This window comes from Bradyrhizobium lupini (genome assembly GCF_040939785.1).
Lineage (GTDB): Bacteria > Pseudomonadota > Alphaproteobacteria > Rhizobiales > Xanthobacteraceae > Bradyrhizobium > Bradyrhizobium canariense_D.
This window is the reverse complement of the sequence record NZ_CP162553.1, coordinates 5,678,720-5,909,405: the sequence shown is the minus strand read 5'-3', so window position 1 is coordinate 5,909,405 and position 230,686 is coordinate 5,678,720. Positions and strand designations below refer to the sequence as shown.

Sequence of the window (230,686 nt, the reverse complement as noted above, 5' to 3'; positions counted from 1 at the left end):
CCGATGGTACCAGCCGATTCTCCTACAAAGGCAAGCCGATCTACCACTACATGGGCTGCTCGACCTTCTCGAACTTCACCGTGCTGCCGGAGATCGCGGTCGCCAAGATCCGCGAGGACGCGCCGTTCGACAAGAGCTGCTACATCGGCTGCGGCGTCACCACGGGCGTCGGCGCCGTCGTTAACACCGCCAAGGTCGAGCCGGGCTCCAACGTGGTCGTGTTCGGCCTCGGCGGCATCGGCCTGAACGTGATCCAGGGCGCCAAGATGGCTGGCGCGGACAAGATCATCGGCGTCGACATCAACGACTCCAAGGAGGAATGGGGACGCCGGTTCGGCATGACCGACTTCGTCAATCCCAAGAAGATCACCGGCGACATCGTCCCGCATCTCGTGACCCTGACCGACGGCGGCGCCGACTATACCTTCGACTGCACCGGCAACACCACGGTGATGCGCCAGGCGCTGGAAGCCTGCCATCGCGGCTGGGGCACCTCGATCATCATCGGCGTTGCCGAATCCGGCAAGGAGATCGCGACCCGCCCGTTCCAGCTCGTCACCGGGCGAAACTGGCGCGGCACCGCCTTCGGCGGCGCGCGGGGCCGCACCGACGTGCCGAAGATCGTCGACTGGTACATGAACGGAAAGATCCAGATCGACCCGATGATTACCCACACGCTCAAGCTCGAAGACATCAACAAAGGCTTCGACCTGATGCATGAGGGCAAGTCCATCCGTTCAGTCGTCGTGTTCTAGTTCGAAAAGCGTCACCCCAAGGAGGATCGACCCATGACTGTTGCACTCCATCCCTCGATCGATAACGGCATCAAACAGGGCAGCGGCAGCTTCGCCGGCGGCACGCTCGCATGCAAATGCAAGGACCATCAGGTCAAGGTCGCCGTCAAGGGCGACGTCGCGCATAATCACGCCTGTGGCTGCACCAAGTGCTGGAAACCGCAGGGGGCGAATTTCTCCGTCGTCGCCGTGGTACCCCGCCAGAACGTCACCGTGCTCGAGAACGGCGACAAGCTCCAGATCGTCGATCCATCGGCGACGATCCAGCGCTACGCCTGCAAGGCCTGCGGCACGCACATGTACGGCCGCATCGAGAACAAGGATCACCCGTTCTACGGCCTCGACTTCATCCACCCCGAACTGTTCCAGGAGCAGGGTTCGCAGGCGCCGCAATTCGCCGCCTTCGTCTCGTCGGTGATCGAATCGGGCGTGAAGCCGGAGCAGATGGGCGGAATACGGGCTCGGTTCAAGGAGCTTGGACTTGAGCCCTATGACTGCCTGTCACCGGCGCTGATGGACGCGATCGCGACCCACGTGGCGAAAGCCAAGGCCGCTTAAGCAAAGGCCGCCTGAGCAAAGGTCGCCTGACGTTTGCTGCGCCCCGTCCGCTCGCGTTCCACCACACCCAGCGAGCGGACGGAGCCGGCCCGGGACAATCGCGGCGATGCCGCCGCTTTTCAACTGCACTTGTGTGGGGACCGTCAACTCCCTCAGTCCTGGTCTCTGAATGACTGCGCAGGGCCGCCGGCTTCCGGCTTGAAGTCCGCGGCCTGCGTTTCTCCCTCCCTCGACTGAGGCATCCTGCTTCGTCCGCACAGGTCTTCTGGCGGACGAAGCTCTTTTTTAGTGCGCCCATCTCGAGAGGCGCGCGGCGCGATGGGGCGCCCTGCTTTTGACAAACCTTCGTTGCAATCTTTTCCCGTCGAGAACAGCTGATTGGAAAACACTTGGCTGTGAACGCCAGACCGAAGCGATCCTGCTACGATCGCGTCGTGACGATGCCGCGCGAAATTCAATAATCAAGAACACGACGGGAGGTATCGAGCACATCCGGACATGACATTGGCATTCCTCTGAGTCCTGCCGGGATCTGCCCGCGCGGGAGGACGGCTGGAACGCGACGCCGCGCAGCGGGCGTTCCATCGACCGGCATCTGGAAAATCTGAAATCGGCAAGCTTATGAAGAGCGAGGAACGATCATGATCAAGGTGAAGATCAATGGCCAGGAACAGAGCTGGGACGGCGACCCGGATCTCCCGCTACTCTGGTTCCTGCGCGACGAGGCCGGGCTGACCGGCACCAAGTTCGGCTGTGGCCAGGCCCTGTGCGGCGCCTGCACCGTTATCGTCGACAAGGAAGCCGTGCGCGCCTGCATCACGTCGATCAACGACGTCGCCGGCCGCGAGATCACGACGATCGAGGGACTGCATCCGAACGGCGATCACCCGGTGCAGAAGGCCTGGCGTCAGGTCAACGTACCCCAGTGCGGCTTCTGCCAGGCGGGCCAGATCATGCAGGCGGCTGCGCTGCTGATGGACAACCCGAAGCCGTCGCACGACCAGATCCGCGAGGCGATGTCCGGCAACATCTGCCGCTGCGGCTGCTACCAGCGCATCGAGAATGCGGTCCATCTCGCATCGACGGGAGTGTGACATGAATTTCATCGACAACCCGAAGAAGCTTCGTGGCTTCGAGAAGAACATCAAGGTCGAGAAGGTTTCGCGCCGCAGCATCCTGAAGGGGCTCGGCATCACCGGCGGCTTTGTGCTCGCGGCGCCCGTGATGTCGCGCCAGGCGTTCGCCTACGAGACCGGCGCCGGCAAGATGCCGCACGGCGTCGTGGTCGATCCGCGCGTATTCGTCGCGGTCGCGCCCGACGGCACCGTCACCATCCTCGCCCACCGCGCCGAGATGGGAACGGGCGTGCGCACCAGCCTGCCGCTGATCGTGGCCGAGGAGATGGAAGCCGACTGGTCACGGGTCAAGGTGGAACAGGCCCATGGCGACGAGGTCAAGTTCGGCAACCAGGACACCGACGGCTCGCGCAGCACGCGGCATTATCTGATGCCGATGCGCCAGATCGGTGCCTCCGCCCGTACCATGCTTGAGCAGGCCGCCGCGAAACGCTGGGGTGTGCCGGCAACCGAGGTCAAGGCCGTCAATCACGAAGTCGTCCACAGCGCGACGAGCCGCAAGCTCGGGTTCGGCGAGCTCGCAGCCGACGCTGCCAAGGAGTCGGTCCCGAGCATCGAAGGGCTCAAGCTGAAGGACCCCAAGGACTTCCGCTATCTCGGCAAGGGCCAGATCGGCATCGTCGATCTCCATGACATCACCACCGGCAAAGCGCGTTACGGCGCCGACGTGCGGCTGCCTGGCATGAAGTATGCCGTGATCGCGCGCCCGCCGGTGACCGGCGGCAAGTTGGTCTCGTTCGATCCGGACGCGGCGTTGAAGGTCCCGGGCGTGGAGAAGGTGATGGAGGTGCGCGGCTGGCCGTGGCCGTCGAAATTCCAGCCGCTCGGCGGCGTTGCCGTGATCGCGCGCAATACCGGCGCGGCGATCAAGGGTCGCGACGCGCTGAAGCTGACCTGGGACGATGGCGCCAACGGCAAATACGATTCCGTCGCCTACCGCAAGGAGCTCGAGGAGGCCTCGCGCAAGCCGGGCCTTGTGGTGCGCCAGGAAGGCGATGCCGAGGCTGCTCTGAAGGGCGCCGACAAGGTCGTCGTCGGCGAATATTATCTGCCGCATCTTGCTCATGTCAGCATGGAGCCGCCGGTGGCGGTCGCCGACGTCAAGGGTGACAAGGCGGAGATCTGGGCGCCGGTGCAAAGCCCGGGCGGTACGCGCGAGGACGTCGCGAAGACGCTCGGCATTCCCGAGGGCAATGTCACGGTCAACGTCACGCTGCTCGGCGGCGGTTTCGGCCGCAAGTCGAAATGCGACTTTGCGCTCGAGGCCGCGTTGCTGTCGAAGGAGCTCGGCGTACCCGTCAAGGTGCAGTGGACGCGCGAGGACGACGTCCGCCACGATTTCCTGCACACGGTCTCCGTGGAACGGATCGAGGCGGGGCTCGACAAGAGCGGCAAGGTGATCGCTTGGCGCCATCGCAGCGTGGCCCCGAGCATCGCCTCGACGTTCGCGGCGGGTGCAAAGCATGAGGCGCCCTTCGAGCTCGGCATGGGCCTCGTCGACATGCCGTTCGAGATCGCTAACATCTCCTGCGAGAACCCGGAAGCCGCGGCGTTCACCCGCATCGGCTGGTTCCGCTCGGTCTCGAACATCCCGCGCGCCTTCGCGGTCCAGTCGATGGTGGGCGAGATCGCCCATGCGACCGGCCGCGACCAGAAGGAGACGCTGCTCGCGCTGATCGGGAGCCCGCGCATCGTCAAGCCCGCCGTGAAGGACATGTGGAACTACGGCGAGCCCTTGGACAGCTATCCGATCGACACCGCGCGCCTGCGCAAGGTGGTCGAGCTGGTCGCCGAGAAGGGCGAATGGGGCCGTCAAGTGCCGAAGGGCCATGGCCTCGGCATCGCCGTGCACCGCAGCTTCGTCAGCTATATCGCGACCATCGTCGAGGTGGCCGTCGACGACAAGGGCAAGCTGGCGGTGCCGCGGGTGGACACCGCCATCGACTGCGGCACCTATGTCAACCCCGAGCGCATCGCCTCCCAGATCGAGGGCGCGGCGATCATGGGGCTCAGTCTCGCCAAATACGGCGAGATCACCTTCAAGGACGGCAAGGTGCAGCAGAAGAACTTCGACGACTTCCAGGTCCTCAGGATCGACGAATCCCCTGCGGTGACCAACGTCTACATCGTGCCGCCAGGACCCGACACGCCGCCGAGCGGCGTGGGCGAGCCTGGCGTCCCGCCATTCGCGCCGGCGCTGATGAACGCCATCTTCGCCGCGACCGGAAAGCGCATCCGCAGCCTTCCGCTCGGCAAGCAATTGGAAGCGTAAAGGCGGGAACACAAGGCGGCCTCGCGCCGTTTGCATCGATCTGACAGGAGCAGATCGATGACCCATATCCCAAAGGCGCTCGCAGTCTCGTTGCTGTCGAGCGCCTTTCTTTTGACGGCCACTGGCGCATACGCCCAGAGCAACACCACGCCGCCGACAACGGCGACGCGCCCCAGCACGCCGGACCAGAACTCGCTGCCCAACGCCAATGCCACGCCGCCCTCGACCACCCAGACTACCGGACAGCACAATCCCGATCCCAAGGTTCGCGAGATGAACCAGAAGGAAAAGGACAAGGTCGAGCGCGAGGGGAAGTAGCGATCTGAGCATCGGCGTTTTGACATCGCGAATATCGGCTCTACTTCTTCGCCGAAGCGCATCGATGTGCCCTCTTTCCTTGCGGGAGAGGGCAGCGACGCCAGTTGCCACGATCACGCGTGGGTGGGGGGTATGCCTGCGCGGGTCCGCACATTGAGACGCGCGGATAGAACCCCTCATCCGGCGCTTCGCGCCACCTTCTCCCGAAGGGGAAGAAGGGACAACGCCCACGCAAAATGCGGCGGACGTTACCGTCCGCCGCATTTGCCCCCTGACACTCTGCTTCTTTCGATCCGCCAGCGGGGCCTATTTCTTCAGCGCGAACACCCAGATCACGCCGCCCTGCGGCACGTTGGCTTCGATGCCGATATTGTTGGTCACGAGGGCATCCTGGATGCGCTGCGCATCCACGCCCCATCCCGACTGGATCGCGATGTATTGCGTACCGTCGATCTCATAGGACACCGGCATGCCCATGATACCGGAGTTGGTCTTCTGCTCCCACAGCAGCTCGCCACTCTTGGCGTTGAAGGCGCGGAAGTTGCGGTCGTTGGTGCCGCCCACGAAGACGAGATCGCCCGCGGTCGCCGTCACCGATCCGAACAGCTGCGATTTCGGGAAGTTGTGTTGCCACATCTTCTTGCCCGTAACGGGGTCCCAGGCCTGGAGCTCGCCGAAATGATCCGCCCCGGGCTTCGTCTTCAGCCCGATGTCCTCCGGCTTGGTGCCGAGCCAGAGTTCGCCGGGCTTGAGCGGAACCTTCTCGCCGGTGAACCCGCCGCAGAAATTCTCGTTGGCGGGCACGTAGACGAGGCCGGTCTTCTGGCTGTAGGCCGCCGAGGGCCAATCCTTGCCGCCCCACAGCGACGGACAGAACTCCACGCGCTTGCCGACCATCGGCTTGTGCGCGGGATCGACGATCGGCCTGCCACTCTCGGCGTCGATGCCCTTCCAGACGTCGGTGGAGACGAACGGCCAACCGGCGACGTAGTTGATCTTGGTCGGCGTGCGCTCGAGTATCCAGAAGATCGCATCGCGTCCCGGATGGACCAGACTCTTGATGTTGCGACCGTCGCGTTGCAGGTCGATCAACATCGGCGCTTCGACCTCATCCCAATCCCAGGAATCGTTCTGGTGATACTGATGATAGGTCTTGATCTTGCCGGTGTTCGGATCGAGCGCGAGCACCGACGAGGTATAGAGATTGTCGCCCGGATGCATCTCGCCGGGCCAGGGCGCGGCGTTGCCTACGCCCCAATAGATCGTCTTGGTGTCCTTGTCGTAATTGCCGGTCATCCAGGCCGAGCCGCCGCCGTTCTTCCAGTCCTCGCCCTGCCAGGTGTCGTGGCCGGGTTCGCCTTCGCCCGGAATCGTATAGGTCCGCCAGAGCTCCTTGCCGTCCTTGGCGTCATAGGCGGCGACATAGCCGCGCACGCCGAACTCGCCGCCGGAGCCGCCCACGATGACCTTGCCGTCGACGATCAGCGGCATCAGGGTCATGTACTGGCCCTTCTTGTAATCCTGAACCTTGGTGTCCCACACCACCTTGCCGGTCTTGGCGTCGAGCGCGACGACATGGTCGTCGGTAGTGGCCAGATAGAGCCTGTCCTCCCAGAGGCCGACGCCGCGACTGGTCGGATGCAACTGGAACAGGTCGTCGGGGAGCTGCCGCTTGTAGCGCCAATATTCGTCGCCGGTCTTGGCGTTCAGCGCGATCACCTGGCCCATCGGGGTCGCCACGAACATCACGCCGTTGTTGACGATCGGCGGCGCCTCGTGACCTTCGACCACGCCGGTCGCGAAAGTCCAGACCGGGGTGAGGTTCTTCACATTCGAGGTGTTGATCTGGTCGAGTGGGCTGTAGCCCTGCCCGTCATAGGTCCGCCGGTAAAGCATCCAGTTGGCGGGCTCCGGGTTTTCCAACCGCTGCGCGGTAACCGGCGCGTAGTTCTCGATCGGGCCTGACATGGCGGCGGTCGATGCAAGACACGTGAAGGCGACAAAGCCGGACAGTAACCATTGCTTCCTGGTCATGGACGTTCCCCTTTTATATCCGTTTGAATTCTTGTTTTGAATTCTTGTCGTTCGTCCCGTCGTCCGCCCATCGGCGGATGCGGCCTCTCGTGACGCGGGCACAACCCGCACGCCCATCATCCCGGCTGCGCGCCACCTACCTTTCCGATGAAGTTTCCGGCGACGCTGAGCGAGCCGTCAGCCAGCGCCAGCGGCAGCGCAGCGAGCCGTCGCGGCGCCGGCCCGAACACGACCTGCGCGCCCGCGCGAGGATCGTATTCGGAGTTGTGGCACATGCATTTGAGCACTTCCTTGTCGCCGACATCGCTCTTCACCCAGGCCGTGACAGGACAGCCGGCATGCGAGCAGATTGCCGAATAGGCGAGGATGCCGTCGACAGCGCGCGCTTTCGTCTGCTCGTCGAGCTCGGTGGGGTCAAGGCGGATGATCAGAATCTCATTGAGGCGCGAGGCGCTGCGCACGACCGATGTCTTCGGATCTTTCGGCCAGGCATGCACCGGCGGTCCGCCGGCCGACAGAGCGGCCGCGGTGACGGGCTTTCCCTCCTGATCGCCTTCGGAGAACACGAGCAGATCGCCCTTCTGAGGCCGTTCGTCGGAGCCGGGCGCATCCTCGCCCGCGTGGACCTGCGTGGAACAGGCGAGGCACGCCGTGGTGGCCAGCGCATTCATCAACAGCGCCCGCCGGGTTTGCTCCGTGCAGGCGTCAGCGTCGGATTCCGCTGTGTTGTCGGAGGATGAAGAGGATGTGTTGAACGATGCACGCGACATGCCCGCAAGCAGGCGCTGGAACTCTGCCGAAAAAAGGCAAAGATTTTTTCCCGCAGTGCATCACATGGTTATGCTCGCACTGATTGAACGCGAACACGCGCATTTACGCGCATTTTTCTAATTGCAACGTCACGCTACGCGACCGGCATGATGATTTTGCAGATCAGATCAATGCTGCCGGTATTGGTGCAATGCGCCGACGCTCGGCGCCATCGTAGCGCCATCAGCGCGGCTGCGCATTTCTCAGGCAGCGTTTTGTGTTCTAGGAGCGGAGCACGTGACGCGGCGCAGCGATACGTCCGGCCAACGTTGCCGACGCCATCTCAAAACTGTCGGCGATGCGGCGCGCCCTGTCGATGAAGAGCGCGGCTGCCGGCGGCGGGCAGACCTCGCGCGCCGTCTGTTCGAACAAATCGAGCCAGCGGTCGAAATGATCCCCGATCAGGTTCAGTGGCATATGCGCCCGCATCGGTGAACCATGGTAGCGGCCGCTCATCAGCACGACCGACGACCAGAAATCCCGGAGCTTGGCCAGGTGCTCGTCCCAATTCTGCACGATCGCGAACACCGGCCCCAGCAGCTCATCCTCGCGCACGCGCCCGTAGAAGCGGGTGACGAGTTCCCCGATCATCTCTTCGGTGATCCCCGTGCGCTCGATTGCATCCTGGGTCAGCAAATTCCGCCGCGCGGTCGCAGCCTCGCGCTCGGCCTTCAGTCGATCCGACATGTCCCTTGTTATCCGTTCCGTTGTTCCCGCAGGCCGCCCGTTCGACATTGTCGGGCCGATTGCGCGCGGCGTCTTTGTCGCAGCGCAAATCGCGGGGTCTGGCGGCGAGCACACTCAACGCCCGCCGCCCGCGCCGTTGTCAGGCGCTGTAGGTATAAAAGCCCTGCCCCGCCTTGCGGCCGAGATGGCCGGCATCGACCATTTCCTTGAGCAAGGGGGCCGGACGGTATTTGGGGTCGTTGAAGCCTTTGTAAAGACCTCCATCACCGACAACATGGTGTCGAGCCCGACGAGATCGGCGAGCGCCAACGGGCCGATCGGATGGTTGCAGCCGAGCTTCATGCCGGCATCGATCTCTTCCGCCGTCGCAATCCCCTCCTGCAGCGCGAAGATCGCCTCGTTGATCATCGGACAAAGGATGCGGTTGACGGCAAAGCCCGGGCTGTTCTTGGCCGTGATCGCCACCTTGCCGACGCGCTTGGCGAAATCGAGCGCCTTGGCGTGGGTGTCGTCGGAGGTCTGCAAGCCGCGGATGAGCTCCAGCAGCGCCATGACTGGAACCGGATTGAAGAAGTGCATGCCGATGAATCGGTCGGGACGGTCGGTCGCCGCGGCGAGCTTCGTGATCGAGATCGAGGAGGTGTTCGTGGCGAGCAGCGTGCGCGGCGACAGCGTCGCACAGAGATCCTTCAGGATCTTGACCTTGAGTTCCTCGTTCTCGGTCGCGGCCTCGATGACGAGATCGCAATCGACGAGCTTGGCGCGGTCGGTGGTGCCGGTGATGCGCTTGAGCGTGGCGTCGCGATCGCCCGCCGACATCTTCTCCTTCTTGACCAGGCGCTCGAGACTGCCGCCGACCGTCGAAATCCCGCGGTTCACTGCCGCATCGGAAATGTCGACCATCACGACCGAAAGCCCGGCCGCGGCACAAATCTGCGCGATGCCGTTCCCCATGGTCCCTGCCCCGATGATGCCAACGGTTTGAATCATTGCCTCAATCCTTCATCCTTGCGGACGTGCCATGCCGGCCCGCCCCTTTGTTCCTGCATCAGGGTCTAGCACCGCCCCCGGGCGGGTGCGACCAGATCCTGTCCCTTCCTTAAAGCATCCAAGGCGGGAATAAAGCCGCCTTTCGGCCGCCACACGGCATGATTTGACGCCCCCGGCTGTTTGGCCCGGCCTATCCGCGGCATCCGTCTCCGTGAGCGCCAAGCGTTCGGGAGCACCGGACTTGAGGTGGGCACAGCTCAACCGAGACGAAGCACCTTGCCCGGATTCATGATGTTCTTGGGATCGAGCGCCCGCTTGATCGTGCGCATGATGTCGAGCTCGGTCCGAGAGCGATAGTGCTGGAGCTCGTCGAGCTTCTCAATGCCGATGCCATGTTCCGCCGAGATCGAGCCGCCCATGGAGGTGACGAGGTCGTTGACGGCCCGTGTGATGGCCGCAGAATATTGGGACAGTGTACCGAGATCCATGCCCTTCGGACCCATGAAGGAGAAGTGCACATTGCCGTCTCCGATGTGGCCGAGCGGATAGGGGCGGATCGCCGGCAGGATTGCGAGTACGGCCTCGAAACCGCTGGCGATAAACTCGGGAATCCTGGAGACCGCCACCGACACGTCGTAGCTCAAGCCCGGACCTTCGGTGCGCGATGCCTCGGCCACGCTCTCGCGAATCCGCCACATGTTGCGCGACTGCGCTTCGGTTTGCGCGATCACCGCATCCAGCACCCGGCCCGCCTCGAGTTGGTCGGCCAGGAACTGCTCCATCCTGTCCGACATGCCCGTGCCTCCGTCCTGTCGTGGCCGGGCCGATGACCATTCGAGAAGGAGATACCATTCGGTCTCAGCCTTGAGGGGATCCTGGGTGCCGGGAATGTGGCGCAGCACCATGTCGGTGCACGCGCGGCTGATGAGCTCACAGGAGCCGACATTGTCATCGGAAGCGGCATGCGCCTCCGACAGAAGGTCGATGGCTGCCTTGGGATCGCGAATTGCGAGCCATGCCGTGCACACGTCTTTCGGCGCCGGCCAGAGTTTCAGCACCGCCTTGGTGATGATGCCGAGCGTCCCTTCGGCGCCCATGAACAGATGCTTGAGGTCATAGCCGGTGTTGTCCTTCTTGAGTGCCCGCAGGCCGTCCCAGATATCGCCGTTAGCCAGCACGACCTCGAGACCCAACACCAGATTTCGCGCATTGCCATAACGCAGCACCTGCACGCCGCCGGCATTGGTGGACAGATTACCTCCGATCATGCACGAGCCCTGAGCACCGAGGCTGAGCGGAAAGAGGCGGTCGTGGCGCGCGGCTGTGTCCTGAAGCGTCTCGAGGATGCAGCCCGCCTCCACAGTCATAGCATAGCCGACGGGATCGATATTCAGCACCTGGTTCATGCGACCAAGCGACAGCACGATGCCGCGGTGCATGGGCCACGGCGTGGCACCGCCCATCAGGCCGGTGTTGCCACCTTGCGGAACGATGGCAATGCCGTTGTCGTAGCAGAGCTTGACGACAGCGGAGACTTCCGCGGTGATGGCCGGACGCACGATCGCCGCGGCCTGCCCCGCCAGCGTGCCGCGCCAGTCGGTCACGAAGGGCAGCTTGTCCTGCTCGTCCACGATCAGGCCTTTGTCGCCGACGATGGCCCGCAAGCGGTCGAGAACGGCTGACGTCACCGGCGCGCTCGGAATCGAGGGGGCGGTGGGAAGGGCTGCACCCGGCATGTGTTCCTCTCTTTTCGGCCGTTGCGCGCCTTGGGGCGCGCCGGCCTTCGTTCTTTTTCATTCTGGGCGGTGGTGCAATGACCCTAGCATAGGGGTCGCGCTTGCGAGAACGTCTCCGGCAGTAAGCCTCGTGCGGATTTGCCTGCAATGCTGAACGCAGGCGCACTTCCACCGGGCTCCCGCATACCCTACTGTGCCCCGATCAAATTCGGATTGGAGCTCATGAGCCGTTTCTGGAGTCCAGTCGTCCACACGCTTTCGCCCTATGTCCCCGGCGAGCAGCCCAAGCAGGACGGCATCGTCAAGCTCAATACCAACGAGAATCCCTACCCGCCCTCGCCGCGCGTGCTGGCGGCGATCGCATCGGCCGCAGAGCGGCTGCGCCTTTATCCCGATCCGCGCGCAACGCGCCTGCGCGAGGCGATCGCGGCCCATTGCGATGTGGCGCCCGAGCAGGTGTTCGTCGGCAACGGCTCCGACGAGGTGCTGGCCCACACCTTCCAGGCACTTCTGAAGCACGAACCACCGCTTCTATTCCCCGACGTCACCTACAGCTTCTACCCTGTCTATTGCGGCCTCTATGGAATAACGCATGACGAGGTGCCGCTCGATGCTGCGATGAGGATCGATATCTCCAACTACATGCGACCATCGAGTGCCATCCTCCTCTGCAATCCGAACGCTCCTACCGGCATCGCCCTTCAGCGCGACGCAATCGCATCGCTGCTGGCCGAACAGCCGGACCGGCTGGTGGTGGTGGACGAGGCCTATGTCGATTTCGGCGCCGAGAGCGCCGTGCCGCTGGTTGCGCGCCACGACAATCTGCTGGTCATCCAGACCTTCTCGAAGTCGCGCTCGCTCGCTGGCCTGCGGGTTGGTTTTGCCATCGGCCAACGACCGCTGATCGAAGCGCTGGAACGGGTGAAGGACAGCTTCAACTCCTATCCGCTCGATTGCCTCGCGATCGCCGGCGCCGTCGCCGCGATCGAGGACGACGGCTGGTTCCGAGACACCCGTGCCCGTATCATCGCAAGCCGCGAAACCTTGGCCCGCGATCTCAGACAACTCGGCTTCGATGTGCTGCCGTCGCTCGCCAACTTCGTTTTCGCGCGCCATCGAAGCCGGAGCGGAGCAGATCTCGCGGCAGCGCTTCGCCAGCGTGGCGTTCTGGTCCGGCATTTCGGAAAGCCGCGCATCGAGGACTTTCTGCGCATCACGATCGGAACGGAGGCCGAGTGTGCCCGGCTCGTTGAAGTGCTGCGCGGCTTGATCTGAGCCCCGACCGTCCCCGCATCGGGCAAAAGATGAGGCCGAACGCCACCTCGTACCCATGCCGCGCAAGGCTTTGATTTCCGGTCAAATTCGGGTTACCAAACCGCTCCGCCGCTGCCTTGCACGACGCTGCCCTCAGGGAAATATACGTGAATCACCCCCGCAGTCCCGAAATCGGCGCACCCGAGGCATCGTGGCGGGCGCCGAAGCTCGGGCACGGATGAACGACTTCGCGCGATCCATCGGCGCCGCATTCACACTGATCGGCGAGGCCGACGCAGAGCTTTTGGGCATCGTCGGGCTGTCGGTGCGCGTCAGCCTGACTGCCAGCATCCTCGCGCTTCTGATCGGGGCGCCGTTCGGGGCGCTGCTTGCGATCACCCGGTTCCGTGGGCGGCAGGTCATCATCGTCCTGACCAATGCCTTGCTTGGCCTTCCGCCGGTCGTGGTCGGGCTCGCGCTCTATCTTCTGCTGTCGCGCTCGGGCCCGCTCGGGGCCGCCGGCCTGTTGTTCACGCCGGCGGCCATGGTGGTCGCGCAGACGCTGCTCGCCACACCGATCGTGGTCGCACTGGTGCACCGGCCGGCGAGCCTGCTGTGGGCGGAGTATGGCGACCTCGCACGGATCGACGGGCTGTCAACGCTACGCAGCATCGGCTTGCTGTTCGCGCTGGGCCGGACCTCGCTGCTGACGGCCTTTCTCGCAGCCTTCGGGCGCGCGATCGCCGAGGTCGGCGCCATCCTCATCGTCGGTGGCAATATTCGCGGTTTCACGCGCACGATGACGACCGCGATCGCGCTGGAGACCAGCAAGGGCGACCTGCCGCTGGCGCTCGGGCTCGGGCTGATCCTGCTCGCACTCAGCGTCGCAGTGTCGACCGTCGCCTTCCTGCTAGTGGGACGCGTTGGGGAAAAATAGCTGCTCGCCCCCGACCTTGTAGCCCGCGATGGCCTCCTGCCCCCCAGGAGAGATCAGCCAGTCGACGAAGGCCTGCCCGTCCCGCGCCTTCACGTTCGAATGCTTGGCCGGATTGACCAGCATGACGCCGTACTGGTTGAACAGCCGCTTGTCGCCTTCGGTGAGGACGGCAAGGTCGCCGCGGTTCTTGAATGACAACCAGGTGCCGCGGTCCGACAGCAGATAGGCGTTCGACGACGACGCCATGTTCAGTGCTGGACCCATGCCCTGGCCAATCTCGCGATACCAGCCGTCCTTGGCGGCACCGAGGTCGATGCCTGCCTCCTTCCACAGCCGCAGTTCGGCCGCGTGCGTGCCGGACTTGTCGCCGCGCGAGATGAACGGCGCCTTCACGGCCGCGATCTTGCGCAGCGCCTCGGCCACATCCTTGCCGCCGGCGATCTTGGCGGGATCGCTCTTCGGCCCGACAATGACGAAGTCGTTGTACATGACGTCGAAGCGCTTCACGCCCTCGCCTTCGGACATGAACTTGTCTTCGGCAGGCCTGTCATGGACGAACACGACATCTGCATCGCCGCGCCGCCCGATGTCGAGCGCCTGACCCGTACCGACGGCAACGACCTTCACGTCAACGTCTCTGGCCTTCGAGAACAGCGGCAGCAAGTAACCGAACAGCCCCGACTGTTCCGTCGACGTCGTCGAGGCCACAGTAATGGTGCGCTCCTGTGCGAACGCGATGGTGGACCAGAGCAGAACCGCTCCGAGAGTCATTATCCTTTTCATGCCTCGTCCTTACACAAGATGCTCGATGTTCCAAACTTTACCGTCGATAGAGCTGTACAGGGAACCTCGACAGCGCCGCAATGCGCTTGGTCATGAGCCTCGCGGCGCTCCTAAGTGAGGAACGTCCGCTCCGCGCGCAAGTTGTCGTCAAGGCAACCCAGGAGGAAACCAGATGAAGAAGATCATTTTGGCATCCGCGTGCATCATGGCGCTGGCGACCGGCGGCGCCTTTGCGCAGACACAACCCGCCCCAGGCGCATCCGGCCAGGGCGACGTTGGTCCTTCGTCGCGGGGCCCCGCGACCAAGGGCATGACAACCGGCGCGTCGTCGAACATGCAGAACGAGGCCGCCGACAGCAAGGGCAAGCAGACCCCGTCGGCCGGCGGCAGCAACACCAATAACATGGGCAGCCAGGCCGGCGGCGGCGCTGGCTCCGGCTCCGGCGCCGGAAAGTAGGCCGGTATCGATCGAAAATCCTGGAGAGGGGCGATCGTCCCCTCTCCAGAACCTTTGTGCCGTCAAAGCTTGTCGATGTCATGTGCGAAGGTGTTGGTGTCGAACGAAGCGTATTGGCGGGGCTGCACCTTGGTTACAGTCACGCCGGCTAAATCGCAGCCGCGCGCCCTGAAGGCGTGGATGTTCTGCAATTGGTCCTACCTACATTGACATCAGTGTGACAGCCGGGGATTTTTACATTGCTGGCGAATCAGCGATGGCCTCAAGCCGAGTACCTCTTGGACAACTCCCAGTGCTTTCGAGACTGATATCGTTGCTGCGCCGCATCGCCGCGGTGAAATGGGCGTTCACCCGGCTTCGCCCCGCGCCGCACGGTGGCAGCATCGACGTCACGCCTGACGCAGTAGACGCCTCACCCGCCATTGTTGCAGAAATTGCAGATACGGCTCCGGCTCTCGACACCAGCATCAACGCGGATACGTCGCACTGCGACGTCCCGGTCGCGGCTTCAGCCGCCGAAGACAACACCTCCAGCCCTGTCATCGCGGAGAGCCCGTCGGAAACGCCAGCCGATGTCAGCGGCAGCGACGATTCATCCCAGGAAACGCCGACGGAAGTCGAGCCGATCGTCGTGGAAGTTTCGGTCGCGACTATCGACGTCGTGCGCGAAGCGGTCGACGTCCCCGAACTCATCATCAACAGCGATCCAACTTCCGAACTTTCGGCCGACGTTGAGCCCGTTGTGGCGGAGAAGGCCTCTTCTGTCGATGTCGAGGTCGTCACGGTTGACGCCATCGCTCTGGTCGTCGACGTGGATACTTCCTCGACTCTCGACGACACGTGTGTCGCGTTCGCCGATCGCGACATCTCGCCGGAGCATGTCCCTGAGGATAGCACCGAGAGCGATCCTTCCCCCGGCGCCGCGGAAGACTCCACCGAGACGCTCGGCGTCGTCACAACTATCGAGCCAGCTCCGGCCCTCGTGTCTCCGGCTCCGGAGATCCCGTATGCACCGAAAGCTCGCGTGAGAGCCGCAGAGCCCGCCGACCGCGCCGCGCTGATCCGGCAGCGCTGGGCGGAGACCGGGATCAGGATGTGGAATCCCCGCCTCCACGGCGCCGATGATGCCACGCTGAACATCCAGGGCAGCGTCGGGCTGCTGCCGCCCGCGCCCGGCGAGACGATGCCGCGCTACGACAAGCTGGAATTCCGGATGCTCGGCGGACAGATCGTCTGCGAAGGCGTGATTGTCGAAGCCCCCGCGCATGCAAGCCAGCGCAGTTTTACACGGCTCGCCGAGCCGGGGAAACCCGATCCGGTCCGCGAATTAATGCGGGAACGCCAGGCCGCTCTCGCCTGACCCTTTATTCCAGTGACGAGCAGCCCATATGCTAGGCTAACGCCCTGAATTTGGGAGATCGCATGCCCGCAAGATCGTTGCGACTGGTCGTGATTGTCGTCCTCTGCGTCTCGCAAGGAGCCTTCGCCGCATCCAGTAAACGCCATGCGCCCACGACCGATCAGGCCTCACCCTACAAGGCCGACCGCCTCTCCTTTTCGCGCGGAGAGACGATCCTCAACACGCCCGGCCAGACCACCGTGCTGACGCGAGAGGTCCTCGACGACAAGAACGCGACGAGCCTCAAGGACGCCATGCGCTCGACCGCCGGCGTGACGATCGGGCGCTAGGCTACTTTCGCTCAGGGGATAGGATAGCCCTTCCAGACCCACTCCAGCGCCGACGGCAGCGTCTGCGCGATCGTGGGACGGTCGACGTGCTTGGCGTTGCGGACGAACAGAAACTGATAGTGGTAGCCCTTCTCCGCGAGCACCTTGGCCATCAGCGCGTTGGAGAGGGTCCAGTCGTGCATGCCATCGGGAATGGTGGGGTTCGGATAGAACAGGTCCTGGTCGCCGCCGAAGAACCAGAACCGGATCGGCTTGGTCGGCGCGGCGACGATCAGCGGCAGGCCGGGCGGCTCGGCCGGCGTGAGCACGCCCGCCTTGGAGATGAGATGGGGTGTGGCTGGCCCCGTCCATGCGCTGTGATACTCCCAGGCACCGCCGCGCAGCGACGGGTCGTGCGGCCATTGCTGGTTGACCATGGTCGGCGAGAACGCCAGCACGCGGTGATAGAGATCCGGATAGAACCACGCCATGGTGAAGGCGGCCACACCGCTCGAACTCAGCCCCATGGTCGCACGCCCATCGGGATTTCTGGTCAGCTTGACATCGGCGTTCTTTTCGACCAGCGGCAGCACTTCACGCTCGACGAACTGCGCGTAGGCACCTGACACCGCGTCATATTCGCGGCCACGCTGACTGCCCTGCGCGTCCTGCCCGCCATTGCCGATCTGAATCGCGATCATCGGCGGCACGCGGCGCTGCGCGATCAGATTGTCGAGCGTGACGGCGAGGTCCTTGTAGGCGTTGGAGCCGCCGTCGCCGACCACGATGAACGGCGCCTCGCTGCCGCGCACATATTGCGCCGGCACATAGACGTCGATGGTGCGCGACCAGACGCCGGGATGGCTGGTGGTGACGATCATGTGCGACTTGTCGTCCGGCGCCGTGACGGTCGTCATGATCGAGGAATTGGTGCAGCCGGCGGCGTCATCGCGGATCAGGCCAGGATTGTAGATGGTGCTCTCCTTCGACGACAGCGTGAAGGACTTTGTCGTCCCACGCGGCACGCCCTCCTTCGCGATCGTCTCCGGCGCAGGATTGTGGGTGGGACCGATGATGAAATTGCCCTCGGCACCCGGTGGCGGCAGCGTTCCGTCAGGAAGCTCTGTGGCGCGTGGATAATTGGGATTGGATGGATCGCGCGTCGGAGGCGCCGTCTTGAAGTCAAGACCCGTCGTATCAATGAAGAACGGGCCCGCCTTGTCGGTGGTGTTGGCCCCAGGCGGCACGGCCATGTTCTGGGTGACGCAGGCCGGCTGCGAGAAGGCAATCGAAGTGAAGGAGACGACGGAAATCAGCGTCCCCGCAAGGACGGAGAATGATTTGGTCATTTCAGCTCCCGATACCGACGAGTCTTTCTGGCTCGCCTTGGCGCAAAGTATGACGAGCCGACTGTGCGCGGTCAAACCTCAGCCGGCCGCGTTGCGGCTATGGCCGCCATGCTCAAAACGGGCAGGCACGGTTACTCCAGGCCGGCTGGGATGCGACTTCATCCAGGGCTACTACTTCGCAAAGCCCATGCACGGCGACGCGATCGACGAGTATCTCGCAAAGGAACGCCAGCGCCTCGGCAGCGCCGAAGCCAGGGTCGTGGCCTAAGTCGCGCCTAGCGCAGGCTCGGCAGGTCGAGCCCTTTGTCGCGGGCGCAGTCGATCGCGGTGTCGTAGCCCGCGTCGGCGTGGCGCATGACGCCGCTGGCAGGGTCGTTCCAGAGCACGCGCGCGATCCGCTTCGCCGCTTCCGGCGTACCGTCGGCGACGATCACCATGCCGGCATGCTGGGAATAGCCGATGCCGACGCCGCCACCGTGATGCAGCGACACCCAGGTCGCGCCGCTGGCGCAATTGAGCAGGGCGTTGAGCAAGGGCCAGTCGGACACAGCGTCCGACCCGTCCTTCATCGCTTCGGTTTCGCGGTTGGGGCTCGCCACTGAACCGCTGTCGAGATGATCGCGGCCAATCACGATGGGTGCCTTCAATTCGCCGCGCGCCACCATCTCATTGAAGGCAAGGCCCAGGCGATCGCGATCGCCGAGCCCGACCCAGCAGATCCGCGCCGGCAGGCCCTGGAACTTGATGCGCTCCCTGGCCATGTCGAGCCAATTGTGCAGATGCTTGTCGTCAGGCATCAGCTCCTTGACCTTGGCGTCGGTCTTGAAGATGTCCTCGGGATCGCCCGACAGCGCGGCCCAGCGGAACGGCCCGACGCCGCGGCAGAACAAGGGACGGATATAGGCGGGAACGAAGCCGGGAAAATCGAAGGCATTCTTCAGGCCCATGTCCTGCGCCATCTGGCGAATATTGTTGCCATAGTCGAGGGTCGGAATGCCCAGTGCATGGAAATCCAGCATGGCCTGGACGTGCTCAACCATCGAGGTCTTCGAGGCGCGCTCCACGGCCTTGGGGTCGGCAGCGCGCTTGGCTTCCCACTCGGCGAGCGTCCAGCCCTTCGGCAAATAGCCGTTGATCGGATCGTGCGCGCTGGTCTGATCGGTGACGATGTCGGGCCTGACGCCACGGCGGACCAGCTCGGGAAAAATCTCCGCGGCATTGCCGAGCAGGCCGACCGAGACCGCCTTCTTCGTCTTCGCTGCGTCGGCCATGATCGCAAGCGCCTCGTCCAGCGTTGCGGCCTGGCGATCGAGATACCCGGTGCGCAGACGCATCTCGATGCGGCTCGGCTGGCATTCGACCGCCAGCATCGAGGCCCCGGCCATGGTCGCAGCCAGCGGCTGCGCGCCGCCCATGCCGCCGAGACCGGCCGTCAGAATCCATTTGCCGGCGAGGCTGCCGCCATAGTGGCGGCGGCCAACTTCAACGAAGGTTTCGTAGGTGCCCTGCACGATGCCCTGGCTGCCGATATAGATCCAGGAACCCGCCGTCATCTGGCCGTACATCATCAGGCCCTTGCGATCGAGCTCGTTGAAATGATCGAGCGTCGCCCAGTGCGGCACGATGTTGGAATTCGCGATCAGGACGCGCGGCGCGTCGGCATGAGTGCGGAACACGCCAACCGGCTTGCCGGACTGGACCAGCAGCGTCTGGTCGTCCTCGAGCTCGCGCAGCGAAGCAACGATCCGGTCAAAGCTCTCCCAGTCGCGCGCGGCGCGGCCGATGCCGCCATAGACGACGAGCTCGCTCGGACGTTCTGCAACGTCGGGATCGAGATTGTTCATGAGCATGCGCAAGGGAGCTTCGGTCAACCAGCTCTTGGCGCTGATTTCGCTGCCGCGGGGCGCGCGGATGGTGCGGTCGTTGTCCAGTCGGCGGTTCATGCGGAACACCTCGTCAGGCAAGTGTCGGAAACGGGTCAGTTGACAGTACGGCGAGCGCCGCAGCCGGCAGCGCGTCGGCTTCGACCAGCGCTGCAGCCCTGGCGAGATCGCCGGCCATGTAGCGGTCGGCGCCGAGCTGCGGCACCTGCTCGCGCAGTGCGGCGATGACGGCGGCGAGCGGCGCGCTGGTCGCATGCGGCGCGCGCAGCGTGATGCCTTGGGCGGCGACCAGCAGCTCAATGCCCAGGATGGTGGCGAGATTGTCCGCCATGTCAGACAGGCGCCGTGCAGCATGCGCGGCCATCGAGACATGGTCTTCCTGGTTGGCGCTGGTCGGCGTCGAATCGATCGAGCACACGGCCGCGCGCTGCTTGTTCTCGGCATAGAGTGCGGCCGCCGTCACCTCGGCGATCATGAAGCCGGAATTGATACCGGGATCGGGAGTGAGGAACGGCGGCAGGCCGAAATTGAGCGCGGGATCGACCAGCGTCGCGATGCGCCGCTCGCTGATCGCACCGATTTCCGACAGCGCCAGCGCGATGGTATCCGCGGCAAAAGCCACCGGTTCGGCATGGAAGTTGCCGCCGGAGACGATCTCGCCGGTCTCGACCAGGACAAGCGGATTATCGGTGACGGCATTGGCCTCGATAATCAGCGTCCGCGCCGCCTGCAGGATCAGGTCGAGCGCCGCGCCTGCGACCTGCGGCTGGCAGCGCAGGCAATAGGGGTCCTGCACGCGCTCGTCGCCTTCGAGATGCGACAGGCGGATGTCGCTGCCGTCGAGCAGCGCCATCAAGGTTGCCGCGGCCGCGATCTGTCCCGAATGGCCGCGCAGCGCCTGGATTTCGGGGCGGAACGGCGCCGTCGAAGCCATCGCGGCATCGACCGACAGCGCGCCGGTGACGAGCGCGGCGCGGGCCAGGCGAAATGCGCGCAGCACGCCGGAGACGGCGTAGGCAGTGGAGAATTGCGTGCCGTTGATCAGCGCGAGCCCTTCCTTGGGACCGAGCGTCAGTGGCGGTAGGCCGGCTGCGGCGAGCGCGTCGCTGCCTGATACGCTCTTGCCGTCGACGAACGCCTGTCCTTCGCCGATCATCACAGCGGTCATATGCGCGAGCGGCGCGAGATCGCCAGAAGCACCGACCGAACCCTGCTGCGGCACCAGCGGTGAGACGCGCCGCGCCAGCATGGCCTGCAGCTGCTCGATCACCTCGCGGCGCACGCCGGAAGCACCGCGCCCGAGCGAGATGATCTTCAGCGCCATCATCAGCCGGACAATCGGCTCGGGCGTCGCCGCACCGACGCCGCAGCAATGCGAGACGATGAGATTGCGCTGGAGCAGCGCGGTCTGGTCAGGTGGAATCCGCTTCGACGCCAGCTTCCCGAAGCCGGTGTTGATCCCGTACACGGGGACGTCGGCTCGCGCAGCCCTTGCAACGATCCCCGCGGCCGCGTCGACGCGCGGCCAGAACGAGGGATCGAGAACGACAGATGCGCCTTCGAGCACGCGCGCGAGATCGTCGAGGCTAACCGTTCCCGGCTTGACGACGATCGCTGCGCTCTCCTCCATCACTGTCCCCTCCACACCCGGCGGTGAAGCGGATTGAAGCCGATACGGTACACCAGCTCGGCGGGGCGATCGATGTCCCAGATCGCAAGGTCGCACCATTTGCCGGCCTCTAACGTGCCGGTATCATTGAGCACGCCGAGCGCTCGCGCGCCTTCGCGGGTGACACCCACAAGGCACTCGGCCACATTCATCCGGAACAGCGTCGCGCCCATGTTCATGGCGAGCAGCAGCGAGGTCAGCGGCGAGCTGCCCGGATTGCAGTCGGTCGCGAGCGCCATGGCAACGCCGTGCTTGCGGAACGCCTCGACCGGCGGTTTTTGCGTCTCGCGGATGAAGTAGAAGGCGCCGGGCAGCAGCACGGCCACCGTTCCGGCCTTAGCTATCGCCGCTGCACCGGCTTCGTCGGTGTGCTCGAGGTGATCGGCCGAGAGCGCCGAGAATTTTGCGGCGAGCGCAGCCCCGCCGAGGTTCGAGAGCTGGTCAGCATGCAGCTTAACCGGAAGTCCGAGCCGCCTCGCCGTCTCGAACACCCGCCCCGTCTGCTCGCCGGAAAATGCGATCCCCTCCATGAAGGCATCGACGGCATCGGCGAGGCCCGCCTTCGCGACCGCCGGCAACATCTCCCTGCAGACGAGATCGATGTAGCGATCCTTGTCGCCATCGGCCTCTGGCGGCAGCGCATGCGCGCCGAGAAACGACGTGCGGATCGCGACCGGCCGCTGACGGCCCAGGCTTCGCGCGGCGGCCAGCTGCCGCATCTCGGTCTCGGTGTCCAAGCCGTAGCCGGACTTGATCTCGACCGTGGTGGCACCCTCGGCAATCAGCGCATCGAGCCGCGGCAGCGCGTGTGCTACGAGCTCGGCCTCGCTTGCCTTGCGCGTCGCGGCCACTGTCGAGACGATACCGCCGCCGGCGCGCGCGATCTCTTCGTAGCTCGCGCCCTTCAGGCGCAGCTCGAACTCATGGGCGCGGTTACCGCCATAGACCAGATGGGTGTGACAGTCGACGAGACCGGGCGTGATCCAGCGCCCTCCGCAATCGATCCGGTCGGCCGCATCGGCGCTCGCCGGAAAATCGGTCTGCGAACCCGCATAAGCGATACGGCCGCCGCGCGCGGCGATCACGCCGTGCTCGATCTCACCGAGATCGGGACCATCGGCCCGCATCGTGGCGAGCCGGGCGTTATGCCAGATCCGGTCGAAGCGTTCTGCCATGCAACTGTCCCTTCGCGTGGGATGCTTGACTTATATGTCTAGACATATAATCGTGTCGCGGTTCTGTCCAGCCGGCATGGAAACATGACACGACTGCATTTCGCCTCCGCGCTCCTTCCCTCGGGCTGGGCCAATGACGTGCAGGTGGTGATCACCGCCGGCGCGATCGCCGAGGTGACGCCGGGCATGGCCCCGGTCTCCGGCGACGAACGCCACGACATCGCGTTTCCGGGACTTGCGAGCCTGCACAGCCACGCTTTCCAGCGCGGCATGGCGGGTCTCGCGGAACTGCGCGGCGATAGCACCGACACCTTCTGGACCTGGCGCGAGACGATGTACCGCTTCGCGCTGGCGATGACGCCTGACGACGTCGCAGCGGTCGCGACACTGCTTTATGTCGAGATGTTGGAGCAGGGTTTTACCCGCGTCGGCGAATTCCATTATCTGCATCATGATCGCGACGGCTCGCCCTACGCCGACATCGGCGAAATGGCCGCACGCATCGCGCAGGCCGCCGAAGCTTCGGGTATTGCGCTGACGCTGCTGCCGAGTTTTTATGCGCATGGCTCATTTGGGGGCGCAGCACCGCATGCCGGCCAGCGCCGCTTCATCTGTACGGTTGATCAATTTTCCGCACTGATGGCTGCCTCGCGCAAGGCGATTGAACGACTGCCGGGCGCGAATATCGGCATCGCGCCGCACAGTTTGCGCGCGGTGACGCCGGCCGAGCTTGCACCGATCATTCCACTCGCGGAGGGCGGCCCGGTGCACATTCATGCCGCCGAGCAGATGAAGGAAGTCGAGGATTGCCTGGCGTGGTCCGGACGACGTCCGGTGCAATGGTTGCTGGAGCACGCACCCGTCGATCAACGCTGGTGCCTCATTCACGCCACCCACACCACGGACGAGGAAGTCCGCGCCTTCGCTAGGACCGGCGCGGTCGCCGGCCTCTGCCCCATCACCGAGGCAAGCCTTGGTGATGGCATTTTCCCGGCGCGCGAATTCGTCGGTGCCGGCGGTGCCTTTGGCGTCGGCACGGATTCCAATGTGCTGGTCGGCGTCGCCGACGAGCTGCGTCAGCTCGAATATGGCCAACGGCTCAAGCACCGTGAACGCAACGTGCTCTCTGCCGGCGCAGGCCGCTCGACGGGACGCGCCCTGTTCGATCATGCGCTTGCAGGCGGTGCGCGGGCACTAGCCCAGATGTCAGTCGGTCTGACGCCAGGTGCACGCGCCGACATCGTCACGCTCGACATCACGCATCCCTCGCTGGCGGGGCGCGCGCGCGATGCCGCCATCGACGGCTGGATCTTCGCTGGGGGCAACGGCGCGATCGATTGCGTCTGGGCCGGCGGCGACAAGGTCGTCGAAGACGGGCGGCACAGACTGCGCCAGGCCGCGCGCGAACACTTCAACGCATCGGTGCGGAGGCTCGTCGCATGAGCCTCGCCACAGATGCCGGCGACAAGCCGACGCTCTACAAGCGGATCCGCGCCGATATCGAGAAGCGCATTCTGACCGGCGAGTGGCCGCCCGGGCATCGCATCCCGTTCGAGCACGAACTGGTGGCGCGTTACGGCTGCTCGCGCATGACCGTGAACAAGGCGCTGTCGGAGCTCGCGCAAGCCGACCTGATCGAGCGGCGGCGACGTGCCGGCTCCTTCGTGCGACGCCCGCAACATCAATCCGCTGTGCTCAAGATCGCCGACATGCGCGCCGAGATCACCGCGCTCGGGCGCGATTACGGCTACGAGCTGATCGGCCGCAAGCTCCGCGCCGCGACTGCGGCCGACCGTGACCGCCTCGGTGTCAAGAAGGCCGGCAAGGTGGTCGCGATCACCTGCCGCCACAGCGCCGACAACGTGCCTTTCGCCGTCGAGGACAGGCTGATCGATCTCGCGTCGGTGCCGGATGCGGCGGCCGCAGATTTTTCGCGTGAGCCACCCGGCTCATGGCTGCTTCACCATGTTCCATGGACAGAGGCAGAGCATACGATCAGCGCTATCGTTGCGGACGATCGCACGGCCGAAGCGCTCGACATCGCCGTCGGCGCGCCCTGCCTCGTGATCGACCGCTATACCTGGCGCAGCGCACGCACGATCACCGCCGTGCGGCTGCTCTATCCCGGTGACTCTCACCGCCTTGTCGCCCGATTCAAGGGAGGCTGAGAGGACGATGTCGGCACAAATCGTGCAACGTTTCGGGCAACGGTCCATGAGGACCGACCAAGATCAACAGGACGTCAATCCATCGATCGGCAAGAGGACGACAATCATGCGTAGTTCGAAAGTATTTGCGGCAGTCATTGCACTTGCGGTCTCCACCCCCGTGCTCGCCGACGACGTCAAGGTCGGCGTCGGCATCTCCGGATGGACCGGGTTCGCGCCGCTGACGCTGGCGAAGGAAGCCGGCATTTTCAAGAAGAACGGCCTCGACGTCACCATCAAGAAGATTCCGCAGAAGGATCGCCATCTCGCGATCGCGTCCGGCGACGTCCAGTGCGCGGCGACCACCGTGGAGACCTGGATCTCCTGGAACGCCAACGGCGTCGCGACCAAGCAGATCTTCCAGCTCGACAAGAGCTACGGCGCCGACGGCATGGCCGTGCGCAACGAGCTTGCCGCGATCAAGGATCTGAAGGGCAAGACGGTTGCTGCTTCCGCGCCCGGTACCTCGCCCTATTTCGCGCTGGCCTGGATGCTCAAGAAGAACGGCTTGTCGGTGAAGGACGTCACTGTCGTGAACCTCGAGCCGGCGGCGGCGGCACAGGCCTTTGTCTCCGGCCAGAACGATGCCGCGATGACCTATGAGCCGTATCTGTCGACGGTTCGTGCCGCCCCCGACAAGGGCAAGATCATCGCGACCACGCTCGACTATCCGATGGTCATGGACACGTTCGGCTGCACGCCGAAATTCCTCACCGAGAACCCGAAGGCCGCCAAGGCGCTCGCCGACAGCTATTTCGAGGCCCTCGACATGATCGCCAAGGACCAGGCCAAGGCCTACGAGATCATGGGTGCCGACGTGAAGCAGAGCGGCGAGGCGTTCGGCAACTCGGCAAAATATCTGCGCTGGCAGGACAAGGCCGCTAACCAGAAATTCTTCGCCGGCGATTTCCTGACCTTCAACAAGGAGGCCGCCGACCTCCTGCTCGAGATCGGGATCATCAAGGCCGCGCCGAAGGTCGAGGATCTCTTCGACGCCAGCTATATCAAGTAAATCTCCCAGGAGCCGCCGGCCCCGTCTCGCCGCGGGGCCGGCAAACTTGTTCACCGCCCGGATAGACAGTTTGATGCGTCCCCTCGATCCCGTGACGTCAAGGCAGCGCGTGGCTTACGGCCTTGCGTTCTTCGTGGTGTTCGTAGCCCTCTGGTCCTGGGCGACCTTCGGCGGCCATGTGTCGAAGGTGTTCCTCGCCAACCCGCTGACCATGGTGCAGGAAGGCGTCGATCTGATCATCAAACAGGGCTTCCTGTTCGACATCGGCATGACGATTTGGCGCGTCGTCGGCGGCTTCGTGCTGGCCGCAATCATCGCGGTGCCGTTCGGCGTGCTGATGGGCGCGTACAAGCCGGTCGAGGCCTTCCTCGAACCGTTCGTTTCCTTTGCGCGCTATTTGCCGGCCTCCGCCTTCATTCCCCTCCTGATCCTGTGGGCAGGCATCGGCGAGCTGCAGAAGCTGCTCGTCATCTTCATCGGCTCGGTGTTCCAGATCATCCTGATGATCGCGGTGACCGTCGGCACCACGCGGCGCGACCTGGTCGAGGCGGCCTATACGCTGGGAGCCAGCGACCGCGGCATCATCCGCCGCGTGCTGTTGCCCTCTTCCGCGCCGGAGATCGCCGAGATCCTGCGGCTGGTGCTGGGCTGGGCCTGGACCTATGTCATCGTCGCCGAACTGATCGGCTCCTCCTCCGGCATCGGCCACATGATCACCGACAGCCAGGCGCTGCTCAACACCGGCCAGATCATCTTCGGCATCATCGTGATCGGGCTGATCGGCCTCGTCTCGGACTTCCTGTTCAAGGCGTTCAACGCCTGGCTGTTTCCCTGGAGGCTCGCATGACGATCCTCAAGATCGAACAGGTCTCGCGAACTTTTCCCGCGCGCCACGGCAACGCGCCAACGAGGGCGCTGGAGCCGACCGACCTTGTGATCGGCAACAACGACTTCGTCACCATCCTCGGCCCTTCCGGCTGCGGCAAGTCCACGCTGCTTCGCATCGTCGCCGGCCTCGATCGCCCGACCGGCGGACGTGTGGTGCTCGACGGACGCGAGGTGACTGGCCCGGGCGCCGACCGCGGCATGGTGTTCCAGTCCTACACGCTGTTTCCCTGGCTGACGGTGCGCGAGAACATCGCCTTCGGCCTTCGCGAGCGCGGCGTGCCCGAGGTGGAGCGAAACAAGGTCGCCGATGCCTTCATCCGCCAGGTCGGTTTGTCCGGCTTTGAGAACCATTGGCCAAAGCAGCTCTCCGGCGGCATGCAGCAGCGCACCGCGATCGCGCGCGCGCTCGCCAATGATCCCAAGATCCTGCTGCTCGACGAGCCCTTCGGCGCGCTCGACAACCAGACGAGAGCCCTGATGCAGGAAATGCTGCTCGGGATCTGGGAGCGCGACCAGAAGACCGTGCTGTTCGTGACCCACGACATCGAGGAAGCGATCTTCCTCGGCAGCCGCGTCATCGTCATGAGCGCGCGTCCCGGCCGCATCAAGGCCGAGATCAATGTGGACCTGCCGCATCCGCGCTCCTACAAGATCAAGACCACGCCCGAATTTGTGCAGTTGAAGGAACGGCTGGTCGAGCAGATCCGCACCGAGGCGTTGAAGGTTGCCGAGCATGCCTAACACCTTTTCACGCGCAAACGGCGAGCGCGTTCTCGCCGATCTCAATGCGCTCCGTGCCATTGGCGCGTACAAGACCGGCGTGCACAAGCCGACCTTCTCCGAGCCGCACAAGCTTTCGCTGGATTGGCTGGTGCAGAAGCTGCCCGACGCAGGCCTCTCCGCCGCGATCGACGGCATCGGCAATGTCTTTGGCACCAGCGCAAAGTCGGGACCCAAGCTGCTCGCGGGATCGCACCTCGAAAGCCAGAACTACGCCGGCTGGCTCGACGGCCCGCTCGGGGTCGTCTACGCGCTCGAAGCGGCCCGCGTGCTCAATGCCGATCCCTCGCTCGAAGGCGCGGTCGAGGTTGCCGCCTGGTGCGACGAGGAAGGACACTTTGGACACTTTCTCGGTTCGCGCTCCTATGTCGGCCAATTGACCGAGACCGACATCGATGCCGCACGCGACCGCACCAGCGGCCGCACCATGCGGGCCGCACTTGCCGACATGGGGCTCGCAGGACGACCACGCATCGCCGCCGAGCCGGGCCGGCACGTCGGATATCTGGAAGCCCATATCGAGCAGGGCGACACGCTCGAAAGCGGTCGCCTTGCGATCGGCGTCGTCACCTCCATCGTCGGCATCTGGCAATACCAGATCAATTTCGTCGGTGAACAGAATCACGCCGGCACGACCCGCATGGCTGCACGGAAGGATGCCGGGCTGGCGCTGGCAAAGTTCTGCGTCGCGATCGACGAGCGTTTCCCCGAGAGCTGCGGCCTGCGCACGGTCTGGACCACCGGCCGCATCACGCTCGATCCGGGCGCACCGAGCATCATTCCGGGTGCGGCCGAAATGCTGTTCCAGATCCGCGACGACGATCCTTCCGTCGTCGCACGGCTGGAAGAACTGCTGCGGAGCATGGCGGACGAGGTCAGCGCGAACGGCCCCTGCACCGTCACCGTGGACAAACTGCGCACCGGTGCGCCGGCCATGATGAACGCGGGCATCCAGGACGCGATCGAAGCCGCGAGCAAGGCCCTGGCCGGCGGACGGTCCATCCGCATGCCCAGCGGCGCCGGCCACGACGCGCAGATGCTGGCGACAATCATGCCCGCGGGCATGCTGTTCGTACCGTCGATCGGCGGCATCAGTCATCACTGGACCGAGAACACCGCCGACGTCGACATCGTCACCGGCGCCCAGGTGTTTGTCGACGCTTGCCAGCGGATACTCGGCGGCTAGAACGATTACAGACACAGCTTCGCATCCTCGCGGCGTGTTTCGCCCGAGCTTTGCTTCGTCGCTTCACCCTCTTGTCCAAGAGGGCGCAGGGAAGGCCGGGTGCCGGCTGGCACCCGCGGTCCGCTGCGCGAAAAGCACACGCAGGAAAACCGCACAGCAGCATACAGGTGTAGCCAATCACTCGGCCTTCCCTGCGCGATGGTTGGACGGCTTATGCCGTGCTCTCCCGGGAGCCGAGTTCTCTTTGGCCTCCCTCGCCCCAACGAAAGTCACCGGCACCGCGCCGGTTGACGCAGATGCCGCATTCGCCAGGGCTTGACCGTAGCAACGACGGCCAGGACCACACGGTTTTGCCGTACGCACGGCCCGCCATTTCGCCGCAGTATTCCCAGCCCTGTCGACGGAGCCGGAAACTTACAGACGAGACGAAGCCTAGCAGCGCCGCTCGTCGGCACGAAGCCTTGGGCTCACGGAGAGCAATCCGCCCTGCCCTTGGCCTCTCGCACCCGAACGCTGCCGCGTCCACCGCAAGCCCGGCTCGCGAACATGACGACCACAAGATCGCCCCTCAAGGATGAGCCGGGATGGCCAACACATACGCCGTTTCCGAATTTCGGTAAAGCGGAATATTTTCATCAGTGCGGCTTGACACCGGTGCGGGTCGGGCTGTCAAGGTGTTTCGCCCGACGGCGCAGCCCACCGGCGCGCCGAGATGCCGGTGACGAGCCAAAAGGCCTGGTGTCCGCTTGCGGCCGCCCGGGGGCCGCCTGCGACAATCCGAGTCCGCCGCGGACATAAAGACGCGACAATTGCGGGGCTTGTCGATTGCCCCTGCCCTGATTCCCCTTCCCGGAGTTCCCATGTCTTCTGCCGACAGGCCAGCGACACGCCTTGCGACCAGACTTGCCTTCCTCGTCGCGGGTTTCGGCATGGCGTGTTGGGCACCACTGGTGCCGTTCGCGAAGGCGCGGCTCGCCGTCGACGACGGCATCCTCGGACTGCTCCTGCTCAGCCTCGGCATCGGCTCGGTCGTCGCGATGCTTCTGACCGGCGTGCTGAGTGCGCGCTATGGCAGCAAGCCGATCATCATGGCGGGCGGGATCGGTCTTGCCCTGGTCCTGCCTCTGCTGACAATCGCGAACTCGCCCGCGATGCTGGCGCTGGCACTCCTCGCATTCGGCGCCGCGCTCGGCTCCATCGATGTCGCCATGAACATCCACGCGGTTGAGGTGGAGCGCGCCGCGGGACGTCCGCTGATGTCCGGCTTCCACGCGCTGTTCAGTATCGGCGGCTTCGCCGGGGCCGCGCTCATGACCGCACTGCTCTCGCTGCAACTCGGCGCGCTCGCTTGCACGCTGATCTGCTCCGTCCTGATGCTGATCGCGATGCTTGGGGCCTGGCCGCGGCTGCTTCGCTCCGTGCAGGTGCAGGAAGGACCGCTGTTCGTGCTGCCGCATGGCGCCGTGCTCCTGCTCGCGCTGCTTTGCGCCATCACCTTCCTCGTCGAAGGCGCGATGCTCGATTGGGGCGCGTTGCTCGTCATCGGCGCGGGTCTCGTTTCCGAAGCGCAAGGCGGGATCGGCTACATCGTGTTCTCGGTCGCGATGACGATTGGGCGGCTCGGCGGCGACGCCGTCGTCGCGCGCATCGGAGACCGCACGACATTGTTCTGGGGCAGCCTGATTGCGATCGCGGGTTTCGTGGTCCTGCTCACCGCTCCCGTCGTGGCGGTCGCCATAGGCGGCTTCCTACTCATCGGCCTCGGCGCATCCAACCTCGTGCCGGTGCTGTTCCGCCGAGCGGCGAGGCAGAAGGTGATGCCAACGGGCCTCGCCGTCGCGGCAATCACGACCGCCGGCTACGCCGGCGTTCTCGTGGGCCCCGCCGGTGTCGGCTTCATCGCACGTCTTGGCGGATTGCCGGTGGCGTTCTGGCTCCTGACCGCGCTGATGGGCCTCGTCACGCTGACGGCGCGCATTGTCACGCGCGCCGATGCCTGAGCGGCTTCACAAATTGATCAGCCCGATCGATTTGATCAGGGGCGCGAGGCTTGCGGATGTGGCCTCGACGATGCGCTGGAATTTGTCCGGGCTTGAATCGTTGTCCGGCTCCATGCCCTGGGCGCGATAGCTCGCCAGAAGCGCCCTATCGGCCATGGCGAGCCGCGTCGCCTGCGCGATCCGGTCGATGATCGCATCGTCGGTGTCCTTGGGTGCGAACAGACCGAACCATCCCTCATACCGGATGCCGGGCATGCCGGATTCGACGGCGGTCGGGATCTCCGGCGCGCCGCTCAGCCGCGTTTCGGTGGTGACCGCAAGCAGCCTGACTCTTCCCGCTTGGGCCAGCTGCTGCAATTGAACGGACATGACGGCAATGACGAGCGATATCTGGCCGCTGACGAGGTCGTTGGTCGCCTGCGCGATGCCGCGATAGGGCACGTGGACGATGTCCAGCGCGCCGGCCTGCTGCTTGAAGGATTCGCCGACCAGATGGTTTCCGGTGGCGATCCCCGGCGTGCCATAGGACAGCTTTCCTGGATTGGCTTTCGCATAGGTGATCAACTCGCGCAGGTTTGCGGCAGGCACCGAAGGATTGACGGCGAAAACCAGCGCGCTGTTGATCAGCCGGTAGATGGCGCGGAAATCGCCAACGGAATATCCGGGATTTGCCGCCGTCATGGGAATGATGACCTGCGTGCTGCCGTTGCCGAGCAGCAGCGAATAGCCGTCGGGCTCCTCGCGCGCGACCGCCGCGGTCCCGATGGCGCCGCCCGCGCCGCCGATATATTCGACGAAGGTCGGCCCGAGCAGCGACGGCATCCTGTCCACCCAGGGGCGCGCGATCTGGTCACCCGATCCGCCGGCTCCGTAGGGAATCACCAGGCGAATGGGACGAGACGGATAGTCGGCGGCTTGTCCGTTGCGGGGAAGCGCGGCGAGCGCCGCTGCGCCCGACAACGCGTGCACCAATTGTCGCCGCGTGAAAGAGGCCATGCTGGAAATTCCGGAAGTCGGCAGTCAATGTGGTGGCGGGACCGGCTCCCGGACCATGCCATCGCAGCAATCCGGCATCACAGTCAATGCTCCATCCGGCCGTGCCCCGGCGTCATCGCATTGTCATGTCGGCCTAACTCTTTATTTCACAAGCATTATTTCGGCGAGCCATCCGTCCGCGCAGGGCTGTGAGCCCTGCCCACTGCTTTCGACCGGTTTACTGTACGCCTCGTTCTGTTAGATCAGAAAGTAATACCTTTTGACTCCCTTCGAGGGGGCGATGGCGCGTGCCAGATCGTAGCGAAGATTCGGCCATTTCCTTTGGGCCATTTCGACTGTTTCCGAAGTCCCGGCTCTTGGAGAAGGAGGGCTCGCCGCTTCATGTCGGCGGCCGCGCGCTCGACATTCTCATCTTCCTTGCCGGACGCCCCGGAGAAGTGGTCGACAAGAGAGAGCTGGTCAAGCGCATCTGGGCCGGCGTCAATGTCGACGAGGGTAGCCTGCGCTTCCATGTCGCAGCGCTACGCAAGGCGCTCGGCGACACCGGCAAGTCGGCGCGTTACGTCGTCAACGTGCCCGGCCGCGGCTATTGCTTTGTCGCCTCGTTCGCTCAAGCAGCTCCTCCGGCCGCCCCGCTCCCGGCCGAAAGCGCCCCTCCCCGCTCCTTGCCCGCTCAGCTCACCAGGATGGTCGGCCGGGAAGGTGTCATCGAGAAGATCTCGAACGGACTTTCGCTCTATCGCTTCATGACCGTCGTCGGCCCGGGCGGCATCGGCAAGACCTCGGTCGCCGTCACCGTCGGGCATCGCCGCTCCCAGGATTTCGGCGGGCGAGTCTTCTTTGTCGATTTCGGTCCGCTGAGGGATGCCAGTCACATCGCGACCACCATTGCTTCGGCGCTCGGACTGACCATCAGCGCGGAGGATCCGACGCCGGCCCTGCTGACGTTTCTGAAGACCGACCCGGCCCTGCTGATCTTCGACGGTTGCGAACATGTGCTGGATCATTTGGCGCCGCTGGTCGAGCGCATCGTTCGCGAAGCACCGCAGCTTCGTGTTCTCGCAACCAGCCGCGAGTCGTTCCGGAGCGAAGGCGAGCGAATTTTCCGGCTGTTCCCGCTGGACTGTCCGCCCGAGCGCGAAGGGCTTGCTGTCGACGAGGTCCTTGCCTACCCTGCGGCTCAGCTCTTTGTGGAGCGCATTGCGCAGAGCTCGGGCCCGTTCCAGCTCAGCGCGGAAGAGGCCCCCTCGTCGCGAGCATCTGCCGGCGCCTCGACGGCATCGCGCTGGCAATCGAGCTCGCGGCGGGCCGCGTCAATGCTTACGGCATCGCCGGCACGGCATCCCTGCTCGACAGCCGCTTTTCGCTGCAATGGCGCGGCCGACGCACCGCCGTGCCGCGGCACCAGACACTCGCTGCGGCGCTCGACTGGAGCTACGACCTTCTGCCTGCCGCGGAGAGCGCAACGCTGCGACGCCTGTCGGTCTTCGCCGGGCCTTTCGCGCCGGAGGCGGCTGCGGCGGTCGCGTCGGGTGACGGCCTCAACGCCTCCGAGACCCTCGAAGCAATCGACAGCCTGGTGACCAAGTCTCTGATTTCGCCGTCCGGCTCGCGGACGCTGCGCTATCGGCTGCTCGACACCACGCGCACCTATGCATACGGAAAACTCAACGAGCTCGGCGAAGCCGGGCAGTTCGCGCGGCGTCATGCCGAGCATTTTCGCGATTTATTCCAGCGCGCGGAGGCCGATATTTCGACGCCGCTGCCCGAATGGCTGAGCATGTATGGCGCGGAGCTGGACAATGTGCGCGCGGCGTTGGACTGGGCCTTCGGGCCCGACGGCGAGCCGAAACTCGGGATCGCGCTGACGTCGGCCGCAGTCACGCTGTGGGTGCGTCTTTCGCTGTTCGCGGAATGCCGTGAGCGCAGCAGAACGGCGCTCGCGGCGCTCGGAGACACCGCCGACGACGACCGCATCCGCATGCAGCTGCTGTCGGCGCTCGGATGGTCGCTGATGTATGGCGAGGGCCGCGCGCGCGAGGCGCGGCCGATCCTCGAGACGACCCTCGAGCTGGCTGACAGGCTCGACGACAAGGATTTCCGGCTGCGCGCGCTCTGGGGCTTGTGCATCGACCAGTTCAATAACGGACAGTTCGGCAAGGCCCGTGCGCTCGCCGATCGCTTTGCGAACGCAGCCGCGAACTCGCCCGACAGGACCGATGTCATGCTGGGCGACCGGCTGATGGCCGTCGCGCTGCATTATCTCGGGGATCAGAACGAGGCTCGGCTGCGCATCGACCGGGTCAATGCATCGTTGCATGTGTTGGCGGAGAAGCCGAAAATCTTCCCGCTCGATCTGAGAATATCGACGCAATATTTTCGAGCTCGCATCCTGTGGCTTCAGGGTCTGGCCGATCAGGCTCAGGCCCTCACCGCCAGAAACATCGAGGAAGGCCGCGCCAACGGCCACGCGCTGACATTCTGCAGCGTGCTCGGACAAGCCGCCTGCCCGATCGCCTTCTGGTCCGGCGATTTCGACGCCGCCGAGCGTCACGGCATCGAGCTGCTCGAACACACCGAGCGCCACGCCATCCGGCTGTGGGGCCTGTGGGCACGGGCCTTCAACGCCGCAGTCATGGTCAGGCGCGGCGACGTCACGACCGGCCTGCCGCTGCTGCGCGAGGAGCTCAATCGCGCCGGCGATGCGCGCTTCCTGCCGCGCTTTCTGCCCTTGCTCGGCGAGCTCGCCGCGTGTTCCGGAGAGGCCGACCAGGTCGATCGCGGGCTCGACGTGATCGAGGATGTCCTGACCCGCTGCAACGACCGGCAGGAGCTCTGGTATCTGCCGGAGCTGATCCGCATCAAGGGAGAGTTGATGCTCAGGAACGCCCGGCATTCAGAGGATGCCGAGGCGCGCTTTCGCGAGGCCATGGACATTGCCGTCCAGCAAGGCGCCCGTTTCTGGGAGCTGCGAAGCGCGGTCAGCCTGGCGCGGTACATGATCGGGGCCGGCCAGAGCGCGGAGGCCTTGGCAATTCTGCAACGCGCATGCGGGCCGTTCACCGAGGGCGCCGGCATTACCGAGATCCGCAGCGCCCACGATCTGATCGAGCAGCTCCGGGCTTGACGAGTCGGCTGACCGGCGCCGATTCATCCGGCCCGCAGAATGAATCCGGGCACGCCGGTCTTGACGACCGTGTTGAACCTGATGTTTGTCGTAATCTGGTCCCTCATCTCTCGCATGGCGTCATCGGGCAAGGCCGAAATATCGAAGTTTTCCTGGATGCGCCGGGAATTGGTCGAAGTCGTCAGGAAAGCGGTGCCGCGCTGGAGGGCCCACGCCAGCGCAATTTGAGCCGGCGTCCTGTGCAAGCGCTCCGCGATGGCAGTGATCACCGGATCGGCTAGCACGTTCGGCTTCATGGCGTGTCCCAGCGCTGCAAACGCCTGCAAGACAATCCCGTGCTCTCGACAGAAGTCGAGCAGGTCCCATTCGGGAAGATACGGATGCGATTCGACTTGCACCATGGCGGGCCTGATCCGCGCGATCGAAACGATCTCGCGCAGCTTGTCCAGGGTGATGTCCGACAGACCGATCGACTTGCAGTGCCCCTCGTCGACGAGGCGCTCCAGCGCCCCCCATGTCTCCGCCAGCGTAACCCCTGAATCATAGATGACCCGACCGTGCTCATCCCTCGGGTCCTGCTCGTCGCCGGGTTGAAAGGCAAAGGGCGTATGGATGATGTAGCAATCGATCTCGTCGAGTTGCAGCCGCCGGCGACTGCCGTCGAAGGCAGGCCTGACCCGTTCCGGCCGATGATTGGTGTTCCATAGCTTCGTCGTAACGAACAGGTCCTTGCGCTGAAGCGTCCCCGCCTTGAATGCCTCCCGCAGCGCATCGCCGACCGCCTCTTCGTTGCGATAGCGCTCCGCGCAATCAAGATGTCGAAATCCGGCCTCCAATGCAGCCTTGGTGGCCCGCCTGGTCACGAGCGGATCCGGAATGAGCGTGCCAAATCCCACCGCGGGAATCGTCCCGGATTGATGAGTTGGAATTCTCGTATAACGAAGCGAATCCGACGTTGTCATGCTGATGCTCCTTTGTTTGCCCTCAGCTCCCTCAAAAGTAAGGGACGAGGTGTTCGAAATTGACGATGCGATGTCATTCCATGACTCCAGGCGTTAACCGGTAGGCCGCGGCTTACGGAGAAAAAACACGAGCGGAATCATGACGAGCATGGCGAACATCAGGATCTCGAACTGGTCGATGACCGCGACGGTCGCCGCCTGACGCGTGACCATGCCGTTGAGGGCCGCAAGACCCGGCTTGCCGACCGAGCCCCCGACGTAAGCGGCGACACGATAGGGCGTGAGGTTCTTTGCGAGTGCGACATGCACAGCCTGCGTGTTGGCGTAGAAGAAGAGCTGGACGACCGCGATGCCAATTGTGCTGCCATAGAGGCGCGACAGGTTGATCAGCGCGCTGCCTTCCGGGCGGAGCTTCGGATCGAGCGTGCCGAACGCGGCCCTGGCGAGCGCGGGCAGCAACATGCCGAGACCCGCTCCCTGGAGCAGGCCGGCCTCGACGACCGGCCGCCAATCCATCTCCGGTGAATAGCCAAGCATCAGCCAGTTGGCATAGACCACCAGCGTCATTCCACCCACGAGGAACGGCCGGTAGTCGATCTGCGCCGGGACCAGGCTCGTCAGCACCAGCGCCCCCACCAGCGCGACGCCGCGAGGAACGGTCATGTATCCGGTGGTGTCGACGGGGTAGTTGAGCAATTCCTCCAGCATCGGGGACGTCAAGGCCAGGGTCGGCAGCAGCACGAAGCCAAGCGCGAAGGAGATGACCGTCGAGAGCACGAGATTGCGGTCCCTGAACAGCGCCGTGCGGAGAAAGTGCTCCTTTGTCGTCATGACGTGCACGATGAAGAGATAGAAGCCGAGCACGGAGGCGCCCGCCTCGATCCAGATTTCCGTCGAGGCGAACCATTCGAGGCGCTCCCCGCGGTCGAGCAACATCTGCAACCCGATCATGCCGACGGAGAACGTCGTCAGACCGAAGAAGTCGAAGGACCGGCTCCGCTCCGCCCGCTTCTCGCGGAGCAGCTGAGCCATCGTCAGGAAAATGAAGCCCGTCATCGGCAGGCTGAAATAGAAGATCGAGGGCCAGCCGTAATATTCGCTGAGCCTGCCGCCAATGGCCGGGCCGCTGCTGATGCCGAGTAGGGAGCAGACGGTCCACGCCAGGCTCATGCGCGCATGTCGCACCGGCGATGTCGCCTCGAGCAGGATCGCCAGCGAGAGCGGTGCCAGCGGTCCGCTCGCCGCGCCCTGGAGGATCGCGCCAGCACGAACTGAATCGACGTCGTCGCCAGCGTGTCGAGCGCGAGACCCAACACGAAGATCGTGACGGCGGCCTGATAGACTACCTTCCGACCGTAGCGTCCCGCCAGCCATTGCGTGATCGACATGGTCACGGCGCTCGCCGCGATATACGAGGAAAACACCCAACCGACCTCGTCATTGGCCATCGAGAGCGTCGCCTGAATATGGGGTAGCGCCGCGTTCGGTATCGAGATGTTGACGGCCTGCATGTAGGTCGCCATGAGGGCGGCCGCGGCGATCGCGTGATGACCGCCGGGCGCCGTGGACGATGGGAGGGGCGTACTCATTTGCCCTCCATCGCAAGCGCCGGTTGGAGCAGATGCGCCCAGCTGCGGCGATGGCCTGTATCGACCCGCGCCGTCACGCTGATGCCTGAGAACAACGGCCGGTTTGGATCGAGATCGTCGAGTTCCAAGCGCACCGGCAATCGCTGGACGACCTTGACCCAGTTTCCCGTCGCATTCTCGGGCGGCAGGAGCGAGAAGTCCGAGCCGGTCCCCGGACTCATGCTGACGATGTGTGCCTTGAACTTGCGATCGAGATAGGCATCGACGTCGATCGTCGCCTCCTGGCCAGGGCGCATATGAGTGAGACCGGTCTCGCGAAAATTCGCCTCGACCCAGACGTGCCGGCTCGACAGCAACGAGAACGTCGGTGCCCCGGCATTGACGAAGCCACCAATCTGGAGATCGTCGACCTTGGTCACGATGCCGTCGTCCGGCGCCGTCACGGTGGCGTAGGAGAGATCCAGCCGCGCACGGTCGAATTGTGCCTTGGCTGCGCGGACTGCCGGATGGCGATCGACATCACCCTCAAGCTCGCCGTTGAGTGCGACGATCGTGGTGGCGATCTGCTGCTCGACCGACGCCACGCGCTGGCGAGCGACCTTGAGATCCGTCTCGGCCCGTTCATAGACCGCGCGTGGCGTGAAGTCGGAGGCAACCAGCATCCTCTTGCGGTCGAATTCGTGCTCGTCGAACGTAGCCGTCTCTTTGGCCGACTGCAGCTCCGCCTGCTGCTGACGGTGGGTCGCCTTGAGGGATTCGATCTGGAGCCGCGCACTTCCGAGGCGCGCCTCGGCCTGGTCGACGGCAATTTGATAAGGCTCCGGGTCGATGCGAAACAGCACCTGCCCCCGCCGGACGCGCTCGTTGTCACGCACGGCTATCTCGACCGCCTGGCCGGAAACGCGCGCGTTGATGGTCACCTTGGCGGCACGCACAAAGGCGTCGTCGGTCGAGACATATTGCTCCTGCGCCAGATAGATGAATGCACCGACCACGGCCACCGCCATCGGCAGCGCAAGCATCAGCGGCCGTCGCAGCCGCTTGCCGAGCCCTGCCCCAAACCATTGGGCGGCTGCCTCGCTCGGGCGGAAGCTGTTGCGAACGCCGAGCCCGCCGGCGATTGGCGCGAAATCGAAACGCATCGGAAGATCCTCGGGTTCAATCTATTTAATAACGTTCGTTACAAATATTGTACTCCGACGCGGCGATCAAGTCCGCGACCTTGATTTTTATAACGATCCATACAAATATGCGTGTGGAACATGGCAACCGGGGTTCTGACGATATGGCACGGAAAAAGAGCGAAACGACCCCGGCGCGCCGGGGACGCCCACCGGCCTACGACGCAGAGACGGCCTTGAAGCGGGCAACGGAAACGTTCTGGAGGACCGGTTATTCCGGTACCTCCCTGGACAAGGTCGCTGCCGCGACCGGAATGAGTCCGCCGAGCCTCTACGCGGTGTTCGGCAACAAGCATGCGCTCTATCTCGAGGCGCTCGCGCGGTATTGGGAGATCAGCCTTGCCGCGACGCGTGAGGCTCTCGCCGGGGACCATTCCTTGGACGAAGCGCTGATGCTGGCCTATGACGCGGCGCTGTCGATCTACTTTTCCGGCAAGGGAGCCGCACGCGGCTGCTTCGTGGTGGGGACGGCGGTGACCGAAGTCGCAGAAGATGCCGCGATCCGGAGCAGCGTTGCGGCGGGACTGCGCATGATAGATGCCGATTTCGAAGCCCGCTTCCGCCTCGCCCAGGACAAGGGCGAGCTGAAGCGCGACGCCGATCCGGCGGCGCTTGCCATTCTCGCTTCAGCCACGATGCACACCATCGCCATTCGCGCCCGTGCCGGCGCCCGCCGCCCGGAGCTGAGGGAGATGGCCCGAAAAGCGGTCGATGTGATCTGCGGATGCCGGCGATGATCTCGCGGATTTCAGCCATGGCTCTCCCCGGCAATAGCGACGACCCGCTTTAGCCTGCCGCGGCAGCCCCGCGCCGCGGCAACTTCCAGTCGGGGCGGATGAAGTGGCAGGTGTACCCGTCCGGATAGCGTTCGAGATAATCCTGATGCTCCGGCTCGGCTTCCCAGAACTCGCCCGCGGGCGCGACCTCGGTCACGACCTTGCCAGGCCAGAGACCGGACGCCTCAACGTCTGCAATCGTGTCCTTGGCGATCCGCTTCTGCTCGTCGCTGGTATAGAAGATTGCCGAGCGATAGCTCGTGCCCAAATCATTGCCCTGGCGGTTGAGCGTGGTCGGATCGTGGATCTGGAAGAAGAACTCCAGCATGGTCCGAAAGCTGGTCTTGGCGGGATCGAAGGTGATCTCGATCGCTTCGGCATGACCTTCATGGTTGCGGTAGGTGGCATTCTTCACCGCGCCGCCGGTATAGCCGACGCGGGTGGAGACCACGCCCGGTTGCTTGCGGATCAGATCCTGCATGCCCCAGAAGCAGCCTCCGGCCAAAATTGCGCGTTCCGTTGTCATATCTCCACTCCCAATTGATCGGTCTGTCCGTTCTGAACCCGTCGCATCCTATGCTTTCGGCGGCCCAGTCGAAAGCCGGGCATTTGCCCATCCGGTTCCTCTCGTGGAGGCCAAAGCTTCGACGACCTCAGCTTCCCCAAGCAGAACCAGATGGACATAAATTGAGCGCGCCTTACGTCAGCTTCGCGTCGAGCGTGATTGCGGCGTTGAGCACCTTCGACACCGGACAGTTCTTCTCGGCCTCGCCCGCGATCTTGGCGAAACCAGCGTCGTCGAGGTTCGGCACCTTGGCACGTAGCTTCAGCGCCGATTTGCTGATCTTGAAGCCTTTGCCTTCCGGCTCGAGGCTGACCGCAGCTTCAGTCGTGAGCTCGTCCGGCGTGAAGCCGGCGAGTTGCAGGCCGAAGGCCAGCGCCATAGTGAAGCAGCCGGCATGGGCCGCAGCGATCAATTCCTCGGGATTGGTGCCCTTCTCGTTCTCAAAGCGGGTCTTGAACGAATAAGGCGTCGCGGCGAGCACGCCGGATTCGCTCGATAACTGACCAGTGCCATCGCGACCGGTGCCTTTCCAGACTGCTGTTGCCTTGCGGATCATCTCAATTCTCCTGGTTGATTTTTTTAGCACCGGCACTCGGTACGGTACGAAAGCGACATTGGCACGACCGCCTGTCGCCGTTCCAACCGGCCGAGCGCCGCAGCAGTTCCGCCAAATCCCGTTCCGATAAAATCGGAACGGGACTTGATTCTTGCTTTGACGCGTTTTCTTCACGCGAACCGGTATCCACTTCGCTTGAAAACGCTTTAGCTACCGATCTGTCCGACATGGAAGCCGAGCCGGTTCTCGACATCACCGGCGCGGTGGAAGCCGCGCGACATCAGCGCCTTGATGCGGCTCTGGCTTGCCGGGCGGCTGAGCGAGGCCAGGAACGCGTCCCATTCCGGCTTGATCTCGATATCCGGTGGCAGGCTCGCAACGTCGACGAGGCGCTTGGTCTCGGCAATCGCCTCCTTGTCGAAGGACGCGATGCGCATGGCCAGCGCCTCGACGAAGCCATCGAGCTCGGCATCCGGCAACGAGCGGTTCACATAGCCGTAACGTTCGGCGAGATCGCCGTGGATATCGTCGGCGCCAAGCAGAACCTCGAGCGCGCGGCCGCGGCCCATCAGGCGCGGCAACCGCGCCATCGGGCCGCCGCCGGGCACCAGGCCCGCACCGACCTCCCATTGCGACAGGACCGCCTTTTCGCGGCTGGCAAAGCGCATATCACTTGCCAGCGCCAGTTCGCTGCCGACGCCGGTCGCACGGCCCCTAATCGAGGCAATCGAAACCACCGGCGCGCGGCTGAGACGCACCAGCATGTCGGGCAGTGCCTGCAGGCCCGTCGGCCCCGGCGGGATACGAAGCAGATCCTCCAGCGGCGCGAGGAAGTCGTAATGCGTGATGAAGAAGCCTTCGACGGCGCTGTCGAACACCACGACCTTCACCTCAGGATCGATCTCGATCGCCTTGACGACGTCGTCAAGAAGCGGAAGCTGCTTGGGGCCGAAGATATTGACTGGGGGCATGTCGAAGGTGACACGCCAATACGACGGCAGCCGACGTTCCAGGCGGATTTGGTCGGTCGTGAAGGTGCGTTCGGGGCGGTTCATGATTGGATTCCTGGTCTGTGGGGAAAGAAGGGAACGCGCGGAAGTGCGCGTCTCAGATCGACTGACGCAGCGGTCGGAAGGCGGTGCGCATTTCCGCGCAGAACAACGCGGGCTGCTCCCAGGCGGCGAAATGGCCGCCCTTGTCGAGACGGTTGTAGTGCATCAGCCTCGGATAGGCCTTCTCGGTCCAGCTGCGCGGCGCGGCGTAGATCTCGTCCGGGAAGACGCTGACGGCGACCGGGATCTTGATGTGCTTGGGCTCGAAGAACACCAGCTTGTTCTCCCAGTACAGCCGCGCCGACGACACCGCGGTGTTGGTGAGCCAGTAGAGCGCGATGTTGTCGACCACGTCGTCGCGCGACAGCCCTTCCGTCTTGCCGTCGAACACCCGGGCGATCATTGCGGCGCTGCGCGCATCATGGTCGAGCATCCAGGACGCGAGGCCCGCCGGCGAATCCACCAGGCCATAGAGTGTCTGCGGCCGGTTGGACATCTCGATCGCGTAGCCGAGACCGTGCTTGTAGAAGTCCTCGAGCTGATCGTAAGCGTAGCGCTCGTCGGCCGAGAGGTTCGACGGCCGCGATCCGCCGGGCTGAAGCGCCTTGGCGATGTCGTCAGGAACGGTCGCGGGCATGTTGGTGTGGATGCCGAGCAGTTCCGGCGGCGCGATCACCGCCATCTGCTCCGTCACGGCATTGCCCCAATCGCCGCCTTGCGCGACATAGCGGTTGTAGCCGAGCCGCTTCATCAGCACGATCCAGGCACGCGCGACGCGCTGGGGATCCCAGCCCAGCTCCGCCGGCTTGCCGGAGAAACCGTGGCCTGGGAGCGAAGGGATCACGAGATCGAAGGCGTCCGCCGCCGTCGCTCCGTGTGCGGCGGGGTCGGTGAGCGGGCCCACGATCTTCATCTGCTCGATGATCGAACCGGGCCAGCCATGCGTGACGATCATCGGCAAGGCATTCTCGTGCCTGGAGCGGACGTGAATGAAATGGATGTCGACGCCGTCGATCTCGGTGACGAATTGCGGCAAGGCATTCAGCCGCGCCTCGATCTTGCGCCAGTCGTAGTCGTTCTGCCAGTAGCTCACGAGCTGCTGCACTGTCGTCAGTTGCACGCCCTGCGATTGATCGGCAACGATCTCACGATCCGGCCAGCGCGTCGCCGCGAGACGGCGGCGAAGATCGAGCAGATCCGCCTCGGGCACGCTGACGTGGAACGGGCGAACCGCCCCACTCACGCCGGCCTTCGCGGAATGCAGCGGCAGCAGGCTCGATACGCTTGCGGCAACCACGGTCATCGCGGCCTGGCTCAACAGTTGACGGCGGTCTGGATTGAGAATGTCGGTACGTGCTTGCGTGCTCATGTTCGATCTCCCTGACTTTGGTCGGTGATGCTGACCGAATTCGACATCAACGCCTCGGTTCGCCATGCCGAGAGATTGGCGCAGGCCCTGGCAATTTGCTCGTTATGGGTTGTTAGAGCACGTTAGCCGTTGCGAGCCGCGCGACACCGAGGAGAGCGATCGTCGACTCGCGACGCGCGCCGCCAAAACAACACGGCGCGCGATGAGCTCAGTCATCGCGCGCCGTGTCGGCTTGCATCAGTCGAAGAATCCGCTGTCCAGCTCAGGATGGCAGCGGCTGGCCCGCCTGCTCGCGGACGATGTAATCGGCGTACCAATCGGCCCAGTTCTCGTCGTGCCCGCCGGTCCGCTTTTCGTGCTCGCCATGGGCCGCCGCCGCGCGGCGCAGTGCTGCGGCCAGCGCAGCCTGCGAAGCGAATGTCGTGCCGCCGCCCGCGATCCGTCCCGGCAATCGCGTCGTGACCTCCTGGAATAACCAGCCATTGCCGTCGGGATCGCTGAACGACGCATATGAGCCGTAGCTGCCGCGCTTCGGGTCAGCACCGCTCACCCGAACGCTGCCGGAGAGATAAGGCTCGTCGGTCCCGGCGTGAACATCGCCGGCACCGTGGAATGGAGCACTGACCTCGACGCCGCGGTCGAGCAGATCCGTTCGCGCCGCCTCCAGATCGGAGACGATCAGGTACAAGCCTCGCACCGAGCCCGGCGCTGCCGCCGTCACGTTCCTGCCGAAGATCACCGAGCAGGCCGAACCCGGCGGCGTGAACTGGATCACGCGCCAGTCATCGCCGGAGCGTCCAGGCGCCAACCGAGACGCGCGTAGAAGGCCTTGGCGCGATCGACATCGGACACCGGGATCACGATCACCTCGAGCCGCTGATCGACGCTAGGCGATGTCGAAGGCGTCTTCGCAGGCTTGTTGGAAGGCTTGGCCGCGGCGTCGTGGTCGATTTCGGTAGTGGCCATGTCGAACTCCCTGGGTTGGATTTAAGACGAGCTTCAAGCAGCTGCGATCGGCATCACGATGGTTACGCGTGTGCCGTCCTCTCCCGCCTCGCCCTGCAGCCGGGCGTGAATGCTGCGTGCGAGTCCTTCGAGAATCCGGCTGCCGGTGCCCTGAAGCGGCCCGGTCGCGCCGATCCCGTTGTCTATTACCGTGCAGAACCAGGCGCCGTCGCGATTGGCCGTCTCGATGCGGATCAGTGCGTCATTCCTGTTCGGGAAGGCATGCTTGGCCGCATTCGTTACCAGCTCCGTCAGCATCAGCGCGAGCCGATGGCATTGCGACGCCGGCAGCGTGCCGCTTTCAATTGCAGCCTCGCAGCGGATGCCCGCCGGCTCCAGCACGGCCTCGGAAATCGCTCCGCACAGATTTTCGAAGAAGGCCGCCACCGGGATCGCCGTATGGTCGTCATTGTCGGACAAGAGTTGATAGAGCCTGCCGAAGGCGACAATGCGCCGCTCGAGCCGGTCCGCTGCAAGCGATACGTCCCTGGTACCCGTTCGGGTGAAATCGCGGCGGACTGACGCACCCAGTATCGTTAGCGTGTTCTTCATCCGATGGTGGGATTCCCGCAGCACGAGCTCCCAGTCACGCGACTGATCGTCTAAACTGGCCACAAATTGAGATCGAACGACGTCGTCATTCGGCCGAGCATTGATACCGGACATCGTAGCCTCCCCGTTGGAATTAGCGTCAAACTCGGAACGGATACTGGATGCAGTTCGCGCGCATTGCTCGTTAGACGTTGCAAGATTCTGTTATGATGGGGGTCCGACGACGGGCACTCCGAACGTGAGCTGGTCGGTCAAGCACACTGCCGGGTTGTCCCGATCGCTCCGAAAGAGGCTCGCGTTGAGTACAATTTGCGACGGATCGTCGCGCGCGACCGGCCAATTGCCGGCACCCTCCACGCGATTTCGCCACTTTCGACCAGTTTACTCAGGGTTCCCTTCTGCTAGATCAAAGTGCAGAGTTCAGCTCTCACTGGAATGATTGGCCCGTGCCGGACACTAACGACCAGGATTCGGCCATTGCTTTCGGGCCATTCCGGCTGTTCGCAAAGACGCGGCTGCTCGAGAAGGACGGCGCCCCGGTTCACCTCGGCGGCCGTGCGCTCGACATCCTCGTTTTTCTCGCCGAGCGCGCCGGCGAGGTCGTGGACAAGCGTGAGTTGATCCGGCGGGTCTGGGCCGACGTGAATGTGGACGAAGGCAGCCTGCGCTTTCACATCACGACGCTGCGCAAGGCCTTGGGCGATCCGGGCGAAGGGTCCCGCTACGTCGTCAACGTCCCCGGACGAGGTTATTGCTTCACGGCGGCGCTGCTCCGGGCTGCCCCTTCGGAGAACCGGACCAGCCTGCCCGTTGCTTCGCCGCGCTCGTTGCCCTCGCCGCTGGCAAAGATGATCGGGCGGGACGATGCGGTCCAGAGAATTTCCGCCGAGCTCGCCTTGCATCGCTTCGTCACGATCGTCGGTCCCGGCGGGATCGGCAAGACCTCGGTCGCACTGGCCGTGGCGCATGGCGAGCTCCCGGCCTTCGACGGCCAGGTGTGTTTTGTCGATTTCGGCGCACTGAGGGAGACCCGGCTCGTCGCGGGAACGATCGCGGCCGCGCTGGGCCTGACAGTCAATTCCGACGATCCGGTGCCGGGGTTGCTGACGTTCCTGCGCAACCGGCGGATGCTGATGGTCTTCGACAGTTGCGAGCACATCCTCGACGATCTCGCCCCTCTGGCGGAGCGCATCGTCCGGGAAGCGGGTGAGCTGCATATTCTCGCAACCAGCCGCGAATCCTTCCGCGCCGAAGGTGAGCGTGTCCATCGGCTGTTTCCACTGGATTGCCCGCCACAGCGCGACGGACTCGGCATCGCCGACATCCTTGCCTATCCCGCAACTCAGCTCTTCGTGGAACGAATTGCAGAGAGCCTGAGCGAATTCGAGCTCAGCGAGGAGGATGCGCCGCTTGTGGCCGACATCTGCCGTCGATTGGACGGCATCGCGCTCGCGATCGAGCTCGCGGCCGGGCGTGTGAACGCCTATGGCATTGCCGGCACCGCCTCGCTGCTCGACAGCCGTTTCTCCCTGCTATGGCGCGGCCGGCGCACCGCTGTCCCGCGACACCACACCCTGAGTGCGGCGCTCGCCTGGAGCTATGATTTGCTGCCGGCAACCGAAAGCGCAACGCTGCGCGGATTGTCGGCCTTCGTCGGGCCGTTCACGCTGGAAGCCGCGCTTGCGGTCGCATCCTGTCAGGGCATCGGCGAGGCAGAAGCCGCCGAGGCGATCTCCAACCTGCTTTCCAAATCGCTGATCGCGACCTCGCCTGCGGAGCGGCGGCTGCGCTATCGCCTGCTGGATACGACGCGTGCCTTCGTCGCGGAGAAGCTCGTCGAGAACGGCGAAGCTGACCGCGTCGCACGTGCCCACGCCGAATATTTCCGCGATTTCCTGCGTGACATCGCTCTCAAATCCACGGGCATGCAGAGCGCCGGAGGCTTTCTTCCCTATGCCGACCACCTGCCCAATGTCCGGGCCGCGCTGACCTGGAGCTTTTCGGACGGCGGGGACCGAACGATCGGCGTGGATCTGGCGGCGTCGGCGGCGCAATTCTTTCTCGAGCTGACATTGCTGACCGAATGCTACCGCTGGACCCAGCAGGCGCTGGCGTCCCTCGACGCGAGCGCGGTGGATGGCCGCAATGAAATGATCTTGCAGGCCGCGCTCGGCGTCTCCGCGATGTTCACGCAGGGCAATACCGAAGCGGTCCGCTCGGCATTCACGCGCAGTCTCCAGCTTGCCCAGGAGCTCCAGGATTTGCACTGGCAGCTCTGGCTGCTCCGCGGATTGCACATCTATCTCACCAGGGTCGGAGATTTTCACGGAGCACTCGGAACCGGGGAACAGGGCGAGAGCGTCGCGCGGAAGCTGAACGATCCCGCCAGCACGCTGAACGTCGAATGGATGCTGGGCGTCGCCCATCATTTGATCGGCAACCAGTACAAGGCGGTGCAGCTCTGCGAGAGCGCGATGTTGCATAATCCCGGCTCGCAGCGGCTGAATATCGGCCATCTCGGCTATGACGACCGCATCGTCGCACTGGTGGCGCTGGCACGCGGGCTTTGGCTCACCGGCCGGCCCGATCGTGCGATCGAGGCGTCGAGATACACCGTTCGCGAAGCCGAACTGCTCGAACAGCCGCTCACTCTCGGTATTTCCTTGATCTGGACCATCTACGTGTTCCTCTGGGTCGGCGACTTGGCCAATGCGGAAATCCTGATCGAGCGGCTGATCGATCATTCCGCGCGGCACTTCCTCGGGCCCTATCACGCGGTCGGCATCGGCCAGAAGGGTGAGCTGCTGCTTCGCCGCGGCGACGTCGCCGCCGGCATCGAGCACCTCCGCCGCAGCCAGGCCACGCTGTACGCGACGCGACACCGGATCATGACCACGGTGTTTGCGACCGCGCTCGCGGAGGGACTCGTGGCGCAGAACCAGGCCGACGAAGCCTTGCAGACCATCAACGATGCCATCGCAGAGATTCCCGATCATGGCGAATCCTTCGACATGCCGGAGATGCTCAGGGTCAAGGGCGACATCCTCGCCCGGTCGGGCAATGCCGCGGAGGCCGAAAGCTGCTTCCTGGACTCGCTCGATCTGTCACGCCGCCAAAGCGCGCTCGGCTGGGAGCTGCGGGGAGCAATTAGTCTCGGCCGGGTTTGGCGCGGGGCCGGAAAAGCCGCCGACGCACGCGCCCTGCTCGCCCCCTCGTCGCGCGGTACCAGGAGGGCCTCCAGACCCGTGATCTCGTCGCCGCCAGGGAGCTCCTTGCGGCGCTGAATTGAGAGTATCTTCAATGAGATACCGCAAGGCTATCCGCTCGCAACTCCTAACAAATTCTAACACGCCAAGCCGCATCCGCCCCGCCATGGTGGTGGCACTTCATGGTGGATATGGCGGGACATGGCGCTTCTTGACGATGTAATTGATGCCAGCGGCGGAATGGCCCGCTGGAATAGCTTGAGCCGGTTCACGCTTCACCTCTCCGTCGCGGGAACGCTGTTCTCCAGCACCGGACATGCCAGCGAATTCAAGGACGTGACGGCGGAGGGCTCGACCCGCACGCAATCGGTCCGCTTCACCGGCATCACCGGAGGCGAACACTCCGGCTCGTTTCAGCCGGACGCGATCACGATCGAAAGCCTCGAAGGTGAGATTCTGCGGACCTGGCGCAATCCGAGTCTTGCGTTCACCGAGGCCGGTTCGCCCGCGCTCGCGGGCGAGCTGCATCTCGTCTTCTTCTGCGGCGTCGCGATCTGGAATTATCTGACCAATCCATTCCTGCTCGCCCATCCCGATGTCTTGGTGGAGGAGCTGCCGCCGTGGCAGGAGAATAACGAGTCATGGCGGCGGCTGCGGGCGCAATTCCCACCGAGCCTGATCACGCTCGCGCCCGAACAGATCTTCTATTTCGACGAGAACGCATTGCAACGGCGGACCGATCACGATCTGTTCGGAATGAAAGTCGCGCATTACTCCTGGGCCCATGACAGCTTCGGCGGCATCGTGGTGCCGACGCTCCGACGCGCGCAGACGCTGCGGCCCGACGGAACCGTGGTCGCCAAGCCCGTGCTGATGGATGTCGAGATCTTTGACGCCGTCTTCGAGTAGCGGCCCGCGCGATATCTCCAACTCTCAACGTCTAACAATACATAACGAGCCAACAGTCAGCCTTGAGCGCAGATTGGGGTCGCGAGCAACGAACGACGTGACGTGCTCGAACGAGACCCAGCTCCGCGCATCTCCACCGCAATGGAGCGCGTCATCGCAGCAAACGCACTCAAGGAGAACGGTCATGAAAATATTGATGGTCATCACCTCGCACGATCAGCTCGGCAACACCGGGCGCAAGACGGGCTTCTGGCTCGAGGAGCTCGCCGCCCCCTATTTCATCTTTAGGGATTCCGGGGCCGAGATCACCCTCGCCTCGCCGAAAGGCGGCCGTCCGCCGCTCGACCCCAAGAGCAACGAGCGCGAATTCCGCACCGACCTGACGCTACGCTTCGAGGCCGACGTCGCCGCCGAAGCCCAACTCGACAAGACGGTTCGCCTCGACAGCGTCAAGCAGGAAGATTTCGACACCGTCTTCTATCCCGGCGGTCACGGCCCGATGTGGGACCTCGCCGAGGACAAGGACTCGGTCAAGCTCATCGAATCCTTCCTTGCCGCCGGCAAGACAGTCGCCGTGGTCTGCCATTCGACTGGTGCGCTGCGCCACGTCAAGACGCCCGACGGCAAGCCCCTGGTTCAGGGCAAGGAGGTGACCGGTTTCACCAATGGTGAAGAGGAGGACGTCGGCCTCACCAAGGTGGTGCCTTTCCTGGTCGAAGACGAAATGCTGAAGCTTGGCGCCGTCTTCTCGAAGACGGCAAACTGGGGCGTTCACGTCGTCACCGACGGCCTCTTGATCGCGGGCCAGAACCCGCACTCCTCGGGTCCGGCCGCGCAGGCCCTGCTCGCCGCCCTGAAGGGCGAGCCGCTGGCGCGCGCGTCGTAAAGCCCAGATGCGGCACATCGCGAGAGGCGCCCGCGATGGTGCCTCTCGACGCCGCCGTCACAAGGGGATGTCCCCTACTTGCGACACATCTTCACCTCACATGCCGAATTCGGAGCGATGACATGAACATCCCAGCCACTCTTGCCCTATCGGCCGCTTTGGCCTGCGCGACCGTGCAGGCCTCGGCACAGGATCTGCGATCGAGCCGGCGCTCGATCAGCTATCACAAGACCGATATCCGGGGTCTCGAGATTTTCTACCGCGAGGCTGGGCCCACCGACGCTCCGACGGTGCTGCTGCTCCACGGATTTCCCTCGTCGTCGCGGATGTGGGAGCCGCTGATGCCGCTGCTCGCCGACAAATATCATCTCATCGCGCCGGACTATCCCGGCTTCGGCAACAGCAGCGCGCCGCCGCCATGCGACTTCACCTATACGTTCGACAACATCGCCGCCGTGATCGGCGAGCTCACAACGAAGCTCGGCCTCACCGACTACGTCCTGTTCATGCAGGACTACGGAGGCCCTGTCGGCTTCCGCATGGCGCTGGCGCATCCCGAACGCGTCCGCGGTGTCATCGTCCAGAACGCGGTTTCGCACGAGCAGGGGCTGAGCCCGCTCTGGAATGCGCGCAGGAAGTACTGGGCCGACCCGGCGCACGAGGTCGAGGCGCTCAAGGCCAACTTTACGTCCCTGGAGGCGACGCGTCAGCGGCATCTCGGCTCCAGTCCGCGTCCCGAGCGCTATGACCCCGACACCTGGATCGACGAATACGCGTTCCTGACGCGTCCCGGCCAGGCCGAGATTCAGACCACGCTGTTCCTGGATTACCGGACCAACGTCGCCTCCTATCCGAAATGGCAGGCTTGGTTGCGCCAGACGCGGCCACCGACGCTGGTGGTCTGGGGCGAATACGATCCGTCATTCGCCGTCGCAGGCGCGACGGCCTATCGCGACGACGTGCCGGATGCCGAGGTTCACATTCTCGAAGCCGGCCACTTCGCGCTGAATGAAGCCACCGACGAGATCGCTTTGCTTGTCCGCGACTTCCTGGGGCGGCTGGCTGGACACAAGGGTTGAGCGCTGATGGACGCGCTCAGCAGCGAGAAGAGACGGTCGTATCGACTGTTCAGGCCCCCGGTTCGTTCAACATGCGCCGTGCTGCAATGAGATCGGCGGTCTCGAACCCTTCGGAGAACCGGGCATAGGTTTGAGCGAGCTGTTCGAGCGGATTTTGCACATGCTGCCGGGTTCGAAGCCGCGCCAGCGACATCTCGGCTCGCAGCCGCCACGATAGCGCGCCCTGCTGTTCGGCGAGCGAGATCGAGGCGACAAGATCGGCCTCGGCCGCGTCGGGATTGCCGCCCTGGACCTCCAGCTCTCCCCGCAGACGGAGCAGCTCGGGCATGTCGAACGCGCCGCCTTCCCGCTCGACCCGCAGAATGGTTTCGTGAAGAACCTGAATGCCTTCCGTCAATTGTCCCAAGCTGACCAGGCCCCGAGACAGATCCGCGGCGAACGCCGAGGCATAGAGTTCGTAGCGGTCGGCATGCAGGCGTGGAAGCGCACTCCGCATCAGGTCGACGCCGCCGGCCGCCTCGCCCCGAGCGATCATGCTCTGCGCCCGAAAACCCGCCGCGACGGCTTCGTAAGGCACGAGCCCGTGCATGCTCGCATGCGCGGTCAGACGACCGGTCATGGCCTCGACCGACGACCAGTCGCCGAGCCAGCCGAATACCGAAGCGGACCAGCATAATGCGATACAATGCATGACCACGTCATGCGGCGCCGAAGCGCCGACCAGCGGCCGGATGCATTCGAGCGCACGATCGGGAAAGCCGCGCAGCCATAGCACGCGCGCGAGCGGAATTTGCGGTGTGCGTGAATAGGCGAAATGCCCGGGTTGGGTGCCGCGGAGCGCAGCGTCGTCTCGCAGGCCCTGGTCGAGATGAGCCTGCGCCGCGGCCTGGTCTCCGGCGAGGTGATATGACACGCCGAGCAGCGCTTTGCTCCCGGCGATGCCCGCGGTATCGCCGATGACGCGGGCAATCCGCTCGGCGTGAAGCGCAGTCGGCACCAGATGCCGATAGCGACCGGTCCGGCGGTAGAACATGTTGAGCCGGGACAACAGCCTGAATGTGTTGGCGTGATCGGAAAGCGCTTCCGCTATTTCCAGCCCGCGCCTGAGCGCCGCTTCCACCTGCTCGCTGTTACGTTCGGTGAACATCAAGGCGTGACCGAGCGTCGACTGAAGCTCGAGCTCCCATGCGCCGCCCCGGTCGGCCTCGTCCAGCATTGCGAGTGCGCGATCGGACCAGATGCGGGCCTCGTTCAGCAAATTGAGTTCGACGAACAGCCTTGTGCAGCTGCCGGCGAGCGGCACGCGCAAGCCGGCGCCGTCGTCGTTGGCATAAGCCCATTGCAGCGCAGCGCGGGCATCGGCGAGCAGGCTCGCGCTTTCCTGCAAACGTGACGCATGATCGCTGCCCTCCTTGTCCCTCATGCCCGCTTCGAGCGTGCATTGAACATAGAGAGCATGACGATGCGCGATCTGCGCCAGCTGTCCGCCGTCGGCCAGTTTCTGCAGGGCATAGGCACGCGTTGCGTCGAGCAGGCGATAGCGCCGCGATGCGCCGTCCGGCTGGGTGGAAACCAGCGACTTCACCACGAGTTGCTCCAGGGCCTCGACGACGCGATCCTCCGCCATCTCCGCCCCGGCCGCGACTGCTATCGCGCCCCTCAACGTGAAGTGACCTGCGAAGACGGCGAGGCGCTGAAATACGATCCGCTCGCTCTCGCCGATCAGACCGAAACTCCAGTCGAGCGTAGCGCCGAGCGTCTGCTGCCGCGGCGGCGCCGTCCGCCGCCCGCGCCATTCGAGCTGCAGCCGGTTGTCGAGCAGCGCCGCCATCTCGCGCAGTCCATAGAGACCGACACGTGCGGCAGCCAGCTCGATCGCCAGCGCGATGCCGTCGAGCTTGCCGCAAATCCGGGCCAGGACTTCGGCATCCTCGTCGGTGATGTCGTCGCGATGCCCCGCCGCGACGGCGCGATCGACGAACAGGCGCACGGCGGGATAAGCAAGCACCTCGCCGGCACTGAGGCGGGTGCCCTGCGGCGGACCGGGGAGCGAAACGAGCTCGAAAATCTGCTCGCCTTCCACCAGCAGCGACTCGCGGCTGGTTGCGAGGATGACGATGCCAGGCGCCTCCCGGTAGATGTTTTCTGCAAGGCGCGCGACCTCCTCGATGACGTGCTCGCAGCTGTCGAGCACGAGAAGCAGCCGGCGGCCGCGCAGGAAATTGACGATGCTGGCCGAGGGGTCCTCGTGGTGCACGACGAGGCCCAACGCGGCTGCAACCGTGCTCGCGACCAGCGCTCCGTCCTTGAGCGGACCGAATTCGAGGAAATGGACGTTGCCGTCGAAGCTATCGCACATCTCGTGCGCGAGCGCAGTCGCAACGGTGGTCTTTCCGATGCCGCCCGGCCCTCGCAGCGTGACGAAGCGATCGCGGAGCAAGCGCGCTGCCAACTCGGCCACGGCGTCCTCTCGCCCGACCATCCGGTCCAATCGGCGCGGTAGCGACGGTGGCGGCGCGGCCCTTTCAGGCACACGCGACGCCGGTGTAGCCACCTCCGCGCGCCCGCCACGCCGCACGGGCGCGACAAAGCAATAGCCCCGGCCCGGGATGTTGGTAATGTAGCGGGCACCATCCTTTCCGTCGCCGAGCACCTTGCGCAGCTCCGCGACATGGACGCGCAGGCTGACCTCCTCGACGGAAAGTCCGGACCACGCATAGCCGAGAATTTCGTTCTTCGGGACCACTTCGCCGGCGCGACTGACCAGCAGGCGCAGAATATCCGTCGCGCGGCTGCCGAGCCTGACCGGCAAGCCATCCTTCTCCAGCAGCCGCGACCGCAGCGAAAATGGCCCGAACGCGACGGCATCGAAATCTGGGATCGCCGCGGCGTCGCGGCCGCGGGGGCCCTGTCCTGCCGAGAGCTCGATCACTTTTGACTCATCTTGACGGCCGCTCCAGCGAAATGCGGCGCGACTATACCCGGCGCCAGTGCGAGGTCCAGCGAGGGCAACCCACAGAACTCACACCTCCACATCGATCTCCACGCCATGACCGGTGCTCTCCTGAGTCGTATCGGGGATACGCAAATGTCTGATAAACTGTACAAAAACGACGCTTCCTGAGACGGGATGCCGCACCTGATGCGCTCCCACAAAAACTAACACATCCTAATCACCACTAACGAGCTTGCAGGTCAGCTCACGCCTATCCTCTCACCATGGAAAACGTGGGCTTTGCCCGTTTGCTGGTTGCAAGCAGCGGAGAACGCCCGGAGAGGACGAACGATGTTGACCAATTTGCAGGCAGGTGATGCCTGGATTGAATTTCCGGGCACCTCGGGGGATTGCGAGTTCCCCCGGGCAACACAGGCGATCATTCGGGAGCGTCAATGGCGTCAGATCGATCCGCGCACGGGAGCGGCGGCCGAGGACATCGCGATCTCGCGATGGGAAGACCCGCGGAGCACCTCGTCGCACCAAGCGACGACGCCCGAGGATCGCTATTTCGTCGGCATCGCCCTCAAGACCACGCGCGCGAAACTGACCCGGGATCGCCAGGTCATTTTCGACGGGACCATGCCCGCGGGCACACTGTATCTCACCGCGCCGTCAAAGCCCCTCGCCGTACAATTCCAGTCGCCATGCGCCTTCTTGCACTTTTACATCTCCGCGGATCAATTTCCGGCACAATTTTCCGGAACTGAAGGTTTGAATGATCTCGTCCTGTTGCGCGATCCGCTCGCGGCCGAGCTTGCCAAGGCGCTGATCGAACTTGGCGACGCCGCGGACCACGAGTTCACGCGCTGCATTGGCCAAACCCTCGCGATGCATCTGGCACGGCTGGAATTGCCACGCGCCAAGGTCAATGCCCTGCCGAAATGGCGGCTGCGGCGCGTCGAGCAATATATCGCCGATCATTTCCACCGCTGCATCAGCCTGTCCGAGCTCGCCAATGTCGCCGGCCTGTCCAGAATGCACTTTGCGGCGCAATTCCGCGTCGCGACCGGTTATCGCCCCCGCGAATATCTGCTCAATCACCGGATCGAGCAGGCCAAGACGTTGCTGGCGACCACCGAGCGGCCGCTGGCCGAGATCGCACTCGCCGTCGGCTTCAGCACGCAGGCGCATTTTTCGACTGTCTTCAAGCGCATCACCGATCAATCCCCGGCACGCTGGCGCCTCGCCAGCAAGGGCGAACGGCGAGAGGTGCAAGCACTCCCCGCCGCGTCGTCCTGCTACGGAGAGGGACTGGATCAGCGCAGCCGCGTAAGCATTCGCTCGCGCCCTCATCCTCCCGGGCCTGCGAGCCACTCGGGGCCGTCCCTGCACCCACACAGGACGGCCCCTTTTTTTCTACACCGGATCGAAAGCCCGGATCGGCGGCAGATTGCCGGTGAACTTCTCGACCTCGGCTGTCGTGAGCTGACCGGTGCAGCCTTGCGCAAAGGACGACGTGCCGACGTCGCGGGTGAGCACGTTCGGATTGCCGTGCACGCAGAGCGGCGCGTCGTCTTCGGGGTCCATCGGGTCGTACCAGGCGCCGGTCGGGAGCTGGACCACGCCGGGCGCGATGCCGTCGGTGACGTGGACCGCGGCGAGACAGGCGCCGCGCGCGTTGAACAGCCGGATGATGTCGCCGTGCTTGATCCCGCGTGCGTCAGCGTCCCGTGGGTTCATGCGCGCGACCTCGCGGCCGCGATGTTTGCTTTGAAGCGAATGTCCGCCGAAATCGAGCTGGCTATGCAGACGCGTCACCGGCTGGTTGGCGACCAGGAAGCACGGCGCCCCCGGCTTGGGCGTGTCGGACTTCTCCAGCCAGACCGGATGGCCCGGGCAATCCGCATCACCATGACCTGCGATCTTGGCAGAGAATATTTCGATGCGACCGCTCGGCGTGGGCAAAGCATGATCGACGGGATCGTCGCGGAAGCGGCGCAGCCGGCCACCGTCGTCGGGCTGCTGCGGCACCACCAGGCTGCCGCGCCGCCAGAACTCTTCGAAGCTCGGCGCTTCCAGGCCGCGCGCTTCGAGCGAGGCGCGGGTCGGCTCATAAAGATGTTCCAGCCACTGACGTGACGTCCGCCCCTCGGTGAAGGGCTCGCGCGCACCGAGACGGTCGGCGAGATCGGCGAAGATCTCGTAGTCGTCGCGCGCAAGGCCGAACGGCTCGGCGATCCGGTGCATCGCGACCATCAGGGGATCGTTGCTGGAATAGCCGATGTCTTCGCGTTCGAGCGTCATCGTCGAGGGCAGCACGATGTCGGCATGCCGGGCCGTGGCAGTCCATGCGAGCTCGTGCACGACCAGCGTGTCGACTTTCGCAAACGCCTTGCGCAGGCGGTTGATGTCCTGGTGGTGATGGAAGGGATTGCCGCCGGCCCAGTAGACAAGGCGGATATCCGGATAGGTGCGCGTCTCGCCGTTGTAGCGATAGGCGCTGCCGGGATTGAGCAGCATGTCGGCGATGCGCGCCACCGGAATGAAATCGCGGACAGCGTTGCGGCCCTGCCCCAATGTCGGCCCCGGCACGTCGTTGACGCGGCGACCGTAATAGCCGATTGCCCCCAACGAATAGGCGTAGCCGCCGCCGGAGAGGCCGATCTGGCCGAGCGCTGCCGCCAGCACCATGCCCATCCACACCGGCTGCTCGCCATGCTCGGCGCGCTGGAGCGAATGAGAGACGGTGATGAGCGCGCGCTTGCCGGCGAGCCGGCGCGCCAGCTTGCGGATTGTGTCGGTGTCGACGCCGCAGACCGCGGCGGCCCATTCGGCGTGCTTGGGTTGGCCGTCGCTCTCGCCGGTGAGATAGCGCAGGAAGACCGGCCAGCCCTCGGTGTAGCGATCGAGGAAGGCCTGGTCGTGCAGGTTCTCCGCGATCAGCGTATGAACGATGCCGAGCATCAGCGCGGTGTCGGTCCCGGGCACGCAGGTCATCCACTCGGCGCCGGCCTCGACGGGCAGGTCTTCGCGCAACGGGCTGACCAGGATGAACTCGCAGCCGCGGCGGCGCGCAGCTTCCATCGCGCCGCGCTCGACATGCTTGCTGATCGAGCCGCCTGCGACCATCGAGTTCTTCAGCGCCATGCCGCCGAACGCCAGCACGATGTCGGTATCAGCCGCGATCTGCTCCCAGGTGACATTGCGCTTGGTGATATCCTCGTAGCCGCAGAGGATCTGCGGCAGCAGCACCGAGGACGCGCCGGAGGAATAGGAGTTCACCGAGCGCACATAGCCGCCCAAGGCGATGTTGAGGAAGCGATGCACCTGGCTCTGGGCGTGGTGGAAGCGGCCCGCGCTCGACCAGCCATAGGAGCCGCCGAACACCGCGCCGGGGCCGCGCGTGTCACGGATGCGTGCCAGCTCGTCGCCGAGCAGATCGAGCGCCTTTTCCCAGCTGACGGATACGAATTCATCGCGGCCGCGGCGATCGTCCGGACCCGGACCGCGTTCGAGCCAGCCGCGGCGGATCGCCGGCTGGGTGATGCGCGCCTGATGGCGTAGCGCGCCGGGAAAATTGTCGATGATGCGGTTCGGATCGGGATCGCCCGCATAGGCCCTGACCTCGAGCCCGGCCTCGCCTTGACGTGCCGAGAACACGCCCCAATGCGAGGTGTGCGGCTTGAAGCCGTCGGACAGGTCGAGGCCGGGGTCGGGGAAGCCAATCGTATCGTCCATCGTCGCATTCCTTGTTCCGGTCGCGGCACTGTCCCGGCCGCACCGATGTCATCCGCGTCGCAGTATAGCGATCCGCGCTTCGATGTCGTCGGGTCAGGGCCGGCGAAAATGCCGGGCGCTCGTGCAAGGACAGATTGGCGAACGTTCGCAGGAACGACCCGGCGGCGATTTTTCGTCCAATTTGTGCTTTTATTTTCAACGCTTTAGTCGGTTGCATTCAGAGCCGCGCGGTCCGTCTTTCGGTGAGACTTGGCGCGAGATCTCTTTGCGACGACACTGACATTGAAATGTGCGATATGCCGCCCGTCACACACAACATCGGTCCCATCATGATCAAGCGCGTCTTGCCCTACGAGGGTCTGCTCCACGAAGTGGTCGAGCATCATGGCGTGCTCTACATCGGTGGAATCGTCCCAGAGGACACGAGCCTCGACATGTCGGGCCAGGCAAATGACGTCCTCGGGCAGTTGGCGCAGCTGCTCAAGACCCTCGGATCCGATCTGAGCAACGTCTTGCAGGTGACCATCTACATGACGAGCCTCAAGGAGAAGGCAGACTTCAACGCGGCCTGGAAGGCGCATTTTGCAGAGGCTCATCTGCCGGCGCGCGCCGCAATCGGCGTGGCGGATCTCGGTCCCGGCGTCAAACTCGAGATCACGGCCATCGCCGCTCGACAATAGTGGCATGCCAGGGCGCCGCAAAGAACCTCACACCAAACCCATTGTGTTCTCGGCAAGATCCACCTCAGATTAGCGCCGCTCGTGAAGGATAACCGCCACGAGCGACGTTACTGTCAGCACGATTCCTAGCCCGACGGCCGGATCGCTGGCGACAATCGCCGCGAGAGAGGCACCGCATGCAGCGCCCGCCATTTGCGAGAATCCGAACAGGGCTGCGGCGATACCGGCCTTGCTGCCAAACGGCGACAGCGCTGCCGCGCTCGACAGCGGGCTCACTATTCCCACGCCGAACAGAAAGACGGAAGCCGCTAACAGAAATGGCAGCAGCGCGCCGTTCGCGAGCAGCACCGCGCAAAGCAGCCCGGCGCCTCCGAGGACGGTTAGTCCCAAGCCGACCGACGTCGCACGGCAGGAACCAACCCGCGCCGATAGCCTAGGCGCCAGCATGCCGGCCGCAAACACCAGGAAGACCACGCCCGCAAATAGCTCACCAAGTGTGATTGGCAAGAATCCAAACGATTCGAGCAGCACCCGCGGCGCGCTGGAGAAAATCGCGAAAAGACCGGCCATCACCAGTCCAGCGGTTCTAGCAGGCGCAACGAACCGGCGATCCCGAACAAGCTCCAGATAGAAGCCGGCAATTTTGAGCGGATTCAGAGAACGACGCGCGCCGTCATTGGTTTCGCCGACGAAGGTCGCATAGGCCAAAGCCGTGCAGAGCGCGAAGGCCGCGACAAAGGCAAATTCCGAGCGCCAGCCAAAGAATAGATCGAGCGCACTCCCCAGCAGCGGTGAAAAGCCTGGGGCGGCCGCGGTTGCCATGGTGATCGAGGCCATGACCTTTGCAAGTGCCTGGCCATCGAACAGATCCCGGGCGATCGCACGTGAAAGCACCGAAGCCGCACATGCGCCGCAAGCCTGCATTGATCGGCCGATCAGCAGGCTCGATAGATCGCGCGCGAAAGCGCACCAGATCGTACCGGCGATGAAAATTCCGAGCCCTATCAGAATCGGCATGCGTCGCCCGAACCGGTCCGACAGCGGGCCGTCAATCAATTGCCCTATGGCGAAAATCGCCAGAAAGATCGTGAAGGCCGACGTGACCGCCGCGCTGGATACATGGAAATCGGCCGCGATGACCGGCAGCGAAGGCAAGAAGATGTTGGTCGCAAGGATTCCTGTCGCCGCCAGGGCACAAATCACTATTCTGCGCGCCGCCGCCCCTGCTTGACGTCCGTGCCCCGCCGCAGAAACCGTGCCCTCGACTTCAATGGACATGCTGCGCTCCCAAGTCCTGTCCAGATGCGGCGAGGCAGGGACGCCTGATCACCTACCCCACTGCATGCTGGCCGGACGCATGCCATCCTGAACAACCACTGCTTGGGTGTCGTCCTGCGAATGTGGGAGGAGCGCGCAAATATTTGCTGCTTCTGGGTGCTGCAATGAGCGCCCTCTCTCCTATCCCGCCAGGGGCGTCGTATAGCCTGCAACCAGCTTGACGAGATCCGCCTGGCGCGCGGTGCCTGTTTTTTCAAACAACCGGCTGACATGCGTCCTAACCGTACTATCGGCGACCCCGAACGCCATAGCGACCTCAGGAACGCCACCGACCTCGACGATGGCCAGCAACACGCGGAGTTCGGTCGGCGTCAGCTTGAACGCGCTGCCGATGGCTCCGGGAATAGAAGCAACCGCCAGCGACGCCTTGCGAACGAACAAGGCCGCCGTGGCGGTGTAAACAATACCAGCACGCCGACGCGCGCCTGACGTGAGGGGCAATGCATGGGCCACATAGAGGTCGCCCTTCCTGCCGGTCAGCGGCAACGCGATGCCCCTTATACCAAGTGCGGCATCGCCCTGCCCCGCGGTGGCGAAGACATCTCGCAGGGTGCGGTCGACCTGAGGATCGCTGGCGACCAGCCGCCCGCCCACGGAACTCAGAATATCACGAGCGTCGAGAATGGCATTGCCGGCCGTATTGGCGTGAATGAGACGTCCACCGGGATCGACGAGATACATGCCAGCACCGAGCCCGTCCAACGTGTCAACGAACGTCGCGAGTTCAGCGGCCTTGAACTCGAACATCTTGCCGATCACGACGGCACGCCTGATATGCGGCGCGATCAGCCTCATTTGCCGGCGCGCGTGCTCGTCGACGAGCCCATTTCGCCGGTGGCGGAAGACCCCGAAAATAGCTGTGCTGACCGTGGTCCTGTCGACAACCGCGCTGACAAAATCGACAAGCCCCTGGGGCTCGGCCCACTGCCGGTATAGTTCACTCTGGGTGAGTGCTGCGAAAGACATCAAATCGGTCGTCGCGATCGGCTGCTTGAGGTCACCGAGAAAGTGCCCCTCCGCGGAGGAATAAATCTGCCGAAAGAGTTCGACCCGCAACGGCACGTCAAATCCAAAGCGATGGGGCACCGTGGCGTGCTGGACACCGACGTCCTTGCAGAACAGCCCGCCTGCTGCGCCGCCAACGAATTGCACGATGCTGACGATGGCGTCTTCCCAACGAGAGGGATCGATGGCGGCATCGTAGATGACGCTGATCAGGTCGCTCAGTTGCTGCTGATCATCTGAATTGTCTTTCGACGATTCCGAAACCGACCGCGGATGTGAAACCCTGTTCATTCGAAGACGCGCCCTCGGTGTGAGGATAGCTGTGAGACAACTTTAAGCTTTTCCGCTGATAGCGAGCCGGTATCGCGCTCAAATCATTTTGATCGTGTCCCACCGGAGCCGCGGGGAATATCGGCCATCCTTCAAATGGAGGATGGTCATGCGGTCGGTGATCCTCTTGGCCGGACGCCTCAGGTTGAAATGAGTTGATCAGAACGCGATGCGCACGCCGCCCTGGCCGTGTCGATACGGCTGCGACCGGACGCCGCGCCGCTTGAATCCACCCCTGCTTGCGGACTGATTGGCCTGTCTTGACGAGCGTCTCGGGTCAGATGTCGGCGTCGTGGGACGCGGCGAAGCTTCGGCATGAAAGCGGGACGAGCATGGCCGCGTGACGGCGGTAGCGGCGATACCGGTTGCCGAACTGCTGGATCAGATCGTGCTCTTCCAACTGAATGCCGATCAGGATGTAGGCTGTGATGCCAAGCGAATAGACCAGATGACCGACCGTCATCGCAGGCGTGGCCCAGACTGCGAGCAGGATGCCGAGATAGATCGGATGGCGGACATACCGGTAGAGCAACGGCGTGCGGAATTTGGCTTCGGGCGGTTGTTTACCGAACAGGTGCATGAACACCTGGCTGAGGCCGAACAACTCGAAATGATTGAGAAGAAACGTGCTGACCACCAGCACGACCCAACCCAGCCAGAAGACGGCGTCGAGCGCCCCCGCCGCGACCGGGTGGTTCACGGTCCAGACCGGCGTGGGGATCGGCTGCCACTGCCAGTACAGCAACAGCAGTGCAAAGCTGGCGAACAGCACGTAGGTGCTGCGCTCGACCGAAGCCGGCACGATTCGCGTCCACCAGCGCTTGAAGCCCTGACGCGCCATCACGCTGTGCTGGATCGCGAACACTCCGATTAGCAGCACATCGATAACAATGCTTGCCAGAACCGGACCAATGGCCCCGGAATCGATAGACTTTGGAACGACCAGGTTCCCGGTGAAGCCAATGAGATAGAGCAAGGCGACGAGCGTGACACCGTAAGCGGCAGTGCCGTAGAGGACCGCAACTAGACCTGCCATCAATCTTCTCCCAGAGAGTTCATTTTTTTGCATCGATTCGTCCGATCGCGGCGGCGGCGGCGGCGGTGCTTACAATGAAGAGATTTCGAGCAGCGACTGGCGCGGGTACGTCACCCCCGGGGCCGCGGCGGTGATCCCGGATTCTGCGCGGTGACCATCCAAGAGCTTGAATTCATCATCACGCCTTCAGGGCGGACGAATTGTTTCAACTCGTCCTTCAAGGCCGCCACCAGCGTATCAAACAAACGAGCAGCCTTCGGACCGGCTTCGCGATAAACCTCCCCTGCGGGACCGATCGCGAGCTGAAACGCGACCGCTTCGTCAAGATCTCGCCCGACCAAGACTTCGGCATCGATCCGTTCGAACCTGATGCCGCCGTAGCCGGCAATCATCAATTGCCGAGTCACGGCCTCGGGATCGGTCATAGAAAACGGTCCGGGGCCGCAGGTTGCAGCGTCTTCCCTGACGGGGGGCAGGTAGCGAAGCAGAACCTCCTTCGACAGTGTAAGCCACGGATTGTCCGCCCGTTCGCGCCAGACGACCATCGTCATCAGTCCACCCGGCTTGAGCGCAAATCGCATGTTGCTCAAGCCAGCCGTTGGGTCTTCGAAGAACTGGGTTCCAAAGCGAGAGAAGCAAAAATCATGTACCGGCTCGAACGGATTGGTCTGAACATCCGCTTCGAGAAAGCTGAGATTGGTCACCCCTGCCTCCTTCGCATCTGCGCGGCCGACGTCGAGGAAGGCATTGCAGCAATCGAGGCCGAGGACGGATCCGGTCGGTCCGACGCGCCGCGCAAGTTCAATTGCGGTGTCGCCCCAGCCACATCCCACATCCAGGGCCCTGTCGCCGGCTCTGATCGGCAGCGACGGGAAGACTTTAGCGCTATGCAGGTGAAGGCCGCCGGCGAGGATGTGCCGCCACGCATTGAATTTCGGAGCCAGTACCGCGTTCCAGAAATCGATATACGGCGTGACGGTTGCGGTAGCCTGCGCGATGCTCATGATCGGGATATCCGTCTGCTTGGCTGCCATCCAGAACCCCGTCGTGGCGTCCCGCTTTTCCATTCTTCCGCAACCGGTTCCGCGTCCGCCTGACCGTCTGGACAGCGTCTCAAGGAAACGTGGAGGAATCGGTTGCTTGGCAGTTCATTCATGAGCCCCGTATAAGCGCGGGGACCGCCACGGTGAATGATCGCCCAGCCGGATCAGTTGACCGATCGTCCAAATCTGAGATTAGCCTAATGATCGATCCGCTATCGGAAGTGCTTCGATCGGTTCGCCTGACCGGCGGCATTTTTCTGGATGCGCGGTTCACCGCGCCGTGGAGCGTCCATACGCAGATCGTCGCTGAGGACTGCGTGACCTTCGCGGTCAAGCCCTCGCTGCTGATCGCTTACCACTTCGTCATCGCCGGAAAATTTCTGCTCAGCGTCGACAGCGAACCTACAGTCGAGGTGCGGGCCGGCGAGATCGTACTGCTGCCCAGAAACGATGTTCATACACTCGCCAGCGACGCGGGTCTGGTACCGACAAACGCGCGTCATCTCATTCAGCCGTCACCGGATGGGGGGCTGGCAAAAATTATGCACGGCGGAGGCGGTGAGCCGGCGCAAATCGTGTGCGGTTTTCTCGGCAGCGAGGAAACCTATAATCCGTTGATCGCGGCCCTGCCAAGAGTGCTGAAGCTCGACATTCGCGAGGGGTCGCACGCGACTGGATCGAGGCTTCAGTGCGATATGCAGCCGGCGAACTGACGGCCGGCAGGTTCGCCTCGTCAAACCTGATGTCTCGGCTTTCCGAACTGCTGTTCGTAGAGGCGATGCGGCAATATTCCGTGACATACACCGATCAAGATGGAGGATGGCTGAAGGGGATTGCCGATCCGAAAATCGGACGCGCGCTCGCCTCCATTCATCATAACGTCGGGCTGCCGTGGTCCGCGGAGTCCCTTGCGAGAGAAGTCTCGATGTCGCGGAGCGCCTTCGTCGACCGCTTCACAACCCTGATCGGGGTGCCACCAATCCGGTATCTGACCATCTGGCGGCTTCAGGCAGCCAAGGTGAGCCTACGAGAAACACGCAAGCCGATCGACCAAATCGCAGAGGAAGTGGGTTACGGATCCGGAGAAGCATTCAGCCGGGCGTTCAGGCGTGAATTCGGCCTGGCGCCTGCGCGATGGCGGCAACGCTGACAACGCAATTGATTGCGCACGCGTCAAGTTTCAGAACGAGCCTCCATAGGGGGACGATCAGGAAATGATGCGTCGCCGTCGCGGCGAGAGCCGTAGCGGGTCAAACCGGCCCTGGACGGTCGGAATCGCACCTCTTGTCTATCTCGCACAGCGGAGCATGTGACCAGCTGATACGCACGTCCCAGTGCCCTCGGCGTGGACCTGGAGCACGGGCACGCGTCACGCACGCCAATTTCAGTGCGCACAAACCCGCGCGATATCGGCGACGGGTCGAGATCGGCGAAGGCACGCACATGGTCCTGCTGGAGAAGAACCGGTTGCAGGCCTTCGACGCGATCAATCAGTTTCTCTCGGAACAGTATGAGCATGACTAGCGCGATCTCCGCGGATCCCGCCGCGAGAAACACAGATGCTTCGCCGGAGCGCGACTCGCGCTTCCGGTTCCCGAATCGTCCGATCCTTGAGGACGATCGCATGCGCCGTCTACTATTCCGGAACCGTTTGACCGATCGCCCTCGCACTTCTGGGCGCATGCTGGGCAGACAAACAATGACCTGCATGGAGTAAAACTATCAAAGTTTAATGCGCTCTGTCGTTCTCATCGATCAAATTGGGGACGGGTTCTGAGTTATTAGGCGACCAATGCAGGCAGGATTTGCGTTCTCCAAGCTCGCCGACCGGTTGGCGAGCCTCACTCCCGTAACGGCCGACGATCTCCACCTGCTCGCGGACATGGCAAGCACAATCGCGCATCTCGGTTCGCGTCAGGCCGTTTTGCGGCATGGCGATGATGCCACCCAGTGCTGCCTGCTCCTTCAGGGATATCTGTCGTGGCAGGATGCAGAGAGTGCGGACGGGCAGATCACGTCAATCCATGTTCCCGGTGACATCGCCGATCTACACACGCTTTATCGTCCTCGCGTTGACGGCAACCTGATCGCGCTCGGCCCTGCCATCGTCGCTCTCGTGCCACACCGCTTCTTTCACGATTTGTCCGCGCGTTCGCCCGCGATGTCTCGCGCATTGCTGCTGATGCTGCTCACCACCCACGCCATTCAGCGCAACTGGACAGTGAACCTGGGTAGCCGTGATGCATTGACGCGCGTGGCGCATCTGCTGTGCGAGATCACCACCCGGCTGCAAAGCGTCGGCTTGGCGAGAGATTTCAGACTGCCGTCACCCTTCACCCAATCGGATCTTGCGGCAGCATGCAGCATCTCCCCGGTCCACGCCAACCGCACGATTCAGGAACTGCGACGATGCAATCTCCTGCAATGGCAGGGCAAGACGGTAACGATCACGGACTGGCAGGGACTCGTGCGGCTCGCAAGATCTGATCCGACTTACCTGAGCATTTCGTCCAGCCGCGACGATGCGTCGTCCTCGCGTCTCAGGCCACTTACGGCGGACCTTGCGCTCGCTTGAGCTCCTTTCGGACGACACCTTGGAGACTTGCGGAGCGTGCAATCAGGGCCTCCCGCACCTCTTCAAGGACGCTATCCCAGTTGCCTGGTGTCCTCTGATGAAACAGCCGCAGGCTCGGATACCAAAGGGAATGGGCCTCGGATGCCGGCCAGCGCCAGTCGCAATCCGCATGCAATAAGACCCACGCCTCACAGCCGAGTGCTCCCGCGAGATGGGCCACCATAGTGTCGACGCAAATGACGAGATCGAGCCGCTGGAGGAGATGACCGAGAACCGTAACGTCAGGCGTGCTGACGTCCCTCGCGCCGATCTCGGCCAGTTCGCACGTTCGGGCCCCGCGTTGCAGTGAGCAGAGCGTCACGCCGGGAACGGCAAGATGTCCCAACAGGGACGGCGGAACGGTCCTCCGCTTGTCCCAATTGCCGACTTCCCAAACCAGGCCCACGGCAAGGCCCCTGAGTTCGAGACCTCGGTCTTGCGGGAGCGCTGGTTCGACCTTGGTCGGCAACGACAGGTAAGGTGCGCGCATCTCGACCTGCTCTCGCCTCGCCCTTATGGCATGCGGCACCTCCATAATCTCGATATCGACCTCGAAGTCGACCTCAGGTGCACCATCATGGAGCGCGAAGGCCCGATCGACGCCAGCCGCTCGCTCGACCAGCGGCAGAAGCTCGCCCTGGCACCAGACCGTGACGCGGCGCGCGACGTCACGAAGCGGCCGCATGAAGCGCAGGAACTGGATAGTGTCGCCGAGCCCGTGGTAGCAGCGGACCAGCACATCCTTGCCCCTCAGTTCCTCACCACGCCAGATCCGCTGCAGGTGACGCGGCCCGGTGTGCTTGGGTGGATACGCAAGCATTGCCAGATCGCGGTCATTGATTGCCCAGGCGCGTTCGAAGTCGCCTGCCCGCATCGCCTCGGTCCAGCTGCCCGACACGTGGTGATTCAACTAGCGCCGAACGAATTTGTGAAAGCGGCTCGGCTTACCATCCTTGGTCTGGTCCTGATGGAGGAAGGCAATGCCGGCCTCGTCGAACTTGGCGAAGAATTCGTCCCAGCTGATCCGATCGAGACCTTCGTCGGGCGGATCGAAATCGATGCGCAGGATACCGGCGTGTCCGTCCTCCTCCGTGGCCTTGACCGTCGCAGGCTTTCCGCCGCGCTCCTCCGCCCATTTCCGGATCACATCATGGCTGGTGGTCTGCTGGGCTTCGCTGGTTTGTGATTTGGATGACATGTGACACCTCGATTGCTGACAAGGAGCGAGCGACGGATCGGCCCTCGCGTCGGACTGTTTCGCCGTGAACGCCGGGCGCGAGCATTTGTTCTTTCGTAGGCCGGACTCTCTCAAAACATCATCTTCTTCATCTTCATCATGGAAGCTTTTCGTTCCCACCAACCCGCCCGGGATTCTATCCCAGGTTAAGCGCGCGAGATTTTTTCGGCCGGAATCCGACGTGAGGCGGACATAGTGCAGTGAGTTCAGGAACGAACATACGTTCCCCACGTTCGCCGACGTACTTACGTCAACACTGCATCTCTTCAACACTGCATGCCTTAACGCTGCACGTCTTCCGGAGGGCCTCTAGCCATGCATTCTCGTCTTCAGGACAGGCGGCGCGTGCGCGTCGGCATCGTCGGTGTCGGCAATTGTGCGAGCTCCTTCGTTCAAGGGCTCTCCTATTACCGGGACGCCAAATCGAATGAGCCGGTGCCTGGGCTGATGAACGCCGATCTCGGCGGCTACCACATCAGCGACATTCAGGTCGCGTCGGCCTTCGACGTCCATGCCGGCAAGGTCGGACGCGACGTGGCCGAGGCGATCTTCGCAGCGCCGAACAACACGCACCGCTTCTCCGACGTCGCCCCCACCGGCGTCATGGTCCAACGCGGCCCCGTCATGGACGGCGTCGGCCATTATCTCAAGGACGACGTCCCGATTGCGGATGTCCCGGAAGCCGACGTCTCCGAAGTGCTCGCGACCTCGCGCACGGACGTGCTTGTGTCCTATCTTCCCGTCGGCTCGCAGCGTGCGAGCGAATTTTACGCCGCGCGCGCGATCGAGGCCGGCTGCGGCTACGTCAATTGCATCCCCGTCTTCATTGCCTCGAATCCCGACTGGCGGCGGCGTTTCGAGGATGCAGGCCTGCCGATCGTCGGCGACGACATCAAGAGCCAGGTCGGCGCCACCATTCTGCACCGTGTGCTCGCCAATCTCTTCCGCGAACGCGGCGTACGGCTGGACAGAACCTACCAGCTCAACGTCGGCGGCAACACCGATTTCAAGAACATGCTCGAGCGCGAGCGGCTGACATCAAAGAAGATCTCCAAAACCCAAGCCGTAACCAGCCAGTTCGACGTGCCCATGGATGCCGATAATATCCATGTCGGCCCGAGCGACCATGTGCCGTGGCTGACCGACCGCAAGCTGGCCTTTATCCGCCTGGAGGGCACCACGTTCGGCGGTGTTCCCTTGAGCGCGGAAGTCAAGCTCGAAGTCTGGGACTCCCCGAACTCGGCGGGTGTCGTGATCGACGCGGTCCGCTGCGCCAAGCTCGCCATGGACCGCGGGCAGGCCGGCGCGCTGACGGGCCCCTCGAGCTATTTCATGAAGTCGCCGCCTCAGCAGTTCACGGACGAAGAGGCCGGACGGCGAACGCGCGCCTTCATCGACGACAAGGCGTATACCTGATGGCGAAGATCATTCATCTGATCCGCCACGGGCATCATGCCCTGCTCGGCCGCACGCTCTGTGGCCGGATGAAGGGCGTAGAGCTCGATGATCTCGGCTGCGAGGAAATCGCGCGATGCGCCGATACTTTCACGCCCCCGCCGAGCATGGTTCAGTCGAGCCCGCAGCGGCGCTGCATGCAGTCGGCCTGCATCCTGGCGGCGCGCTTCGGCTTGCCGGTCGAGATCGTGCCGGCACTCGACGAGCTCGACTACGGCGAATGGACCGGACTGTCGTTCGAGGCGCTCGCCCGGGATCCCCGCTGGTCGCGCTGGAACGAACAACGCGGAACGAACCGCCCGCCGGGCGGCGAAAGCATGCGGTCGCTTCAGAAGCGCGTCGTCGCCCATCTGGAGCAGCTGCGCAACGATCATGGTAGCGGCACCGTCGTCGTCGCCGTCAGCCATGCCGAACCGATCCGCGCGGCGCTGCTGCACTATTCCCGGAAAGAGCTCGACGACTTCCTCTCGATCGAGATCGACCCCGGCAGCGTCAGCACCCTCAGCGTGGACAATCGCGGACTCAAGATCACCGGGATCAACCAGCGGGTGCCAGCGTGAAGATCGTCATTTTCGGCCTGACAATTTCCTCGTCCTGGGGCAACGGTCACGCCACCCTGTGGCGAGGGCTTTGCAAGCATCTCGCGCGAGCCGGCCACAGCGTCGTCTTTTTCGAGCGCGACGTGCCCTACTACGCCGGCGCGCGGGATTTGCACGAACTGCCCGGCGGGCAATTGCGACTGTTCTCGAACTGGGACGATGTGCTGCCTTTGGCGCGGAGCGAAATCCGTGATGCAGATGTCGCGATCATAACGTCCTATTGTCCCGACGCGATCGCCGCGACGGAGCTTGTCCTGTCCGAGGGTCGTGCGGTGCCCGTGTTCTATGACCTCGACACGCCGGTCACGCTGGCGAAGCTGATGGCCGGCGAGGCCGTTCCCTATATCGGGCCGCGCGGCCTGCGGGATTTCGCCCTGGTCCTGAGCTTCACCGGCGGTTCCCGCATCTGCAACGAATTTCGCGACAGGCTCGGCGCCTGCAACGTCCGCCCGCTCTACGGACACGTCGATACGGACATCCATCGGCCGGTGCCGTCGCAGCCGCATTACCGTGCGGATCTGTCCTATCTCGGCACATATTCGCAGGATCGCCAGCGCGCGCTCGAGGCTCTGTTCGTCGAACCCGCACGTAACAGGCAGGATCTGCGCTTCCTGATCGGGGGTGCACAATACCCGGAAGATTTTCCTGGTCGCCAAACATCTACTTCGTGCAGCACTTGCCGCCGTCGGAGCACGCGTCGTTCTTTGCGTCGTCCCGGCTGACACTCAACGTCACGCGGCTGGCCATGGCGGAGATGGGCTGGTGCCCCTCCGGCCGCCTGTTCGAAGCCGCTGCCTGCAAGGCCCCGCTCCTCAGCGACGACTGGCCGGGACTCGATGAATTCTTTGTACCTGGGCAGGAGATCCTGATCGCATGCGATGCGAAGGACACGCTTGCTGCGTTGACGATGGCCGACGCCGAGCTTCAGCACATTGCCGGGCGCGCCTATGAACGGACCATGGATCAGCACACATCCGACAAGCGCGCAGCCGAACTGATTTGGCTGCTCGAGCAGACGGCATCGCTCGGCGCGCGCCGACAGCAACCCGAGGAGGCCTGATCATGTGGGGCATCGTTCCGGCCGCGGGCCGCGGCAGCCGCATCCAGCCGCTCGCCTTCTCCAAGGAGTTGCTTCCGGTCGGAAGCCAACGGGACGACGGCATCGACCGTCCGTGCGCCGTCTCCGAATATCTGCTGGAGCGGCTGATCCTTGGGGGCGCCGACAAGATTTGCTTCGTGATCTCCCCCGGCAAATCGGACATCCTCGAATATTTCGGCGATCATTATGGCAGCGCCCAGCTCGCCTATGTCGTGCAGCCCGATGCGTCGGGGCTGTGCGATGCCGTCTTCAGGGCGGGCACGGTCGTTGGCCACGACGAAGACGTCCTGGTCGGACTTCCGGATACCGTATGGTTCCCAAAGGCGGCCTTGCAGACGTTGCCGGCCGCCGACCTGTCGTTTCTGCTGTTTCCGGTCGAACATCCCGAGTTCTTCGATGCCGTCGTGCTCGACGGCGATCGCGTCACGGAGATCCAGGTCAAGCAGCCGGATGCGGTGTCGAAATGGATATGGGGCGCCTTCAAGATGTCCGGCCACGGATTTCGCGAGCTTCAGTCGTTGTGGACGAAGCGCGACCGCCGCGATGAATATTTCGGGACGCTCGTCAATGCCTACATCGCGGGCGGCGGCCAGGGTCTCGGCGTCAAGGCCGGCGAATCCTATGTCGACGTCGGCACCATCGATGGCTACCGGACGGCAATGGCGTTGCTCGCGGAAAGCTCCGCCGGGAACGGACGTTCTCGACTGCTGGCCGGCGGTTCGCCGGAGGCAATCCGCCCTGCCTCCGCAATGAACAATGGAGTGACCGCATGAGCAGAGGCGCCCTCTCCCGCGAGGAAATCCGCCAGCGCGTCGATGCGCTCGGGCCATGGTTTCACAATCTGGACCTGAACGGCGTGCCGACAGCGCCTTCACACTTTCTCGGCGACTATCCCAACGTGAAATGGCGCCGCTTTTCCGGGATCATTCCGGACCGCCTCGAAGGCAAGACCGTGCTCGATATCGGCTGCAATGCCGGTTTCTACGCCATGGAGATGAAGCGGCGCGGCGCCGAGCGCGTCCTCGGCCTGGACACCGACGACGAATACCTCGCGCAAGCCCGCTTCGCGGCCGAGGTGAACGGGCTCAGGATCGAATTCCGCAAGATGTCAGCCTATGATGTCGGCCAGCTGCGCGAAAAATTCGATCTCGTGATCTTCATGGGCGTGCTCTACCACCTGCGGCACCCTCTGCTGGCACTCGACCTGATCCACGAGCACGTGGCTGGCGATCTCCTGCTGTTCCAGTCGATGCAGCGCGGCGCCAGCCGCGTGGATTCCCTCGACAAGAACTATGACTTCTGGACCACCGATCAGTTCGATTCCCCGGGCTATCCAAAGCTGCACTTCATCGAGAACAAATATGCCGACGACCCCACCAATTGGTGGGTGCCGAACCGCGCCTGCGCCGAAGCCATGCTGCGCAGCGCCGGCTTTGCGATCGCGGCGCATCCGGAAGAGGAAGTCTATCTCTGCAAACGGGTGACAAGGCCGCAGGCGGAAGGTCCGGTTTATCCGTCGCGGGAGACTGGCCGATGATCGAAGCCGCCAAGATCTGGAACGAGCCCAACAACAAGTCGCACTGGGACATCCTGATCGATCCGGATTGGACCATGTTCGCGAGCCTGTCGCTCGCTGCCGGAAAGGCGATCCGCAGCGCGCATCCCACACTCCCACGTGTGCTTGGCGGCATATCGCCGATCGATCCGTCCTTCCTGCGCAACATGCAGGCGCGCGGCGTACTCGATCATGTCGATGCCGTGGCCGTGCACGGCTTTCCGCTGGACTGGAACCTGTGGCAGATCGCGGAATGGCCGGCCAAGATCGACGAGATCAAGGCCGTCACCCCGCTGCCTGTTTGGGTCACGGAGGTGGGAGTCTCGTCTTTCGGCGCCGAGGAGGTGCAGGCTTGGGGCCTGACCCGAACGGCGGAGTTGTTGATCGGCCGCGCTCCGCGCATTCACTGGTACAGCCTCTACGATCTGCCTTCGAGTTGGGAGGCCACGACCCGGCACAAGGAGGCTGAAGGTTCATCCTACTACAGGCATTTTCACATGGGCCTGCTACGCGAGGACGGAACGCCGAAAGCCTCGGCGGACCTGTTCGCCCAATATGCACCTGCGATGGGCCTGTGCCAGTGGTTTCACTTCGAGGACCACCGCCTCGACGACGCCGTGCGCTGGATGCGCCGGCTGGGCGTGCAGCATCTCAGGACTGGCCTGTCCTGGGCCGACAGCTTCCGTCCCAATGCGCTCGACTGGTTCGATCGGCAGATGGACGCGCTGGCCGAGTTTCAGGTCACGGTGACCTTCTGCTTCACCCCGGAACATCGGGGTATCGAGCCTCATCACACCAGCCCGCCGCTCGACGTGAACGAGTTCGCCGAGTTCTGCGCGCAGATGGTCGAACGCTATTGCGCGAAAACCGGGCTCGCGCCGTCCGCAGCGTCTTCGCGCCCGGCCATCTCGGAGCCGACATGCGCGCCGTGATCCTGGTGATGGACTCCGTCGGGATCGGCGCCGCGCCCGATGCCATCAATTACGGCGACGAGGGTGCCGATACCGTCGGCCACATTGCCGAGATGTGCATGGCCGGCAATGCCGACGGACCGCACCGGGAGGGGCCGCTTCAGCTTCCCAATCTGGTTGCGCTCGGCCTTGGCCAGGCTTGCCGTCTCGCCACCGGGCGCGTGCCGCCGGGGCTCGATGGCCCAACTGAGCATGCGCGATTTGGCTGCGCGAGCGAGATCTCCAAAGGCAAGGACACGCCCTCGGGCCATTGGGAGATCGCCGGCGTGCCGGTGCCATTCGACTGGGGCTATTTTCCAAGAACCAAGCCATGCTTCGCGCGCGACCTGACGGAGAGCCTGTGCGAACAGGCTCGAGTGCCCGGCATCCTCGGGAACTGTCACGCCTCCGGCACGGAGATCATCGCCGAATTCGGCGAGCGTCACATCAGAACGGGCGAACCGATCTGCTATACGTCGGCCGACAGCGTGTTTCAGATCGCAGCGCACGAGGAGACGTTCGGTCTCGAACGCCTCTATGAGGTCTGCCGTGTTGCACGCCGACTGGTCGACCCCCTCAACATCGGGCGCGTCATCGCACGCCCCTTCATCGGCACGTCGGCAGGTGACTTCAAGCGAACAGCGCACAGGAAGGACTTCTCCGTCCCCCGCCGGAGCGAACGATCCTCGATCTTGCCGAGAGCGCAGGCCGTGACATCGTAACGATCGGCAAGATCGACGACATCTTCGCCCATCGCGGCACCGGGAGGAACCTGCGCGGCGATGGCAACCAAGCGCTGTTCGATGCCACGTATGATGGGCTGGCCTCTCTCGCGGAGGGCGGGATGTTGTTCGCCAATTTCATCGATTTCGACACGCTGTACGGCCATCGCCGAGATGTGGCAGGCTATGCAGCGGCGCTCGAAGCCTTCGATGCGCGAGTTCCGGATCTTTTGAACCGCCTGCGCGAGGATGATCTCCTGATCATCACGGCTGATCATGGTTGCGATCCGACCTGGAGCGGTACCGATCACACGCGGGAACAAGTGCCGGTTTTGGCGTGGAGCGCGCGGTTAACTTCTCCGATCGGCAAGCGCGCCGGATTTGCGGACATCGGCGCGACGGTCGCGAGCCATCTCGAGCTGCAGGCACCGGGTCACGGCGTGTATTTTTAGCCTGCTGCACCGCGCAGATTCACCTGGGTTATTGATCCAGGTTAGAGAAATTTTCGTTTGTAGGTTTCGCAGGAACGAACATTCCTTGCACCGCTTCTACTTCCAAATGTGACTGGCGCGCCGGTCGCTCGACCAGAACAGCAGCGCGCTTTCATTCTCATCACGGATTGATCCCGCAGGATCGATCTTACGGCGGCACGGAGCGGTGAATGACGCGAGTATTGATCACTGGAGGTGCGGGATTCATCGGATCGCATGCAGCGGACGAGCTGCTCGCGGCCGGCTACGAAGTCCGCCTGCTCGACAATCTCTCGCCGCAGGTCCACGGAGGCAACCGCCAGCGTCCCGCCTATCTTGCCAAAGACGCGGAGCTCGTCGTCGGTGACGTCACCGACGCTCTCGCGGTCGATCATGCGTTGCGCGGCACCGACATGGTCCTGCATCTCGCATCAGCGGTCGGCGTCGGCCAGAGCATGTATGACATCGAACCCTACGTCAGAACCAACGAGCTCGGTACCGCCGTGCTGTTGCAGGCACTATCCAAGCGCCCGGTCGCGCGGCTCGTGGTGGCCTCGTCCATGAGTATTTACGGCGAGGGCCTTTACCGGAGCGCCGATCAGAGCGTGGTCGCCTGCGAGGAGCGGGCTGTCGAGCAGCTTCGCCGCGGCGATTGGGAGCTGCGCGATGCCGCTGGCAACCCGCTCGATCCCGTCCCTACGCCGGAGACAAAGCAGCCTTCGCTGAGCTCGATCTATGCGCTCAACAAATATGCGCAGGAGCGCATGTGCCTGATCACAGGCAAGGCGTATGGCATTCCGACGGTGGCGCTACGCTTCTTCAATGCGTTCGGGCCACGTCAGGCCCTGTCCAATCCGTATACCGGCGTACTGGCCATCTTCGCCGCCCGGCTGCTCAACGGCCGTCCTCCCCTCGTGTTCGAGGATGGCCGGCAGCGCCGCGACTTCGTCCATGTCCACGACGTCGCCCGCGCCTGCCGGATGGCGCTGGAGGCGGAGCATGCGCAGGACGTCTTCAACGTCGGCTCTGGTCAGAGTCGCACCATCTTGTCGGTCGCGGAGGATCTGGCCGAAGTCATGGGGCGCCGCGACATTGCGCCCGAGCTGACGCGGAAATATCGCGCCGGGGACATCCGGCACTGCTTCGCCGACATGGGAAAATCCCGCGACGTGCTCGGCTTCGAGCCTCGCGTCGCATTCAGGGACGGGCTCGAAGAGCTGGCGGAATATCTCGCCGACCAGATCGCCGACGATCAGGCGGAGCGAGCCACCAAGGAGCTGCAGCAACGAGGATTGGTCGCGTGATGAGTGAACGAGACAACAGACCCGTCCTGATCACCGGCGGCTGCGGGTTTATCGGCTGCAACCTCGCCGACCGCCTCGCGGAGCGCGGCGAGCCGGTGCTGATCCTGGATAACCTCGCCCGCGCCGGCGTGCGGGAGAATGCGCAGTGGCTGAAGTCCCGGCATGGCGACCGGGTCACAATCACCGTGGCCGACATTCGCGAGCCGATCCCGGTGATCGACGCCGTACGCGAAGCCCGCGCCGTGCTGCACTTGGCCGCCCAGGTCGCCGTCACCGACAGCGTGAGCGATCCGGCCGCCGATTTCGAGATCAATGCGCGTGGCACATTGAACGTGCTCGAAGCCGTGCGCCTCCACAACAACGCCGCACCGATCGTGTTCGCCTCGACCAACAAGGTCTACGGACGCCTGATCGATGATGGCGACATCGCGCTCACCGGCCGCCGCTACACGCCGACAAGCGGCCTGCTGGCGGCCGGCATCTCGGAAAATGCGCCGCTCGACTTTTACAGCCCCTATGGATGCTCCAAGGGAACGGCGGATCAATACGTCCACGACTATGCGCGGGTCTACGGCCTCCAGACCGTGGTAATGCGCATGAGCTGCATCTACGGGCCCCGTCAATTCGGCACCGAGGATCAGGGTTGGATCGCGCATTTCCTGCTCAGCGCTATCCGCAGCAAAGAGCTGACGATCTATGGCGACGGCCATCAGGTCCGCGATGCGCTTCACGTCTCCGACGCGGCCGCGGCCTGGCTCGCCGTGCTCGATGGCATCGCGCTCGCCCGTGGGCGCGTATTCAATCTCGGCGGTGGTCCGGCCAACGCGATCAGTCTGCTGGAATTGATCGACCGCATCACCGATCTGACCGGCCGCAAGGTGGCCTATCGCTTTGCCGATTGGAGGCCCGGCGATCAGCCCTGGTACGTGACCGACACGCGCGCGCTCTCCAGCGCGCTCGGCTGGGCACCTCAGATTTCATTCGCAGATGGACTCCGATCCCTTCACACCTGGCTGGACGGCCGGTTCGGATCGTCACAAGACAACCGCGAGGCGCTCGCATGACGCGTGTTGCCCTCATCAACCCAAACTGGGACTTTGGCGGCAGCATCTATTTTGGCTGCCGATCGCCTCACCTTCCGCTCGAACTGGGGATCTCCGAGCACTACCTGAAGGCGGCCGGGCACAAGACGCTGCTGCTCGACGCCCACATGTTTGACCTTTCTCTCACCGAGATCGAAGCCGAGCTGCGCGCGTTCGGCCCCGACCAGATCGTCATCACGACAGCGCCGACCTATCTGTTCTGGCGCTGCGCCCCTCCCGAGCTCCGCGTTCCGCAGGAGCTTGCGATGGCGGTGCGCGACTTGGCTCCGATCCTCATCGCGGTGGGCCCCCATGGCTCGACCGTGCCAAGGGCGGCGCTTCGAAAGCTCGGCACCGACATCGTCGTGATGGGCGAGTGCGAGGCGTCCTTGCTGCGTCTAGCCAATGGCGAACGGGACTTTCCGGGCTTGTGCTTTGCCGATGGCGCATCGCTCCGCGTCAATGGCGGCCCGCAGGCCGTCGCGTTCATGGATCAGCCGCCGCTCGACTGGCCGGAGGAGATGATCCGGCGACACCACCATCACCATCACCGCTTCGAAGCCGAGCCGCAGGCGCCAGGCGCCGAGGTCGAATCATCCAGGGGATGTCCGTACAGCTGCACGTTCTGCGCCAAGGAGAACTTTCGCAACGCCTACCGCAAGCGGCCCCCCCTTATCGTTCTCGAAGAGATCGACGGTCTGCGCCGTCAAGGCATCGAATATGTCTATTTCATCGACGAGATTTTCCTTCCGAACGCGGAGCTGCTGGAAGGGCTGACCACACGCGGACTGAAGTTCGGGGTGCAGACCCGCATCGACCTTTGGAAGCCGGACATGCTGGCTCTGCTCGGCCGCGCCGGCTGCGTCTCGATTGAAGCCGGCATCGAAAGCCTCACCGTCGAGGGTCGCGCCGCGCTCGCCAAGAACTGCAAGATGACGACCGACCAGCTTGCCGAACGGCTGGTCGAAGCGCGCCGTCACGTTCCTTTCGTCCAGGCCAATTTGATCGAAGTCCCCGAGGACGATGACCCCATCGTGCAGCGCTGGCGCCGCACCATGCAGGATGCCGGCATCTGGGCCAACGATCCGGTCCCGCTGTATCCCTATCCCGGGTCGCCGGATTATCGAAAGCTGTGGGGCGAGCCTGACGATTTCGCCTGGGAGCGCGCACACCGGCACTATCTCGCGATGTTCGACCAGTTCAGCGACGTGCAGAACGATCGCCCGGTCCCGCTCGAGGCTCTCGAACTGCAGGTGGCATCATGAGCCGCAGCTCGCAGCTCAGAATCCTGATGACGACCGATACTGTCGGAGGCGTCTGGACCTACTCGTCCTCACTTGCTTCGTCCCTTGCTGCGAAGGGCGCCGACGTCACCCTGGTGATGATGGGTCCGCGCGCGCGGGCCGGCCAGCTTGAGATGCTGCGTGGCTCGCGGGTCCGCCTGATCGAAACGGACCTTGCGCTCGAATGGCAGGACCCGGAAGGACAAGATCTGGCCCAGGCCAGGCGCGTCCTTGCGAAGCTCGAAGCCGGAATCCGGCCTGACGTCATTCACCTCAACAGTTTTCGCGAGGCGGCCTTCGCCTGGCGCGCTCCGGTGGTGGTCGTCGCGCATTCCTGCGTCAACTCCTGGGGGCTCGCCTGCCGCGATACGAGCTGGCTCGGCGAACCGAAATGGCGCCGCTACACCGAACGGGTGACGGCCGCACTCGACACGGCACAGGCCTGGGTTTGTCCCAGCCAGTCCTTCCACGATGACATTGCGGAAATTTATCGGCCTCGCTCGCGCGGCATCGTGATCTGGAATGGAATTGGCCCTCAGGGCTTTGCGGGACGGAAGCAAGACGTGATCTTTGCGGCGGGCCGGATCTGGGACCGCGCCAAGAACATCGAGGTCCTGGCGGCTGCAGCGCCTGGGCTGGACTGGCCCGTTCAGGTCGCGGGCCCGGCGGATGAGTGCCCTTCGGCTTCCGTCACCTGGCTCGGGCATTTGCCTCACGAAGTCATGCGCGCGCATTTGCGGCAGGCCGCCATCTTCGCCAGCCCCGCGCTCTATGAGCCGTTCGGCCTCTCCGTTCTGGAAGCCGCGGCGGCGGGATGCGCTCTCGTCCTGTCCAACATTCCGACTTTCAGGGAATTGTGGAGCGGGGCCGCGCTCTTCGTCGATCCCACCGACAGCAAGGCGCTGCGTCGAGCGCTCGCAGGTCTGTGCACCGACGATCGCGAGCGGGTGAGGCTGCAACGTGCCGCCTTTGAGCATTCCCTGACCTACTCGCTGACCCGAACCACGAGCGCCTATCTCAGCCTCTACGAGGAGCTGCTTGCCGTCCATCACGCGCCTGCCCCCATGGAGGTACGCGCATGAAATGCGTTCTATTCTATCACGCGTTCACCTCCTGCTGGAACAACGGCAATGCCCATTTCGTGCGCGGTTATGCCCGCGAACTTCACGCGCTCGGTCACGAGGTCGTCGTGTTCGAGCCGATCGACGGCTGGAGCCGATTGAATGCGATCCGCGAGGGTGGCAGTCAGACGATGGAGGATATTCCAACGCTGTTTCCCGGCATCGGCATCCGCCGCTACGACGCCTCCCTTGATCTCGATGAGGCATTGCACGGCGCCGATCTCGTCATCGTCCACGAATGGAATTCGCCTGATCTGATCGCAGACATCGGATCGAGACGGGCTCACGGCGCGCCCTTCACGTTGCTGTTCCACGACACCCATCATCGCGCCGTCAGCGCACCGGACGAACTCGCGCAGTTCGACCTCGACGGCTTCGACGGTGTGCTCGCCTTCGGCGAGGTCCTTCGCCAAATATATGAAGCTCGGCTGGGCGGACCGAGCCTTCACCTGGCACGAGGCGGCCGACATCGCCCTGTATCATCCGCTGCCGCATATCGAGCGCACCGACGATGTCGTCTGGATCGGCAATTGGGGCGACGGCGAACGCAGCGCCGAGCTCAACGAATTTCTGGTCGAACCCGTGGCCGAGCTGAAGCTGCGCGCGGGCGTCTATGGCGTCCGCTATTCGGACGCAGCCCTCGCGACCATTCAGGCGGGGGGCATTCGGTACGGCGGCTGGCTGCCCGCACACTGGGCTCCCATCGCTTTCGCCGGCGCACGCGCGACTGTCCACGTCCCCCGCGGTCCCTATGTCCGCTTGCTACCGGGCATTCCGACCATTCGCATCTTCGAGGCGATGGCGTGCGGCATTCCACTGGTCTCGGCCCCCTGGTCGGACGCGGAAGGCCTGTTCCCGGAAGGTGCCTATCTCAGCGCCTCCGACGGCACCGCAATGAAGCGGGCGCTTCGTGCGCTCCTCGATGACCGGGAATTATGGTCAGCCACGGTGGAGACTGGACTCCGAGCGATCAAGGAGCGTCACACCTGCCGTCACCGGGCGGAGCAGCTTGTCGGCATCGTGCAGGACCTCAGGGCTTCAAGCCAAGCGACACAGCCCCTGCGATACATCGGAGCCTCCGCATGAAGATCTGCTTCTTCGGATCCAGCCTCGTCTCATCCTACTGGAACGGTGCCGCCACCTATTACCGCGGCATGCTGAAGGAGATTGCGGCCCTCGGCCACGACGTCACATTCTTCGAGCCCGATGCCTTCGAGCGCCAGGCCCATCGCGACATCGACGATCCCGACTGGGCGAAGGTGGTGGTCTACGCCGCGACGCCCGAGGGCTGGCGTAGCTCGCTTGAGGAAGCCGCCCGCTCGACCGACATGCTGGTCAAAGCCAGCGGCGTCGGCGTCTTCGATCGGGAGCTGGAGAACGCGGTCGCCGACATTCCGTCGAATGCAATGCGCATCTACTGGGACGTCGATGCCCCCGCGACGCTGGAGTCCGTGACGGACAATCCAGACCATCATCTGCGCCATGTGATCCGATCCTACGACATGGTTTTGACCTATGGCGGCGGCGATGCTGTCGTATCCGCTTATCGCGGCATCGGCGCGCGAGACTGCGTGCCGATCTACAATGCGCTCGACCCCGCCACGCACTTTCCGGCGCCGCCCAATCCGCACTTCACGTGCGATCTGAGCTTGCTGGCAAACCGCCTCCCGGACCGCGAGCAGCGCGTCGAGCGGTTCTTTCTCGACGTCGCGCGCCAATTGCCCGACAAAACGTTCGTGCTCGGTGGATCGGGGTGGGACTCCAAAGACACGCCATCCAATCTGCATAAGGTCGGGCATGTCGGGACCGGCGACCACAACGCGTTCTTCGGCTCCGGTCTGGCTACGCTGAACGTCAATCGCGACAGCATGGCGCGCTACGGCTTCTCGCCGCCAACGCGCGTGTTCGAGGCCATCGGTGCCGGAGCCTGCCTGATCACCGACCAGTGGGACGGCATTGATCATTTTCTCGAGCCAGATCGCGAGGTGCTGGTGGCCGCGAGCGGGGCGGAGGTCGCAGAGCATCTTGCCGCACTGCGCCCCGAGCGGGCTCAGGCGATCGCAGCGCGCGCTCGTGCGCGCATTCTGAGCCATCACACCTACCGGCAGCGCGCCCGCCAGTTCAACGATCTCTTTGCCGCAAGCAGTTCGCGAATCGAGGCAGCAGAATGAACCTCACCATCGTCGTCGTCGGTCTTTCGGTTACTTCGTCCTGGGGCAACGGTCATGCCACGACCTATCGCGCCCTGATCGAAGCCCTGGCACGACGAGGTCACCACGTCACGTTTCTGGAACGCGACGTTCCCTGGTATCGCGAGCATCGTGATCTTGCCAAGCCTTCCGGTTGGACTGTCGAGCTTTACCAATCCTTGAAGGACATCCCGCAGCGTTTCGGAAAGATGATCCGGGATGCCGATCTGGTGGTCATCGGCTCCTACGTGCCCGACGGCATCGCGATCTCCGAATGGATCACGACCCACGCCCGGGGGATTACTGCCTTCTACGACATCGACACGCCTGTCACGCTTGCGAAGCTCGAGCAGGGCCTGGACTATCTGTCCGCGGCGATGATCCCGCGCTTCGACCTTTACCTGTCCTTTGCCGGCGGCCCGGTGCCCGGCATGATCGAGGAGAACTATGGCAGTCCGCTGGCTCGGGTGCTGTATTGCAGTGCCGACACCGACATCTACGCGCCGCAACGCGCGGAGAAGAAATGGGCACTTGGCTATCTCGGAACCTACAGCGAGGACCGGCAGCCGGTTCTGGAGCAGCTGCTGCTCGCCCCTGCTCGCACTCTCTCACGCGAGCAATTCGTCGTCGCCGGCGCGCAATATCCCGATGAGGTGGTCTGGCCCGCCAATGTCGCCCGGATCGAGCACCTCACGCCCAAACATCATCCGGGATTTTACGCAGAGCAACGCTTTACGCTAAACGCCACCCGCGCCGACATGCGCGCGCTCGGCTTCTCGCCCAGCGTTCGGCTGTTCGAAGCGGCCGCGTGCGGCACGCCCCTCATCTCGGACCGGTGGCCTGGAATCGAGACCGTCTTCGAGCCCTCCCGGGAAATCCTGCTCGCATCGAGCCCCCGCGACGTCGTGGAGATCCTGCGCGACATGCCCGAGGAGCAAAGGCGCACGATCGCGGAAAACGCACGGCGCCGCGTTCTGGCTGACCACACCTCCGACCATCGCGCCCGGCAAGTCGAGACCTACTACGCCGAGGCGTCGGTCCGCCGCCGCCGGAAAGCCCCGCAACTTCCCGCCTCGCGTCCCATGCAGGTCGCTCAAATCTGAAAGGCAGCACCATGACACTTCAGACCCGCATCAACGCGTCCCGCCGCTCTCCCACCGTTCTGGTGGCCGGCGGCGCCGGCTTCATCGGATCCCATCTCTGCGACGCGCTTTTGCAGCGCGGCCACACCGTGATCTGCCTCGACAACCTGTTTACGGGAAGGATCGACAACATCCGCCCGCTGCTCAATCATCCGAATTTTCGCTTCATCGAACACGACGTGCGCGATCCCATCGAGATCGAGGGCGACATCGACCGGATCTACAGCCTTGCCTGCCCAGCCTCACCCAGGCATTACCAGAAGGATCCAGTCGGCACGATGAAGACCTGCGTGCTCGGCACCATCAACATGCTGGAGCTCGCGCAACGGAAAGGCGCCCGGGTGCTGCAGGCATCGACCAGCGAGGTCTACGGCGATCCCGAAGTGCATCCCCCAGCCGGAAACCTATCTCGGCAACGTCAATCCGATCGGGCCCCGGGCCTGCTACGACGAGGGCAAGCGGGCTGCGGAAACGCTGATGTTCGATTACCATCGCATGTACGGCGTCGAAATCAAGGTCGCGCGCATCTTCAACACCTACGGACCCCGTATGCTGGAGAATGACGGACGCGTGGTCTCCAACTTCATCGTGCAGGCGCTTCGCGGAGAGCCGATCACGATCTATGGAGGTGGTACGCAGACCAGGAGCTTCTGCTTCGTCGACGATCTCGTGCGCGGCCTCCAGCTGCTCATGGAGAGTCCATCCTCGATTACTGGTCCGTGCAATCTGGGCAATCCCCACGAGGTCGCCATCGAGGCTATTGCGCGCGACGTGCTGGCGTATACGGAGTCAATCTCGCCGCTCCGATTCGAGGAGTTGCCGAAGGACGATCCAAAGCGCCGCAAACCAGTGATCGACACAGCCGTTCGCGCGCTGGGATGGCGCCCGCGCGTGGCGCTCAAAGACGGTCTCAAGGCGACGATCGCCTATTTCGCCATGCGCATGGCCGGGGAAGCGCCGGCACTTGTTCCGGCCATTGCACCGCGCAGGAGCGGACGTACCGGGGCACGCGGACAGCTAACGATCGCCGATGGGCAGTAAACGGCAGAACGAGCCGAGGAACGCGCGGAACCCGCGCGAGCTCTCAAGCCCGTGAAGCAGCCGCGCCACGGGCCGGCTTGCAGAAGTTCTCGAGATGGTACTGGTATTCGGAGATCGCGCGATTGGCCATCCGGATCCGGTTTTCCTGGCCTTCCTCGACCATCATGGTGATGCGCTGGGCCAGAAACACGCACGCCTCGAACTCATCGTGGATCGCCCCGCTGCGGGCCAGAAAGTCCCACGCGATCTCATAGGCCTGTTCGGCAGCGGGACTACGGTAGTCGCTGAAAATGATGTGCGCCATTACAGCCAAACGTGGATAAGAGGGTTCCGGTCCTGCGAGCCGATATGAGACCGCAGGCGGACTCGGCGGCCGAAGCCGCCGGTCTCGCCGTGGTGGGTGTGGAGTGCGATCAGGCCGCGTGGCGCTGATGCGCCAGATATTCCATTGTCACCTTCTCGACGTTCGAGTCGATCCAGGCGGCCATGCGCTGCTCCTCCTTCAGCGACGTCTCAAGAGGCTCCTTGGCCTCCGCGAACCCAGCGGCGCCGCAGAGGGCGAGCAAAGACTTGTATGCAGCAATCTCGAAATTCTCGAAGGCATTGTTGGCGAATGTGTTCTTGAGAATCTCGTCGCCGGCGACAGAGTGTGCCATGGCTTGCATGTTCGCCATCATGGATTGCGTCGTATCCTTGAGGCTGGAGGTGCTCTCCCCGCAGGCTTCCAGGCATCTCTCCAGCCGCTTCAGCTGCTCGTTGGTTTCCTGAAGGTGGGCGGCAACCTTGGCCTTGACCTCGGGATATTCGTCCAATCGTTCCGACTGACGTTCCATCAACTCTCGCGCCTGCACTTCCATCGCATGCGCATTGCGTAATCCAACCACGAATGTATCGCGGGCTGCGTTCGTCATTTCATGTTCTCCATTTCACCGGCCTTGTCGCCGCCAACCGCAGTTTCGGTGGATCGTTCCTAGAGTGATCCGTGACGCCGACGCTGGGTTCCGGCCGCCGGACCCGAAGCTAACCTGCGATAACAGAACACAAATCCCGCTACCGCCGCAGGAACGCGGCATGCAAATGACTGTTTTCCCGAACGTGTGGTCGCATCGCCAAACGGCCGCAGCGCTTAGGGACAAGAATGACAGACAGCTCTCCGCACGTCGGCAGCTCAGGCGCTTCGCTTGGCCGGCCTGGACTTGGCCGGCCCGGACTTGGCCGGCCGGGCGAGGGACGGCCCGACAACACTTCCGATCCGTTCTTCATGACGATCCGCGACGATCTTGCGGACAAGGGCTTCTTCACGGCGAGCGCGGAGGAGCTGATCACCTGGGCGCGAACCGGGTCGCTGATGTGGATGACGTTCGGGCTCGCCTGCTGCGCGGTCGAAATGATGCAGATGTCGATGCCGCGTTACGACGCCGAACGCTTCGGCTTCGCGCCGCGCGCATCGCCGCGCCAGTCGGATGTGATCATCGTCGCGGGCACGCTCACCAACAAGATGGCGCCGGCGTTTCGCAAGATCTACGACCAGATGCCCGAGCCACGCTACGTCATCTCGATGGGGTCGTGCGCTAATGGCGGTGGTTACTACCACTATTCGTATTCGGTCGTGCGCGGCTGCGATCGTGTCGTGCCGGTCGACATCTACGTGCCCGGCTGCCCGCCGACCGCGGAGGCGCTGCTGTACGGCGTGATGCTGCTTCAGAGGAAGATCCGGCGGATCGGCACAATCGAGCGCTAGTGAGCTGACCAACTCGGACTTGAATGGACATGACGCAGATCCCGCTTCCCTCTTCCGCCGACGCGGAGCACGCGCAATCCGACCTCGACCGCAATGACAACACGCGGCAGATCGTCGCTGACGTCGCCTATCGTCAGCTCGCGATCGTCAACGTGATTTTCGTTGGCCTCGAAAACGCCGGCGACGGCAATTGGGTGCTGGTGGACGCCGGCATTCCCGGATCGGCTGGCGCCATCCGCTCCGCCGCGAAAGCCCGGTTTGGAGGAAACGGCCGGCCTTCCTGCATTGTCATGACGCATGGGCACTTCGATCACGTCGGCGTGCTCGAAACGCTAGGGAATGAATGGCACGTGCCGGTTTATGCCCATGCGGCCGAGCATCCCTATCTGGACGGAAGCCAATCCTATCCGTCGGCCGATCCCAGCGTCGGTGGCGGGCTGCTCGCTCGGCTCTCTCCGCTCTTCCCGACAAAGCCGGTGGATGTCGCATCGCGCCTTTATGATCTTCCCTGTGATCACAGCGTGCCCTTCATGCCGGAATGGCAGTGGATCCATACCCCCGGCCATACCCCAGGGCATATCTCGCTCTGGCGCGAACGCGACCGCGTGCTGATTGCCGGCGATGCCTTCATCACGACGCGGCAGGAATCCGTCTACGCCGCAGTGACGCAAACGCCGGAGATGCACGGGCCCCCGATGTATTTCACCCCCGATTGGGGAAGCGCCAAGACATCGGTGCGCGCACTTGCCGCACTCGCTCCGGAGATCGTCGTCACGGGGCACGGCGCGGCCATGCAGGGGCCGCAGATGCGCGCGGCTCTCGATGCTCTCGCCCAACGGTTCGACGAAGTTGCCCTGCCTTCGCAATATCGACGCGGAGTCGTCGACGACAGAGCTTGATCACGCTGCACGGCTAGGAACGGTGGATGCTTCACATGATTGATCCGACATCGAAACCTCAAGGAGAAGACAGATGCGTAAGACAATCCTGACGATCTTTACGGCAGCAATGCTTGCAGGCGCTTCAGTCGGCGCAGCGTTCGCGCAAGGTGCTGGCGGTGGCGCCGGTGGTGGCGCAGGCGGCGCCGGTGGTGGGGCCGGAGGCGGCGCTGGCGGCGGCGCGGGCGCTGGTGCCGGGGCTGGCGGCGCAGGCGCAGGCGGTGCTGGAGATGGCGGCTCAGGCGGAACCGGCGGCGGCGGCGGCATCACCCATGTCGAGCGGGGCGGACAAGGTGCTTCCAGTCCTTCCGGCATGCGCAACGAAACGACCCCACCGTCCAACGGCGCCACGCCGCGTCGCTAGCGGTTCGCGGTTAGCAATCCTCCAAAGCGCGCCCTTGCTGTTGCGCGCATGAGAGCGGCCTCGGTGAGATCCTCTCCTCGCCGGGGCCGCATCGCGTTCAGGTCGCAATTAGAGGAGTCGGTAAACGTTGCACTTTGGAACGCCGCTTCACGAGGCACGTTCAATGTTGAAATGGAGATTTCCATGAAGCATCGATTGCTCCTGGCCGCCGCCTCTCTCGCGCTCGTGACGGGCCTCGGCTCCCCAACGGCGGCCGTCGCACAAGACCGCTACTGCCTTCAGGGCCGCGTCTGGGGCTATCCGGGCAACTGCCAGTTCGCCAGTTACGCTCAGTGCATGGCGACTGCATCGGGAACGCACGCCTATTGCGGCGTCAATCCTCGCTATGCCTATGCACGGCGAAATAGGGGATATCGGTGACCGGCCCAGGTGCGGACTGGTCATCGATCCTCCTTCTGACCGATCCCGCCGCTGAGCCGAGCGGCCCCGCGGCAGCAGAGCAAACGCTCAAGGCGCGCCAGGGACCGCTTTAGCTCTCTCGCTCGATACGCCGGCGGATGTCCAGCAAAAACTGGCTGACACCATCATCTGGGCTGACGCCGTCAGGCGGCGCTATGGTGGTGATGCCCCAGTTCGCCAATACAGCTTCCTGCACCGGATTGCGCTGCGTGACGAACGCGAAGGACCTCGGTCGGTCCTGGCGGTGCCCGGACTCATCCCAACTCTGCCAAATCCGATGCAGCAGGAGCCGAATGTTGGGATCGGACATGCTGTATCCGATGAAAAGCAGCGTGCTGCCCAAGGCATCGGCGCGAAACCGGATATCGAGTGGCGAGTCGAACGCGAGCCGGTTGAGGAAGTCGGTCTCGGTCAAGACGAGCGAGGCATCGTCGTCGAAGTCGCCATGAAATTTGATGATGTGCGTGACGCCGGAACGGGCGCTTGCAATGTCCTTTGCGTTGCTGATCTTGGCATAGGGCTTTTCCAGGACCTCGAAGGCCGTCTCGAGGTTGCGGTCGTAGTTCGTGGTGTAAATGGTCGGAAAATCGAGCTCCACGATCAGCCGGTGGAGCCGTGAGGCCGCGATCCTGTCCGGGTCGACGCGCCAGTTGCGGTCGAGCCAGCTGCGGAGCGGGCCGATTCCGCCGCGCTTCAGCCGGTAGTACTCCGCCAGCATCTGATAGCCGCCGTGCATCCCAGCGATCACGTCGCGCTCAAGTCCAAGGTCATCCAGCAGATGGTCGATCAGAGATTGCCAGGACGGCAGGCCGACAGCCATCGAGACGCCGGCGCCGACGAACAGGATCGCGCAGCGTCGCTTGATCGCCGCGGCCAAGACCTCATGAGGCGGTCGCTGCTCGAATGCGAGTCCGGTCGGTTGCTGGTTCATCTACCTTGAATAACTGGACGAGACGCGGGTTCCTGGAGCCATGCCATCGCTCAGCGGTGAGGAGGCGGTCTTCTCCGTCTGCGCCGCGAAGCGGGCGATCAGACGACGAAGCTGCGCCTTGTGCACCAGACGGCCCGCCGTCTTCGGCGAGACCCAGATTGCTTCACGCTCTCCCTTTTCCGGCCACCAGCGCTCCTGCCCGTGGACCCTCATGGGAAAGACGGCAACGTTCATGGTCCGCTTGCGATCACCCTTCCGCTTGCGATGCTTGAAGGAGCCCAGCGCGCGCTTTGCGGTGACGCCGACGAGACCGGCCTCCTCGTACGCCTCGAGCGCAGCCGTACGGTGCGGCTCCGTCTTGCGCATCGGCGATCCCTTCGGGACACTCCACCTGCGCTTGCGCCTGGTCGTGATCAGCATCACGCGCAATTCGGAATTGTTCAGCATGAACGGCAACGCGGCGAATTGTTTCTTGCCCATCAGGCGCCTCCAGTTTGGTCGATAAGCCTACCCCGCAGCCATCGTTCCTTTATGCGCGAGTGTCCGTCCCCGATCAGAACTTCCGTTCGACCATCTTGAGGCGCAATCCGGAAATGGCTTCGCCCGGATTCAAGCCCTTGGGACACGCCTTCGCGCAGTTGAGGATGGTGTGACAGCGATAAATCCTGAAGGGGTCTTCGAGCTTGTCGAGGCGCTCGCCCGTCGCCTCGTCGCGACTGTCATTGACCCAGCGGGCCGCCTGGATCAGGGCCGCTGGGCCGAGGAAACGCTCGGAATTCCACCAGTAGCTTGGACAAGATGTCGAGCAGCAGGCGCAGAGGATGCACTCGTAGAGCCCGTCGAGCTTGGCCCGATCCTCATGGCTCTGTCGCCATTCCTTCGGTGGTGTGGGTGACACGGTTTGCAGCCAAGGTTCGATCAATGCGAGCTGTGCGTAGAAATTCGTCAGGTCGGGAACGAGGTCCTTGACCACTGGCTGATGCGGCAAGGGCAGCACGCGCAGCGGCTCGCCGTTCGGAACGTCCTCGCTCATGGACTTGGTGCAGGCGAGCGTGTTCTGGCCGGCGACATTCATCGAGCAGGAGCCGCACACGCCTTCGCGGCAGGACCGCCTGAATGTCAGCGTGGAGTCGATGTTGTTCTTGATCCAGATCAGACCATCCAGAACCATGGGCCCGCAATCGCTCATATCGACGAAGTAGGTGTCGAGCCGGGGATTGCGTCCGTCGTCGGGATTCCAGCGATAGACCTGGAATTCGCGCAACGATTTGCTGTCCGGCTTGGGCCAGATCCTTCCCTTTTCGACGCGGGAGTGTTTCGGAAGCCTGAACTCGACCATGTTACCTCCGGGAAGACATGAGGCGTGATAACCGCGCATCAGCCGGGATTGAAGCAGCGTAGTTGCAGAAGATCATCCAGCGACACACCCAACAGCACGATGCGAAGGGCCGGTGCTGTAGCGAGCATCAGCAGCAATATAAAAATGGCATAGACCAGAGCTGGCGGGGTCTCTCTAGCGAGGCTGTAGACTGCTTTCCGCATGGACCCTCCCTTGCGTGCCGGCGCGTGTCATGGCGGCGCCGATGACCAACATGGCCGCACCCCATAGCAGGAAGCCGATGTCCCAGAAGATGCGCTGCTCGTGAGGCACGGTCTCATTCACCTGGTGCAGCTTGAAGACCTCATGGTCAACCACGCCTTCAACCAGATTGAAGATGCCCCAACCGAGCAACACCGCGCCGAGACACTGGCCGCGCGACCAGTGGATGTCAGACCTGCGCGCCCGTTGCCACAGCACATACAGGCCGAGGAGCACAACAACATAGGCCGCGCTGTGGAAGATGCCGTCCCAGGTCGTGTTGAGCTTGACGTTGTCGATGGAGTTGAGCGGATACCAGCCGCTTAACATATGATGCCATTGCAGCAGCTGATGAAACACGATGCCGTCAAAAAACCCGCCCAGACCAAGCCCGAGAAGGACGCCCGCGGAAATCGGGAAGCTGCGTGAATTTCTGTGTTGCATGATTTTGCTCGTGCGCCGGTCGGCATCTGGATGATGGACAAACCGTCCTCAGTGCTGCCGTTCCTATGATCATGACGCACTTCCCGTGCCAATAACCTGCGTTAACCTGCGGGCTCGTGCCAGGATGCCGACATCAGGTGGAGCATCGCCCGGCTGCTTACGGCGGCGATAGGAACGTTCGAAACGGTCGCAGCGTCTTGTGAATCCAACATTGGAGATTCCACGTCGTATTTGCGATCAGATGGCACCCCGGCGAACAGCAGGTCGCATAGATGTCGCCGCCGATCATTCAGCGTCACCTGGCGATCCTGAGCAATCTCAGGGAAGTCGGCTAGAGCTTCACCAAGCGACAAAGGAGCGACGGTGGCCGTGTGTGTCCGCCCACGTCAAAGTCTTCGATGATTCCAATCGCGAGGAGCCAATATGGCGTATGCCCTGTTCAAGGACGGCGAAAAACTGAGCCGGACGTTTTCAACCAAAGAGGAAACCCTGAAAAAGGCCGAAGACGCCGGTCTGGTCGAAAGCGGCGGGGGTCAGCCCAGGCTCGAGGATGACCTGAAGATCAAGCCCTGCTCGCCCGACCCCGAACCTCGAAGCGAGGACGACCTCGATTGGACGCCGGAAAACCCGGCGTCCTGATCGCCGATCTAACAGCCTTTGCAGATGCTCTTGATCTTTCGATCGACGTGGGAATCCTGAGAGTTCTCCGAGCGTATTTCGGCGTCCCCCGGCATCGACGGACCGGGTGTCGCAGTTCCGTCAATCCGTCCGCTGCTGGTCCCCCCTGCGGGATTGCCGGCCCGCCCGACGGTGGTCGATCCTCGCGGCCCGCCACCGCTCGATTGGGCCGTTCCAGCGGTGTTCGTGCCGGTAGCCGTCGTGCCACGCGAAGCCGCGGCCGCGTCGCCTGGATTGCCCAGGCTGGGCGATGCACCGCCCGTCTGGTTTGTAGCTCCTGCAGACCCAAGGCCTGCCGACCCAGGGCTTGTGGCACCGCCGGTGCCGCCGCTCGTGCTGCTCGCGCTTGCTCCGCCCGATCCTCCCGAACCGCCGCCACCGCCACTCTGCGCCGAGGCGGCCCCTATCGACGCGGTCGCCAGGAACGCGATCAGCATCAAGCTCGAAGTTGTCTTAGCCATTGCTCAGCTCCTCTCACGATCGTCGTGCGTGTGATGTTGATCGCGCTCACCACCGCCTCCCGAGACGTGTGATTTGCGGTCGTTGGTAGCCGTTCCGGGCGCAGGGCGCTCATGCTCGCGACCTCCCTTTTCGGGGTGCTTGCGATCCTGCCGCGAGGAGCCCGGACCACCGAAGCGTTCACTGTCTGAGTTCTTGTGTGGCATTCATCGGTCCTGCTGGTAGCCTTGGTTTGTCGTGTTCTGCTTGATGTTGCCGTGACGACCCTGGGTGTCGAAGTTCTCGCGGTCGGGGACTCTTTCATCCGTCTCGATCCTGGGATCAGATCCGGGTCCCTTGTCGCTGCGCTGCTCTGGCGGTATGGGGGGCAATTTGGACATTGCATGCTCCTTGTTTCGGTCTCGCGACCTCATGCGCTGGCAATGAGATGGGGCGGCGGTCGTTCCTGATCGATGCTGATGCATGCCCGTAGGAACGAACGATTCCTGCCCGTGTTGACCCCGCAGTTCATACGGAAGGCTTTTGTTCATGGTCCAGGCTCTATCGCGGGAAACGGAGAAGGACGGCACCCGGAAGCTGATGATGGCGGGATCGCTGGCGTACGTTGATCGCGTGCCACCACACCGACAGATCGCAGAGAGGACAAGTTATGCCGAAAGCGAAAGCGCCTGAAAACGACCCGAGAGAAACACCGGTCGACGATCCGCGACAGCAGACGGATTTGCCAACCCACCGGCAGACGGACCAGCCTTGGCAGGGCAATCCCGAGAAGGAGCAGATCGACCCAAAGCGTCCCCCGATTGATCTGGAGCGATGGCAAAAGTCGAATACCCACTAGCTGCTACGCATGCGCCTCGTTCACGCGTCGAGCTCATGGATGGTGGGCCGCAGGTCGCCGCCCTCATCGAGATCGAGCGTTGCCAGCGTGATCGGCAGCTTGAATCGCCTTGGACCGGCGCTTCCAGGATTCAGGAAAAGCACTCCGTTGATCGTGTTGACCTGCACCCGATGCGAATGTCCTGATATCACCACGTTCACACCGTTTGCCGCGGGGTCGATGGCGAGTGCCTTGAGATCGTGGAGGAGGTAGAAACAACGAGCGCTGAGGTGCACTGTTTCGGTTTCGGGATAGCTCCTCGCCCAACTGCCGACATCGACGTTTCCCCTGATGGCGGTGACGGGGGCTATTCGGCAAAGCCTCTCCAGAACCTCCGGCGCGCCGATATCACCAGCGTGGAGGATATGCGACACCCCTGCAAGACGGCGTTCGGCCTCAGGTCTGAGAAGGCCGTGCGTATCCGAGATCACTCCAATCCTCAACGCCATGTCAGGCCGCGACTTCAGTGCAGGACATCCAGTGGCACTTTCCCGATCTCCTCACCCTGCTGGTTCGTGACCAGGATGGAAAAATGACGATTCCTGAGTTCGGGACGCTCCGCAAGGAGCCTCTTCGCGATCTCCTCGGCAACGTCCAGCGCCACGATGTCGTCGGGCAATTCAGCTCCTCCCTCGTCGGCGACGGTCTCGGAGTCGACCAGATCAAAATGATAGCGCGGCACGTGAACCCTCAATTCGTCGCAGGAACGCGCGATCTCGGGCCTTCGTTCCGGCGCTCGCACGTCAACGCCCGGCGTGTCCGCAGGAACCCTCAGGGTCATCGCGGCATTGCTGCTTTTTGGAGCCGACACATGCTCGGAGAGTTGCGCGTGCTTGCCCAGCCGGGCGCAATCATCGCCGGTCTCGCCGTCCTGTTGCTGATGGCCGCTGGCGATGCGGCGATCGTGATCGCCGTGAAGGGCTGGCCATTCTAGCCCGATGATTGATGTCGGACATATCCCTCTTCGGCCCATCGCCGATTAGCGGATAGGAACCTTTGTAGGCCTGCCCGGTTCCGCCTGTGAAGCGGAGTGCGACAAGGCGTCAATGCAGGTCTGGGTGCGAAGGGTTCTGGTGTTGTGCACGATCTGGCCGCTCACGGCGTGTGCGGGCCGGCAATCGGCGCTCGATCCGCAAGGGCTGCAATCCGACCAGATCTTGCACACGCTGTTCATCTTCCTCGCTGTGTCGGCGGTCGTCTGGACCGCCGTCGTGATCGCGCTCTGCATCGGAATGATGCGGCGAAAACGTTCGGCTGATCGGCCGCTTGACCTTCACCAAGCCTTCGAGGAACGCTCCGGGCGCGTCATCCTCGCGCTTGGGATTGCGACCACCGCCGTCGTGCTCGGTCTCTCCCTGGTCAGCTATGCCGGTCAGCACACCGTCTTTGCCAAGAACGAGAAAGCCCACACGCTCAAGATCATCGGACATCAATGGTGGTGGGAGGTTCGCTATGAAGCCGACAGTCCGCACCAGAGTTTCGTGACGGCGAACGAGATCCGGATCCCGACCGGCCAACCGGTGAAGGTCGAGCTGGAATCCGCCGACGTCATCCACAGCTTCTGGGTGCCCAGCCTGACCGGCAAGATGGACTTGATTCCCGGTCAGAAGAACGAGCTGCAATTCACGGCAAAGAATGCCGGCGTCTATCGTGGACAATGCGCCGAGTTTTGCGGGCTTCAGCACGCCCATATGGCATTCGCCGTGATCGCGCTGCCGCCCGACGAGTTCGGCCGCTGGCGCGACCATGAAAACCAGAGCGCGAACAGCCCTACCGATCAACTCGGCAAGCAGGGCGAGGCTCTGTTCCGGGCGCGCGGCTGCGCACTGTGTCACAACATCAGCGGTACGATGGCCGGCGGGCAGCTGGGTCCGGACCTCACGCATATCGGCAGCCGCACCACGATCGCGGCGGGAACGTTGCCGAATAATTCGGCCACGCTCGGCGCCTGGATCGCCGATCCCCAGCACATCAAGCCCGGCAATCTGATGCCGAGGATGCCGCTGCAATCGGATGAAATGATCGCCATCATTCATTATCTGGAGCAGCTCAAGTGAGCATCGCCGCTGAACCAAATGAGTTGCGGGACGACGTCCTGAACGGCCTTCGACTTTCCACACAGCTGGAGAAAGTGTGGCGCACGCCGTCCGGCTGGATGGGCGCGCTGATGTCGGTCGACCACAAGGTGGTCGGCCGCCGTTACATCATCACGGCGTTCGTATTCCTGCTCCTCGGCGGCCTCCTCGCGGTCCTGATGCGCATTCAGCTGGCCGGGCCGGAGAAGACGTTTCTCTCGGCCGACAAGTACAATCAGGTTTTCACCATGCATGGCTCGACGATGATGTTCCTGTTCGCCGTGCCCGTGATGGAGGCGTTCGCCGTTTATCTCGTGCCGTTGATGGTCGGCACGCGGAACATCGCCTTTCCGCGACTGAACGCCTTCAGCTATTGGATGTTTCTGTTCGGCGGCTGCTTTCTCTGGATTTCCTTTGCGCTGAATGTCGGCCCGGACGTTGGCTGGTTTGCCTATGTCCCGCTCTCCTCGCTGCAATTTACGCCGACAAAGCGCCCGGATGTCTGGGCGCAAATGATCACCTTCACCGAGGTCGCGGCGCTCGCCGTCTCCGTGGAAATCGTCGTCACTGTGTTCAAGCTCCGCGCGCCCGGCATGACGCTCGACCGCATTCCCCTATTCGTCTGGGCCATGCTGGTGACGAGCTTCCTTGTAATGTTCGCGATGCCTTCGATCATGGTCGCATCGACGTCACTGATTCTGGATCGCCTCGTCAACACGCGCTTCTATGATTCCTCCTCGGGCGGACATCCCCTGCTCTGGCAGCATCTGTTCTGGTTCTTCGGCCATCCCGAGGTCTACATCATCTTCATCCCGGGCACGGGAATGGTCTCGGCGATCCTCGCGACGTTCGCACGACGGCCGGTGATCGGCTATCCCGTGGTGATCCTCTCGTTGATCGCGACCGGCTTCCTGTCGTTCGGTCTCTGGGTCCACCACATGTTCGTCACGGGCCTGCCCCAACTCGGCGCGGCCCTGTTCACGGCCTCCAGCATGCTGATCGCGGTGCCGAGCGGACTGCAGATCTTCTGCTGGCTGGCAACGCTCTGGGATGGACGTCCGGTGTACCGGACGCCGCTGTTGTTCGTGATCGGCTTCATCGTGATCTTCGTGCTCGGCGGGTTGTCCGGCGTCATGGTCGCCTCCGTCCCGATCGATACCCAAGTGCACGACACCTATTTCGTCGTCGCCCACTTCCATTATGTCCTGATCGGCGGCGCTGTCTTCCCACTGGTCGGCGCGGTCTACTACTGGTTTCCCAAGATCGCCGGCCGCATGCTCAGCGAGCGACTCGGGCGCTGGAATTTCTGGCTCGCCTTCATCGGCTTCAACGTCGCCTTCTTCCCGATGCACATCCTCGGGCTGATCGGAATGCCGCGCCGGGTCTACACCTACACCGCCGACATGGACTGGGCGCACCTGAATCTCGTGTCCAGCGGTGGTGCTCTCATTTTCGCGCTCAGCTTCGCGTTGCTTTTGGTCAATGTGGTCTACAGCTTGCGTAAGGGCGCGCTCGCAGGCGACAATCCCTGGGATGCCTCCACGCTGGAATGGGCGACGTCATCGCCGCCCCCGCCGCAGAATTTCGACCGCATTCCGGTGGTCAAGCACCGCGATCCGCTGTGGGCCGATAGCGAGAGCCTGCCCGTGGTCGCGGGTCTGAGCGCCGAGCGGCGCGAGGTCCTGCTGACGTCGCTCGCGGAAGCCGAGCCGCAGATCCGCGAGGCTTCGCCCGAACCCAGCATCTGGCCACTGCTCACAGCTATCGCAACGACCGTGTTCTTCATCGGCTCGATCTTCACGCCCTGGGCGGTGCTCTGGGGCACGCCGCCGATGGCCGTCACCTTGATCGGCTGGTTCTGGCCGAGCGGCAGCAAGGAGGACGAGGAGTGAGACAGACCATCGTCCGCAATGTCGCTGAACTGCCGACTTACGGCTACGGCCCGCGCAGCGGACCGTGGTGGGGCGCGATGGGCTTCATGGCGCTGGAAGGTATGGGCTTTGCCATTGCCATCGGTGCCTATCTCTATCTCTACGCCGTCAACCCAAGCTGGCCGATCGGCGCCTCGCCGCCCGATCTCTGGCCAGGCACAGCCGAAGTCGTGGTCTATCTGCTGAGCATCATCCCGAACGAGATCACCAACCGCGCCGCACACCGGCAGGATCTCGCGAAGGTGCGGACCGGACTCATCGTGATGGCCCTGATCGGCATTGCCCTGCTGGTGCTGCGCGGCTTCGAGTTCGCGCATCTCAACACCCGCTGGGACAATTCAGCTTACGGCTCCATTGTTTGGCTCATTCTGGGGCTGCACACGACCCACCTTGCCACCGATGTCGGCGACACGGTCGTGCTGGCGGTATTGATGTTCACGCGCCATGCGAAACCGCGCCGGTTCAGCGACGTGACCGACAACGTGTTCTATTGGAACTTCGTCGTGCTCGCCTGGCTGCCGCTCTATGTCTTGCTCGATTGGGTGCCACGCCTATGACCGCAGCCGATCGACATTCCAGACTGCTTTATTGGGCCGGCGTTGCGCTCGGGCCCATCGCGTGGGGTATCAACTTGCAGGGCGTCTACGTGCTCGCGCACTTCTCCTGCGAACAGACCAGGCTCAGCGGCGCGATCATGAGCGCGGTTCTGGCTGTCGTCGCGCTGGCAGGCACTGTCATTTCGGCCCGCGCCGTTCGGCGCGGCGCGGGGGCTGAATGGGCCGATGCGCGGGGTGGCGGACCACGAACGTTCATGGCCTGGCTCGGCGTCGGCTCCGGCGTGTTATTTGCGCTGGTGATTGCGAACCAGTTCGCCGCCTCGCTCATGATCAGCCCATGCCTGCGCTGAGCTTTGCAGCACTGCTGCTCGCGCTGCTCGCGCTGCTCGCGGCGCCGGCCGATGCGCACGGACTATCGGATGTCGATCCCGGTTCGCTGTGGAGCTACGATCCCTGGCTCATGGCCCCGCTCTATGCCGTCGGTATCGGCTTCTATGTCGGAACGCAGCGGCTCTGGCATCATGCAGGTGGTGGCCGTGGCGTCAGCTTCCGCCAGGTGGCCGCGTTCTGGACCGGATGGCTGGTGGCCGCACTTGCCGTGACCTCGCCGCTGCACTGGCTCGGCGAGCGTCTGTTCACCGCGCACATGGTCGAGCACGAACTGCTGATGGTGGTCGCGGCACCGCTGATGGCGTTCGCCCGGATCAATGGTCCTCTGCTGTGGAGCCTGCCGGCCCGGCTTCGCCCGGCGGCAGGCCGCATGCTCGATCTGCCGATATTGGCGTGGCCGTGGCAGCTTGTGAGCCACCCCATGAGCGCGACGATCCTGCACGGCGCAGCGCTCTGGATCTGGCACGCACCGCCGTTATATGCACGGGCGCTTGAGAATACGGCGATCCATCGTCTCCAGCACATCAGCTTCTTTGCGACTGCGCTGTTGTTCTGGTGGGTGCTGCTGCATGGCCGCGGACAGGGCCGCAGCAACCGGATTCGGGATGGCATCGCTGTCGCTTGCCTGTTCATTACCATTCTGCATTCCGGCGTGCTTGGGGCTCTGCTGACCGTGTCGCCGCGGCTCTGGATCCCAAGCCAGGGCACCCTCGCCGGCGAGTTCGGCCTCTCGGCACTCGAGGACCAGCAGCTCGCCGGCATCCTGATGTGGGTGCCCATGGGCCTACTCTATACCGGCGCCGCGTTGTTCTTTGCTCACCGCTGGCTGACTGCGAACGGCGGTCATTCCCGCCTGCCGCTCCCTTCAACATCCGGGCTGAGCGACGCTACATAGGAACCGCAACTTCTGTTCGAACGTTCGCCTGCCGACTGCGACACTCCACGGAGGCCACATGGAAAAACGATCCGTCATGGTGCTAACGGCTATCTTCACCGCAGCACTCTTGATGCCTGCAGTCTTGAACGCGCAGGACCAACCCCAGCCAGGGATGTCGTGCCCGGTCGATCATGACAAGCTCGCCGATATCCTCAAGAAGAGTGTCAAGCCGGGCGGCGGCCCAAGCAACGGAGGTCTCGACAACAACGAGTGGGCTGCCGTCGTCAATCGGCAGGGCATCGTCTGCGCAGTTGCCTATAGCGGCGGCAAGGTCGACGACCAGTGGCTCGGCAGCCGGGCCATCGCGGCCGAGAAGGCCAATACGGCGAATGCGTTCAGCCTAAAGGACAAGGCGATGGCGACGGCCAATCTCTATGCCGGGGCGCAGCCCGGCGGGTTCCTATTCGGCGCGGCACTCGGCAACCCGCCGTTCCCGGAAGCCTTGTACGCCGGATCTCCGGACAGCTTCGGCACGGCCAGCGATCCAATGATGGGCAAGCCGATCGGCGGCACGATCGTGTTCGGGGGAGGGCTGGCGCTCTATGACGGCAACGGCATCACGGGCGCGCTGGGCGTCAGCGGCGACAGCTCCTGCGCCGATCACAACGTGGCCTGGCGCGTGCGTCACCAGCTCGGGCTCGACCGCGTGCCGGCCGGCGTCAGCCCCAACATGAAAGACGCAATCATCTATGACATCGGACCCGACGGCAAAAGTCCGTCTGGATTTGGCCACCCCAAGTGTAACGGCAAGGAAGATCAGATCGCAGTTGACCTCGGCGCCGGCGTGTCCGGCAACGTCGTGAGATAGCTCGTCGTCGGTCACACCTCTTTGGAACCAAGCGAAGTCGGAACGTTTGTAGGTTCGTAAACCGGCCTGCAACGGCGCACGGCCTCGTCACTGCCGTGGAGATCTTTACATATGTTAGTGCGTGGTCTCACGCGTTTGCTGGGCCGACTTCCAGGCTTCCTTTGTGCCCTTTGCGCGTCCTGCGCGTTGCTGTCGTCCGCCTCGGCACAGACCGATCTTGCCAGCCGCATGAAAGATCCAGGCCAATGGCCGATGGCGGCGCGCGATTACGCCAACACCCGCTATAGCAACCTTGATCAGATCAACACGTCCAATGCATCGCGCCTCCAGCTTGCATGGACGTTCTCGGTCGGTGCCGATCGCGGCCAGGAGGCGGCGCCGCTCGTGGTCGATGGCACCATGTATGTGGTCGGCCCTTATGCTGGCCCCTACCCCAACCGTGTGTTCGCACTCGATGCCACGAGCGGTGAATTGAAATGGTCCTACGCGCCAAAGCCTGAACCGGCAGCCGCGGGCGTTGCCTGCTGCGACGTGGTCAATCGCGGACTCGCCTTCGACAACGGCAAGGTCTTCCTCAACACGCTTGATAACCACACGGTCGCGATCGACGCCAAGACCGGCAAGGAGCTGTGGCATACGAAGCTCGGGGAGATCAACACGGGCGAAACCATCACGATGGCTCCCGTCGTGGTCAAGGGCAAGGTGCTCGTCGGCAACAGCGGCGGCGAGATGGGCGTGCGCGGCTGGGTCACCGCGCTCGATGAAAACACCGGGGCCATTGCGTGGCGCGCCTACGCCACGGGCCCGGACAAGGACGTGCTGATCGGCGACGACTTCAAGCCGTTCTACGACAGTCTCAAGGGCAAGGATCTCGGCGTGAAGACGTGGCCGGCCGACCGCTGGCAGGTCGGCGGCGGCACGATGTGGGGATGGATCTCCTACGATGCCGAACTCAATCTGATCTACTACGGCACAGCCAATCCGAGCCCATGGAACGCCAACCAGCGCAGCGGCGACAATCTCTGGAGCACCACAATCTTTGCCCGCGACCCGGACACCGGCCGCGCCAAATGGGCTTACCAGATCAACCCGCACGACCTGTTCGACCACGACGAGATCAACGAGAATGTGCTCGTCGATCTCGAACTGAATGGACAGCCGCGCAAGGTGCTGATCCACCCGGGCCGCAACGGCTATATGTACGTGATGGATCGGGCGACCGGCGAAGTCATCTCGGCGGACGCGTTTGAATTCGTCAATGCCTATAACGGCGTCGATCTCAAGACCGGCAAGATCATCCCCAACGAGGAGAAGACGCCGCTCGCCGGCAAGACCGTCGAGAACATCTGCCCGGCCGCGCCGGGCGCCAAGGACTGGCAGCCAACCGCCTGGTCGCCCCGCACCAAGCTGCTCTACGTGCCGCATCAGCATCTTTGCATGAACTTCAAGGCATCGCAGGTCGGCTATATCGCAGGCACACCTTATGTGGGCGCCGATGTCGACATGTATGCAGGCCCCGGCGGCCACCGCGGCGAATTCATGGCGTGGGATCCCGTCGCGCGCAAGAAGGTCTGGGAGATCCACGAGAAGCTGCCGGTCTGGAGCGGCGCGCTGGTTACGGCAGGCGACGTCGCGTTCTACGGCACCATGGATCGGCTGTTCAAGGCCGTGGATGCCAAGGACGGGCATGTCCTCTGGCAATTCCGCGCCGGCTCCGGATTCATTGGCCAGCCGATCTCCTATCGCGGCTCCGACGGACAGCAATACATCGCGATCCTGTCGGGCGTCGGCGGCTGGCCGGGTGTGGTGGCCAACGCCGAGGTCGATCCGCGGGTGCGCAACGGCGCGCTCGGTTTTGTCGGTGCGACCCAGGATTTGCCGTTCTACACCGCGGGCGGGAGTGAGCTGCTGGTGTTCAAACTCGGCGGCGCGAATGGTGAGGACACCAGCCATGCGCCTTCGAAATAGTTATCCCGGCATCGCTCTTGGTTTTCTGGTCGGGCTTGCAACCACGGCGGCGGCAGCGTCGGATCGCGAGCTTCGCGTCTGTGCCGATCCCAACAATCTGCCTTTCTCGAACAGCGCCGAAGCAGGATTCGAGAACAGGCTCGCGGCCATGGTGGCCGAGCATTTCGGCCTGCAGGTCTCCTACACCTGGTGGGCGCAGCGCCGCGGCTTCATCCGTAACACGCTGAAAGCCGGCAAATGCGACGTCGTCATGGGCGTGCCGTCCGGCTATGATCTCGTCGAGACGACGAAGCCGTATTATCGCTCGAGCTACGTGTTCGTCACGCGGCAGGACCAGCACCTCGAGCTTTCGTCCCTGCTCGACCCACGCTTGCATCACCTCGCAATCGGCGTGCATCTGATCGGCGATGACGGCAACAATCCCCCGCCGGCGCAGGCGCTCGGCGAACAGGGCATCGTCGACAACGTCCGCGGCTACTCGATCTACGGAGATTATCGCGAGGCCAATCCCCCGGCGCGCCTGATCGAAGCCGTCGAAAGCGGCAGCCTCGATGTCGCCGCAGCCTGGGGTCCGCTCGGCGGATATTTCGCCCAGCGCTCTCTCGTCCCCCTGACGGTCATGCCGATCCGGGATTACGAGCGCTTTGCACCTCAGCAGTTCCAGTTCGCCATCGCGATGGGCGTGCGCAAAGGCGACGACGCCTTGCGCGACCGACTGAATGCATTCATCGACGAGCACCGGTCCGAGATCACTTCGCTGCTGCTCAGTTACGGCGTTCCGCTGGTGGACCAACCGGCTATGGTATCGGGAGGACATGAGTGATGTCTGCTCCAGTGCTGCGCGCAAGCGCCTATCACTACTGCTGGCGGTCCTGCCGAATGGCGCGGGGCTGGCCCAGCAGACTTTGCCGCAGTCGCAGGAGGCGCAGATGCCGACGCTGTCTCCGCGCCCGAACTTCGGTGGCAGCGTCGGCAATGGCAGGCCCGGCGTCTTCATGCAGGTCCCGGTCAGTCACCTCCATCCCGGCGCGCAGCCGGACCCGCCGCAGATCAAGAACCCCGTGCAGGGCGATCCCAATGCGGAGCAGCGCGGGATGACCTACTACGTCAACTTCAACTGCGTCGGCTGCCACGCGCCAAATGGCGGCGGCGGCATGGGTCCGGCACTGAGCAACAACAACTTTACTTACGGCTCGCAGCCAGAGAACATTTTTCTCTCGATCTACCAGGGGCGGCCGAATGGAATGCCGGCCTGGGGCGGCGTGCTGCCCGACAGCGTGATCTGGGATCTCGTCACCTATATCGGCAAGATCAGCAACGAGCCGAGCCACCAATGGGGCCGAACCTTTTCCGCAGAATCTGCCTTCGCCCGAAGTCGAGCAAGTCCCGAGCGAGCAGGTCTCGACGACCGATCCCTGGTCTGCCACCAAGTCTTTCAATTTCGGCCAGAAGCCCTGATCGCCGGGAAGCAGCGATGGCAAATCCGATCACGAGATTGCTAGTCACCGCGCTGCTGGCTACCACAGGCGCCGCCTGCAAGGCTGCGGGCCCGGACAACTTCACCGGCGACGCGCGTCGTGGCGCCGACCTCGTCAAGCAGTATCACTGCGGCGGCTGTCACGATATTCCCGGCATTGCCGGCGCCGAAGGCAATGTCGGCCCACCCTTGCATCGGATCGGCACGCGGACCTACATCGCCGGCTACATCCAGAACTCGCCGGACAACATGGCTGATTGGATCGAGGATCCACAGCGGGCGTTGCCGGGCAATGCCATGCCGAGAATGGGCATCCCGCAGAAGGACGCGCGGGACATCGCGGCGTTTCTCTATACGCTGAAGTGACCATCATGCCTCCCATGCATCGTTCAATGAATTGGCTCCGTGACGCGCCATTGCTGGCCATCACCATTGTGCTCGTCGCCATCATGGGACTGGGCCTCCTCGCGGGCGGTGCCTGGCTCGCGGCCCTCGGTGGCTCCGTCTACTATCTGATCGCGGGCGTCATGCTTCTGCTCACGAGTTGGCTGCTCGCGCGCCGTCGTGCCGAGGCGCTCTGGATCTATGCCGCGCTGCTGGCGGGAACGATGGCCTGGGCGATCTGGGAAACGGGCTTCGATTTCTGGTCTCTGGCGCCGCGCGGCGACGTGCTCGTGCCGCTTGGCCTGTGGCTGATACTGCCCTTCATTGCCTCCCGCCTGGGGCCTCGCTTGCGCGCGGCGCGATGGGCGCTTGGCCTTGTGTTGGTCGCCGCAGCCATCGTCGTCGGCATGTCCCTGACGAGCGATCGCCGCGATCTTGCCGGCACGATACCTGAGGGCGAAACAACGGGGGCCATTGCGTCTCCCGAACCGGAGCAGCCCGCTGCCGGCCAGAACTGGACGGCCTACGGCGGCAGCGGCTTCGGTACGCGCTTCTCGTCGCTGAGCCAGATCACCAAGGACAACGTCAAGGACCTCAAGCTCGCCTGGGAATTCCGCACCGGCGATCACAAGGGCCCGGACGATCCCGACGAGATCACCAACCAGGCGACGCCGCTCAAGGTGGGCGATCTGCTCTACACCTGCTCGCCGCACCAGATCGTGTTCGCGCTCGAAGCCGCGAGCGGAAAACTGCGCTGGAAGTTCGATCCGCAGGTGCAGCACAACAAGGCCTTCCAGCACATGACCTGCCGCGGCGTGTCCTATCACGCGACCAAACCCGGCGCGATAACTGCCGACGGCACGCCGGCCCCGAGCGATTGTGCGGGGCGCATTTTCATACCGACCAACGACGGACGGATGTTCGCGCTCGATGCGCAGAGCGGCGTGCCTTGCCAGGATTTTGGCAATCAGGGACAGATCGATCTCAAGCAGGGCAGCGAGATCCAGACACTCGGCTTCTACGAGGGCACCTCGCCGCCCGTCGTCACGGACAAGTTGCTGATCGTCGGCGGAGCGGTGATCGACAACTATTCCGATCGCGTGCCGTCGGGCGTGATCCGCGGCTTCGACATCTATTCAGGACGGCTGATCTGGGCATTCGATGCCGGCAATTCCGATCCGAACGAGATGCCCTCGGCCTCGCATCATTTCACGGCCGGCTCACCCAATTCGTGGAGCATTTCCGCGGTCGACGAGAAGCTCGGACTGGTCTATGTGCCGCTCGGCTCGAGTTCTCCGGATATTTGGGGCGGCGGCCGTTCGCCCGAGAAGGAGCGCTACGATTCGGCATTGATTGCCCTCGATCTCATGACCGGGAAACTGCGTTGGTCGTTCCAGAACGTGCACCACGATCTCTGGGACATGGATATGCCGTCGCAGCCCAGTCTGGTCGATTTGCGCCTTAACGGCGGCGTGACGCCTGCGATCTACATCCCGGCAAAGACCGGCGACATCTTCGTGCTCGACCGCCGCGACGGGCGTCAGCTGGTGCCCGCACCGGAGAAGCCGGTGCCGCAGGGCGCCGCGAAGGGAGACCGGCTGTCGCCGACCCAGCCCTTCTCGGAGTTGAGCTTTCGCCCGCCCGGCATGCTGACCGACGCGCAGATGTGGGGCAGCACGATGTTCGACCAACTCGCCTGCCGGATCAAGTTCAAGCGCCTGCGCTATGAGGGGCCGTTCACGCCGCCGTCTGAACAAGGCACGCTGGTGTTTCCAGGAGACTTCGGCATGTTCGAATGGGGCGGCATTGCCGTCGATCCGCAACGCCAGATCGCGATCGCGAACCCTCAATCGATTCCCTTCGTCTCGCGTCTCGTGCCGCGCGGGAAAGACAATCCGGCAGCGCCGAACGCGGCGCATCCGCCGGGAACCGAGCTCGGCGTGCAGCCGATGTACGGCGCCCCCTATGGCGTCGACCTCGGCATTTTCCTCTCACCGCTCGGCATCCCCTGCCTTGCCCCGCCATGGGGCAACATCGCCGCGATCGATCTCAAGTCGCACAAGGTGGTCTGGCAGCATCGCATCGGCACGATCCGCGATCAGGCCCCGCTGCCGCTGCCATTCAAGCTCGGCGTTCCCATGCTGGGCGCTCCGATCGTCACCGCGGGCGGCGTCGTCTTCATCACGGGAACGATGGATGACTACATCCGCGCGTTCGACGTTCGCGATGGCAGACGGCTTTGGCAGGACCGCCTTCCTGCCGGCGGCCAGTCGACGCCGATGACCTATGAGGCCAACGGCAAGCAATATGTCGTCACGGTCGATGGCGGCCACGGCTCGTTCGGAACTAAACTCGGCGATTACGTGCGGGCCTACGCGCTGCCGTGATCTGCCTCGGCAGGACATGCTTGTGCTTGGCGACGCCTTGTCCCGATCTGCCAGCGCGACGCGCAACTGCTGAAGCCAGGAGAGCCACGCCCGCAGCTAGTCCCAGCGCCGCGAGCCCCTGACTGATGACCCCGGCAGGTGGGAGCTGCTTGCGTGACAGCCAACCGCCATCGATTGACGTGCCCTGCGGACCAGCTTCGATCATGGTGCCCTCGCTGCTCTTCGCCGGGCGCGCGCGCGACAGCAGGTAGCGGAAGGCTACCCCCAGGATGTTCTCGGTAATCTGCGGAGCCATCGCGTAGGCAATTTGGCCGGCACGCGCCGGCCAGCCCACGGCGACCTCGTCTTGGGGTGCGCGAACGAGGCTCACGAACGTCTCGGCAACGTCCTCCGCCTGATACAGCAGCGGACCGGGATCGAGCGTTCGGCCGGACATGTTGGCGCCGTGGACGAAGCCCGGCGTGTCGACCATGGCCGGGAAGACGCCGCAGACATGGATGTTGCGATGAGCCCTGAGCTCCTGACGCAGGCTCGCGGTGAAGCCCCGAAGGCCGAATTTGCTCGCTGTGTAGGCCGCAGCAAAAGGCGTCGGAGCCCAGCCGCCGAGCGAGATGTTGTTGATCAAGATACCGCGGTTCTGGCGCAGGAAGATCGGAAGCACCGCGAAAGCGCCATGCATCGTGCCGAGGAGATTGACCTCGATCGTTCGGCGATGAAGTGCGATATCCGCGTCCTGATAGGCCCCGAAAACGCCGGTGCCGGCGTTGTTGATCCAGACGTCGATGCCACCGAGCGCGTCTTCCGCCTCTCGGGCCAGCCGCTGCACCGCCTCGGCATCGGTGACATCGGTCGGGATTGCCAATGCGCGGCCTCCGAGCGCCTCGCATTCTGCAGCGAGGCTCGTCAGGACTTCGGCACGGCGTGCCGCCAGGACCACGCTTGCGCCCTTTCCGGCGAAGGCCAGCGCCGCAGCACGCCCGATTCCGCTCGAGGCACCGGTTATGACGACGCGCGTGCCAGTCATTTGCCGCGGCTCGGATCCGGAGCCGCCCGCCGGAAGCAGCCAGTGCAGGGATCGCCGGAGACGCTCGGTTCCGTCCGCTTCGAACCAGTCGCCATGCGCGAAGATCACCCGCTCCGGCGACAGCCGTATGAGCCGCTCGGCTGCCGACCGCACGGAACGGCCGCCGAGGCGCAGCAGCAGTCGGAGATAGACCGGCGCCGTTCCGTTTGGCTTGGAAATGCCGAGGAGGTTTGCCGCGGCCTCGTTTGACGCGCTGAGATCATCGGGATCGAGATTTTGCACCAGATCCGTCAGGATCAGTGTCCGGCTGCGCTTGTCGAACAGCTCGATCTCGGAGAACATCGGAGCGTTCACCGAGACGGCTTCGAGGTCGGCCCTCCATTCCTCAGGCGTCGCCTCTCCAAGCTCGCGGTCGATGTGGATCCGTGCTGCTCGAACTTGCCGACGCGCCGAAAGGCCGCGCGCCGCGAAAGTCGTCACCTGTGGCAGCTCTCTCTGCCAGTCGGACAGGAACATCCAGTGCGCGATATTCGGCGCGAGCAAGTACCTTATCGGCCCTAGCCGCTCCAACTCACCGCGGAGAGTCGGCGAATGTCTCACCGGCGAATGCAGCACAAGATCGCCGTTCGAGAGCCGAATGACGGTCATACGCACCGGAAGTTTCAGACCGGCAGCGCTGATCGGGGCATCGTCCACGACCCAGATATCGTCCGTCGCTCGCGACAAACGGGCCGTCGACAAGGTAGCGTCGGAACTTTGCATGAGCGTCTTCCATCACAAGGCGTTTGCTCAAGCTTCGGGAGCGACGCTCGTTCCTCGCTAGGACGCCCGAGCCTGCATGCGGGCATTGCGTCGGCGACGGCGCGCGGCGAGTCGTCCTCGGATCCTCTCCGCCGGAATGTGCCGCGAGATCGCCGGGGCAAGCTCTGGTTCTGAGGGAGGTTGTTGGGTGGCAATCGGCGCTTGGTCCGGACGAGCTTCCATCAGACCGAGCACGGCGCGGCCCTTGGCCGTGATGCGCCACCCGCCATTTGTCCGGTCGATCAGCCCTTGCGAAAAGATGTCCAGCCCCGGCACCCGCCCGGCGAGCCGCCGGGTGCGCTCGGTCCAGTCGCGACCGCTGGTCGCCAGAATGGCCATATCCCGCTTGAGATCCTCCATGGCCGCGAACCCATCCGGGTAGCTCACCAGGATCTTGAGGACCGTCACGTGGAAATTCACCCCTGCCCCCACATGACCATCATCACATCGTCGGGACTTCTGAAAGGGCATTGCGGGCCGCTAGTTTGAGACGATCCGCAGAGATGTCGCCCCTGCTTGCAGTCTCCAGAAGCTTCGAGGCTACGCGAGTCCTGGCGCCGATCTCACAGCGTGGAACAGCTTCACACACCTCGTCCAGAACGGTGCGCAACAACGCCTTGGTCGCGATATCGATCATGGAAAGCCCCGGCGGAAAGGTTCACGGTAGGGCAATCGCTCCGGCCAGGGATTCAACATTGTTAATGATCTTAAAATTTCGCTGCCTGGCCACTGCCGGCTTAGCGATGTCTTGGGCCTGCTGTGCGCGACCTTGCGGGCTCCTGCTCGGCATTGCTCGTGAAATCGGGGAACCTCCGTCGTCGGCCAATCGTTCGCATGCCATGGAGATTGTCGTTTTCGCGGTCTCGTCCTCCTGGTTGCGACTGTAGTTCGGCATGCGTGATGGCGAACCGCGCAGCTTCGCATTCTCGCGGCTGATTCCGCCCGAGCTTTGCTTGGTCGCTTCACCCTCTTGTCCAAGAGGGCGCAGGGAAGGCCGGGTGCCGGCTGGCACCCGCGGTCCGCTGCGCGAAAAGCACACGCAGGAAAACCGCACAGCAGCATACAGGTGTAGCCAATCACTCGGCCTTCCCTGCGCGATGGTTGGACGGCTTATGCCGTGCTCTCCCGGGAGCCGAGTTCTCTTTGGCCTCCCTCGTCCCAACGAAAGTCACCGCCACCGCGCCGGTTGACGCAGATGCCGCATTCGCCAGGGCTTGACCGTAGCAACGACGGCCAGGACCACACGGTTTTTGCCGTACGCACGGTTCGCCATTTCGCCGCAGTTTTCCCAGCCCTGTCGACGGAGCCGGAAACTTACAGACGAGACGAAGCCTAGCAGCGCCGCTCGTCGGAACGCAGCCTTGGGCTCACGGAGAGCAATCCGCCCTGCCCTTGGCCTCTCGCACCCGAACGCTGCCGCGTCCACCGCAAGCCCGGCTCGCGAACATGACGACCACAAGATCGCCCCTCAAGGATGAGCCGGGATGGCCAACATATACGCCGTTTCCGAATTTCGGTAAAGCGGAATATATTTGTGGAGAGGGGTTGACGGGATGGCGGGTGTTTTGCCCGACGGGCAGTCCTCCCATTCAACCTGCCACGGCCCTCTAGTCAAGCGACGCGCCTGCTCCGATGGAGAAGGCGAGTTCACCCTCTATCCACCACGCACTCCGCACCATCAATAACATAGGCTGCGTGACGAAAATCCCTGATGGTGGCGAGCTTGCCGGTGGACCAGTCGAGAAGCATGAAATATTTCGCCCGCCCGGCCGGCTTATTCGGATCGAACACGAGGATCGCGGGACGTCCCTCGACCTGCCCCGTCACCAGGTGCCAGTCGCTGTTCTTCGAATAATTGCCGAAATAGTTCGACACCTCGGCCTTGCCTTTCAGCCTGGTACGGTTGACGAGCTCGAGCCTGACGTCGTCGGCGATCATGGCGCGGATCGCGTCGAAGTCGCGGGCATTGAAATGGCCGACATAGGCGTTGAGTCGCGTGCGATCTGCTTCCGACAGGCCCGGCTGCGGCACATCGTCGGGCTCTCCGGCGAACTCCCGCAGCTGCGTGCGTCCGCGATGCAGCGCGGCCTTCACCGCCGGCAGGCTGAAATCCATGATGTCGCAGACCTCGGCAAGCGAGCAGCCGAGCACGTCCATCAGGATCACGCTGGAGCGCTGCGCCACCGGCAGCCGCATGAAGGTGCGAAGGCTGGTCGCGGCGATCTGGCGGCTTTCCACATCATCGAGCTGGTCGGCAATCATCTCCACCTCCTCAGCCGAGTGCAGCGCCTCCTGCCGGTTGCGGCGACGCAGGAAATCCAGCGCGGTGTTGTGCGCGATGCGAAACAGCCAGCCCTCCGTATTGACGGGCGTGACCGATTGCAGCGCTTCCATCGCCTTGATCAGCGCATCCTGCAACACATCCTCACCGTCGATGACCGAGCCGACCATGCGGGCGCAGTAGCGATGCAGTTTCGGCCGCATCCGCGCCAGCAGGGCCTCGGTATCGATGGTGGCCAGCGGGTCTGGCGCCATTGCTCCTCCGCTTCGCTTGTTCAGGACTCGTCCAGCATACGATAGTTGCCGACGATCCTCACATCACGAACCAGCGGCGGCTCCGCGCAGCGGTCGCGGATGCCGTCCTGGAACATCTGAAATGCCTTGAGTTTCGGAATCGGGCTCGAGCCGTTTTCGGCCGCGGCCTCGACAAGATGGATGAAGGTGTCGTCCTCCAGCCGTAGCGTCAGGTAGCGCACGCCGTCCGGGCCGGCCGCCTTCAATTCGGCAAATACGGCCGAAACCAGCTCGGCATTCCGATCGGCCAGCTCCGGCCTGGCCTTGTACCTGATCAACGTCCTTCTCATCGCGCGCTCCTTGCTGATGTCGCGACCTGGTTCGCTCAAAATCGGGCAAATGGCCGCATCACCCCTAGGACGTTTGCCGGCAGGCGAAGGATGCGGCCCGGAACAAATTATTATTGGGCGCATCCTTTGCCGCTCAGCCCTCGTCTAGCCCGCAGAACGCGCCGCGACAGGCTGGCGCGACACACGGAGACAGGGCGATGCAGACCCCGATCAATCGCGCCGCGCAGAACTGGGTGCTCGGCGTCACCGCGCTGGCATCCTTCATGATGGCGCTCGATGCCATGATCATCACGACAGCATTCGCGACCATCCGCGCCGAATTCGGCAGCCCGGTCGAGACGCTGCAATGGACCGTCAACGCCTTCAATCTGACCTTTGCCGTGCTGCTCCTGACCGGCGCCGCACTCGGCGACCGCTTCGGTCGCCGCCGGATGTTCGCGGCCGGGCTCGCCCTGTTCGTCGTTGCATCGGCGGCCTGTGCGCTCGCAGGCAATGCCACCGCTCTGATCGCCGCCCGCGCGCTGCAGGGCGCCGGCGCCGCGCTGGTGATGCCGCTGGCAATGGCGATCCTGAGCGGCACGTTCGGCCGCGAGGAGCGCGCCCGCGCGCTCGGCATTTTCGCCAGCATCACCGGCTGCGCGCTGATCATCGGTCCCGCCATCGGCGGCTTCATTACCGAACATTTCGGCTGGCGCTGGGTGTTCTGGATCAACCTGCCGATCGGCCTGATCGCGATCGCCCTGGTACTGGCACGCTTGCGCGAAAGCTTCGGCCCGGCCGCCGCATTGGACATCCCCGGACTGGCGCTTGTCGCGCTTGCGGCGCTGGCGTGGGTGTGGAGTCTGTTGCGCGGCAACGCCGTGGGTTGGGCGAGCGCCGAAATCATGGCCGCGCTGATGGCAGGCCTGGTGTTCACAGCCGGCTTCGTTCTCTGGGAATTGCGCGCGACCGCGCCAATGGTGCCGATGCGGCTGTTTGCATCGCGGGCGCTTGCCTCCGGCATGTCCGCCAGCGTGCTGTTCTACGCCGCGATGTACGGCGTCTTGTTCCTGCTGCCGCAGTTCCTCCAGACCGCGCTGGGCTTCGACGCCTTCGGCGCCGGACTTCGCCTGCTGCCCTGGACCGCGACGCTGTTCGTCACCGCCCCGATCGCCGGCGCGGTCGTCAACAGGTTCGGCGAGCGGCCGCTAGTGGTGACGGGATTGCTGATGCAGGCGATCGGACTTGGCTGGATCGCGGAGCTCGTGAGCACTGCGGTTACCTACTCCGCCCTGGTCGCGCCGCTGGTGCTGGCCGGCGTCGGCGTCTCGATGGCGATGCCGGCAGCACAGAACGCCATCCTGAGCTCGGTCGCGGTGGCCGAAATGGGCAAGGCGTCCGGCATCTTCAACATGGGTCGCTTCCTCGGCGGCATGTTCGGCATCGCCGCGCTGGTGGCGAACTTCTCGGCGCATGGCGGGGTCGATTCGGCCGCGCATTTCGAGAGCGGATTCGCCGCGGCGATGAGCCTTGCCGCAACGCTGTCGCTGGCCGGCGCGGTTGCCGGGTGTTTCCTGCCGGCACGGCGGCGGACCGCCGGAGCAGCCGCGCCGCAAGATGCGTGACACTGACAGCCGTCATCAAAGCCGGAGGCGAGATGATCGCTTCGCGACCAAGTGCTGGCCTTCAATGATCGGCTAGCAGGTAGAATACCGGTTGCAGTTTCGACCACGTCCGCCGCCGCGCCCAAGGCACTGTCAGGGCGCGGCCCGGCCTTGCGGACGATGCCGGCTGCGCGATCGGACTCGCGCTGGAGCTCTTCGCGGGTAACGATCCCGGTTGGCCCTGTGGCCGCGTCGACATCGACCGCGGCGACGCCCCCCGGCAGCGCCTTGACGTCGCTCCCCGATCACCTGCCCCGGCGAACAAGCGAATGCGCACGGGGCCGCGACGCCTTGGAGAAATTCTTTGGCTTGGCGAAGCCATCGGGACACGAAACCGAGAGATACTCGGTGACTTCTCGGGCTCCAGGAGCCCGCTGGAACGAATGCGCAAAGACGGCGTCATTTAGCCCGTTGGGCAGCATCCTGTGACGATACCAACCGATTCTGCAGCAGCGGTCCCCTGCGGCGACGGGACAGAAACAAAGGAAAGTCGCGCAGCAATCCGACCGCAAAACCTCCGACAACAAAACGTCGCACGAGACCCGTTTTGTTCTCGGCGACCCTTCTCGTTAGTTCTTGAAGAAGAAGGCTTATGCTTGGCGGGCGCACCAGGGCTCGAACCTGGGACCCGCAGGTTAAGAGTCTCATCTTTCACAATAACTTTCAGCTACTTAGCTGTAAAACGCCGTCACAACAGCACTATCGAAATCAACAGGTTACAGACGAAATGTAAATTGCTCGGCGGCGCCTTCTGTACCTGCGACCCCTGCGTCCCGGACGCAGTGAACATCTTCTAAGTTGTTGATCTTTCTCTCATCGGCAGGTGCTTCCGTCCCGTTTTGTTCACGCTAGTTTCACCCAATTCGTTGCGTTTCGTTGCGGCGGCGGCGAGGGATAACGGCGCTCGGCGCGTCAGTGGGATCTTGGACTTGCGGCGGAGCAGCCGAGGCCTGCGAGGGTAAGCGTATTAGATTATGCGGTGATCTGTCGGGGGTTCGAGTCACTAAGGTGCTACCGTCTTTCCCCACACCAACCAGACCTGCGATATCTGATCCGATCCTTCGCGTGAGGCAGTTCATGGGCCTCGCACGATGGTCTGCACGGGTTGAACCATAATGGGCACGCACAGCAAACGGTCGCTGCCGTAGATGCTCGACACCCGGGCGCCACCGAAGTGCCGCCTACCGCGCGACACACGACACAACGACCCGGCAGAAATTGAAGGTGAAGCGTCCGTAGAGAAAGCCGCTTCCTGGCTCCAGTGCAGCCAGGCGATACGAATTGCCGAGAGCGCGGATAATCTCGACCATTTCCATGAATTCATGGTGCGTCAGCGCCAGGTGACGAAGCATGACATCGCGACACTCTCGAATGACATCGTCGCGGGCAAGTTCGGCAAGCCCTCCGTCAGCAACGCACGTCATATGCGCAAGGCCGCCTCGGGGTTGTTCAACTGGGCGGCTGAAGCGGGCCGCGACCATGTGACGGCCAGCCCCTGCGGACAAACTAAAACACCTGCACTAAGCCGACGTGCCCGAAATCCAACGACGGTCGATCTGAATCGCGACGATTACGAGGAACGGTCGAAACAGAGTGCCACGATCACGTGGCAGAGCGGACGCTGAATCGGTAAACCGCCGAGGTCTGCTTAGGCCGGCGGCTCCTCCACCGCGTCTTCAATTAGCTTGGCGGGCCTCGATCTCACCTCTTTCAATGGTAAGCGTCACGTCGGCAAAGGTTTCGAGCAGCTTTGGATTCGACTCGGTGATCAGCAGCGTAATGTCCTTATCCTGCAAACGAAGCCGCCGGAGTGCTTCCGCATATCGCTGCGCTAACACAGGCGCGAGACCCTGAAATGGCTCATCCAGGATAAGCAGCCGGGTACCAAGCATAAGCGCCCTCCCAAGCGCCACCATCTTGCCTTGGCCGCCCGAGACCGATCCCGCCGGACGTTTGGCAAGCTCTTTGAGTTCCGGCAGCACCGAATACGCTCGCTCCAGCCGCCGCCGCGTCTCGTCCGGATTCAGCTTGGCGACACGACCGGGAAGCAAAATATTTTCTTCGACGGTGAAGGCGGAAAACAGACGCCGGTCCTCAGGCGCGTAGCCAAGACCCAGCGACGGCCGGCGATGCGGCGCGATCGCTCCAAGATCTTCGCCGCCCAGACGAACGGTGCCGCTCGCTTTTGTGAAGCCCATGATAGTGCGCACGGTCGTGGTCTTGCCGGCGCCGTTTCGCCCGATAAGCGCTGCGCTCACACCCGGCAGCAGCGAGAAACTCACATTTCGCAACACAGGCGCGTCAGCAATCGCGACGTTGACATTCTCGAAACTCAGCATCGGTGTCATATCCCGATCACCTGTTCCCGGACCTTCGGGTCCGCCAGAACCTCAGCCGGCGTCCCAACCATCTGGATCTTGCCGACATTCCACACGGCGACGCGGTTGGCATAGCGCTCCACCATATCCATGTCGTGCTCGACGAAGACCGAGGTGACTTTCTCCTTTGCCAGCGCCGTGGTTAGAATGTCCATGATGGTGAGTTTCTCTGATGACGCGACGCCCGAAGTCGGCTCATCCATCAGGAGGAGCTTTGGCTTCAGCGCGAGCGCGAGTGCAATATCGACCAGCTTGCGTTGCCCCTCGGGCAGTTCGCGCGCCGTTCGTTCCGCATACGATTTGACACCGACGAGATCCAGCAGCCGCTTCATTTCCGGCACTTCCGGCATGAGAGAAAGAGCCTGGAAACCAGACGGACGGCCTCGCAGGGAGGCGGCCGCGATCAACATGTTCTCCATCACGGTCTGGTCGAGGAACAGCTGTGGTATCTGGAAGGCGCGGGCAATGCCGAGCCTGGTGATCGTACGTGGCAGCTGCGCGGTGATGTCGTGGCCGAGAAAGGTAACGGTGCCGGCTTGCGGCCGAAGATAACCGGTCGAGATGTTGAGGAACGTCGTCTTGCCGGCCCCGTTCGGCCCGATGATGGCAAGGTTTTCGCCTTCCAGGACGTCGAGGTCGATGCCATCGGCGGCGATGACGCCGCCGAACCGGATCTTGATGTTCTTGGCAGAAAGCAGGACGTTGGCCATTAATGCCCTCCCCGCCCGGATTGACCGTAGCGCTGGCGGAGGCCGATAAGGCCGTTCGGCGCGTAAAGAATGATGACGACCAGCACGACGCCGAGAATGAGCTGCCAAGAATCCGCCAGATGCGCCGCGGCATAGAACCGTACGCATTCGAACATCGCCGCGCCTGCAAACGCACCGAAAGCATGGGCGCTGCCACCGAGGATCGCGATGAACACGAACTCGCCGGACTTGGTCCAGAAGCCGAATTCGGGGGTCGCGATCTGCTGAATGATCGATACCAGAGTGCCGCCTATGCCGCCGAGAAATGCGGAGAACACGTAGCCGATGAGCAGCACGCGCCGCGCCGACATGCCAAGATATTCGAGCCTGGTTTCGTTAGATTTCATTGCCCGCAACATGTGACCGAGCGGGCTGTCGAGATAGCGTTGCACGCCGTAGAAGGCAGCAATCGCGACCAAAAGGCTCACGTAGAGAATAACGTATTGGAACGTCTCCGGCGTGAACGAAAATCCAAACAAGCCAGGACGGGCGACCCGGATGCCGTCCGCGCCGTTAGTGTAGTGGAACATTTTCTCGAGCAGCGACCACAAGACCATGGAGAATGCCAGGTTCAGCATTCCAAAGAAAATTTCCCTGTAGCGAACCACGAACAGGCCGACGATCAGGCCAAAAACGGTAGAGGTTATGCCTCCCAGCGCGAGAAAGATCAGGATATCGCCGCCGCCGATGTACTTGCCCCAGAACGCCGCGGTATAGGCGCCGGTGGCGAAGAACATCGCGTGTCCGAACGATACTTGTCCCGCCTGCAGCAACAGGACGATGCCGAGCACCACGATGCCCTTGGCGAGGATGAGCGCGAATAACGTCGCCCAGCTCGCGACGAAGAGCGGCAGTACCGCGCTGGCCAGAAACAAGATGATTGCGACTGCCGTGATCGGCTTGATACGGCCCGCCATCAGATTTTTCTCATCTGCAACGTACCGAACAGTCCGAACGGGCGCACCAGAAGCACCAGTACCATCAGCAGATAGGGTACGAGAACTTCGAACTCCGGCTGCAGATAGATGACGAAGGCGCGGGTCAAACCGATCATAAGGGCCGTAAGGGCGGTGCCCTCGATCTGCCCCAGACCCGCAGTGGCTGCCACCGCGAACGAGAGCACGATCATGTCCGCGCCCATGCCGGGCACCAGCGACGTGGTCGGCGAAGCAAGCGCGCCGCCGAGCGCCGCCAGGCTCGCCCCGATGATGAACGTAATAGAGTAGACGCGTTGGGCGTCGATGCCGATGGCGGTTGACGCCTCCCGATCCTCGGTTACTGCTAGAATCACGGCTCCCGCAAGAGTTTTCCGCAAGAAGTAACGCAGTCCGAACAGCGTCGCGACTGCCACGCCTGGAAGCAGGATGACCTGGTAGGACGTATAGTTCACGCCGAATACGCTGATGTTCGGCAACAGCTTCAAGGGCTCAGCAGCGAAGATGGGCTGCACGCCCCAGATCAGACGCTGCAGATTGTCCATGATCATGAAGGCCGCGAAGGTGATCAGGAGCTGCAACACGTCGTCTCGTCCGTAAAGCGGCCGCAACAGGAAGCGCTCGATGAAACCGCCGCACACAAACCCTATGACGATGGAGGCAACCAGCAATGCGGGATAGGTAAGCCACGGCGACACCTGCGCAATCACGAGGCTCAACGTCGCGGCGAGATAGGCGCCAAAGGCATAAAGCGACCCGTGCGCGACATTCACCACGCGAAGCACACCGAAAATCAGGCTCAGCCCGACGGAAACCAGGAACACCAAGGCGGCGTAACTGATCCCGTCAAGGACGGCCAATATGGCGAGAGTCGAATTCATGGAGACCTTCAGGAAAGCCGTCCTGCGGTTTTTGCCCGGAGGACGATGATCTGGCCTACTGCTTGAAGGTCGGAACGTCCATTTTAACGAATTCCGGCTTGAGCGTCTTCAGCCACTCGACCGAGCGCACGCCCGCCGGATTGGTGATCACCTTCGGATCAAAGATCATCATGTTGTCGAGCAGTTTGAAGTCATAGCCCGGGAAAGACTTGGTGACGCCGACGAGCTGCGCTTCCAGACCTTGGTTGTCCTCGGGCCTCAGCGTGACCGGCCGGCCGAAACCGGTCGCGAACTCGGTGCCGGAGGTTGCGTCTACGACCTGCTCCCGTGTCGGCCAGTTGCCGCCATTGGCCTTGATCGCCTTGTCATAGGCAGCTTGCAGCGCCGTGAAAGCCTGCGCCATGTGGTAGACGGGGTAAATCGGCCAGGCGCCGGTCTTTGCCTTGAATGCCTCGGCAAACGCCTTGAAGGCCGGATCGTTCTTCTTTTCAGGATGCAGGAACCAATGATCGCCACGCGCGCCGACGATCAGGCCTTCCGGCAGATCCTTGCCCAGTCGCTGGATCGAGGATTCGCCGATGCCCAACACGAAGGTCGACTGTTGCAGCAGGCCGCGTTGACCGGCCTGACGGACCAGCGTGTCGAGATCGCCGCCCCAGGAGGTGGTTAGAACGACATCCGGCCGCAATGCCAGTAAGCGCGAAACTTCGGTGGAATAGTCCGGCGCACCGAACTTCGGAAAAAGCTCCGCCAACACCTGAACGTCGGGCTTCAGCGCCTTCAATGCGGTGGAGAAGATTTCCCAGCTTTCGCGGCCCCACGCGTAGTCCTGATTGACGACCGCGATGGTCTTAAAGTCGGGCTTTGTCTTAAGGAGATAGACGAGCACCGCCAGCATCTCCGGCGTGCCGTTAGCCTGCGTGCGGAAATTGTAGCGATATTTCTTCGTCTCCAGAATAGAAGCCGCACCGCAATCCCACATAAAGTTCATGACTTTGAGGTCTTCGGCGACCGGGACAAGCTGATTGCAGCTGCCCGAGGAGATGGAGGCGAAAGTCACGTCGACCTTTTCGTCTTGCACCATGCGCCGGTAGTTCGAGACCAATGCCTCGCCGCCGGCGCCTTCATCGATGAAAGACAGTTTTACCGGTACACCGCCGATTCCGCCCTTCTTGTTGAGGTCTTCTGCAATCATCTCGGCCGCGGCCTTTGCCGGTACGCCGAATACGGAAGCCGGTCCCGACAGGAAAGTGGTGATACCGATCTTGATTTCCGGCGGCTTGCTCTGCGCAAGCGCAGCGCCCGTAAAAGCTGTGATGACTAGACCGGCTGCAACTGCGGCTTTCAGCAAAAGCATTTGAATCTCCCCATTTTTAACTTGCGTTGACCGGGCGGCCATCGCGATTTTTCTTGCCGCGACGCTACTTATAATTCTGAAATATTGCCAGCACTTACTAGTTGCTGGGGTCGTGTCCCCGGTGGTGGTGTAGCTCGGTAGAGCAAAGCCGCCCGGATGCGCGCCTTCAAATAGCGCCGTAGCGGGCGGGCAGCTTTGCGGTGGTCACCGGCAGTTCTCCGGTAGGATCGGGTTGCGACACGCCAACGCAACCGAGGAACCACCGATGACCGAAGACATGATGAACCTGCGCACGCTCGTAGAGAAGACCCCCGACGCCGATCTGCTGCGCGAGATGATCGGCTTTGCCGCCCAGCGCCTGATGGAGCTGTGGAAGGCCAGACCGGGGCGGCCTACGAAGAGAAGAGCCCCGAACGCCTGGCCCAGCGCAACGGCTACCGCGACCGGATCTGGGAGACCCGCGCCGGCGCGGTTGAGCTGCACATTCCCAAGCTGCGCGAGGCTCCTACTTCCCGGGCTTCCTGGAGCCGCGACGCATGGCCGAGAAGGCGCTCACCGCCGTGGTGCAGGAAGCCTATGTGCAGGGCGTCTCGACCCGCTCGGTGGACGACCTCGTCCAGGCCATGGGCATGACCGGCATCTCCAAGAGCGAGGTCAGCCGGCTGTGCGGCGAGATCGATGACAAGGTGAAGGCCTTCCTCGCCCGTCCGATCGAGGGCGACTGGCCGTATCTGTGGATCGACGCCACCTACGTGAAGGTGCGCCAGAATGGCCGCATCGTCTCAGTCGCGGTGATTGTCGCGGTTGGCGTCAATAGCGACGGCCGACGCGAGGTCCTCCGCATTGGCATCGGCCCTTCCGAGGCCGAGACGTTCTGGACGGCGTTCCTGCGCCAGCTCGCCCGCCGCGGCCTGCGCGGCGTCAAGCTGGTCGTGTCCGACGCCCACGAAGGCATCAAGCCCACCGTGGCCAAGGTGCTCGATGCCAGCTGGCAGCGTTGCCGCGTCCACTTCATGCGCAACGCGCTGGCGCATGCCGGCAAGAGCGGGCGGCGCGTCGTCTCCGCCTTCATCGCCACAGCGTTTGCCCAGGACGACGCCGAGGCCGCGCGAACCCAGTGGCGCAAGGTCGCCGACCAGCTCCGCCCCAAGCTGCCCAAACTTGCCGGCTTCCTCGACGAGGCCGAGACCGATGTGCTCGCCTACATGACCTTTCCGCACAGCATCGGACCAAGCTGCACTCGACCAACCCGATCGAGCGTCTCAACGGCGAGATCAAACGGCGGACCGAGGTGGTCGGCATCTTCCCCAACGATGACGCCATCACTCGCCTCATCGGCGCGATCCTGCTCGAACAGAATGATGAATGGGCCGTCCAGCGTGCCCGCTACATGGCACTGGAAACCATCGCGCCGTTGAGCGATGATCCGAGCGTCAGCATCACGGCTATCGCCAGCTGACCAGCCCGGCTCTCCAGCCGGCGAACGCGGTGACCCGCCGCCAGCTACACCACGCCACGGGACACGATCGGTGCTGGTGGGAAGGGCTTCCGCGGCTCGACAGTATATAATGAGATTGGTTCAGTATGCTCATGAACCTTACCGACCGTCCCACTTGCCCCCACTCGGAGCGGTTATCGACTGCGAAGCGTGAATGCGCGCTTGGCTACGTATGCCTCTGGAGAGAGAAGTGATCAATTTAAAGGGTGTGGTTGCACTCGCTTTCAAAGCGAACGCGCTGTCGCATCACCACTGTCCCCTGTGAGCCCTGCCGCGCATGCGATAGCAATCGTTCGACAGAGCCGTTTAGCAATTTCGAGTTCCGTTTTCCGCTTCTGCAGAATAGCTATCGCCATCGCAGAGCCAATAGTCGTCGAGCGGTTTGAAACCGTCAAAATTCACTGCCACCCCCACTGTCCAGTGGTGATCGAACCGGTCTCTGCCAATCGTCTCCACGGAAAAAGGTAATTTCTGCGGTTTGGGCTGGAGACTTTCGACGACTTCTCGCCAAGGTTGCCGGTTTCAGAGGAGCAGAGACTTTAGAGAGCCGCACAAAAATCCCGTAAAATGCGGCACTTTCAGCCAATACGGTCCCACTCTCTATAATTGAGTGACTGCTTGGCTGCGGCGGGAGAGATCGAACCTCCGAATGGCGGAATCAAAATCGCCGATGCACAAATCGGTCTATCGGCGCTTCGAGACCGGATCGGTTCTCCTCTATGACCGCATGGCGGCTTATTGGCCAGACAACATAAGAGTTCACATCGACTTCAAGCACTATTTCGGTGGAGGCGCTGCGCGGCTGCCCAATGCGTCGCTGATGAAATTGAACAGAAGTGGAAAAATGCCGGCTATGTCGGGCGGCTCTGATCTACATACAACATCAAGGAAGTGGTTCTGCCGGACGGCCTTCGAGTCGCCTTGGCCTCCGTCGAGACGGACAGAGTAGATCACAATGCCGAGAGTGGACTCGCCGGCTGGCCGTCAAGAACACCGTTTGAAAAACCGTTTTAGTCCGTCGGTCTCAAACGGTTTCTCTTGCTAAGGTCTTGATTTATTTGGTGGGCGCACCAGGGCTCGAACCTGGGACCCGCTGATTAAGAGATAGCGACGGGTAGAGAACAATCAATGACTTACCAATCGCACCACTGGGTTTATCCGGCCGAAAACGGGCCTTCGTCGCAGGATCATAGTGCTCCCAGCATTGTCTATCAGCGGCACCTTGATGGTTCGCCAAATAAAATATCGATACTTCAGCGTAGACACCTGTGCTTACCAGAGTCAAAACGACACGAGATCTCCGGTTTCCGCTGCGCGCTTGATCGCGTCGATCACCCTGAGCGTTTTTAGCCCTTCGCGCCCGCTCACCACAGGCGTGGCCGTGCCGCGGATAACGCCACAGAAATTTGCGATCTGCAGGCCAAGCGGGTCTTCTTTCTCGAACCTCAGCCGCTCGCGCTCGATCGGCGCCCACCAGCTGGCCTTGCTCGGGTGATGCCACAGATCGAGTTGCGGAATAGCCAGCGATGCCCTCGTGCCGCCAATCTGGTAGCAGGTCTCCAGCGCATGGCTGTAGGCCGGATTCTCCCCAGTGTAAATTCCCAGCTCCAAGGCGACTGGATGGTATCGGAGACGTTGACCGTTCCCCAGCGCGCCGGAAGCGAAGCGCAGGATGATCACCGCGGTCTCTTCGACGGCATTTCCACGCAGCCGATTGGATTGGGCAGCCTGTACCGCGACGATATCCCCGCACAGATACCGCAACAGGTCGACATCGTGGATAAGATTCAGGAAAATGGGCCCCGCCCCTTTCTCGCGGCGCCAGGACACCTCAAATTAATCGTCCGGCTTGATCAGCCAGAACATGCCATGCACTGACACGATCTGACCGAGCCGGCCGCTGTCGATCTCCGCCTTGGCGCGCTGGATCATCGGGTTGTGGCGACGGTGGTGGCCGGTTAGCAGCGGCACGCCCGCCCGCTCGGAGGCTTCGACCAACGTCTGTGCCGCCACGATATCATCCGCTAACGGCTTCTCGATCAGCGCCGGGATGCCCGCAGCGATACAATCCATGCCGTTGGCCACGTGCATCTGGTTGGGGGTGGCGACAACCACCCCCTCCGGCCGGTTTTCAGAGATCATGTCCTGAACGGACGAAAACCAGTCCACCTTGAGCGATACCGCCAACTCCCGTGCAACCGGCATCGGATCGACGATTGACGATAAGACCGCCTCCGGCCGCGCGAGAATATGTTCAATGTGTCGCTTGCCGATGAGACCCGCTCCCATGACCGTCAGGCGGACGGGTGCACTCATACGATTCTATCCCTTCTCATCGAGCAGCTTGGCCAACCGACGCAAACCGAGCAGATAACCCTGAGTGCCGAAGCCTGCAATAACGCCATCAGCTCGTTTGGAAACGAACGAGCGGTGGCGGAATTCCTCGCGCTTGTGCACATTGGAAATGTGCACCTCGATTACTGTCCCCTCGAACGTGTTCAAAGCGTCTAGGATGGCGACCGAGGTATGGGTGAAAGCCGCGGGATTCATGACGATGCCGACAGCCGTCTCGCGCGCCTCGTGGATCCAGTCGATCAGCTCGTATTCCCTGTTCGACTGGTGAAAGCGCATCTCCAGAGCCAGCTCCGTGGCTAGCCCCCGACAATCTCGCTCCACATCCGCAAGCGTCTCGTGGCCATAGATGTGGGGCTGACGCTTGCCAAGCAAATTGAGATTTGGCCCGTTGAGGACGTAGACAAGACGGCTCATGGAATAACTCCGTTCAGTGATGGGCGAGGATCTCGCCAAGGAACTGCTTGGTGCGAGCGTGCTGCGGATTGCGGAAGAAAGCGTCGGGCACACCTTCTTCGATGATCTGCCCTTCAGCCATGAAGATGACACGGTCGGCAACCTGGCGGGCAAAACCCATTTCATGGGTGACGCAAATCATGGTCATGCCGTCGTTGGCGAGGCCGATCATCGTGTCGAGCACTTCCTTGACCATTTCCGGATCGAGAGCCGAAGTCGGTTCATCAAACAACATGACCTTGGGCTGCATGCAGAGAGCACGCGCGATCGCGACACGTTGCTGCTGACCGCCCGAGAGTTGCGCCGGATACTTCTCGGCCTGCTCGCCAATGCGCACCCGCTCGAGATATTTTCGCGCGCTCGCCTCCGCTTCGGTCTTGCTGATGCGGCGCGCGCGAATGGGCGCGAGCATGCAGTTCTGCAAGACCGTCATATGCGGAAAAAGGTTGAAGCTCTGAAAGACCATGCCGACGTCCTGGCGTACGACATCGATGGCTTTGACGCTGTCGTCAAACCGATGACCGTTCACCACGATACTGCCCTGCTGGATTGCCTCCAGGCGGTTGATACAGCGTATCAGCGTCGACTTGCCCGAACCGGACGGACCGCAAAGCACGATCTTTTCCCCTCTGCGCACAGTGAGGTCAACGTTGCGGAGAGCCTGATACCCGCCGTACCATTTCTGCACGCCCTTCATTTCGATCAGGATCTGGTCCTGCATGGATTCGGCCTCCGTTATCGGACGGCGGCCAACGCGCCCAGCGCGTCGGCCGCTTGCAGTGACTATTGAACTGTGAACGGAACGCCGGGGACCGAGTCGGGGAAGACCGGCACGGGCGCCTTCATCCACTTGGCGTAGAAAGCGGCCAATTTGCCATTGGACTTGATCTGGTCGACGAATTTGTTCGCCGTCTCGTTCCACTCCTTCTCTCCGAGGCGCGTGCAGGCCCCGTTGTACAAGGCGGTGAAGTGAAGCTTGGGCTCGAACCCAAGTTCCGGCTTTGCAGCGTTCAGACGCTGCGGGTAGAAGCTGTTTGCCCCGACCGCCTGCACCTGACCCGAGAGCAGTGCCTGGATCGTGGCCGCGTCATCATCAAACCTGCGGATTTCGGCGCCCGCAGGAGCATTATTGGTTACCTGGGTGTCCTGCGTGGAGGAGCGTGGGACGCCGATAACGTACTTCCCCATATCGGCGTTACTGTTGATCGGCGTTGCCTGGGCAGCGACAAGTGTAATCTGATTGGCAACATAGGGTTTGGAATATTGTACCACCTTCGCACGCTCGGGCAGCATGGCCATGGTCGCGAACAGAATGTCTACGCGGCCTGTGGTCAGCGCCGGAATACGATTGGCCACCGCCAGCGCGACGAACTCGGCCTTCACGCCGAGATATTCAGCGAAGGCACGCCCCATGTCGGCATCGATCCCATCCTGCTTTCCTGAGCTATCGACATAGCCCCAGGGCGGATTATCGCCCTGAATGCCGATGACGACGACGCCCTTCTTCTTCACGTCCTCCAGAGTGCCCGCCTGCGAGCCGCCTGCGACAACGATGGCCGACAGCGTCAGCAGCGTAACGCCGAGTTGGCGGCGATTGAGCGAAAACAACATGAGTATCTCCTCCTGGTGATGGCTGTATTTGATTGAGTAGGTGCGCCGAACCTACCTTTGACCGGCCAGGGCGAGCCTGGCCTCCATCCGACTGCCCCACCACGAGAGTGGCCAGCAGAGGATGAAATACATCGCGCCGACCACACCGAAGACGAGCAACGGCTGGTAGGTCTGGTTCGATACGATTTGACCCGCGCGGGCGAGTTCGATGAAGCCGACGATGGCAGCGAGCGAGGTACCCTTGATGAGCTGCACGAGATAGCCAATGGTCGCCGGCAGCGCGATGCGAATGGCTTGCGGCAGCACGATGTCGCGCATGCGCGCGGAATAGTGTAGACCGAGCGCCATCGCGGCCTCGGTCTGACCGCGAGGCACGGCCTGGATTGCGCCGCGCCAGATCTCGCCCAGAAAAGCCGAGGCGTTGACGGTGAACCCAATCGCGACCGCAACGAATGCTGACAGCTTCAATCCGAGGAGCGCCAAGCCGTAATACACCACGAACAGTTGCAGCAGCAGCGGTGTCCCCTGGAAGATTCCGATATAGATCCGAACTATCCATTCCACGGTCGTGCGACCGCAGGTGCGCAACAATGCGACGACCAGGCCGGCGGTACAGCCACCGACGAATGCAACCAGCGTCAGGAGTACCGTCCATTGCAGACCACGCAGGAGGAAGCCGAACTCGGGAACGCCGAAATGCGGTGTCATGATCTGTGCTCCTCAGCGCGTCGGATATGAGAAGAAGCGGTGAGAGATGATTGCGAAGCCCGCCATCAGCAGCCAGGAGATCGCGAGGTAGAGGAAAGTGACGAAAAAATAGACCTCGAAGCTGCGGAATGTGTCGCTTTCGATTCGCTGCGCGACCGACGTCAATTCGTAAGCCGACACAGCCGAACAGATCGACGAGGTCAGCGTCAGCATGATGAACTGTCCCGTGAGCGAGGGATAGATCGCGCGAAGCGCGGGCTTGAGTACGATGGAACGGAATACCTGCCCTTTGTGCAGTCCGAGCGCGTAGCCAGCCTCGATTTGCCCTTTGTGAATCGATTGCACGCCGCCGCGGATGATCTCGATGGCGTACGCGCCTCCGTTGACGCCGAGTGCGATAATGGCCGTGGCGGTCGGATTGAGCTTTACCCCGACGAGCGGCAGTGCAAAGAACAGAAAGAAGATCTGCACCAGGAACGGCGTGTTGCGCACGATTTCGACGAAGCCGATCACGATGGCGCGCAACCAGGCCGCCTTCGCATCGCGGGCCGCGACGCCCGCGACGCCGATGATCATTGCGAGCGTCATGCCAGCAAGCGCCAAACCCAACGTCCCCACGCAACCCCACAGCAACGCGGGCATTGCGTGCCAAACCACCGAGAAATCGAGCGTGTAGCCCATCTTGCGTTTCCTCTCGGGCGTTGTGCGTGCCGCTCGCCCATCGGCCGGGTGTCACCCTCCCAGGGATGCGAAAGTTGCGAAGAAGACGTCTGGATCAGGCGAGACGCCCGTGAACAGGCGGAACGCTTCGGTGCCCTGGAAGATAGCCATTCCGCCACCATCGACCGTGCGGCAGCCGAGGGCCCGCGCCGCGCGCAGCAGCGCGGTCTCCAGCGGGAAGTAGATGATCTCGGCAACCCAGAGACCGGAACACAGCATCGCCAGCGGCAGCGGCGTTCCCGGATATTTGTCCATGCCGATCGGCGTCGCGTTGACAATTCCGTCTGCGGCCGCCACGGCGGCGGCAACATCCTGGCCGACCCTCAAGCGCCCTTCTACAAATCGAGAGGACAAGCCGTCGACCACGCTCTGCGCCTTGGCCAGGTCGACGTCTATGATGGTCAGTTCCTGCACGCCAAGCTTCATCAGCGCGAAAGCAACCGCCGCACCGGCGCCGCCTGCGCCGAATTGCACGACGCGACCAAGTGGTGCACCTTGCATGTTGCGGCGGAAATTCTCCGCGAAGCCGAACCAGTCGGTGTTGTGGCCGGTCATTCGGCCGTTCCTGACGACCACGGTGTTCACCGCACCAAGCGCCTCGGCGTCGGGCGAAAGCTCGTCCAGCAGTGGAAGGATCGCCTGCTTGCAGGGATGGGTTACGTTCAAACCGTCAAAGCCCATCCGCCTTGCGGCCGTGAGCAATTCCGGCAATGCTTCGACGCCGAGGTTCAACTCGGTCAGATCGATCTTCTTGTAGAGATAGCGGATGCCAGCGGCGTCGGCGGCCGCTTCGTGCATGGGCGGCGTGCGAGACGCCGAGATGCCGCTGCCGATCAGGCCGACGAGAAAGCCGGGTTTGCGATGCATTGTCGGCGTCGTCCGTCAGCTCAATGGAACAGTCAATTCGGCGATGACCTGGGCCGTGCTCGGTCGCACGCCGCGCCACCAGACGAAGGCTTCCGCCGCCTGCTCGACCAGCATGCCGACGCCGTCAGCCAGTTTGGCCACGCCTTCGGCGCGGGCCGCTTGCAGAAAGCGAGTCAATCCTTTGCCATAGGCAAGTTCGTACGCCAGCTCCGCGCCCTGGAAGACATTCCCCGGAAGCGGCGGCATTTCACCTCGCAGGCTGGCAGAGGTCGCGTTGACCACGACGTCATAGCCCTCGGCAAGGTCCGCCAGTTCAGCGTAGCCGCTCACCATCAGGGGACCACAGCCGGCAAACTCTTCGGCCAATGCCACGGCTTTGGACAGCGTTCGATTGACGAGAACCAACTCGGACGGTTGCTGGCGCAGGAAAGGCAGCAACGCGCCACGCGCCGCTCCCCCGGCGCCGAGCATCAGGACGCGCCGACCGGCCATTTTGACGCCGAGATTGGCAGTGATGTCCTGCACCAGCCCTACCCCGTCGAAATTTTCGGCGATGATCCGGTCGCCCTCGAATTTCAGGCAGTTTGCGGCACCTGCCCGTCTGGCGCTCTCTGAAAGCTCATTTGCATAAGCGAAGGCATCGAGCTTGAAAGGGGCGGTGATGTTCAGCCCCTTGGCACCCTCTGTCCGGAATTGGTCGACCCGTCGGCTGAAGCCATCGATAGGTCCCTCGATCGCCTCATAGACGAGATCCTGTCCCGTCATTCTGGCGAAAGTGCCATGGATCAAGGGTGATTTGCTGAAGCCGATCGGATTGCCAATCACCGCATAACGATCGCTCATCGCTCACTCCCGCACTGCAGCTTCGTTGTAAAGCACGCCGTCGCGCACCATCGCGTCGACGGCTTCGGCCGACAGTCCCAGCGATGCGGCAATGCGGCGATTGTCCTGCCCAAGCAGTGGCGCCGGAGTACGCACCGTAGTGTCGCAATCGGAGAACCGGAACGGCAGGTTCGGCAGCGTTACCTTGCCGAGCACCGGATGCTCCTGCTCGACCAGCATGCCGCGCGCATGGATCTGCGGATCCCTCGCGACCTCTTCGATGGTCTGCACGGGAGCGGACGGCACACCTGCTTCCTCGAGTGCCGCAAGACACGCATCCCGAGACGGCTGTGATAGCGTCCAGTTGCGCACAATCTCCATGGCTTCAGCATAATGGGCGTTCCGCGCGGCGGGCTTGGCGAAACGCTCGTCCAATGCCAGCGTGTCTCCTCCAATCAGGCTCGCCAATCGTCGCCACGCATCATCGACTTGCGCAGCGATGACAAGATTGCCGTCCTTGGCCGGAAAGACCCCGTAAACGGTCGAGTCCGGCTGTCCGCTGCCGGTTTGCTTCGGCAGGTCAGCGCCGCCCGAGAGGAAGTAACGCTGAACCGCATAGTCGTGCATCGAGACCATGCAATCGTACAGCGCCAGATCGATATGTTGGCCGCGCCCGGACGACGCACGGCCAACCAGCGCCGCATTGATAGCAGCGACGCCATGAATGCCAGTGTACATATCGGCCAGCGGCATCCGCAGCAGTGGCGGCGCTTCGCCGGGATTGCCCAATTGCGCCAGGGCCCCCGACATCGCCTCTGCGATCAGGCCGAAGCCCGGACGATCGGCATAGGGACCGGTGTGACCATAGGCGGAGACCGAGCAATAGATCAGCTTCGGATTCCGCCCCGATAGCGCTTTGTAACCAAGCCCGAGACGTTCGAGTGCGCCGGGTCGGTAATTCTCGATGAAGACATCGGCTGTGTCGACCAGCTTCATCATCATGTCGAGACCACGCTTGTCGCGCAGGTCGATGCAAAGTCCCTGCTTCCCCATATTCTGCTGTAGGAAGTAGCCGGATTGTTCGTCCTTGAAATATCCATGGGCCCGGCCTGCGTCGCCGCCCTTTGGACGCTCCACCTTGATGACCTCCGCGCCCATCGCGGCGAGGCAACGGCCCATGAACGGGCCGGCCAGGAAATGGCTGTAGTCGATGACGCGGACGCCTTTGAGCGGCAGATCTTGCGCGGTCATGCGCGCTCTCCCGCGACGCCGGTCTTCGGGCGCATCGGAATCATCAGCCGATGCTCACCGAGCTGCACCACTTCGCCGCGCTGATTAATCAGCTCCGAGGGCAGCACCACGATGCCCCACCCGTCCCGCTTTGTCTCGCGCATTGAACCCACGCGGAACTTCACGTGCACGGTGTCCCCGAGCTTGATCGGCAGCTTGAAATCCCACGTCCAGCCCAGCGACATTCCCGGGAGGAAGCGGTAGTAGGCACGGGTCTTCAAACCGTCGGCCAGCGACAGACCAAACAGCCCGTGCGCGACGCGCGTGCCGAACGGCGTTGTCTTCGCGTACTCCTCGTCGACATGGACCGGCGTGAAATCGCCCGTCAGTTCGGCGTAGGCATTTACCATTCCTTCTGTGACCGTCACCGGTGGCGTAACGCATTCATCGCCGACCTTGGCATCGTCCCAGTAGCGCTCATCTGTCATATCGCGTCTTCCTCTAGGCACGGGGATTGATCGCCAGGGCGGCTTCCACGGCGCCTGCGCTGGCTTGCAAGATTTCGACGTTGAGCCCGCCCGGCAGCTCGAGCCAGTTCGGCCCGGCGGGCAACGCCTTGGCGCCCCAGGCGGCGGCACGGGTGAGTACACCTTCGTAATCGTCGACCATGATGCCGAGATGGGCGAGACGCCCCTCTGGTCCGACGAAATTCGGATCTTCAATGAGTTGCACGCTTCCGAGCACCCAAACCTGACGCGGGCGCGTACCATCGGCGGGTTGCTCATCGCGATTGGCGAGACCAAGCACCTCACGAAAGAAGTCGACGTGACGATCAACGTCCGGCACACGGATCGCGACGTGTTCGACATAAGCGCGGGGCAATGACATTGTCTCAAGACCTTCCAGGATAGTCGCTGCGGGCGTATTCGATGCCTTTGACCAGCGCGACGAGGGTGGAATTGACGGGGGTCGGCACGTTGAGCCTGGCGCCCCAACGCACGACGGAGCCGTGGATGTAGTCAACCTCGGTCAGATTGCCGGACTGCAAGCTCTGCAGCATCGACGTCTTGAACTCGGGCGGAAGTCCGGCGGACGCCATCGTCCAGGCGCGTCGCGGATCGGTAATCGAGATCTTCACGCCGGCAGCTTGCGCAACCGCGATGCCCTCCGAGATTGCGGCCAGCGCGCAATCTTCCAGAACTGGCAGCGAATACAGGCCGCCATAAGTCAGCCCGGTAACGGCGGTAATTCCTCCTCCGGCGACGTTGATGAACAACTTGTCCCACATCGTGCCCAAGATGTTGTCGCTGAGCCGCGTGAGAATTCCGGCGCGATTAAAAGTCCCGGAGATTAGCTGCGCACGTTCCGTCAAGCGACCGTCAAGCTCGCCGATGATGGTCTCCTTGCCGAGCACCCCGGAACGAACATGACCAGGGCCGAGCAGCACACCGCCGACGTAGGTCTTGCCCGCCATGACCCGGTCACGACCAACCTCCTCCGACAGGATGTCCTCGTGACCAAGACCGTTCTGAAGCGACATCACGACCGTCCGCGGCCCGATGATCGGCGCCGCGGCACGGATGGCATCCCGCGTGTGGTAGGATTTGACGAGGACAATGACGAGGTCTGCCTCTACGCCAACCTGGGTCGCGGAAGTGCACGCAGTGACCTTCACAACGGTCTCGGCGCCAACTTCGAGCACCCGTAGGCCGCCGGCATTGATAGCGTCGACATGAGCCTGGAACGGATCGATCAGCCAGACCTCGGCCCCGCCGCGCGCCAGCGTACCGCCGATGGTCGAGCCCAAGGCTCCCGCTCCGATAAAGCAGATCCTCATCCGAACGCTTCTCCCGCGCCATTCTCGGAGTCGGGAGCGTGCTAGCAGGCTGCCCTGTATTTGGATATGCTATGATCCTTATATCCATTATTGTAGTTCGCAATGAAGCATCAGGACCTTTCCGAGACGAGCCTGCTGGAGCCGCGCCTCCTCCGGCTCTTTGACGCACTGTTCGCCACGGGCAGCGTCACCAAAGCAGCCGAGAGGCTCGGTCAAAGCCAGCCGACCATTTCAATCTGGCTGGCGCGCCTGCGAAAGGAGTTGGACGATCCGCTCTTCATTCGGTCAGCGAAGGGCATGCTGCCGACGCCGCGCGCCGAGGCTCTCATCGGCACCGCGAGGCAGGCGCTGGAAATGTTGCGTCGCCTTGCCGAGCTTCGCACCGACTTCGATCCGACAACCGCAAAGCGCCGTTTTGCCATCTGCATGACGGACGGAAGCCACGTCACGCTGCTTCCGTCCATTCTCGCCCACGTCCGCCGTGTTGCCCCAGGCGTTCGTATCGAGGCGACACAGATCGGCGCCGACACCCCACGCATGCTGCAATCCGGTGAAGCCGATGTGGCGCTCGGCTACATCTCGGATCTCGATGCTGGACACTTCCAACAGGCGCTGTTTCCGCAGGATTGGGTATGCCTTGCGAACGCAAAACATGCTCGGATCCGCAACCGCATCACGGCAAAGGATTTCAGGCGTGAGGCACACGTCCTCATTCGCTCCGGCACTGGACATCAGTTGCTCGCGGGCGCGCTGCAGGAGCAGAAAATAGTCCTTGACGTTGCGCTTGAGCTACCCGGCTTTTTGGGACTACCCGCAATCGTCGGGACGACTGACCTGATCGCCACGCTTCCAAGGCACATTGGCGAAACCCTGGCCCACTATTACGGACTGCGCGTGCTCGACTGCCCGCTGCCGATTGCCGGCTTCACGGTGAAGCAATATTGGCACGCCCGCTTCCATCATGACCCGGCAAGCCAATGGCTGCGTGGCGTCTGCGCGGAGCTCTTTCAACAGCAGGAAGTGCGGGGTCTATATCGTTCCGGTCGGCCAAGGAAACGAAGGCCACGCGATTTGCAGTCGTAATGGTCCCCGGTAGCGGGGCAACGACCGCGCCCGAGGCCACCGGCCGGGCCGACTGCGGCACGGCTGCAATTCCGCACATGCGCATCTGGACCGGTTGTCCGCTTCGTTCGCCGTAGCACCCTATTCTACGATGAGGGCAAAACAGGCCTGCCCGACAAGCTTCCGCGGTATATGTTCGGATGGAAGCCTCGGAGATAAGCCAGCATGGCCACGCCGTTTAGTTCGATTCTGGACCGAGCCTTAAAATCTGTGTTTCCAAACGCGCCCAAAGTGAAACTGCTTACCGAATGAACTCAACAGCTTGACATCTGGCTGGGGCGGGAGGGATCGAACCTCCGAAGCACTCCTAGGTAACCCTATGAAAAATCGTGCTTTTCACGCTGCCTTGCTGAGGCTGTAATACACGTCCGTGAGACAATGCGCAAGACGCGCCGCCAATCGATTGTCTTGGTCCGTTGCACCCACCTTGTCGTCCCTAATGCCGTCGGCTGTTCAATCTGGCATGGCGGGAGGGACTCGAACTCCGATCCGAATTCGTGGCCGAGAACAGTAATCGGCACCGCGCGTACGAACTGTGTGTTGTGGCTGAGACAAACGAGGACCTAGAACGACAACCCGCGCAAATTCTAGATGCGAATTTATCGCACGCTAAGTTACACCTCACGCATCCTGCGCTCCTCGCCGTGCCTGCCGGCCGCCCGGGCGTTTCGCTCTTGCCCAACACAACGATACAAGTTGGGGGTAGTAACGGGGGGCGTCGGCGAGCACCCGCCTACGGCGACACCGATTCAAGAGTATGAGGAGTGACCTTTGGCTGGATCGCGGACCCATCATTTGCCGGTGCGCAGGGGGCGCCCGCCCCCGCGTGATCCTAGGTGGATTCGGGGCCAACTCGCAGACGGCTCCGCCGCACGGCGGCTGAAGGGGCCGCTCGCTGCGGACGCGCCCTCAGAGGTCCTGGATGGCAGCCCAATCATGTTGGGGACGACGGACCTGTGGGGATGCCTGACCCTCAACGCCTGCGGCAGTTGCTCATCCAAAAGGCACGGCGGCTGACGGCATAGCCAACCCGCTCCCGAGAAGTTTCTGCAGGCAAACTCCTCAGGCTTCGGAAATCTTGTGGAGTAATGAGGCTTGGTGTCCTTCTTGAAATTCCTTGGCTGCTCACTAGTTGCTTGTCGCCCTTCGCCGGCGTTTGGCTCAGACACCCAGCGGCGCAACGCCATTGGAGGTGTATTGGGACTGATACCATTTGACCCCTGCTCCCGCTGTATCGGGAGGATTCTATGCCGAACAAGACCCCAAATGTCAGACAATCCGGCAGTGGGTGTGGCGACCGGCAAGACGCGCTACGCGCTTCGGCGAGTGCCGTCGCCAGAAAGCCACCTCAACCTGCGGCCGCAAAAGGCCTAGCGGCCGAGGAGAGCGTGCAGGTCGAACTTGCGATCGCTATACGCGACCGAGCGAGGTTCTGCGCGACCCGACATTATGCGAGGAGCAGAAGCGAGATCTGCTCCGCCGGTGGGCGTTAGACGCATACCGCCTCGTAGCGTCCGCGAAGCAAGGCATGCAGTCGGATGTGGCCTCGGAGCTCAATGAGGCCCTTGATGCGCTGATCGATCTCGACGGCGGCACGGCTCCCTTGTCCAAGCTTCCGACCGTATGCTCTGCAAGACCCGGAGAAAGTGCACGGGCTGCGTGATGCGGAAGCCCGTCCGCCGTCCGATCCGCGCAGTTCACTGAGCTCCGCGCGCCTGAACCGGTTCCAATTTCGAGCACCTTGTCCGTGGACTTCAGTGCGGCCGCTTCGGTCATCAGCGCGACAATGTAGGGCTGGGAGACAGTCTGGGCGTGCGCGATCGGCGGCGCGCCGTCCTCATCGCGCCGGCGAGGCCGATGCCGCTCGTGCCGCGAGCAAGAGATCGAGGAGTTCCAGCACAGGGGCGTCAAGCGCATTATCGATTACCTCGCAGATGAATTCAGGAAAGAAAGTGGCATCGAGCTGCGGAACGACCGCCTGGCGTTACAGCGTCTCAAGGACGCTGCGGAGAAGGCCAAAATCGAGCTGTCGAGTAGCACAGAGACAGATGTCAATCTCCCGTTCATCACCGCGGACCAGCACGGACCCAAGCACCTCAACATCAGGCTGACGCGAGCCAAGCTGGAGGCGATCGTCGACGACCTCATCCAGAAAACCATTCCACCATGCCGGGCTGCCCTGAAGGACGCCGGTCTGGAGCCTGGTCAGATCGATGAAGTCGTGCTGGTTGGCGGCCAGACCCGCATGCCCAAGGTGCAGGAGACCGTCCAGGCCTTGTTCGGGCGCGAGCCGCATAAGGGCGTCAACCCCGACGAGGTCGTGGCCATCGGGGCCGCCATTCAAGCCGGCGTGCTGCAGGGTGACGTGAAGGACGTGCTGCTGCTCGACGTCACTCCCCTGTCCCTGGGTATCGAGACGCTCGGCGGCGTGATGACGAAGCTGATCAACCGCAACACCACAATTCCCGCAAAACGCAGCCAGGTGTTCTCGACGGCAGAGGACAATCAGAATGCCGTCACGGTACGTGTGTTCCAGGGCGAACGCGAGCTGGCGGCCGACAACAAGCTGTTGGGGCAATTCGACCTCGTAGGAATTCCACCCGAGATGCTGTGGCCCTCGAAGACGTCCAGCAGGGTGGTAGGGCCATGTTGACGATGAGCGCATCATACCAATGCGCCGTCCATCGAGCAGGATGCCAGTCTCGAAATTCTTCCGCGGCGACCAGCGCATCTGCTACGCGAACAAGGAATTCGAAACGCTCTTCGGCCAGGACGCGAAAGACTGCGCCGGCAAGGGCTGGTCGATCCTGGCCGGGTTCACGGACGAAAGCGATCCGAACGTCTCGCTGGATCTGGCCGTGCTGAAGGACGGAGGAGAGTTTCTCGGCTTCTTCCGGGCGGAGCGGCCTAGACCGCTCCTGGTCGAGGCCTTCTCCGGTCTCATTCAAAACGAGGACGGGACCGAGAACTATCGCAGCGCGGCGCTGATCGACATCACCGACAGGGCGCGTGCCGAGCGTGAGGAGTATGCGCGCCGGATCCGCGACAAGGACATCCTGCTGCGCGAGCTGCAGCACCGCGTGAAGAACAATCTTCAGTTGATCGTCGCCCTCATACGGCTCGAAGCACGCAACGAAAGACGGGGCGAGAGGGTCGACTTGCACACGCTGGCCGGCCGCATCGAATCCCTGCATCTGCTCTATCAGGCCCTGTCGAACGAGGCCGCCGGCGACGAGGTCGATCTGGGCCATTACCTCAGCCAGATCGCCGCCGCGGTCATGAACACCTGCGCCGTCCAGGGAATTCGGCTCGAGCAGAAGACGGAGTATGCCCCGGTTTCGGTCAACACCGCGCGGTCGGTGGGGCTCGTTGTGAACGAGGTGCTGACCAACTCCTTCAAATATGCCTTCGAAGGCCGCGGCCACGGCGTGATCACGATCGAATGTCTGCGCCAGAGCGAAGACCGGTATCGCGTGGTCATCGCGGACGACGGAGTCGGGTTGCCTGAGGGCATTACATGGCCGATCCCGGGAAAGATCGGCGCGCTGATCGTGCAGACCTTGAGGGAAAACGCGAAACCGGACTTCAAGGTCGAGTCCGCGCCGAACAAGGGCGTTCAAGTGACGATGAACGTCGCTCGACGGGCGATTGCGTGATAACGAGCTGTCGGCCCGCTTGCGGGCAATTTCCCGGGTGATCAGGCGCTTCGGCGCGAGCGACTCCGCGACGGGTCTTCGCGGCCTGCCGAGCGACTCCCGGAAGCGAGCAGCATCAGAAAGAGCGCCCGATTGGCCTGGTACCGGGCAGCCGGCCGGTTGGCTTCCGAGCCTTGCATGATGGTTTGCCCATCAGTCGTGCAGAGACACCATCTGCATGCCCGGCGGCGCCGCCTGAGGTGGATTTCGAAGAGCGGCAATTCGTGCGGCATTCACGGCGTCCCCTACTGCATTGTCTTTGCAGCAGGCTCCTGGTTCAACTGTTCATGAAAAAGGATTTGAAAGCTCGAATTCTTGGATATAGCCTTGCTCCGTCGGAGCTCACGTTCTTGCCGCAACGCAGAATGCGAGTGAGCGGCGAGCCAAGGCCGCCCCGTGCCCAAACTCCATCTTTGAGCAAACCATCCGCCAAGCGGGAGCGGTGCTTCCGCCGGGATCATTCGGGCCTGCCAACATGTCGTCCTCGCCCAGCAAGATTGCCCTGTTCATCGATGGCGCCAATCTTCATGCCACCTCCCGAAGCCTTGGCTTCGACATCGACTACAAGCGCCTTCTGCAGGAATTCCAGAGCCGAGGTATCCTGCTCCGCGCCTTCTACTACTCGGCTGTCATCGAGGATCAGGAATTCTCCTCGATCCGGCCGTTGCTCGATTGGCTTGACTACAACGGCTACACCGTCGTGACCAAACCGACAAAGGAGTTCGTCGACTCGTTCGGACGGCGCAAGGTCAAAGGCAATATGGACGTCGAACTCGCGGTGCATGCCATGGAGATCACCGGCGACGTCGACGAAATGGTTCTGTTTTCGGGCGACGGCACTTTCCGTTCGCTGGTGGAGGCGGTGCAGCGCCGAGGCGTACGGGTGAGCGTGGTGTCGACCATGGCGACCCAGCCGCCGATGATCGCGGACGAACTCCGGCGGCAGGCGGACGTGTTCACCGACCTGATGGAGCTGCGAGCCGCGATCGGCCGGGACCTGTCCACGCGCCCACCACCCCGCGAGCGCGGCGATGTTCGTGGCCCGCCGCTGCGCCGCGCCGACACGGCGGCGCCGCGTCCAGAGCCCGACGAACTCATCCCGTAACATCGAGCGCACCTGCTCGAGGCGCGGGTTCGGCCTGCCGGTACGATCATGAGCTCCGCCGAAGGCCCGGTGCTCCTGTCGGGAGACCGACGCGCAAGTGGAATATCCTGGTGCAGACGTAGCGCGACCACCCGGTTTCGTCGGATTTGGCCTCCTCGACCTGCCGCGCTGGCGAGGCCGTCAAGCGGCCTCCGCGGAACGGAACGAATCAGCGCGACGGCGTTGAATCGCCATGTGTGCCGTGGCGTTGCGTCAGTCTCGTTGGGGAGTATCGCGTGTCCATGGCGCCACCAAAGTTGCGATTCCTGGTTACATCGAGCCGTGTGATCCCACGCTGCGCGAGAATCCGCCGCGCGGCAAGGACTGGGTCTACGAGATCAAGGCCGACGGCTACCGCGCTCAACTGCACCGGGGAGATGAGGACGCCAAGGTCTATTCGAAGACCGGCCTGGACTGGACGGAACAGTTCTCCTCGATCGCGGTGGGCGCGGCCAAACTCAAAGCAAACAGCTTGGTCATCGACGGCGAGGCCGTGGTGTACGGCAGTGGCGGCCTGCCGGATTTCCAGCAGCTCAGGCGAGAGCTCGGCCCGAAGCAAAGCGAGCGCGTGCGCTATCACGCCTTCGATCTCTTGTACCTCGACGGCTATGACCTGCGTGGCGTCGTGTACGAAGAGCGCAAGCGGTTGCTGCAGCGGCTTCTGAAGGACGCGCCCGAGACGTTCATGTACGTCGAGGCGCTTGCGGGCGACGGCAACGTAATCTTCGAAAAAGGGTGCCAGCTGGGGCTGGAAGGCCTGATCGGCAAGCGGCTCGGCGAGCCCTATCGCTCGGGCCGACAGGAGAGCTGGATCAAGCTCAAGTGCAAGAAGAGCGACGCCTTTCCGATCGTCGCGTTCGTGGAGAAGTTAGGGGCGCGCCCCCGGAAAGTGGCCTCGCTTTACGTCGGCCGGCGCGAGAACGGCAAGCTGCTCTATGCCGGCAAGGTGCGGACCGGCTACACCGAGACGACCGCGCGCGAATTGCGCGAGCGGCTCGATCCGTTGATCCGCAAGACGTCTCCCCTGGACGTGCCAGTCAAAAAGCCGAAGGCGACCTGGGTCGATCCGATCCTCGAAATCGAGGTCCGGTATGGCGCGCTTACCGATGATGGCCTGCTTCGCGAGGCCGTGTTCAAAGGCTTTCGCGATGATCTTGCGGTGCGCAAGGTCAAGGCGCCGCGCCTCGTGCCCTGCGCGGCCGGCCGCCCGAAGCTCGGCGTCCCCAGAGAGAACATCCTGCAGCTTCTGCCCGAAGCCGTTGCACCGTCCAAAGAAGAACTCGCCGACTACTGGCGCAGGGTGTGGAAGAAGGCCCTCCCGCACCTCGGCCATCGCCCGCTCAAGCTGGTGCGCCACGTGCAAGGCACCACCTTCTACCACAAGGGGCCGCTGCCGAAGGACATTCCGGCGGCCGTGCACCAGCTTCGTATTCAGAAGCGGGAGGGCGGCCAGGGAACGCGCCTGTGGGTCGACAGCCTCGATGGCCTCTTTGGTCTCGTCGAGATCGGCGCTGTCGAGCTGCACCCGTGGAATGCGACCGTCGAGGACTTCGAACATGCCGACCGTATCGTGATCGATCTCGATCCCGGCGAGGGCGTCGGCTGGGAGGCCGTCGTGGAGACCGCGCTCGATCTGCGCACGCTGATGAAGTGCGAGGGTTTCGAGACCTGGCCCAAGCTCACGGGCGGCAAAGGAATTCATCTGATGGCGCCACTGGCTCAGCCGATGCTGCACGACAAGGCGCATCGGATCGCGCATCAGCTCGTCTCCGCGCTCGCAGCGCGTCATCCAGACCGCTACCTTCTGTCTGCGCAATCAAAACGTCGCGGCCGCATCTTCCTCGATTATCTGCGCAATGGCCGCGGGACGACGGCGATCGGCACCTATTCCCCGCGAGCGCGCGAGGGATTTCCGATCGCAGCGCCCGTGACCTGGAAGCGCATCGAGAGCGGGATCGCGCCGGACGCCTTCTCCATCGACAGTCCATTTCGCGTCAAGCCAAGGAGGTGAGCCGTATGTCGGATGCATTCGATCTATGGCTGGAATGGCGCCACAAAACTCCCAAGTTCACTCCCTTCAGGTAGGTGGCTGCCGTCCGCGTTGCATGAGTCGCTTGACCGCAGCAATGGTGCGAGCGAGCTGTCTAGGCCAGAGCGACCTACGTGGCGGAGTGACTATGAGAATGTAGAGCAGGTTCAGCAGCAGCCAGCAGCCGACCGCGATGAATATGTATTTCATACAAAAATCCCGGAACACCCGGCGACGACGGCAAAGTCCAAAGCATAAACTTGCGGAGCAGCTTTCTTATGATCGCCCGGCAGTCGGTGATGTAAAAACCGGGAACGAAACCATATAGCGAACTGCGTTACGGCGTCGCTCGAAATAAACAGCCAACAGTGCTGACGGTTTTCTGCAGGGCGCGTAGACCCCAGCCAGGTTGGGAGAAACAGCCGGGGCCGGTGTCCCATTGCACGTGCCGCAATCGGCCGTAATCGGCACGCCCCAAGTTTCACATGCACAAGCTCAAACTATTTCGCCGGCGCCGTACTAGGGCACGTACTCATGAAGCGGCGGCCGCCTGATGTCCGGTTTGCCGCCAACATCGGCCAAAGAGCGGGTGGGCTCCGAGGTCGGAGATGGGCCAACACCGGAAGTCGAGGAACGACGCCCTGCCCGGCATAGCACCGGCTCACGTCGGAAAACGACGTCGCCACGCCGGACCAGCCGCTGATACACTTCACTTCTGCCGAGGCGGTGGTGAGCGCGGCGTCACGCGTGCCGCTGGCTACGAAGCCGCCGTCGGCCAACGCGTGGAAGAATGCTGTCCTCATACTCGGTCGGCTTGCAACGAATGTTGCTCTCACTCAGTGGTAAAGTTATTCGCGCTGTGGTTGGATTTTCGTTGGCGTTCGGCGCCCTGGAGTTGTTTGACGAAGTTTTCCTGAAACAATGAGCTGCTATAGTCTGTGTTAGCGTGACTTTGTTTTTTCGGGCAGACAATCAGGTCAACCAATCGGCTGTTGAGCTTGGAACTGGTGCAGTCTGCGAACGGGCTCACATCGAAGAGCCGTCTGAAGTGGCTACAATCACGCGAAGATCGCGGTGGAAAGATCTGACACTGACACTCAAACGGTGGGGGTGACGATGCCCGCCATATTCGACCTGCTCTATCGTGAATATTGCCGCGCCTGCCTCGCTGAAATGCGAAAGCAGCTTCTGATCCCAGCTGAACGCCCTGAAGCTCCAGACATGTGGGATTACAATCCTGCGGATCACAGCAGCGACGACAGGACCAACACACCGCACCGAACCGGTCACAGGCGTGCCGAACAGCGGCCCCGAGACAGGCGGCCTCTCCCGGCGCAGCAGTGACAGGCAACAGCTCGGGAGGCAACTATGAACACCCCAGAATGCTACACTGTAACGGTGGCTTGCGTCTCGTGTTTGACCATTATCGGTCTAATGCTTGTCGGGGCGTGGTGAACGTGAGCTACTTACCGCTAGACCGCGACCGTCGGCCGTTACTGAGCCGCAGGCAAGCACGAAGGTCCAGTCAAACAAAGAGCGGCGGCTCACTTTCGCGGATCAGGCGGCCACCAGCTCCTTGTCATACATGCGCTTGATTCTGTGTCGCATCACGGCGTAGCACTCGCAAGCGATCTTCTCGAGCCGCCTTCGGTCGATGTCTAGCATTCCGCGTCGGTCCGATAAGACGCCGCCCGCGGCCTGAAGTCTGCCCATCGTTAGCGTCACGGTCGTTCGGCGGACCCCGAGAAGTTGTGCGAGCGCCTCATGCGTTAGCTGGATTCCGCTCTCTGCGGTGTGGTCGTGAATCTCAAGCAACCATCGAGCCATGCGGCACTCCACCGGATGCACCGCGTTGCAAGCTGCCGCGTTGTTAAGCTGCAACAATTGTGTGCGGAGATGGAGCCGTAGAACACGCCTGATCGTGTCGCTTTGCTCATAAGCAAGCTGCAATTGCGAAACAGGGACCTGGAGCGCGGCTCCAAGGACGTAGGCAGTTGCTGTGACTGGGGAGCGTGAGGGACTTAGGACGGAGAGAGCGCCGACCGCCCCTTCCGAGCCCATGAGAGTTGACGCGACAATGCGTCCGTCCGACATTTCAACTAGGAACGCTATGGCCCCGCTGAGGGGGAAATAGACCAGCTTGAACTCATCTCCCGTTCGCACCAGTACAGTATCAAGGTCGAACGACGTTTTCTGGGTGTAGGGCGCGAGCAAGTTAAGGTCCGCTGGCGGCGTTGCCGCCAGCAGCCTATTCCCAAGGCCATTCTGGAGCGAAATCGCCGGTATTCCTCTCAAGCACGCAGAAACAACGCGGCTCAAACCCTCGCCCAGGAGGCAGTTCCAATTTACTGACCATTTGTTTTCCGCGTGCCTCGGCTCGAACTTCCGCTAATGGAATGGTCCGGCCGTGCTGCGGCCCTGGCGGTACGAGAAGCTGGCAAGGGCGCCCAAGACAAGGAGCACGCCATGTCTCAGAAACTCGACGCTTCGCCCGCCGTCATCGGCATCGATATCGGCAAGGTCGTTCCACATCATTGGCCAGAATCAGCGCGGCGGCATCGTGCTGCGGCAGAAGTGGTCGCGCGGCCAGGTGGAAACCCGGCTCGCCAACCTGCCGCCGTGCTTGATCGGCATGGAGGCCTGCGTCGGCGCGCATCACCTCAGTCGCAAGCTGCAAACGCTTGGCCACGACGCCCGCTTGATGCCGGCGAAATACGTGCGCCCCTATTCGAAGGGACAGAAGAACGACTTCCGAGATGCGGAAGCCATCGCCGAGGCGGTCCAACGCCCGACCATGAAGTTCGCCGCAACCAAGACCGCCGACCAGCTCGACCTGCATGCGCTGCACCGCGTGCGCGAGCGATTAGTCGGTCAGCGCACCGGCGTCATCAATCAGATCCGTGCGTTCCTGCTGGAGCGGGGCATCGCCGTGCGGCAAGGCCTGCGCTGCCTGCGGTCCGAGTTGCCGAGTATCCTCGCGACGCGCACCGATGTGCTCTCGCCTCGCATGTTGCGCATCATTGAGGATCTGGCGGGCGACTGGCGCCGGCTGGATGAGCGTATCGAGGACCTCTCCAGCGAGATCGAAGCATTGCCCCGTCAAGACAAAAGCTGCGAGCGACTGATGACGGTGCCCGGCATTGGCCCGATCATCTCGAGCGCGATGGTGGCTGCCATCGGCACTGGAGACGTGTTCTCGAAAGGCCGCGACTTCGGCGCCTGGCGCGTTAGCGCGAAGGGCTTTCCGGTACCTTCGCTTGGCGCTTTTCGAGCTGCTCCTCGACGTAGAGAAGGATCATTCGCCGGGTGTCCTGGTCAGTTATTTTCTGGAATGCCTTGATCAGGCGCAGCATCTCCAGATCATCTTCGATTATTCTGTTCGACATTGCAAAAGCCTCAAGGGAAAAGCAGCAGTCTCAAATCGGGAAAAGTATGCAATATCTCACGTACTACGGGAACATGGAAAATCAGCAGAAAGCTAATCCGTGCCGGCCCGCCGCCGAGCCGGCGGAGGCGGCTCCGGCCATCCGCCTCAGAGCCAAGCTGAAGCCGGGGCACTCTCCGCCATCGCGCAGGAGCCCGGCAACTAAGGTGGCGTTACTCTCTGCGGCGTACCTTCGGCACTCTGCCATTCGTCCGCGCCCTCTCGGCAACATCCCAAATGTTGTCGCCCTTCGGCGGAGCGCGACGAATATAACCCGAAATATCCAGTTCGTTTCACCCCTCGGGTGGAGGTTGGAAACGCCCTTGTCAGCTCTAGGCAACCCAGCAGCGGTCGTCGCGTTGCTCCGCGGAGGCCGTTCTATTTGCGAGGCACCATGGACGAGAGCCTGCTCGTAACAATGATGCGCCGTCCCCTCTGCAAACCGGCGCTGCTGCTTGCGCGTCAAGATTGATTGTCCAGGCAAAGCCCATCGCCCGTTGAAAGAAGTTTGACGAATGTCGTTCGACTGACAACGAATGGTTGATTCTGGAAGCCTCTGTTCACCATCCGGCAAGCCGGTCCTCCTTCGTTACCTAAAATCCACCACTTCCCCGCTCTGGTGATCGCAGGCCTTGGGGGATGCTGATGTATCAAGTGCTCTACTGTCTGACCGATGAACACGATTGGCGACTGGTCGCGCTTGGGGGCGCGCTCTGCCTGCTCGCAAGTACGGCTGCGATCAGCCTGTTTCACCGGGCGCGCGCGACGCAAGGATCGGGCCGCCTGGTGTGGCTGGCGCTCGATGCAGTCGTTGCCGGCTGCGGCATCTGGGCGACGCATTTCATCGCGATGCTGGCCTACGGACCGGGCGCCAGCGGCGCCTATAATGTTCCGGTGACGCTGTTGTCGCTAATCTTCGCCATCGCCATCACCTTTGTTGGCTTGAGCGTTGCGGTCTCGACCATGCGACCGGGCCTCGTCGCTCTTGGCGGGGCGATCGTCGGCGGCGGTGTGGCGGCGATGCACTATACCGGCATGATGGCGCTAGAGATCCCTGCGCGCGTCAGCTGGGCGACGGGCACGGTGGCCGCTTCGATCCTGCTCGGGGTGGTTTTCGGCGCATTCGCGCTCCATGTCGCTGAACGGCGAGACAACTTGTCCGGCACGCTCGGTGCTGCGGTGCTGCTGACGGTCGCCATCGTCTCGCATCATTTTACGGCGATGGGCGCGGTGCAGCTGACGCCGGATCCGACGCTGCCGATCAGCGGCCTGTCGATCCCGCCGACGTCGCTGTCGGTTCTGACCGCGAGTGCTGCGGCTGCGATCATCGTGATCGCATTGGTCGCCGCGCTGCTCGATCGGCGGGCCAAGGGGGAATTGGGCCGCCAGCAGAGGGTGCTGGACACGGCGCTCGAGAACATGTCGCAGGGGCTCTGCATGTTCGACGCGGACGGCAAGATCATCCTGTTCAACGAGCGTTATGCCGCGATGCTCGGCCGCACCGACATCCTGCTCACCGGCCGGCTGCTGGTCGACGTGCTGCGGGAGGAGCAGGCCAAGGGCCAGTGGCAAGGCGATGCTGGCGAATTCTTCGCCCGCCTCGTCGCCGACGCGCGCGAGAGCCGCACCACGACCGACATCGTGACCAGGTTCGGCCGCTCCATCCGGGTCGTCAACCAGCCGATGCAGGGTGGCGGCTGGGTCGCGACCTTCGAGGACATCACCGAGTGGCTGGAGGCGCAGGCGAGGATCTCCCATATGGCCCGCCACGACGCGCTGACCGGCCTGCCCAACCGCATCCTATTCCACGAGCAGCTCGAGCATGGGCTGCGCCGGACCAATTCAGGCGACCAACTCGCCGTTCTCTGCCTCGATCTTGACCACTTCAAGGACATCAATGACCCGCTCGGCCATCCCATCGGTGATGCCTTGCTGAAGGAGGTCGGGCGCAGATTGGAGGCGACCGTCGGCGAGAGCGACACCGTGGCCCGGCTTGGCGGCGACGAGTTCGCCGTGGTCCTGATCGGGCGCTCCGAGGAAACCGCTGCAAGGTTCCTGGCCGGCCGTCTCGTCGAGGCGATCTCGGCGCCTTACGAGATCGACCACCATCAGATCGTGATCGGCGTCTCGATCGGCATCTCGCTGTCGCCGCAGGACGGCAGCCATCCGGACGAGCTGTTGAAGAATGCAGACCTTGCGCTGTACCGCGCCAAGGCGGACGGTCGCGGCACCTATCGCTTCTTCGAGACCGGCATGGATGCGCGCGCGCAGGCGCGGCGGCTGCTGGAAATGGATCTGCGCGCGGCGCTGCAACGGAACGAATTCGAGGTGCACTACCAGCCGATCCGCGACGTCGCCACCAACCGCGTCGTCGCCTTCGAGGCGTTGCTGCGCTGGTCACATCCGCAGCGTGGCCTGATCGCGCCGATCAACTTCATTCCATTGGCGGAGGAGACAGGTCTCATCATCCAGCTCGGCGAGTTCGTGCTGCGCAGCGCCTGCGCCGACGCGGCGACCTGGCCCGACGATATTGACGTCGCGGTCAATTTGTCGCCGGTGCAGTTCAAGAGTCCGAACCTGATCGCATCCGTGACCGCGGCGCTGGAGGAGGCGGGACTGGAAGCCCGTCGTCTCGAGCTGGAGATCACTGAATCCGTGCTGCTGCAAAACGGTGAGGCGACGCTGACCACGTTGCATGAGCTGCGCGCCATGGGCGTGGGTATCTCGCTCGACGATTTCGGCACCGGCTATTCGTCGCTAAGCTATTTGCGCAGCTTCCCCTTCGACAAGATCAAGATCGACCGCTCTTTCGTCTCCGAGCTGGCAACCCGCGCCGATTCCATGGCGATCATCCGCGCCGTGACCGGCCTCGGCCGCAGCCTCGGCATCGTCACGACCGCGGAAGGGGTCGAGAACGACGCGCAGCTCGAGTTGCTCCGGCGCGAGGGCTGCACCCAGGCACAGGGCTATCTGTTCAGCAAGCCGCGGCCTGCCTGCGACGTGGCACTGATGCTGGAAGGGCCGCGGCTCCGAGCGTTGGCTTAACGAAATTATCAGAATGCCATCGCGGCACCGAGGCACAGCGCGGTAAGTCCGGCGGGCACGCCTGAGACGGTCGGGATCGTCGCTGCACGTCGCGTTGTCTGAGGTGCACTGGTCTCTCCCGAGATCCATCGCCGCGTGAGGGTAGCGCTCGACCTTCCGGTCCTTACTGTCTTCGGTCAGACCGAGCTCAGCCCGATTGTCGCGCAGACGAGCGTCGACATCCGGAGACTGAGTTCGTCCGGACCGCGGGAAAGCGCTCTGGAACGTCGGAAGTGCGCGTTGCGGATCCGATGGATCTTCGTATTTTGCCGACCGGCACTTAGGGCGTAATTCAAGTCCGTGGATATCAGACCCACAATCGGCTATCTCGACGCGCCGGAGAATGCGCGTCCGGCCATCACGGCTGACGGATGGCTGCGCACGGGCGACCTCGGGACGCTGGATAAGCGCGGCTACTTGCGGGTCACGGGCCGCCTCGAGGACATCCCGCGGCGGAGAGAATATTTACCCGGCCGAGGTCGAAACCTGCCTGCTGCAGCATCCCAACATTAACGCGCTCAGATGATCGGCAAGCCTCGCGAACAATTCTCGTTTTCGCAGATCAGTGGCTAGATCGCTGATCGATTTGCAGTCGGCGGCATCGTTGCGGAGTCTGTCCAACTGCTCACGGATGTCTCTCATTTTAGAGTGCCCCCGGCAGCATCCTCTTCATTCAGTTGAATTGATCGAGGTGTACTTGAGCTCACGCCGATCTATTTCCGAACGGAGCAACTCAGCATAGTTGCGAAGATTGTCACCAACAATGCGGGAGCGGCCGCCATTCGCGCGATCAGCCAACACTTGCCGCCGCACACTTTCCCAAAGAGACAATAACGTCTGATCTTCCGAGCTTGAAAAGTTCATCCGCAGGCCCTCAGTAATTGGTCGCGCGGATGCTACCGCGTACTCGTGAGCCGGATTGTTCGGTTGCCGACATAGCTGTGGTGAAGCTACGCGCTCGTTGCACATCGGTCACACCGCTTGCATTGGTGAAGGGAGATATCGCGACCGCGGGACCTACCGTCGCATTAGCTAATCGATCGCTCGCGTCGCCGCTATTGCTGTAACGGGTCAGAGCGGTCGTGCGGCCGATTCCGCGCGACGGGACAAGATGTGGCTGCGTGGTCACCGACACCTGCTTCGAAGTATTGAAGGACGAACGTACGCGCTGCAGTACAATCCGTCTCGTGTCAGGCATAAGGGAGCATCTCCTGCAGCAAGCGATCCGCGGCGGATAGCTGATCAAGCCGAAGCACGAGCAGCTCGTTCAGCCGCGCTACCCGAGACTGAAATTCCTCACGTATCGATCCGTTATCCACATCTTCAAGCAGGCCATTGAGAACTCTAAGACATTCGATAACGACATTGACCTTCCGTCGCAGCAACTTAGTCCGTTCTGGTCTGGACGATCAGGTATCGCTCTCGACTAAATGGCAGCGGGATGATGTTGGCAGCCACCGGCTCGGACGCTCCATCACGGATCCTCGCTGGGACACTTCCAGCGTGACTCGCTGATGTTGAGGTACTTGTCATGGAAGCACCTCAAGCTGCGCGCACAGTGATCAGGAACTTCTCGACCTCTGTCTTTAGCCGCGCGCTGTCGTTCGACAGCGTTTGCGCCGAGGCAAGCACCTGACTAGAGGCAGAGCCGGTTTCCGTGGCCCCTTGCTGCACCTCCGTGATGTTGGAGGCGACCTCGTGGGTACCTTGCGCGGCCTGTTGGACGTTGCGCGATATCTCCTGCGTAGCCATTCCCTGTTCTTCCACCGCGGCTGCAATGGCGGAAGAGATTTCTGAGATCCGACCGATCGTGCCGCTGATTTCCTTGATCGCGACGACGGAATCCTGGGTGGCGGCCTGTATATCGGCGATCTGGTGGCTGATCTCCCCAGTCGCCTTGGCAGTCTGTTCGGCGAGCGCCTTGACTTCGGAGGCAACGACAGCGAAGCCGCGTCCGGCCTCGCCGGCCCGCGCCGCTTCGATCGTTGCGTTCAGCGCCAAAAGGTTGGTCTGCCCCGCGATCGTATTGATCAGTTCGACCACGTCGCCGATACGAGTTGCCGCCTGTGACAGCTTGTTGACGCGATCGTTGGTTTTCTGTGCCTGATCCACCGCTGCGCCGGCAATCCTGGCTGCGTCCTGCACTTGGCGGCTGATTTCGATGACTGATGAGCTCATCTCTTCGGTGGCGCAGGCAACCGATTGAACGTTGCTCGAGGCTTCCTCGGAAGCCGCAACGACCATGCTAGAGCGCTGCTGGGTGCTCTCGGCTGTCCTGCTCAGGGTCTTGGCCGCCGCTTCGAGCTCGGTCGAGGATGATGAGAGCGTCTGGATGATTTCTCCGACCGCATCCTCAAAGCGTCCAGCGAGCTGGTGCATGTCCGTCTTGCGCTGGGCGGCCGCACGGGCCTCTGATTGCGCCTGTTCGGCCCGCAGCCGGTCGGTTTCGAACATATTGTCTTTGAAGACCTGAACCGCCTCGGCCATCTCGCCGACCTCGTCAGCGCGGCCGACACCTGGGATCGAGGTCGACGTATCGCCGCTCGCGAGCCTGCCCATGGCGGCGGTCATCCCCTGGATCGGGAGGGCGATCGCGCGAGCGGTCAGCAGCGCAATGGCGGCCCCGAGGCCCAGTCCTGCCGCAAGCAAGCCCCACAGGACCAGCCTCAGGAAGGATATGCTCGTCTGCACCTGATGGCTTTCCTCGGCAAGCATGCTGTTCTGGTTCGTCTTGATGCCTCCAGAGCGGGTGCCGTCGGCGCCCTTCGGCCCGTCGAGCAGATCGAGAATCTTCACCGCGCGCGGCGCCGCTTCCGTTATGAGAATATGCACGGGTGCATTCCAGTCCGCTGACTCCCGGAACGCGAACATCTTCTCGTAAAGGAGAACAAATTCGCCCCGCGCCTTCGTGATCTTCTCGAAAGAGAGCAGCTGAGACGGCGTAAGCAGGTCCTTCTTCGCACTCACGGCGGTATAGCCTTTTTCAAAGAGCTCCCACGGCTTGAAGAATTTCTCCTTGTCGTTCTTTTCGCCCGACAGGAGGTACATGCGAAGTTGAGCGGTGGCAGCGGCAAAATTGCCGCGCGTGTCCGCCATTGCTTTCAGCAATCTCTTACGCTCCGCCGTCGCCTCCTGGCCCTCCTCCTCGTTGATCATCTTGGTGATCTCGGAAAACATTGTTTCGGTGCGCGGACCGGCTTCGGTCACAAGTAGCTTTGTCGCTGGATATGCATCGGAAGTGAACGCGACGGCTTCGGCTTTGTCTTGGGCAGCTCGGAACTCTGCGAGCAGCGCCTTGGCCTCGGCCCATTTTCGGCTGTTCTCCGGGTTGGTAAAATGTACCGCCTTCTCATCGAAGCCGGCAACTGTGGCATCCATTTCCTTCCACATCGCGGCCCGATCTAGCTTGCCTTGCGGATTTCCGGTCAAGAGATAGCCACGCAATGTCGCCAGTGTGGAATAGAGATTGCCGACCAGCTCTGTGCTCGCGAGCGCGACGGGTGTCCGCAGGTTCACCATGCGATCGACGGTCGTGGAAATCCCGCCGACCGCAAACACCGTGTATCCGACTGAAAGCGCGATGATCGCGCATACGGAAAGAAATCCCGAAATCAGCCGGACACGAATCCGAAGTTTGAATTTGAAGGGCATGGCAACACTCCGCGGGTCATTGGACCCTTAAAAAGATTGGCAAGAATGGATTTGGATGTGACGCGCTTAGTCGCCGCAACCGACGGCGGCTTTTAGGTCAGATGGCAAAAAGATCCCTCGTGGGGTCACTCGACAAATAAAACAGTAGCTCAGGTTTCCCGTCCCTACTTGAGCGTGCATACTATGGTGAAGACAATTTGCTGCGAGTTGGTTAAGAAGAAATCGACCCTGATTTTCCTCATGCGCGCAAAAATTGCTGCTTCAGCGCGTATGACGAAATTAGGTCGGCGCATTTCGCAAATTTTTGGTTCGCCCGGCCGCGAAATGCGCGAGCAACCCAAAAACTGAGCCCCAAGACGGTCCTTCCAAAGCCACCTATGGAAAGTGAGATAGCCAGCTTGCGACAACTTGTCTCAAATCATCGTCGCGGCCGAACTGCAGGCTCGCCGACAGACGGGAACAAGAACTCGATTCCCGCATCCGAAAAGACGCGACGAAGAATCTCCGTCGTCTCGTCCGGCATTGGGGGAGCATCATCGTACTCTTCAAGCCGACGAATGATGGCGGACGAAATCCCCGTTCGCGCGGCCAATTGTTTCACAGACCAATTTAGGATGCCGCGGGCTGCGCGCAGTTGCGCGCCCGTAAGCTGCGATGTTGCCGCGTGTTGAACGGAGAGCTTTTCCTGATGCACGTCAATGGAGAGACCCATCCATTCCTGGATGCTGCCGTCCGCATTGGTGACAGGCACGGCCGTACAATGATACCACCGATATGTATTGTCGGGCTCTCGCAGGCGATGCTCGACGCTGTACCGCCGTCCGGTCTCGACCGAGGCCGTCCAGCTTCTCAAGGCCGCCTCACGCTCGTCTTCGTGAAGAAGATCAGCCCAGCCTTTGCCAAGCAACCGATGCGCCTCTGGTGTCTTCTCGCCATTCGGCAGTGCCGTGATTCGACCGTCGGAACTACCGATCCACAGCAGACCGCCTACCACCTGGGTCAAAGCGCTGTAGCGCTCGGCGTCACTTCGCAGCGTCTGGACCAACCGACGTTGCGCTGTAATGTCGAGAGCGATCCCCAAAATACATTCCGGCTCACCTGCGCTATTCAGTAGCACTTCGGTATGGCAGTTAATCCAGCGCAAAGCGCCATTGGGCCGAATGATGCGAAATTCACCGTCGAGCAACGTCCGATCTATCATCAACTCGCTGGGACCGCGAGTCGGACCGCGATCGTCCGGATGAATCCTTCGTTGGATTTCGGTGTATGACGGCGAGACCGCATGCGGATCCAATCCGAGCAGCCTAAAAAAGCCACGCGACCATTGCATCTGGCCGGCTGCATCACAGCGCCAGACACCTGCTCCCAGCTTTTCTTCAATCAAACGAAGCACATCGGATATACCGAGATGTGCCTCCAGCTGCAGCAAATTAACCCCCGTTCTCAAATACAAACATTCAACTCTCAATTGCAGAACAATTCAACACTGATGTTTGAGTGAACCCGGCCATACGGTCGCAGGCCGGTGGACGTCTCTCCACGGGCAACGCCAACGAGAGAGGGCAACGTCGTGCGGTCCTAGAGACCGCCTACACCTCAACCCGGCCAATCGGCTGCGCGCCATTCGACGAGGCCAATGACCCGAAAATCCCTTCCGGCACTGCTGATTTTCTCGAGCATGGTGGCACTGGTTGTCGCATTCGGATTTCTAGCACAGTAAGACCCGCGGATTGTGTGCGACGTCCTCTTTTCCCCCGATAGCGACTCAAATAGCGGACGTCGTGCACTTCGCATTTGGGCCAAGCGGTAGAGTAGCGCTCTAGATATTTGGAGGGGCCTCTTACCAGGCAGGCCCTGTTGCCGCGAGATGGTCTATGGACGCGAAATCAGCCACACGATTTAAACAGCACGTAGATCGGATCATGGAGAGTTATCCCTGGCGCTCACGCTCGCCCAAGAATCTCCAGTAGCTGAGTTTCTGAGATTGAGGACATCGGTCGGCGATATCATCTCTCGGAATAGACTCCGTGCTTCAGGAAAACATTTACAAAGATTATCCCGGTCTGGATGGCATGAAAGGCTGACTGATAACTTCGGCTTCGGGTCAAAGAACGAACCCGCTCTCGCGGGAGGGCTGGCGGCGCGGTCCGCCGATCACGTCTACCGCTGTAACCGTTTGAACGAGCACAGGTGACGGGCGGGCGCTCCGTCTGCAGGATCGAGGGGTCAAGCACTCCAACCTCAAGACAGGAGCCCCCAATGAGCGAGAAGCCCATCAGCCCGCTGCGCCAACGCATGCTCGACGACATGAACATGCGCAGGTTCGTACCCGATACGCAACGCGAGTACATCCGCGCCGTCAAGAGGCTTAGGGTTTTCCTCAGCCCTCCCCCCGATAGTGCGACGGCGGAAGAGCTGCGCGCGTTCCAGCTGCATCTGACCGAGGCCCTGAGGCGGTGGACGCCGGGTGCGTCGCCTATTTGCGCAAGCCGTTCGCACGGCAAACCTTGCGGGATGCCATTGCGAGAGTACTGGCGTAACAGGCGCGGCGCTCCATCGGGGTAGGTCAATTGGGCGCCCATAACCTCAGCAGACTGAACCGCAGGTTGTTCGGCTAGGTGTGAGGCTAGTGAGAACGGGGCTGTCCGTTTTGATCCTGCGCAAGCCGGAGAGTTGCGGTGCTTGAGCAACGGCCAATGGCGAACTAGACCATGTACTCCGCGAAGTGGACAAGTCCGTTCTGGCTTCAAACCGGAGATGGCCGGCTCGCTAGGGCGCTACGGAACTGCTCAATGTATTCCGCTGGCAGGTCCCTTTGAGATCGCGCGCGTTGCAGCTTCAAGACGGGCCGCGATCTCGCTCATCCGGCGCGCCAGATCTTGGAGCGTTGTTGGCTGTACTGGGCCGGCGCCCCTTGGGGAATTCAGCTCCGTTTGCAGGTGCTCGAACTCTGCCTTGCACCGCTCCAGCTCGGCGAGAAGCATTGCGAGATCATCCATTTGGCCGAATGCGCCTCATTCCGGTGAGCTGGGGCCGTCGTACCAGATCAGGGGCAGGCGCGGCACTTGGGAAATTTACGGGTGGGCCGACCCGCTCTCCGCCGCAGGTCGATGATCCCGAGACACACATCTGGGTAGGAGATCAGCCGGCATTCCTGCTGGGTTGGCGGTTGGCACGTGGGTACTGCGGCTAGTCTGTGTCTGTGGGTGGGCCCGCTGTCCAGGTTAGATCGGAATGGCATCGTGTGGGTTTTCATCGCCGATTTTGACCCCGAAGCTCACGCCGACCTTGATCTCACGTGACCGTAGTTGAACAATTAAATTTTGTGGTGGAGGACATAATGAACAAAGCCATTGTTGCTATCGGGCTTGGGCTTGCCCTGTCGGGCGCAGCATTCGCGCAAGAGAAGTCGGCTAAGGAACAGCTTGTTGGTGCGTGGACGCTAGTCGCTGTTACCAGTGAAATGGACGACGGCCAAATAGGCGAACCCTTCGGTCCTTCCCAAAGGGTGTGATGATTTTCTCAGATGATGGCCATTTCTCGCTTTTCCAATCGCGCGCGGAAATTCCAAAGATTGCGGCTAATGACCGAGCCAAGGCGACGCCCGAGGAGGCGCAAAGTATCGTGGCGTCAAGCATTTGCCTATTACGGCACATACTCGGTTGACGAAAATACAAAAGGTATGATGGTCAACCTTGCAGCCAGCACCTCCGCGAATGTCGCCGCCATTCCCAATCAGAAAAGAACGATTACTTTGCTAAACTCAGACGAACTAAAATTCGACAATCCCTGAACTCCAAACGGTATGACGCTGCGAACCACTTGGAAGCGCGTAGCGGCGCCCCAGTCGAATTTGAACGGTGGCAATCGCACGCGACATAACGCCACTCTGTAAAAAACCGGAAAACCAACCGGCTGGTTCTCGTCAGATGGTGTCAGAGCGTTGGGCACCAGACGAAAATCGGCCCCGACCAACACGGGGGCTGGCGGTCGGGGGCCGTCCCTTCCAGTGCGCCACAGGCGGCGGTCGTGGGCACACGCGCTGACGTTCGGGTAGCGACAAACCGGTACACCAACTGGCGCGCGCTCTTTCAGGCCGCAACGTGTGGATTGACAACTGTATAGCCGCGCAACGATCGCGCGTGCATCCTTGTCGCGTGTCCGCCTGAGTTGGCGTCATACGCCATCCAAATGTCGCCTCTGAGATGCTGTTCTAGTACGAAGACGTGCCCACGGCGTGCCGCGACCATTCCGGGCGACGGCGACGTACGCGGAAAGCGTAGCCAGTTGGCTGCGAGGTTTAGTTCAGGCACCACACGACCAAACACGCGCAGCGCTGCGCCACAACCACAGAATGCCGCCGGGCAGCCGGGCGGCCGACCCCCGGCGATCCGGCTCTCAGCAGGGACACTCATCGCCAAGCTGTTGGCTGCGGTTACTACGAGTTGTTTGGGACGATACGCCTGCAGTGAATATTGCGAAATTCGTTCGCCGCGCGTCTGCGCGGACGAGAAGTCACATGGCATGATCACGTTGCATTCGGGCGCGTGGCCTATGCGGTAGGGTCTTGCTTCCGAACAGATCGAGCTGAGGACAACGAAGAGACACGCAGAAAATACTTGCTTGAACATTGCAGGGCTCCAAAATGAGGTCCTGCCCCGAGTACCAAGCAACAAACAACAATTTGGCCGAAAAGCGGCCAAGGTTAACAGCGATCGCGGTCCAATATCGTCAACCCTCACGGCCAGACGTTGCGACGCTATCTGATTAACTCGCAGAGAGAGAGAGAGAGAGAGAGAGAGAGAGCCTTGCACTCGTCCGACTTGTCAAGTCTGCTCCGGGGTGACCACCGGCAACGCTCGGATCGAAGCGATATAATTTCCGCTTCGCGCCCCTGAGCGGCTGCCGGTGTAGATGGAGCCCTAACAAACGGCCCCGACGCATTCCACGTCGGGCCCTTAAGATCGTCGAGCCGGTTACATCCGCCGTGCCCTCTGATGCTTGATGTGTCGATTACCGCCCACGATCTAGTGCAGAGCGTGGCACTGCGGCCGCAATGAGCAAGGCCGTTTGAACAGTCGTCATAACACGCGCGTCGATGTTAATGCCACGAGGATCCCGCACCTGGACGGTTGCTTGGGCAACAATTAAAAGTCGAACCGCTCGTTCCTGCGCGCCATGAAGATTTTGGAAGCCACGAGCCGCGGCGAAATGTCAATTCATGATCGTAAGCAGATCCGAACCAACCCGGCGTAGCTCTCGCGTTTCTCGACCGGTCAGCCCGAGCTCTCACGCACCAGCCGGGCAATTCTGCGAGGACCATCCCACACCTCTACGGCGGGGTACGTATCGAGAAATTTCTCTGCTCGCGTTCTGGCGTCTTCATCCGTCGGACTGTCAATTTGATAAACCGCCCGAGCAACGCCGGATAAATCGACCACATACGCAACGTACCGCATGGCAGTTCCCAAGTGCCGGAAGCTACAATACGACTCCGCCAACTGTGGCGGCCTTCGTTTCATCTTACTTTCGAACCTTTGACGAGCGCCGGCTGGTGATCGAGACTTGCTCTTGGACAACCTGCCGCGCCTCCACCTCGCCTGTTGGTTTAGGAGGGCAGGAACTCTCTTTCGGAGGTTCTCTTGCCAGCCATCGCAGTATCCTAGAACAATTTACGAGGCTCCCAAGATCGACCTATGGCTTAGGAACCAACCGGCGCCTACGGACCCGAATACCCGAATATCCGTTTCGGTTGGAGTTCGTTCCGCAATGGGCACCGGGGCGCCCCTTCCCCGGTTGCAGAGAGCCATGCTTGCGCAGGGGTCGAGGCCGTTCCGCGCGACGCGCGCTGCATTCACAAGATCCTCCTTGCGCGAGGATCTGTAATGGCGCGCCTCGCCCCCGCCGAAAGTGGTTCGCTACAGAGGAGGTGGCGCAGGCTTGGATTGATGAGAACGATCGGGAGGGCGTCGGCTTCGAATACGAGGTGATCGGCGCGCCAGCGTGACCTTCATTGGCAAGCCATGTCGCAGAGCCACCGCGCGGCCGCCCGGCGGATAGGATCGAGAGAACAACCCCTCGCGCGTGGCCCAATTGTGCCGAAACATACAGCCAGCCAGGGCGCGCGCGAAAGCTGCGGCGTGGTCATCCGAGGTTCAGGAAGGAACGTCTAAGGTTGGTCAGCGGGGATGGGCTCCGCCGGAGTAGCATGGATGAAATACAAACTTACACTTGCCGCAATAACCGTTCTCGGTGGGGCGGCATTCTCAATTGCAACGGCATCGGCAATGCCCGTTGCTCCGTTGGGACAATCAAACATCGCGAACGTTGAGACGGTAGCTCTGGTTTGCGGCCGGCACGGATGCGTCCGAACTCGCCCGGTCTATCGTCCTGCCTATCGCCGCGGCGTAGTCGTTGTTCGTCGGCCTTATGCCCATCGGTACTATCGGCGGTACTGATCAGAGGTTTCGTTCACGTAAACTGGCGTATCCTACTTGTAAAAAGGCCGCCAACTGAGGCGGCCTTTGGTTCTTTGCTCAACGGTTTTAGTGAAGAGAGAGGACAGCGGCCACGTTAAACGCCAGTAGAACCAGAGCGCATGCGCCAGCTGACAGCAGTCCCTATGTCACCGGCCTCCTTCGCGCATGCATTCCTGTGGGAGAAGTGGTAGCCAACTGCTGAGGTCCGACATTTTCTGGCGTTATTTGGACGTCATCCAACAACTTCGCGAGTTCGTTTCGGAGATTTATGTTCATAGCAATTGCTCCGAGGCAGTTTCGCTGAAGAAGCACGAAAGACGCAAACTGCCGGCGATTAGAATAACACAGAAGAGCCGTGTACGGTTGCGATCCACTGCGAGCGAGGCTGGATAACGCGCGGAGCTTCTTACGCGGCTCGCGGCATCTCGCCCCACGAACTGCCCGTGGCCTGTTCAATGTCCTGCTCGTCTCTATAATCAGGCGAAGTGATTTCGCCACTGAACCGCCAGGTTGACGCTGCTTCGCAAAGCGTGGAGCTCTAGAACGGCTCGCCGGTTCTCGTGAATGCGCTGCAGCGGACTATCTGCTTGTTGCACTGCTTCCACTCTTCGCAATGCAACACATTCAAATCGGTATCAAATCACCTCTCTACACATGAATCCCGATGTGCCGGAACGCGCCTTATGAGTTTGCATTGTTTCTCAGTTTGGTGATTTGTAGTGAGGTCGATCATGCGTCCGCTTTCTGGAATGATCGTGATTGCAGCGGTCTCAATCTGGACGGGGCTTCACGCCGCCCCAGCCGTTGGGCAAACATTCAATGATAGATGGTCCATCGTGCCAGACGCTCACGCCGAGCCCGCTCCTGAAGGACTCGATAAGACAAAGAAGGAGGAGCCGCAAGCGCAACGCCCGAGCGGACAAGAGCCCCTGAAAGATCGTTCAGGCGCTCAATCTTTCAATCGAGTTATTTCCGGAAAAGCCTCCTACTATTCGTATTCCAAAGGCAAGACAGCGAGCGGTTCATCGTTTGATCGGAATCTACTAACCGCGGCGCATCGCCGTCTGCCGTTCGGCACGAGAGTCCGCGTCATTGATCTTGAGACGAACAAGTCGGTGGTGGTTCGTATCACCGACCGCGGACCATGGGTCCGTGGCCGCGTCCTCGACCTCTCGCTGGCGGCTGCGCGCAGCTTGGGGATTACGAATCGTGGCGTGGCTCAGGTTCGTGCTGAGGTGTTGTAGCGGACGACCATGCCCTGCGAAAACACGCGACCGCCGCCCACGCGCCCTTACGTCAATAGTCCGCCTTTTGGCCTGAAACGAATCTGCCGTGTCTCTAAAGAACCCTGACGCTATCGCGGCCCTCGTATCCGTCCTCAGGCTCGTCCACGGAGACGAAGTCGCGCGAACCATGCTCCTGGAGGCTATGAGCCTCGCCACGCTGACGGACACGATGTTCTCCGCGCCGATAGCACATCGCGATGCCGTTCGATACGTCGCGAGTGCCTTAGATGACTTCGCCATTACACCAGAACTTGGTCCCGTCTGGCATCTTCGTTACCTGTATGATGATCAACCCGGCTCATTTCGCGTCGTCGATATGGAGATAGCCACGCCGGCCGGTACGCTGTCCAGCAACGACCTTTGGCTTCGGCTGCCCGTCTAACTTGCAATGCGGACCGTGCTTCGACGATTAGCCGGAGCCCCCTGCCCTACGTGCCGGCCTTGTAGGTCTGGATCGTGCCGGCCGTTATCTCACAGCATGAGAGGGCGCGGCTGCAGCTCATCGATGCCTTTCCCGGCAGGGCTGCGTCTTTACATGCCATGGCCTGAGCCCGGTTGGCCGCGATGATCCAACTGCTCCCGCGCCCGTTCACGTAGGCGAAATTGCGAGATCGGTGACGCCCAGCGAGCTCTGAAATCTTGATCTAACTTGCATCCTGCGTGCAGGCTGGCAGCTCTCTTAAATCCGCGGCGGATCGACCTTCCGAGCACGAACGCGACGAAGAGCGACTGCAAGGAAGATTTTAGAAGCTACAATCGAAACCGGCGTGTGCAGAAAGTATTCGCAGTTGAGCGGCACGAGGCGTGCCAAAGGACACTATGCCCGTCGAAGTCGGAAGAGCCCAGCAGGACAAAGAAGTTCAAATCCTTGCAGGCGGATGTCCACAGTGGCATCACGTATCGCCATTTAGCCGAGTTACCGTAGTTCCTTACTGTAGCTTATTTCTAGAGCCGTCCACGGTTTGCGAAAAATGAACGTCTTCGCGAAAGCTTAGCGCCCAGAGTTCGGAGGAGTGGATATCCTCGGCGCGGCGAGAACCAGGGACCAGTAGCTCGCCCCCTTCCGCGAAAGCGCTCTGCGTTTTTTCCGCGCGGAGCTTGTCACTTCTACGGTTCGAGCCACGTTGACACATTAGATCGCGGGAGCCGCTAGGCTCAGTCGCGCTTGACCCGAAGTGAGGTGTGGGGCTCCCGGCTGACGGTTAGCCTCACAAGCCACCTGCGGAATCCTCCGCGAAAAGTGTGGAGAGGTAGTCTGGAGCGGCCGGATTATGGGCGCGATGATGATGCGCAAGGAGCCCGCGAGCGCGCCCAGGAGGCCGTTCGAGAAGCCGACGGGCGGAGGCGGAAGCCTAGTCCGTCCGCATGGAATGCTACGGGGGCCCTGCGCAGCCCTGCCCGACGATCGATCAATGCTTAGTGGCGGACTCGCCTGGCTGGAGGTTGAGTGCGCCCGCTGCAAGACACGCGAGCCTACCATTCGACGTCATACATCGGCATAAGCACACGCCGCTCTGGAGTTTAGGCGCTTTTTCCTGCCTCGATCAGCCTCGAACTTTCGGCGATCGGACTCATTTGCCGACGGCGCCTTCGCGCGCAGCGCTGGGCCCGAGCGCACAGGCTAAAACTGTGCTAAACAACGAAAGTCAGCACCATCGTCAAGGGTTCACATGGAGCACCAAATGGCTTCCACGCGGGACGACAGCGTCGCGGAACGGCAGATCGCGGAGGAGCTTTCGCACCTGACGCGCAAGGCGGAAGACGGTGCCTCGGTCCAGCCGACCATGGAGACGTCTCGCGCACCGGCAACGAACCATCAACCGACGAAACAGCCCCACGTGGCCTTCGTCTGCTCTCTGTTGGCTGTGTCCTTTGCTGCTTGGTGGTGGTGGTCGTCCTCCGCACAACCGGCGATGAGGGCCCCTTCGGACCCTGCACCCCTGACGCGGGGCCCCCGAGATGCTGCGGCGCCGAAAGACGCGGCGCCGTCTGCAATCGCCCTGGTTTCCGACTTGACGCAGCAGCTGCAGTCGATGACGCGCGATCTCGCTGCCTTGAGGCAAGCAGTCGAACAGCTTAACGTGACGCAAGAGAAATTGGTCCACGACAATGAAAATGTGGCGCGCCAACTCAAGACAGGCCAGGAAGAACTCGCACGTAACAGCCGTGTCATCGACGATGTCAAAGGGATCCAGATCCAGATGGCCCGCGAAAGTCAAACGCTCACCGATCGCCTCAACGCAAACCAGGAGCAACTCGCCCGCGCCACGGCGAACGCCTCAGCACCAAAGGAGATGATGCCTGAAGGTACGAACGCAATCCCAGAAAAGCCACAGGTCATGCAGGAAGTACCATTGCCGCGTCCACGGCAGTCGGCCAATGTTGCCCAGGCGCCAAAGCCGGCGCCAATTGCCAGACCGCAAGCTATAAAACCGCAACCGTCGTTATCGTGGCCATGGTCGCGCTAAGCCGCGACCGACCTGCTCCTGCGGCCGAAACTAAAGCTATGGAGACGGGCGCCGTTGACTGCGGCTCCTATTCAGACTTCGGATCTGGCCCGCTGTCGCCCCGCGGTCCCTTTCGCTACGTAATCGCCCTCCCGTAGACCTTGTAAACCCGCGAAATCATCAGGATGATCGGCGAGCCGTAGCATCGCTCGCGAGGCCTTCATGCGAAAATGCGAAGTCGCCGTGCTGGGTCTAGGACTCATGGGCGGAGCAGCGCTCAACTCATTGTTGGATGCCGGCGTCGATGCGCTCGGCTTCGACCCTGTCGGACCCGGTTCGGATCGAGGCTCGTCACATGGTTCATGTCGAATTTTCCGTCGCTTCAATTTCGAAAACCCCAACTACACCAGCCTGAGCGACGAGGCTCATGCCGGTTGGATCCGGCTGCAGGCCGAAAGCCGTCAAACGGTTCTGACGGAAACCCCTGTTTTGGAGGCAGGCCTCCCCGGCTCTGCGATGGTGGCGTCGTCACGCGCGGCCGCGATCGCGAAAGGGCGCCCTGATCCGATGTTGACCGCGACCGTAGCGAACAAGGAATTTCCGGCTTTCGCCCTGCCCGACGACTGGGACGTCGTAGTACAAGACGGTGGCGCGATACTGCGGACCGGTGTCGTCATGAGACTGATGCGCTCACGCGCCGGCAACCGTGTGATTCCGGAACGCGCGAGCTTCACGCCGCACCACGACGTCGTATCGATCCGCACGGTGACCGAAGAGTTCTTCGCCGAGCGCGCGATTCTGGCGCTGGGTCCATGGCTCGGTCGCGCACTCCCGACATTGGGCGCGCTGCTCAACGTGACCCGACAGGCGGTCGGCTGGTTCAAGCCGACCCGCCCTGACACTGTGGCGCTCGGTCGTTTCCCGATCTTCATTCTGGACCGAGGTCCGAACGACGTGGTCTACGGCTTTCCGGACTTCGAACAGCGCGGCGTCAAAGCGGCGCCTCACAACCACGGGCCCGTGGTCGGCCCCGACGACTGGGGTCCGCAGGCCACCGAGGCCGAACTCCGCCCGGTCGGCGATGCGTTGGCGGCCCTTGTCCCGGGCGCGGCCGGGCCAATCATCGATCGAGACGTCTGCCTCTACACCAACACCGTGCCCGCCGACCGCCTGCCCGATGCGGGCGAGGAATTCATCATCGATCGCTGGCCGGATTCCCGCCTAATCGTCTGCTCCGCGTGTTCAGGCCATGGTGCGAAGTTCGCGCCTGCCATCGGGCAAAGGCTTGCCCGACTGGCCACCGATCCGTCCTACGAAGCAGAGTCCTTCTTTCAGCTTTCCCGATATTCTCAATTCGCCTGAGCGGATATCGCGGCCTGGCCGGATCGGCTACGTGACCCTCGCGGTGTCGCTGGCCGATATGTTCTGCGCCGGCGAGCTTCGGCGCGGGACCTCCGAATTCGCGCGCGAAGACTATTGAAGCGCGAATTGAGCCTTGAGCCGTGGTGTGAATCGGCGTGGCCCCGCTGATCGGCACGATAAGTCTCTGATTCACATCACATTGGAGGGGGCATGCTTCGATGCCGATTCACATCCCGGCCTTCCGCCGACCTGCACGCTCGTCGGCCGGACGTGCCGCGGTGGTCTCGCAGCGGCGAGCAAATCTGTAGCTTGTAACCGTAGTTAGTCACGTCAACCGCGCCTCACCCCACCGAAAATTTTAGAATCCTCAACGCCTTTGTCATTCCCGTTTGGAGGAGCGGTGATCCTCGGGTAGGCGGGATACGTACTCGTCCACATTCCGGACCAGCGGAGCACTGATAAGATTTTGCGTATTACCTTATCAGTTGGCCAACTGACTCCGCTTCGTATGAAAGCTTATCAGTCGATCAACTGACCCTGTTTTGACTCGAAAGCTGATGAGTTCGCCATCTGGCTCTGTTTCGTACGTCTGCTTATCGGTTTTGTAGGAAGCAGAACCGTTTAGCATTTTTCGGGTGTCGCTCGCTGGAGGGAAAAATCAATACAAAAACTGCTCGACTGCTGCAGCTCAGGTTCTCTCGGTAGGGCAGAGATGGCATTCTCCGACGGGCACGCGTTGAGGACGGACTACGGTACGCCGTAGCGCGCGAATTCCTCGGCGATGTCGCCCCGGACAGCTTTCGCGGCCGCGACATCGGCTTCTCCCGAAGCCGTCTCGCCGCGGCGGATCTTTGCCCGGCCGCGACCGTACAGCGCGGCGGCGAGCGTGGGGTCGATGCGTAGCGCGGCGTCGTAGTCGGCGATGGCCGCATCGGTCCGTCCAGCCTTGAGGTGGGCGAGCGCGCGGGAATCGTAGGTCGCAGCCGTATGCGCGCCCGACCCGATCGCCTTGTCGCAGGCTTCCACCGCGCCTTGCGGGTCGCCCGTGCTCGCCCGGATCCAGCAAAGGCCGCTCCAAGCCACTTCCATGTCGGCGTTCAGACGAGTCGCGGCGGTGTAGTCGCTTTCGGCGCGTACGAGATCGCCCTTCTTCAGCCAGGCCTGGGCGCGGTTGACGAAGGCGGCGGGGTATGCCGGCTGGAGGGCGATGGCTCGGTCGAAATCCTCCATCGCGGCGTCGTAGTCGCCCGTCCTCAGTCTCGCCGCGCCGCGGTTGTTGACGGGCTTGGCGAAGGTCGGATCGATGCCTATGGCCGCCTCGAAGTCGGCGACAGCGCGGTCGTAGTCGACCTTCGCTGCGTAGGCGATGCCGCGGTTGTTGTGGGCGATGGCCAAGGCCTGTGGCCCGCCACGGCCGGCTGCGATGAAGGCAGAGCAGGCCTCGATCCTCCGGTCGGGGGACGAAGCGGCGTTGCAGAGCTCGACGTTCCGGAATTGACCTTCCGGCTTCTGCGCCGACGCGGGGGCGGCCAGCAGCAGGATCATAACTGGCGCCGTCCCGAAGACCTTCAGCATCCCCGGCAGATGCCGAGAGCGCGGTCGGCCCTCCGCTGCCGGGGAGGCGCAACGGTCGGACCGGCCTTCCGCTTCATGACCGCATCCTTGCCCTCCTCGATCAGGGTGGCGAACTTGACCGTGCCGTCGTCCGAAATCTCGATGTGGGGCGTGGTGCCCCGGATCCCCAACGTCGCCACCGGCGTGTCCACCTTCATGCTCCCGGTCTTGGCGACGCTGCCGGCGACGAAGGTGAAGGTGCCTCTGGTCAGGCTGATCAGGGTTGAATTGTCGTTGCCGTCCGGATCGTAGACGAACTCGCTCATTTCCATGCTGGCGTTACTCGACAGGCTGAAGGAGCTGCCGTCGGCGAAATTGATACCGAGGCGCCCGTCGGCGCCCGTCCTGACGACGTCGCCCCGATAGACTGGATCGCCGACCTTCGCGCTGGCCCCGTTCTCGGACAGTCTCGCCTGCACAACCGCGGCATCGATATGCTCGATCACTGCCTTGCCAGCGACGGTCACGACCTTGCCGATTGGCTTGACGTCCTGCGCCCGAAGCGGCGCAGGCGGATACGCCACTGCAACGAGCAAAAGGCAGAGAAGTCCTGCGACCGTCCTTAGTCCGTGCATGCGTCCGCTCCCGTCCGTGAAGAGCCCGCTTCGGCGGAATGATGCCAGAGCGCGCCCGGCGCACCATACCGCATGTTGCGACCGCCACTCTTTAGTCGCAACGGACGATGGTCCCGACCGCTCAGCGCCAACAAAAGAGCGCATTTGCGCGCACTCAGTCAACATTTCGTGAAGGGGTCTCGGGATGACAAAGCGTAGTCTGATGCGCAAAACCGGACACCTCGGCGGGTGGACTCACACGCGATCCATGGGTCCGGCCGCTTCGGCGGAAGCGGGCAGCATGCGAGGCGTTCAAGATGTCGCTCGCACGTGTCTTCACCGGTCTTTGGCCGGCGCAGAACCAACGCAGTCCGTCGTCCGTCCGCGGCGGGCGCGCTGTAGAGTCGGCGGTTGTCGCGAGACTCGGATGGGCCGGAGCGCTGTCTTTCGTCCCGTTGATCCTGACGGCGCTGAAAGAAGCGTGGGCCGCCGATCCCGATCTCGCGTTGTTCGACGATGCCTCCATCACCTACAAGGGCTTCGAGCATGGCACCTTCGAACTCATCACGAAGGAGGCGGTGCCGCGCCACATCATCGTGGACGATCCCGGGCAGACGGTCATCCTCAGCAAGACCGGATCGTCCGTCAGCTTCGCGCAGGTCGCCAACAACGCTTCGCGGATGGAGGACCTGCAGAGCCGGCAGCAGGACGTGCTCGACAACTACTCGAAGGACCATGGGCCGTCCGGATCCGGCACGCCTCCGGGCGAAGCGGTCGATCAGACGCTGCAGCCGATCGATTTCCACGCGCCGGACGGGCCCAATCCACAACATGCCCTTCCCGGGCTGGTGGTGCCGGCCAGCTTCGTGCCGGATGGGCCGTTGATCCATTCGCCACCGACACTGACGCTCGGGTCGGGCCCCGTCGAGATCGACACAGTCGCGTTCGATGAGTTCTCGGCGAGCAGCGGCAGCTTCTCGGCCACGAGCTTCGGCTCCGGCACGACCCCGACCTTCGGCATCGCGGGCGGCGCGATCGGCGCTTTCACCGTCGCGGGCGCAAGCTACGACGTCGAGAAGGCCGGCTCCTTCGGAATCCTGTACTTGAACAGCGGGACCGGCGCCTACGCCTACGTACCGAACAACGACGCTATCAACGCGTTGAAGGCGCCGAACGCCGACAGCTTCACGATCACGGCGTCCGACGACTTTGCCTCGGCAAGCCAAACCTTCACGATCGACATCGCCGGCACCGACGACGCGGCAGCGATAAGCGGCGAGACCGGCGGATCCGTCGCCACGATCGCCATGACTGCCGCCGCAATCGCGGCGGCGGCCATGGCGCACCACGTCCCAACCGCGACCGGCAAACTCGCCGACACCGATGTCGACGATCCGGCCAACACGTTTACGGCGGTGAGTTCTCCGCATGCCAGCGACAAAGGCTATGGCAGCTTTACGATGACGTCCGACGGGCACTGGACCTATGCGCTGGATTCCGCCAGCGCCGCGGTGCTGGCGCTAACGGCGGGCCAGACCCTGACAGACACCTTCACCGTGACCACCATCGGCGGCACGCCGCAGGTCGTCACGATGACCATCCAAGGCGCCGACGATCCGGCCGTCATCTCCGGGGACACGCATGGTCGCGTGGTCGAAGCAGGCGGAGCCGACAATTCCGCGCAGGGCGTCCCAACCGCGTGCGGCCTTTTGACCGCCACCGACGTCGACGGCCCGTCGAACGCGTTCGATCCCGTCAAATGTCCGGAGCCGAGCGACCACGGTTACGGCAGCTTCACCATGACCGCGGATGGGCACTGGACCTTCGCGCTCGACAACGGCAACTGCGCGGTGCAGGCGCTGAACGCAGGTCAATCGCTGACTGACGATTTCACCGTGAGGGCCGCGGACGGTACGGCACAGACGGTGACGGTCACCATCGAGGGCGCCAACGACGCCGCGGTCGTCTGCGGCGATATTTGCGGACGCGTGACCGAGCCAAGCAATTCCTGCGAACCCCCGCCAAGCGCCAGCGGCACCTTGTCCGAGCGGGACGTCGACAATCCCGACGACACCTTCACGGCCACGACATGTCCGCAGGCGAGCGACCACGGCTACGGCAGTTTCACGATGACGACCTGCGGCACGTGGACATATGTCCTCAACCCCGACAATCCCGCGGTCCAGGCCTTGAGGTCTTGTGACGCGCTGACCGACACCTTCACCGTGACCACGATCGACGGCACGCCGCAGATCGTGACCGTGGTCATTCAGGGCGCCGACGACCAAGGCTTTGACAACCGGGCCGAGCCCGCGTTCCATTTCGAGGCGGGTGCGGAACAGCAGCATGCCAGCTCGACGCCCCCGGCGGTCACTTCCTCGGTACCCGTCGCCGCGCTCAATCCGGAGTACGATTCCGCCGCGGCCGCATGGCCCCATCCGGCCGATGAGGCGCCGGAGGGTTGGCGTTTCGACGGGGAGGCTGCTGGCAAGGGCGGACAGCTACCCTTCCAACACGATCTGATCCTCTGAGAGCCGCCGACGCCTTCGTTGCGTCCGGCTGATTGGCGTTTTCCGGGGCGCTCCCATGGCTGCGCCGATCACATTCATGGACCCGCACCGCCATCAGCTGCACGGCCATCAAGAAGCTGCACGGCCATCAAGAGCCATGAAGGGGCGCTACTTCATTTCCGCTCCGAGGCACGATAATAATGAGTCATTGTAAACCTCCAAGATCATACTCGGAAAGGCGACAGGAGCAGCACTTGCAGGATTCGCGATGTCCGCTTCGGGTCAATCCGTCGGTCGGCCGTTCGGTTGACCACTTCTCGTCGGCCCGACAGCAGACATTCGCATCAGGCCGCCGCTCCGAAAAAAGGTCCAGCCGACCACGGCTCGATCGCGGATAGCTGTCCGCTTTGGGTCGCCAGAAGGAAAGCGTCCCGACTAAAGCGTTACGACACCCCGAACCAACTTCGGCTTTTAACCTTTGATTACCGACGGTGAGAATTGGCAGATTGCAGAGTAAAAGCCCCAAAAGGTTTACGTCACTTTGCCGCCTCGAGGCCCCTTGATATTTTCGAGCTACTTGGAACTTATCCTTTCGGAGGTTGTTTACTGCTGTTGTCTAAGTGGGGGAAACAATGAAAGCGTCGGTAGTCTCGACGGATTCGAGCGATAGCTCGACTGCAGGCGAATTTCTGGCCACCGAAATACGAAGATCCCTAAGCACACCGCCTGCTGCCTTGGTGTTATTTGCAGCTCCTCAGCATGACCACGGAGCGATACTTTCTGCCATAAAAAAGGAGCTGCCCGATACCATCGTTGTTGGAGCTTCATCTGCCGGCGAGTTTACGAATGTGAGCAGTGGTCAAGGCTTGGCGTGTGCACTGGGGTTGGTGGGCGACGATGTGGTCTTCTCATATAGTGTTGGACGTAACCTCGCGATGGATGCCACTGCGGCAGCCCAGGAGATAGTTTCGAGGTTTACACCAACACCGCCCGGACGATTTCCGTTTCGGGCTGCTCTCGTTCTAGCTGATGCTCTAGCTGGGCATGCTGATATTTTAGTAGATCAGTTGACGTTAGCTACAGCCGGTCAGTATCAGTTTTTTGGTGGAGGAGCGGGGGGACAACGCTCAATTTCAAAAGACCACTGTATTTTGTGGAGAAGAAGTTTTGTCCGACGCCGCGGTGGCATTGGAGATTCTCTCCTCGAAGCCGATCGGCGTGGGTGTTAGTCACGGCTGGAAACCTGCGTCCCGAGCCTATCGCGTCACGGCGAGCGACGGCATGAAAGTGATAAGCCTTGATGGGTTTCCAGCGATCGAAGCATTCGTAGAACACGCGGAAGAGACTCATCAGAACTTGGATCGGAAAGAACCGTTACCATTCTTCCTGCACAATATTATTGGGGTTGATAGCGGAGCTGAACATCGCTTGCGTGTTCCTCTGGCTGTGGATGAGGAAGGCGCAGTTGTGTGCGCCGCTGAGGTCCCCGTTGGTTCAGTTGTAAGAATTATGAAGACTAGCACGGCATCCGCAGTTTCTGCCGCGAAGCAGGCTGCAAATGCTGCTTTGGATGCATTAGGCGGCCCCCCAGCGGCGGCCCTTTTCTTTGATTGCGTCGCTACTCGCCTCCGTATGGGAGACGAGTTCGGGTTGGAACTCTCAAGCCTGCAAGAACGATTTTCGGAAGTGCCGTTGACGGGGTGTAACACCCACGGTCAAATCGCCCGAGCGGAGGGGCAGTTCAGTGGCTTTCACAACTGCACTGCAGTCGTTTGCGTATTTCCCGAGTAGGTCACTTGAAGGATGACGGGGCTCATCTTTTAAGTGGTTTTGCCAACGCCAACGGGAGGCGAGAAGCTGCCGCGCGATTAGCCAAGTTTATGGGAGGCGATGCTTTCCTCATTTTCTTGAAGGATGAAGAAACGGGGAGTTTTACGCCAGCTCAGGGATTTGACCAGCGCCTGCCTGGCGGCCCGTCTTGGCGAGCGTTTTTGAAGCAAGCATCAAGCTGCTGTGAGTTCTTCGGAGAGGTAGCATTTCCCGACGCTAACACGCTCGTTCCCGCGGTCGCTCGTTCGACCCCTGCGGCAATCCTGGTATTTGTCGGCAGGAACTTGTCTATCCCTTGGAATGATATCAGATCGAGCCTTCCGCTTTTAATTGAACTACTAAAGACTGAAGCGCGGGTTCATATGGCCCTAGCGCGCGCAAGTTCTGCCACGGAGGCGGCTACTCACGCAACGCATCTTGCGAGAGCACTCGATGGTGCGCGTAAAGATGTGTCCGCTACGTCCTTAAAGCTACAGCAACTCAATGCGACGCTGGAACAGCGTGTAGCGGAAGAAATCGCGCGTCGAACGGAGGCCGAAGCAGCGCTGCGCCAAGCTCAAAAGCTTGAGGCCATCGGTCAGCTTACCGGCGGTGTTGCACACGACTTTAACAACCTGCTTACGGTGATCATGGGTGGTCTTGATACGATCGGACGGCAGATCGCAAGCATGTCCGATGCGCCACAGTTTGGGCGCATCATGCGAGCGCAGGCGATGGCGCATCATGCATCCCAGCGCGCGGCCACACTCACCGCCCGCTTGCTAGCTTTTTCACGTCGCCAACCGCTGGATCCAAAGTCCATTGATGTAGATCGCTTGCTCGGGGGAATGAGCGAACTGCTCAAGAGCACTTTAGGAGAGCAAATCAGGATCGAGATAGTTGGCAATGCCGGTTTGTGGAGCGCCTTTGCTGACGCATCGGAACTAGAACATGGCATCCTCAATCTGGCGGTTAACGCGCGGGATGCAATGCCCGGCGGCGGACGACTTACAATCGAGACCGGCAACACCTGGCTGGATGATGAGTATGTTGCCGCACTCCCAGAACCCGTGCCTCCCGGCCAATACGTTTTGGTTGCTGTCACCGACACTGGAACCGGAATGGATAAGGCAACCCTGGATCGCGTGTTCGAGCCGTTCTTCACGACTAAGGAGGTCGGCAAAGGAACTGGGCTGGGGCTAAGTCAAGTTTACGGGTTCGTGCGACAGACGGGTGGCCACATTAGGATTTATAGCGAACCGGGGCATGGCACGACGGTCAAACTCTATCTTCCTCGGTCCAAGACTGAACCCGACAAGCAGGAAGATCGCAGTATTCCGACAGCAACAATGTTACGGGGGAATGAGGCCATCCTCGTTGTGGAAGATCATGACGATTTGCGCGCGTATTCATCCGGTGTGCTCCGCGATCTCGGATATCAAGTTTTCGAAGCAGCCGACGCGGCATCAGCGATTGCTTTCCTTGAATCATCTCGCACCATCGATCTTCTCTTCACCGACGTCGTGCTCCCGGATGGCCTTCACGGACGTAACATCGCAGATCGGGCTAGAAGGTTGCATCCAATGATCAAGGTGCTGTTCACGACGGGCTACACACGGAATGCGATAGTCCACAACGGTCGACTTGATGCGGGGGTCAACTTGTTGAGCAAGCCATTTTCCTTTCGCGGTCTGGCGGAGAAAGTACGAAGAATTCTTGACGAACAAACATGACTGAAATCGGATCGAGGCTATTCATTTGCCCGCCTTCGGATGGGTGCCGTCCTTCTCCTCCCGAAGTTGATCGTTTTCCAGATGCCGGAATGCTCAAATCCTCTGCGGAATCGCGAGACAAAATATTCGCCATCATTCGTCCAATAATTTCGGGGTTGCATGCGCAACGACTTACGCGAGACGTATCTGTTTGAAGCCAGGCCAGTTCTGAAATGGCGCTTGCATTTTCAGTGCGAGTCTAATCCGCTGAACCGCAGCCTCCCCTTCACGGTTTCATCGGAAGCAGCCGTTATCGGCCGGCCGGGCAAGCCTTCCGGAATGGATAGGACACTGCCATCTGATTCCCCGCGCTGCCCATCAACGTCCTTCGCCGCTGCGATCTCAAGTCGGTCGCAGAAAGTTGCGCGGGTGCGTCGGCTCTTCTTGACTTCGCAACCGTAGCCTACTCAACTGAGAGCAGTGATGTTGCGAGGTGCGTCATGGAGCAGGAATTCTACCAGGGTCTCGCGCAGCGGGTCCGCGCCATCGCCCCGAAGGCCGATCCGTTCACCCGCCGTCGATGGCTGGATCTCGCCAAGCGATACGATGCGAAGGGCAACCCGGCGTCCCGGTCCGGAGCAAGCGAGCGGCCGCTCCCGGGGCCGCGCACAACGCCACCGCCATCGATCTTCTCCGGACCGGGCGAGGCCTGAGGCACCGGCGCCAGCAGCCACCTCAAAGGCCGTTTGTGATGAGATCACTCTCACCCGCTCCACGAACTCGGCCGGGAATCAAGAGTGCCAGCAGTGCCCCCAAATCGAAAATGAGAATTGAGAATATGCTGAAAGCAGCACTCTCCAGGAACGCCGGGGGAGAGGGTGCGATGCCGGAGGCACAGAGCGGAATCAGCCGGCGGATTCGCATTTGAAGCAGCGCCGCGTCGAGGGCGCGTTGCAATTGCAACTTTCGGCTTCTTGCAACCCGGACAGGCGGGAGTGGAGCGCGGCATCGGGTTCGAGACGCAGGAGCCGTGCAGAGAATTTAGCTGAAGGGATTCGACGCGCTGGCTAACTCAGGAGAACTTCGAATATGATCCTGCGGAGGCTTCCGTGGCAAGCCTTTCGGCCTGTTCGGCGAGTACGGGCCCGCTGATTGCGTATCCGGGATCAGTCTAAGCCCCACTGCGAAGACAAGGGCGCACCGGGCCGGACGGACACGCTGAAGATAAAGTTCAAGGACTTCGGGATCATCACCCCCAGCGGTCTGTCTCCGTGGTGGTCTCGAGCAGACACGACCTCGAGCGCTGTCCATCGCACTGCATCAAAACGCGAGGCCGCTTCCCAGGCTGGTCCGGCTGTTGGACGTCTCACTCTCCTCGCTGCAAGGGGAGGGCTTGGCAGAGCCGCAGTTTGGCCTGCCGATCTGATGATGGAAGCCACTAACTTCCCTAGGCAGCCGCGCGGGTTCGATGCAGCGGGAGGGCCATCAGGTGTCCTGAGATCGACCTTCGCGCCGAGACTGCTCATGTCACATTCGACGTGAATAAAGGTGATGCAATCGCGGCTGCTCTAAGCTAATTTCAGTGCTACGGCGCCACGCAAGAGTGCCACACAAAAACAGATCGCCGGACCGAAAACATCAATAAAATCAATGAAAAGCAGGATTGTAATCATAGTTCAATCCTGTCTGGCAGCACCAGCTAATTCAAACACTTACCTCCATCGTGCTCTCCGCAAAATTCGCGCCGGAAGCACCCCGGAAGCACGGTGAGCGGATCTTCGCCGCTCACCGATGCCTCGTGCAGCAATCAGTGGAGCTGCAGGAGCTTCTACGACTGTTGCTCGGCACAGAAAGGCAGTCGCCTTCCTGCGCCAACGTCGGTCCGGCAGATAGGCCGACGGCAGGAAAAGTTCTGGTCATCGCAATATTCCGTCGGACCTGGTTGAGCTGATTCCCGCTTCGGTTGTATCGCATTCTCCTGAGAGATGGCGCCACAACCTTGGCCGGCTATCCCCTGAAAGAGCAAAATAGGATCGACGGGCGGAGTCGATACTTGGCATCTCGCGGCCCCGAGTCCGGAGTTCGAAATACCCCTACCCCTACCCCTGACCCATCCGGCGATTTCGCTGAGGGGCGCCTGAAGCTCTATTCACGATGTTCGGCGCCGAGGACCGTATTGGTTGCAGGGTCGAATGGACAGCCTTGCGCGAACGTGCCGCCGCCGACCGCGCCGATCCGAATGATATTGCCGGCACGGTCAAAAGGCATCGGTCGACCATCGAGCAGATCGCAAGCGATCAGTACGACGACGGGCAACGAAATCCCGGTCGTTCGGACCGAGCAGCTCGTGCCGGCCGGCGGACGGCCCAACGACCGGACCGCGGCTCAAGCAGCGACACCCTGACGCAGTGAGCCTGACGTATCAGTCGGCTATTTTATCTGTGGTAGTCTTTTACTTTTACTACTCGCGATCTTTTGCTCTGACGCCGTCCTGATAGTGCCTTTTTTGTGCTGGGGAGGACATTTATGCGAGGCTCTCGCGCAATCCTTTACGTCGAACAACTTAGCGAACTCACTTCTCAGCTCTCAGAATTGGAAGATCTTCGAGGTCTGGTCGAAGAAGCAGAGCGTCACGCCCGCGGTGTGCCCCCATTTCGCTTCACACGCCCTACTTCGCGCCGCCTTCGAAGTCGCAAACCGAGCGCCCTCTCTGTCCCATTCCGCCGCCTCACGCCACCAAGCTGGAACGCAGGAGCTCTCAGCCCTCCTGACAACGACAACCAAATCGATCGGACCTTGCTTGAGCCATTCCCCGATGGATGATGGGCTTCCCCCTGAGCCGCTCCAAGCGCGACCTTGACGAACAGATCGATCCATGGTGACAGCCGCGCAAGAGGCGTCAAAGGTCCTTGCCGATCGCATCTTGGAACAATGCCCTTTCCACCCTGATTTGCCGGTCCATAAGATGGCTCGTGAGCATTGTGGCGGCGTTCTTGATCTGCCTCTTTATCTATGCCGGGTCCGTCTTCGTTGCGGCCTTGAGCCTAGTTTCGGCCGTGCGAAGCGGAGATGCCGCTGAGGTGATGGCCGTACGAATTTGCCGCGCATCCGGCATTCGATCGTCGACCAGCCACAATTTTTGGTCCGCGCTGCGCACGGGGAACGACCCCGGTCGTCCCGGGGCTGGCGCCGGACGCGCCGGGGCCGCCCGACGTGCCACCGAAGCAGCGCGCCGTTGCCATCTTGCTTCCGGCAATAACTAGCTGGTGTATCATTTGATAGAACGGGCGCTAAATCCCGCTTCCCTCTTTCGAATGAATCCTCGGAGATGCCAGAACGGCACCAATCCCTCCCGACGCAAAAATGAGATATCCTGCCCCGACTCAGGGAGCCTCCCATGGCTAAAAAATCAATAGTCGAACGAATTTCAGACACTGTAAAAGAGATCGTGGACACCGCCTCGACTGCAGCCGCGGATGCTATGAAGCCCGATCCAGAAGCGGTTGCCGGAGTGACCAACGAGCAAGTCTACATTCCTGAAGCGACCGATGCTGCCGCTGTTCCGCCGCCGATCATCACTCGGAAGAAGAAGCGCGTTCCTGCCCCTATGAGAGCTAACAGACGGGTCGCAGCTGCTCGTACAAAGAAGACAGTATCCGCGGCGAAGAAGTCTGCCAAGAAGCCGGCTAAAACGCCACCCAAGGAGGCTGCAAAGAAAGCCGCACCACAGAAGGCGACCAAGAATTCTGCGTCTAAGAAGACCGCGAAGAAGAGCAAGAGTAAATCGAAGCGCTAGCGCTCCTTCGCGGAGCAGTTCGTTGCGACCACCAGAAACGACTCATGCTTTACTTCTGCGGCGCTCGGGTCTTCCTCCCCGTGTTCGTCCTTCACAGCCCGGCCGTCCTGACAGTCGGGGTAGAACCTTGTGATCCCCCAATGCGATGCCTTCACAACGGCTGAAGCTTTCTAGCCGGTTACTTTCACGTCTCGAACTGGGACGGGCGAAACCACATTTCTTTCAGACTCCTCTCCTAAGCATTACGCAGGAGGCCGATGATGAAGCCATCAGAGATTTACAAAGAGAACGCAGACAACTGCGCAACGCTCGCTGAAGGGGAACCATCTAAGAATAGTCCGGCTTACAAGCGGTACCGGCGCATGGAAGAGGCGTGGCGAGCTTTAGCCGAGGAGCAGGAATGGCTAGATGGGGAAGTGCCCCCCGTCGGGTCAAACCGAGCCGACACAACGAAAAAGCGGCCCGGTTAGGGCGGCTACGTCGGAGCATTCAATAGGTTGCGAGGTACTTCCGCTTTGATGGTGGCATGTCCCCTCCTGCTAGACGCCACACGCCAACGCACGCCGACGGCCGAGCGCTCAAGATCACCTTCGGCGAGATGCGCGAGATGGGCCTACGCGGTGTCCTGGTCTGCTGCCACTCCGGCCACAACGTTGCACTCAGCGCCGCTCGCTGGTCGGACGATGTTCGCCTGTCTGATATCGAGGCGCGTTGTGTATGCGCCGGATGCGGCAACCGAGGGGCTCAGGTCAGACCGGATTTTAGCACCGGCAAGCCGCCGCAGTTTGCGAGATCGAGCGCTCGTTGGAGGAACGAACGCGCAGAGGAAAAATTGCAGGTTTTGTTAGCTCTCTTCTTCGAGCTGGCGGAGCGGCCCCGGCATCAACCCTCAAGCCCCCAAGCCGGGGTCGTCTCTCAGTGCGCCAGCTTCCGCTGAATTGCCAACATATCCCGGATAGCTTCCGACCGCCACCCTTTCATCTGCCAAATTGACATAGGCGACCGCTAAATCAAACTGGGCGCCAAGACGGTCCTGGAAAAAGCCGGCCCCAGGCAGATGATTCCTGAGGCCGGAAGTTCTACGCGTCCGCTCCGAGACATCGCCCGGAGCTGGAGGCGAACGCACCCAGATTGCCGAATGTTCCCGATCCCCATGGACCTGAGAGCCGGGGCACTGATGCACGTTAAGCCTTCTGCCGATTGTGAAACTGATCATATTGCGAGCCAGAGATGCTGCGGTACGATCATCGCACCGGGGTTGGCTGCATATTTCACCTAGTCGTTTTTGACCCGGAATTTTTGACCGCGCGGGCCGCAGCAGCAGTCCCCCTGCTGCGGCCTTCGTGATCACGGCTCTTAGTACCAATGACTTCGCGTCCTGTGCCATTGGAGAAGGTATTATGCCCAAAGAGAAAAATTGCCTGATTGTTCGTGCTGCGGGAAGACAACTGGACCTGTTACGCGGCGAAGCCTCCCGCATCGCAAAAGGCAGTAACGTCGATTGGTGGATCGATCAGGCAGAGGTCGGCACTCGCTTTTGCTTCGAGGATACAAAAGCAAAAGAGTCATTCGCTCTCGCTTGTGACAACTTCGGTATTCCCTGCCAAGACGGCTAGTCCGCAGTTGAGCTGTAAGCCAGCGGCAGGGCCGCACAACCATCATAGCAGTCCAGCCCTATCCGGCTCCCGTGCCTGGAGGTCCGCACCTGATCCGAAGCACGTGAACCGAGCCCGTCAGCGCCGGCGCCGACAGCGGGCCATGAAGCAACGCACTGGCCGAGATAAGGGCCAAGCTGTTCCCGTCTGAACTCGTTGTCACCCGCTCTGAGGCCATCGCACTGAGATCAGATTGCGCTGTGTAGAGCGCGCCTGAATGGGGCGCGAGATCAGAACCAGGTGCGGTTATTTTGGAAGCATGCCTGTTTGGTGCGGTCCCAGATGAAATCCCCGCCGCCGCAGGGTGGACGGGGGCGAGCGGTCGCCGGGCATTCGTTCCGAACCTTGGCTCCCGTGCCCCAGCCGTCGACGACACATGCGCCACCGGTTGTCCTATGACAGCCCTCGCCACAGCCACCCGCTGCGTGCGCCCCACTAGCAGCAGCCAGAACCGTGGTCGCGAGGAGCATTCCTTGTAAGATTTTTATCACGCCAGACTCCTTCGAAGCGAATGACCCGAGCGAGAAGGAACAGATCATAACTCCTGCCGTGCCTCTTAGCTACGATCAGCGCGGCGCGAAGTCCGCGGCTCCACACGAACCGCTCGATGGCTGCGCTCCCCGTTCGAAGCTGTTGATCCAGCATCTTTACAAACTACAACCAGGTCAGCACAGCTGCATTTTTCGAATCATCCACCTGTCTCCGGACTGGAGGGACGTTCTGTTCCCGAGGCGCGTGTGAGCCACTTTGCCTCGGTCCTGCTCTTGCTGGCCAACTTGATGCTAACGCTATGTTTCGGCTTGGCAGCGTGGCGCGTTTCCGACGAGGGGACGCTGGTAAACCCGTAGCATTGGCCTAGGCTGGATGCAAACCTCGGCCAACTGACATATCCGCGTACCCCTCGCATTTTGATCTCGCGGGCTGCTGAGCGCAGGCGACCACCTGCCCCGCTATGCGCCGCGACGCTGCTACGCTCTCAACGGCGAGGCGGTCCTGAAGCATATGACGTCTAGAGTGGGTCACGAGCGGCCTTTGGTGTCCCAGGCTGCTCACTTCCGCTTGAGCTCCGGGGACCATCATCAGCGCCGGTCAGAATGTCCGAGATGGGCCCAACAGCAGACTCGTGCAGCGCAGAAGATCGTCGTTCAATCACCTCGGCCGAGCAGCGTCGCAGGGAGATCGATGCCGAGCGCCTTGACCTTCGAGAACATCGGAATGCTCCCGGTCCTCAACCCGGAGGTCTGCAATCGGTGGTCATTAGCGGACAATCAACTCGTCAGCCCTCGCGACCAAATGCTGAGGAACAGATAGGCCCATATCTTTGGCAGCTTTGAGGTTGATCGCAAGATGGAATTCGCTCGGCCCTTCGACGGGCAAATCACTTGGCTTTGCCCCGTTGAGGATCTTCTCGACGAAATATGCGCCCCGACGCCATATTCCATCAATTGTAGGACCAAAGGCAAGCAGTCCGCCGCTCTGCACCCATTCTCGATATTCATGGGCGTTCGGAATTTTGTTTTCTATTCCGAAGTCGACAATCCTCTTCCGATCAAAGACGAACATCGGATCGGTGACGGTAGTCATCGCATCAATCATCGGATCCTGCCTTTTGCGCAGGATTGAAGCAAACGCGACCTCAAATTCCGGCGGTGAACGAACTTCAAACGTTCCACGATCACGTCGACATTCTGCCGGACCAGATCGGCAGCCATCCCAGGCAGAAGTTCCGAATGTCCTTTTGCCTCCCGCCATTCGATGGTGAGATTGTTGCCCTCCGAATAGCCGCGATCACTTAATTCGCGAACGAAGCCGTTTACCCAAGGATAGCTGCTCAAATTAGCCGTCAGATATCCAATGCGGTAAATCTTTTTAGATTGCGCGCTTGAGCCGCCAGCGGCCACACCGCAGCGCCGCCGAGTGCCGTTATGAACTCGCGCCGCTTCATGTCTGATGCCTCGGCAAAGGTCGAGACAACCTATCACTCGCCCCAAACTAACACATTGTGACTGGCCGGCCATGACTTCTGCCACAGAATCTCGAGTACGCCTGCCAGCCGCGCGATGTGCGGTGCGGGTTCAAAAGCGAAAACCTCAACGCGAGCATATTCAGTCCGCTAAGCCCCATGAACGGACCTCAATGAGACGTGGATGGGCCACTTGCAGACATCGCGCGAGCGGTGTGCATTTCGAGGCAACCGTATTTCGCTTTCGGACGCGTGCAGCAAGATCAAACGCCCACCCTCAAAGAGGATGGGCGCGTGGTGACTTACGACATGATGACGTCCTACTTCTTCTCGGCGCTGGCTTCCTTAGCTGGAGGCGGCTTCATGCCGACGGTCAACTGGCGGATTTTTAAAGCGCCGCCTTCACGTATGTCGATGGCGCCCCAGAACACTGTAACCTTGGTGGCGTCGCCGCTCTTAGGGTCCTTACCGAAGATGTCGGTCTCGCCGTTGGCAACGACCAGATCGTTGTTGATGACCGACATGTTGCCGACTCTGATCTCTATATGATCGGTGCCGTTCTTGAAGTTGTTTTCGTATACGGTCTTGAGATCGGAAAACACACCGCCCGGGTTGATCTGGACCCCGTCCTTTGTATAGAGCGCAGCGACACAGGCCGCGTCTTTCTTGGCGACGCAGTCGGTGTAGGCGACGGCTAATTTTTCGGCCTCCTGCTTGACCTCATCGGCCAGTGCCGGTGCAGAGATGAAGGCGGAAGAACACAATGCCAAGAGCAATGAACGTCGCTTCATAGCAACTTCCCCTCTGGTTGTGATGCACAATTGCATCGCGACGTCCTCCTGACGTAGGACGTCGCGTTGCATTTGTTCCGAAGGGCATTCTTTCGTTAGGCTTTAATACTACTGGCTTGTGAGTATATGCCATTTTGCACGGCTTGGCGCGCGCCTACCTTGATCATCTACGACGGGGGCGGGCATTCCTCGATAATGCGGCGAATGCGGTCGGGAAAGACAGGCAAGTTGACGCATGTGACAGATGAAAGTGTCTTGCTCGACGCGCGCGATGGCCTTGTTATCCAGATTGTTTACCAAAGCGGCCGGCAAACGGCCCAAGCAATTGCTGGATCGCTATCACGCGGCCAGAGGCACGCACATCCCGATCCAGCTACTTGTGCGCGACCGCACCGCTCGATAGGCCCACTAGTGAGAGGGAGTCTCGGAACTCGGCCTGCGGGACGCATAATGCGTTGCACTATCACTGATCTTGTCGGGGACCCATTCCTCCGCGGTTGAGTCCCAATGATGAGTGTCGTCGAAGTGTTTCCAGAGTGGCCGCTTTGGCTTGCTTTCACCCTTCTGTCGGTTTGCATTCAGTGTGCGGAGTTGGACGACGAGCACCCCAGCCATCATCACCCATTCGCGAGCGCTATATCGGGAGTTCCATTTGATTGCGGCGAGCATTGGATGCCTCCTTTAAAGTAAGAAGCCTCTGCCACATTAGGGTGGGCCAAGAATGCAGGGATATAAACTACCTCACAGTTTGCCAACATCTTCGACATAGCCGCGGGCGATCTCACTGCGCGGCGACTGTAACCTACGTTCGTTCGGTACTCGGGCGTCATTTGCCGGGCCATCAAAACGCCCGCGACGATGTGTAGGATTGTTTTTTGGTCGCAAAGGCACGTCTCTCTTAGAGAGTGGATTTTATCGATCGTAGGTGCGCTCTCCATGGAGGTCAGCGCATGCTCCGTCCAAGGACGACTTCGGGTCAAAATGCGAAGAACTCAACCGGAGCAAATCTGGTCCGCCTTGCCGTACAGAGCGGACCTCAACGAAGCGCTCAGCGAGTTCGCTGAGGCGCCATTACCGGAAGTCACGAAATGGACTACAGCTACTCCTACTACCGTCAGCGATTAATATCTAACGCGAACTGGTTCACACCAGTACGAGAGGGTCAAACGTAATCGCACGATACCAAGTCCTCGCGCTCCTAGCGTATGTGCGCTAGTTCGATGCGAAGGTCCAAGAAAGCGTCGAATATCCACCTCAACCGCGCTTTCCAATGATCCCAAAAACGATTAATCTCTTCCTCTTCACGCAATTCGGAAACTCGATCGGAGAATAAGCCACACGATAAAATAGATGGGAGGAACCAATGGTGAAGAGAGCGATTACGCTCGGCGGCGGCGGACCGGCAGCAGGGCTACACATCGGGGTTCTGAAAGCACTTGCTGAGGACGGCAAGACGTTCGACGATAAGTCTGATGTGTGGGCGTTGTCCTGCATCGGCGCCTGGGTTGGCATCGTCTACAATCAATTCGATGAAGAAAAAATCAAAAAAGAAAACAAAAGCAGAGCCGAGCTGACCTATGAATTCTTCAGGGACGGCGTGTTTCGGGACGATGAAGGCTATGAGCGTTTCCCCATAAACACCGTATTCGGGACGGATTGGAACGCCAACATCAAGGCCTTCCAGGACTTCGTCACCGATCCCAAAAGTTACAGTGATTTCCGATGGCAACCGTACAAAATGATGGAACAGATCCAGGGCAACATGTCCGCTTGGTTCAATCGTCTGCCTCGTGGTGAACAACCCTTCAAGGAATGGCGCGAAGGAGACATCAACAACTGGATACTCAATAAGGTGCTCGCACCTAATCCACTTGTCCGATACCTCACCTCCCTGATGTACTTGTCCAAGGTCAACGGCCTATCCAGGATCAACTATCCGGATAGCGAGTTTATGAAGAGCATAAACTTCGACGAGCTGAAAAAGGACGGTATGCCACACATCTATCACAACGCCTGGAATCTCGACGAACAGAAGCTGGCGTTGTTTTCCAATCGTCGGATGAAGGAGGACGAGAAAAAGCAGTACAGGGGAGCTATCGACTCACGCAGCCTGTGTGCGTGTTCGTCTCTTCCCTTCGTCGAAGGGACGGTTGAGATCGACCAAGTTACATATTGCGAAGGGGCGTTAGTCGATACTGTGAACTTCGATAGCTTGCTCGAGGAGCACCCTGATTTGGATGAAATCTGGGTGAGCCGGATCGTCGATGCGAAGCAAATCCGCGTTCCGGAAAATCTTCACGATGCACTAGCAAATCTCTGCCAACTGTTTGCGTCAACGGTCGGTGAGGATGACGTCAAGCTTTTCAAATATCACGTCAAAGAGGCGCACACACTCGACAGAGCAGCCGAAGCCGGAATACTTGAGAAAGCGGTCGAGTGCGGGATGCTCGACAAACCAGCCGTGGACAGGAGGAACGGGAAAACGCCTTGGAGAGGCGTAGTCGTCGAGATTCACGTGCCGGGGCACATCAATTTCAAGTGGAACCACAGCAATCTCGAAAATTCGATAACGCTAGGATACGCCGCCGCTAAACAAGCAATCGATGCATTTAACAAAGCGGAAAACGAGATTAAGGCGAATAGTAAAGACGACAAGCTGCTCAAGCCCATTTTCATAAACGAGAATCCACAGGACGACCCGAATTGGTTAGAGCTGCGAGATCGTACTTATGCGGCTCTAAAGAGGGCGGCTAGTGGTGCCAAGCCCAAGTAAGCAGATCGCGTTGCGATTTAAATCTGCGCAAGCGTTGTCCCGGCTTGATCACCGTAGCCCATCGAGAAGGACCTTTGCCACCTTTAGATCATGCGTCTCGAACCCTTCGGTGAAGCTGGCATAAATCGGCGCGAGAAAATTAAGCGCTTCCTCGCGTCTGCCCTGATGGATCCACAGAGCAGCTTGGTCCGTTGCGGCGCGGAGCTCAAGCGTCCTGGCGTGTTGACTTCTTCCCGTGCTCAATGCCCGGTCGAGCAGCGCCTGCGCCTCGGCTTCCACGGCCGGTCCACCGCGGGCGACCAGCACCCGTGCCTTTAGACGATACAGTTCGGCTTCTAGGATTCGTTCGCTGTTACGGTTAGCTGTAGCTAGGCCGTGCTCGATCAACTCCAGCGCGGCCTCGTAGTCGTGACTATTTAACAATGGCGGACACAACAACACGTCGAGCGCGGTGATGGCCAGCTGATAACCGGCGCTGCGATATCCGTCCAAGACGGCACCGATCTCCCCCAGTGCGCTGGGTGAAGGATCGAGCGAAGCCACGCATATGCCCCGAAGGGCGCGCGCCAGGCGCCATTGCCGGAATCCATGTTCCTCGGAAAGGGCGATGCAACGTTCGGCATGACCTTGCGCGACCAGGAACTCGCCGCGAAGCGCGTGAAGAATGCATGCGTAGTAACAGGCATACGCCTGGGAATGCGGATGACTTATAGCGTCTGCGCGCCGAATGGCAGCGTCCATTCGCACAATTGCCGTATCGGGCTGGCCGAGCAGCCAGAGCGCCCACGACATCAGCGCCAGGTCCGCCACGCCGGCATCCTGGCCGGCCGAACGCGCCGCCAGCCTGTCGTCCTCGCTGCTCGCCTCGAACGCTTCATAGGCGCGTCCAATCGCTTCATGGGCACCGGTAAGCTGTCCCATGAAGAGGCGGATCATTGCCTGCCCGCGCATCGCGTTGAGCAACGCCGGTAGATCGTCGCGCGCTTCGGCGAGCTGGAGCAGGGCCGCGATCGTTTCCTCGGCGACCGGCAACTCACCGCGCATTACGCTCGCAGTGGTCAACCAGAACATCACCTGGAGTTGCTCGGGAGGGTCTCCCAGGCGCTCGCACAGCTCGCGCGCGCGGGCAAAGGTTGCCATCGCCTTGTTCGAGGCTGGCCCTTGCGTAGCGATCAGGCAGGGCCCAAGGGCGAAGTGGAAGGCAAGTTCCAGCTTATCCTTTCCGGCGCCTTCTGGCAGATGGCCCGAGGCCTCGATACCCCGCTGCAAGTGTGCGATGGCTTCAAGGTTGGCCGAGCGCATGGCGGCCTTCTTGCCTGCCTGCAGCCAATATGCCTCCGCCTTTTGAAACAGGCCGGCCTCTGTCAGATGATGCGCAAGAGTTTCGGGTTGAGTCTCCACAAGGTCCGGGAACCGTTGCTCGAAGGCACCCGCGATCGCAGCATGCAGCGCTGCGCGTCGGCTCTTCAGGAGTCCCGAGTAGGCAGCGTCACGCACAAGCGCGTGCTTGAAGGTATAGATTGCCTGCGGTATCTCGCCCCGGCAGAATATCAACTCCGAGCGAACCAACTGAGCAAGCGCCTCCTCAAGTCTCTCTTTTGACAACCCGGCTACGGTGCTCAGCAGTTCGTAGGAGAACTCGCGACCCACCACAGCGCCGATCTGAGCCACCTCCCTCACTGGAGCCAATCGATCGAGCCTTGCCATCAGCGATGCGTGCAAACTCGTTGGAATCGCCATCGGGGGAGAGGACGGTTGAGGACGTAGTGATCGTCCTGTTCATTTAATAGCCCGGTTTCGAGCACCGTCTTGGTCAGTTCCTCCACGAATAGGGGCACGCCATCGGTGCGGGCGAGGATCTGGTCCATTACCTCTTCCGGGAGCGTCTTGCCAGCGGTGACGCGCTCGATTAACGCCGCCCCGTTGCGTCGGTTCAGCCGCGTGAGCGAGATCGTCGTCACATGCGCATGACCTGGCCACGGCGGAGTGAACTCTGGCCTCGCCGTGATGAGCAGCAGCCCCCGAAGCCGGGGTAGGTGTTCCAAGGTCATCGTGAGCAGCTCCAGCGACGTCGGATCTGCCCAATGGACATCCTCTACAATGACGAACACCGGCTGTCTTGCGGCCAAGCCAGTTAGCTGGGACAAAAACGCCGCTAACGTTAGCTCCTTGCGCTTCTGCGGGCTCAGCTCTGGCATACGGTAGCGGTTACTCGGTGGAAGGGACAGAAGGTTGGCCAGAGGTAGCAACACGCGGTCGGCATCAGCCCGCACGAGCAGAGCCTCGAGCTTAGCGAACTTCTCTGCGGGCGGGTCGCCCCGCTCGAACCGGGCAGCGCGTTCGAGCTGGCGGGTGAAAGGATACAGCGCACTGTTGGTGTGGTGCGCCGAGCAGAACTGGCGCACCGTTATATGCGGTTCGCCTTGGAGCCGCTCCTCAAGCGCCAGCGCAATGTGCGACTTGCCGATACCGGGCTCTCCGGTGAGCATCACCGCGCAACCTTCGCTACGCCTGGCGTGCTGCCAGCGACGCAAGAGCATCTCGATTTCCTCGTCACGCCCGATTGGCGGCGCCAATCGAGATTTGTGCTGTGCCTCGAAGCGGCTTTCCACTTCGGTTGTTCCCAGTACCTGCCAGGCTGGCATTGGCTCGGCCCATCCTTTAAGCGCGACAGGGCCGAGATTGCGGAACTCGAAATGCCCATCAGTGAGCCGGTGCGTACTTTCGGAAATCAGCACGGTACCGGGATTGGCGAAGGTCTGCAGGCGCGCAGCCAAGTTTGGCGTCTCGCCAATGACCGTCTGCTCTTGAGCTGAACCTTCGCCGGTCAAATCGCCCACGACCACCATACCGGTAGCGATGCCAACGCGAACCTGCAGCTCGGTGGCGGGTTCTGTCCGGAGGCTAGCTACGGCATCGACCAGCGCCAGCCCGGCGCGTGTCGCTTGTTCGGCATCATCCTCGTGGGCCTGGGGATAACCGAAATAGGCGAGCACGCCATCTCCCATGTACCGCGCGATAACCCCTTCATTCCTGGCAACAACCTCTGCGATGCAGCGGTGATAGGTGCCCATTACGGCCCGCAGGTCCTCCAGATCAAGGCGGGCCGAAAGTGCCGACGAGCCGACCAAATCGCAAAACATGATTGTAAGCTGACGCCGGCCGGCGTGATCCGTCGAGGCCGGCTTAGCGCCCGCTTGAGGCGTTCGCAGGACCTCTCTCTGAAGTTCTACGATCGCGCGCAGCATCTTGCGGCGATGCCCAAGCAGGACGCCCAAATCCTTTAAATCCTGCTCCGTGAGATCGCGAACGACCGAGAGGTCGATGGCGTTTTCGCGGAATCGCTCGGCGTACTCGCCCAAACCGATCGATGCTAGCCACTCTGCAATACCTGCCATGGTATACCTATGGCTTATACGATGAGAATAGCACATTGGAGAGGCTTGCGAAGGCACATCTGTCGACCGAAGCGCCGGACGTCTTGCCCAATGTAACACAGTGGCCCAGGCGAAAAGTGAACGCCGCTGGGCGCGATGTCTGTTAGGGGTCAAAGTGCGAAGAACTCAACCTAAGCAAATCTGGTCCGCCATGCCTCATTAAGCGGACCTAGTCGAGATGTGCCGGTACTTCGCTAACGGGCCATAAGCGGGCAATCAATGCATGCCTCGTTAAGGGACCAGAAGCCCACATACCGAACAGCTCCCCCTCATCACCGAATCCCTTGGCACCTGGAGCTAAATGCGTAGACTGGGTCCGACCGAGCCAGGAGGGAGATTTGGCGATAGAGCGGCCAAATCGACGGCTGACGACGATCCTGGCGGCCGATGCAGTCGGCTAGCCCCCGCTGCAGCTTGCACGCTATCGGCTTCAGATCGACCTTGCGTTCGTTCAGCGACCTCGCACAGTTGATGTCGACTAGGGTGAAGAAGAAAACCTTCCTATCGGTCGCCCTAGTGGTGTTGTCGTAGCCAAAGTAAGGCTCCAGTTCCTCGCAGAGGAAATGGGCCCAGCATATCCGTGCCGAGCGACAGACCCTGAGCGGCGTAGGCGACGCCAAAAACTGCGAGACAGAGGGTGCGGCCTTGGACGAATGGAGGATGAACCGTGCGCGTCGTTCTGAAAGGAATTCATAAGGTCAAGAGACGGCTCGCAAATGGCGAGACGAAAGTACATTGCTACGCATGGCGTGGGGGCCCCGCCATCCATGCGCAGCCCGGTGCGCCAGACTTCGTTCGAGAGTATCACGATGCGCATGCGAGCCTTCGGCAGCCCCGCGCCGGCACCTTCATGACGATCGTTGCGCAGTACAAGGCCGCACCAGAGTTCACCGGACTAGCGGCATCGACCCGTCGTGCGTACCTCGCCTACATTAAGCTGATCGAAGATGAATTCGGCGACCTGCCGGTGGCAGCTCTGGCCGATCGTCGAGTGCGTGGTGAGTTCAAGGCCTGGCGCGACCTGTTCGCCGAGACACCACGTAAGGCGGACTACGCCTGGACCACGTTGGCGCGGATCATGTCGTTCGCAAAAGACCGCGGCATCATCGCGACCAACCCATGCGAGCGCGGGGGCCGCCTCTACGTAGCAGACCGCAGAGACAAGATTTGGACCGAGCAGGACATCGCAGCGGTTCTTGCGATCGCCTTTAGCGAGATCCAGCCCGCCTTAGTCCTGGCGTTGTGGATTGGCCAGCGCCAAGGCGACTTGCTGCGACTGCCCTGGTCCGCCTACGAGAACCCCTACATTCGCCTGCGCCAGTCTAAAGGCGGGCGGCGCGTCGCGATGCCAGCCGGCGCGCCTTTGCGAACCCTTCTCGATATCACCGAGCGCCGAGGCCCCCTGATCCTGACCAACACGCTCGGTCGGCCATGGACGTCGGACGGCTTTCGCACGTCCTGGGGAAGGGCATGTGAGCGCGCCAGTATCGGTGAACTGACCTTTCACGACCTGCGCGGCACGGCAGTGGTGCGCCTCGCAATCGCAGGCGCCAGCGTGCCACAGATCGCAGCCGTCACAGGTCATTCGTTGAAAGACGTCGAGGCCATTCTCGATGCGCACTACCTCGGTCGCGACATTCAGCTCGCTGAAGCTGCGGTGGTGAAGCTCGAAGCGAGAACAAAACTGTAAACGGTGGTGTAAACGGCGCTGGTTTTGCCGTTTGCTCAGCCCGCTAAGTGTTTGAATTATATGGTGGGCGCACCAGGGCTCGAACCTGGGACCCGCTGATTAAGAGTCAGCTGCTCTACCAACTGAGCTATGCGCCCGAAAGGCGGTTAAAGCCTTGCGAGGCCGGTCGTTTAGCAAAGCGATCCGGGTCTGGCAAGCGATGGCTCGTAAGTTTTCCAAGGGTATGCCAAGGCTTTGCCAAGGGTTTGCCCACATCCCCCAAAAAAGCGAAAAGCCGCTGGATTCCAGCGGCTTCGCCAGGGTTGATCGGGGCAACGCTTGCAGGCTCAGAGCCGGCTCTCGCGGTCCCGGTCCGGGCCATCGTCGCGGTCGAAACGGTCACGGTGGAAGTGGTCCATGCCGCGCTCCATCATGCGGTCCATGCCACGTTCCATGAAGTGGCGGCGCTGGCCGTCTTCGCCGCCACCGAACGGGCCGCGGTGGCGGGTCAGCACGGCGAGGCGCCGCTTCTGGCCCTCGTCGAGGGTCTTGTAGAGCGGATCGGCGGCATCGGCGATCTTCTTCAGGGCCGCCGACGTTGCCCCCATGTCCTCGGCGCGCTGACGCAGGCGGGCGACCGGATCCTCCGGCCTGACGGCGTCCTTGTTAGCGTCCTTGCCGGCATCGCCGGCGCCGGCATTCATCCGCGCATTGGCGCGGTCGATGCGCAGCTTGGCGAAGTCGCGCACGGCGGCCTCGACCGGCGGCCACAGCTTTTCCTGGTCGGCGTTGAGCTTCAGCCCGGCATGGACGGCAGCGATCCGCGCGTCGGCCATGGCGGCGCGGTCTTCCGGGTTCATGCGGATGTGGCGCATGTGCTCGTGCAGCCACGGGCGATGATACTGGGCATAGACCGCGCCCGAGCCGGCGATGCTGAGCACGGCGATGGCGGCGATGGTGAATTTCCTCATGCGAACTCTCCTCTGGAAGGATGTCGTGAGGATGAGCGCAGCGCGGGTTGCGCGCAACTTACAACTTGGACAGGGAGCGCGTCCTTTCCAAGATGTAACGCTCCTGAATTTTAGTTCAGTCGCAATCGGAAATCATTCGCAACAAAAAGGGGCTTCCGCGCCCGGCACGGAAGCCCCCATTCATCATCCGTTCAAATCAGTTCGTCGTGCTCTTCGCTTCCTTCTGGAATTCGTCGATCAGCGGCTGGCCGACGCGGCCTGCGGCGTCCTTGTAGACCGGCTCCATGGCCTTGCGCATCGCCTCGTCCTGCTCCGGCGTGAGCTTGATGATCTCGCTCTTGCCGCTCTTCCTGATCTCGGCGAGCGCGTCCTCGTTCTCCTTCTGCGACTGCGTATTGTTGAAGTCGGTCGCTTCCTTCATCGCCTTCGTCAGCTGGTCGCGGATGTCGGCCGGCAAATCGTCCCAGAACTTCTTGTTCACGATCACGACGTAGCCGATGTAGCCGTGGTTGCTCTCGGTGATGTACTTCTGCACCTCGTGCATCTTCTGGGTATAGATGTTCGACCAGGTGTTCTCCTGCCCGTCGACGACGCCGGTCTGCAGCGCCTGGTAGACTTCGCCGAACGCCATCACCTGCGGCAGCGAGCCGAGCGCCTTGAACTGGGCCTGGAGCACGCGCGAGGACTGGATGCGGAACTTGACGCCCTGATAGTCGGCCGGCGTCACCAGCTTCTTGTTGGCGCTCATCTGCTTGAAGCCGTTGTCCCAATAGGCGAGGCCGGTGATGCCCTTCGGTTCGAGCAGCTTGAGCAGCCTGGCACCGAGCGGACCTTCCGTCACCTTCCGCAGCGTCTTCAGATCAGGCAGGATGTAGGGGAGATCGAATACCTCGAACTCGCGGATGCCGAGCGGGCCGAACTTGGAATTGGACGGCGCCAGCATCTGCACGCTGCCGAGCTGGAGCGCCTCGAGTTCTTCCTTGTCCTTGTAAAGCGTCGAGTTCGGGTAGATCTCGACCTTGACCTTGCCGCCGGTGTACTTCTCGGCGAGCTCCTTGAATTTCTCCGACGCCTTGCCCTTCGGCGTGTCGGTGGCCACCACGTGGCTGAACTTGATGATGATGGGCGACTGGGCCGATGCCGGCCCGGTCAAGCCAAGTGCCAGGACCGCGATGGACGCAGCGATCGCGAAGGTGCGCATAATCTCTCCCTGTTGTTATTTGGGCCACCGGGCGCGCGGGTGGCCTATGCCGTCAGCATCAATACAGGTCGACATCACCAGCTGCTATTGGTCGTTAGCAGGGCAGCCATTCATGGTGAACGCCGCAAGCACCGCCTCTCCCGCTTCCGGAAGAGGCGGTAGTAGCAACCTCAGCTCGCCGCCGCGGTCGTTACGGTGTCGCGCTGGCGTTTCATGACGATCTTGTTGAGCGCGCCGAGATAGGCCTTTGCTGAGGCCACCAGCGTATCCGGATCCGCCGCGCGCGCGGTCATCGCGCGTCCCTCGTGCGACAGCCGCACCGAGACTTCGGCCTGCGCGTCGGTGCCTTGGGTCACGGCGTGGACCTGGTACAGCTCGAGCTTGGCTTCGTGCGGCACCAGGCGCTTGATGCAGTTGAACACGGCATCGACCGGCCCGTTGCCTTCGGCCTCCTCGATCTTGATCTGGCCGTCGACATCGAGCTTCATCGTCGCGCGCTGCGGGCCATGGGTACCGGCGATCACGGTCAGCGAGGTCAGCTTGATGCGGTCGTGCGAAGCCGCCATCTCCTCGTCGACCAGCGCCTCGATGTCCTCGTCGTAGATGTCCTTCTTGCGGTCGGCCAGCGCCTTCATCCGCGTGAACGCATCTTCCAGCTGGTTCGGACCGAGCTTGTAGCCCATCTCCTCCAGCTTGTGCACGAAGGCGTGGCGGCCGGAATGCTTGCCCAGCACCAGCGAGGACTGCTTGAGGCCGACCATCTCGGGCCGCATGATCTCGTAAGTGGAAGCGTCCTTCAGCACGCCATCCTGATGGATGCCGCTCTCATGCGCGAACGCGTTGCGGCCGACGATGGCCTTGTTGTACTGCACCGGGAACGAGGTCGCCGCCGACACCACCTTCGAGGCGCGGGTCAGCTGCGTCGTGTCGATCTTATTCCAGAAAGGGAATTTGTCGTTGCGCACGTTGATCGCCATCACGATCTCTTCCAGCGCGGCGTTGCCGGCACGCTCGCCGATGCCGTTGATGGTGCACTCGACCTGGCGCGCGCCGCCAATGACGCCTGCCAGCGAGTTCGCCACCGCCATGCCGAGGTCGTTATGGCAGTGCACGGAGAACACCGCCTTGTCCGAGTTCGGCACGCGCTCGATCAGCGTCTTCATGAAGTGGGTGTATTCGTCGGGCGTGGTGTAACCGACGGTATCAGGAATGTTCACCGTGGTGGCGCCAGCCTTGATGACGGCTTCGACGATGCGGCACAGATAGTCCATCTCGCTGCGGGTGCCGTCTTCGGCCGACCATTCGACGTCGTCGATCTGGTTGCGGGCGCGCGCGACCATGGCCACCGAGGTCTCGAGCACCTGCTCCGGGGTCTTGTTCAGCTTCACCCGCATATGCAGCGGCGACGTCGCGATCACGGTGTGGACGCGGCCACGCTTGGCGAATTTCACCGCTTCTGCGCAGCGGTCGATGTCGGCCGGATGGGCACGCGACAGACCGGCGATGACGGCGTTCTTGGAGCGGCGGGCGATCTCGCTGACCGCCTGGAAGTCGCCTTCCGAGGTAATGGGGAAGCCGGCCTCGATGACGTCGACGCCCATATCGTCCAGCATCTCGGCGACCTCGAGCTTCTCCTCGAAGGTCATGGTGGCGCCGGGGCACTGCTCGCCGTCGCGCAGGGTGGTGTCGAAAATGATGACGCGGTCCTTATCGGACTTGTTCACGGGGGCCATTTGAATTTCCTTTTGAGCTTTTTGCGCCGTCAGTCTTCTCGGCGCTTGAGGTGTCCGGTGATCTCGACCAACCCCTGAGCGCCCAGGCGCATGGCGCCCAGCCGGCCCTCAGGGGCAAGTAAGAAGAAGCCCGCCAATCAGGAGGGTAGGCAGCAGCGCGGCCGGGATCGCGGCGGCGGCAAGAGCCACCTCCCCCGAAATCCCATCGATTTGGCCGCGAATCAGCATTACCGGACCCTTTGAGCCCTCAAATCCTCGGTCAAAACCGTTGACGGTTGGTTGCCGGGAGGCTCGATGCGTCGTTTCTAGACGAGAAATGGCAGCAACCGCAACGCCAAAAGATGGACAGAAGGGCTGACATGATCGCAGCGCCGGATGCGTGACCGGTGCCAATTGTTTGGCCGACCGAACGCCGGCAAGGCGGTCAAGCTATGCCGAGCGGCGAGCGCGAGCCCTGCTCTCCCAGCGGTTCAGCATCTGACCGAGCTCGCTGGTGGCAACCGGCGTAGCCGTGCCAGCGATCGCGATATCGTTGGTGTTGGCTGGTGCGTTGGCACTGAGCCAATCCGGCTCGCTGTACTCACGCCAGCGCCGCGCCTCGGCTCGTCTTTTTCGGGAGACGTAGTCGCGGGTGAAATAGCCGGCCGCAAATGCAATCCCGAGCAGCAAAACCAGTACGACGACAGCGACCACAGTAAACTCCGACTTACGCCCCGAATGACGTTCTGCCAGCATCGCGCAGGAGGTCAAGGCTTGACATTCCCCTGCTTGGCAATGTCCCGAAGACAGCTCCGGTAAACCCCGTCACGCCTGATGAATTTGTCGTTTCCATGTTCGACGTTGCAGCGCTTTGCCGCCCCGATCTCGCTGAGGATGCGTACCTCCCCCTCGCAACCGTCATCGGACCGGACTAACCTTGCCCTGCTCGGCCGGATCAACCGGCTAGCCGAACATGACCGGGAGGACGCGATGACACGCCAAAAGCAGCGTGACCAGGATGCTGCGCTTTCACGACGAACGCTCGTTCAGGGGTTTGCGCTCGGCGCCGCCACTTTTGCCGGCGCCGGCTCCGCGCTGGCCCAGACCGGACCAGCCGCGCCGCCGACGACGATTACCACCCCGCCACGCGATTTCGGTCCCAACGGCGCGCCGACCACCTATTTCTGGGACCCAGATGTCGTCACAGTCGATCCGTCCTTCAACGATCTCGCGCAGCCCAACACGGCGATCAAGCGTCTCTATACGGGTTTGCTGTGGGCTGAAGGCCCGGCGTGGAGTGCACAGGGCCGCTATCTGCTCTGGAGCGACATTCCCAACAACAGGCAGATGCGCTGGAGCGAAGACGACGGTCGCGTCAGCGTATTCCGCTCGCCGTCCAACAACTCCAACGGCAACTCGTTCGACTTCCAGGGCCGTCAACTCTCTTGCGAACATTTGACCCGGCGGGTGACGCGTTATGAACATGACGGCACCGCGACCGTGCTTTGCGACAACTACAACGGCAAGAAGCTGAACTCGCCGAACGATGTCGTCGCCCATCCTGACGGCAGCTACTGGTTTACCGATCCGCCCTACGGCGGCCAGCTCTACGAAGGTGAGCCCGATGCCGCGGGCGGTCCGAGCAATTCCGGCGGCAAGCTCAATCCGCGCATTGGACAGCCGGCCGGCTTCGCACCGGGCAAGCGCGAGCTGCCGACCAATTGCTATCGCATCGATCCTAGCGGCCGTGTCGACCTCGTCGTCACGGAGGAGCAGGTGCCCGACCCGAACGGGCTGTGCTTCTCCCCGGACTTCAAGAAGCTCTACGTCGTATCAACCGGCAAAGGCCCCGGCGACACCGGCCCCGGCGGCAAGGGTGAGATTTTCGTTTTCGACGTCGGCAGCGACAACAAGCTCACCAACCACAAGCGGTTCAGCGAGTGTGTGATCGACGGCGTGAAGTGCGGGCCGGACGGCGTGCGCTGCGACGTCAACGGTAATGTCTGGGCCTCCAGCAATGCCGGCCGCGCCGTCGGCTACAGCGGCGTGACGACGTGGTCGCCGGAGGGCAAGCTGCTCGGCCGCATCCGGTTGCCCGAAGTGTGCGGCAACATCTGCTTCGGCGGCCCCAAGCGCAATCGCCTGTTCATGGCGGCAAGCCAATCGCTCTATGCGGTGTACACGGCCACGCAAGGCGCCGGACCGGGCTGAGCCCGCGCAAGATCGCAAGCACGGGCGTCGGCGTGCACCGCCGGCGCCCGCGGTTCCCTGATCGCAATCAAGCTACGCCTCGGGCAAATCTCCGCCATCAATCCAACGAAGATTGAATCGCGCGGCAAGGCCGCAGCGCGGTGCGAAGGCATGATGCTCTTCGTTCTCGCGCCCGACTTGAACGGGGAGTTGCGCGATGCGCCGTATGCCAAACGACACCATCATCGTCAGCGTTGGGGACCAGCAATACGTGACCGAGTTCGGAGACCCGGGCCTGCCGAACGACGGCCGCGGCGGCAGCGACAAGATGATCGCGACCGTCGACGGGGGCAACGCGGTCCTGATATTCGTTGGCGACGACCAGACCCAGCAAGGACATTCTCACGGCGGAAACGACCATCTCGCTGCGACCGTCACAGACTTCGGGGACTACGTGTTCCTGGACGGCGATGCGCAGGCGATGTCCGGCGACGCCCATGGCGGCAACGATGTGCTTCATGTCGATGCATCGACATCGATCTACGCGACCCTCGGTGTTTTTGGCGATGCCGAAACCGCCATGTCGGCCGACACGAGCGGCGGCAATGACGTCGTCATTGCATCGATGGGAAACAGATCGTCCGGCGCGTTCAGCGGAGACTCCGGCAGTTCCATGAGCGATCATGCGCTTGGCGGCAATGATATCCTCAGCGTGACCCAGGTCGGCAGTTACGGCGGCGCTTCGATATCCGGCGACGCCCTCGTCTCCATGAGCGGCGATGCGCGCGGCGGCAACGACATCCTCAGCTACACCGTCGGCGCCGCCACCCGATCGGGAGGCGCGTCTCTGGTCGGAGACGCCGGCTATATGAGCGACGATAGCCGCGGCGGCAACGATATCCTGATCGCGGCTGTCAACGGCAACCCGGACTCCACGTCCATCGCGCTCGTCGGAGATGCCTCGAACATGTCAGGCAACGCGCATGGCGGAGATGATATTCTTCTCGGCAGCAGCCGCGACGATTTGCTGTATGGCGATGCACAGACCTACGCCCCGTTCACGGCCGGCTCGATCACGGGCGGCAAGGACATGCTGAATAGCGGTCGCGGAAATGACCAGCTCTGGGGCGGACCGAGCGACGACAGATTCGTCTTCGACAAGGGCTCGGGCCTGGACGTGATCAACGATTTCGACCAGGGCAACAAGGCTGTCGGCAGCACGGCGCGAGAGCATGATTTGATCAATTTGCGCGATTACGGCTTCGCAGACTGGACGGCGCTGAAAAGCCTGATCAGCGATGACAGCACAGGAAACGCGGTGATCCACCTCACGGCGACCGATACGATTACGCTGGCGGGGGTCCATACCGCGGATCTCCATGCGAAGGATTTCATTGTGTAAGGGAGCATTCATGCGCGTTGTGATCTGCGGCGGCGGCGTCATCGGCGCCTGCACCGCCTGGTTTCTCCGCCGCCGCGGCATCGACGTCATCGTCGTGGAGCGCGCAGACGTCGCGGCCGCAGCATCAGGCAAGGCGGGCGGCTTCCTCGCGCGCGACTGGTGCGAGGGCTCGCCGCTCGATGCGCTGGCGCGACGGAGCTTTGCGATCCATGCGCAGCTGCCGGAACAGATCGCAGGCGATTGGGGCTATCGCCCGATGACCGCTTATAGCGGCTTCGTTGCCGCCGATGGCCACCCGCGCCGGGATGCACCGTCCGCGCTCGGCTGGCTCAGCAACGGCGTCATCATCGCCCAGCGCATCGGCACGATGGAGACCGCCGCGATCGTTCACCCCAAAAATTCACCGTAGCCGTGATGAACGCGGCGCTCGCGGAAGGCGCCGAGTTTCGTCCCGGCCAGGTGACCGGCATCATGCGCGATGCGAACGGCACCACCGCGACGGGCGTCGAGGTCGACGGCGGCATCGTCGAGGCGGACGCCGTCGCGATCGCGATGGGACCATGGTCGCTGCTCGCGGCGCAATGGATGAGCCTGCCCGCCGTCTACGGCCAGCGCAGCCCGAGCATCGTGTACGACACCGGCACGGATGCGCCGGCCGATGCGCTGTTCCTGGAGTATGAAGAGAATGGCAGTGCCGTGTCGATCGAGGTCTTCCCTCGCGCCGACGGCAGCACGCATATCACCGCTCTCTCCGACATCGCGCCGCTTCCGCTGGATCCGGCTGCCGTGACGCCGGACCACGACGCGATCGCGCGCCTGCAAACCATGTCCGAGCGGCTGTCGCCCCTGTTCCGCTCCGAGAGGATCATTGCGCGGCAAGCCTGCTTCCGGCCGGTGACACAGGACGGCCTGCCGCTGATCGGCAAGGTGCCGCAAAGTGAAGGTCTGTATGTTGCGACCGGGCACAATGTATGGGGCATCCTGAATGCGCCCGCCACGGGCGAGGCCATGGCGCAATTGATCGCGGAAGGTGCGACGCGCAACGTCGACATCTCGCCATTCGATCCGGCCCGGCTCGCGCCGCTCGATCCATCGCTGCTGCAAGCGCGCTGAGCCGACGCGACGGCATCGCAATTCAGCGTTCCGGTTGCTGTGCGCCCGCGATAGCTGCGCATGCCTACCGACGAAATCTGCATGCCTGCGCGTGAAACGGGTCCGACAGCTTTCCTGCCCGCTATTGCCCAGCGCTAGACTTTAGTTCGTGCCTCACACTCCTGAACGCGGTTTCACTTGCCGAGAATGTCTCCGCCGGTATAGTCGCGGCACAATGGCTCATAAGAGGCCTGTTAAGGGAGAGAACAAGATGAAGAAACCGCTCTCTGTTGCGTTGCGAATAGCACTCGGTACCGCCGCGGCCGCTGTGTTGATGAGCTCAGGCGCGGCGCTTGCGGCCGACCCGATCAGGATCGGCGTGATCGCGGAAGCGCAGGCGATTGCCGGCGCCTCCATCCCCCAGGCGGCACAGCTCGCCGCCGACGAGATCAACGCCAATGGCGGCGTCGACGGCCGCAAGATCGAGATCGTCTCTTACGACAATCATTCCTCCTCGGCAGATTCAGTGCGCGCCTTCCAGCGCGCGGTGAACGAGGACAAGGTCAATGCGGTCATCGCCAGCTACATCAGCGAAGTCGTGCTGGCACTGGAGCCCTGGGCCTCGCGGCTGAAGACGCCGTTCGTCACGCCCGGTGCCGCCTCCAACGAGATCAGCAAGAGCGTCCATGCCGACTACGAGAAGAACAAGTACACCTTCCACGGCTATCTGACCTCCGCCGCGCTGGCGCTTTCCGTCTGCGACGGCGCCAAGGACCTGCTCGTCGACAAGATGCACATGAAGACCGCGGTCATCATGAGCGAGGACGCCGCCTGGACCAAGCCGCTCGACATCGGCTACGAGGAATGCCTGCCCAAGATCGGGCTGAAGGTGCTCGACCACATCCGCTTCTCGCCCGATACCACCGACTTCACGCCGATCTTCAACAAGATCGAAGGCTCCAAGCCCGACGTGATCATCACCGGGATCTCCCATGTCGGCGTGCAGCCGACGGTGCAGTGGAAGAACCAGCAGGTGCCGATCCCGATGTTCGGCATCTCCTCGCAGGCCACCAACGAGACCTTCGGCAAGGACACCAATCAGGCGGCCGAGGGCGTACTCTACCAGGGCGTCTCCGGCCCAGGCGTCGCGGTGACGCCGAAATCAGTGCCGTTCGCCGAAGCCTTCAAGAAGAAGTTCGGCAACTATCCCTCCTATGCCGGCTACACCGCCTATGACGAGGTCTACTACATCGCCAATGCGGTGAAGCGCGCGGGCTCGACCGACGCCGACAAGCTGGTCGCCGCTCTGGAGACGACCGACTGGGAAGGCACGATCGGCCGTGTCCAGTTCTACGGCAAGGACGATCCGTTCACGCACTCGATCAAATACGGCAAGGGCCTGATCACCGGGCTGATGCTGCAATGGCAGGACGGCAAGCAGAGCGCGGTCTGGCCCAAGGAAGTCGCCAAGGTCGACGTCAAGTTCCCGAGCTTCATCAAGCTCTCGAACTAGCAGGACACGCTCCCGGGACCAGCTCCCGGGAGCTTCCACATGCGGCCCCCGCAGCACGTTGCTCCAGCAACATCGTCTCTCATAAATCGGATTGCCAACCCTAGATGCGTGCTTTCCAGATTCTGATCGATGGCTTTGCCATCAGCGCTCTCTATGCTCTCGGTGCCACCGGCTTCACGCTGATCTTCGGCGTCTCCGGCGTCCTCAACCTCTCCCACGGGGCCATCATGGTGGCGGCAGCGGTGGCGGCCTGGGCTGCCGCCAGCATCCTGAATGTCGGCACCTATGCCGGCGCACTGATCGGCGTCGGTGTCGCCCTCCTTACATCCTTTGCGACCTATTTCGCGGTGGTGAAGCCGATCCAGGATTCCCGGCGCATCCCGAATGAAGAGAAGGAGATCTTCGTCCTCACCGGCACGCTGCTATGGGGGATCATGATCCAGGAGGTGATCGCTTATTTGTTCACCAACAACGCCAAGACCGTGCTGCCGATCGTCGAGGGCGTGGTCGAGATTCTCGGCGTCCGCACGCCCAGGAACGAGATCTTTACCGCGATCGTGTGCTGCTTCGTCATCGCTCTGTTGTGGCTCCTGGTGAACCGCACCCGCACCGGTAAGGCGGTGCTGGCGGCCTCGATGAACCCACGCGGCGTCACCCTGCTCGGCCTCGAGCTCACCAACATCTACGTCGTGGTGTGGGCGATCTACGGCATCCTCGCCGGCATCGCCGGCGTGCTGCTCGGAATGTTTCTCGGCGTCAGCTCCTACAGCGTCGGACCGCTGACCGCGAGCGCGTTCTCGATCGTCGTGCTCGGCGGCCTCGGCAGCGTCTCCGGCTCGCTGATCGCAGCCTTCGTGGTCGGCTATCTCGAAACGCTCACGGCCTATCTGGTCTCGCCGGCCTACCGCACCATTCCGGCGCTGCTGCTGCTCGTGTTCGTGATGTACATCCGGCCCCAGGGCCTTCTGGGGAGGCGCTGAGATGGCCAGCTTCTTTACGACACGCCTGTTCTTCATCTCATTCGCGCTCGTCGTCATCGCGGCGACGCTGCCGCTCTACGTCTCCGGCTACGTGCTCGGGCTTCTCACCGTCGCCTTCTATTTCGGCGTGTTTGCAATGGCGTGGGACCTGCTGTTCGGCTTCGCCGGCGAGGTCAATTTCGGGCCGACCTTCCTGATCGGCGTCGGCGCCTACACCGCCGGCATCCTGAATGCCCAGTTCGGCTGGTCAGTCTATCTCTGCATCGTGCTCGGCGCGCTCGCCTCCGTCATCGCCGGCCTCGTGCTGGCGCTGCCGGCGCTTCGGGTGCGCGGACCGTATTTCGGCCTGACCACGCTGGTCGCGGTGCTGATGCTGCAGAATTTCATCGTGGTGTTTGCCGACCTCACCGGCGGCGAGATCGGCTTGACCATTCCCGACGTCATCTCCATCAACGCCGGCGTCAATTACTGGATCGCGCTCGGCTTCATGACGATCTCGGCGGCCATTCTCTATGGCCTGTCGCAATCGCCTGTTGGCCTGGTGCTGCAAGCCAGCGGCCAGGACCCGGTCCAGGCCGGCGCGCTCGGCTTCAACATCGTCAAGCACAAGCTCGCCGCCTTCATCGTCAGTGCGTTCTTCTCGGGGTTATCAGGCGCGCTGCTGGTGTTCTACTTCGGCACCGCCTCGGTCGGCACCGTCGTCGACGTCGCGGTCGGCGTCAACGTGATCGTCTCAGCCGTGCTCGGCGGCCGGCGCACCGTGCTTGGCGCGGCACTCGGCGCGATCTTCCTGATCGTCGCCGGCGAATTCCTCAGGCCCACCGGCGAGCTCGCGACCTTCATCGTCTCAGCTGTCGCGCTGCTCGTCGTGCTGTTCTTCCCCGGCGGCTTTCTCGGAGCGGCCCTCTCGCGTGAGGCGCGCTCGTGATGGATATGCGATCTTCAAACCGGGCCGTGCTCGAAGTCCGCGGCCTGACCAAGCGCTTCGGCGGACTGACGGCGGTGAAGAACCTCGGCTTCGAGGTCAATAGCGGCGAGATTTTTGGCCTGATCGGGCCGAACGGCTCGGGCAAATCGACCGCGATGAAGAGCGTCATGGGCATCGAACGCCCGACATCAGGCGAAGTCGTATTCGAGGGCGAGAACGTCGCGGGCTTGCCGGCGCACAAGATCGCGCGCAAGGGCTTTGGCATGGTGTTCCAGCATTCGCGACCGCTGAACCGGCAGACTGTGCTGGAGAACATCATGGTCGCGCTGCTGCCGGACAGCCTGTTCATGCTGTTTCCGGACAAGGCGCTGCTCGAGCGCGCCAAATGGATCGCCGATCGCGTCGGGCTCGGCAACGTGATGAACCGCCGCCCGCCGACGCTGCCCTTCGCCGACTTGCGCCGGCTCGAGCTGGCAAAGGCTATCGCGCGCGATCCCAAGGTCGTGCTGGTGGACGAGCCCTTTGCCGGGCTGACGCGGGCCGAGGTCGAAATGTTTTCCGACCTGATCCGCAGTTTCCGCGACGAGGGCCGCGCGGTGATGCTGGTCGACCACAACGTCAAGAGCGTCGCGGCGTTGGTCGACCGCGTGCTCGCGATGTATCTCGGCGAGGAGATCGTCACCGGCAAGGCCGAGGACGTCATGAAGAACGAGACGGTGCGGCGGGTCTATCTCGGCGGCGCCATCGAGACCCATGCGCGGCCCGAGACCAGCTTCAAGGACAAGGTGCCGCTGCTCCAGGTCGAGAATGTCAGCGTGTTCTACGGCAAGGCGCAGGCGCTGGAGAACGTCTCGATCCACGTCCATGAGGGCGAGTTCGTCTCGATCGTCGGTCTCAACGGCGCCGGCAAGACCACATTGTTCAACACCATCTCGGGCTTCCTGCCTTATCGCGGCGAGATCGTGCGCAACGGCGAGAAGCTGCGCGGCACGACGCCGGCGAAGATCGCCCGCAGCGGCCTCGTGCAGTGCCCGGAATCGCGCGAGCTGTTCGGCGAGATGAGCGTGCGCGAAAACCTCGATCTCGGCGGGCAACATCTGGCCGACGACAAGCGCGCGGCACAGCTCGCCTGGCTGTTCGAGCTATTCCCGATCCTGAAAGAGCGTCAGGGCCAGATGGCGCAAACGCTCTCCGGCGGCGAGCAGCAGATGCTTGCGATCGGCCGCGCGCTGATGATGCAGCCGCAGATCCTGATCCTGGATGAACCGACGCTGGGTCTCGCCCCCGTCATCCTCGAACTCCTGTCCAAGGCCCTAACGAGGCTGCGGCAGACGACGTCGATTACGGTGCTGCTCGGCGAGCAGAACGTGACCTTCGCGCTTCCGCATGCCGACCGCGTCTATGTACTCGAGCATGCGAGGATCGTCTGGGAGGGCGATCCGGGCCGCTTCGCCGCGGAGGCTGGCGCCGATTTTCTCTAGTTCGCCCATACCAACAACAAAACAAGCAAAAGGAAACGACCATGCGACCATCGAAGAGTTTGAGCGGCAGCTTCCTCCTCGCCTCCGCGCTGGCGCTGTGCCTTGCTGCTCCCGCCTATGCGCAGTCGAACGATCCTATCAAGATCGGCGTCATCGCCGAGGTGCAGTCGATCGCTGGTGCCGCGACGCCCGGCGGCGCGCAGATCGCCGCCGACGAGATCAACGCCAAGGGTGGCATTCTCGGCCGCAAGATCGAGATCGTGACCTACGACAACAAGAGCTCCTCGGCGGACTCGGTGCGCGCGTTCCAGCGCGCGGTGAGCGAGGACAAGGTCTCCGCCGTGATCGCGAGCTATATCAGCGAGGTCGTGCTGGCGCTCGAGCCCTGGGCAGCGCGGCTGAAGATGCCGCTGATCACCCCCGGCGCGGCCTCGAACGAGATCACCAAGGCGATTCATAACGACTACGAAAAGAACAAATACACCTTCCACGGCTATCTGACCTCGGCCGCACAAGCGCAGCTCGTCTGCGACGCCGCCAAGGATCTGCTGGTCGACAAGCTCAAGTTCAAGACGGCCGCGATCATGAGCGAGGACGCCGCCTGGACCAAGCCGCTCGACGTCGGCTACGAAGCCTGTCTTCCGAAAGCAGGCCTCAAGGTCGTCGAGCACGTGCGGTTCTCGCCCGATACCACCGACTTCACGCCGATCTTCAACAATATCGAGGCCAAGAAGCCGGACGTGATCGTCACCGGCATCTCGCATGTCGGCGTGCAGCCGACGGTGCAGTGGAAGAACCAGCAGGTGCCGATCCCGATGTTCGGTATCAGCGCGCAGGCGCTGAGCCCGACCTTCTGGAAGGACACCAATGGCGCCGCTGACGGCGTGCCGTCGCTGGCGGTCGCAACACCCGACGTCGCCGTGACCTCCAAGACGAAGCCGTTCGCAGCCGCCTTCAAGGCCAAGTTCGGCTCGCCGCCGGCCTACACCGGCTACACCGCCTATGACGAAGTCTACTTCATCACGGAGGCGATCAAGCGCGCCGGCTCGACCGATCCGGACAAGATGGTCGCTGAGCTTGAAAAGACCGACTACGAGGGTACGATCGGCCGCATCCAGTTCTACGGCAAGGACGACGAGTTCACCCACGGCATCAAGTCGGGTCCCACGACCGTATCCGGTCTGGTCTTCCAGTGGCAGGACTCCAAGCAGGTCGTGGTCTGGCCCGAGAAGATCGCGGAGGGCAAGCTGAAGTTTCCGAGCTTCGTGAAGCTGTCGCAGTAACACGCCGGGCTGGGCACCAGGGGCCCGTCCCGAGCGCCCCATCGCCCTTGCATGGCCCGTCGCTTCAATCGCGGCGGGCCTTCGCTTTGTGCAGAACGCAACCGATGCGCTGGCATCTGTGGACCCATCCTGCGATCCTGCCGTTATCTCCCATGCGTGGGCCGGAGCAGCGAGATGGACGACCGATCAAGACACCCCGATGACCTGATGCAGGATGACGGCTTCGTTCGCGTGCGGGGCGCGCGTGAGCACAATCTCAGGAACGTCGACGTCAGTATTCCGCGCAACGCCCTCGTCGTGTTCACCGGCGTGTCGGGCTCCGGAAAATCCTCGCTCGCCTTCGGAACGGTCTACGCCGAGGCGCAACGGCGATATCTGGAATCGGTGTCGCCTTACGCGCGGCGCCTCTTCCACCAGATGCAGATCCCTGAGGTGGACGACATCGAAGGCCTGCCGCCCGCCGTAGCGCTCCAGCAGCAGCGCGGCGCGCCGACGACGAGGTCGTCCGTGGGCAGCGTGACGACCATCTCGAACCTGCTCAGGATGCTCTATTCCCGTGCCGGCGAATACCCGCGCGGACAAAGGATGCTCTATGCGGAATCGTTCTCGCCGAACACGCCGGAAGGAGCCTGCCCGACCTGTCACGGTATCGGCAGGATGCTCGACGTCACCGAGAAGTCCATGGTGCCCGACGACACCCTCACCATTCGCGAGCGCGCCGTCGCGGCGTGGCCGAGTGCCTGGCAGGGGCAGAACCTCCGGGACATCCTGACCACGCTGGGCTACGACGTGGACAAGCCCTGGCGTGAGCTGCCCAGGAAGGACCGCGACTGGATCCTGTTCACGGAGGAGCAGCCGACCGTTCCGGTCTATGCCGGTTACGACTTGGCCGAGGTCAAACGGGCCCTGCGCCGCAAGGAGGAGCCGAGCTATCAGGGCACGTTCACCGGCGCCAAGCGCTACGTGATGCAGACCTTTGCCAAGTCCGAGAGTGCGATGATGAAGCGCCGCGTCGCGCAATTCATGATCACCCAGGACTGCCCGACCTGCCATGGCACGCGATTGAAGCCCGAGGCACTCAAGGTCAAATTCGCCGGACTTGATATCGCCGAGATGTCTCATCTGCCGCTCGAGAAGCTGCAGGAGGTGATGAACCCTTTCGCGGAGACTTCGACCGTCGGAGCATCGGAGAAAACCATCGTCGCCAGGCGGATCTGCGAGGATCTGTCGGCGCGGCTGGCCGTCCTGCTCGATCTCGGCCTCGGCTATCTCGCCTGCGAGCGCAGCACGCCGACGCTGTCGCCGGGCGAGTTGCAGCGGCTACGACTTGCGACCCAGGTTCGCTCCAACCTGTTCGGCGTCGTCTATGTGCTCGACGAACCGTCGGCAGGTCTGCATCCCGCCGACACCGAGGCGCTGCTGCGGGCGCTGGACCGGCTGAAACACGCGGGCAATTCGATCTTCGTGGTCGAGCACGAGATCGAGGTGATCAAGCATGCCGACTGGCTGGTGGATGTCGGGCCTGATGCCGGCGAAGGCGGCGGGAACATCCTCTATAGCGGACCGCCCTCAGGACTCGGGCAGGTCGCGCAATCGCGAACCGCCCATTATCTCGCGCATCCACGAAAGCCGCTGCCGATGGTCCGCCGCCAGCCGAAGGCGCATCTGAAAGTCCGGGGTGTGACCCGGAATAATCTCCGCGGCCTCGACGTCGATATCCCGCTCGGCGTTCTCGCCAGCGTGACCGGCGTGTCGGGCTCCGGCAAATCGAGCCTGATCAGCCAATTCCTCGTCGATGCCATGGCGGAGCATCTCGGCCATGCACGGGCTGCGGACGCGGACGACGATAGCCTGGCACCCACGGTCGAGACATTGGGCGGCGAGATCGTCGCCGGCCTCGACCAGGTCGATCGTCTCGTCGTGGTGGATCAGAGGCCGATCGGCCGCACGCCGCGATCCAACCTTGCAACCTATACCGGCCTGTTCGACCACGTCCGGAAGCTGTTCGCCGTGACGCCGCAGGCAAAGTCCCGCCGCTACGATGCCGGGCGCTTTTCCTTCAATGTCGCGAAGGGCCGATGCAGCACCTGCGAAGGCGAAGGATTTGTCTGCGTCGAGCTGCTGTTCCTGCCCAGCGTCTACGCACCCTGCCCGACCTGCAAGGGCGCTCGCTACAATGACAAGACGCTGGAGGTGAAGATCCGCGGAAAATCCATCGCGGATGTGCTGGCGATGCGCGTCGACGAAGCCTTCGAATTCTTCCACGAAGATCCAACCCTCAACCGGTCGCTATCGGTCGTCCGCGAGGTCGGGCTCGGCTATATTCGTCTCGGTCAGTCCGCCACCGAATTGTCGGGCGGGGAAGCCCAGCGCATCAAGCTTGCGACCGAGCTCATGCGGCCGCAACGCGGTCACACGCTCTATGTCCTGGACGAGCCGACCACCGGTCTTCATCCCAGGGATGTCGAGCGGCTGATCGCCCAACTCGAGCGCATCGTGGACGCCGGCAACAGCGTGGTCGTGGTCGAGCACGACATGGATGTCGTCTCTCATAGCGACTGGATCATCGACCTCGGTCCCGGCGCCGGCGAGGAAGGCGGCCGTATCGTGGCGTCGGGGACGCCGCGAGAGGTCGCCGCGGCCGGCGGGAAGACCGCTGGCTATCTTGCCCGTCGCTTGAAACAGTAACGGGCGCGCTCATCACCCATTTCGCAATTGCGTTCTGCGTCGCGGAGACCGGACCCCGACTTTCGCCATGTTGACTTTCCGCCGCCCCGCTCCCCATACTTCGAAAAAGAATAACAAGACCAAATCATAAGACGATCTTTGAGGGAGGATAGGATGCCCACTTCACGCAGGCAGCTGCTGAAGAGCTCGGCGGCTGCCGCCGCCGCACTCAGCCTCGATTGGACACGGGCCCAGGCGCAAGCCGAGAATTTGCGCATCGGCTTGATCTACGACCTCACCGGTCCGTTTGCCGCCGGCGGCTCGGTCGCCTCCTCGGTCGGCGCGCAGATCGCCATCGACCTCGTCAACGAAAAGGGCGGCATCGGCGGCAAGACCAAGATCGTGCCGGTCGCGGCGGACTCTCCAGAGCAAGGCCGACGTCGCCATCAACGAGGCCGAGCGGCTGATCAGCCAGGAAAAGATCGACATCATCAACGGCGTCTATTCCAGCGCGCATGCGGTGCCGATGGCGGCGAAGGTCGAGCAGCAGAAGAAGATCCTCTGGATCACCACCGCGGTCTCGACCGCCGTGTTCAAGGACAAGAACCTGCAATATGTGTTTCGCGCGCAGATCCATTCCGATCAGTACGGCCAGGCCTTCGCGGGCTTCGTCGCCGAGCACGCGCAAGGCAAGCTCGGCATGGACCCGAAGGACGTCAAGGTCGCGCTGATCCACGAGGACGGCCCTTACGGCGTCGGCGTCGCGGCGGCCGACGAGGCCTATGCCAAGCAGGCGGGCATCCAGGTGGTGATGCGCGAAGGCTATTCGGCTTCCGCGCCCGATCTCTCGGTGCTCGTGACCAAGCTCAAGCGCGCCAAGGTCGATGTGATCTCGCACGCCGGCTACAACCCCGACATCACCCTGTTCCTGCGCCAGGCCCGCGAGAGCGGATTGCGCTTCAAGATGCTGTTCGGCGCGGGCGCCGGCTACAGCCAGCTCGACAAGCTGCGCGCGACCTTCGGCCCCGACATCGACAATTTCTGCAACATCGATCCGGTACCGGCGCAACTGCTCGATGCCTCCAAGCTTGCGCCTGGAATCGGCGATCTGACCAAGACCATGGTTTCGCGCTACCAGGCCAAGACCAGCGCCACCGACGTGCCGCCGCATTGCTCGATGGGTTTCAACCAGACCTGGATCTTGCTCAACAACGTGCTGCCGGTCGCCAAGGAGAAGTACGGCAGCTTCGAGCCCGAGGCCATTCGCAAGGCCGCGCTCGACGTCGACATTCCAGCCGGCGGCACGATCCAGGGCTATGGCGTGAAATTCTTCCCGCCGGGCACGCCGATGTCCGGCCAGAACGAGCGCTCGACCCCGGTGGTGATGCAGAATGCCGGCGAACACATCTCGGTGGTGTGGCCGACGAACATCCGGACGCGGGACCCGGTGTTTCCGCTGCCGAAGGGCTCGACCTACGGGACGTGAGGCTACGCGCCGCGCCGACGGTGCACCCTTCCCCCTTGTTTGCGGGAGAGGGTGGCTCGCCGCGAAACGGCGAGACGGGTGAGGGGTTGCCTCCGCGAGCAAACCTCTCTCATTTTAAACCGCGGAGAGAACCCTCATCCGGCGCTATAGCCGAAGCTACGCTTCGGCGTTCTTGAGAACGGCGGCCGAAGGCCGCCTATGCCACCTTCTCCCGCAAGGGGAGAAGGATTGGCACCGTGCCTGCGGCTAGCTCAGTGAGTTCATCACGCCCTACATCACCACCTTTCGTCCCTCCTCCGCCGCCCAGTATCCCGCGTAGTTCACCTTGATTGTCTCGTACGCCAGCGCGAGGTCCGACAGCGGCTGCCGTCCCGTCGCGGCGCATTCCATGAAGTCCTGGATCTCCTGGAGATAGCCGCGCGTCCACTCCTCTTCGAGGCAGACATATTGCCAGCCGGTTTTGCGGTCGACCTTCTCGGTGATGTAGACGGAGGCGAGTTTCTCCTCGGAGGTCTGGTAACTCATCAGATGATTATTCGGCGTGATGTTGGCGAACAGCGAGCCGCCTGACGTGTAGGTCTCGATCAGATTGCGCACGCCGCCCATGATCATGTCGCCGGAGAACACGCTGGCCTTGGTGCCGTCCGAAAACGTCGCGGTCAGCGTGCCCCAATCCTCGACGTCGACAGGATTGGCCTTGATGTAGGTGCGCTCCTCCGGCTTGAGGATGGCCGTGACATTGCCGACATCGCCGCTGACGCTGGCGACGCGGATGGTTTCACGGCGCGCCTTGGCCTCGACCTGCTTGAGATACAGCACCGCCGAGAGCGGATGGCAGCCCATCCGGATCAGCGAGCCGCCGCCGGTCATCGCCCATTGCGCGGCATGGGCGGCATGCGAGCCGGAATGGCTCTCCTCGCCCTTCATGAACAGGATTTTGTCCTTGGTCGCTCTCAGAATCTCCGCGGTCTTGGTCACGGCCGGCGCGTAGATCCAGTCCTCGGCATACATGAAGAGCTTTCCGGTGCGCTCGATCGCGGCACGCGTGGCGTCCATCTCCTCCAGCACGCGCTCATACATCAGCGCCTTCGGCACATGCTTGCCGATCGGCTGCCGGTCGCCGTCGCGGCCGAAATAGCCGGCGAACGGCTTTTCGCAAATGACATGCTTGCCGGCCTGCATGGCAGCGACGATCATCCCCGCATGAAGATTGGGCGGCGTGCAGATGTCGATGACATCGAGCTCGCGGTCTGCGATCAGCTCGGCGAAGCTGCGATAGACCCGTTGGATCTGGTGGCGGCCGGCGAATTCGACGACATGGTCGCCGCGCGCAGCGACCGCCGCGACCTCGACATCCACGCCGTAGACGCGCCGGAACGCATACATATGCAGCTCCGACACGAAGCCGCAGCCGACAAGTCCCACCCTGATCCTGGCCATAGCGCCCCCCGCTTTGGGCGGCACTATAGCGCGCTGGCAGGTCTATTCCACCAAGACCCGCACCACGCCGGCGCTCATCATGCCCAGCGCCTTGGCAGCCGGCACCGAGAGATCGACGATGCGGCCGCGGATGAAGGGGCCGCGATCGTTGACGCGGCACTGAATCGAGCGGCTGCCGTAGGTTACCCTCAGCACGCTTCCGAACGGACGCGTCCGGTGCGCGCAGGTCAGCTCGCCTTTCCCGGCTTTTCCGTATCCGTAATAGGAGGCAAGCCCGCTTTCGGCCTGAGCAAAGGAAACTGCAGAAAGCGAAAAAGTAGCAAGGCAAGAAAATAACGTGGTCTGCGCTCGCACGGCACCCCCTCCGGGTTGGCCTGCTCCCGGCGCAAACGTTTGGCGGTTCCCGTGGGTTCCTGAGCCACTGCCGGGCCGCGCCCGGCAGTGCCATCACAGTTTGTTACTGTTTGTGGAACACCAGTGTGCGGACTTCGATGCTCTCGCGCGGCGCGGCATCGGCCGGCGTGGTCGGATCGACGAACGCGGTGTGCGGCCCGAAGCGGGTGCGGCCGTCGGTCGCGGAATCGTAGCACTTCAGCAACAGCGCCTCGTCCGGTGTCATCTCGGGGAAATAGAACCAGCGATGGTTCGGATTGTATTTCACCGAATAGGTTTCGCCGCGACGGTTGGGATAGATCAGATCCGAGGCAACGAGGTCGTCGGGCGCCACCGTCGTGCCGTCGGCCATCGCCAGGGGCGAATCTCGCAAGGGACCGCGGATCGGCCGCCACAGATTGATTACCTGGACGCGGCCCTTCAGCAACTCTTCGGCCTCGTCGGGCAGATGTTCACGCACGCGGTTGGCGCCTGAGACGACGGTCTGGTCGACGTGGACGCGCGTTGCCGGCTGACGCGGGCCACCGTCGCGGATGTCCGCGGCCCCCTCGACACGCCGACGCACGGTATGGTCGAAGATGACGACGCGGTCGGCTTTTAGCGTTGCGCGCAGGAAGGCCTCGACGGCGGGATAGTAGACCGTCTTGATTTCCTCCTCGTTAGAGAAGTCCTTCACCTGATGTGGATGCCGCACCAGCGCAAAGCCTTCGCGGTCCAGCGAGAAATTTTGCGCGATCAGTCGCGCATCGAAGATCGGGACCTGATGCGGCTCCGGCAACGACGTGCTTTTGGGCTCGCCAGGCGGTGGATCGAAGGCGTAAGTGCGCGGCTTGCCCGACACCGTCGCGAGGTAATTGAGTTCAGCGGTGACGAAGGGAAGCGATTCGATTTTTGTTTCTTGCAGGCCCATGGCCGGTCTCCCGATGTGGTCGTCTGGATGATTTTTGAGGAGACCGGGCGTGCTGCAAGCGAGTTGGTGCAAATAGCAATGCGGGTGCTGTCGCTGGCATGAAACGCAGAACGAACGCATCGCGAAATCGGCCGGGTTGGAATGCGCTCTGCCCGCTTCACGGATGCTTGAGAGCCTTGTGAGATCTCGTGCCCCGGACGCGGCGCATCACGCAGTGGTACGCTGCTGAGCCGGGGCCTATCTCACCGGGAGCATCTGTGCGGCATGGGTCCCGGCTCTGCGCAGTAGCGATCTCGGCCGCCTCGAGCTTCTGCTTGATCAGACCCCAGTGAAGGTAGAGGTCGATTGCGCTCTGCTCGTCCGCGACCAGCCGAACATTATCGCGCCGGCCAGCATGAGACGGATCATTCCGCCGCCTCGCCGCGAACAGCCTGGCGCTTGGCGATCAGCTCGCGCGTCAGCGGGATCAGCTCGCGGCCATACTCGATGGCATCGGGAAGCGGATCGAAGCCGCGGATCAGGAAATGGCTGACGCCGAGGTCGTAATAGTCGCCGAAGACCTCGGCGACCTGCTCGGGCGTGCCGACCAGCGCGGTGGTGTTGCTGTTGGCGCCGGTGAGCTTTGCGATCTCGGTCCACAGCCGCTTGTCGATGCGGCTGCCCTGGTCGGCGAGCGAGAGCAGACGCCGCGCGCCAGCGGTGGCATGGCCGTCGGCGGGCTTGCGATAGCCGGTCTTGTCCTGGAGCGCGGTGGCGCGCGCAAGAATCTCGTCCGCCTTTTCCCAGGCCTGCTTCTCGGTCGGAGCGATGATCGGCCGCACCGAGAGGCTGAAGCGCGGCGTCCGACGGCCCTGCCTGACGGCCGCATTGTGAACCCGCGAGGTGACGTCGCGCACCTGCGCATAGGATTCACCCCACAGCGCAAAGGTGTCGGCATGCTTGCCTGCGACGTCGATCGCAGCGTCAGAGCCACCACCGACGAAGGTGTAGATGCCGGCCTTCTGCAGCGGCTTCACCTGCGAAAAACCGTTCTCGACGTTGTAGTACTTTCCGCTGTAGTTGAACGGCTTCTCGCTGGTCCATTCCAGCTTCACCACGTCGAGAAACTCGCTGGTGCGGGCGTAACGCTCGTCCTTGTCGTCGAGCGTATTGCCGTCCTGCCTGAGCTCGGCTGCATTGCCGCCGGTGATGACGTGGAGCGAGACGCGGCCTCCATAGAGTTGGTCAAGCGTCGCAAGCTGCCGCGCGAGCAGCGTCGGCGCGGTAAAGCCCGGTCGCTGCGCGATCATCACTTTCAACGATTTGGTGATGGTCAGCACATGCTGTGCGACCTGGAGCGCATCGGGCGTGGTCGAATGGAACGCCAGCAGCGCACGATCGAAACCCGCGAGCTCATGCGCCTTCGCGACCGTCTCGATATAGGCGGCATCGAGCACCGGGCCCTGGCGTACGATGGTCTCGGAAGCATTGCTGTTGGCGATAAAGCCGATGAACTCGACCGACATGATGTTCTCCCTGAATCTTTGGCGGCAGGCTAGTGGCCCAATGCGGCACGGCCGAGGCCGGTGCGCGTGGAATCGTCCTGCGGCGTGTGCACGCGACCGCACAGGACGTCGCGATAGTGCCGCTCCAGCGGATTGGCGCGGGACAGGCCGTGATTGCCGGTCAGCGACAAGGCATTCTCGACCGCGGCGACGGCGTTATTGGTGACGGCCAGCTTGATGACGTTGGACTCGGCCGCGGAAAGCGCGACACCGTCATCGAAATCACCGGCAAAGGATGCGATCAGCCGTGCATTGACGATGAGCCGCGCCTCGATCGCGCCAAGGATCTCCTGCGCCCGCGGCAAGGTCGCAAGCGGCGCGCCCAAGCTGGCAGGGACCCGCTGCTTCAGGAACCCGACCAGCCAGTCGCGTGCAGCCCGCGCAACGCCGTCATAGATCGCGGCGACAAAGATCGTGTGGACCGTCGCCTGCGCCACATCAGGTGCGCGCCAGTCCGCCGGCTCGCGCACATCGATCTCGGCATCGAGGGGTATCACGACGTCCTCGAAGATGACGTCGTGGCTGCCGCTGGCCCGCAGGCCGTGATGATCCCATGTCTCGACGATGCGCGTGCCTGGCAGGCCCGCCGGCACCAGGAACTGTCCAACGCGCGGCTCGGCTTCGTCCGTCCGCGCCCAGACCAGATACCATTTCAGGATCGGCGATCCCGTCGAATAGATCTTGTGCCCCGAGAGCCGCCAGCCGGTCTCGGTCCGACGTGCAATGGTCGCGGGCAGGCCGCCGCGCGCAGGCGAGCCCAGTTCGGGCTCGACGCGGAGCGCATTGACGAGCGCAAGGCCTTCGACGCTCTCGCGTGCAAGCTTGCGCGACAGCCGCGCCGGCCAGGTCGGGCTCCGTGCCATCACCAGATGGTTGATGTAGTGCATCGACAGCACCAGCGCGGTCGACGGATCGGCCTTGCCGATGATGCCGAGGACGCGGGCGGCGTATCGTGCGCCAGCTCCGGCCCCGCCATGGGCGGCAGGCACCGTCAGCGACAGCAGGCCTGCTTCGGAAAGCTCGCGAAAGTTCTCGAACGGGAAGCTGCCGGTGCGATCGTGCTCGGCCGCGCGGGCGGCGAAAGCCTCGGCCAGCGCCTCGGCACGTGCGATGTAGTCGGGCTCGTGATGCGCCGCGCGGCCCTTGGCGATCGAAGTCACCATGTGGCGTCCAATCCGAGCAGGCCAAGGATCTGGCGGCGCAAATCCACCAGATACGGATCGCCGCGATGGCGCGGATAGGACCGGTCGACACGGATGTCTGCCTTCACACGCGCCGGGCGGTCGCTGAACACGATGACGCGGTTGGCGAGCACCAGCGCCTCCTCGGCGTCATGCGTCACCAGCAGCGTGGTAAAACCCTTGCGCTGCCACAGTGAGACCAGCTCGGCCTGCATGGTGATGCGGGTCAGCGAGTCGAGCTTACCGAGCGGCTCGTCGAGGATGAGGATTTTGGGATCATTGACCAGCGCACGGGCCAGCGCGACGCGCTGCGCCATGCCGCCCGAGAGCTGGTGCGGATAGGCATTGCGGAAGGACGATAGCCCCACGAGATCGAGCGCGGCATCGACGCGGTGACGCTGGCTCTTCAAGATGCCCTGCGCCTCCAACCCGAGCGCGACGTTGTCCCAGACCGTGCGCCAAGGAAACAAGGTGGGATCCTGGAACACGACGACGCGCGACGGGTGCGGTCGCGTGATGCGCGCCTCGTCCACGCGCAGCGTTCCGGACCGGGGCTTGTCGAGGCCTGCGACGAGGCGCAGCAGCGTGGAATTGCCGCAGCCGGAGGGGCCGAGCAGCGCAACGAACTCGCCCGGCTCGACGGAGATGCTGACGTCGCTGAGCACCGGCAGCTCGGCGCCGTCGATGTCGAAGGCGTGGCTGACCTGCTCGATGTCGAGCGCGGCACCGGCCGCCGGGTGAGCGTCGAAGTCAGCCAGTGCGGTTGCGGCTACCATTTCACTGTCCCCTTTTGCCAAACCAGCAGGCGATCGCGGATCGCAAACAGCAGCGTGATCGCGCCGGAGCAGAGCAACGACATCACGATCAGCGCCGCATACATGTTGGCATAGGCGGCCCAGCCCTGCGCCCATTGCAGGTACCAGCCGAGCCCTGCCTTGACGCCGATCATCTCGGCGACGACGAGCACGGCAAAGGACGAGCCGAGCCCCATGAACAGGCCGACGAAAACGTGCGGCAAGGCCGCGGGGATCGCGACCTTCAGCACCAGGAAGGAAGGCTTCGCCCCGAGCGTCCGCGCGACGTCGTAATATGCGTTGCTCACGCTCGCGACACCCGACCAAGTCAGCACGGTGACCGGGAAGCCGGTTGCCAGCGCGATCAGAAAGGTCGATGCGCTCCAGCTCGACGGAAAGGTGAAGAAGGCGATCGGCAGCCAGGCGGTCGCCGGCAACGGGCCGATGAAGCGCAGCACCGGATGCACCCAATAGCCGACCGCGCGCGACCAGCCGATCGAGACGCCGGTCAGGAAGCCGACCGTCGCGCCGATCAGATAGCCGCCGAGCTGGAGCTTGACCGAGGCGAACACGCTGTCGAGCAGTTTTGGCAGATCGTCGGTGTAGACCTCGATGATCGATTGCGGCGGCGGAAAGAACGGCAACGGTAGCCAGGCGAATTTTGCCGTCGCGACTTCCCACAGGGTCAGGACAACGCCGAGCACGACGAGCCACGGCGCGCGCTGGCGCAAGGCCCGGCCCGTCGAACCGAGGTAATCGGCACCGACCGTCCCGAACAACGCGATCGCTGCGATGACAAACGCGGCAATGCCGAGCGAATGGGTCCGCGACCAGTCGCCGACGTCCTCCCACCACAGGCAGGACAGGCCGAAGGCAATCCACGCCACGCTGGCGAGAATGCCGGCACCGGAGTCCCGGACCCAGCTCGTCAGCCACGGTGCGCGCGAGAGGCGCGGCGCGCCGGAGGCAAGGCCGTCAGACAGCGAATACGTCGACATAGATGCGCTCCGCGAATCTGGCCGTATCGGTGCTCTGCTTGAACACCTGCACGCTCTTGAGATCGTCGGCATAGGCCTTGAGCTCGCGCTTTAGCACTTCGCCGACGGGGTGATGGTGATGAGTGTGGTAGCGCACCATGCCCTCGATATCGGTGAGCGACGCCGTCTTCGGCGCGTAAGGCTGGAACGATTTCGCCGTCACAGACGGATTTTGCGCGGTGAACATCGCGGCATCAAGCAGCGCCTGCGTCAGGGCGCGCGCGACCAGCGGCTCCTCGCGCACCAGGCTGCCGCGCAGGCCGAGGATGCAGCAGCTCTTGTCGCGATATTCGCCATCGAGATTGGAGGCGACCTCCTTGTACTGGCTGTCCTTGAGCCAGAGATAACCCAGCGGGTCGGACGACAGGAATGCCTGCACCTCGCCCTTCTCGACGGCGACGTTGAGAAGGTTGCCGGGATAGGCGCGCCAGTCGACATCCTTGTTCGGATCGATACCGAGCTTGGCGAGCTGAATAGAGAAGAAATTCTTGTCTGGGCCGCCGAGATCACCGACCGCGACGATCTTGCCCTTGAGATCGGCAAGCTTGCTCACGCTGGAATCGGCGCGGGTCAGGACCCGCATGCAGCCACCGTGGGTGCCGGCGGCAATCTTGACGTCAAAGCCCTGCTCCAGCGGCTTTAGCCAGCGCAGCGCCATGCCGAGACCGGCATCGCTCTTGCCGGTTGCGATGGCCTCGAGCAGCTGGTCGGTCGAACCGGAATAGTTGATGAGCTCGATGTCGAGATTATGCTTCTGGAACAAGCCGTGCTCGATCGCGACCGGCACCGGGGCGAGACAGACCGCGCCCGCGTTCCAGGATAGCTTGAGCTTGCGCGGCGCGCCGGTGAGCGCGGGCACATCCGACGCAGTCCGGCACAGCGGAAACTCCGAGAGATCGACGCCGGGCGCGATTGTCCGCGGCGCAAAGGCCTGTGCCGCACCGAAGGCACCGAGCGGCGCAGCGAATGCCGCAGCTAATCCCGCCTGGAGCAAATGGCGCCGGTCGAGCCTCGATCCGTCGCGCTTGTCGTCGTCGTTCATCCGTCTCCACTCCTGCGCTGGCACGGCTCCGCCATCGGCACAACAGCTTGCGTTGCGCCTGTTCCGTGCGGACCTGCGTCGAGAGAAAATCTTTTCGCCGGCGCCTGCTCGGTGCCTTGATGCGATGCGCAAATCATGCGGCGCGTTCGCCGTATCGTCAATGAAATGGAATTTCGAATGTGGCACGAAGCGAAGTCATTCTCTCCACCGGTGCGTGCGAGGACGACGAAAGGATTTCCGCCGATGGATCGATTGACGGAGCACGGGGCTACTCCCTCTCCTGCTTCATTTTTGCGCAGCATCAGTGGCGCATACCGCACGTTCTCGAAATCGGCGCCTCGCTGAAACGTCCTTGCCGATCGCGCGCGCAATACGGTTAGCCATTTCATTGACCGCGCATCATGCGGCCATAGACTTGATCGTCTCGCTGCATCGTTCGCTCACGCGTCGTGGGCAAAGCAACAAGACAGGCCACATGAGCATCAACTCCCTCGATCATTCCATCGCGCGCCGGCTCGCTGCATCGCTGCTTGCCGCCGCCATCACCCTGTCGACGGCGGCGGCGTCGTTCGCAGCCGATGCCGTCGTGCTGCGGGTCGGCGACCAGAAGGGCGGCAATCGTTCGCTGCTCGAGATCTCGGGCTACGCGAAGGATCTGCCTTACAAAATCGAGTGGTCGGAATTCCCCGCGGCAGCTCCAATCCTGGAGGCGCTCAACGCCGGCGCGCTCGACGTCGGCTACACCGGCGACCTTTCATTCCTTTCGGTCTACGCGGCCGGTGCGCCGATCAAGGCGATCGGCGGCACAAGGTCGGATGCGAAGACGCAAGCCATTCTCGTACGCCAGGATTCGCCGATCAAATCGGCCGCCGATCTCAAGGGAAAACGCCTCGCCGGCACGCGCGGCGGCTGGGGCCAGTTCCTGATCGACGCCACGCTGGAGAAGGCGCAGATCAGGCTGGAGGACGCGACCTTCGCGCCGCTCGGCCCGGTCGACGCCAAGATCGCGCTGGTCGCGGGCTCGATCGATGCCTGGGCGGTGTGGGAGCCCTACGTCTCGTTCGCGACGCTCAAGGACAAGGCCCGGGTAATCGCCAACGGCGAAGGCCTGACGCCGACCATCACCTTTATCGTCGCCTCGGACAGCGCCATCGCTGGCAAGCGTGCGGCGGTGCAGGACCTCGTCCAGCGGCTGAACAAGGCGCGGCTGTGGTCGCTGGATCATCTCGGCGAGTATGCCAAGAGCACGGCCGAGTTGACCAAGCTACCGGAGGACGTGCTGCTCTCGGCCTATACCGCGCAGCGCACCAGCCCGATTCCGATCGATGAGAACGTCGTGAAGGAGGTGCAGGAAGCCTCCGACCGCTCGACGCGCTACGGCATCCTGCCGAAGAAGCTCGACGTCAGCAAAGCCGTCGACCGCAGCTTCACCGCTGCGGCCGCGGGATCGAACTAGGCGGAGGCGGCGGGATGCGCGGGCTCCGTCTCAACGCTGGCCCGCTGCATCTCGCCGCGATCTTACTCGCGCATTTGGCCTGCATGAGCCTGATCGTGTGGCTGTCGCTTTAGACGCCAGCCAGGACCCCCGCTCGCCGGCCCGGCCTTAAGGAAAAAATCAGGACAACATAAGGAGCCCATAAGGACTTACGAGACGCCGCTGGCCTAGCATCGACCGTGTGATCGCGTCGGTAACAGGATGCCTCATCCCGCGGCTTGTCCAGGCAATCACAACTCGCTCTCGGGTTGCCGATCCCGACTGGACGGGCTTACAGTGATCCGCCCTGCGGCCGTCGACGCTTGCAATGGGAAGGCGACCTTCGGGCTGGAGATCAGCGCCATGTCAGCCGATCAGTATCTTCGTTACGATCCGTCCGTCGAACACATCCTGCCGGAGGAAGCGGCGGCGGTCGAGGAGATCGTTGCTTCGATTTCGCGAACGAGTGATCGCACTTTTCGCAAAGACAAGCATGGGACCCGGCAGCAGCACGCCAAGGGCGCCGGCTATCTCCGGGGCGAGCTGATCGTCTACGACAATTTGCCGGATCATCTGCGCCAAGGCCTGTTCAAGCAGGCTGGCCACTTCCCGATCATCGTCCGCCTCTCCACCGCATTCAACAGGAGCGATCGTGTCCGTTCGCCGCGAGGGTTTGCCATCAAGGTTTTGGGTGTGACGGGGGCTAAGGCGCTCGGCGACGACGATTCGACGAACCAGGATCTCCTGCTCGTCAATCACCCCAGCTATTTCGCGGATGCGATGGCCTATATGCGCGCACAGCACAAGGTCGAGCACACCCTGTTCCTGCCTGATCTGGCGTACGGACCCATAGGCTTTTTGGCGCGGGTCCTGGTCGCCGCATCGGACAGAACAGGCATTCCGATCCCGATCGTCTTGAAAGCGCTCGGTGATGCCGGCAGCAACATCCTCGGAGAAACCTTTCACACGGAGGGAGCATTGCGGTTTGGCGATTATATCGCAAGGCTTCGCCTGGTGCCGATGTCGGCGTCGGTTCGCCAACTCACCGGCCGACCCTGCCACGATGCCGATGATGCCGTGCTGAACAGCGTCGTTGCCTTCTTCAAGGAGAATGCGGCCGAGTACGAATTATTCGCCCAGCTCTGCACCGACCTGGAGCGAACACCGATCGAAGATGCCTCGATCGACTGGCCTGAAGACGTCGCGCCGCCGCAAGCACTCGGCAAGATCACGCTTCCGCGCCAGACCGCCGACAGCCCCGCGCGTCGCGTCTATTCCGACGAGGTGCTTTCGTTCGATCCATGGCGATGTCTCGCCGCGCATCAGCCGCTCGGCTCGATCATGCGATTGCGCAGGGATGCCTACCGTGCCTCCCGCACGCTGCGGCAGCAGCAAAATCAATTCAAGGTCAAGCAACGGCCCGGCGAACCGCGAGAGATCGCGGACCTGCCGGATTGAGCCGATCAGCGTCCCGCAATATCGGGCCCGGTGTCCCGGCCTGCGTCGAAAAAGGATGCCGAGCGCAGCGGATCATTGGGATCAAGCGTCTCTGCCAGCGATGCGATCACCTGGCAGGAGCGGTCCCGCCACTTGGCAGCCCTTTGCGCTTGTCCGAGGCTCTCATAGAGCCCCGCGGTCGTGCGGTAAACCCGCCAGGTGGCATGCGGCAACCTGGCATGGCGGAGGATCGACATGGCCGCCGACAGATGCCCGCCGGCGAGTTGCGCATCGTGCTTCAGCATCGCAATTCTCGCCATGGCCTCGTAGCACAGCGCGAGAAACGGCCGGTCAGGTGCCGCGCTCGTCACCTCGTGAAACTGGCTGGCCGAGCCCTGGGCACGGTCCAGATCGCCGATCGCGATCCAATAGTCGCAGCAAGTCAGCAGATAATGGGGGATGACCAGCGACTCCATCGGCACCCGGTCGACCTCCATTCGCCGCTCCATCGCATCGAGATGCTGCCGCGCCCGAGCCAGGTCGCCCATCCTGACATAAGCTCGCGCCAGCAGATTCCTGCCAACGAAGAAGGTGAACGGATTGGCCTCGATCATCGGGCCGAGCGCATCCTCCGCACGCCGTGACGCGCTGCCATATTCCTCCGCCTCGGAGTACAGCCATCCGATCGCGAGATGACACAGCGCGACGGCCTGCGGATTTGCATTCCGCTCCGAGATAGCCAACGCGGAGACGAGGTTTCGTTGCGCCTGGCCCCATTCGCCGAGATAAATCTGGGCAAACGCCTCGACCGATTCATAAAGCACGAACAGATAGACGTCACCGACCAGGCGGGCGAGCTCCTTTCCCCTGGTTGTCGCATCGCAGCAGGCCGGATAATTCGCGCGCAGAAACTCCAGCACCATTTCCATCGAGCAGCGTCGCAGCCGCATGCTCAGATCCTGCTCTCCGGTGATCAGTGCTGACGCACGCTCGGCAAGGTCCGCATTCTCGCGATCCCAGCCGCGGAGCATCAGCTTCAGATTGGCAACGTTGCCCTGGACCAGAGCGCTGAATGCGGCGTCGTCGATCGCCCTGCTTTTGATAAGGGCCTGTTCCGCAACAGGCAGGCTCTGGCGCCGATCGACGTAAAGACAGAATCTGCTGAGATCGACCAGCGCGTTCACCTCTTCGCGCACGTGCCCGTTCTCCGCCGCGTGCGCCACGATAGCGCTGAGATCCTGCAGGGAATTCAGGAAATCTCCACTGGCCCGCCAGGCCCAGGCGCGCTGAAGCAGCAACTTCAGACGTGTCGTCACCCGAAATTCCGGCGGCAGATGCGGCACCAGCTCCAAGGCGCGGGACAGGTAATTGGCGGCCTCGCGCGTGCTGAACCTTCGCGCCGAGCCCTCGGCCGCCGCGCCCAGATAATGCATCGCTTTCGGGAAATCACGGCCCAGTTCGAAATGGCGCGCGATAACGGCGGCGATCTCCGCAGCCTGCGGCCCATAGCCCTGCTCGAGCCCCGCCCCAAGCAGCGCATGGGTTTTCGCGCAGCGCGCTGGTGCGAGCCGCTGGTAGAGGATCTCCTGGTAAAGCGCGTGCTGGAACGCATACCGACCGGAAACGCTTCCGTTCGGCCACTCGGTCATGCCGGCCCCGACGATGATGCGATCGGTCCGTGCCAGGTCCTCGCACATCTGCTCGACATCCAGCACGGGACGGTCCAGCGCACCGGCGATATGGAGCGCGGAAAACTCCGCTCCCGCCGCACTGGCGACCTCGAGCAGGCAGCGCTCGTCCACGGTGAGGTGATCGATCTGCTGCTTGATCATTCCTTCCAGATCGCGCGGCATGCTGTCATGCGAGGCTGCGTCTTCGCTGACCAGCCGCCAGCCCAATTCGTGCTCGACCAGCGCACCCTGCGCCACGAGATGATCGAGCAGAGACGACACGAACAGAGGATGCCCGCCGGTTCGCGCGAAGATGCGCTCGACCAGCTCTCTGGCAAAATCGGCCGAGTTGAAGCGCAGGGACAGATAGCGTTCGACGTCGGTGCCGGTCAGTCGATCGAGCGCGAGCTCAGTGGCGTGTCCGTGAATCCGCAAGTCCTGATGAACGGCACGGATAGGATGTCCGCCGACGGCGACTTCCATCGGCCGGTAGGTGGCGAGCACGAGGATAGAAGCCCTCCGATCCCGCCGCGCCAGCCGGGAGAGCACATCCACGGTGGCAAAGTCGCTCCAATGCAGATCTTCCAGGATGATCACCCATGGTCGCGTGACAGCGAGATGTTCCATGAGATCGGAAAATTCGCGCAGCATGCGCTCCCGCGTTGCGCCAAAGACCTCATGCTGGAATGTGGCCCGCTCTGCTTCGCCGAGGAAACCGGGCATCTGCGCGAGCCAGGTCGGCGCGTGCTCGCGGATGGACGTCAGCAGCGATGCTCCATCGGTGCGACGGCAGCACTCGTTCAGCGCTCCGATCAGCGGAAGAAAGGCCTCATGGGTGCCGAACAACTCGTTGCAGCTACAATGCAGCACGCCCAGTCCCTGCTGGTTCATCCTGTCGAGCGTCATTTGCAAGAGGGTGGTCTTGCCGATTCCGGCCTCGCCGGTGATGAAGACGACCTGACGCTGTCCGGTGCGAGCGAGTTGCGATGCCTTCTCCAGCGTGTCGAGTGCCCCGGTGCGCCCGACTCTCCAGTGCCGGCGTCGATCGACGACCTGCTCCGTGACGGAAGCGGTCTCTTCTTCGGGCGCCCGCTCGATCGCAGGCAAGTCGGCGGTCGCGACCGGCGCAATGAAACGATAGCCGCGCCGCGTGACCGTCTCGATGTAATTGGGGGACTGCCTGTCGTCGCCGAGCACCGAGCGTAGCGCGTTCACGGCAACGGCGAGGCTCGACTCGCTGACGTGCAGATCGGACCAGACCGCGTCGAGCAACTCTTCCTTGGTGACGAGCTCACCGGGCCGACCGACGAGATAGCAAAGAACCTCGAACGGCTTCGGCGCCAGCGCGATCCGCTCCCCGCCTCGCCACAACAGCGCGTTGGCACGGTCGAGGCAGAATTCACCAAAGGCAAGCGCGTCTCTACGCACGGCTCAGACCCCCGGATGCTCGCCCATCTTAAGGGAAAGCTCAGCCAAATGTAAGGACGCGATAAAGACCTGCGCCCTGCGCCGGCACTAGCATTGGCCTGTCCATTTCAGAGACGCCGGCAAGGCGTCGGACGGCCTTTTCATCACGCTGTCATTTCAGTTGGCAGGCAGTCGATGCCTGAATTTTGGCAAGGAGTTGGCCATGAGCATTCTAAAGCATCTGGCGATCTCGCCTCTCGCTTTTGCCATTCGCCATTACGACATCAGGGTCATATTGGGCCTCACCGTCCTCAGCCGCATCTTCCTCGTCGCCATCTACCTTGCGTGCGGCGGCCCGGGCCTGTCCGAGTTCGATCTCGCCAACGCCATCGCGCTGCCATGAGCTCGGGACCGCTCGAATGGTGCATCGAGATCGCGATCATCGTCGCGATCTGCATCGGGATTGTCGTGGGCGGGCATGGCCGGCTCGTCGTGCCGCATCACCGGGTTCAGCGCGCGCAAGCCGATCGGGCCGCTTGCATTCAGCGGCCCTCAAACCTCTTCAGCGTCGTCGCCCTGCGGCGAGCGGGTCCGCCCGTTTGATCGATCACCAATACGCGCGGTGATAGTGCCGGTAATACGGCCGGTAGTAGCCGTAACGAGGGCCGAAATACGGGCGGTAAGGCCGATAGTAGCGCGGATAAGCATAGGCCGGACCATAGCCGTAATAGGCCGGCGCATAACCATAGCCGTAGCCCGGGTATCCGTAGCCGCCATAATAGGGCCCGCCGCCATAGTAGCCATAGCCATAGGGCGCGCTGCTGGCGATGGCACCTGCGATGATCGCGCCAGCGGCAAGGCCGCCGAGACCCCATCCAAAACCTCGGCCGCGCCAGTGCACCTGCGTGACATCGTCGCCGACGGCGGCCTTCATGGTTGCGACATTGGTGGGCAGCGGAGCCGCCGCCGCCTGCTGAATCCCCCCGCCATGACCGCGGCGGCGAGCGAACCGGCGACTGCCGTTTTCCAGACCCTCATCGTCTTACTCCTTTCTGACGTTTGGCTTGGACATGGATCGCAGCGCCATCATCGGGCATCCTGGCGCGAGGTCAAAGCCTCGAGTTTTGCGTGCACCGCACAAGACGCATGCCTCCATTCTGATCAACCGGTACCTGACGGGCTCGACAACCTCGCCGCGAGTGACACCGGCAGGACGGTGCCTGGGGCCCGATCACGGCGGCAAAGCATTAAGCTTCCGGCGCATTCGCAACCAACAACCACCTTCCCGATTTACTATTCGTGCCGTTACTATCGGTTCCAATGTGCGCGGCCGGGAGGCTTCTCGCGAGCGCAAGAGTTGTGGGAGAATGACATGAGTGCCGCGAGACCCGAGCCGCTTGCCCGTCAGGCGCTGGCGTTTGTCCTGGCCGGCGGACGCGGCAGCCGGCTGCTGGAGCTGACCGACCGGCGCGCCAAGCCTGCGGTCTATTTCGGCGGAAAATCTCGCATCATCGATTTCGCGCTGTCGAACGCGGTGAACTCGGGCATCCGCCGCATCGCCGTCGCCACCCAGTACAAGGCGCACAGCCTGATCCGGCACCTTCAGATGGGTTGGAACTTCTTCCGCCCCGAGCGCAACGAGAGCTTCGACATCCTCCCGGCGAGCCAGCGCGTCTCCGAAAACATGTGGTATGTCGGCACGGCCGATGCAGTCTACCAGAACATCGACATCATCGAATCCCACGCCTGCCGCTTCATCGTCGTTCTCGCCGGCGACCATATCTATAAAATGGATTACGAGGTGATGCTGCGCCAGCACGTCGACAGCGGCGCCGACGTTACCGTCGGCTGCCTGGAGATGCCGCGCCAGGAATCTTCCGGCTTCGGCATCATGCATATCGACGAGAACGGCTGGATCAAAGAGTTCCTGGAAAAGCCGAAAGATCCGCCGCCGATGCCGGGCAAGCCGGACGTCTCGCTCGCCAGCATGGGCATCTACGTGTTCGACGCGAAATTCCTGTTCGAAGAGCTCAAGCGCGACGCCGAGGATCCGAATTCCAACCACGATTTCGGCAAGGACATCATCCCCTACCTCGTCAAGAACGGCCGCGCCATGGCGCACCAGTATTCGACCTCCTGCGTTCGCTCCGGCAGCGACCCCCGCGCCTATTGGCGCGATGTCGGCACGGTCGACGCCTATTGGGCCGCCAATATCGACCTCACCGACGTGGTGCCCGAGCTCGACTTGTTCGACAGCGCGTGGCCGATCTGGTCCTATTCGGAGATCACACCACCGGCAAAATTCGTCCACGACGAGGAGAGCCGGCGCGGCCAGGCCGTGAGCTCGCTGGTCTCGGGCGGCTGCATCATTTCCGGCGCCTCGCTGCGGCGCTCACTGCTGTTCACCGGCGTGCGCGTCAACTCCTACGCCAATGTCGAGAACGCCGTGATCATGCCCTATGTCAATGTCGGCCGCGGCGCGCGCCTGAAGAACGTCGTGATCGATCGCGGCGTCGAGATCCCGGAAGGGCTCGTCGTCGGCGAAGATCCCGAGCTGGACGCAAGACGCTTCCGCACCACCGAGCAGGGCATTTCGCTCATCACCCAGCCGATGCTCGACAGGCTCAATACATGACGCCTGTTCGCGTCCTCGCGGTCGCCTCTGAAGTCTATCCCATCGTCAAGACCGGCGGCCTCGCCGATGTCGCGGGCGCGCTGCCGATTGCGCTGAAGGCACATGGCGTCGAGATGCGCACCTTGATGCCGGGCTATCCCGACGTGATGCGGGTGCTGGGGGGAGCCGACGAAATCCGGCGCTGGCCGGACTATTTCGGCGGACCCGGGCGTCTGCTCGCCGGCTCGCATGACGGCCTCGATCTGTTCGTGCTCGACGTGCCGCATCTCTACGTACGGCCTGGCAACCCCTACGTGACGCCCGAAGGCGTCGACTGGCCGGACAATGGCGTGCGGTTCGCCGCGCTCTCGCGCATCGCGGCCGATATCGGCCACGGCCTCGTTCCCGCCTTCGTGCCCGACGTGGTGCATGCCCATGACTGGCAGGCCGGGCTCGCGCCGGCCTATCTGCACTATGACAACAGGCCGCGGCCGGCCACCGTGATGACCATCCACAACATGGCCTACCAGGGCAAGTTCGCGCCCGAGCTGATCGGTTCGATTGGCCTGCCGTGGCGCGCCTACGGCGTCAACGACCTCGAATATTTCTGCGGCATCAGTTTCTTGAAGGCCGGCCTGCAATTCGCCGATCGCATCACCACGGTCTCGCCGACCTATGCGCAGGAGATCCAGACCGACGAGGGCGGCATGGGGTTCGGCGGCCTGCTTCGCGCCCGCGCGAACGCGCTGAGCGGAATCCTCAACGGCATCGATGTATCCGTTTGGAATCCGCAAGAAGATCCGCACATCGCCTACCGCTTCGGCGCGGAGGACCTCACGTTCCGGGCCGCGAACAAGGCGGTGCTTCAGCAACAGTTCAATCTGGATTCCTCGGACGAAGCGCCATTGCTCGGCGTCATCAGCCGCCTGTCGTGGCAGAAGGGGCTCGATCTCCTGCTCGAAGCCATTCCGACCATTTTGCGCGAAGGCATGCAGCTCGCTTTGCTCGGCAGCGGCGATCGCGATCTCCAGGATCGCTATCAGGCCGTAGCGCGCGCGAACCCTGGCCGGATCGGGGTCGTGATCGGCTACGACGAGATCATGGCGCATCTGATCCAGGCCGGCTCGGACGCGCTCATCGTGCCCTCGCGGTTCGAGCCATGCGGCCTGACCCAGCTCTGCGCGTTGCGCTACGGCGCCGTGCCCATCGTCTCGCGGGTCGGCGGCCTCGAGGATACCATCGTCGATATCGGCGAGGCCGATAAATCAGGCCGCGATGCCACCGGCTTCAAGTTCGCACCCGTCACCGCGGATGCCCTCGCCGGCACGCTGCGCAAGGCCAACATCGCCTTCCACGACAAGCTGACCTGGCGCCGGCTGCAACTGAGCGGCCTTGCGACCGACGTGTCCTGGCGCAACCGCGCCGGTGACTATGCCGCGCTCTATCGCGGCCTCATGACCGCGCGCGCCTGAGGCGCGACCATCCTCGAATCAATGCTATAGAGCCGCCATGGACCCGTTCTTGATCAAGCTGATCGGCTTTGCCGCCGCGACCTGCACCACCGTGGCCTACGCGCCGCAAGCCATCAAAGTGTGGAAGACCCGCTCCACCGGCGATATTTCGCTCGGCATGTTCCTGGTCATGGTGCTTGGGCTGGCGCTCTGGCTCGTCTATGGCCTGCTGTCGGGCGATGCGCCCCTCGTCGCCGCGAACGCCATCACCATGGTGCTCGCCGGCGGCATCCTGTTCATGAAGCTGAAATACGGGTGAGCCACTCTTCTTCACCTCTCCTCGCTTGCGGGAAGAGGAGAAGATCACCCGCCAAACACATACGACGCCATCGCGACATTCGCGACCTCGTCGACGAAGACGCGCTTGCCCGTGTCGCTGACGGCGGCGCCGGCGGCCACCATCAGCGGCAGCAGATGATCTTCGCGCGGATGGGCCAGGCGCGCACTCGGCGCGTTCTCCCAGTCAACCAGCATCGCGTTGCGCCGCGCCGCGTCCTTGTGGCTGATCGCCTCGTTCAGGTAAGCCTCGAAATCATACGAGACCGGCTTCGATTCGGCACGGCCGAACCCGCGCATGTTGTGATAGGTGAGTCCGCTGCCGACGATCAGAATGCCTTCGTCGCGTAGGGAGGCAATCGCCTGCCCCATCCTGATGTGCTCGGCCGGATCGTAACTCGATCTCAGCGACAGCAGCACGATCGGCATGTCGGCGTTCGGATACATCAGCCCGAGCGGCACGAAGGTGCCGTGATCGAACCCCTGGTTGGGATCCTCCCGGCAATCAACACCCGCGCGCGTGAGCAGCGCCTTTACCTCCGCGGCGAGCTCGGGCCGCCCCCGGCGCCGGGTATTTGAGGTGATAGGTGTGCTCGGGGAAACCGTGATAATCGTACACCATCGGCGGATGCGCGGAAGTCGACACGGTGAAGGCGTCAGCCTCCCAATGTCCTGATATGACGAGCACGGCCTTGGGCCTCTCCGGCAAGAGCTGTGGCAGCCGGCCGAACGCCTCGGCGGTTTTCGCGTATTGCACCCGCCTGTCTTCCATGAACGGCCACGGACCGCCGCCATGCGACAGGAAGAAGGTGGGAAATCGCACCATGGGCGAAGGCTCGTTTCGTTGGCAACATGCGCGTGCGAGTTGCCCGCGCGATCGGCCGCGAGCATAGGCAAACCCGTATGGTTAGCAAGACGTTAACGATTTGCTGCCCAGAATCCCGGGCGTAGCCGAAGGAGTCGGCCAGCAGCCAGGGACGTGAAATGAAGAAGTTTGCGTTGGGGGATGTCGTCAACAGTGACAAGGGCCGCCGCGGCGTCGTTCGCGCCGCCTACAAGTCGAAGGAAGGCCAGCAGTTCTACGCCGTCGAGAAAGACGGCGCGATGGATTATCTGGAGGAAGACCGGCTAAGCCCGGCGCCGCGCGTCGAGCTCGCGGCTTAAGTCCAACTCATCCCTCTAATGCGCGAACCGGTCCAGACGCTCCGACCAGGGGTCGTCTCCGCTCGCGATGCCATCGTTCGCGATCAGCAGCAGGCGATCGCTGCCTGCGGCCGAATCCCAATGCGGCAGGTCCGCACCGTTGGGATCGCCGCTCCTGGCGAAATTGATCCAGTAGGCGCGCATGCGATTTGCGACCTCGCGATCGGCTCCTGACAAGATGCCTGCACCGGGCATGCCTTCGACGCCGAAGATGAACTGCAATTCCCGCCCGTGACCGCCCTCGGGGTTTGCGCGCCGTGCCTCCGGCACATAGGTGAAGCGATAGCGAAAGGTCGGCGCACCGCTGGCGGCATGCAGGCGCGCCAGCAGTCTCACTGGCTCGGAGAAGACCCTGTCGGTGTAGAACCTTGCCGCGCGGTCCGAAGGTCTGGCGAGATCGGGATAGAGCCTGCGCAGCTCATCGCTGGTGGTGCCTGACGATGCCAGCTCTTCCCGGATATCCAGCTCGCCGTCGAAACCGGTCTCGTCGTCGTTCGAGCCGATGATCAAGGGGATGCGGCTCTCATGTCCAGCTGCGAAGCCCGCGGCGACCTCCTCGCTCACCAGACTCCCATCGATCGTCGGCGCGAAGCTGCGCGGCGATTTTTCCAGGAAATGTTTTTCGACGGCAAGCAGGCGTTGCGGTTCGGCTGTACGTAAATCGGCCTGTCGCCCCAGCACCGCCACGAATTGCCGCCCCACAATTTCGGCCTCTTGTGCCGAACGCAGGCGCGCACGGCCGGGGATCGATTGCAGAATGGCTTTCTGGAAGAGATCGCGCGATTGCTCCGACAGCATCAGCAGCGCGATCGACGTTGCGCCTGCGCCACTGCCGAACAAGGTGACGTTGGTGGGATCACCGCCGAAGGCCGCGATGTTGTCGTGCACCCAATGCAGCGCCGCGATCTGGTCCATCAGGCCGAAATTGCCGGAGCCGCCTTCCGACAGCGCGGGATCGCTGAGCCAGCCGAACGCGCCGAGGCGAAAATTCACGGTCACCACGATGAGGCCGGCTTGCGCGAGCCTGGCACCGTCGAACAGCGGATCATTCGCGGTGCCGCTGACGAAAGCGCCGTCGTGGATGAACATCATCACCGGTAGCGGGCCGTCGACCCCGAACGGACGAAACACGTTCAGCGTGAGGCAATCCTCGCTCGATCCCGGCAGCGAGGGCTGAAGACACGGCGCGCCATAGGCATAGGCGGTGCGCATCTCCGAGCTCTCGGGTGCAGCCTGCGGCGGACGCCAGCGCAGCGGTCCGATCGGCGCGGCCGCATAGGCCAGCCCCTTGAACGAGGCCACCTCGCCTTCGACGGCGCCAAGCATCTGTCCTTCGCGCGTCAGCGCAAATGGAAACTGGCCGACCGGCTGGGCCACGACCGAGCCGGCGCAACAGAGGACGAGAGACGTCGCAAAAAGCGCGAACACAGACCGCATCTTCGGAGCATCTCGACGCGCGGAAGGATTTTGGGCAGGTTATGTCCGTGGCCCGCCGCGAAGCAAGCGCCGCGGCTGCGCCTAGCTCCGCTTGGCGGCAAGCTCCGCCAGTGCGTGCCGTGCGATGATGCCGAGCTCGCCGAGCGTGGAGTGACCGGACCGCGCCGCCTCGATCAGCCGCTCGGCGATGAACCTGCGGCTGTCGTGATCGCCGCCGTGAGGCAGTTGGCGGCACGTCTCCTCCAGGACGACGTCCATGTTCGCTTTGGTCCGCTCACTCAACTCTGTCATGACGCCCGTTTGCACGCGTGGCAAAAACAAGAGCATACACAGGTGGATCGACCCTGATTAGCCCGGGAAATCACGGCCCTTGTGCATCGCGATGCGTGTGCCGCCGCAACATTCACGCTGCCATGATGAAGCCGCAAATGGCTACCGAAGATTGCACATGCCGTGATGACAAGCCGAACCTGCAGCGATAGCCTGCGGGCAAAATAAAACACACGGGAGGAAATGCCATGCCTGATGCAATGGTTGCTGCACGTACTTCGGACACGGGGCGCGGAACCAGCCAGCAGGTCGATGTTGCCGTGGTCGGTGCCGGATTTGCCGGCCTCTATCTTCTGCATCGGCTGCGCAAGGCCGGCCTGACGGCGGTCGGCCTCGAAGAAGCCGGCGACGTCGGCGGCACCTGGTACTGGAACCGATATCCCGGCGCGCGCTGCGACATCCAGACCATCGATTACAGCTACACCTTCGATCCCGACCTCGAGACCGCCTGGACCTGGTCGGAGAAATACGCGACCCAGCCCGAGATCCTGCGCTATCTCGGCTTCGTCGCCGACCGCTACGATCTCAGGCGTGACATCCGCTTCAAGACCAAGGTCACGGAAGCGAAATGGGACGAGGCGATCGAGCGCTGGCAGCTCACCACCGACAATGGCGCAGCGGTCTCCTGCCGCCATTACATCATGGCCACCGGCTGCCTCTCGGCGCCGAAGCCGCCGGAGATCGACGGCGTGAAGGACTTCAAGGGCGAGGTCTATTTCACCGGGCGCTGGCCGCATGACGGCGTCAATCTCGCCGGCAAGCGCGTCGCGGTGATCGGCACGGGATCGTCGGCCATTCAGTCGATCCCGCTGATCGCCGAGCAGGCTGCGCACCTGACCGTGTTCCAGCGCACGCCGAATTTCGCGCTTCCGGCGCACAACGGTCCCGCGCCGTCCGATCGCATGAGCCTGCTGCAAGGCGATCGCGCGGCCTATCGCGAGCAGGCGCGCCAGTCGATGGCCGGCGTGCCCTATCCGCAGCAGACGGTCGTGAGCTGGCAATTAAGCGATGCCGAGCGTCGTGAGCGGTTCGAACGCGCTTGGGCGGCCGGCGACCTCGTCCACATCCTGACCCAGCTCTGGGCCGACCAGGCGGTCGACATCGACGGCAACAAGATCGTCCAGGACCTGATCCGCGAGAAGATCCGCGCCGCCGTCAAAGACCCCGAGACCGCCGCGGCGCTGATGCCGGACGATCATCCGTTCGGCGCCAAACGCCCCTGCCTCGATACCAACTATTACGCGACCTACAACCGGCCGAACGTCACGCTGGTCAATCTGCGTCAGGAGCCGATCAAGGCGATCACCGCAAGTGGGATCACGACGGCCAAGCGCAGCGTCGACGTGGACGTGATCGTGTTCGCGACCGGCTTCGACGCCATGACCGGCGCGATCCGCGCCGTGCATCCGATCACCGGACGTGGCGGCAAGTCGCTCACCGACGTCTGGGCGCAGGGGCCGCAGACCTATCTCGGCCTCACTGTCGCAGGCTTCCCGAACTTCTTCATGATCACCGGTCCCGGCAGCCCGTCGGTGCTGTCGAACATGGCGGTGTCAATCGAGCAGCATGTCGACTGGGTCGTCGACCGGCTCAAAGCATTGCGCGACGGCGGCTTCACCACGATCGAGCCGACCGAGACGGCGCAGGCCGGCTGGAACAGGCACATGGCCGATTGCTCGATGGTGACGCTGCACCGGCTCGCCAACACCTGGTACACGGGCGCCAACGTGCCCGGCAAGGTGCAGGGCCTGATGCCCTATACCGGCGGCGTCGGTCCCTATCGCAGCATCTGCGACGAGGTGGTCAGCCGCGGCATGCTCGGCTTCAAGCTGACCGGCCCCGACGTCGCCGCGCAATGCAATGACGGCGAGGTGGTGCGGCTGCAGCCGGACGTGCGGCTGGTGCTGAACCTGCTGGCGTCACTCAACCTGCCGCCGATCGAGTCGATGGGCGCCCTCGGCGCCCGCGCCTTCGTCGACGAGTTCAACAAGGGCCGCCCGGCGGGACGGCCGATCGGCGAGATGGTCGACGGCACCCTGACAGGCGCCGACGGTCCGCTGCCTTACCGGGTATACCGGCCGGCAACGCCGGGGCCGCATCCGGTGGTGGTCTATTTCCACGGCGGCGGCTGGGTGCTCGGCGACGAGCAGTCGGACGAGCCGTTCTGCCGCGACATGGTGCGGCGGACCGGCATGATGCTGGTCAGCGTCGGCTATCGTCATGCGCCCGAGCATCGTTTCCCGGCCGCGGCCGAAGACGGCTATGCGGCGACGCGCTGGATCGCCGAGCACGCCGCCGAGCTCGGCGGCAGGCCGGGCCCGGTGCTGGTCGCGGGCTGGAGCGCCGGCGGCAACATCGCCGCCGTCACCTGCCAGCTTGCGCGCGATCGCGGCGGCCCTGAGATCGCGGGCCAACTCCTGATCTGCCCGGTCACCGACTGCACCTTCGACCGCCCCTCCTACAACGACAATGCGACCGGCTATTTCCTGACGCGCTCGCTGATGTACTGGTTCTGGGACCTCTACTGCTCGCCGACCGACCGCACCGATCCACGCGCCTCGCCGCTCCGCGGCAAGGTCGAAAGGCTACCGCCGGCCTTCGTCGTCACCTGCGAATTCGATCCCCTGCGCGACGAAGGCATCGCCTATGCCGAGGCGATGGCAGCCGCCGGCGTCCCGGTCGAGCAACTCAAGGCGCGCGGCCATTTCCATTCATCCTTCACGATGGTGGACGTGATCATCACCGGCGCGCCGGGCCGGGTGCAGATGGCCGAGGCCTTGCGGCGCTTTGCCGGGTTGCCGCCGGAGGTCAGCCGCGGCGATGAGACCAGCCTCGGCCGCACTGGTACGGAGCACAGAATCGCGGCCGCCGCGAGCTGACAGCGAAAATTGGCGGAACCATTTCCCGGCCGCCGCGTTAAGGGGCGTGAGGCACTGAGATGCAGTAATGGGTGTAGGCCCCGGCACGCAGGCTTGTGTGCCCGGGGTCTTTTTTGCGTGAGGCGGGACGATGGGGGACGTGGTCGGGGATTCAAAGGTCGACTTTGGTGTCCTTGCGGTGCTGCATAAATGGCCGTCGCTTGCGAACCAGCGACGGTCGGACCGAGCGTCCTACCAGGTGATCGAGGGTACGCTCGACGAATGCATCTCGGCGTTCATGGCGAAGCCGGCGGCGACCAGGCATCTCTATGAGATCCGCACCATCGCGCAACCGCCGCTGGTCACGGACATTCTCTCGCCCGAGCACATCACGGAGCTGGCGCGGCTGCGCGAATTTCTCTGATCCTCGCAGAAGCACCGGCTGAGCGCGGGAACCTTCTGCCGGTTTTTCCCGTTGATGGTGATCGGAAGCGAAGGCGTGAGTGCCTCACATGCTTGAAGCCGGCGTGCCAGCCCCTGTCGTGCCCTATGGCGCAGACCAGACCCTGTTCGTGGTGATCGACCGCCTCGACAAGGCGACCGAAATTCGCGTCGAGCGAAGCGATCTCGACGCCACGATCGGCGAGCTCGTCGCTGGCTGCTTCAACGACCCCATCAAGGTCATCTCGTTCAACACGCTGGAGCACTGGATGAAGGACATCTCGACCGATGTCGCCGGCGAGATCCGGGCGCGCTGTGACATTGATGGCATGACGCTGCCGGACTATCTCAGCGACTTCGTCGAAAGCCACAGCTGAGCGCGCATGGGGATGAGAATCAGGCGCGCCGGTACTTGCCGGCGATGACCTCGATCTCGCGGCGGCGTTCGTGCGCGAAGGTCAGGAGCTTTTCGATCGTCAATGTATCCGTGATCCGTTTGGCCAGCCGCTCGGCGCGTGCGGCCTGATCTTCGAGATACTGGATCGTGGTCAAACGCCGCCTCCCAAGAGCTTAGATCTAGTCCCGAATGATTGGGTATCCATGGTGGCTTGAGGCGGCTAACAGCCGGTTAAGCACAGCGCTTCGGATCGATGCAGCCGCAAATTATTGCACCACGTCGAGCCGGACATTGGTGACACCCTTGTCGACCATGCCGAGCGCCTCCGCCGCGGAGGGAGAGACGTCGACCACGCGTCCGCGAACATACGGCCCGCGATCGTTGATCCTGACGGTGACGAAGCGGCCGGATGAGACATCGGTGACGCGCAGCTTGGTGCCGAACGGCAGGCTGGGATGGGCCGCGGTCAATTCGTTCTTGTCGAACCTCTCGCCGCTCGCCGTCTCCGTGTCCGAATAGAAACTGGCGACGCCGTGGGAGACGCTCTGCTTTGCATCACCGTCGGGGATGCGCGCCCGGCTGATCGGACGCGGATGCAGCGCCGCCACCCTGTGCGGTCGTTCGACAGCGGCCTGGCGGTGGGTGCCGAGATCGGCCTTCTGGCGGCCGACCGGCGATTGCGCACACGCCGCAAGCGACGCCGCGCCGATGGTGGCGAGCAGGATCCGGCACAGGCTTGCCGGCGAAATCCGGGCATTTTCGGCACGTGCAAAGCAAGACATGATGCGCCCTCCGAATGGCCCCGAGTTTCGGTGGGCAATGAGGGCAGAACCTTGTCGGAACGAAAGCGCGCCTGAGGCCGCAGCCGTTTCGGGTTAGCTGTGGCGATTCCACCACACTGGCTTGTCCTGAATCGAGACAGGCTCGTGGGATAAGTCCGATACGACGCGCCAGATCGGGCGCGTCTCCGGCGGAACCTCGTCAGGTTCGGCGCCGCTCCTCGAGAGCCGCGCGAGCTCGCGCCGATAGAGCCGCTGCCAGCCGGTCTTCAAGCTGGCGAGAAAGTCGAGCTCCCGTTGTGTCAGCGTGCACATCATGAACCCGATCCGGTTGCGAGAGCCGCGTCGTCAGCCGACGAGGCCTCCCATCGGTTTGACGTCGGCGCTGCCCGGGAAGACGGCTTCTGCGAGCACCTTCTCCTCGACGCGCAGATGATCCCTCAACAGGCCTTTCAGCACCGCGCGCAAATCCGTGGTCGGCTTGAGATCGCGATCCTCGAAGAGTTGCGCCGGCTTCAGACCGGGCCAGTCCGCGATCACGCGACCACCGTTGAGCCCGCCGCCGATCAGGAAAGCGACCGTGCCCGTGCCGTGGTCGGTACCCTGCGTACCGTTGATGCGCGCGGTTCGCCCGAACTCGGTGACAACGGCCACGGCTGTTTCGCGCCACGCTTCGCCCATATTGCTCTCGATCGCGGCAAAGGCGCCGTCGAGCGCACCGAGCAGATTGTAGAGCTGGCCCGAGGCCGCGCCCTCGGCGATGTGCGTATCCCAGCCGACGAAGCCCATGGCGCCGACACGCGGACCGTCGGGCTTGGCGAGATAGCGCGCGGCCGTGCCGGCGGCTTCGGCGAAATAGGCGCGCACGCGCGCGATGCCGGGCGGCGGCAAGGTCGGATCGTCGGACATCGGATCGCCCGCGCCTGGTGCGCCGCCGAGCGAAGCGAGCCTCATGCGGGCCTGGAGCACGGTCGCAAGCTTCGGATCGGTGTGCTGGTAGAGATCGAGCAGGCGGTTCTGCGTGTCCTCGCTCGCCGGCAACAATCTCTGCGGCACCCATGTCATGACGGGCGCCGAACCGCGCACCACCAGCGGCGTCACGGAGCCGATGCCGAGCGCGCGGCTGCCGCGCGGGTCGACACGCCCGCTGGATTCCAGCGCGAGCAGCGCGCGGTTGAGCCATCCCGAGCTGGTCATGCCCGGCTTGACGAGCCCGCTTTCCAGCACGTCCTGGCCGTCGAAATGCGAACGCTCGCGATAGGGCGTCGCGGCGGCATGGACGATCGCAGCCTTGCCGCTCTTGTAGAGCCGATGCAGATTCGGCATCGCCGGATTGAGCGCGAAGAAGGCATCGAGCGGCAGCGCGGGCGGCTTGCCGTCCAGCACCAGCGCACGATCGCCGCGCAAGGAGATCCAGTCGGGATCGCCGACCGGCGCAACCGCGCCAAGGCCGTCGAGCGCGCCGCGCAGCACAATGACCAGCAGGCGCGGATCGCGCCCTTCGGCACGCGCGATCCGCGGCATCTGGCTCCACGCGAACAGCGCGCCGGAGCCGACCAGAAGCTCGCGCCGCGTGGGCAGATGATGGTCAAAGCCCATGGTCACCTCCTCTGGAAATCCGCCGACATGAACAACAGCGCGAGCGCCTGCTGCCGGCTCTCGGCGCGGCCGACGGCCTGCTTCACCTCGGGTGATATCTCCGATGCGAAGACGTCCTCGATGATCGCCTGCGGATCAGCCGTACCGGCGAGGCGCTCGGCAAAATTGTTGGCGATGTCGAGCCGCCGGCCGACGCCGTCGATCCAGCTCGCCTCGTCGTCCGGATAGCCCTTGGGCGCGGATGGACGCCACAGCGCCTCGCCGAGCAGCTCCAACCCGCCGGTGAAGCGGACTGGATCGACCGTCGTGGCGCCGGTCGCGCGCACCATGCCAACGCCCCACTCGCTGGGGCGCTTGAGCTTCGACGGCGGCCGGCGCCAGGCCTCGTCCGAGGACACCATCGCGATCGCGACCTGCTTAAGATCGCCCTCGGTGTCGCGAAAAGTCTTCGCCATCTGCTCGATCAGCACAGGCGGCGGCTCGTCGGCGACGAAATGGCGCGCGAGCTTGGTCGCGATATGGGTTGCGGTCGCCGGATGCGCGGCGAGATCGCGCAGCACCGCGCGGCCCTGCTCGGCATCCTCCTGCTCGTAGCGCTTGCCGAGCACGGTTTGCCCGCCGGGCTCGTGCAGCCGCGGATTGAAGGTGAACTCGCCACCGTGCTCGGGATTGTCGCCGGGCGGCACCAGCGTCCATCCCGTCAACACATTGGCGAAGCTGATGACGTCGTCCTGGGTGTAGCCGGCGCGCACGCCGAGCGTATGCAGCTCCATGATCTCGCGCGCGATGTTCTCGTTGAGGCCGCGGCTGCGGTTGATGCCGGCGATCGAGTTCGCACCCATCGAGCCGAGGTTGTCGAGATAGAACAGCATCGCCGGATGGCCCTCGACGGCCAACAGGAGATCGACGAAGCGGCCGAGCATATTGGCGCGAACGGCTTCGCGCTCATAGGCGCCGGACATGCTCTGGATCTTGTTGGCCGAGATGCAGAAATGGTTGGACCAGAACCACACCAGCCGCTCGGCGAAGCCGATCTCGGCGGCAAGCGCGGCTTCCGTGCGCAGCTTGGCTTCCTGCAAATAGATCGGACGCCCGGGATCGGGCACGGCCTCGGCCGCCTGCTTGGCCGCCATCTCGGCGGCGTCCTTGTCCGCACCCTGCCCTTGCGTCTGGTCTTCCGACATTGTCGGCGCGGACGCCGTCTGCTGCCTCTTGGCCTGCTGCTGCGCCTGCTTGGCCCTAGCCGCGCGCCGCGCATTGGCGTCGGCAACGGTGCGATAGGCCTTTGCGCTGGTGGGAAGGACGGCGGCGGCGGTCAGCGTGAGCGGCCGGTCGAGATCGGCGATCAGTGCGCCGCGCGGGTCGGTGCCGACGGCGGCGATCGATCCCGGTCGCGGCCCCATCCCGAAGCGATGAAGCGCCAGCACAGCTTCGGCCTTTGCGGAATTGGTCATCGCGAACGCCTGATTTTCTCGAGCCTGCCAGCGGCACGCCGCAAAAAGCTACGAACCGTAATGTT

The 230,686-nt window shown here is 62.7% G+C and carries 189 protein-coding genes, 1 tRNA gene and 17 pseudogenes (1 of these 207 only partly in view); 111 read left to right on the top strand and 96 right to left on the bottom strand.

Annotated features, from left to right (window positions below):
• From AB3L03_RS27995 to AB3L03_RS27975, 5 genes are all read left to right on the top strand, one after another.
• Positions 1-755, top strand: the 3' portion of a protein-coding gene (locus AB3L03_RS27995; protein WP_018460307.1) for an S-(hydroxymethyl)glutathione dehydrogenase/class III alcohol dehydrogenase. The gene continues 355 nt to the left of window position 1, outside the view; only the last 755 of its 1,110 coding nucleotides appear in the window; the start codon falls outside the window, past its left edge; it ends in the stop codon at positions 753-755.
• 33 nt (positions 756-788) lie between these two features.
• Positions 789-1,352, top strand: a complete 564-nt coding sequence (gene gfa / locus AB3L03_RS27990; RefSeq protein WP_018460308.1) for an S-(hydroxymethyl)glutathione synthase — start codon at positions 789-791, stop codon at positions 1,350-1,352.
• A 641-nt stretch (positions 1,353-1,993) separates the two neighbouring features.
• Positions 1,994-2,446 (top strand): (2Fe-2S)-binding protein, encoded by a 453-nt coding sequence (locus AB3L03_RS27985; protein WP_007601363.1) that lies wholly within the window; start codon positions 1,994-1,996, stop codon positions 2,444-2,446.
• Position 2,447: 1 nt separating this feature from the next.
• A complete protein-coding gene (locus AB3L03_RS27980) occupies positions 2,448-4,760 on the top strand; it encodes a molybdopterin cofactor-binding domain-containing protein (RefSeq protein ID WP_085384846.1) in 2,313 nt (770 codons plus the stop codon).
• 57 nt (positions 4,761-4,817) lie between these two features.
• On the top strand, positions 4,818-5,078 hold the full coding sequence (locus AB3L03_RS27975; protein WP_018460310.1) for a hypothetical protein: 261 nt from the start codon (positions 4,818-4,820) through the stop codon (positions 5,076-5,078).
• 306 nt (positions 5,079-5,384) lie between these two features.
• On the opposite strand, the gene AB3L03_RS27970 is transcribed toward AB3L03_RS27975, so the two are convergent.
• From AB3L03_RS27970 to AB3L03_RS27950, 5 genes and pseudogenes are all read right to left on the bottom strand, one after another.
• Complete coding sequence (locus AB3L03_RS27970) at positions 5,385-7,112, bottom strand: methanol/ethanol family PQQ-dependent dehydrogenase (RefSeq protein ID WP_368507355.1); 1,728 nt, start codon at positions 7,110-7,112, stop codon at positions 5,385-5,387.
• Positions 7,113-7,228: 116 nt separating this feature from the next.
• Positions 7,229-7,882, bottom strand: coding sequence for a ubiquinol-cytochrome c reductase iron-sulfur subunit (locus AB3L03_RS27965; RefSeq protein WP_018460312.1), 654 nt, complete (start codon positions 7,880-7,882; stop codon positions 7,229-7,231).
• Between the two features lie 262 nt (positions 7,883-8,144).
• Positions 8,145-8,609 carry a group III truncated hemoglobin gene (locus AB3L03_RS27960; RefSeq protein WP_368507354.1) on the bottom strand — a complete coding sequence of 155 codons (465 nt, stop codon included), beginning with the start codon at positions 8,607-8,609 and terminating at the stop codon, positions 8,145-8,147.
• 139 nt (positions 8,610-8,748) lie between these two features.
• Positions 8,749-9,599, bottom strand: a pseudogene (locus tag AB3L03_RS27955) (3-hydroxybutyryl-CoA dehydrogenase).
• A 257-nt stretch (positions 9,600-9,856) separates the two neighbouring features.
• Positions 9,857-11,335, bottom strand: coding sequence for an FAD-binding oxidoreductase (locus AB3L03_RS27950; protein WP_085384848.1), 1,479 nt, complete (start codon positions 11,333-11,335; stop codon positions 9,857-9,859).
• 222 nt (positions 11,336-11,557) lie between these two features.
• On the opposite strand from AB3L03_RS27950, the gene hisC reads away from it, so the two are divergent.
• Both hisC and AB3L03_RS27940 read left to right on the top strand, forming a co-directional pair.
• Entirely contained in the window at positions 11,558-12,610 is a 1,053-nt protein-coding gene (gene hisC / locus AB3L03_RS27945; RefSeq protein ID WP_368507353.1) for a histidinol-phosphate transaminase, read from the top strand.
• 217 nt (positions 12,611-12,827) lie between these two features.
• The gene (locus AB3L03_RS27940; RefSeq protein WP_018460318.1) at positions 12,828-13,526 is read left to right on the top strand and encodes an ABC transporter permease; all 699 of its coding nucleotides are present in this window, start codon (positions 12,828-12,830) and stop codon (positions 13,524-13,526) included.
• Here the strand turns inward: AB3L03_RS27940 and AB3L03_RS27935 are convergent.
• Positions 13,500-14,309 carry a substrate-binding domain-containing protein gene (locus tag AB3L03_RS27935; RefSeq protein WP_026234000.1) on the bottom strand — a complete coding sequence of 270 codons (810 nt, stop codon included), beginning with the start codon at positions 14,307-14,309 and terminating at the stop codon, positions 13,500-13,502. The genes AB3L03_RS27940 and AB3L03_RS27935 overlap by 27 nt on opposite strands.
• Before the next feature lie 172 nt (positions 14,310-14,481).
• Between AB3L03_RS27935 and AB3L03_RS27930 the strand changes: the two genes are divergently transcribed.
• The 3 genes from AB3L03_RS27930 (at position 14,482) to AB3L03_RS27920 (ending at position 16,455) form a co-directional block, all read left to right on the top strand.
• Positions 14,482-14,766: a hypothetical protein gene (locus AB3L03_RS27930; RefSeq protein WP_018460320.1), complete on the top strand. Its 285-nt coding sequence runs from the start codon at positions 14,482-14,484 to the stop codon at positions 14,764-14,766.
• Positions 14,767-15,079: 313 nt separating this feature from the next.
• Entirely contained in the window at positions 15,080-16,126 is a 1,047-nt protein-coding gene (locus tag AB3L03_RS27925; protein WP_368507352.1) for a hypothetical protein, read from the top strand.
• 62 nt (positions 16,127-16,188) lie between these two features.
• Entirely contained in the window at positions 16,189-16,455 is a 267-nt protein-coding gene (locus AB3L03_RS27920) for a TonB-dependent receptor plug domain-containing protein (protein ID WP_018460323.1), read from the top strand.
• Between the two features lie 11 nt (positions 16,456-16,466).
• Here AB3L03_RS27920 and AB3L03_RS27915 read toward each other — a convergent pair whose 3' ends face one another.
• Positions 16,467-17,783, bottom strand: a complete 1,317-nt coding sequence (locus AB3L03_RS27915; protein ID WP_247295114.1) for an esterase family protein — start codon at positions 17,781-17,783, stop codon at positions 16,467-16,469.
• Between AB3L03_RS27915 and AB3L03_RS27910 the strand changes: the two genes are divergently transcribed.
• Complete coding sequence (locus tag AB3L03_RS27910; protein ID WP_083926599.1) at positions 17,776-18,051, top strand: hypothetical protein; 276 nt, start codon at positions 17,776-17,778, stop codon at positions 18,049-18,051. The two genes, AB3L03_RS27915 and AB3L03_RS27910, sit on opposite strands and share 8 nt — an antisense overlap.
• Positions 18,052-18,058: 7 nt before the next feature.
• On the opposite strand, the gene hutU is transcribed toward AB3L03_RS27910, so the two are convergent.
• From hutU to hutI, 3 genes are read right to left on the bottom strand one after another with little or no spacing between them, the layout of a single operon-like run.
• The gene (hutU, locus tag AB3L03_RS27905) at positions 18,059-19,726 is read right to left on the bottom strand and encodes a urocanate hydratase (protein WP_026234001.1); all 1,668 of its coding nucleotides are present in this window, start codon (positions 19,724-19,726) and stop codon (positions 18,059-18,061) included.
• A gap of 13 nt (positions 19,727-19,739) precedes the next feature.
• A complete protein-coding gene (hutH, locus tag AB3L03_RS27900; protein WP_368507351.1) occupies positions 19,740-21,299 on the bottom strand; it encodes a histidine ammonia-lyase in 1,560 nt (519 codons plus the stop codon).
• Positions 21,296-22,510, bottom strand: a complete 1,215-nt coding sequence (gene hutI / locus AB3L03_RS27895) for an imidazolonepropionase (RefSeq protein ID WP_018460326.1) — start codon at positions 22,508-22,510, stop codon at positions 21,296-21,298. Before hutI ends, hutH begins: the two co-directional genes overlap by 4 nt.
• 84 nt (positions 22,511-22,594) lie before the next feature.
• Here hutI and AB3L03_RS27890 point away from each other — a divergent pair, with 84 nt between their 5' ends.
• The 7 genes from AB3L03_RS27890 to AB3L03_RS27860 all read left to right on the top strand — a co-directional run bounded on the left by AB3L03_RS27890 (position 22,595) and on the right by AB3L03_RS27860 (position 30,583).
• Positions 22,595-23,953: a formimidoylglutamate deiminase gene (locus tag AB3L03_RS27890; RefSeq protein WP_368507350.1), complete on the top strand. Its 1,359-nt coding sequence runs from the start codon at positions 22,595-22,597 to the stop codon at positions 23,951-23,953.
• A complete protein-coding gene (hutC, locus tag AB3L03_RS27885; RefSeq protein ID WP_085350550.1) occupies positions 23,950-24,678 on the top strand; it encodes a histidine utilization repressor in 729 nt (242 codons plus the stop codon). The genes AB3L03_RS27890 and hutC overlap by 4 nt, the downstream gene beginning before the upstream one ends.
• Positions 24,679-24,784: 106 nt before the next feature.
• Positions 24,785-25,729: an ABC transporter substrate-binding protein gene (locus tag AB3L03_RS27880; RefSeq protein WP_026234003.1), complete on the top strand. Its 945-nt coding sequence runs from the start codon at positions 24,785-24,787 to the stop codon at positions 25,727-25,729.
• A gap of 73 nt (positions 25,730-25,802) precedes the next feature.
• A complete protein-coding gene (locus tag AB3L03_RS27875; RefSeq protein ID WP_007601313.1) occupies positions 25,803-26,576 on the top strand; it encodes an ABC transporter permease in 774 nt (257 codons plus the stop codon).
• Positions 26,573-27,358, top strand: a complete 786-nt coding sequence (locus AB3L03_RS27870; protein WP_162496351.1) for an ABC transporter ATP-binding protein — start codon at positions 26,573-26,575, stop codon at positions 27,356-27,358. Before AB3L03_RS27875 ends, AB3L03_RS27870 begins: the two co-directional genes overlap by 4 nt.
• Complete coding sequence (locus tag AB3L03_RS27865) at positions 27,351-28,583, top strand: Zn-dependent hydrolase (RefSeq protein ID WP_085350549.1); 1,233 nt, start codon at positions 27,351-27,353, stop codon at positions 28,581-28,583. The genes AB3L03_RS27870 and AB3L03_RS27865 overlap by 8 nt, the downstream gene beginning before the upstream one ends.
• A gap of 860 nt (positions 28,584-29,443) precedes the next feature.
• A complete protein-coding gene (locus AB3L03_RS27860; RefSeq protein ID WP_026234004.1) occupies positions 29,444-30,583 on the top strand; it encodes an MFS transporter in 1,140 nt (379 codons plus the stop codon).
• Positions 30,584-30,589: 6 nt separating this feature from the next.
• Here the strand turns inward: AB3L03_RS27860 and AB3L03_RS27855 are convergent, their stop codons facing one another.
• Entirely contained in the window at positions 30,590-31,579 is a 990-nt protein-coding gene (locus AB3L03_RS27855; RefSeq protein ID WP_085349002.1) for a tripartite tricarboxylate transporter substrate binding protein, read from the bottom strand.
• Positions 31,580-31,866: 287 nt separating this feature from the next.
• Here AB3L03_RS27855 and AB3L03_RS27850 point away from each other — a divergent pair.
• Positions 31,867-34,706, top strand: a pseudogene (locus AB3L03_RS27850) (winged helix-turn-helix domain-containing protein).
• A 23-nt stretch (positions 34,707-34,729) separates the two neighbouring features.
• Here AB3L03_RS27850 and AB3L03_RS27845 read toward each other — a convergent pair.
• From AB3L03_RS27845 to AB3L03_RS27835, 3 genes and pseudogenes are all read right to left on the bottom strand, one after another.
• Positions 34,730-35,668 carry an aldo/keto reductase gene (locus AB3L03_RS27845; protein ID WP_368507349.1) on the bottom strand — a complete coding sequence of 313 codons (939 nt, stop codon included), beginning with the start codon at positions 35,666-35,668 and terminating at the stop codon, positions 34,730-34,732.
• 93 nt (positions 35,669-35,761) lie between these two features.
• A pseudogene (locus AB3L03_RS27840) lies at positions 35,762-37,179 on the bottom strand (MDR family MFS transporter).
• A gap of 74 nt (positions 37,180-37,253) precedes the next feature.
• Complete coding sequence (locus AB3L03_RS27835) at positions 37,254-38,399, bottom strand: HlyD family secretion protein (RefSeq protein WP_368507348.1); 1,146 nt, start codon at positions 38,397-38,399, stop codon at positions 37,254-37,256.
• Between the two features lie 47 nt (positions 38,400-38,446).
• On the opposite strand from AB3L03_RS27835, the gene AB3L03_RS27830 reads away from it, so the two are divergent.
• Positions 38,447-39,175, top strand: a complete 729-nt coding sequence (locus tag AB3L03_RS27830; protein ID WP_231190506.1) for a TetR/AcrR family transcriptional regulator — start codon at positions 38,447-38,449, stop codon at positions 39,173-39,175.
• A 49-nt stretch (positions 39,176-39,224) separates the two neighbouring features.
• On the opposite strand, the gene msrA is transcribed toward AB3L03_RS27830, so the two are convergent.
• The 6 genes and pseudogenes from msrA to AB3L03_RS27800 all read right to left on the bottom strand — a co-directional run bounded on the left by msrA (position 39,225) and on the right by AB3L03_RS27800 (position 44,427).
• Complete coding sequence (gene msrA / locus AB3L03_RS27825; protein WP_026234007.1) at positions 39,225-39,740, bottom strand: peptide-methionine (S)-S-oxide reductase MsrA; 516 nt, start codon at positions 39,738-39,740, stop codon at positions 39,225-39,227.
• 172 nt (positions 39,741-39,912) lie between these two features.
• Positions 39,913-40,335, bottom strand: coding sequence for an OsmC family protein (locus tag AB3L03_RS27820; protein ID WP_085348997.1), 423 nt, complete (start codon positions 40,333-40,335; stop codon positions 39,913-39,915).
• Positions 40,336-40,541: 206 nt separating this feature from the next.
• On the bottom strand, positions 40,542-41,390 hold the full coding sequence (locus tag AB3L03_RS27815; protein ID WP_368507347.1) for an enoyl-CoA hydratase/isomerase family protein: 849 nt from the start codon (positions 41,388-41,390) through the stop codon (positions 40,542-40,544).
• Between the two features lie 52 nt (positions 41,391-41,442).
• A complete protein-coding gene (locus AB3L03_RS27810) occupies positions 41,443-42,756 on the bottom strand; it encodes an alpha/beta fold hydrolase (protein ID WP_368507346.1) in 1,314 nt (437 codons plus the stop codon).
• Between the two features lie 262 nt (positions 42,757-43,018).
• Positions 43,019-43,722 (bottom strand): annotated as a pseudogene (locus tag AB3L03_RS27805) (VOC family protein).
• A 33-nt stretch (positions 43,723-43,755) separates the two neighbouring features.
• A complete protein-coding gene (locus AB3L03_RS27800) occupies positions 43,756-44,427 on the bottom strand; it encodes a sensor histidine kinase (RefSeq protein WP_085348993.1) in 672 nt (223 codons plus the stop codon).
• Positions 44,428-44,759: 332 nt separating this feature from the next.
• Here AB3L03_RS27800 and AB3L03_RS27795 point away from each other — a divergent pair.
• From AB3L03_RS27795 to AB3L03_RS27780, 4 genes and pseudogenes are all read left to right on the top strand, one after another.
• A pseudogene (locus AB3L03_RS27795) lies at positions 44,760-47,602 on the top strand (winged helix-turn-helix domain-containing protein).
• A 118-nt stretch (positions 47,603-47,720) separates the two neighbouring features.
• Positions 47,721-48,428 carry a hypothetical protein gene (locus AB3L03_RS27790; protein ID WP_085348991.1) on the top strand — a complete coding sequence of 236 codons (708 nt, stop codon included), beginning with the start codon at positions 47,721-47,723 and terminating at the stop codon, positions 48,426-48,428.
• Between the two features lie 184 nt (positions 48,429-48,612).
• Positions 48,613-49,314, top strand: coding sequence for a type 1 glutamine amidotransferase domain-containing protein (locus AB3L03_RS27785; protein WP_085361023.1), 702 nt, complete (start codon positions 48,613-48,615; stop codon positions 49,312-49,314).
• A gap of 122 nt (positions 49,315-49,436) precedes the next feature.
• A complete protein-coding gene (locus AB3L03_RS27780; protein WP_368507345.1) occupies positions 49,437-50,393 on the top strand; it encodes an alpha/beta fold hydrolase in 957 nt (318 codons plus the stop codon).
• Between the two features lie 49 nt (positions 50,394-50,442).
• On the opposite strand, the gene AB3L03_RS27775 is transcribed toward AB3L03_RS27780, so the two are convergent.
• Positions 50,443-53,325, bottom strand: a complete 2,883-nt coding sequence (locus tag AB3L03_RS27775; RefSeq protein ID WP_368507344.1) for a winged helix-turn-helix domain-containing protein — start codon at positions 53,323-53,325, stop codon at positions 50,443-50,445.
• A gap of 354 nt (positions 53,326-53,679) precedes the next feature.
• On the opposite strand from AB3L03_RS27775, the pseudogene AB3L03_RS27770 reads away from it, so the two are divergent.
• A pseudogene (locus AB3L03_RS27770) lies at positions 53,680-54,664 on the top strand (helix-turn-helix domain-containing protein).
• A gap of 83 nt (positions 54,665-54,747) precedes the next feature.
• On the opposite strand, the gene AB3L03_RS27765 reads toward AB3L03_RS27770, so the two are convergent.
• Positions 54,748-57,069: a molybdopterin guanine dinucleotide-containing S/N-oxide reductase gene (locus AB3L03_RS27765; RefSeq protein ID WP_368507343.1), complete on the bottom strand. Its 2,322-nt coding sequence runs from the start codon at positions 57,067-57,069 to the stop codon at positions 54,748-54,750.
• 329 nt (positions 57,070-57,398) lie between these two features.
• On the opposite strand from AB3L03_RS27765, the gene AB3L03_RS27760 reads away from it, so the two are divergent.
• Entirely contained in the window at positions 57,399-57,749 is a 351-nt protein-coding gene (locus AB3L03_RS27760; protein ID WP_026234010.1) for a RidA family protein, read from the top strand.
• 69 nt (positions 57,750-57,818) lie between these two features.
• Here AB3L03_RS27760 and AB3L03_RS27755 read toward each other — a convergent pair whose 3' ends face one another.
• The 4 genes from AB3L03_RS27755 to AB3L03_RS27740 form a co-directional block, all read right to left on the bottom strand.
• Positions 57,819-59,027 carry a multidrug effflux MFS transporter gene (locus AB3L03_RS27755; protein WP_368507342.1) on the bottom strand — a complete coding sequence of 403 codons (1,209 nt, stop codon included), beginning with the start codon at positions 59,025-59,027 and terminating at the stop codon, positions 57,819-57,821.
• Positions 59,028-59,207: 180 nt separating this feature from the next.
• Positions 59,208-60,383: a helix-turn-helix transcriptional regulator gene (locus AB3L03_RS27750; RefSeq protein WP_368507341.1), complete on the bottom strand. Its 1,176-nt coding sequence runs from the start codon at positions 60,381-60,383 to the stop codon at positions 59,208-59,210.
• A gap of 316 nt (positions 60,384-60,699) precedes the next feature.
• A complete protein-coding gene (gene mddA / locus AB3L03_RS27745; protein ID WP_368509084.1) occupies positions 60,700-61,458 on the bottom strand; it encodes a methanethiol S-methyltransferase in 759 nt (252 codons plus the stop codon).
• A gap of 110 nt (positions 61,459-61,568) precedes the next feature.
• On the bottom strand, positions 61,569-62,492 hold the full coding sequence (locus AB3L03_RS27740) for a class I SAM-dependent methyltransferase (RefSeq protein WP_368507340.1): 924 nt from the start codon (positions 62,490-62,492) through the stop codon (positions 61,569-61,571).
• A 209-nt stretch (positions 62,493-62,701) separates the two neighbouring features.
• Between AB3L03_RS27740 and AB3L03_RS27735 the strand changes: the two genes are divergently transcribed.
• From AB3L03_RS27735 to AB3L03_RS27725, 3 genes are all read left to right on the top strand, one after another.
• Complete coding sequence (locus AB3L03_RS27735) at positions 62,702-63,214, top strand: cupin domain-containing protein (RefSeq protein WP_368507339.1); 513 nt, start codon at positions 62,702-62,704, stop codon at positions 63,212-63,214.
• Entirely contained in the window at positions 63,190-63,651 is a 462-nt protein-coding gene (locus tag AB3L03_RS27730) for a helix-turn-helix domain-containing protein (RefSeq protein ID WP_368507338.1), read from the top strand. The genes AB3L03_RS27735 and AB3L03_RS27730 overlap by 25 nt, the downstream gene beginning before the upstream one ends.
• 642 nt (positions 63,652-64,293) lie before the next feature.
• Positions 64,294-65,076, top strand: a complete 783-nt coding sequence (locus tag AB3L03_RS27725) for a Crp/Fnr family transcriptional regulator (RefSeq protein WP_368507337.1) — start codon at positions 64,294-64,296, stop codon at positions 65,074-65,076.
• Here AB3L03_RS27725 and AB3L03_RS27720 read toward each other — a convergent pair.
• Entirely contained in the window at positions 65,051-66,013 is a 963-nt protein-coding gene (locus AB3L03_RS27720; RefSeq protein ID WP_368507336.1) for a hypothetical protein, read from the bottom strand. The two genes, AB3L03_RS27725 and AB3L03_RS27720, sit on opposite strands and share 26 nt — an antisense overlap.
• Before the next feature lie 12 nt (positions 66,014-66,025).
• A complete protein-coding gene (locus AB3L03_RS27715) occupies positions 66,026-66,313 on the bottom strand; it encodes a hypothetical protein (RefSeq protein WP_018460363.1) in 288 nt (95 codons plus the stop codon).
• A 354-nt stretch (positions 66,314-66,667) separates the two neighbouring features.
• On the opposite strand from AB3L03_RS27715, the gene AB3L03_RS27710 reads away from it, so the two are divergent.
• From AB3L03_RS27710 to AB3L03_RS27640, 15 genes and pseudogenes are all read left to right on the top strand, one after another.
• Positions 66,668-67,768: an inositol-3-phosphate synthase gene (locus AB3L03_RS27710; protein ID WP_085348982.1), complete on the top strand. Its 1,101-nt coding sequence runs from the start codon at positions 66,668-66,670 to the stop codon at positions 67,766-67,768.
• Positions 67,768-68,367 (top strand): histidine phosphatase family protein, encoded by a 600-nt coding sequence (locus AB3L03_RS27705; protein ID WP_018460365.1) that lies wholly within the window; start codon positions 67,768-67,770, stop codon positions 68,365-68,367. The genes AB3L03_RS27710 and AB3L03_RS27705 overlap by 1 nt, the downstream gene beginning before the upstream one ends.
• A pseudogene (locus AB3L03_RS27700) lies at positions 68,364-69,466 on the top strand (glycosyltransferase). The gene AB3L03_RS27705 and the pseudogene AB3L03_RS27700 overlap by 4 nt, the downstream one beginning before the upstream one ends.
• A gap of 2 nt (positions 69,467-69,468) precedes the next feature.
• Positions 69,469-70,278, top strand: coding sequence for a nucleotidyltransferase family protein (locus AB3L03_RS27695; protein WP_018460367.1), 810 nt, complete (start codon positions 69,469-69,471; stop codon positions 70,276-70,278).
• Positions 70,275-71,042 carry a TIGR04290 family methyltransferase gene (locus AB3L03_RS27690; RefSeq protein WP_368507335.1) on the top strand — a complete coding sequence of 256 codons (768 nt, stop codon included), beginning with the start codon at positions 70,275-70,277 and terminating at the stop codon, positions 71,040-71,042. The genes AB3L03_RS27695 and AB3L03_RS27690 overlap by 4 nt, the downstream gene beginning before the upstream one ends.
• A complete protein-coding gene (locus tag AB3L03_RS27685; RefSeq protein ID WP_085348978.1) occupies positions 71,039-71,992 on the top strand; it encodes a beta-xylosidase in 954 nt (317 codons plus the stop codon). The genes AB3L03_RS27690 and AB3L03_RS27685 overlap by 4 nt, the downstream gene beginning before the upstream one ends.
• Positions 71,980-73,184, top strand: a pseudogene (locus AB3L03_RS27680) (phosphopentomutase). The gene AB3L03_RS27685 and the pseudogene AB3L03_RS27680 overlap by 13 nt, the downstream one beginning before the upstream one ends.
• Before the next feature lie 209 nt (positions 73,185-73,393).
• On the top strand, positions 73,394-74,506 hold the full coding sequence (locus AB3L03_RS27675; protein WP_085361001.1) for an NAD-dependent epimerase/dehydratase family protein: 1,113 nt from the start codon (positions 73,394-73,396) through the stop codon (positions 74,504-74,506).
• Complete coding sequence (locus AB3L03_RS27670; protein ID WP_085360999.1) at positions 74,506-75,570, top strand: GDP-mannose 4,6-dehydratase; 1,065 nt, start codon at positions 74,506-74,508, stop codon at positions 75,568-75,570. Before AB3L03_RS27675 ends, AB3L03_RS27670 begins: the two co-directional genes overlap by 1 nt.
• Positions 75,567-76,853 (top strand): TIGR04295 family B12-binding domain-containing radical SAM protein, encoded by a 1,287-nt coding sequence (locus AB3L03_RS27665; protein WP_085360997.1) that lies wholly within the window; start codon positions 75,567-75,569, stop codon positions 76,851-76,853. Before AB3L03_RS27670 ends, AB3L03_RS27665 begins: the two co-directional genes overlap by 4 nt.
• Positions 76,850-77,953: a glycosyltransferase family 4 protein gene (locus tag AB3L03_RS27660; RefSeq protein WP_368507334.1), complete on the top strand. Its 1,104-nt coding sequence runs from the start codon at positions 76,850-76,852 to the stop codon at positions 77,951-77,953. Before AB3L03_RS27665 ends, AB3L03_RS27660 begins: the two co-directional genes overlap by 4 nt.
• Positions 77,950-79,078: pseudogene (locus AB3L03_RS27655) on the top strand (glycosyltransferase). The gene AB3L03_RS27660 and the pseudogene AB3L03_RS27655 overlap by 4 nt, the downstream one beginning before the upstream one ends.
• Positions 79,075-80,163: a glycosyltransferase gene (locus AB3L03_RS27650; protein ID WP_085364612.1), complete on the top strand. Its 1,089-nt coding sequence runs from the start codon at positions 79,075-79,077 to the stop codon at positions 80,161-80,163. Before AB3L03_RS27655 ends, AB3L03_RS27650 begins: the two are co-directional and overlap by 4 nt.
• Positions 80,160-81,284, top strand: coding sequence for a glycosyltransferase (locus AB3L03_RS27645; RefSeq protein ID WP_085360992.1), 1,125 nt, complete (start codon positions 80,160-80,162; stop codon positions 81,282-81,284). Before AB3L03_RS27650 ends, AB3L03_RS27645 begins: the two co-directional genes overlap by 4 nt.
• A gap of 11 nt (positions 81,285-81,295) precedes the next feature.
• Positions 81,296-82,364: pseudogene (locus tag AB3L03_RS27640) on the top strand (UDP-glucuronic acid decarboxylase family protein).
• A gap of 43 nt (positions 82,365-82,407) precedes the next feature.
• On the opposite strand, the gene AB3L03_RS27635 reads toward AB3L03_RS27640, so the two are convergent.
• Positions 82,408-82,668, bottom strand: coding sequence for a hypothetical protein (locus AB3L03_RS27635; RefSeq protein ID WP_085348969.1), 261 nt, complete (start codon positions 82,666-82,668; stop codon positions 82,408-82,410).
• A 109-nt stretch (positions 82,669-82,777) separates the two neighbouring features.
• Entirely contained in the window at positions 82,778-83,275 is a 498-nt protein-coding gene (locus AB3L03_RS27630; RefSeq protein ID WP_368507333.1) for a ferritin-like domain-containing protein, read from the bottom strand.
• 227 nt (positions 83,276-83,502) lie between these two features.
• Between AB3L03_RS27630 and AB3L03_RS27625 the strand changes: the two genes are divergently transcribed.
• The 4 genes from AB3L03_RS27625 to AB3L03_RS27610 all read left to right on the top strand — a co-directional run bounded on the left by AB3L03_RS27625 (position 83,503) and on the right by AB3L03_RS27610 (position 85,827).
• Positions 83,503-84,105, top strand: a complete 603-nt coding sequence (locus AB3L03_RS27625) for an NADH-quinone oxidoreductase subunit B family protein (RefSeq protein ID WP_085348967.1) — start codon at positions 83,503-83,505, stop codon at positions 84,103-84,105.
• Positions 84,106-84,134: 29 nt separating this feature from the next.
• Positions 84,135-85,004: an MBL fold metallo-hydrolase gene (locus tag AB3L03_RS27620; protein WP_162847265.1), complete on the top strand. Its 870-nt coding sequence runs from the start codon at positions 84,135-84,137 to the stop codon at positions 85,002-85,004.
• 73 nt (positions 85,005-85,077) lie between these two features.
• On the top strand, positions 85,078-85,407 hold the full coding sequence (locus AB3L03_RS27615) for a hypothetical protein (protein ID WP_368507332.1): 330 nt from the start codon (positions 85,078-85,080) through the stop codon (positions 85,405-85,407).
• A 183-nt stretch (positions 85,408-85,590) separates the two neighbouring features.
• Positions 85,591-85,827, top strand: a complete 237-nt coding sequence (locus AB3L03_RS27610; RefSeq protein ID WP_085360986.1) for a DUF3551 domain-containing protein — start codon at positions 85,591-85,593, stop codon at positions 85,825-85,827.
• A gap of 109 nt (positions 85,828-85,936) precedes the next feature.
• Here AB3L03_RS27610 and AB3L03_RS27605 read toward each other — a convergent pair whose 3' ends face one another.
• From AB3L03_RS27605 to AB3L03_RS27585, 5 genes are all read right to left on the bottom strand, one after another.
• A complete protein-coding gene (locus AB3L03_RS27605; protein ID WP_085360984.1) occupies positions 85,937-86,797 on the bottom strand; it encodes an SIR2 family protein in 861 nt (286 codons plus the stop codon).
• Positions 86,798-87,277: an NUDIX hydrolase gene (locus tag AB3L03_RS27600; protein WP_085348964.1), complete on the bottom strand. Its 480-nt coding sequence runs from the start codon at positions 87,275-87,277 to the stop codon at positions 86,798-86,800.
• A 73-nt stretch (positions 87,278-87,350) separates the two neighbouring features.
• A complete protein-coding gene (locus AB3L03_RS27595; protein WP_018460386.1) occupies positions 87,351-88,136 on the bottom strand; it encodes a succinate dehydrogenase iron-sulfur subunit in 786 nt (261 codons plus the stop codon).
• Between the two features lie 38 nt (positions 88,137-88,174).
• Positions 88,175-88,339 carry a hypothetical protein gene (locus AB3L03_RS27590; RefSeq protein ID WP_158091515.1) on the bottom strand — a complete coding sequence of 55 codons (165 nt, stop codon included), beginning with the start codon at positions 88,337-88,339 and terminating at the stop codon, positions 88,175-88,177.
• Positions 88,311-88,820, bottom strand: a complete 510-nt coding sequence (locus AB3L03_RS27585) for a DUF2243 domain-containing protein (RefSeq protein WP_085348962.1) — start codon at positions 88,818-88,820, stop codon at positions 88,311-88,313. The genes AB3L03_RS27590 and AB3L03_RS27585 overlap by 29 nt, the downstream gene beginning before the upstream one ends.
• Positions 88,821-89,243: 423 nt before the next feature.
• Here AB3L03_RS27585 and AB3L03_RS27580 point away from each other — a divergent pair, with 423 nt between their 5' ends.
• Positions 89,244-89,459, top strand: a complete 216-nt coding sequence (locus AB3L03_RS27580) for a hypothetical protein (protein ID WP_018460391.1) — start codon at positions 89,244-89,246, stop codon at positions 89,457-89,459.
• A gap of 503 nt (positions 89,460-89,962) precedes the next feature.
• Here AB3L03_RS27580 and AB3L03_RS27575 read toward each other — a convergent pair.
• Both AB3L03_RS27575 and AB3L03_RS27570 read right to left on the bottom strand, forming a co-directional pair.
• Positions 89,963-90,163, bottom strand: coding sequence for a hypothetical protein (locus tag AB3L03_RS27575; protein ID WP_083926603.1), 201 nt, complete (start codon positions 90,161-90,163; stop codon positions 89,963-89,965).
• On the bottom strand, positions 90,164-90,337 hold the full coding sequence (locus AB3L03_RS27570; RefSeq protein WP_162847264.1) for a hypothetical protein: 174 nt from the start codon (positions 90,335-90,337) through the stop codon (positions 90,164-90,166).
• A 269-nt stretch (positions 90,338-90,606) separates the two neighbouring features.
• Between AB3L03_RS27570 and AB3L03_RS27565 the strand changes: the two genes are divergently transcribed.
• Entirely contained in the window at positions 90,607-90,795 is a 189-nt protein-coding gene (locus AB3L03_RS27565) for a hypothetical protein (RefSeq protein ID WP_083926604.1), read from the top strand.
• A 20-nt stretch (positions 90,796-90,815) separates the two neighbouring features.
• Here AB3L03_RS27565 and AB3L03_RS27560 read toward each other — a convergent pair whose 3' ends face one another.
• A complete protein-coding gene (locus tag AB3L03_RS27560) occupies positions 90,816-91,283 on the bottom strand; it encodes a metallophosphoesterase family protein (protein ID WP_368507331.1) in 468 nt (155 codons plus the stop codon).
• 14 nt (positions 91,284-91,297) lie between these two features.
• A complete protein-coding gene (locus AB3L03_RS27555) occupies positions 91,298-91,516 on the bottom strand; it encodes a hypothetical protein (protein WP_018460394.1) in 219 nt (72 codons plus the stop codon).
• Positions 91,517-91,645: 129 nt separating this feature from the next.
• On the opposite strand from AB3L03_RS27555, the gene AB3L03_RS27550 reads away from it, so the two are divergent.
• The 12 genes from AB3L03_RS27550 to AB3L03_RS27495 all read left to right on the top strand — a co-directional run bounded on the left by AB3L03_RS27550 (position 91,646) and on the right by AB3L03_RS27495 (position 103,748).
• Positions 91,646-91,768, top strand: a complete 123-nt coding sequence (locus AB3L03_RS27550; RefSeq protein WP_368507330.1) for a hypothetical protein — start codon at positions 91,646-91,648, stop codon at positions 91,766-91,768.
• Positions 91,769-91,907: 139 nt separating this feature from the next.
• On the top strand, positions 91,908-92,891 hold the full coding sequence (coxB, locus tag AB3L03_RS27545; RefSeq protein ID WP_368507329.1) for a cytochrome c oxidase subunit II: 984 nt from the start codon (positions 91,908-91,910) through the stop codon (positions 92,889-92,891).
• Positions 92,888-94,801, top strand: a complete 1,914-nt coding sequence (gene ctaD / locus AB3L03_RS27540) for a cytochrome c oxidase subunit I (RefSeq protein WP_368507328.1) — start codon at positions 92,888-92,890, stop codon at positions 94,799-94,801. The genes coxB and ctaD overlap by 4 nt, the downstream gene beginning before the upstream one ends.
• Positions 94,798-95,397, top strand: coding sequence for a cytochrome c oxidase subunit 3 (locus AB3L03_RS27535; protein WP_018460398.1), 600 nt, complete (start codon positions 94,798-94,800; stop codon positions 95,395-95,397). The genes ctaD and AB3L03_RS27535 overlap by 4 nt, the downstream gene beginning before the upstream one ends.
• The gene (locus AB3L03_RS27530) at positions 95,394-95,747 is read left to right on the top strand and encodes a hypothetical protein (RefSeq protein ID WP_018460399.1); all 354 of its coding nucleotides are present in this window, start codon (positions 95,394-95,396) and stop codon (positions 95,745-95,747) included. Before AB3L03_RS27535 ends, AB3L03_RS27530 begins: the two co-directional genes overlap by 4 nt.
• Positions 95,735-96,682 (top strand): cytochrome c oxidase assembly protein, encoded by a 948-nt coding sequence (locus AB3L03_RS27525; RefSeq protein ID WP_368507327.1) that lies wholly within the window; start codon positions 95,735-95,737, stop codon positions 96,680-96,682. The genes AB3L03_RS27530 and AB3L03_RS27525 overlap by 13 nt, the downstream gene beginning before the upstream one ends.
• Before the next feature lie 58 nt (positions 96,683-96,740).
• Positions 96,741-97,532, top strand: a complete 792-nt coding sequence (locus AB3L03_RS27520) for a heme-binding protein (protein WP_368507326.1) — start codon at positions 96,741-96,743, stop codon at positions 97,530-97,532.
• Between the two features lie 228 nt (positions 97,533-97,760).
• Entirely contained in the window at positions 97,761-99,500 is a 1,740-nt protein-coding gene (locus tag AB3L03_RS27515; protein WP_368507325.1) for a PQQ-dependent dehydrogenase, methanol/ethanol family, read from the top strand.
• Positions 99,484-100,323 (top strand): substrate-binding domain-containing protein, encoded by an 840-nt coding sequence (locus AB3L03_RS27510; protein ID WP_085348952.1) that lies wholly within the window; start codon positions 99,484-99,486, stop codon positions 100,321-100,323. Before AB3L03_RS27515 ends, AB3L03_RS27510 begins: the two co-directional genes overlap by 17 nt.
• Positions 100,316-101,002, top strand: a complete 687-nt coding sequence (locus AB3L03_RS27505; RefSeq protein WP_368507324.1) for a cytochrome c — start codon at positions 100,316-100,318, stop codon at positions 101,000-101,002. Before AB3L03_RS27510 ends, AB3L03_RS27505 begins: the two co-directional genes overlap by 8 nt.
• Complete coding sequence (locus AB3L03_RS27500) at positions 100,975-101,343, top strand: cytochrome c family protein (protein WP_018460405.1); 369 nt, start codon at positions 100,975-100,977, stop codon at positions 101,341-101,343. Before AB3L03_RS27505 ends, AB3L03_RS27500 begins: the two co-directional genes overlap by 28 nt.
• A 26-nt stretch (positions 101,344-101,369) precedes the next feature.
• Complete coding sequence (locus tag AB3L03_RS27495) at positions 101,370-103,748, top strand: glucose/quinate/shikimate family membrane-bound PQQ-dependent dehydrogenase (protein ID WP_368507323.1); 2,379 nt, start codon at positions 101,370-101,372, stop codon at positions 103,746-103,748.
• Here AB3L03_RS27495 and AB3L03_RS27490 read toward each other — a convergent pair.
• The 5 genes from AB3L03_RS27490 to AB3L03_RS27470 all read right to left on the bottom strand — a co-directional run bounded on the left by AB3L03_RS27490 (position 103,708) and on the right by AB3L03_RS27470 (position 108,437).
• Entirely contained in the window at positions 103,708-105,534 is a 1,827-nt protein-coding gene (locus tag AB3L03_RS27490; protein ID WP_026234024.1) for an SDR family oxidoreductase, read from the bottom strand. The two genes, AB3L03_RS27495 and AB3L03_RS27490, sit on opposite strands and share 41 nt — an antisense overlap.
• Positions 105,535-105,591: 57 nt before the next feature.
• The gene (locus tag AB3L03_RS27485; RefSeq protein WP_051113078.1) at positions 105,592-106,044 is read right to left on the bottom strand and encodes a hypothetical protein; all 453 of its coding nucleotides are present in this window, start codon (positions 106,042-106,044) and stop codon (positions 105,592-105,594) included.
• Entirely contained in the window at positions 106,016-106,210 is a 195-nt protein-coding gene (locus AB3L03_RS27480; protein ID WP_368507322.1) for a hypothetical protein, read from the bottom strand. The genes AB3L03_RS27485 and AB3L03_RS27480 overlap by 29 nt, the downstream gene beginning before the upstream one ends.
• A gap of 1,010 nt (positions 106,211-107,220) precedes the next feature.
• The gene (locus tag AB3L03_RS27475; protein ID WP_368507321.1) at positions 107,221-108,108 is read right to left on the bottom strand and encodes a sigma-70 family RNA polymerase sigma factor; all 888 of its coding nucleotides are present in this window, start codon (positions 108,106-108,108) and stop codon (positions 107,221-107,223) included.
• A 20-nt stretch (positions 108,109-108,128) separates the two neighbouring features.
• Positions 108,129-108,437, bottom strand: a complete 309-nt coding sequence (locus tag AB3L03_RS27470; RefSeq protein ID WP_368507320.1) for a hypothetical protein — start codon at positions 108,435-108,437, stop codon at positions 108,129-108,131.
• Positions 108,438-108,634: 197 nt separating this feature from the next.
• Between AB3L03_RS27470 and AB3L03_RS27465 the strand changes: the two genes are divergently transcribed.
• Together AB3L03_RS27465 and AB3L03_RS27460 are read left to right on the top strand one after the other, a co-directional pair.
• The gene (locus AB3L03_RS27465; RefSeq protein WP_368507319.1) at positions 108,635-110,041 is read left to right on the top strand and encodes a DHA2 family efflux MFS transporter permease subunit; all 1,407 of its coding nucleotides are present in this window, start codon (positions 108,635-108,637) and stop codon (positions 110,039-110,041) included.
• 1,187 nt (positions 110,042-111,228) lie between these two features.
• Positions 111,229-111,705, top strand: coding sequence for a hypothetical protein (locus tag AB3L03_RS27460; RefSeq protein WP_368507318.1), 477 nt, complete (start codon positions 111,229-111,231; stop codon positions 111,703-111,705).
• Between the two features lie 51 nt (positions 111,706-111,756).
• On the opposite strand, the gene AB3L03_RS27455 is transcribed toward AB3L03_RS27460, so the two are convergent.
• From AB3L03_RS27455 to AB3L03_RS27435, 5 genes are all read right to left on the bottom strand, one after another.
• On the bottom strand, positions 111,757-112,419 hold the full coding sequence (locus tag AB3L03_RS27455; protein WP_039801403.1) for an ABC transporter ATP-binding protein: 663 nt from the start codon (positions 112,417-112,419) through the stop codon (positions 111,757-111,759).
• Positions 112,420-112,424: 5 nt separating this feature from the next.
• The gene (locus AB3L03_RS27450; protein ID WP_018460416.1) at positions 112,425-113,168 is read right to left on the bottom strand and encodes an ABC transporter ATP-binding protein; all 744 of its coding nucleotides are present in this window, start codon (positions 113,166-113,168) and stop codon (positions 112,425-112,427) included.
• Positions 113,168-114,124 (bottom strand): branched-chain amino acid ABC transporter permease, encoded by a 957-nt coding sequence (locus AB3L03_RS27445; protein ID WP_085359164.1) that lies wholly within the window; start codon positions 114,122-114,124, stop codon positions 113,168-113,170. The genes AB3L03_RS27450 and AB3L03_RS27445 overlap by 1 nt, the downstream gene beginning before the upstream one ends.
• Entirely contained in the window at positions 114,124-115,002 is an 879-nt protein-coding gene (locus AB3L03_RS27440; RefSeq protein ID WP_338014231.1) for a branched-chain amino acid ABC transporter permease, read from the bottom strand. Before AB3L03_RS27440 ends, AB3L03_RS27445 begins: the two co-directional genes overlap by 1 nt.
• Positions 115,003-115,078: 76 nt before the next feature.
• On the bottom strand, positions 115,079-116,422 hold the full coding sequence (locus tag AB3L03_RS27435) for an ABC transporter substrate-binding protein (RefSeq protein WP_240544008.1): 1,344 nt from the start codon (positions 116,420-116,422) through the stop codon (positions 115,079-115,081).
• 223 nt (positions 116,423-116,645) lie between these two features.
• Between AB3L03_RS27435 and AB3L03_RS27430 the strand changes: the two are divergent.
• Positions 116,646-117,839: pseudogene (locus AB3L03_RS27430) on the top strand (IS256 family transposase).
• 1,320 nt (positions 117,840-119,159) lie between these two features.
• Here the strand turns inward: AB3L03_RS27430 and AB3L03_RS27425 are convergent.
• The 13 genes from AB3L03_RS27425 to AB3L03_RS27365 form a co-directional block, all read right to left on the bottom strand.
• Positions 119,160-119,708, bottom strand: a complete 549-nt coding sequence (locus tag AB3L03_RS27425) for a Gfo/Idh/MocA family oxidoreductase (RefSeq protein WP_368507317.1) — start codon at positions 119,706-119,708, stop codon at positions 119,160-119,162.
• 6 nt (positions 119,709-119,714) lie between these two features.
• Complete coding sequence (locus AB3L03_RS27420; RefSeq protein ID WP_368507316.1) at positions 119,715-120,194, bottom strand: Gfo/Idh/MocA family protein; 480 nt, start codon at positions 120,192-120,194, stop codon at positions 119,715-119,717.
• Positions 120,195-120,200: 6 nt separating this feature from the next.
• Complete coding sequence (aroQ, locus tag AB3L03_RS27415) at positions 120,201-120,647, bottom strand: type II 3-dehydroquinate dehydratase (protein WP_018460420.1); 447 nt, start codon at positions 120,645-120,647, stop codon at positions 120,201-120,203.
• A gap of 13 nt (positions 120,648-120,660) precedes the next feature.
• Positions 120,661-121,407: an amino acid ABC transporter ATP-binding protein gene (locus AB3L03_RS27410; RefSeq protein ID WP_368507315.1), complete on the bottom strand. Its 747-nt coding sequence runs from the start codon at positions 121,405-121,407 to the stop codon at positions 120,661-120,663.
• 62 nt (positions 121,408-121,469) lie between these two features.
• Positions 121,470-122,297 carry a transporter substrate-binding domain-containing protein gene (locus AB3L03_RS27405; RefSeq protein WP_368507314.1) on the bottom strand — a complete coding sequence of 276 codons (828 nt, stop codon included), beginning with the start codon at positions 122,295-122,297 and terminating at the stop codon, positions 121,470-121,472.
• A gap of 51 nt (positions 122,298-122,348) precedes the next feature.
• The gene (locus AB3L03_RS27400; RefSeq protein ID WP_018460423.1) at positions 122,349-123,005 is read right to left on the bottom strand and encodes an amino acid ABC transporter permease; all 657 of its coding nucleotides are present in this window, start codon (positions 123,003-123,005) and stop codon (positions 122,349-122,351) included.
• 12 nt (positions 123,006-123,017) lie between these two features.
• On the bottom strand, positions 123,018-123,686 hold the full coding sequence (locus AB3L03_RS27395) for an amino acid ABC transporter permease (protein WP_007601261.1): 669 nt from the start codon (positions 123,684-123,686) through the stop codon (positions 123,018-123,020).
• A gap of 51 nt (positions 123,687-123,737) precedes the next feature.
• Positions 123,738-124,592: a shikimate dehydrogenase gene (locus tag AB3L03_RS27390; RefSeq protein WP_247299819.1), complete on the bottom strand. Its 855-nt coding sequence runs from the start codon at positions 124,590-124,592 to the stop codon at positions 123,738-123,740.
• Positions 124,593-124,607: 15 nt separating this feature from the next.
• The gene (aroE, locus tag AB3L03_RS27385) at positions 124,608-125,435 is read right to left on the bottom strand and encodes a shikimate dehydrogenase (protein WP_018460426.1); all 828 of its coding nucleotides are present in this window, start codon (positions 125,433-125,435) and stop codon (positions 124,608-124,610) included.
• A gap of 3 nt (positions 125,436-125,438) precedes the next feature.
• Positions 125,439-126,665, bottom strand: coding sequence for a CaiB/BaiF CoA-transferase family protein (locus AB3L03_RS27380; protein ID WP_018460427.1), 1,227 nt, complete (start codon positions 126,663-126,665; stop codon positions 125,439-125,441).
• The gene (locus AB3L03_RS27375; protein WP_018460428.1) at positions 126,662-127,132 is read right to left on the bottom strand and encodes a MaoC/PaaZ C-terminal domain-containing protein; all 471 of its coding nucleotides are present in this window, start codon (positions 127,130-127,132) and stop codon (positions 126,662-126,664) included. The genes AB3L03_RS27380 and AB3L03_RS27375 overlap by 4 nt, the downstream gene beginning before the upstream one ends.
• Positions 127,133-127,145: 13 nt before the next feature.
• Positions 127,146-127,532, bottom strand: a complete 387-nt coding sequence (locus AB3L03_RS27370) for a VOC family protein (RefSeq protein ID WP_026234029.1) — start codon at positions 127,530-127,532, stop codon at positions 127,146-127,148.
• 4 nt (positions 127,533-127,536) lie between these two features.
• Complete coding sequence (locus AB3L03_RS27365; RefSeq protein WP_026234030.1) at positions 127,537-128,481, bottom strand: ketopantoate reductase family protein; 945 nt, start codon at positions 128,479-128,481, stop codon at positions 127,537-127,539.
• 102 nt (positions 128,482-128,583) lie between these two features.
• On the opposite strand from AB3L03_RS27365, the gene AB3L03_RS27360 reads away from it, so the two are divergent.
• Positions 128,584-129,564, top strand: coding sequence for a LysR family transcriptional regulator (locus AB3L03_RS27360; protein WP_085350533.1), 981 nt, complete (start codon positions 128,584-128,586; stop codon positions 129,562-129,564).
• A 1,449-nt stretch (positions 129,565-131,013) separates the two neighbouring features.
• Here the strand turns inward: AB3L03_RS27360 and AB3L03_RS27355 are convergent.
• Positions 131,014-131,379, bottom strand: coding sequence for a hypothetical protein (locus tag AB3L03_RS27355; RefSeq protein WP_368507313.1), 366 nt, complete (start codon positions 131,377-131,379; stop codon positions 131,014-131,016).
• Between the two features lie 136 nt (positions 131,380-131,515).
• Between AB3L03_RS27355 and AB3L03_RS27350 the strand changes: the two are divergent.
• From AB3L03_RS27350 to ligD, 4 genes and pseudogenes are all read left to right on the top strand, one after another.
• A pseudogene (locus AB3L03_RS27350) lies at positions 131,516-132,205 on the top strand (Hsp70 family protein); the annotation flags it as partial.
• A 91-nt stretch (positions 132,206-132,296) separates the two neighbouring features.
• Positions 132,297-133,259, top strand: coding sequence for a sensor histidine kinase (locus AB3L03_RS27345; RefSeq protein WP_368507312.1), 963 nt, complete (start codon positions 132,297-132,299; stop codon positions 133,257-133,259).
• A gap of 514 nt (positions 133,260-133,773) precedes the next feature.
• A complete protein-coding gene (locus AB3L03_RS27340; RefSeq protein ID WP_368507311.1) occupies positions 133,774-134,403 on the top strand; it encodes an NYN domain-containing protein in 630 nt (209 codons plus the stop codon).
• Positions 134,404-134,635: 232 nt separating this feature from the next.
• Entirely contained in the window at positions 134,636-136,453 is a 1,818-nt protein-coding gene (ligD, locus tag AB3L03_RS27335; RefSeq protein ID WP_018460435.1) for a DNA ligase D, read from the top strand.
• Between the two features lie 1,575 nt (positions 136,454-138,028).
• Here ligD and AB3L03_RS27330 read toward each other — a convergent pair.
• The gene (locus AB3L03_RS27330) at positions 138,029-138,685 is read right to left on the bottom strand and encodes a Crp/Fnr family transcriptional regulator (RefSeq protein WP_240543263.1); all 657 of its coding nucleotides are present in this window, start codon (positions 138,683-138,685) and stop codon (positions 138,029-138,031) included.
• A gap of 252 nt (positions 138,686-138,937) precedes the next feature.
• Between AB3L03_RS27330 and AB3L03_RS27325 the strand changes: the two are divergent.
• Together AB3L03_RS27325 and AB3L03_RS27320 are read left to right on the top strand one after the other, a co-directional pair.
• Positions 138,938-139,694: pseudogene (locus AB3L03_RS27325) on the top strand (IS110 family transposase); the annotation flags it as partial.
• Positions 139,695-140,540: 846 nt separating this feature from the next.
• Complete coding sequence (locus tag AB3L03_RS27320) at positions 140,541-142,940, top strand: EAL domain-containing protein (protein ID WP_368509083.1); 2,400 nt, start codon at positions 140,541-140,543, stop codon at positions 142,938-142,940.
• A gap of 1,581 nt (positions 142,941-144,521) precedes the next feature.
• Here the strand turns inward: AB3L03_RS27320 and AB3L03_RS27315 are convergent.
• Positions 144,522-146,630 (bottom strand): methyl-accepting chemotaxis protein, encoded by a 2,109-nt coding sequence (locus AB3L03_RS27315; protein ID WP_368507310.1) that lies wholly within the window; start codon positions 146,628-146,630, stop codon positions 144,522-144,524.
• Between the two features lie 183 nt (positions 146,631-146,813).
• Between AB3L03_RS27315 and AB3L03_RS27310 the strand changes: the two genes are divergently transcribed.
• Entirely contained in the window at positions 146,814-146,978 is a 165-nt protein-coding gene (locus tag AB3L03_RS27310) for a hypothetical protein (protein ID WP_368507309.1), read from the top strand.
• A 70-nt stretch (positions 146,979-147,048) separates the two neighbouring features.
• Here the strand turns inward: AB3L03_RS27310 and AB3L03_RS27305 are convergent, their stop codons facing one another.
• A complete protein-coding gene (locus AB3L03_RS27305) occupies positions 147,049-148,059 on the bottom strand; it encodes a PAS domain-containing protein (protein ID WP_247474667.1) in 1,011 nt (336 codons plus the stop codon).
• Between the two features lie 830 nt (positions 148,060-148,889).
• On the opposite strand from AB3L03_RS27305, the gene AB3L03_RS27300 reads away from it, so the two are divergent.
• From AB3L03_RS27300 to AB3L03_RS27275, 6 genes are all read left to right on the top strand, one after another.
• Positions 148,890-149,195 carry a phage integrase N-terminal SAM-like domain-containing protein gene (locus AB3L03_RS27300; RefSeq protein ID WP_018460443.1) on the top strand — a complete coding sequence of 102 codons (306 nt, stop codon included), beginning with the start codon at positions 148,890-148,892 and terminating at the stop codon, positions 149,193-149,195.
• A gap of 775 nt (positions 149,196-149,970) precedes the next feature.
• On the top strand, positions 149,971-150,144 hold the full coding sequence (locus tag AB3L03_RS27295) for a hypothetical protein (RefSeq protein ID WP_368507308.1): 174 nt from the start codon (positions 149,971-149,973) through the stop codon (positions 150,142-150,144).
• Positions 150,145-153,840: 3,696 nt separating this feature from the next.
• Positions 153,841-154,353: a septal ring lytic transglycosylase RlpA family protein gene (locus tag AB3L03_RS27290; protein WP_083926609.1), complete on the top strand. Its 513-nt coding sequence runs from the start codon at positions 153,841-153,843 to the stop codon at positions 154,351-154,353.
• Between the two features lie 184 nt (positions 154,354-154,537).
• Complete coding sequence (locus tag AB3L03_RS27285; protein WP_368507307.1) at positions 154,538-154,777, top strand: hypothetical protein; 240 nt, start codon at positions 154,538-154,540, stop codon at positions 154,775-154,777.
• A gap of 1,300 nt (positions 154,778-156,077) precedes the next feature.
• Positions 156,078-156,863, top strand: a complete 786-nt coding sequence (locus AB3L03_RS27280) for a hypothetical protein (RefSeq protein WP_026234034.1) — start codon at positions 156,078-156,080, stop codon at positions 156,861-156,863.
• A gap of 201 nt (positions 156,864-157,064) precedes the next feature.
• On the top strand, positions 157,065-158,204 hold the full coding sequence (locus AB3L03_RS27275; RefSeq protein WP_368507306.1) for an FAD-dependent oxidoreductase: 1,140 nt from the start codon (positions 157,065-157,067) through the stop codon (positions 158,202-158,204).
• A 747-nt stretch (positions 158,205-158,951) separates the two neighbouring features.
• Here the strand turns inward: AB3L03_RS27275 and AB3L03_RS27270 are convergent.
• Positions 158,952-159,749, bottom strand: coding sequence for a tetratricopeptide repeat protein (locus AB3L03_RS27270; protein ID WP_240543265.1), 798 nt, complete (start codon positions 159,747-159,749; stop codon positions 158,952-158,954).
• A 23-nt stretch (positions 159,750-159,772) separates the two neighbouring features.
• The gene (locus AB3L03_RS27265; RefSeq protein WP_368507305.1) at positions 159,773-160,393 is read right to left on the bottom strand and encodes a FecR domain-containing protein; all 621 of its coding nucleotides are present in this window, start codon (positions 160,391-160,393) and stop codon (positions 159,773-159,775) included.
• Between the two features lie 296 nt (positions 160,394-160,689).
• Here AB3L03_RS27265 and AB3L03_RS27260 point away from each other — a divergent pair, with 296 nt between their 5' ends.
• The 8 genes and pseudogenes from AB3L03_RS27260 (at position 160,690) to AB3L03_RS27225 (ending at position 171,815) form a co-directional block, all read left to right on the top strand.
• Positions 160,690-162,903, top strand: a complete 2,214-nt coding sequence (locus tag AB3L03_RS27260; protein WP_247299817.1) for a VCBS domain-containing protein — start codon at positions 160,690-160,692, stop codon at positions 162,901-162,903.
• 611 nt (positions 162,904-163,514) lie between these two features.
• A pseudogene (locus AB3L03_RS27255) lies at positions 163,515-164,127 on the top strand (FIST N-terminal domain-containing protein); the annotation flags it as partial.
• A 36-nt stretch (positions 164,128-164,163) separates the two neighbouring features.
• The gene (locus tag AB3L03_RS27250) at positions 164,164-164,673 is read left to right on the top strand and encodes an FIST C-terminal domain-containing protein (RefSeq protein ID WP_368509082.1); all 510 of its coding nucleotides are present in this window, start codon (positions 164,164-164,166) and stop codon (positions 164,671-164,673) included.
• A 5-nt stretch (positions 164,674-164,678) separates the two neighbouring features.
• Entirely contained in the window at positions 164,679-166,424 is a 1,746-nt protein-coding gene (locus AB3L03_RS27245) for an ATP-binding protein (protein WP_368507304.1), read from the top strand.
• Between the two features lie 479 nt (positions 166,425-166,903).
• Positions 166,904-167,116 carry a hypothetical protein gene (locus AB3L03_RS27240; RefSeq protein ID WP_085360741.1) on the top strand — a complete coding sequence of 71 codons (213 nt, stop codon included), beginning with the start codon at positions 166,904-166,906 and terminating at the stop codon, positions 167,114-167,116.
• Between the two features lie 1,441 nt (positions 167,117-168,557).
• Positions 168,558-168,815 (top strand): DUF1488 family protein, encoded by a 258-nt coding sequence (locus AB3L03_RS27235; protein ID WP_085350198.1) that lies wholly within the window; start codon positions 168,558-168,560, stop codon positions 168,813-168,815.
• A 985-nt stretch (positions 168,816-169,800) separates the two neighbouring features.
• Positions 169,801-170,199: a hypothetical protein gene (locus AB3L03_RS27230; RefSeq protein ID WP_094183477.1), complete on the top strand. Its 399-nt coding sequence runs from the start codon at positions 169,801-169,803 to the stop codon at positions 170,197-170,199.
• Between the two features lie 1,400 nt (positions 170,200-171,599).
• Positions 171,600-171,815, top strand: coding sequence for a hypothetical protein (locus AB3L03_RS27225; protein WP_083926613.1), 216 nt, complete (start codon positions 171,600-171,602; stop codon positions 171,813-171,815).
• Between the two features lie 1,296 nt (positions 171,816-173,111).
• Here the strand turns inward: AB3L03_RS27225 and AB3L03_RS27220 are convergent.
• From AB3L03_RS27220 to AB3L03_RS27210, 3 genes are all read right to left on the bottom strand, one after another.
• Entirely contained in the window at positions 173,112-173,450 is a 339-nt protein-coding gene (locus AB3L03_RS27220; RefSeq protein WP_018460464.1) for an ABC transporter substrate binding protein, read from the bottom strand.
• Positions 173,447-173,755 carry a hypothetical protein gene (locus AB3L03_RS27215; RefSeq protein ID WP_157643160.1) on the bottom strand — a complete coding sequence of 103 codons (309 nt, stop codon included), beginning with the start codon at positions 173,753-173,755 and terminating at the stop codon, positions 173,447-173,449. Before AB3L03_RS27215 ends, AB3L03_RS27220 begins: the two co-directional genes overlap by 4 nt.
• Before the next feature lie 382 nt (positions 173,756-174,137).
• A complete protein-coding gene (locus tag AB3L03_RS27210; RefSeq protein WP_018460466.1) occupies positions 174,138-174,608 on the bottom strand; it encodes a nuclear transport factor 2 family protein in 471 nt (156 codons plus the stop codon).
• Between the two features lie 1,363 nt (positions 174,609-175,971).
• Between AB3L03_RS27210 and AB3L03_RS27205 the strand changes: the two genes are divergently transcribed.
• Entirely contained in the window at positions 175,972-177,381 is a 1,410-nt protein-coding gene (locus tag AB3L03_RS27205; RefSeq protein WP_368507303.1) for a patatin-like phospholipase family protein, read from the top strand.
• A 48-nt stretch (positions 177,382-177,429) separates the two neighbouring features.
• Here AB3L03_RS27205 and AB3L03_RS27200 read toward each other — a convergent pair whose 3' ends face one another.
• The gene (locus tag AB3L03_RS27200) at positions 177,430-179,052 is read right to left on the bottom strand and encodes a hypothetical protein (RefSeq protein WP_247454738.1); all 1,623 of its coding nucleotides are present in this window, start codon (positions 179,050-179,052) and stop codon (positions 177,430-177,432) included.
• Between the two features lie 35 nt (positions 179,053-179,087).
• Entirely contained in the window at positions 179,088-180,779 is a 1,692-nt protein-coding gene (locus tag AB3L03_RS27195) for an adenylate/guanylate cyclase domain-containing protein (RefSeq protein WP_368507302.1), read from the bottom strand.
• A gap of 706 nt (positions 180,780-181,485) precedes the next feature.
• Here AB3L03_RS27195 and AB3L03_RS27190 point away from each other — a divergent pair.
• Positions 181,486-182,508: a tyrosine-type recombinase/integrase gene (locus AB3L03_RS27190; protein WP_368507301.1), complete on the top strand. Its 1,023-nt coding sequence runs from the start codon at positions 181,486-181,488 to the stop codon at positions 182,506-182,508.
• Between the two features lie 61 nt (positions 182,509-182,569).
• On the opposite strand, the gene AB3L03_RS27185 is transcribed toward AB3L03_RS27190, so the two are convergent.
• The 5 genes from AB3L03_RS27185 to AB3L03_RS27165 all read right to left on the bottom strand — a co-directional run bounded on the left by AB3L03_RS27185 (position 182,570) and on the right by AB3L03_RS27165 (position 187,085).
• Positions 182,570-182,645: transfer RNA gene (locus AB3L03_RS27185), tRNA-Lys, on the bottom strand.
• 189 nt (positions 182,646-182,834) lie between these two features.
• Complete coding sequence (locus tag AB3L03_RS27180; protein WP_368507300.1) at positions 182,835-183,458, bottom strand: Spy/CpxP family protein refolding chaperone; 624 nt, start codon at positions 183,456-183,458, stop codon at positions 182,835-182,837.
• Positions 183,459-183,654: 196 nt separating this feature from the next.
• Complete coding sequence (locus tag AB3L03_RS27175) at positions 183,655-184,659, bottom strand: TRAP transporter substrate-binding protein (RefSeq protein ID WP_085350209.1); 1,005 nt, start codon at positions 184,657-184,659, stop codon at positions 183,655-183,657.
• A gap of 170 nt (positions 184,660-184,829) precedes the next feature.
• Positions 184,830-186,392 carry a 2-isopropylmalate synthase gene (locus AB3L03_RS27170; RefSeq protein WP_018457500.1) on the bottom strand — a complete coding sequence of 521 codons (1,563 nt, stop codon included), beginning with the start codon at positions 186,390-186,392 and terminating at the stop codon, positions 184,830-184,832.
• Between the two features lie 429 nt (positions 186,393-186,821).
• Positions 186,822-187,085 (bottom strand): hypothetical protein, encoded by a 264-nt coding sequence (locus AB3L03_RS27165; protein ID WP_018457498.1) that lies wholly within the window; start codon positions 187,083-187,085, stop codon positions 186,822-186,824.
• A 276-nt stretch (positions 187,086-187,361) separates the two neighbouring features.
• On the opposite strand from AB3L03_RS27165, the gene AB3L03_RS27160 reads away from it, so the two are divergent.
• The 12 genes and pseudogenes from AB3L03_RS27160 (at position 187,362) to AB3L03_RS27105 (ending at position 201,393) form a co-directional block, all read left to right on the top strand.
• On the top strand, positions 187,362-188,582 hold the full coding sequence (locus AB3L03_RS27160; RefSeq protein ID WP_368507299.1) for an SMP-30/gluconolactonase/LRE family protein: 1,221 nt from the start codon (positions 187,362-187,364) through the stop codon (positions 188,580-188,582).
• A 196-nt stretch (positions 188,583-188,778) separates the two neighbouring features.
• Entirely contained in the window at positions 188,779-189,963 is a 1,185-nt protein-coding gene (locus AB3L03_RS27155) for a hypothetical protein (RefSeq protein WP_368507298.1), read from the top strand.
• Between the two features lie 10 nt (positions 189,964-189,973).
• The gene (locus AB3L03_RS27150; RefSeq protein ID WP_368507297.1) at positions 189,974-190,372 is read left to right on the top strand and encodes an FAD-dependent oxidoreductase; all 399 of its coding nucleotides are present in this window, start codon (positions 189,974-189,976) and stop codon (positions 190,370-190,372) included.
• Positions 190,373-190,377: 5 nt separating this feature from the next.
• Positions 190,378-191,076, top strand: coding sequence for an NAD(P)/FAD-dependent oxidoreductase (locus AB3L03_RS27145; protein ID WP_368507296.1), 699 nt, complete (start codon positions 190,378-190,380; stop codon positions 191,074-191,076).
• 250 nt (positions 191,077-191,326) lie between these two features.
• Complete coding sequence (locus AB3L03_RS27140) at positions 191,327-192,568, top strand: ABC transporter substrate-binding protein (protein WP_368507295.1); 1,242 nt, start codon at positions 191,327-191,329, stop codon at positions 192,566-192,568.
• Positions 192,569-192,672: 104 nt separating this feature from the next.
• The gene (locus tag AB3L03_RS27135; RefSeq protein WP_018457493.1) at positions 192,673-193,548 is read left to right on the top strand and encodes a branched-chain amino acid ABC transporter permease; all 876 of its coding nucleotides are present in this window, start codon (positions 192,673-192,675) and stop codon (positions 193,546-193,548) included.
• A 1-nt stretch (position 193,549) separates the two neighbouring features.
• On the top strand, positions 193,550-194,476 hold the full coding sequence (locus tag AB3L03_RS27130; RefSeq protein ID WP_085350215.1) for a branched-chain amino acid ABC transporter permease: 927 nt from the start codon (positions 193,550-193,552) through the stop codon (positions 194,474-194,476).
• Positions 194,476-195,957 (top strand): ATP-binding cassette domain-containing protein, encoded by a 1,482-nt coding sequence (locus AB3L03_RS27125; RefSeq protein WP_368507294.1) that lies wholly within the window; start codon positions 194,476-194,478, stop codon positions 195,955-195,957. Before AB3L03_RS27130 ends, AB3L03_RS27125 begins: the two co-directional genes overlap by 1 nt.
• A gap of 41 nt (positions 195,958-195,998) precedes the next feature.
• Positions 195,999-197,240: an ABC transporter substrate-binding protein gene (locus AB3L03_RS27120; protein WP_247368912.1), complete on the top strand. Its 1,242-nt coding sequence runs from the start codon at positions 195,999-196,001 to the stop codon at positions 197,238-197,240.
• 174 nt (positions 197,241-197,414) lie between these two features.
• Positions 197,415-199,928 carry an excinuclease ABC subunit UvrA gene (gene uvrA, locus AB3L03_RS27115; protein WP_368507293.1) on the top strand — a complete coding sequence of 838 codons (2,514 nt, stop codon included), beginning with the start codon at positions 197,415-197,417 and terminating at the stop codon, positions 199,926-199,928.
• 153 nt (positions 199,929-200,081) lie between these two features.
• Positions 200,082-200,270, top strand: a pseudogene (locus AB3L03_RS27110) (twin-arginine translocation signal domain-containing protein); the annotation flags it as partial.
• Entirely contained in the window at positions 200,215-201,393 is a 1,179-nt protein-coding gene (locus AB3L03_RS27105; protein ID WP_368507292.1) for an ABC transporter substrate-binding protein, read from the top strand. The pseudogene AB3L03_RS27110 and the gene AB3L03_RS27105, both read left to right, overlap by 56 nt.
• Before the next feature lie 270 nt (positions 201,394-201,663).
• On the opposite strand, the gene AB3L03_RS27100 is transcribed toward AB3L03_RS27105, so the two are convergent.
• The 8 genes from AB3L03_RS27100 to AB3L03_RS27065 form a co-directional block, all read right to left on the bottom strand.
• The gene (locus tag AB3L03_RS27100; RefSeq protein ID WP_085360725.1) at positions 201,664-202,833 is read right to left on the bottom strand and encodes a Gfo/Idh/MocA family protein; all 1,170 of its coding nucleotides are present in this window, start codon (positions 202,831-202,833) and stop codon (positions 201,664-201,666) included.
• A 42-nt stretch (positions 202,834-202,875) separates the two neighbouring features.
• Positions 202,876-203,187, bottom strand: a complete 312-nt coding sequence (locus tag AB3L03_RS27095) for a septal ring lytic transglycosylase RlpA family protein (RefSeq protein ID WP_085360723.1) — start codon at positions 203,185-203,187, stop codon at positions 202,876-202,878.
• Between the two features lie 103 nt (positions 203,188-203,290).
• Positions 203,291-204,136 carry a CmcJ/NvfI family oxidoreductase gene (locus AB3L03_RS27090; protein ID WP_368507291.1) on the bottom strand — a complete coding sequence of 282 codons (846 nt, stop codon included), beginning with the start codon at positions 204,134-204,136 and terminating at the stop codon, positions 203,291-203,293.
• Positions 204,137-204,540: 404 nt separating this feature from the next.
• Positions 204,541-205,641 (bottom strand): LLM class flavin-dependent oxidoreductase, encoded by a 1,101-nt coding sequence (locus AB3L03_RS27085; RefSeq protein ID WP_085360719.1) that lies wholly within the window; start codon positions 205,639-205,641, stop codon positions 204,541-204,543.
• A gap of 29 nt (positions 205,642-205,670) precedes the next feature.
• Positions 205,671-206,843, bottom strand: coding sequence for an acyl-CoA dehydrogenase family protein (locus tag AB3L03_RS27080; RefSeq protein WP_368507290.1), 1,173 nt, complete (start codon positions 206,841-206,843; stop codon positions 205,671-205,673).
• Positions 206,837-207,637 (bottom strand): ABC transporter ATP-binding protein, encoded by an 801-nt coding sequence (locus AB3L03_RS27075; protein ID WP_368507289.1) that lies wholly within the window; start codon positions 207,635-207,637, stop codon positions 206,837-206,839. The genes AB3L03_RS27080 and AB3L03_RS27075 overlap by 7 nt, the downstream gene beginning before the upstream one ends.
• Positions 207,631-208,653 carry an ABC transporter permease gene (locus AB3L03_RS27070; RefSeq protein WP_085360715.1) on the bottom strand — a complete coding sequence of 341 codons (1,023 nt, stop codon included), beginning with the start codon at positions 208,651-208,653 and terminating at the stop codon, positions 207,631-207,633. Before AB3L03_RS27070 ends, AB3L03_RS27075 begins: the two co-directional genes overlap by 7 nt.
• Positions 208,631-209,734: an ABC transporter substrate-binding protein gene (locus AB3L03_RS27065; protein ID WP_085360713.1), complete on the bottom strand. Its 1,104-nt coding sequence runs from the start codon at positions 209,732-209,734 to the stop codon at positions 208,631-208,633. The genes AB3L03_RS27070 and AB3L03_RS27065 overlap by 23 nt, the downstream gene beginning before the upstream one ends.
• Positions 209,735-210,209: 475 nt before the next feature.
• On the opposite strand from AB3L03_RS27065, the gene AB3L03_RS27060 reads away from it, so the two are divergent.
• Positions 210,210-211,190, top strand: a complete 981-nt coding sequence (locus AB3L03_RS27060; RefSeq protein ID WP_085360789.1) for an ABC transporter substrate-binding protein — start codon at positions 210,210-210,212, stop codon at positions 211,188-211,190.
• A gap of 381 nt (positions 211,191-211,571) precedes the next feature.
• Positions 211,572-212,666, top strand: a complete 1,095-nt coding sequence (locus tag AB3L03_RS27055) for a catalase family protein (protein WP_368507288.1) — start codon at positions 211,572-211,574, stop codon at positions 212,664-212,666.
• Between the two features lie 5 nt (positions 212,667-212,671).
• Here the strand turns inward: AB3L03_RS27055 and AB3L03_RS27050 are convergent, their stop codons facing one another.
• Positions 212,672-215,743 carry an AAA family ATPase gene (locus AB3L03_RS27050; RefSeq protein WP_368507287.1) on the bottom strand — a complete coding sequence of 1,024 codons (3,072 nt, stop codon included), beginning with the start codon at positions 215,741-215,743 and terminating at the stop codon, positions 212,672-212,674.
• 202 nt (positions 215,744-215,945) lie between these two features.
• On the opposite strand from AB3L03_RS27050, the gene AB3L03_RS27045 reads away from it, so the two are divergent.
• Positions 215,946-216,125: a hypothetical protein gene (locus AB3L03_RS27045; RefSeq protein ID WP_018457475.1), complete on the top strand. Its 180-nt coding sequence runs from the start codon at positions 215,946-215,948 to the stop codon at positions 216,123-216,125.
• Between the two features lie 204 nt (positions 216,126-216,329).
• Here the strand turns inward: AB3L03_RS27045 and AB3L03_RS27040 are convergent.
• Positions 216,330-216,760: pseudogene (locus AB3L03_RS27040) on the bottom strand (hypothetical protein).
• A 334-nt stretch (positions 216,761-217,094) separates the two neighbouring features.
• Between AB3L03_RS27040 and glgC the strand changes: the two are divergent.
• The 3 genes from glgC to AB3L03_RS27025 are packed head-to-tail and all read left to right on the top strand — an operon-like array spanning position 217,095 to position 220,106.
• Positions 217,095-218,357, top strand: coding sequence for a glucose-1-phosphate adenylyltransferase (glgC, locus tag AB3L03_RS27035; protein WP_007613273.1), 1,263 nt, complete (start codon positions 217,095-217,097; stop codon positions 218,355-218,357).
• Complete coding sequence (glgA, locus tag AB3L03_RS27030) at positions 218,354-219,808, top strand: glycogen synthase GlgA (protein ID WP_368507286.1); 1,455 nt, start codon at positions 218,354-218,356, stop codon at positions 219,806-219,808. Before glgC ends, glgA begins: the two co-directional genes overlap by 4 nt.
• Positions 219,809-219,845: 37 nt before the next feature.
• The gene (locus AB3L03_RS27025) at positions 219,846-220,106 is read left to right on the top strand and encodes a SemiSWEET transporter (RefSeq protein WP_018457471.1); all 261 of its coding nucleotides are present in this window, start codon (positions 219,846-219,848) and stop codon (positions 220,104-220,106) included.
• Between the two features lie 44 nt (positions 220,107-220,150).
• Here AB3L03_RS27025 and AB3L03_RS27020 read toward each other — a convergent pair.
• Positions 220,151-220,949, bottom strand: a pseudogene (locus AB3L03_RS27020) (class III extradiol ring-cleavage dioxygenase).
• Between the two features lie 158 nt (positions 220,950-221,107).
• On the opposite strand from AB3L03_RS27020, the gene AB3L03_RS27015 reads away from it, so the two are divergent.
• Entirely contained in the window at positions 221,108-221,287 is a 180-nt protein-coding gene (locus tag AB3L03_RS27015; protein ID WP_007601069.1) for a hypothetical protein, read from the top strand.
• A gap of 15 nt (positions 221,288-221,302) precedes the next feature.
• Here AB3L03_RS27015 and AB3L03_RS27010 read toward each other — a convergent pair whose 3' ends face one another.
• Together AB3L03_RS27010 and AB3L03_RS27005 are read right to left on the bottom strand one after the other, a co-directional pair.
• Positions 221,303-222,763 (bottom strand): carboxylesterase/lipase family protein, encoded by a 1,461-nt coding sequence (locus AB3L03_RS27010; protein ID WP_085385141.1) that lies wholly within the window; start codon positions 222,761-222,763, stop codon positions 221,303-221,305.
• Between the two features lie 81 nt (positions 222,764-222,844).
• Entirely contained in the window at positions 222,845-223,090 is a 246-nt protein-coding gene (locus AB3L03_RS27005) for a hypothetical protein (protein WP_018457468.1), read from the bottom strand.
• 191 nt (positions 223,091-223,281) lie between these two features.
• On the opposite strand from AB3L03_RS27005, the gene AB3L03_RS27000 reads away from it, so the two are divergent.
• The 3 genes from AB3L03_RS27000 (at position 223,282) to AB3L03_RS26990 (ending at position 226,769) form a co-directional block, all read left to right on the top strand.
• Positions 223,282-225,972 (top strand): alpha/beta hydrolase fold domain-containing protein, encoded by a 2,691-nt coding sequence (locus tag AB3L03_RS27000; protein WP_368507285.1) that lies wholly within the window; start codon positions 223,282-223,284, stop codon positions 225,970-225,972.
• A gap of 130 nt (positions 225,973-226,102) precedes the next feature.
• On the top strand, positions 226,103-226,375 hold the full coding sequence (locus AB3L03_RS26995) for a hypothetical protein (protein WP_018457466.1): 273 nt from the start codon (positions 226,103-226,105) through the stop codon (positions 226,373-226,375).
• A gap of 88 nt (positions 226,376-226,463) precedes the next feature.
• Complete coding sequence (locus AB3L03_RS26990; RefSeq protein ID WP_018457465.1) at positions 226,464-226,769, top strand: hypothetical protein; 306 nt, start codon at positions 226,464-226,466, stop codon at positions 226,767-226,769.
• Positions 226,770-226,788: 19 nt separating this feature from the next.
• On the opposite strand, the gene AB3L03_RS26985 is transcribed toward AB3L03_RS26990, so the two are convergent.
• The 5 genes from AB3L03_RS26985 to AB3L03_RS26965 all read right to left on the bottom strand — a co-directional run bounded on the left by AB3L03_RS26985 (position 226,789) and on the right by AB3L03_RS26965 (position 230,621).
• Positions 226,789-226,944: a hypothetical protein gene (locus tag AB3L03_RS26985; RefSeq protein WP_018457464.1), complete on the bottom strand. Its 156-nt coding sequence runs from the start codon at positions 226,942-226,944 to the stop codon at positions 226,789-226,791.
• A gap of 111 nt (positions 226,945-227,055) precedes the next feature.
• Positions 227,056-227,571: a septal ring lytic transglycosylase RlpA family protein gene (locus AB3L03_RS26980; RefSeq protein WP_085385139.1), complete on the bottom strand. Its 516-nt coding sequence runs from the start codon at positions 227,569-227,571 to the stop codon at positions 227,056-227,058.
• A 93-nt stretch (positions 227,572-227,664) separates the two neighbouring features.
• Positions 227,665-227,886 (bottom strand): hypothetical protein, encoded by a 222-nt coding sequence (locus AB3L03_RS26975; protein WP_368507284.1) that lies wholly within the window; start codon positions 227,884-227,886, stop codon positions 227,665-227,667.
• Positions 227,887-227,916: 30 nt separating this feature from the next.
• Positions 227,917-229,167 (bottom strand): DUF1501 domain-containing protein, encoded by a 1,251-nt coding sequence (locus AB3L03_RS26970; RefSeq protein ID WP_085350240.1) that lies wholly within the window; start codon positions 229,165-229,167, stop codon positions 227,917-227,919.
• A gap of 2 nt (positions 229,168-229,169) precedes the next feature.
• Entirely contained in the window at positions 229,170-230,621 is a 1,452-nt protein-coding gene (locus AB3L03_RS26965) for a DUF1800 family protein (RefSeq protein WP_368507283.1), read from the bottom strand.
• Positions 230,622-230,686: the final 65 nt, after the last annotated feature.

Bases quoted from the DNA above. Each gene is read 5' to 3' on its own strand.
- AB3L03_RS27750 (WP_368507341.1), bottom strand. From the start codon at position 60,383: ATGAACAGGGTTTCACATCCGCGGTCGGTTTCGGAATCGTCGAAAGAC.
- AB3L03_RS27275 (WP_368507306.1), top strand. From the start codon at position 157,065: ATGCGAAAATGCGAAGTCGCCGTGCTGGGTCTAGGACTCATGGGCGGA.
- AB3L03_RS27180 (WP_368507300.1), bottom strand. From the start codon at position 183,458: ATGAGGAAATTCACCATCGCCGCCATCGCCGTGCTCAGCATCGCCGGC.
- AB3L03_RS27835 (WP_368507348.1), bottom strand. From the start codon at position 38,399: ATGCGTTTCGATTTCGCGCCAATCGCCGGCGGGCTCGGCGTTCGCAAC.
- AB3L03_RS27660 (WP_368507334.1), top strand. From the start codon at position 76,850: ATGAGCCGCAGCTCGCAGCTCAGAATCCTGATGACGACCGATACTGTC.
- AB3L03_RS27970 (WP_368507355.1), bottom strand. From the start codon at position 7,112: ATGACCAGGAAGCAATGGTTACTGTCCGGCTTTGTCGCCTTCACGTGT.
- AB3L03_RS27395 (WP_007601261.1), bottom strand. From the start codon at position 123,686: ATGGGCTACACGCTCGATTTCTCGGTGGTTTGGCACGCAATGCCCGCG.
- AB3L03_RS27665 (WP_085360997.1), top strand. From the start codon at position 75,567: ATGACGCGTGTTGCCCTCATCAACCCAAACTGGGACTTTGGCGGCAGC.
- AB3L03_RS27920 (WP_018460323.1), top strand. From the start codon at position 16,189: ATGCCCGCAAGATCGTTGCGACTGGTCGTGATTGTCGTCCTCTGCGTC.
- AB3L03_RS27240 (WP_085360741.1), top strand. From the start codon at position 166,904: ATGGAGCAGGAATTCTACCAGGGTCTCGCGCAGCGGGTCCGCGCCATC.
- ligD (WP_018460435.1), top strand. From the start codon at position 134,636: ATGTGTGCCGTGGCGTTGCGTCAGTCTCGTTGGGGAGTATCGCGTGTC.
- AB3L03_RS27975 (WP_018460310.1), top strand. From the start codon at position 4,818: ATGACCCATATCCCAAAGGCGCTCGCAGTCTCGTTGCTGTCGAGCGCC.
- AB3L03_RS27965 (WP_018460312.1), bottom strand. From the start codon at position 7,882: ATGTCGCGTGCATCGTTCAACACATCCTCTTCATCCTCCGACAACACA.
- AB3L03_RS27375 (WP_018460428.1), bottom strand. From the start codon at position 127,132: ATGACAGATGAGCGCTACTGGGACGATGCCAAGGTCGGCGATGAATGC.
- AB3L03_RS27450 (WP_018460416.1), bottom strand. From the start codon at position 113,168: ATGGCCAACGTCCTGCTTTCTGCCAAGAACATCAAGATCCGGTTCGGC.
- AB3L03_RS27140 (WP_368507295.1), top strand. From the start codon at position 191,327: ATGAAGAAACCGCTCTCTGTTGCGTTGCGAATAGCACTCGGTACCGCC.
- AB3L03_RS27170 (WP_018457500.1), bottom strand. From the start codon at position 186,392: ATGGCCCCCGTGAACAAGTCCGATAAGGACCGCGTCATCATTTTCGAC.
- AB3L03_RS27980 (WP_085384846.1), top strand. From the start codon at position 2,448: ATGAATTTCATCGACAACCCGAAGAAGCTTCGTGGCTTCGAGAAGAAC.
- AB3L03_RS27010 (WP_085385141.1), bottom strand. From the start codon at position 222,763: ATGCGGTCTGTGTTCGCGCTTTTTGCGACGTCTCTCGTCCTCTGTTGC.
- gfa (WP_018460308.1), top strand. From the start codon at position 789: ATGACTGTTGCACTCCATCCCTCGATCGATAACGGCATCAAACAGGGC.
- AB3L03_RS27435 (WP_240544008.1), bottom strand. From the start codon at position 116,422: ATGGCCGCCCGGTCAACGCAAGTTAAAAATGGGGAGATTCAAATGCTT.
- AB3L03_RS27950 (WP_085384848.1), bottom strand. From the start codon at position 11,335: ATGCCGGGTGCAGCCCTTCCCACCGCCCCCTCGATTCCGAGCGCGCCG.
- glgC (WP_007613273.1), top strand. From the start codon at position 217,095: ATGAGTGCCGCGAGACCCGAGCCGCTTGCCCGTCAGGCGCTGGCGTTT.
- AB3L03_RS27085 (WP_085360719.1), bottom strand. From the start codon at position 205,641: ATGTCGGTCGAGTTCATCGGCTTTATCGCCAACAGCAATGCTTCCGAG.
- AB3L03_RS27370 (WP_026234029.1), bottom strand. From the start codon at position 127,532: ATGTCATTGCCCCGCGCTTATGTCGAACACGTCGCGATCCGTGTGCCG.
- AB3L03_RS27130 (WP_085350215.1), top strand. From the start codon at position 193,550: ATGGCCAGCTTCTTTACGACACGCCTGTTCTTCATCTCATTCGCGCTC.
- AB3L03_RS27195 (WP_368507302.1), bottom strand. From the start codon at position 180,779: ATGGCAGGTATTGCAGAGTGGCTAGCATCGATCGGTTTGGGCGAGTAC.
- AB3L03_RS27320 (WP_368509083.1), top strand. From the start codon at position 140,541: ATGTATCAAGTGCTCTACTGTCTGACCGATGAACACGATTGGCGACTG.
- AB3L03_RS26970 (WP_085350240.1), bottom strand. From the start codon at position 229,167: ATGGGCTTTGACCATCATCTGCCCACGCGGCGCGAGCTTCTGGTCGGC.
- AB3L03_RS27610 (WP_085360986.1), top strand. From the start codon at position 85,591: ATGAAGCATCGATTGCTCCTGGCCGCCGCCTCTCTCGCGCTCGTGACG.
- AB3L03_RS27845 (WP_368507349.1), bottom strand. From the start codon at position 35,668: ATGACAACGTCGGATTCGCTTCGTTATACGAGAATTCCAACTCATCAA.
- AB3L03_RS27260 (WP_247299817.1), top strand. From the start codon at position 160,690: ATGTCGCTCGCACGTGTCTTCACCGGTCTTTGGCCGGCGCAGAACCAA.
- AB3L03_RS27550 (WP_368507330.1), top strand. From the start codon at position 91,646: ATGCTCGGAGAGTTGCGCGTGCTTGCCCAGCCGGGCGCAATCATCGCC.
- AB3L03_RS27210 (WP_018460466.1), bottom strand. From the start codon at position 174,608: ATGAAGCGACGTTCATTGCTCTTGGCATTGTGTTCTTCCGCCTTCATC.
- AB3L03_RS26965 (WP_368507283.1), bottom strand. From the start codon at position 230,621: ATGACCAATTCCGCAAAGGCCGAAGCTGTGCTGGCGCTTCATCGCTTC.
- AB3L03_RS27530 (WP_018460399.1), top strand. From the start codon at position 95,394: ATGACCGCAGCCGATCGACATTCCAGACTGCTTTATTGGGCCGGCGTT.
- AB3L03_RS27960 (WP_368507354.1), bottom strand. From the start codon at position 8,609: ATGTCGGATCGACTGAAGGCCGAGCGCGAGGCTGCGACCGCGCGGCGG.
- AB3L03_RS27580 (WP_018460391.1), top strand. From the start codon at position 89,244: ATGGCGTATGCCCTGTTCAAGGACGGCGAAAAACTGAGCCGGACGTTT.
- AB3L03_RS27230 (WP_094183477.1), top strand. From the start codon at position 169,801: ATGGCTAAAAAATCAATAGTCGAACGAATTTCAGACACTGTAAAAGAG.
- AB3L03_RS27705 (WP_018460365.1), top strand. From the start codon at position 67,768: ATGGCGAAGATCATTCATCTGATCCGCCACGGGCATCATGCCCTGCTC.
- AB3L03_RS27495 (WP_368507323.1), top strand. From the start codon at position 101,370: ATGAATTGGCTCCGTGACGCGCCATTGCTGGCCATCACCATTGTGCTC.
- AB3L03_RS27690 (WP_368507335.1), top strand. From the start codon at position 70,275: ATGAGCAGAGGCGCCCTCTCCCGCGAGGAAATCCGCCAGCGCGTCGAT.
- AB3L03_RS27400 (WP_018460423.1), bottom strand. From the start codon at position 123,005: ATGACACCGCATTTCGGCGTTCCCGAGTTCGGCTTCCTCCTGCGTGGT.
- AB3L03_RS27565 (WP_083926604.1), top strand. From the start codon at position 90,607: ATGCCGAAAGCGAAAGCGCCTGAAAACGACCCGAGAGAAACACCGGTC.
- AB3L03_RS27630 (WP_368507333.1), bottom strand. From the start codon at position 83,275: ATGACGAACGCAGCCCGCGATACATTCGTGGTTGGATTACGCAATGCG.
- AB3L03_RS27225 (WP_083926613.1), top strand. From the start codon at position 171,600: ATGCCCAAAGAGAAAAATTGCCTGATTGTTCGTGCTGCGGGAAGACAA.
- AB3L03_RS27475 (WP_368507321.1), bottom strand. From the start codon at position 108,108: ATGGCGCCAGACCCGCTGGCCACCATCGATACCGAGGCCCTGCTGGCG.
- AB3L03_RS27570 (WP_162847264.1), bottom strand. From the start codon at position 90,337: ATGTCCAAATTGCCCCCCATACCGCCAGAGCAGCGCAGCGACAAGGGA.
- AB3L03_RS27080 (WP_368507290.1), bottom strand. From the start codon at position 206,843: ATGGTGACTTCGATCGCCAAGGGCCGCGCGGCGCATCACGAGCCCGAC.
- AB3L03_RS26990 (WP_018457465.1), top strand. From the start codon at position 226,464: ATGCTTGAAGCCGGCGTGCCAGCCCCTGTCGTGCCCTATGGCGCAGAC.
- msrA (WP_026234007.1), bottom strand. From the start codon at position 39,740: ATGACAACGGAACGCGCAATTTTGGCCGGAGGCTGCTTCTGGGGCATG.
- AB3L03_RS27125 (WP_368507294.1), top strand. From the start codon at position 194,476: ATGGATATGCGATCTTCAAACCGGGCCGTGCTCGAAGTCCGCGGCCTG.
- AB3L03_RS27145 (WP_368507296.1), top strand. From the start codon at position 190,378: ATGAACGCGGCGCTCGCGGAAGGCGCCGAGTTTCGTCCCGGCCAGGTG.
- AB3L03_RS27595 (WP_018460386.1), bottom strand. From the start codon at position 88,136: ATGGTCGAGTTCAGGCTTCCGAAACACTCCCGCGTCGAAAAGGGAAGG.
- AB3L03_RS27175 (WP_085350209.1), bottom strand. From the start codon at position 184,659: ATGCGCACCTTCGCGATCGCTGCGTCCATCGCGGTCCTGGCACTTGGC.
- AB3L03_RS27090 (WP_368507291.1), bottom strand. From the start codon at position 204,136: ATGGGCCTGCAAGAAACAAAAATCGAATCGCTTCCCTTCGTCACCGCT.
- AB3L03_RS27055 (WP_368507288.1), top strand. From the start codon at position 211,572: ATGTCAGCCGATCAGTATCTTCGTTACGATCCGTCCGTCGAACACATC.
- hutI (WP_018460326.1), bottom strand. From the start codon at position 22,510: ATGGCAGAACGCTTCGACCGGATCTGGCATAACGCCCGGCTCGCCACG.
- AB3L03_RS27455 (WP_039801403.1), bottom strand. From the start codon at position 112,419: ATGCTGAGTTTCGAGAATGTCAACGTCGCGATTGCTGACGCGCCTGTG.
- AB3L03_RS27505 (WP_368507324.1), top strand. From the start codon at position 100,316: ATGAGTGATGTCTGCTCCAGTGCTGCGCGCAAGCGCCTATCACTACTG.
- AB3L03_RS27360 (WP_085350533.1), top strand. From the start codon at position 128,584: ATGAAGCATCAGGACCTTTCCGAGACGAGCCTGCTGGAGCCGCGCCTC.
- AB3L03_RS27785 (WP_085361023.1), top strand. From the start codon at position 48,613: ATGAAAATATTGATGGTCATCACCTCGCACGATCAGCTCGGCAACACC.
- AB3L03_RS27875 (WP_007601313.1), top strand. From the start codon at position 25,803: ATGCGTCCCCTCGATCCCGTGACGTCAAGGCAGCGCGTGGCTTACGGC.
- AB3L03_RS27740 (WP_368507340.1), bottom strand. From the start codon at position 62,492: ATGGCAGCCAAGCAGACGGATATCCCGATCATGAGCATCGCGCAGGCT.
- AB3L03_RS27725 (WP_368507337.1), top strand. From the start codon at position 64,294: ATGCAGGCAGGATTTGCGTTCTCCAAGCTCGCCGACCGGTTGGCGAGC.
- hutU (WP_026234001.1), bottom strand. From the start codon at position 19,726: ATGAACCGCCGACTGGACAACGACCGCACCATCCGCGCGCCCCGCGGC.
- AB3L03_RS27935 (WP_026234000.1), bottom strand. From the start codon at position 14,309: ATGAAAAGGATAATGACTCTCGGAGCGGTTCTGCTCTGGTCCACCATC.
- AB3L03_RS27755 (WP_368507342.1), bottom strand. From the start codon at position 59,027: ATGTCCATTGAAGTCGAGGGCACGGTTTCTGCGGCGGGGCACGGACGT.
- hutC (WP_085350550.1), top strand. From the start codon at position 23,950: ATGAGCCTCGCCACAGATGCCGGCGACAAGCCGACGCTCTACAAGCGG.
- AB3L03_RS27220 (WP_018460464.1), bottom strand. From the start codon at position 173,450: ATGATTGATGCGATGACTACCGTCACCGATCCGATGTTCGTCTTTGAT.
- AB3L03_RS27650 (WP_085364612.1), top strand. From the start codon at position 79,075: ATGAAGATCTGCTTCTTCGGATCCAGCCTCGTCTCATCCTACTGGAAC.
- AB3L03_RS27480 (WP_368507322.1), bottom strand. From the start codon at position 106,210: ATGATCGATATCGCGACCAAGGCGTTGTTGCGCACCGTTCTGGACGAG.
- AB3L03_RS27355 (WP_368507313.1), bottom strand. From the start codon at position 131,379: ATGACCGAAGCGGCCGCACTGAAGTCCACGGACAAGGTGCTCGAAATT.
- AB3L03_RS27985 (WP_007601363.1), top strand. From the start codon at position 1,994: ATGATCAAGGTGAAGATCAATGGCCAGGAACAGAGCTGGGACGGCGAC.
- AB3L03_RS27870 (WP_162496351.1), top strand. From the start codon at position 26,573: ATGACGATCCTCAAGATCGAACAGGTCTCGCGAACTTTTCCCGCGCGC.
- AB3L03_RS27670 (WP_085360999.1), top strand. From the start codon at position 74,506: ATGAGTGAACGAGACAACAGACCCGTCCTGATCACCGGCGGCTGCGGG.
- AB3L03_RS27695 (WP_018460367.1), top strand. From the start codon at position 69,469: ATGTGGGGCATCGTTCCGGCCGCGGGCCGCGGCAGCCGCATCCAGCCG.
- AB3L03_RS27865 (WP_085350549.1), top strand. From the start codon at position 27,351: ATGCCTAACACCTTTTCACGCGCAAACGGCGAGCGCGTTCTCGCCGAT.
- AB3L03_RS27290 (WP_083926609.1), top strand. From the start codon at position 153,841: ATGCGTCCGCTTTCTGGAATGATCGTGATTGCAGCGGTCTCAATCTGG.
- AB3L03_RS27860 (WP_026234004.1), top strand. From the start codon at position 29,444: ATGTCTTCTGCCGACAGGCCAGCGACACGCCTTGCGACCAGACTTGCC.
- AB3L03_RS26995 (WP_018457466.1), top strand. From the start codon at position 226,103: ATGGGGGACGTGGTCGGGGATTCAAAGGTCGACTTTGGTGTCCTTGCG.
- AB3L03_RS27390 (WP_247299819.1), bottom strand. From the start codon at position 124,592: ATGCATCGCAAACCCGGCTTTCTCGTCGGCCTGATCGGCAGCGGCATC.
- AB3L03_RS27915 (WP_247295114.1), bottom strand. From the start codon at position 17,783: ATGACCAAATCATTCTCCGTCCTTGCGGGGACGCTGATTTCCGTCGTC.
- AB3L03_RS27790 (WP_085348991.1), top strand. From the start codon at position 47,721: ATGGCGCTTCTTGACGATGTAATTGATGCCAGCGGCGGAATGGCCCGC.
- AB3L03_RS27675 (WP_085361001.1), top strand. From the start codon at position 73,394: ATGACGCGAGTATTGATCACTGGAGGTGCGGGATTCATCGGATCGCAT.
- AB3L03_RS27265 (WP_368507305.1), bottom strand. From the start codon at position 160,393: ATGCACGGACTAAGGACGGTCGCAGGACTTCTCTGCCTTTTGCTCGTT.
- AB3L03_RS27310 (WP_368507309.1), top strand. From the start codon at position 146,814: ATGGTGAAGACAATTTGCTGCGAGTTGGTTAAGAAGAAATCGACCCTG.
- AB3L03_RS27005 (WP_018457468.1), bottom strand. From the start codon at position 223,090: ATGCTCTTGTTTTTGCCACGCGTGCAAACGGGCGTCATGACAGAGTTG.
- AB3L03_RS27410 (WP_368507315.1), bottom strand. From the start codon at position 121,407: ATGCAGGACCAGATCCTGATCGAAATGAAGGGCGTGCAGAAATGGTAC.
- AB3L03_RS27460 (WP_368507318.1), top strand. From the start codon at position 111,229: ATGCTCGACACCCGGGCGCCACCGAAGTGCCGCCTACCGCGCGACACA.
- AB3L03_RS27760 (WP_026234010.1), top strand. From the start codon at position 57,399: ATGATCAAGCGCGTCTTGCCCTACGAGGGTCTGCTCCACGAAGTGGTC.
- AB3L03_RS27765 (WP_368507343.1), bottom strand. From the start codon at position 57,069: ATGGACGATACGATTGGCTTCCCCGACCCCGGCCTCGACCTGTCCGAC.
- AB3L03_RS27800 (WP_085348993.1), bottom strand. From the start codon at position 44,427: ATGTCCGGTATCAATGCTCGGCCGAATGACGACGTCGTTCGATCTCAA.
- AB3L03_RS27300 (WP_018460443.1), top strand. From the start codon at position 148,890: ATGAGCGAGAAGCCCATCAGCCCGCTGCGCCAACGCATGCTCGACGAC.
- AB3L03_RS27525 (WP_368507327.1), top strand. From the start codon at position 95,735: ATGCCTGCGCTGAGCTTTGCAGCACTGCTGCTCGCGCTGCTCGCGCTG.
- AB3L03_RS27340 (WP_368507311.1), top strand. From the start codon at position 133,774: ATGTCGTCCTCGCCCAGCAAGATTGCCCTGTTCATCGATGGCGCCAAT.
- AB3L03_RS27510 (WP_085348952.1), top strand. From the start codon at position 99,484: ATGCGCCTTCGAAATAGTTATCCCGGCATCGCTCTTGGTTTTCTGGTC.
- AB3L03_RS27000 (WP_368507285.1), top strand. From the start codon at position 223,282: ATGCCTGATGCAATGGTTGCTGCACGTACTTCGGACACGGGGCGCGGA.
- AB3L03_RS27590 (WP_158091515.1), bottom strand. From the start codon at position 88,339: ATGCGGAAAGCAGTCTACAGCCTCGCTAGAGAGACCCCGCCAGCTCTG.
- AB3L03_RS27315 (WP_368507310.1), bottom strand. From the start codon at position 146,630: ATGCCCTTCAAATTCAAACTTCGGATTCGTGTCCGGCTGATTTCGGGA.
- AB3L03_RS27780 (WP_368507345.1), top strand. From the start codon at position 49,437: ATGAACATCCCAGCCACTCTTGCCCTATCGGCCGCTTTGGCCTGCGCG.
- AB3L03_RS27070 (WP_085360715.1), bottom strand. From the start codon at position 208,653: ATGTCGACGTATTCGCTGTCTGACGGCCTTGCCTCCGGCGCGCCGCGC.
- AB3L03_RS27515 (WP_368507325.1), top strand. From the start codon at position 97,761: ATGAAAGATCCAGGCCAATGGCCGATGGCGGCGCGCGATTACGCCAAC.
- AB3L03_RS27940 (WP_018460318.1), top strand. From the start codon at position 12,828: ATGAACGACTTCGCGCGATCCATCGGCGCCGCATTCACACTGATCGGC.
- AB3L03_RS27575 (WP_083926603.1), bottom strand. From the start codon at position 90,163: ATGCCACACAAGAACTCAGACAGTGAACGCTTCGGTGGTCCGGGCTCC.
- hisC (WP_368507353.1), top strand. From the start codon at position 11,558: ATGAGCCGTTTCTGGAGTCCAGTCGTCCACACGCTTTCGCCCTATGTC.
- AB3L03_RS27930 (WP_018460320.1), top strand. From the start codon at position 14,482: ATGAAGAAGATCATTTTGGCATCCGCGTGCATCATGGCGCTGGCGACC.
- AB3L03_RS27015 (WP_007601069.1), top strand. From the start codon at position 221,108: ATGAAGAAGTTTGCGTTGGGGGATGTCGTCAACAGTGACAAGGGCCGC.
- AB3L03_RS27810 (WP_368507346.1), bottom strand. From the start codon at position 42,756: ATGAGCACGCAAGCACGTACCGACATTCTCAATCCAGACCGCCGTCAA.
- AB3L03_RS27855 (WP_085349002.1), bottom strand. From the start codon at position 31,579: ATGGCCTCTTTCACGCGGCGACAATTGGTGCACGCGTTGTCGGGCGCA.
- AB3L03_RS27285 (WP_368507307.1), top strand. From the start codon at position 154,538: ATGAGCCTCGCCACGCTGACGGACACGATGTTCTCCGCGCCGATAGCA.
- AB3L03_RS27100 (WP_085360725.1), bottom strand. From the start codon at position 202,833: ATGGCCAGGATCAGGGTGGGACTTGTCGGCTGCGGCTTCGTGTCGGAG.
- AB3L03_RS27890 (WP_368507350.1), top strand. From the start codon at position 22,595: ATGACACGACTGCATTTCGCCTCCGCGCTCCTTCCCTCGGGCTGGGCC.
- AB3L03_RS27520 (WP_368507326.1), top strand. From the start codon at position 96,741: ATGGAAAAACGATCCGTCATGGTGCTAACGGCTATCTTCACCGCAGCA.
- AB3L03_RS27485 (WP_051113078.1), bottom strand. From the start codon at position 106,044: ATGCCCTTTCAGAAGTCCCGACGATGTGATGATGGTCATGTGGGGGCA.
- AB3L03_RS27735 (WP_368507339.1), top strand. From the start codon at position 62,702: ATGATCGATCCGCTATCGGAAGTGCTTCGATCGGTTCGCCTGACCGGC.
- AB3L03_RS27560 (WP_368507331.1), bottom strand. From the start codon at position 91,283: ATGGCGTTGAGGATTGGAGTGATCTCGGATACGCACGGCCTTCTCAGA.
- AB3L03_RS27405 (WP_368507314.1), bottom strand. From the start codon at position 122,297: ATGTTGTTTTCGCTCAATCGCCGCCAACTCGGCGTTACGCTGCTGACG.
- AB3L03_RS27710 (WP_085348982.1), top strand. From the start codon at position 66,668: ATGCATTCTCGTCTTCAGGACAGGCGGCGCGTGCGCGTCGGCATCGTC.
- AB3L03_RS27270 (WP_240543265.1), bottom strand. From the start codon at position 159,749: ATGATCCTGCTGCTGGCCGCCCCCGCGTCGGCGCAGAAGCCGGAAGGT.
- AB3L03_RS27205 (WP_368507303.1), top strand. From the start codon at position 175,972: ATGGTGAAGAGAGCGATTACGCTCGGCGGCGGCGGACCGGCAGCAGGG.
- AB3L03_RS27490 (WP_026234024.1), bottom strand. From the start codon at position 105,534: ATGCAAAGTTCCGACGCTACCTTGTCGACGGCCCGTTTGTCGCGAGCG.
- AB3L03_RS27060 (WP_085360789.1), top strand. From the start codon at position 210,210: ATGAGCATCAACTCCCTCGATCATTCCATCGCGCGCCGGCTCGCTGCA.
- AB3L03_RS27880 (WP_026234003.1), top strand. From the start codon at position 24,785: ATGCGTAGTTCGAAAGTATTTGCGGCAGTCATTGCACTTGCGGTCTCC.
- AB3L03_RS27815 (WP_368507347.1), bottom strand. From the start codon at position 41,390: ATGAACCGCCCCGAACGCACCTTCACGACCGACCAAATCCGCCTGGAA.
- AB3L03_RS27065 (WP_085360713.1), bottom strand. From the start codon at position 209,734: ATGAACGACGACGACAAGCGCGACGGATCGAGGCTCGACCGGCGCCAT.
- AB3L03_RS26980 (WP_085385139.1), bottom strand. From the start codon at position 227,571: ATGTCTTGCTTTGCACGTGCCGAAAATGCCCGGATTTCGCCGGCAAGC.
- AB3L03_RS27345 (WP_368507312.1), top strand. From the start codon at position 132,297: ATGCCAGTCTCGAAATTCTTCCGCGGCGACCAGCGCATCTGCTACGCG.
- AB3L03_RS27135 (WP_018457493.1), top strand. From the start codon at position 192,673: ATGCGTGCTTTCCAGATTCTGATCGATGGCTTTGCCATCAGCGCTCTC.
- aroQ (WP_018460420.1), bottom strand. From the start codon at position 120,647: ATGAGCCGTCTTGTCTACGTCCTCAACGGGCCAAATCTCAATTTGCTT.
- AB3L03_RS27620 (WP_162847265.1), top strand. From the start codon at position 84,135: ATGACGCAGATCCCGCTTCCCTCTTCCGCCGACGCGGAGCACGCGCAA.
- AB3L03_RS27045 (WP_018457475.1), top strand. From the start codon at position 215,946: ATGAGCATTCTAAAGCATCTGGCGATCTCGCCTCTCGCTTTTGCCATT.
- mddA (WP_368509084.1), bottom strand. From the start codon at position 61,458: ATGGCAGGTCTAGTTGCGGTCCTCTACGGCACTGCCGCTTACGGTGTC.
- AB3L03_RS27280 (WP_026234034.1), top strand. From the start codon at position 156,078: ATGGCTTCCACGCGGGACGACAGCGTCGCGGAACGGCAGATCGCGGAG.
- AB3L03_RS27445 (WP_085359164.1), bottom strand. From the start codon at position 114,124: ATGGCGGGCCGTATCAAGCCGATCACGGCAGTCGCAATCATCTTGTTT.
- AB3L03_RS27295 (WP_368507308.1), top strand. From the start codon at position 149,971: ATGAACAAAGCCATTGTTGCTATCGGGCTTGGGCTTGCCCTGTCGGGC.
- AB3L03_RS27470 (WP_368507320.1), bottom strand. From the start codon at position 108,437: ATGAGAAGGACGTTGATCAGGTACAAGGCCAGGCCGGAGCTGGCCGAT.
- AB3L03_RS27615 (WP_368507332.1), top strand. From the start codon at position 85,078: ATGCGTAAGACAATCCTGACGATCTTTACGGCAGCAATGCTTGCAGGC.
- AB3L03_RS27120 (WP_247368912.1), top strand. From the start codon at position 195,999: ATGCGACCATCGAAGAGTTTGAGCGGCAGCTTCCTCCTCGCCTCCGCG.
- AB3L03_RS26975 (WP_368507284.1), bottom strand. From the start codon at position 227,886: ATGATGTGCACGCTGACACAACGGGAGCTCGACTTTCTCGCCAGCTTG.
- AB3L03_RS27250 (WP_368509082.1), top strand. From the start codon at position 164,164: ATGAAAGTGATAAGCCTTGATGGGTTTCCAGCGATCGAAGCATTCGTA.
- AB3L03_RS27605 (WP_085360984.1), bottom strand. From the start codon at position 86,797: ATGAACCAGCAACCGACCGGACTCGCATTCGAGCAGCGACCGCCTCAT.
- AB3L03_RS27365 (WP_026234030.1), bottom strand. From the start codon at position 128,481: ATGAGGATCTGCTTTATCGGAGCGGGAGCCTTGGGCTCGACCATCGGC.
- AB3L03_RS27150 (WP_368507297.1), top strand. From the start codon at position 189,974: ATGCGCGTTGTGATCTGCGGCGGCGGCGTCATCGGCGCCTGCACCGCC.
- AB3L03_RS27820 (WP_085348997.1), bottom strand. From the start codon at position 40,335: ATGATCCGCAAGGCAACAGCAGTCTGGAAAGGCACCGGTCGCGATGGC.
- AB3L03_RS27635 (WP_085348969.1), bottom strand. From the start codon at position 82,668: ATGGCGCACATCATTTTCAGCGACTACCGTAGTCCCGCTGCCGAACAG.
- aroE (WP_018460426.1), bottom strand. From the start codon at position 125,435: ATGAGCGATCGTTATGCGGTGATTGGCAATCCGATCGGCTTCAGCAAA.
- AB3L03_RS27645 (WP_085360992.1), top strand. From the start codon at position 80,160: ATGAACCTCACCATCGTCGTCGTCGGTCTTTCGGTTACTTCGTCCTGG.
- AB3L03_RS27235 (WP_085350198.1), top strand. From the start codon at position 168,558: ATGTTCGGCGCCGAGGACCGTATTGGTTGCAGGGTCGAATGGACAGCC.
- AB3L03_RS27600 (WP_085348964.1), bottom strand. From the start codon at position 87,277: ATGGGCAAGAAACAATTCGCCGCGTTGCCGTTCATGCTGAACAATTCC.
- AB3L03_RS27155 (WP_368507298.1), top strand. From the start codon at position 188,779: ATGCGCCGTATGCCAAACGACACCATCATCGTCAGCGTTGGGGACCAG.
- AB3L03_RS27420 (WP_368507316.1), bottom strand. From the start codon at position 120,194: ATGAGTGCACCCGTCCGCCTGACGGTCATGGGAGCGGGTCTCATCGGC.
- AB3L03_RS27160 (WP_368507299.1), top strand. From the start codon at position 187,362: ATGACACGCCAAAAGCAGCGTGACCAGGATGCTGCGCTTTCACGACGA.
- uvrA (WP_368507293.1), top strand. From the start codon at position 197,415: ATGGACGACCGATCAAGACACCCCGATGACCTGATGCAGGATGACGGC.
- AB3L03_RS27500 (WP_018460405.1), top strand. From the start codon at position 100,975: ATGGCAAATCCGATCACGAGATTGCTAGTCACCGCGCTGCTGGCTACC.
- AB3L03_RS27715 (WP_018460363.1), bottom strand. From the start codon at position 66,313: ATGTCATCCAAATCACAAACCAGCGAAGCCCAGCAGACCACCAGCCAT.
- AB3L03_RS27685 (WP_085348978.1), top strand. From the start codon at position 71,039: ATGATCGAAGCCGCCAAGATCTGGAACGAGCCCAACAACAAGTCGCAC.
- AB3L03_RS27625 (WP_085348967.1), top strand. From the start codon at position 83,503: ATGACAGACAGCTCTCCGCACGTCGGCAGCTCAGGCGCTTCGCTTGGC.
- AB3L03_RS27465 (WP_368507319.1), top strand. From the start codon at position 108,635: ATGCAGACCCCGATCAATCGCGCCGCGCAGAACTGGGTGCTCGGCGTC.
- AB3L03_RS27075 (WP_368507289.1), bottom strand. From the start codon at position 207,637: ATGGTAGCCGCAACCGCACTGGCTGACTTCGACGCTCACCCGGCGGCC.
- AB3L03_RS27585 (WP_085348962.1), bottom strand. From the start codon at position 88,820: ATGCAACACAGAAATTCACGCAGCTTCCCGATTTCCGCGGGCGTCCTT.
- AB3L03_RS27025 (WP_018457471.1), top strand. From the start codon at position 219,846: ATGGACCCGTTCTTGATCAAGCTGATCGGCTTTGCCGCCGCGACCTGC.
- glgA (WP_368507286.1), top strand. From the start codon at position 218,354: ATGACGCCTGTTCGCGTCCTCGCGGTCGCCTCTGAAGTCTATCCCATC.
- AB3L03_RS27380 (WP_018460427.1), bottom strand. From the start codon at position 126,665: ATGACCGCGCAAGATCTGCCGCTCAAAGGCGTCCGCGTCATCGACTAC.